Source organism: Pantoea sp. B270, from assembly GCF_018726825.1.
GTDB lineage: Bacteria > Pseudomonadota > Gammaproteobacteria > Enterobacterales > Enterobacteriaceae > Pantoea > Pantoea dispersa.
On sequence record NZ_JAHCSX010000001.1, the window covers coordinates 1,019,517 to 1,250,202 of the forward strand.

211 protein-coding genes, 2 tRNA genes, 1 other RNA gene, 1 pseudogene and 1 other annotated feature (2 of these 216 only partly in view) are annotated in these 230,686 nt (G+C 57.9%); of the genes and pseudogenes, 93 read left to right on the top strand and 122 right to left on the bottom strand.

What is annotated here, in order from left to right:
* The 3 genes from KOL70_RS04965 to KOL70_RS04975 all read right to left on the bottom strand — a co-directional run.
* Nucleotides 1-500, bottom strand: partial view of a sugar transporter gene (locus tag KOL70_RS04965; protein ID WP_031279126.1) — the start only. Its footprint begins 685 nt before the window's first position; only the first 500 of its 1,185 coding nucleotides appear in the window; the start codon lies at nt 498-500; the stop codon falls past the left edge of the window.
* A 325-nt stretch (nt 501-825) separates the two neighbouring features.
* Nucleotides 826-1,077 (bottom strand): hypothetical protein, encoded by a 252-nt coding sequence (locus tag KOL70_RS04970; RefSeq protein WP_021506080.1) that lies wholly within the window; start codon nt 1,075-1,077, stop codon nt 826-828.
* Nucleotides 1,078-1,245: 168 nt separating this feature from the next.
* Complete coding sequence (locus tag KOL70_RS04975; protein ID WP_031279123.1) at nt 1,246-2,502, bottom strand: MFS transporter; 1,257 nt, start codon at nt 2,500-2,502, stop codon at nt 1,246-1,248.
* Nucleotides 2,503-2,596: 94 nt separating this feature from the next.
* On the opposite strand from KOL70_RS04975, the gene KOL70_RS04980 reads away from it, so the two are divergent.
* The 4 genes from KOL70_RS04980 (at nt 2,597) to KOL70_RS04995 (ending at nt 7,209) form a co-directional block, all read left to right on the top strand.
* Nucleotides 2,597-3,493: a LysR family transcriptional regulator gene (locus KOL70_RS04980; RefSeq protein ID WP_059008788.1), complete on the top strand. Its 897-nt coding sequence runs from the start codon at nt 2,597-2,599 to the stop codon at nt 3,491-3,493.
* 135 nt (nt 3,494-3,628) lie between these two features.
* Nucleotides 3,629-4,846, top strand: coding sequence for an ROK family transcriptional regulator (locus tag KOL70_RS04985; RefSeq protein ID WP_021506077.1), 1,218 nt, complete (start codon nt 3,629-3,631; stop codon nt 4,844-4,846).
* A gap of 105 nt (nt 4,847-4,951) precedes the next feature.
* On the top strand, nt 4,952-5,653 hold the full coding sequence (bioD, locus tag KOL70_RS04990) for a dethiobiotin synthase (protein WP_021506076.1): 702 nt from the start codon (nt 4,952-4,954) through the stop codon (nt 5,651-5,653).
* Between the two features lie 179 nt (nt 5,654-5,832).
* A complete protein-coding gene (locus KOL70_RS04995) occupies nt 5,833-7,209 on the top strand; it encodes a nucleobase:cation symporter-2 family protein (protein ID WP_215480302.1) in 1,377 nt (458 codons plus the stop codon).
* 51 nt (nt 7,210-7,260) lie between these two features.
* On the opposite strand, the gene osmV is transcribed toward KOL70_RS04995, so the two are convergent.
* The 4 genes from osmV to KOL70_RS05015 are packed head-to-tail and all read right to left on the bottom strand — an operon-like array spanning nt 7,261 to nt 10,713.
* Complete coding sequence (gene osmV, locus KOL70_RS05000; protein ID WP_021506074.1) at nt 7,261-8,397, bottom strand: osmoprotectant ABC transporter ATP-binding protein OsmV; 1,137 nt, start codon at nt 8,395-8,397, stop codon at nt 7,261-7,263.
* Nucleotides 8,397-9,044 (bottom strand): osmoprotectant ABC transporter permease OsmW, encoded by a 648-nt coding sequence (gene osmW / locus KOL70_RS05005; RefSeq protein WP_021506073.1) that lies wholly within the window; start codon nt 9,042-9,044, stop codon nt 8,397-8,399. Before osmW ends, osmV begins: the two co-directional genes overlap by 1 nt.
* A gap of 9 nt (nt 9,045-9,053) precedes the next feature.
* Complete coding sequence (locus tag KOL70_RS05010; RefSeq protein WP_059008790.1) at nt 9,054-9,980, bottom strand: glycine betaine ABC transporter substrate-binding protein; 927 nt, start codon at nt 9,978-9,980, stop codon at nt 9,054-9,056.
* 16 nt (nt 9,981-9,996) lie between these two features.
* Nucleotides 9,997-10,713, bottom strand: a complete 717-nt coding sequence (locus tag KOL70_RS05015) for an ABC transporter permease (RefSeq protein ID WP_021506071.1) — start codon at nt 10,711-10,713, stop codon at nt 9,997-9,999.
* 38 nt (nt 10,714-10,751) lie between these two features.
* Here KOL70_RS05015 and KOL70_RS05020 point away from each other — a divergent pair, with 38 nt between their 5' ends.
* Both KOL70_RS05020 and KOL70_RS05025 read left to right on the top strand, forming a co-directional pair.
* A complete protein-coding gene (locus KOL70_RS05020; protein WP_153007571.1) occupies nt 10,752-10,976 on the top strand; it encodes a hypothetical protein in 225 nt (74 codons plus the stop codon).
* A 119-nt stretch (nt 10,977-11,095) separates the two neighbouring features.
* Entirely contained in the window at nt 11,096-12,556 is a 1,461-nt protein-coding gene (locus KOL70_RS05025) for an MDR family MFS transporter (RefSeq protein ID WP_211726194.1), read from the top strand.
* Between the two features lie 31 nt (nt 12,557-12,587).
* Here the strand turns inward: KOL70_RS05025 and KOL70_RS05030 are convergent, their stop codons facing one another.
* Together KOL70_RS05030 and KOL70_RS05035 are read right to left on the bottom strand one after the other, a co-directional pair.
* The gene (locus KOL70_RS05030; protein ID WP_058769782.1) at nt 12,588-12,884 is read right to left on the bottom strand and encodes a DUF1161 domain-containing protein; all 297 of its coding nucleotides are present in this window, start codon (nt 12,882-12,884) and stop codon (nt 12,588-12,590) included.
* A gap of 52 nt (nt 12,885-12,936) precedes the next feature.
* Nucleotides 12,937-13,272, bottom strand: coding sequence for a DUF1283 family protein (locus KOL70_RS05035; protein WP_211726193.1), 336 nt, complete (start codon nt 13,270-13,272; stop codon nt 12,937-12,939).
* A gap of 133 nt (nt 13,273-13,405) precedes the next feature.
* Here KOL70_RS05035 and KOL70_RS05040 point away from each other — a divergent pair, with 133 nt between their 5' ends.
* Entirely contained in the window at nt 13,406-13,732 is a 327-nt protein-coding gene (locus KOL70_RS05040) for a YnfA family protein (RefSeq protein ID WP_031279118.1), read from the top strand.
* Nucleotides 13,733-13,777: 45 nt separating this feature from the next.
* Here the strand turns inward: KOL70_RS05040 and ydfG are convergent, their stop codons facing one another.
* Nucleotides 13,778-14,524, bottom strand: coding sequence for a bifunctional NADP-dependent 3-hydroxy acid dehydrogenase/3-hydroxypropionate dehydrogenase YdfG (gene ydfG, locus KOL70_RS05045; RefSeq protein WP_010618462.1), 747 nt, complete (start codon nt 14,522-14,524; stop codon nt 13,778-13,780).
* A 66-nt stretch (nt 14,525-14,590) separates the two neighbouring features.
* Between ydfG and KOL70_RS05050 the strand changes: the two genes are divergently transcribed.
* From KOL70_RS05050 to dcp, 3 genes are all read left to right on the top strand, one after another.
* Nucleotides 14,591-14,773: a hypothetical protein gene (locus KOL70_RS05050; RefSeq protein WP_215480303.1), complete on the top strand. Its 183-nt coding sequence runs from the start codon at nt 14,591-14,593 to the stop codon at nt 14,771-14,773.
* A 124-nt stretch (nt 14,774-14,897) separates the two neighbouring features.
* Entirely contained in the window at nt 14,898-16,256 is a 1,359-nt protein-coding gene (guaD, locus tag KOL70_RS05055) for a guanine deaminase (protein ID WP_215480304.1), read from the top strand.
* Nucleotides 16,257-16,306: 50 nt separating this feature from the next.
* Nucleotides 16,307-18,358: a peptidyl-dipeptidase Dcp gene (dcp, locus tag KOL70_RS05060; RefSeq protein WP_215480305.1), complete on the top strand. Its 2,052-nt coding sequence runs from the start codon at nt 16,307-16,309 to the stop codon at nt 18,356-18,358.
* Between the two features lie 51 nt (nt 18,359-18,409).
* Here dcp and hpxO read toward each other — a convergent pair whose 3' ends face one another.
* Nucleotides 18,410-19,567, bottom strand: coding sequence for an FAD-dependent urate hydroxylase HpxO (hpxO, locus tag KOL70_RS05065; protein WP_058780578.1), 1,158 nt, complete (start codon nt 19,565-19,567; stop codon nt 18,410-18,412).
* A gap of 248 nt (nt 19,568-19,815) precedes the next feature.
* Between hpxO and KOL70_RS05070 the strand changes: the two genes are divergently transcribed.
* Nucleotides 19,816-20,058 carry a hypothetical protein gene (locus KOL70_RS05070; protein ID WP_369974293.1) on the top strand — a complete coding sequence of 81 codons (243 nt, stop codon included), beginning with the start codon at nt 19,816-19,818 and terminating at the stop codon, nt 20,056-20,058.
* Nucleotides 20,059-20,063: 5 nt separating this feature from the next.
* Here the strand turns inward: KOL70_RS05070 and KOL70_RS05075 are convergent, their stop codons facing one another.
* The 5 genes from KOL70_RS05075 to KOL70_RS05095 form a co-directional block, all read right to left on the bottom strand.
* Complete coding sequence (locus KOL70_RS05075; protein ID WP_215480306.1) at nt 20,064-20,570, bottom strand: RES family NAD+ phosphorylase; 507 nt, start codon at nt 20,568-20,570, stop codon at nt 20,064-20,066.
* On the bottom strand, nt 20,570-21,052 hold the full coding sequence (locus KOL70_RS05080; RefSeq protein WP_021506062.1) for an antitoxin Xre/MbcA/ParS toxin-binding domain-containing protein: 483 nt from the start codon (nt 21,050-21,052) through the stop codon (nt 20,570-20,572). The genes KOL70_RS05075 and KOL70_RS05080 overlap by 1 nt, the downstream gene beginning before the upstream one ends.
* Before the next feature lie 95 nt (nt 21,053-21,147).
* The gene (locus KOL70_RS05085; RefSeq protein WP_215480307.1) at nt 21,148-22,635 is read right to left on the bottom strand and encodes an FGGY-family carbohydrate kinase; all 1,488 of its coding nucleotides are present in this window, start codon (nt 22,633-22,635) and stop codon (nt 21,148-21,150) included.
* Between the two features lie 58 nt (nt 22,636-22,693).
* Nucleotides 22,694-23,533: a class I fructose-bisphosphate aldolase gene (locus tag KOL70_RS05090; RefSeq protein ID WP_215480308.1), complete on the bottom strand. Its 840-nt coding sequence runs from the start codon at nt 23,531-23,533 to the stop codon at nt 22,694-22,696.
* Nucleotides 23,517-25,271: a glycerol-3-phosphate dehydrogenase/oxidase gene (locus KOL70_RS05095; protein ID WP_215480309.1), complete on the bottom strand. Its 1,755-nt coding sequence runs from the start codon at nt 25,269-25,271 to the stop codon at nt 23,517-23,519. The genes KOL70_RS05090 and KOL70_RS05095 overlap by 17 nt, the downstream gene beginning before the upstream one ends.
* A gap of 184 nt (nt 25,272-25,455) precedes the next feature.
* Here KOL70_RS05095 and ampC point away from each other — a divergent pair, with 184 nt between their 5' ends.
* The 5 genes from ampC to KOL70_RS05120 all read left to right on the top strand — a co-directional run bounded on the left by ampC (nt 25,456) and on the right by KOL70_RS05120 (nt 30,116).
* Entirely contained in the window at nt 25,456-26,586 is a 1,131-nt protein-coding gene (gene ampC, locus KOL70_RS05100; protein ID WP_136545682.1) for a class C beta-lactamase, read from the top strand.
* The gene (locus KOL70_RS05105; protein ID WP_021506057.1) at nt 26,583-27,032 is read left to right on the top strand and encodes a GNAT family N-acetyltransferase; all 450 of its coding nucleotides are present in this window, start codon (nt 26,583-26,585) and stop codon (nt 27,030-27,032) included. The genes ampC and KOL70_RS05105 overlap by 4 nt, the downstream gene beginning before the upstream one ends.
* Nucleotides 27,033-27,265: 233 nt before the next feature.
* Nucleotides 27,266-28,528: a DUF1479 domain-containing protein gene (locus tag KOL70_RS05110; RefSeq protein WP_215480310.1), complete on the top strand. Its 1,263-nt coding sequence runs from the start codon at nt 27,266-27,268 to the stop codon at nt 28,526-28,528.
* Nucleotides 28,529-28,569: 41 nt separating this feature from the next.
* Nucleotides 28,570-29,310, top strand: coding sequence for a DNA-binding transcriptional regulator YciT (locus KOL70_RS05115; protein WP_215480311.1), 741 nt, complete (start codon nt 28,570-28,572; stop codon nt 29,308-29,310).
* A 110-nt stretch (nt 29,311-29,420) separates the two neighbouring features.
* Nucleotides 29,421-30,116 (top strand): class I SAM-dependent methyltransferase, encoded by a 696-nt coding sequence (locus KOL70_RS05120; RefSeq protein WP_254185833.1) that lies wholly within the window; start codon nt 29,421-29,423, stop codon nt 30,114-30,116.
* A 31-nt stretch (nt 30,117-30,147) separates the two neighbouring features.
* On the opposite strand, the gene KOL70_RS05125 is transcribed toward KOL70_RS05120, so the two are convergent.
* The 4 genes from KOL70_RS05125 to KOL70_RS05140 form a co-directional block, all read right to left on the bottom strand.
* Entirely contained in the window at nt 30,148-31,104 is a 957-nt protein-coding gene (locus KOL70_RS05125) for a sugar-binding transcriptional regulator (RefSeq protein WP_215480312.1), read from the bottom strand.
* Between the two features lie 62 nt (nt 31,105-31,166).
* Nucleotides 31,167-32,102: a sugar phosphate isomerase/epimerase gene (locus tag KOL70_RS05130; protein ID WP_104092938.1), complete on the bottom strand. Its 936-nt coding sequence runs from the start codon at nt 32,100-32,102 to the stop codon at nt 31,167-31,169.
* Nucleotides 32,103-32,112: 10 nt separating this feature from the next.
* Nucleotides 32,113-33,642, bottom strand: coding sequence for a glycerol-3-phosphate dehydrogenase (locus KOL70_RS05135; RefSeq protein ID WP_021506051.1), 1,530 nt, complete (start codon nt 33,640-33,642; stop codon nt 32,113-32,115).
* A gap of 3 nt (nt 33,643-33,645) precedes the next feature.
* The gene (locus KOL70_RS05140) at nt 33,646-35,202 is read right to left on the bottom strand and encodes an FGGY-family carbohydrate kinase (protein ID WP_021506050.1); all 1,557 of its coding nucleotides are present in this window, start codon (nt 35,200-35,202) and stop codon (nt 33,646-33,648) included.
* A 432-nt stretch (nt 35,203-35,634) separates the two neighbouring features.
* Here KOL70_RS05140 and KOL70_RS05145 point away from each other — a divergent pair, with 432 nt between their 5' ends.
* The 5 genes from KOL70_RS05145 (at nt 35,635) to KOL70_RS05165 (ending at nt 40,915) form a co-directional block, all read left to right on the top strand.
* Nucleotides 35,635-36,288, top strand: a complete 654-nt coding sequence (locus tag KOL70_RS05145) for a DUF2291 domain-containing protein (protein WP_021506049.1) — start codon at nt 35,635-35,637, stop codon at nt 36,286-36,288.
* Nucleotides 36,285-37,823, top strand: coding sequence for a sugar ABC transporter ATP-binding protein (locus KOL70_RS05150; RefSeq protein WP_021506048.1), 1,539 nt, complete (start codon nt 36,285-36,287; stop codon nt 37,821-37,823). Before KOL70_RS05145 ends, KOL70_RS05150 begins: the two co-directional genes overlap by 4 nt.
* 22 nt (nt 37,824-37,845) lie before the next feature.
* Complete coding sequence (locus tag KOL70_RS05155) at nt 37,846-38,901, top strand: ABC transporter permease (protein WP_104187122.1); 1,056 nt, start codon at nt 37,846-37,848, stop codon at nt 38,899-38,901.
* Nucleotides 38,902-38,975: 74 nt separating this feature from the next.
* Nucleotides 38,976-39,923, top strand: coding sequence for a D-ribose ABC transporter substrate-binding protein (locus KOL70_RS05160; protein WP_058758551.1), 948 nt, complete (start codon nt 38,976-38,978; stop codon nt 39,921-39,923).
* Nucleotides 39,924-40,051: 128 nt separating this feature from the next.
* Complete coding sequence (locus tag KOL70_RS05165) at nt 40,052-40,915, top strand: DeoR/GlpR family DNA-binding transcription regulator (protein ID WP_021506045.1); 864 nt, start codon at nt 40,052-40,054, stop codon at nt 40,913-40,915.
* A 15-nt stretch (nt 40,916-40,930) separates the two neighbouring features.
* On the opposite strand, the gene KOL70_RS05170 is transcribed toward KOL70_RS05165, so the two are convergent.
* On the bottom strand, nt 40,931-42,181 hold the full coding sequence (locus KOL70_RS05170) for a NupC/NupG family nucleoside CNT transporter (protein WP_215480939.1): 1,251 nt from the start codon (nt 42,179-42,181) through the stop codon (nt 40,931-40,933).
* An 83-nt stretch (nt 42,182-42,264) separates the two neighbouring features.
* Nucleotides 42,265-43,197, bottom strand: a complete 933-nt coding sequence (gene rihB, locus KOL70_RS05175) for a ribosylpyrimidine nucleosidase (RefSeq protein WP_058780567.1) — start codon at nt 43,195-43,197, stop codon at nt 42,265-42,267.
* 136 nt (nt 43,198-43,333) lie between these two features.
* Between rihB and yeiL the strand changes: the two genes are divergently transcribed.
* Nucleotides 43,334-44,026 carry a transcriptional regulator YeiL gene (gene yeiL / locus KOL70_RS05180; protein ID WP_215480940.1) on the top strand — a complete coding sequence of 231 codons (693 nt, stop codon included), beginning with the start codon at nt 43,334-43,336 and terminating at the stop codon, nt 44,024-44,026.
* Between the two features lie 3 nt (nt 44,027-44,029).
* Here the strand turns inward: yeiL and KOL70_RS05185 are convergent, their stop codons facing one another.
* A complete protein-coding gene (locus tag KOL70_RS05185) occupies nt 44,030-44,764 on the bottom strand; it encodes an SDR family oxidoreductase (RefSeq protein ID WP_215480313.1) in 735 nt (244 codons plus the stop codon).
* 109 nt (nt 44,765-44,873) lie between these two features.
* On the opposite strand from KOL70_RS05185, the gene KOL70_RS05190 reads away from it, so the two are divergent.
* Nucleotides 44,874-45,707 (top strand): LysR family transcriptional regulator, encoded by an 834-nt coding sequence (locus KOL70_RS05190; protein WP_215480314.1) that lies wholly within the window; start codon nt 44,874-44,876, stop codon nt 45,705-45,707.
* A gap of 40 nt (nt 45,708-45,747) precedes the next feature.
* On the opposite strand, the gene KOL70_RS05195 is transcribed toward KOL70_RS05190, so the two are convergent.
* Entirely contained in the window at nt 45,748-46,503 is a 756-nt protein-coding gene (locus KOL70_RS05195) for an SDR family oxidoreductase (protein WP_215480315.1), read from the bottom strand.
* A gap of 322 nt (nt 46,504-46,825) precedes the next feature.
* On the opposite strand from KOL70_RS05195, the gene KOL70_RS05200 reads away from it, so the two are divergent.
* Nucleotides 46,826-47,269 carry an NUDIX hydrolase gene (locus tag KOL70_RS05200; protein WP_058780564.1) on the top strand — a complete coding sequence of 148 codons (444 nt, stop codon included), beginning with the start codon at nt 46,826-46,828 and terminating at the stop codon, nt 47,267-47,269.
* Nucleotides 47,270-47,543: 274 nt separating this feature from the next.
* Here the strand turns inward: KOL70_RS05200 and KOL70_RS05205 are convergent, their stop codons facing one another.
* From KOL70_RS05205 to KOL70_RS05225, 5 genes are all read right to left on the bottom strand, one after another.
* On the bottom strand, nt 47,544-48,932 hold the full coding sequence (locus KOL70_RS05205) for an ISNCY family transposase (RefSeq protein WP_215480316.1): 1,389 nt from the start codon (nt 48,930-48,932) through the stop codon (nt 47,544-47,546).
* 549 nt (nt 48,933-49,481) lie between these two features.
* Nucleotides 49,482-49,997, bottom strand: coding sequence for a phenolic acid decarboxylase (locus KOL70_RS05210; protein ID WP_058758650.1), 516 nt, complete (start codon nt 49,995-49,997; stop codon nt 49,482-49,484).
* Nucleotides 49,998-50,179: 182 nt separating this feature from the next.
* The gene (locus KOL70_RS05215; protein ID WP_058780563.1) at nt 50,180-51,097 is read right to left on the bottom strand and encodes a nucleotidyl transferase AbiEii/AbiGii toxin family protein; all 918 of its coding nucleotides are present in this window, start codon (nt 51,095-51,097) and stop codon (nt 50,180-50,182) included.
* On the bottom strand, nt 51,072-51,626 hold the full coding sequence (abiEi, locus tag KOL70_RS05220; RefSeq protein WP_021506034.1) for a type IV toxin-antitoxin system AbiEi family antitoxin: 555 nt from the start codon (nt 51,624-51,626) through the stop codon (nt 51,072-51,074). Before abiEi ends, KOL70_RS05215 begins: the two co-directional genes overlap by 26 nt.
* A 146-nt stretch (nt 51,627-51,772) precedes the next feature.
* A complete protein-coding gene (locus KOL70_RS05225; RefSeq protein ID WP_021506033.1) occupies nt 51,773-52,504 on the bottom strand; it encodes a YoaK family protein in 732 nt (243 codons plus the stop codon).
* A gap of 228 nt (nt 52,505-52,732) precedes the next feature.
* Here KOL70_RS05225 and KOL70_RS05230 point away from each other — a divergent pair, with 228 nt between their 5' ends.
* Nucleotides 52,733-53,512 carry an alpha/beta hydrolase gene (locus KOL70_RS05230; protein ID WP_021506032.1) on the top strand — a complete coding sequence of 260 codons (780 nt, stop codon included), beginning with the start codon at nt 52,733-52,735 and terminating at the stop codon, nt 53,510-53,512.
* Nucleotides 53,513-53,597: 85 nt separating this feature from the next.
* On the opposite strand, the gene KOL70_RS05235 is transcribed toward KOL70_RS05230, so the two are convergent.
* Entirely contained in the window at nt 53,598-54,128 is a 531-nt protein-coding gene (locus tag KOL70_RS05235) for a GNAT family N-acetyltransferase (protein ID WP_059008837.1), read from the bottom strand.
* 275 nt (nt 54,129-54,403) lie between these two features.
* Between KOL70_RS05235 and KOL70_RS05240 the strand changes: the two genes are divergently transcribed.
* Nucleotides 54,404-55,831, top strand: coding sequence for a cytosine permease (locus KOL70_RS05240; RefSeq protein WP_215480317.1), 1,428 nt, complete (start codon nt 54,404-54,406; stop codon nt 55,829-55,831).
* A gap of 127 nt (nt 55,832-55,958) precedes the next feature.
* A complete protein-coding gene (locus KOL70_RS05245; RefSeq protein ID WP_371824651.1) occupies nt 55,959-60,542 on the top strand; it encodes an ATP-dependent helicase in 4,584 nt (1,527 codons plus the stop codon).
* Here KOL70_RS05245 and KOL70_RS05250 read toward each other — a convergent pair.
* The 4 genes from KOL70_RS05250 to KOL70_RS05265 form a co-directional block, all read right to left on the bottom strand.
* On the bottom strand, nt 60,539-62,635 hold the full coding sequence (locus KOL70_RS05250) for an FUSC family protein (RefSeq protein WP_058774673.1): 2,097 nt from the start codon (nt 62,633-62,635) through the stop codon (nt 60,539-60,541). The two genes, KOL70_RS05245 and KOL70_RS05250, sit on opposite strands and share 4 nt — an antisense overlap.
* Before the next feature lie 322 nt (nt 62,636-62,957).
* Entirely contained in the window at nt 62,958-64,073 is a 1,116-nt protein-coding gene (locus KOL70_RS05255; RefSeq protein WP_159378156.1) for a beta-propeller fold lactonase family protein, read from the bottom strand.
* A 321-nt stretch (nt 64,074-64,394) separates the two neighbouring features.
* On the bottom strand, nt 64,395-65,669 hold the full coding sequence (locus KOL70_RS05260; RefSeq protein ID WP_215480319.1) for an MFS transporter: 1,275 nt from the start codon (nt 65,667-65,669) through the stop codon (nt 64,395-64,397).
* Complete coding sequence (locus KOL70_RS05265; RefSeq protein ID WP_215480320.1) at nt 65,644-66,714, bottom strand: amidohydrolase; 1,071 nt, start codon at nt 66,712-66,714, stop codon at nt 65,644-65,646. Before KOL70_RS05265 ends, KOL70_RS05260 begins: the two co-directional genes overlap by 26 nt.
* A 305-nt stretch (nt 66,715-67,019) precedes the next feature.
* On the opposite strand from KOL70_RS05265, the gene KOL70_RS05270 reads away from it, so the two are divergent.
* Both KOL70_RS05270 and KOL70_RS05275 read left to right on the top strand, forming a co-directional pair.
* Nucleotides 67,020-68,045, top strand: coding sequence for an NADP-dependent oxidoreductase (locus KOL70_RS05270; protein ID WP_215480321.1), 1,026 nt, complete (start codon nt 67,020-67,022; stop codon nt 68,043-68,045).
* 150 nt (nt 68,046-68,195) lie between these two features.
* Nucleotides 68,196-69,461, top strand: a complete 1,266-nt coding sequence (locus KOL70_RS05275; RefSeq protein WP_215480322.1) for an SfnB family sulfur acquisition oxidoreductase — start codon at nt 68,196-68,198, stop codon at nt 69,459-69,461.
* Here the strand turns inward: KOL70_RS05275 and KOL70_RS05280 are convergent.
* The 6 genes from KOL70_RS05280 to rluF form a co-directional block, all read right to left on the bottom strand.
* Complete coding sequence (locus tag KOL70_RS05280) at nt 69,458-70,822, bottom strand: LLM class flavin-dependent oxidoreductase (RefSeq protein WP_058780554.1); 1,365 nt, start codon at nt 70,820-70,822, stop codon at nt 69,458-69,460. The two genes, KOL70_RS05275 and KOL70_RS05280, sit on opposite strands and share 4 nt — an antisense overlap.
* Before the next feature lie 3 nt (nt 70,823-70,825).
* Entirely contained in the window at nt 70,826-71,809 is a 984-nt protein-coding gene (locus KOL70_RS05285; RefSeq protein ID WP_081317660.1) for an ABC transporter permease, read from the bottom strand.
* Nucleotides 71,802-72,815 carry an ABC transporter permease gene (locus KOL70_RS05290; protein WP_021506017.1) on the bottom strand — a complete coding sequence of 338 codons (1,014 nt, stop codon included), beginning with the start codon at nt 72,813-72,815 and terminating at the stop codon, nt 71,802-71,804. Before KOL70_RS05290 ends, KOL70_RS05285 begins: the two co-directional genes overlap by 8 nt.
* The gene (locus KOL70_RS05295; RefSeq protein WP_215480323.1) at nt 72,812-74,335 is read right to left on the bottom strand and encodes a sugar ABC transporter ATP-binding protein; all 1,524 of its coding nucleotides are present in this window, start codon (nt 74,333-74,335) and stop codon (nt 72,812-72,814) included. Before KOL70_RS05295 ends, KOL70_RS05290 begins: the two co-directional genes overlap by 4 nt.
* Nucleotides 74,325-75,311 carry a sugar ABC transporter substrate-binding protein gene (locus KOL70_RS05300; protein WP_058774665.1) on the bottom strand — a complete coding sequence of 329 codons (987 nt, stop codon included), beginning with the start codon at nt 75,309-75,311 and terminating at the stop codon, nt 74,325-74,327. The genes KOL70_RS05295 and KOL70_RS05300 overlap by 11 nt, the downstream gene beginning before the upstream one ends.
* A 265-nt stretch (nt 75,312-75,576) precedes the next feature.
* Nucleotides 75,577-76,458, bottom strand: a complete 882-nt coding sequence (rluF, locus tag KOL70_RS05305) for a 23S rRNA pseudouridine(2604) synthase RluF (RefSeq protein ID WP_021506014.1) — start codon at nt 76,456-76,458, stop codon at nt 75,577-75,579.
* 264 nt (nt 76,459-76,722) lie between these two features.
* Between rluF and KOL70_RS05310 the strand changes: the two genes are divergently transcribed.
* A complete protein-coding gene (locus tag KOL70_RS05310) occupies nt 76,723-77,355 on the top strand; it encodes an MmcQ/YjbR family DNA-binding protein (protein WP_233209792.1) in 633 nt (210 codons plus the stop codon).
* Here KOL70_RS05310 and KOL70_RS05315 read toward each other — a convergent pair.
* From KOL70_RS05315 to KOL70_RS05365, 11 genes are all read right to left on the bottom strand, one after another.
* A complete protein-coding gene (locus tag KOL70_RS05315; protein ID WP_021506012.1) occupies nt 77,339-78,283 on the bottom strand; it encodes a metallophosphoesterase in 945 nt (314 codons plus the stop codon). The genes KOL70_RS05310 and KOL70_RS05315 overlap by 17 nt on opposite strands.
* Nucleotides 78,284-78,295: 12 nt before the next feature.
* A complete protein-coding gene (locus KOL70_RS05320; protein ID WP_021506011.1) occupies nt 78,296-79,114 on the bottom strand; it encodes a carbohydrate ABC transporter permease in 819 nt (272 codons plus the stop codon).
* Nucleotides 79,111-80,022 (bottom strand): carbohydrate ABC transporter permease, encoded by a 912-nt coding sequence (locus KOL70_RS05325; protein WP_058774661.1) that lies wholly within the window; start codon nt 80,020-80,022, stop codon nt 79,111-79,113. The genes KOL70_RS05320 and KOL70_RS05325 overlap by 4 nt, the downstream gene beginning before the upstream one ends.
* A 10-nt stretch (nt 80,023-80,032) precedes the next feature.
* Entirely contained in the window at nt 80,033-81,310 is a 1,278-nt protein-coding gene (locus KOL70_RS05330) for an ABC transporter substrate-binding protein (RefSeq protein ID WP_104092961.1), read from the bottom strand.
* Between the two features lie 27 nt (nt 81,311-81,337).
* Nucleotides 81,338-82,441, bottom strand: coding sequence for an ABC transporter ATP-binding protein (locus KOL70_RS05335; RefSeq protein ID WP_104186629.1), 1,104 nt, complete (start codon nt 82,439-82,441; stop codon nt 81,338-81,340).
* Between the two features lie 156 nt (nt 82,442-82,597).
* Entirely contained in the window at nt 82,598-83,563 is a 966-nt protein-coding gene (locus KOL70_RS05340) for a sugar-binding transcriptional regulator (protein WP_021506007.1), read from the bottom strand.
* Between the two features lie 108 nt (nt 83,564-83,671).
* Nucleotides 83,672-84,529, bottom strand: a complete 858-nt coding sequence (locus KOL70_RS05345; RefSeq protein ID WP_104186627.1) for a phosphogluconate dehydrogenase C-terminal domain-containing protein — start codon at nt 84,527-84,529, stop codon at nt 83,672-83,674.
* Nucleotides 84,526-85,344 (bottom strand): sugar phosphate isomerase/epimerase, encoded by an 819-nt coding sequence (locus tag KOL70_RS05350; protein ID WP_104186626.1) that lies wholly within the window; start codon nt 85,342-85,344, stop codon nt 84,526-84,528. Before KOL70_RS05350 ends, KOL70_RS05345 begins: the two co-directional genes overlap by 4 nt.
* Nucleotides 85,341-86,117 carry a triose-phosphate isomerase family protein gene (locus KOL70_RS05355; RefSeq protein WP_104186624.1) on the bottom strand — a complete coding sequence of 259 codons (777 nt, stop codon included), beginning with the start codon at nt 86,115-86,117 and terminating at the stop codon, nt 85,341-85,343. Before KOL70_RS05355 ends, KOL70_RS05350 begins: the two co-directional genes overlap by 4 nt.
* 2 nt (nt 86,118-86,119) lie before the next feature.
* Entirely contained in the window at nt 86,120-87,865 is a 1,746-nt protein-coding gene (locus KOL70_RS05360; RefSeq protein WP_104186622.1) for a dihydroxyacetone kinase family protein, read from the bottom strand.
* A 1-nt stretch (nt 87,866) separates the two neighbouring features.
* Nucleotides 87,867-89,201, bottom strand: a complete 1,335-nt coding sequence (locus tag KOL70_RS05365) for an MFS transporter (protein WP_058774655.1) — start codon at nt 89,199-89,201, stop codon at nt 87,867-87,869.
* Between the two features lie 433 nt (nt 89,202-89,634).
* On the opposite strand from KOL70_RS05365, the gene KOL70_RS05370 reads away from it, so the two are divergent.
* The gene (locus tag KOL70_RS05370) at nt 89,635-90,093 is read left to right on the top strand and encodes an RpiB/LacA/LacB family sugar-phosphate isomerase (RefSeq protein WP_021506001.1); all 459 of its coding nucleotides are present in this window, start codon (nt 89,635-89,637) and stop codon (nt 90,091-90,093) included.
* Nucleotides 90,094-90,209: 116 nt separating this feature from the next.
* Here KOL70_RS05370 and KOL70_RS05375 read toward each other — a convergent pair whose 3' ends face one another.
* From KOL70_RS05375 to KOL70_RS05385, 3 genes are all read right to left on the bottom strand, one after another.
* Nucleotides 90,210-90,914 carry a pirin family protein gene (locus tag KOL70_RS05375; protein WP_104186621.1) on the bottom strand — a complete coding sequence of 235 codons (705 nt, stop codon included), beginning with the start codon at nt 90,912-90,914 and terminating at the stop codon, nt 90,210-90,212.
* An 80-nt stretch (nt 90,915-90,994) separates the two neighbouring features.
* Nucleotides 90,995-91,672, bottom strand: coding sequence for a glutamate racemase (locus KOL70_RS05380; protein WP_104186619.1), 678 nt, complete (start codon nt 91,670-91,672; stop codon nt 90,995-90,997).
* A gap of 167 nt (nt 91,673-91,839) precedes the next feature.
* Nucleotides 91,840-93,261: a carbohydrate porin gene (locus tag KOL70_RS05385; protein ID WP_369974294.1), complete on the bottom strand. Its 1,422-nt coding sequence runs from the start codon at nt 93,259-93,261 to the stop codon at nt 91,840-91,842.
* A gap of 477 nt (nt 93,262-93,738) precedes the next feature.
* Here KOL70_RS05385 and KOL70_RS05390 point away from each other — a divergent pair, with 477 nt between their 5' ends.
* Nucleotides 93,739-95,205 (top strand): catalase, encoded by a 1,467-nt coding sequence (locus tag KOL70_RS05390; protein ID WP_104186617.1) that lies wholly within the window; start codon nt 93,739-93,741, stop codon nt 95,203-95,205.
* Nucleotides 95,206-95,264: 59 nt separating this feature from the next.
* Here KOL70_RS05390 and KOL70_RS05395 read toward each other — a convergent pair whose 3' ends face one another.
* On the bottom strand, nt 95,265-97,625 hold the full coding sequence (locus KOL70_RS05395; protein ID WP_159378148.1) for a membrane-bound PQQ-dependent dehydrogenase, glucose/quinate/shikimate family: 2,361 nt from the start codon (nt 97,623-97,625) through the stop codon (nt 95,265-95,267).
* A gap of 571 nt (nt 97,626-98,196) precedes the next feature.
* Between KOL70_RS05395 and KOL70_RS05400 the strand changes: the two genes are divergently transcribed.
* Nucleotides 98,197-99,165, top strand: coding sequence for a GT-D fold domain-containing glycosyltransferase (locus KOL70_RS05400; protein ID WP_215480324.1), 969 nt, complete (start codon nt 98,197-98,199; stop codon nt 99,163-99,165).
* A 201-nt stretch (nt 99,166-99,366) separates the two neighbouring features.
* A complete protein-coding gene (locus KOL70_RS05405) occupies nt 99,367-100,686 on the top strand; it encodes an MFS transporter (protein ID WP_215480941.1) in 1,320 nt (439 codons plus the stop codon).
* Between the two features lie 3 nt (nt 100,687-100,689).
* Here the strand turns inward: KOL70_RS05405 and KOL70_RS05410 are convergent, their stop codons facing one another.
* The gene (locus tag KOL70_RS05410; RefSeq protein ID WP_215480325.1) at nt 100,690-101,322 is read right to left on the bottom strand and encodes a DapH/DapD/GlmU-related protein; all 633 of its coding nucleotides are present in this window, start codon (nt 101,320-101,322) and stop codon (nt 100,690-100,692) included.
* A gap of 137 nt (nt 101,323-101,459) precedes the next feature.
* Between KOL70_RS05410 and KOL70_RS05415 the strand changes: the two genes are divergently transcribed.
* Entirely contained in the window at nt 101,460-102,362 is a 903-nt protein-coding gene (locus KOL70_RS05415) for a ParB/Srx family N-terminal domain-containing protein (RefSeq protein ID WP_215480326.1), read from the top strand.
* Nucleotides 102,363-102,548: 186 nt separating this feature from the next.
* Here the strand turns inward: KOL70_RS05415 and KOL70_RS05420 are convergent, their stop codons facing one another.
* Complete coding sequence (locus tag KOL70_RS05420) at nt 102,549-103,643, bottom strand: NADH:flavin oxidoreductase (protein ID WP_215480327.1); 1,095 nt, start codon at nt 103,641-103,643, stop codon at nt 102,549-102,551.
* Between the two features lie 102 nt (nt 103,644-103,745).
* Between KOL70_RS05420 and KOL70_RS05425 the strand changes: the two genes are divergently transcribed.
* Nucleotides 103,746-104,639: a LysR family transcriptional regulator gene (locus tag KOL70_RS05425; RefSeq protein ID WP_215480328.1), complete on the top strand. Its 894-nt coding sequence runs from the start codon at nt 103,746-103,748 to the stop codon at nt 104,637-104,639.
* 527 nt (nt 104,640-105,166) lie between these two features.
* Here the strand turns inward: KOL70_RS05425 and KOL70_RS05430 are convergent.
* From KOL70_RS05430 to KOL70_RS05500, 15 genes are all read right to left on the bottom strand, one after another.
* Entirely contained in the window at nt 105,167-106,462 is a 1,296-nt protein-coding gene (locus KOL70_RS05430; RefSeq protein ID WP_215480329.1) for a sorbosone dehydrogenase family protein, read from the bottom strand.
* Nucleotides 106,459-106,881, bottom strand: coding sequence for a DUF2231 domain-containing protein (locus KOL70_RS05435; RefSeq protein ID WP_021505986.1), 423 nt, complete (start codon nt 106,879-106,881; stop codon nt 106,459-106,461). Before KOL70_RS05435 ends, KOL70_RS05430 begins: the two co-directional genes overlap by 4 nt.
* Nucleotides 106,882-106,996: 115 nt before the next feature.
* Nucleotides 106,997-107,833, bottom strand: a complete 837-nt coding sequence (locus KOL70_RS05440) for an MBL fold metallo-hydrolase (RefSeq protein ID WP_136547640.1) — start codon at nt 107,831-107,833, stop codon at nt 106,997-106,999.
* 259 nt (nt 107,834-108,092) lie between these two features.
* Nucleotides 108,093-108,596, bottom strand: a complete 504-nt coding sequence (locus KOL70_RS05445; RefSeq protein ID WP_215480330.1) for a thioredoxin domain-containing protein — start codon at nt 108,594-108,596, stop codon at nt 108,093-108,095.
* Entirely contained in the window at nt 108,593-109,315 is a 723-nt protein-coding gene (locus KOL70_RS05450) for a DsbA family protein (protein WP_088517198.1), read from the bottom strand. The genes KOL70_RS05445 and KOL70_RS05450 overlap by 4 nt, the downstream gene beginning before the upstream one ends.
* Complete coding sequence (locus KOL70_RS05455; RefSeq protein WP_215480331.1) at nt 109,315-111,318, bottom strand: protein-disulfide reductase DsbD; 2,004 nt, start codon at nt 111,316-111,318, stop codon at nt 109,315-109,317. Before KOL70_RS05455 ends, KOL70_RS05450 begins: the two co-directional genes overlap by 1 nt.
* A 49-nt stretch (nt 111,319-111,367) precedes the next feature.
* Nucleotides 111,368-111,718 carry a hypothetical protein gene (locus KOL70_RS05460; RefSeq protein ID WP_104186601.1) on the bottom strand — a complete coding sequence of 117 codons (351 nt, stop codon included), beginning with the start codon at nt 111,716-111,718 and terminating at the stop codon, nt 111,368-111,370.
* Nucleotides 111,719-111,838: 120 nt separating this feature from the next.
* Nucleotides 111,839-114,163: a pyrroloquinoline quinone biosynthesis protein PqqF gene (pqqF, locus tag KOL70_RS05465; RefSeq protein WP_215480332.1), complete on the bottom strand. Its 2,325-nt coding sequence runs from the start codon at nt 114,161-114,163 to the stop codon at nt 111,839-111,841.
* On the bottom strand, nt 114,163-115,305 hold the full coding sequence (gene pqqE, locus KOL70_RS05470) for a pyrroloquinoline quinone biosynthesis protein PqqE (RefSeq protein ID WP_215480333.1): 1,143 nt from the start codon (nt 115,303-115,305) through the stop codon (nt 114,163-114,165). Before pqqE ends, pqqF begins: the two co-directional genes overlap by 1 nt.
* Complete coding sequence (gene pqqD / locus KOL70_RS05475; protein ID WP_021505975.1) at nt 115,292-115,570, bottom strand: pyrroloquinoline quinone biosynthesis peptide chaperone PqqD; 279 nt, start codon at nt 115,568-115,570, stop codon at nt 115,292-115,294. The genes pqqE and pqqD overlap by 14 nt, the downstream gene beginning before the upstream one ends.
* Before the next feature lie 4 nt (nt 115,571-115,574).
* The gene (gene pqqC / locus KOL70_RS05480; RefSeq protein ID WP_215480334.1) at nt 115,575-116,330 is read right to left on the bottom strand and encodes a pyrroloquinoline-quinone synthase PqqC; all 756 of its coding nucleotides are present in this window, start codon (nt 116,328-116,330) and stop codon (nt 115,575-115,577) included.
* Entirely contained in the window at nt 116,327-117,253 is a 927-nt protein-coding gene (gene pqqB / locus KOL70_RS05485; protein WP_021505973.1) for a pyrroloquinoline quinone biosynthesis protein PqqB, read from the bottom strand. Before pqqB ends, pqqC begins: the two co-directional genes overlap by 4 nt.
* Before the next feature lie 55 nt (nt 117,254-117,308).
* Entirely contained in the window at nt 117,309-117,380 is a 72-nt protein-coding gene (pqqA, locus tag KOL70_RS05490) for a pyrroloquinoline quinone precursor peptide PqqA (protein WP_010617686.1), read from the bottom strand.
* Nucleotides 117,381-117,529: 149 nt separating this feature from the next.
* Complete coding sequence (locus tag KOL70_RS05495; RefSeq protein ID WP_288443186.1) at nt 117,530-118,549, bottom strand: dipeptidase; 1,020 nt, start codon at nt 118,547-118,549, stop codon at nt 117,530-117,532.
* Between the two features lie 83 nt (nt 118,550-118,632).
* Nucleotides 118,633-119,562 (bottom strand): ABC transporter substrate-binding protein, encoded by a 930-nt coding sequence (locus KOL70_RS05500; RefSeq protein WP_215480336.1) that lies wholly within the window; start codon nt 119,560-119,562, stop codon nt 118,633-118,635.
* A gap of 399 nt (nt 119,563-119,961) precedes the next feature.
* Here KOL70_RS05500 and sapA point away from each other — a divergent pair, with 399 nt between their 5' ends.
* The 7 genes from sapA (at nt 119,962) to KOL70_RS05535 (ending at nt 127,482) form a co-directional block, all read left to right on the top strand.
* A complete protein-coding gene (sapA, locus tag KOL70_RS05505) occupies nt 119,962-121,584 on the top strand; it encodes an ABC transporter substrate-binding protein SapA (protein ID WP_058758605.1) in 1,623 nt (540 codons plus the stop codon).
* 2 nt (nt 121,585-121,586) lie between these two features.
* The gene (gene sapB, locus KOL70_RS05510) at nt 121,587-122,552 is read left to right on the top strand and encodes a putrescine export ABC transporter permease SapB (RefSeq protein ID WP_021505968.1); all 966 of its coding nucleotides are present in this window, start codon (nt 121,587-121,589) and stop codon (nt 122,550-122,552) included.
* Nucleotides 122,539-123,429 carry a putrescine export ABC transporter permease SapC gene (gene sapC, locus KOL70_RS05515; protein WP_021505967.1) on the top strand — a complete coding sequence of 297 codons (891 nt, stop codon included), beginning with the start codon at nt 122,539-122,541 and terminating at the stop codon, nt 123,427-123,429. The genes sapB and sapC overlap by 14 nt, the downstream gene beginning before the upstream one ends.
* Nucleotides 123,429-124,424: a putrescine export ABC transporter ATP-binding protein SapD gene (sapD, locus tag KOL70_RS05520; protein WP_215480337.1), complete on the top strand. Its 996-nt coding sequence runs from the start codon at nt 123,429-123,431 to the stop codon at nt 124,422-124,424. The genes sapC and sapD overlap by 1 nt, the downstream gene beginning before the upstream one ends.
* The gene (gene sapF / locus KOL70_RS05525; protein ID WP_058758607.1) at nt 124,424-125,227 is read left to right on the top strand and encodes a putrescine export ABC transporter ATP-binding protein SapF; all 804 of its coding nucleotides are present in this window, start codon (nt 124,424-124,426) and stop codon (nt 125,225-125,227) included. The genes sapD and sapF overlap by 1 nt, the downstream gene beginning before the upstream one ends.
* Nucleotides 125,228-125,368: 141 nt before the next feature.
* Nucleotides 125,369-126,157, top strand: coding sequence for an enoyl-ACP reductase FabI (fabI, locus tag KOL70_RS05530; RefSeq protein ID WP_021505963.1), 789 nt, complete (start codon nt 125,369-125,371; stop codon nt 126,155-126,157).
* Between the two features lie 194 nt (nt 126,158-126,351).
* Nucleotides 126,352-127,482, top strand: a complete 1,131-nt coding sequence (locus KOL70_RS05535) for an oxidoreductase (RefSeq protein WP_215480338.1) — start codon at nt 126,352-126,354, stop codon at nt 127,480-127,482.
* On the opposite strand, the gene KOL70_RS05540 is transcribed toward KOL70_RS05535, so the two are convergent.
* Entirely contained in the window at nt 127,479-128,375 is an 897-nt protein-coding gene (locus tag KOL70_RS05540; protein ID WP_132462945.1) for a LysR family transcriptional regulator, read from the bottom strand. The two genes, KOL70_RS05535 and KOL70_RS05540, sit on opposite strands and share 4 nt — an antisense overlap.
* Before the next feature lie 185 nt (nt 128,376-128,560).
* Nucleotides 128,561-130,150, bottom strand: coding sequence for a PTS transporter subunit EIIC (locus KOL70_RS05545; RefSeq protein WP_021505960.1), 1,590 nt, complete (start codon nt 130,148-130,150; stop codon nt 128,561-128,563).
* Nucleotides 130,151-130,397: 247 nt separating this feature from the next.
* Here KOL70_RS05545 and KOL70_RS05550 point away from each other — a divergent pair, with 247 nt between their 5' ends.
* From KOL70_RS05550 to pdeR, 5 genes are all read left to right on the top strand, one after another.
* The gene (locus KOL70_RS05550; RefSeq protein ID WP_215480339.1) at nt 130,398-132,707 is read left to right on the top strand and encodes an FdhF/YdeP family oxidoreductase; all 2,310 of its coding nucleotides are present in this window, start codon (nt 130,398-130,400) and stop codon (nt 132,705-132,707) included.
* A gap of 126 nt (nt 132,708-132,833) precedes the next feature.
* Complete coding sequence (locus KOL70_RS05555; protein ID WP_088517170.1) at nt 132,834-134,768, top strand: exoribonuclease II; 1,935 nt, start codon at nt 132,834-132,836, stop codon at nt 134,766-134,768.
* 186 nt (nt 134,769-134,954) lie between these two features.
* Nucleotides 134,955-137,021 (top strand): carbon starvation CstA family protein, encoded by a 2,067-nt coding sequence (locus KOL70_RS05560; protein WP_215480340.1) that lies wholly within the window; start codon nt 134,955-134,957, stop codon nt 137,019-137,021.
* Nucleotides 137,014-137,310, top strand: a complete 297-nt coding sequence (locus KOL70_RS05565) for a YbdD/YjiX family protein (protein ID WP_215480341.1) — start codon at nt 137,014-137,016, stop codon at nt 137,308-137,310. The genes KOL70_RS05560 and KOL70_RS05565 overlap by 8 nt, the downstream gene beginning before the upstream one ends.
* Before the next feature lie 153 nt (nt 137,311-137,463).
* A complete protein-coding gene (gene pdeR, locus KOL70_RS05570; protein ID WP_058758614.1) occupies nt 137,464-139,449 on the top strand; it encodes a cyclic di-GMP phosphodiesterase in 1,986 nt (661 codons plus the stop codon).
* A 15-nt stretch (nt 139,450-139,464) separates the two neighbouring features.
* Here the strand turns inward: pdeR and KOL70_RS05575 are convergent, their stop codons facing one another.
* Nucleotides 139,465-140,331 carry a crotonase/enoyl-CoA hydratase family protein gene (locus KOL70_RS05575; protein WP_021505954.1) on the bottom strand — a complete coding sequence of 289 codons (867 nt, stop codon included), beginning with the start codon at nt 140,329-140,331 and terminating at the stop codon, nt 139,465-139,467.
* 294 nt (nt 140,332-140,625) lie between these two features.
* Nucleotides 140,626-141,324, bottom strand: coding sequence for an L-ribulose-5-phosphate 4-epimerase (gene araD / locus KOL70_RS05580; protein WP_058774630.1), 699 nt, complete (start codon nt 141,322-141,324; stop codon nt 140,626-140,628).
* Nucleotides 141,325-141,707: 383 nt separating this feature from the next.
* Here araD and osmB point away from each other — a divergent pair, with 383 nt between their 5' ends.
* The gene (osmB, locus tag KOL70_RS05585) at nt 141,708-141,923 is read left to right on the top strand and encodes an osmotically-inducible lipoprotein OsmB (protein ID WP_031279061.1); all 216 of its coding nucleotides are present in this window, start codon (nt 141,708-141,710) and stop codon (nt 141,921-141,923) included.
* Between the two features lie 69 nt (nt 141,924-141,992).
* Here the strand turns inward: osmB and yciH are convergent, their stop codons facing one another.
* The 5 genes from yciH to pgpB all read right to left on the bottom strand — a co-directional run bounded on the left by yciH (nt 141,993) and on the right by pgpB (nt 145,601).
* Nucleotides 141,993-142,316, bottom strand: a complete 324-nt coding sequence (gene yciH / locus KOL70_RS05590; RefSeq protein ID WP_021505951.1) for a stress response translation initiation inhibitor YciH — start codon at nt 142,314-142,316, stop codon at nt 141,993-141,995.
* Nucleotides 142,316-143,023: an orotidine-5'-phosphate decarboxylase gene (gene pyrF, locus KOL70_RS05595; RefSeq protein WP_215480342.1), complete on the bottom strand. Its 708-nt coding sequence runs from the start codon at nt 143,021-143,023 to the stop codon at nt 142,316-142,318. The genes yciH and pyrF overlap by 1 nt, the downstream gene beginning before the upstream one ends.
* A gap of 205 nt (nt 143,024-143,228) precedes the next feature.
* Nucleotides 143,229-144,398 carry a lipopolysaccharide assembly protein LapB gene (lapB, locus tag KOL70_RS05600; protein WP_058758617.1) on the bottom strand — a complete coding sequence of 390 codons (1,170 nt, stop codon included), beginning with the start codon at nt 144,396-144,398 and terminating at the stop codon, nt 143,229-143,231.
* Nucleotides 144,399-144,404: 6 nt separating this feature from the next.
* Nucleotides 144,405-144,710: a LapA family protein gene (locus KOL70_RS05605; protein ID WP_058771279.1), complete on the bottom strand. Its 306-nt coding sequence runs from the start codon at nt 144,708-144,710 to the stop codon at nt 144,405-144,407.
* Between the two features lie 126 nt (nt 144,711-144,836).
* Nucleotides 144,837-145,601 carry a phosphatidylglycerophosphatase B gene (gene pgpB / locus KOL70_RS05610; protein WP_021505947.1) on the bottom strand — a complete coding sequence of 255 codons (765 nt, stop codon included), beginning with the start codon at nt 145,599-145,601 and terminating at the stop codon, nt 144,837-144,839.
* Nucleotides 145,602-145,831: 230 nt separating this feature from the next.
* Here pgpB and ribA point away from each other — a divergent pair, with 230 nt between their 5' ends.
* Complete coding sequence (gene ribA / locus KOL70_RS05615) at nt 145,832-146,425, top strand: GTP cyclohydrolase II (protein WP_058758620.1); 594 nt, start codon at nt 145,832-145,834, stop codon at nt 146,423-146,425.
* 71 nt (nt 146,426-146,496) lie between these two features.
* On the opposite strand, the gene acnA is transcribed toward ribA, so the two are convergent.
* The 5 genes from acnA to topA form a co-directional block, all read right to left on the bottom strand.
* Nucleotides 146,497-149,178, bottom strand: a complete 2,682-nt coding sequence (gene acnA / locus KOL70_RS05620; protein ID WP_215480343.1) for an aconitate hydratase AcnA — start codon at nt 149,176-149,178, stop codon at nt 146,497-146,499.
* Nucleotides 149,179-149,614: 436 nt separating this feature from the next.
* On the bottom strand, nt 149,615-149,791 hold the full coding sequence (locus KOL70_RS05625) for a hypothetical protein (protein WP_021314644.1): 177 nt from the start codon (nt 149,789-149,791) through the stop codon (nt 149,615-149,617).
* Nucleotides 149,792-149,794: 3 nt separating this feature from the next.
* Complete coding sequence (locus tag KOL70_RS05630; RefSeq protein WP_071813666.1) at nt 149,795-149,953, bottom strand: YmiA family putative membrane protein; 159 nt, start codon at nt 149,951-149,953, stop codon at nt 149,795-149,797.
* A gap of 492 nt (nt 149,954-150,445) precedes the next feature.
* Nucleotides 150,446-151,420 carry an HTH-type transcriptional regulator CysB gene (gene cysB, locus KOL70_RS05635; RefSeq protein WP_021510116.1) on the bottom strand — a complete coding sequence of 325 codons (975 nt, stop codon included), beginning with the start codon at nt 151,418-151,420 and terminating at the stop codon, nt 150,446-150,448.
* 192 nt (nt 151,421-151,612) lie between these two features.
* Nucleotides 151,613-154,210, bottom strand: a complete 2,598-nt coding sequence (gene topA / locus KOL70_RS05640; RefSeq protein WP_215480344.1) for a type I DNA topoisomerase — start codon at nt 154,208-154,210, stop codon at nt 151,613-151,615.
* A gap of 370 nt (nt 154,211-154,580) precedes the next feature.
* On the opposite strand from topA, the gene KOL70_RS05645 reads away from it, so the two are divergent.
* A complete protein-coding gene (locus KOL70_RS05645) occupies nt 154,581-154,829 on the top strand; it encodes a DUF2498 family protein (protein ID WP_215480345.1) in 249 nt (82 codons plus the stop codon).
* A 26-nt stretch (nt 154,830-154,855) separates the two neighbouring features.
* Here the strand turns inward: KOL70_RS05645 and sohB are convergent, their stop codons facing one another.
* Nucleotides 154,856-155,902, bottom strand: a complete 1,047-nt coding sequence (gene sohB, locus KOL70_RS05650) for a protease SohB (RefSeq protein ID WP_058758624.1) — start codon at nt 155,900-155,902, stop codon at nt 154,856-154,858.
* A gap of 174 nt (nt 155,903-156,076) precedes the next feature.
* Here sohB and KOL70_RS05655 point away from each other — a divergent pair, with 174 nt between their 5' ends.
* A complete protein-coding gene (locus tag KOL70_RS05655; protein WP_021510112.1) occupies nt 156,077-156,841 on the top strand; it encodes a YciK family oxidoreductase in 765 nt (254 codons plus the stop codon).
* Nucleotides 156,838-157,425, top strand: coding sequence for a cob(I)yrinic acid a,c-diamide adenosyltransferase (gene cobO / locus KOL70_RS05660; RefSeq protein WP_125308571.1), 588 nt, complete (start codon nt 156,838-156,840; stop codon nt 157,423-157,425). Before KOL70_RS05655 ends, cobO begins: the two co-directional genes overlap by 4 nt.
* 33 nt (nt 157,426-157,458) lie before the next feature.
* Here the strand turns inward: cobO and rluB are convergent, their stop codons facing one another.
* Nucleotides 157,459-158,337 (bottom strand): 23S rRNA pseudouridine(2605) synthase RluB, encoded by an 879-nt coding sequence (gene rluB / locus KOL70_RS05665; protein ID WP_021510110.1) that lies wholly within the window; start codon nt 158,335-158,337, stop codon nt 157,459-157,461.
* An 818-nt stretch (nt 158,338-159,155) separates the two neighbouring features.
* Between rluB and KOL70_RS05670 the strand changes: the two genes are divergently transcribed.
* A complete protein-coding gene (locus KOL70_RS05670; protein ID WP_181444749.1) occupies nt 159,156-159,812 on the top strand; it encodes a serine protease in 657 nt (218 codons plus the stop codon).
* Here the strand turns inward: KOL70_RS05670 and KOL70_RS05675 are convergent, their stop codons facing one another.
* Both KOL70_RS05675 and KOL70_RS05680 read right to left on the bottom strand, forming a co-directional pair.
* Nucleotides 159,813-160,433: an L-threonylcarbamoyladenylate synthase gene (locus tag KOL70_RS05675; protein WP_021510107.1), complete on the bottom strand. Its 621-nt coding sequence runs from the start codon at nt 160,431-160,433 to the stop codon at nt 159,813-159,815.
* Nucleotides 160,434-160,445: 12 nt separating this feature from the next.
* Nucleotides 160,446-161,330 carry a PHP domain-containing protein gene (locus KOL70_RS05680; protein ID WP_088517175.1) on the bottom strand — a complete coding sequence of 295 codons (885 nt, stop codon included), beginning with the start codon at nt 161,328-161,330 and terminating at the stop codon, nt 160,446-160,448.
* Nucleotides 161,331-161,485: 155 nt separating this feature from the next.
* Nucleotides 161,486-161,590, top strand: a sequence feature (Trp leader region).
* A 23-nt stretch (nt 161,591-161,613) separates the two neighbouring features.
* On the opposite strand from KOL70_RS05680, the gene KOL70_RS05685 reads away from it, so the two are divergent.
* The 6 genes and pseudogenes from KOL70_RS05685 (at nt 161,614) to KOL70_RS05715 (ending at nt 168,668) form a co-directional block, all read left to right on the top strand.
* Nucleotides 161,614-163,176 (top strand): anthranilate synthase component 1, encoded by a 1,563-nt coding sequence (locus KOL70_RS05685; protein ID WP_215480346.1) that lies wholly within the window; start codon nt 161,614-161,616, stop codon nt 163,174-163,176.
* A pseudogene (trpD, locus tag KOL70_RS23555) lies at nt 163,176-164,769 on the top strand (bifunctional anthranilate synthase glutamate amidotransferase component TrpG/anthranilate phosphoribosyltransferase TrpD). Before KOL70_RS05685 ends, trpD begins: the two are co-directional and overlap by 1 nt.
* Nucleotide 164,770: 1 nt before the next feature.
* Nucleotides 164,771-166,138, top strand: a complete 1,368-nt coding sequence (trpCF, locus tag KOL70_RS05700) for a bifunctional indole-3-glycerol-phosphate synthase TrpC/phosphoribosylanthranilate isomerase TrpF (RefSeq protein ID WP_215480348.1) — start codon at nt 164,771-164,773, stop codon at nt 166,136-166,138.
* A gap of 46 nt (nt 166,139-166,184) precedes the next feature.
* Nucleotides 166,185-167,378: a tryptophan synthase subunit beta gene (gene trpB / locus KOL70_RS05705; protein ID WP_215480349.1), complete on the top strand. Its 1,194-nt coding sequence runs from the start codon at nt 166,185-166,187 to the stop codon at nt 167,376-167,378.
* Entirely contained in the window at nt 167,378-168,181 is an 804-nt protein-coding gene (gene trpA / locus KOL70_RS05710; RefSeq protein WP_104186573.1) for a tryptophan synthase subunit alpha, read from the top strand. Before trpB ends, trpA begins: the two co-directional genes overlap by 1 nt.
* A 172-nt stretch (nt 168,182-168,353) precedes the next feature.
* On the top strand, nt 168,354-168,668 hold the full coding sequence (locus KOL70_RS05715) for a BON domain-containing protein (protein ID WP_021510099.1): 315 nt from the start codon (nt 168,354-168,356) through the stop codon (nt 168,666-168,668).
* Between the two features lie 47 nt (nt 168,669-168,715).
* Here the strand turns inward: KOL70_RS05715 and ompW are convergent, their stop codons facing one another.
* The gene (gene ompW, locus KOL70_RS05720) at nt 168,716-169,348 is read right to left on the bottom strand and encodes an outer membrane protein OmpW (protein WP_058771265.1); all 633 of its coding nucleotides are present in this window, start codon (nt 169,346-169,348) and stop codon (nt 168,716-168,718) included.
* A 245-nt stretch (nt 169,349-169,593) separates the two neighbouring features.
* Here ompW and KOL70_RS05725 point away from each other — a divergent pair, with 245 nt between their 5' ends.
* Genes KOL70_RS05725 through yciA form a run of 4 tightly spaced genes read left to right on the top strand, consistent with a single transcriptional unit; the run spans nt 169,594 to nt 171,843 of the window.
* Entirely contained in the window at nt 169,594-170,010 is a 417-nt protein-coding gene (locus tag KOL70_RS05725; RefSeq protein WP_021510097.1) for a YkgJ family cysteine cluster protein, read from the top strand.
* Nucleotides 170,011-170,037: 27 nt separating this feature from the next.
* Entirely contained in the window at nt 170,038-170,772 is a 735-nt protein-coding gene (locus tag KOL70_RS05730) for a YciC family protein (protein ID WP_215480350.1), read from the top strand.
* Nucleotides 170,773-170,832: 60 nt separating this feature from the next.
* The gene (locus tag KOL70_RS05735) at nt 170,833-171,372 is read left to right on the top strand and encodes a septation protein A (protein ID WP_058758637.1); all 540 of its coding nucleotides are present in this window, start codon (nt 170,833-170,835) and stop codon (nt 171,370-171,372) included.
* Between the two features lie 54 nt (nt 171,373-171,426).
* On the top strand, nt 171,427-171,843 hold the full coding sequence (gene yciA / locus KOL70_RS05740; protein ID WP_215480351.1) for an acyl-CoA thioester hydrolase YciA: 417 nt from the start codon (nt 171,427-171,429) through the stop codon (nt 171,841-171,843).
* Nucleotides 171,844-171,895: 52 nt separating this feature from the next.
* On the opposite strand, the gene tonB is transcribed toward yciA, so the two are convergent.
* Nucleotides 171,896-172,627, bottom strand: a complete 732-nt coding sequence (gene tonB / locus KOL70_RS05745) for a TonB system transport protein TonB (protein ID WP_031280217.1) — start codon at nt 172,625-172,627, stop codon at nt 171,896-171,898.
* A gap of 205 nt (nt 172,628-172,832) precedes the next feature.
* On the opposite strand from tonB, the gene KOL70_RS05750 reads away from it, so the two are divergent.
* Together KOL70_RS05750 and KOL70_RS05755 are read left to right on the top strand one after the other, a co-directional pair.
* Complete coding sequence (locus KOL70_RS05750) at nt 172,833-173,129, top strand: YciI family protein (protein ID WP_215480352.1); 297 nt, start codon at nt 172,833-172,835, stop codon at nt 173,127-173,129.
* Complete coding sequence (locus KOL70_RS05755) at nt 173,129-173,302, top strand: hypothetical protein (RefSeq protein ID WP_021510092.1); 174 nt, start codon at nt 173,129-173,131, stop codon at nt 173,300-173,302. The genes KOL70_RS05750 and KOL70_RS05755 overlap by 1 nt, the downstream gene beginning before the upstream one ends.
* A 16-nt stretch (nt 173,303-173,318) precedes the next feature.
* Here the strand turns inward: KOL70_RS05755 and KOL70_RS05760 are convergent, their stop codons facing one another.
* Nucleotides 173,319-173,492, bottom strand: a complete 174-nt coding sequence (locus tag KOL70_RS05760; RefSeq protein ID WP_088517180.1) for a YciY family protein — start codon at nt 173,490-173,492, stop codon at nt 173,319-173,321.
* Between the two features lie 162 nt (nt 173,493-173,654).
* Here KOL70_RS05760 and cls point away from each other — a divergent pair, with 162 nt between their 5' ends.
* Both cls and KOL70_RS05770 read left to right on the top strand, forming a co-directional pair.
* Nucleotides 173,655-175,115 carry a cardiolipin synthase gene (gene cls / locus KOL70_RS05765; RefSeq protein ID WP_021510090.1) on the top strand — a complete coding sequence of 487 codons (1,461 nt, stop codon included), beginning with the start codon at nt 173,655-173,657 and terminating at the stop codon, nt 175,113-175,115.
* A 37-nt stretch (nt 175,116-175,152) separates the two neighbouring features.
* On the top strand, nt 175,153-175,482 hold the full coding sequence (locus KOL70_RS05770) for an HI1450 family dsDNA-mimic protein (RefSeq protein ID WP_013509338.1): 330 nt from the start codon (nt 175,153-175,155) through the stop codon (nt 175,480-175,482).
* 59 nt (nt 175,483-175,541) lie between these two features.
* Here KOL70_RS05770 and oppF read toward each other — a convergent pair whose 3' ends face one another.
* From oppF to KOL70_RS05805, 7 genes are all read right to left on the bottom strand, one after another.
* A complete protein-coding gene (gene oppF, locus KOL70_RS05775) occupies nt 175,542-176,546 on the bottom strand; it encodes a murein tripeptide/oligopeptide ABC transporter ATP binding protein OppF (protein WP_215480353.1) in 1,005 nt (334 codons plus the stop codon).
* Nucleotides 176,543-177,562, bottom strand: coding sequence for an ABC transporter ATP-binding protein (locus tag KOL70_RS05780; protein WP_215480354.1), 1,020 nt, complete (start codon nt 177,560-177,562; stop codon nt 176,543-176,545). The genes oppF and KOL70_RS05780 overlap by 4 nt, the downstream gene beginning before the upstream one ends.
* An 11-nt stretch (nt 177,563-177,573) precedes the next feature.
* Nucleotides 177,574-178,482: an oligopeptide ABC transporter permease OppC gene (oppC, locus tag KOL70_RS05785; RefSeq protein ID WP_021510086.1), complete on the bottom strand. Its 909-nt coding sequence runs from the start codon at nt 178,480-178,482 to the stop codon at nt 177,574-177,576.
* A gap of 15 nt (nt 178,483-178,497) precedes the next feature.
* Nucleotides 178,498-179,418: an oligopeptide ABC transporter permease OppB gene (oppB, locus tag KOL70_RS05790; protein WP_215480355.1), complete on the bottom strand. Its 921-nt coding sequence runs from the start codon at nt 179,416-179,418 to the stop codon at nt 178,498-178,500.
* An 81-nt stretch (nt 179,419-179,499) separates the two neighbouring features.
* A complete protein-coding gene (gene oppA / locus KOL70_RS05795) occupies nt 179,500-181,140 on the bottom strand; it encodes an oligopeptide ABC transporter substrate-binding protein OppA (protein WP_021510084.1) in 1,641 nt (546 codons plus the stop codon).
* A 158-nt stretch (nt 181,141-181,298) separates the two neighbouring features.
* Nucleotides 181,299-182,933, bottom strand: a complete 1,635-nt coding sequence (locus KOL70_RS05800; RefSeq protein ID WP_104092999.1) for an ABC transporter substrate-binding protein — start codon at nt 182,931-182,933, stop codon at nt 181,299-181,301.
* Nucleotides 182,934-183,504: 571 nt separating this feature from the next.
* Complete coding sequence (locus tag KOL70_RS05805) at nt 183,505-184,152, bottom strand: YchE family NAAT transporter (RefSeq protein ID WP_031280216.1); 648 nt, start codon at nt 184,150-184,152, stop codon at nt 183,505-183,507.
* Nucleotides 184,153-184,596: 444 nt separating this feature from the next.
* Between KOL70_RS05805 and adhE the strand changes: the two genes are divergently transcribed.
* A complete protein-coding gene (adhE, locus tag KOL70_RS05810) occupies nt 184,597-187,275 on the top strand; it encodes a bifunctional acetaldehyde-CoA/alcohol dehydrogenase (RefSeq protein ID WP_058771261.1) in 2,679 nt (892 codons plus the stop codon).
* A gap of 53 nt (nt 187,276-187,328) precedes the next feature.
* Here the strand turns inward: adhE and tdk are convergent, their stop codons facing one another.
* Nucleotides 187,329-187,949, bottom strand: coding sequence for a thymidine kinase (gene tdk, locus KOL70_RS05815; RefSeq protein WP_058757709.1), 621 nt, complete (start codon nt 187,947-187,949; stop codon nt 187,329-187,331).
* Nucleotides 187,950-187,958: 9 nt separating this feature from the next.
* Here tdk and KOL70_RS05820 point away from each other — a divergent pair, with 9 nt between their 5' ends.
* On the top strand, nt 187,959-188,270 hold the full coding sequence (locus KOL70_RS05820) for a hypothetical protein (protein ID WP_215480356.1): 312 nt from the start codon (nt 187,959-187,961) through the stop codon (nt 188,268-188,270).
* Between the two features lie 82 nt (nt 188,271-188,352).
* Nucleotides 188,353-188,760 (top strand): histone-like nucleoid-structuring protein H-NS, encoded by a 408-nt coding sequence (hns, locus tag KOL70_RS05825; protein ID WP_031280215.1) that lies wholly within the window; start codon nt 188,353-188,355, stop codon nt 188,758-188,760.
* 98 nt (nt 188,761-188,858) lie between these two features.
* Here hns and KOL70_RS05830 read toward each other — a convergent pair whose 3' ends face one another.
* The 5 genes from KOL70_RS05830 to rssA all read right to left on the bottom strand — a co-directional run bounded on the left by KOL70_RS05830 (nt 188,859) and on the right by rssA (nt 194,369).
* Entirely contained in the window at nt 188,859-189,866 is a 1,008-nt protein-coding gene (locus tag KOL70_RS05830) for an NAD-dependent epimerase (protein WP_058757710.1), read from the bottom strand.
* Nucleotides 189,867-189,880: 14 nt separating this feature from the next.
* Nucleotides 189,881-191,221: a UDP-glucose/GDP-mannose dehydrogenase family protein gene (locus KOL70_RS05835; protein WP_058757711.1), complete on the bottom strand. Its 1,341-nt coding sequence runs from the start codon at nt 191,219-191,221 to the stop codon at nt 189,881-189,883.
* Nucleotides 191,222-191,244: 23 nt separating this feature from the next.
* Nucleotides 191,245-192,153 (bottom strand): UTP--glucose-1-phosphate uridylyltransferase GalU, encoded by a 909-nt coding sequence (gene galU / locus KOL70_RS05840; RefSeq protein WP_021510076.1) that lies wholly within the window; start codon nt 192,151-192,153, stop codon nt 191,245-191,247.
* Nucleotides 192,154-192,345: 192 nt separating this feature from the next.
* A complete protein-coding gene (gene rssB, locus KOL70_RS05845; protein ID WP_021510075.1) occupies nt 192,346-193,362 on the bottom strand; it encodes a two-component system response regulator RssB in 1,017 nt (338 codons plus the stop codon).
* A gap of 101 nt (nt 193,363-193,463) precedes the next feature.
* On the bottom strand, nt 193,464-194,369 hold the full coding sequence (gene rssA / locus KOL70_RS05850; RefSeq protein WP_021510074.1) for a patatin-like phospholipase RssA: 906 nt from the start codon (nt 194,367-194,369) through the stop codon (nt 193,464-193,466).
* 96 nt (nt 194,370-194,465) lie between these two features.
* On the opposite strand from rssA, the gene KOL70_RS05855 reads away from it, so the two are divergent.
* The 6 genes from KOL70_RS05855 to xthA all read left to right on the top strand — a co-directional run bounded on the left by KOL70_RS05855 (nt 194,466) and on the right by xthA (nt 197,521).
* On the top strand, nt 194,466-194,921 hold the full coding sequence (locus KOL70_RS05855) for a YchJ family protein (RefSeq protein WP_040679954.1): 456 nt from the start codon (nt 194,466-194,468) through the stop codon (nt 194,919-194,921).
* Between the two features lie 57 nt (nt 194,922-194,978).
* Complete coding sequence (gene purU, locus KOL70_RS05860; RefSeq protein WP_031280214.1) at nt 194,979-195,827, top strand: formyltetrahydrofolate deformylase; 849 nt, start codon at nt 194,979-194,981, stop codon at nt 195,825-195,827.
* Nucleotides 195,828-195,971: 144 nt separating this feature from the next.
* Nucleotides 195,972-196,056: transfer RNA gene (locus KOL70_RS05865), tRNA-Tyr, on the top strand.
* Between the two features lie 44 nt (nt 196,057-196,100).
* Nucleotides 196,101-196,185: transfer RNA gene (locus tag KOL70_RS05870), tRNA-Tyr, on the top strand.
* A 40-nt stretch (nt 196,186-196,225) separates the two neighbouring features.
* Nucleotides 196,226-196,353: non-coding RNA, RtT sRNA (locus tag KOL70_RS05875), on the top strand.
* A gap of 361 nt (nt 196,354-196,714) precedes the next feature.
* Nucleotides 196,715-197,521 carry an exodeoxyribonuclease III gene (gene xthA, locus KOL70_RS05880; protein WP_058771257.1) on the top strand — a complete coding sequence of 269 codons (807 nt, stop codon included), beginning with the start codon at nt 196,715-196,717 and terminating at the stop codon, nt 197,519-197,521.
* Nucleotides 197,522-197,554: 33 nt separating this feature from the next.
* Here the strand turns inward: xthA and KOL70_RS05885 are convergent, their stop codons facing one another.
* The 4 genes from KOL70_RS05885 to KOL70_RS05900 all read right to left on the bottom strand — a co-directional run bounded on the left by KOL70_RS05885 (nt 197,555) and on the right by KOL70_RS05900 (nt 201,543).
* Nucleotides 197,555-197,851, bottom strand: coding sequence for a YnjH family protein (locus KOL70_RS05885; RefSeq protein WP_021510070.1), 297 nt, complete (start codon nt 197,849-197,851; stop codon nt 197,555-197,557).
* Nucleotides 197,851-199,773 (bottom strand): DNA topoisomerase III, encoded by a 1,923-nt coding sequence (locus KOL70_RS05890; protein WP_132462427.1) that lies wholly within the window; start codon nt 199,771-199,773, stop codon nt 197,851-197,853. The genes KOL70_RS05885 and KOL70_RS05890 overlap by 1 nt, the downstream gene beginning before the upstream one ends.
* Before the next feature lie 21 nt (nt 199,774-199,794).
* Nucleotides 199,795-200,838 (bottom strand): selenide, water dikinase SelD, encoded by a 1,044-nt coding sequence (gene selD / locus KOL70_RS05895; protein WP_132462425.1) that lies wholly within the window; start codon nt 200,836-200,838, stop codon nt 199,795-199,797.
* Nucleotides 200,839-200,991: 153 nt separating this feature from the next.
* Nucleotides 200,992-201,543: an NAD(P)H nitroreductase gene (locus KOL70_RS05900; RefSeq protein WP_215480357.1), complete on the bottom strand. Its 552-nt coding sequence runs from the start codon at nt 201,541-201,543 to the stop codon at nt 200,992-200,994.
* A 171-nt stretch (nt 201,544-201,714) separates the two neighbouring features.
* On the opposite strand from KOL70_RS05900, the gene sppA reads away from it, so the two are divergent.
* The 3 genes from sppA (at nt 201,715) to pncA (ending at nt 205,295) form a co-directional block, all read left to right on the top strand.
* Nucleotides 201,715-203,571, top strand: coding sequence for a signal peptide peptidase SppA (gene sppA / locus KOL70_RS05905; RefSeq protein WP_215480358.1), 1,857 nt, complete (start codon nt 201,715-201,717; stop codon nt 203,569-203,571).
* An 85-nt stretch (nt 203,572-203,656) separates the two neighbouring features.
* Complete coding sequence (ansA, locus tag KOL70_RS05910) at nt 203,657-204,670, top strand: asparaginase (protein ID WP_058757717.1); 1,014 nt, start codon at nt 203,657-203,659, stop codon at nt 204,668-204,670.
* Nucleotides 204,671-204,686: 16 nt separating this feature from the next.
* Nucleotides 204,687-205,295: a bifunctional nicotinamidase/pyrazinamidase gene (pncA, locus tag KOL70_RS05915; protein ID WP_058757718.1), complete on the top strand. Its 609-nt coding sequence runs from the start codon at nt 204,687-204,689 to the stop codon at nt 205,293-205,295.
* Nucleotides 205,296-205,330: 35 nt separating this feature from the next.
* On the opposite strand, the gene KOL70_RS05920 is transcribed toward pncA, so the two are convergent.
* Complete coding sequence (locus KOL70_RS05920) at nt 205,331-205,612, bottom strand: YeaC family protein (protein ID WP_058774606.1); 282 nt, start codon at nt 205,610-205,612, stop codon at nt 205,331-205,333.
* Between the two features lie 2 nt (nt 205,613-205,614).
* On the bottom strand, nt 205,615-206,025 hold the full coding sequence (msrB, locus tag KOL70_RS05925) for a peptide-methionine (R)-S-oxide reductase MsrB (protein WP_021510062.1): 411 nt from the start codon (nt 206,023-206,025) through the stop codon (nt 205,615-205,617).
* A 338-nt stretch (nt 206,026-206,363) separates the two neighbouring features.
* Between msrB and gapA the strand changes: the two genes are divergently transcribed.
* On the top strand, nt 206,364-207,362 hold the full coding sequence (gene gapA, locus KOL70_RS05930) for a glyceraldehyde-3-phosphate dehydrogenase (protein WP_021510061.1): 999 nt from the start codon (nt 206,364-206,366) through the stop codon (nt 207,360-207,362).
* Nucleotides 207,363-207,436: 74 nt separating this feature from the next.
* Complete coding sequence (locus KOL70_RS05935; protein WP_132462421.1) at nt 207,437-208,312, top strand: D-hexose-6-phosphate mutarotase; 876 nt, start codon at nt 207,437-207,439, stop codon at nt 208,310-208,312.
* A gap of 24 nt (nt 208,313-208,336) precedes the next feature.
* Here KOL70_RS05935 and KOL70_RS05940 read toward each other — a convergent pair whose 3' ends face one another.
* Nucleotides 208,337-209,185, bottom strand: a complete 849-nt coding sequence (locus tag KOL70_RS05940) for an aldo/keto reductase (protein ID WP_132462419.1) — start codon at nt 209,183-209,185, stop codon at nt 208,337-208,339.
* 83 nt (nt 209,186-209,268) lie between these two features.
* Nucleotides 209,269-210,018, bottom strand: a complete 750-nt coding sequence (locus tag KOL70_RS05945) for a MipA/OmpV family protein (RefSeq protein WP_059009705.1) — start codon at nt 210,016-210,018, stop codon at nt 209,269-209,271.
* Nucleotides 210,019-210,427: 409 nt separating this feature from the next.
* On the opposite strand from KOL70_RS05945, the gene yeaG reads away from it, so the two are divergent.
* From yeaG to KOL70_RS05975, 6 genes are all read left to right on the top strand, one after another.
* The gene (yeaG, locus tag KOL70_RS05950; protein ID WP_021510057.1) at nt 210,428-212,362 is read left to right on the top strand and encodes a protein kinase YeaG; all 1,935 of its coding nucleotides are present in this window, start codon (nt 210,428-210,430) and stop codon (nt 212,360-212,362) included.
* Between the two features lie 90 nt (nt 212,363-212,452).
* Entirely contained in the window at nt 212,453-213,727 is a 1,275-nt protein-coding gene (locus tag KOL70_RS05955; protein WP_058757723.1) for a YeaH/YhbH family protein, read from the top strand.
* 231 nt (nt 213,728-213,958) lie between these two features.
* Complete coding sequence (locus KOL70_RS05960; RefSeq protein WP_021510055.1) at nt 213,959-215,686, top strand: potassium/proton antiporter; 1,728 nt, start codon at nt 213,959-213,961, stop codon at nt 215,684-215,686.
* Between the two features lie 75 nt (nt 215,687-215,761).
* Entirely contained in the window at nt 215,762-215,995 is a 234-nt protein-coding gene (locus KOL70_RS05965) for a DUF1480 family protein (protein ID WP_104093260.1), read from the top strand.
* Nucleotides 215,996-216,373: 378 nt separating this feature from the next.
* Nucleotides 216,374-217,840 (top strand): undecaprenyl-phosphate galactose phosphotransferase WbaP, encoded by a 1,467-nt coding sequence (gene wbaP / locus KOL70_RS05970; RefSeq protein ID WP_215480359.1) that lies wholly within the window; start codon nt 216,374-216,376, stop codon nt 217,838-217,840.
* A 120-nt stretch (nt 217,841-217,960) separates the two neighbouring features.
* Complete coding sequence (locus KOL70_RS05975; RefSeq protein ID WP_215480360.1) at nt 217,961-219,154, top strand: multidrug effflux MFS transporter; 1,194 nt, start codon at nt 217,961-217,963, stop codon at nt 219,152-219,154.
* On the opposite strand, the gene dadX is transcribed toward KOL70_RS05975, so the two are convergent.
* Entirely contained in the window at nt 219,147-220,217 is a 1,071-nt protein-coding gene (gene dadX / locus KOL70_RS05980; RefSeq protein WP_215480361.1) for a catabolic alanine racemase DadX, read from the bottom strand. The genes KOL70_RS05975 and dadX overlap by 8 nt on opposite strands.
* 21 nt (nt 220,218-220,238) lie before the next feature.
* On the bottom strand, nt 220,239-221,540 hold the full coding sequence (locus tag KOL70_RS05985) for a D-amino acid dehydrogenase (protein ID WP_215480362.1): 1,302 nt from the start codon (nt 221,538-221,540) through the stop codon (nt 220,239-220,241).
* Between the two features lie 499 nt (nt 221,541-222,039).
* On the opposite strand from KOL70_RS05985, the gene KOL70_RS05990 reads away from it, so the two are divergent.
* Nucleotides 222,040-223,575 carry a SpoVR family protein gene (locus tag KOL70_RS05990; RefSeq protein WP_031280208.1) on the top strand — a complete coding sequence of 512 codons (1,536 nt, stop codon included), beginning with the start codon at nt 222,040-222,042 and terminating at the stop codon, nt 223,573-223,575.
* Nucleotides 223,576-223,899: 324 nt separating this feature from the next.
* On the opposite strand, the gene fadR is transcribed toward KOL70_RS05990, so the two are convergent.
* The gene (fadR, locus tag KOL70_RS05995; protein WP_058757728.1) at nt 223,900-224,619 is read right to left on the bottom strand and encodes a fatty acid metabolism transcriptional regulator FadR; all 720 of its coding nucleotides are present in this window, start codon (nt 224,617-224,619) and stop codon (nt 223,900-223,902) included.
* Between the two features lie 309 nt (nt 224,620-224,928).
* Between fadR and dsbB the strand changes: the two genes are divergently transcribed.
* The gene (gene dsbB / locus KOL70_RS06000) at nt 224,929-225,459 is read left to right on the top strand and encodes a disulfide bond formation protein DsbB (RefSeq protein ID WP_040679952.1); all 531 of its coding nucleotides are present in this window, start codon (nt 224,929-224,931) and stop codon (nt 225,457-225,459) included.
* A gap of 57 nt (nt 225,460-225,516) precedes the next feature.
* Here the strand turns inward: dsbB and KOL70_RS06005 are convergent, their stop codons facing one another.
* From KOL70_RS06005 to KOL70_RS06015, 3 genes are all read right to left on the bottom strand, one after another.
* On the bottom strand, nt 225,517-225,963 hold the full coding sequence (locus KOL70_RS06005) for a YcgN family cysteine cluster protein (RefSeq protein ID WP_021510046.1): 447 nt from the start codon (nt 225,961-225,963) through the stop codon (nt 225,517-225,519).
* A 65-nt stretch (nt 225,964-226,028) separates the two neighbouring features.
* Entirely contained in the window at nt 226,029-226,688 is a 660-nt protein-coding gene (locus KOL70_RS06010) for a fumarylacetoacetate hydrolase family protein (RefSeq protein ID WP_021510045.1), read from the bottom strand.
* Nucleotides 226,689-226,958: 270 nt separating this feature from the next.
* Entirely contained in the window at nt 226,959-227,234 is a 276-nt protein-coding gene (locus KOL70_RS06015; protein WP_215480363.1) for a YcgL domain-containing protein, read from the bottom strand.
* Nucleotides 227,235-227,387: 153 nt separating this feature from the next.
* Here KOL70_RS06015 and minC point away from each other — a divergent pair, with 153 nt between their 5' ends.
* From minC to minE, 3 genes are read left to right on the top strand one after another with little or no spacing between them, the layout of a single operon-like run.
* Entirely contained in the window at nt 227,388-228,095 is a 708-nt protein-coding gene (minC, locus tag KOL70_RS06020) for a septum site-determining protein MinC (RefSeq protein ID WP_021510043.1), read from the top strand.
* Nucleotides 228,096-228,128: 33 nt separating this feature from the next.
* Nucleotides 228,129-228,941 (top strand): septum site-determining protein MinD, encoded by an 813-nt coding sequence (gene minD, locus KOL70_RS06025; RefSeq protein WP_021510042.1) that lies wholly within the window; start codon nt 228,129-228,131, stop codon nt 228,939-228,941.
* A gap of 3 nt (nt 228,942-228,944) precedes the next feature.
* Nucleotides 228,945-229,214, top strand: coding sequence for a cell division topological specificity factor MinE (minE, locus tag KOL70_RS06030; RefSeq protein ID WP_010616394.1), 270 nt, complete (start codon nt 228,945-228,947; stop codon nt 229,212-229,214).
* A 55-nt stretch (nt 229,215-229,269) separates the two neighbouring features.
* On the opposite strand, the gene rnd is transcribed toward minE, so the two are convergent.
* Entirely contained in the window at nt 229,270-230,391 is a 1,122-nt protein-coding gene (gene rnd / locus KOL70_RS06035) for a ribonuclease D (protein WP_104093241.1), read from the bottom strand.
* A gap of 105 nt (nt 230,392-230,496) precedes the next feature.
* Nucleotides 230,497-230,686, bottom strand: the 3' portion of a protein-coding gene (gene fadD / locus KOL70_RS06040) for a long-chain-fatty-acid--CoA ligase FadD (protein ID WP_146068791.1). Its footprint extends 1,484 nt past the window's final position; only the last 190 of its 1,674 coding nucleotides appear in the window; its start codon lies beyond the right edge, outside the window; its stop codon occupies nt 230,497-230,499.

Below are 230,686 nucleotides of genomic sequence, written 5' to 3' on the forward strand. Positions count from 1 at the left end.
CGCCAGCCCAGATACTGACCCACAATACGACCAATCGGCACGCCCAGCACCATCGCCAGCGCCGTGCCCGTGGCCAGCATACTCAACGCCTGGGTTTTCTTGCCGGCTGGCGCAACGCGAATCGCCAGCGAGGCGGTGATCGACCAGAACACCGCGTGCGCCAGCGCAATGCCAATGCGCGACAGCACCAGCGACGTGAAATCCCACGCCACGGCCGATAACAGGTGGCTGGCAACAAACAGAATAAACAGGATGGCCAGCAGCAGGCGGCGCTCGACGTTGCGCGTCAGCAGCATTAACGGCAGCGATAACAGCGCCACGACCCAGGCATAGATGGTCAGCATGATACCGACATCAGCGGTTTTCATTGCAAAGCTGCTGGCGATGTCCGACAGCAGGCCAACCGGCACAAATTCGGTGGTATTGAAGACAAAAGCAGCGATAGCCAGCAGCACCACGCGCAGCCAGGCTGTTTTACGGGAAACGGTTGTTGATTGCATTGAATTCAAATCGGCTAAACGACGAGTGAGGGGGCAGGAACGCACCCGGTAAAGTGACCTCGATCACAAATTTCCGCTATTGTGTAGCATTAGTCAGCCGATGAAAACCGTTAACCCGGGTTTTATCACTGAATATTTCTTATCGCGCTGAGCGTGGTAAATAGCCTGTGGTTATGGGGAGTTGTTGCGCCAGCGTGCTGCCGGCCCGCGAGTCTGCCGTACCAGCACAGGCTAAGTCAGCTGTTTCTGTAATAGAAAAATCGCTTAGCCGTGCTGAGGGCGAGTACCGTGCGGGCGGGTGCGGTTCAGACCAGGATTATCAGAGTCACGCCATATGCTTTAGTGCCACGCTAAAGTTGTGGGTCGGATTTTTTTTTACGCCCACCGGGCAGCAGTGTTCGCAGCCCAACGCAGTGGCGTAAAATTTACGCGCCTGCTGGATTGCAGCCCCGGGCGTGTAAAAAGTCCCGAGAAAACGGCGACCGCCGTCGGATGGCAGGAACGGACAGCCCTTCGCATGCACCACATGATTGTCGTTATAACCGGCATGCTTATCGACATAATAGTAAAGCTCCATCTGACTACCTCATTGCTGTGTAAAAAATAAGTCTATGTATTATTGGAATAGAACGAATTATAGCGATGAATTGCTATTTTGTTTTAAGTGGTACGGCGCGAATGCCTGATTATTCGAATCCAGCGGAGCAGGCGGGACGCTGAGGTCCCGCGCTAACGATGAAGGGTATTACAGTTTGCGGCCCTGTAAACGCAGGCCAACCAGCAGTGCCAGCACCAGCAGGGCGCTGATAAACAGGGTTACGCCCGGCCAGCCGTAGCGGTGCCAGAACACGCCGCCCAGGGTGCCGGCCACGCTGGAGCCCACGTAGTAGCTGAACAGGTAAAGTGATGATGCCTGGCCTTTCGCCCGGCGCGCGCGCGGTCCAATCCAGCCGCTGGCCACCGAATGGGCGGCAAAGAAGCCGGCAGTAAACAGCATCATGCCCGGCAAAATCAGCCACAGCGAACTAAAGGCGGTCAGCAGCAGACCGGCCAGCATGATCGCCGTGGCGCCCGTCATCACCGGACCGCGACCAAAGCGGCTGGTCATCGCGCCGGCTTTCGGCGAGCTCCACGAACCGGTGAGATACACCACGGACAGCAGCCCGACCACCGCCTGGCTCAGTGACCACGGCGCGCTCAGTAAACGGTAGCCGATGTAGTTAAACAGCGTGACAAACGCGCCCATCAGCAGAAAGCCTTCGGCAAACAGCAGCGGCAACCCTTTGTCGCGCCAGTGCAGGCGGAAGTTGATCAGCAAACTGCGTGGCCGCAGCGAGGCAGGGCGAAAATGGCGCGACGCGGGCAGAATTTTCCAGAACATCAGCGCGCCAGCCAGCGCACAGCAGCCAATGACGCCAATGGCAATACGCCACGAGAAAAAGTCGGTCAGTACACCGGAGAGTAAACGACCGCTCATGCCGCCAATCGAGTTACCGCTGATGTACAGCCCCATGGAGAAGGCGATGACCCGCGGGTGCATCTCTTCGCTCAGGTAAGTCATGCCCACCGCCGCGACGCCACTGAGCGACAGACCGGTCAGCGCGCGCATCAGCAGAATCCCCTGCCAGCTGCTCATGGTGGCGGAGATCAGCGTACAAATCGCCGCCAGCATCAGCGCGGTCACCATCACCGATTTACGCCCAATCGCATCTGACAGCGGGCCGGTGAACAGCAGGCCCAGCGCCATCAGCCCGGTGGAGAGCGACAGCGAAATACTGCTTTCGGCAGGCGTCACGCCAAACTGCTGTGACAGCACCGGCAGAATCGGTTGTACGCAATAGAGCAGGGCGAAAGTGGCAAGACCGGCAGAGAACAGCGCCAGCGTCACGCGCATAAACTGCGGCGATCCACGTTCAATCCATTCAGTAGCGGTATCGGCGGTAACAGGCTTCGTGGACAAGCTGTCCTCATCAAGCGTCACAGCCTGGGAAGAGCGACTCACAGTACATCCTCAATTCAGCAAATGTCTGAATACTGTAGGAAATGCTAAATAGGTTGTACAATATATTAATAATCTCAAATGAGACGTTTAAGATATGATGATTGAGCTGCGCCATCTGCGCTACTTTATTGCCGTTGCGGAAGAGTTGCACTTTGGCCGCGCCGCACAGCGGCTGCACATTTCTCAGCCGCCGCTCAGTCAGCAGATTCTGCAGCTGGAACAGGCGCTGGACGCGCAGCTGTTCACCCGCACTAATCGCAGCGTACAGCTCACGCCGGCCGGCCAGTCGTTTTTACAGGATGCGCGCGCGGTTTTATTGCAGGTGGAACAGGCGGCCGGGCGCGCGGCGCGCATTCATCACGGTCAGCAGGGAGAGCTGCGCATCGGCTTTACCTCCTCGGCGCCGTTTACCGGACTGGTGTCGGATGCGCTGTATCACTATCGGCAGCGCTGGCCGGAGGTGCATATTCAGATGCAGGAGTACAACACGCGGCAGCAGCTGGCGCCGCTGCACGAGGGACGACTCGATCTGGGCGTCATGCGCAATACGCCGCTGCCGGAGGATCTTCAGCACCGCCTGTTGCTGCGTGAACCGCTGTGCGCGGTGGTGCACCACGCGCATCCGCTGGCACAGGCCACGTCAATTAGCATCCGGGCGTTAGCCAGCGAACCTTTTGTTTTCTTTGATGCGCAGGGCGGCACGGCCCTGTACGGTGAAATTCTGGCGCTGCTGCATCGCTACCAAATCAAACCTTACATTACCCAGGAAGTGGGTGAAGCCATGACGATACTCGGCCTGGTGGCAACCGGCCTTGGCGTGTCGATTTTACCCGCCTCGTTTGCCCGCGCGCGACTGGCGGAAGTCGCCTGGATTCCGCTACAGGAAAGCGATGCCATTTCTGAGGTGTGGCTGGTGTGGTCAGCGCTGCGCCAGCCGAGTGCGCAGATGAGCAATATGATGGCGCTGCTGCTGCACCATGCCGAGGATTGAACCCACGGGTACAGAAAACCGCGTTCTTTGTGTGCGATAAATCACATTTCTAATCAAATATTTGACGCTGCGCGCCAATCTGCATCACCATAGCTGCTGTTTATTTAGAAGCGCGAAAATATCCGGGAGCAGGGCGTGAATCTGGACAGTCAGCCTGGCCATATTGACCAAATAAAACAGACCAATGCCGGTGCAGTGTATCGTCTGATTGACCATTACGGTCCGATTTCGCGGATTGAGCTGTCGAAACGTGCCCAGCTGGCCCCGGCCAGCATCACCAAAATTGTGCGCGAAATGCTGGATGCGCATCTGGTGCAGGAGACCGAGTTTCAGGAGCCGGGCAGTCGCGGACGGCCGGCGATAGGGTTGATCCTCGATACCCTGGCCTGGCACTATCTGGCTGTTCGCCTTCAGCCGGGGTTCATCACCCTGACGCTGCGCGATCTCAGCAGCCGCGCGCTACAGGAAGATCGCCTGCCGCTGCCCGCCAGCGCCGACACGCCGCTGCTGCAGACGCTGCAGGAGCTGGTCAACGCCTTTTTCATTCGCCATCAGCAAAAACTTGAGCGTCTCACCGCTATCGCCATTACCCTGCCGGGACTGATCAACGCCGCCTCCGGCGTGGTGCACCGTATGCCGGGCTATGACGTACAGGATATGCCGCTGGGCGAAACCCTGGCGCAGCGCACCGGGCTGCCGGTATTCGTCCAGCACGATATCTCCGCATGGACGCTGGCAGAGGCGCTGTTTGGTGCCTCGCGGGGTGCGCAGGACGTGATTCAGATTGTCATTGACGAAACGGTGGGCGCCGGGGTGATCAGCGGTGGCCAGCTGCTGCACAAAAGCGGACGCGCGCTGGTGGAGATCGGTCATACGCAGATCGATCCTTACGGCCAGCAGTGTTACTGCGGCAACCATGGCTGTCTGGAAACGGTGGCCAGCACCGGCAGCCTGCTGCAGCTGGCGGCACAGCGTTTATCGTCGCAGCCGGACAGCCAGCTGCACCAGCAGCCGCTGACGCTGGCCTCGCTGTGTGCCGCTGCGCAGCAGGGCGACCGGCTGGCGCGGGACGTTATTGCCGGCGTCGGTCATCATATCGGGCGCATGCTGGCGATGATGGTCAACATCTTTAATCCTCAACAAATTCTTATCGGTTCACCGCTTAACCAGGCGGCGGACGTGCTGTTCCCGGCGGTCAGCAGCACCATTCGCCAGCAGGCCCTGCCGGCGTACAGTCACGCTATCCAGCTAACCCCTGCGGCCTTCAACGATCCCGGCACGCTGGGCGGCGCGGCGCTGATCAAAGACGCGCTCTATAGCGGCCATTTACTGATAAAACTATTGCAGGGCTAACGCCAGCCCGCCTTAAGTTTGCGCTAACGCAAGCTCTCGCCTGGGACAAATCCTTAAACTGCCTCCTTTGCAGGTTACACATCGCTTTAATGAAGGAGGAGAAAGGTGAAAACGATTTTTGTCACCGGTACCGACACCGCGGTGGGTAAGACCGTGGTTTCCCGCGCACTGTTACAGTGCTTTGCCAAAGCGAATCTGTGTGCCGCTGGCTACAAGCCGGTTGCCAAAAGCGCGCAGCACACCCCGGAAGGGCTCCGTAATAAAGATGCCGTACTGCTGCAGCAGGCATCCGGCCTCACGCTGAACTACAGCGACGTCAATCCTGTGACGCTGGAAGAGGATGAAATCAGCACCAGCCCGGCGCAGCGCATCGATTATCCGTTACTCAATCGCGGGCTGGCTGGCTTACAGGATCGCGCTGCACGTGTGGTGGTGGAAGGCACGGGCGGCTGGCGCAGCCTGATGAACGACTTACGGCCCTTGTCGCAGTGGGTGCAGCAGGCGCAACTGCCGGTGGTGCTGGTGGTGGGCATTAAAGAGGGTTGCATTAGCCACGCTTTACTGACCGCCGAAGCGATTGCTGCCGATGGTCTGACGCTGGCGGGCTGGGTCGCCAATCGTATTAATCCCGGTCTGGCGCACTATGCTGAAATCATTGATGTTCTGCGCGATAAGCTGAACGCGCCGCTGTTGGGTGAATTGCCTTATCTGCCGCGCGCCGAACAGCGTGATTTGAGTGGTTATCTGGATATTACGTTACTCGGGGGTGATGCGCTGCACAGCGAGAGTGCAAAGCCCGCCGCCTGATGAAACAAAATGCGGCATATCGCACGCAGCTGAATCCGGAGTTTCAGGAGCGGCTGCTTTTTTTTATGCAATAAACCTGTTTATATTCAATCATCTGTCCTGAATTTTTCCTGTCCGTTGTCGCCCTGGCGCGTTTCATGCATCAGGCAAACTGATAAATCGTTTGCCGGAGCCCTGCTATGTCGCACCCAGAAGAAGAGAAAGGTTTGTTGTACGGGCTGGATGCCCGCATCGGTCCTGCACCGGCGTTCTTTGCCGCCCTGCAGCACGTGCTGGCCAGCGTGGTCGGTATCATCACGCCGCCGCTGATTATCGGTTCCGTGCTGGGGTTACAGGCCTGGATTCCGTATCTCATCAGCATGTCGCTGCTGGTTTCCGGACTCGGTACCTTTCTGCAGGCGCGCCGTTTCTGCGGCATTGGCGCAGGCATGATCTGTCTGCAGGGCACCAGCTTCGCCTTTCTCGGCGTCATTCTCTCGGCGGGGATGACGGTGAAAGCGCAGGGCGGTTCACCGCAGGCGATCCTCGCCATGATTTTTGGCTGCAACCTGGTGGCGGCGCTGATCCCGATGCTGATTAGCCGCTGCATCACACCTCTGCGTAAAGTGCTGACCCCGGTGGTGACCGGTACGGTGATCACCCTGATTGGTATCAGCCTGATAAAAGTCAGTATTACCGACTGGGCGGGCGGGCATAACGCCCGCGATTTTGGCGCGCCGGGTAATCTGGCGCTGGGGGCGCTGACCCTGCTGGTGATAATTGTGCTTAACCGTTCCCACTCGCGCTGGGCGCGGCTGGTGGCGGTGGTCGCCGGCATTGGTGCGGGCTGCATCGCGGCGGCGCTGAGCGGTCATCTGCCGCTGAAGCCGATGGCGGAGACGCACTGGCTGGTGCTGCCTTCGCTACTGCATTTTGGCTTTGATTTTAGCTGGACGCTGTTTGTGCCGATTGCGCTGGTCTCGGTGATCTGCGTGATTGAGGCGGTGGGCGATCTGACCGCCAACTGTCTGATTTCACGCCAGCCGCTGGAAGGCGACGGGTTTCAGCGCCGGCTGCAGGGCGGGATTCTGGCCGATGGTCTCAGCTGCCTGCTGGCGGCGCTGTTCTCGGCGTTTCCCAATACCACCTTTGCGCAGAACAACGGGGTGATTCAGATGACCGGCGTCGCCAGTCGCTACGTGGGGATGGTGATTGGCCTGATGCTGGTGCTGCTGGGCATCTTCCCGCTGGTCGGCAACCTGCTACAGCAGATTCCGCCGCCGGTGCTGGGCGGGGCAACGCTGGTGATGTTTGGCAGTGTGGTCGCCGCCGGTATTCGCGTGATGACGCAAGCCCCACTGGGGCGGCGTGAGATGCTGATTGTGGCGGTGTCGTTTGGCATTGGCCTCGGGGTGGAAGCGGTTCCGGACGTGCTGAAACAGTTCCCGCCGCTGGTCAGCAATCTGTTTGGTCATGCAGTCACCACCGGCGGGATTCTCGCCATGCTGCTGAGCGTGGTACTGCCGAATGAAGCTAAAGCGGTTGCGGCGGTCGGCGCGGTTGAAGAGAGCAACTGACGCACAATTTACCTGGAGAATCGCGCCCTCCGTGGCGCGGTTCGGTCGGGGTTACGGGTTGAGACGACGGCGTGTACGTCCGGAGCTGAGGTAATCCGCGATGTAATCCTGCGAAATTTCGCCGCTGTAGCGACCTTCCTCATCGACAATCGGCATCCATACCGTGTTGTGTTCATACAGCTTTGACAGCACCACGCGCAGGTTCTCCTCCGCTTTGCCGGTGACCTTAAAGGTGTGCAGCATCTCCTCGCAGCGGCCGGTGGCGCCGCGCGCTTCACGACGTTTGACAAAGCCCAGCGGTTTGCCATCTTCGTCGACCACCGTGACCGAACGCATGTCGTTGTCGTCCATGGTCGCGAACGCCTCCTGAAGCGGGGTACTGCGCTGCACGGTGATGGTCGGCTGCTGATCGGTGACGTCGCCCGCCTGCACCAGTAGCAGACGCTTCAGCGTACGGTCCTGACCGACGAACGAGCCGACAAATTCGTTGGCCGGCTGCGCCAGCAGTTCGTCCGGGCTGGCACACTGCACGATTTTGCCTTGGCCAAACACCGCGATGCGGTCACCGAGCTTCAGCGCCTCATCAATATCATGGCTCACCAGCATCACGGTTTTCTTCAGCTGGCGCTGCATATCGAGGAACTCGTTCTGAATCACCTCGCGGTTGATCGGGTCGACGGCACCGAACGGTTCATCCATCAGCAGTACCGGTGGATCCGCCGCCAGCGCGCGGATCACGCCGATGCGCTGCTGCTGGCCGCCCGACATCTCACGCGGGTAGCGATGCAGAAACTTCGTCGGGTCAAGCGCCACCATGCTCATCAGCTCCGTCGCCCGTTCCCGGCAGCGTTTTTTGTCCCAGCCCAGCATGCGCGGCACCACGGTAATGTTCTCTTCAATGGTCATGTTCGGGAACAGACCAATCTGCTGAATCACATAGCCGATATTGCGGCGCAGCGTGACGGTATCCTGGCCGCTGGTGTCTTCGCCATTAATTAAAATTCGCCCGCTGCTGGCGGGGATCAAACGGTTAATCATCTTCAGCGTGGTGGTTTTGCCGCAGCCGGACGGGCCCAGCAGCACACACATCTCCCCGGCAGGCACTTCCAGGCTGACGTTGTCAACGGCATTGAACGTGGTGCCGTTTTTTTGCGTAAAGGTTTTCGTCAGGTTTTCCAGTTTTATCATTATCGAATCCCCTTAGGAGTCAGCGCCGACTGCAGACGGTGCAGCAGCCAGTCAAGAATAATCGCCAGTAAACAGATCATCAGTGCGCCGGCTATCAGCATACGCACATCGCTGCCGCTGATGCCGTCCAGCAGTTGCAGGCCCAGGCCGCCGGCACCGATCACCGCCGCAATGGCCATCACGCCGACGTTCATCACCACGGCGGTACGGATACCGCCAAAAATCACCGGCAGCGCCATCGGAATTTCCACCCAGCGCAGGCGCTGCCAGAAGGTCATGCCGATACCGCGACCGGCTTCGCGCAGCCCGGGCGGCAGATTTTCCAGCGCGGTATGGGTATTACGCACAATCGGCAGCAGTGAATAGAGAAACACCGCAGTAATCGCCGGCAGGGCGCCAATCCCCTGACCGATGAGTGAAAACAGCGGAATCATCAGGCCAAATAGCGCAATGGTCGGGATGGTCAGCACGATGGTGGCGATGCCCAGCACCGGTGTTGCCAGCCATTTGAAGCGGACAATCAGAATGCCCAGCGGCACGCCGACGAGGATGGCAAAACCTACCGCCACCAGCACCAGCCAGGTGTGCTGCCAGGTCAGCGCCAGCAGCGTGTTCCAGTTATCCATGATGTAATGCAGGGTATCCATTGCGCCTCCTTACAGCATGTTTTTGGATTTGAGGAAATCACGCGCCACCTGCTGCGGCGACTGGTGATCGATATCGACGCGCTTGTTCATCTCGGTGATGGCTTCATCGGTGATCAGCGGCGACAGCGCATTCAGCGCGGCCTCAAGGCCGGGATGGCTTTCCAGCACATCCTGACGCACTACCGGCGTGACGTTGTAACTTGGGAAGAAGTGCTTATCATCCTCCAGTACTTTCAAATCAAAGCCTTTTACCCGGCCATCGGTGGTGTAAATCAGTCCGGCGTCGACAAAGCCGTCGCGCACCGCGTTATACACGAGGCCGGGGTCCATCTGACGAATCTGCGGGCGATCCAGCGGCATGTTGTAGGCTTTCTGCAGCGGTTTCAGACCATCCGAGCGGCCAGCAAATTCCAGATCGAGACCGAGTTTCCAGTTATGATCCGGATCGGTGTTGCGTACCTGTTCCAGCTTCGCCACCAGCTGCGACATGGTGCTAATGCCTTCGGCGTCAGCGCGCTGGCGCTGCATGGCAAACGCGTAGGTGTTGTTCATCGGGGCAGGATTGAGCCACACCAGTCCCAGCTTCGCGTCCAGCTGTTTAACGGTTTTGTACGCCTCTTCAGACGACATCGGCTTGTTGATATGGTTGAAAATAATCAGCGAGGTGCCGGTATATTCCCACGTCATATCAATCTGCTTGTTGATCATCGCATTGCGCCCGATGGTGGTGGCGATGTTGGTTTTCGGGATGACCTGAAAACCTTTCTTTTGCAGCCACATCACCGTCATCGCAGACAGGATATGCTGCTCGGTAAAACTTTTGGTCGCCATCACGATGGGCGCGGCGGCGAGAGCGCCGTGACTGAGGGTTAAGGTGGCGGTCAGGGCCAGCGCGGTGCGTTTGACCCAGCGCGCCAGCAGATTAGCAGTGGCCATGATTACATGCTCCGGGTTAAGCCGCAGAGTGCGGGCTGAGGACGCGTCCCAATGCTGCCAGCAGCATGTCGAGGATCAGGGCAAACAGGGCGGTGGCCACTGCGCCGAGGATCAGCGTCGGGAAGTCGTTGAGATAAATACCAGGGAAGATCAGCTCGCCGTAGCTGCTGGCACCAATTAAAAAGGCCAGCGGCGCGGTGCCGACGTTAATCGCGGTCGCGATGCGCACCCCGGCGAGGATCACCGGCAGCGCATTCGGCAGCTCGACGCGACGCAGGCGCTGCAGTTTGGTCATGCCGATACCGTTGGCGGCTTCAATCAGCGACGGCGGCACCGCGCTCAGACCGGCATAGGTGTTGCGCACAATCGGCAGCAGCGAGGCGAGGAACAAGGCGATCAGCGCCGGTCGATCGCCAATGCCGACAATCACCATCGCCAGCGCCAGCACGGCCAGCGGCGGCAGCGTGTTACCGACGTTGAAGATTTGCATCACATATTCAGCCCAGCGACGGGCGAAGGGACGGCTGAGCAAAATCCCGCTCGGGATGCCAACCAGTAAAGCGCATAACATCGACCAGAACACTAAGTACAGGTGTTGCTGCCCAAGGTAAAGTAAATCCACCTTGCGGTCGCGCAGCGTATCCAGCCCTAATCCCCACACCAGCAGGGCTATCACCACCACGATGGCGAGCAGTGCCAGCCCGGCACGTCGGGCGAGCGATGCATTGTGCATAGCGTGCGTCTCCCTGATTGAAAAAATCGATTGATTTTATGACGTTATTTTCAGCGTACCGGCGTTATGCGGTGCAATACACAGACGAAAATCCAGCACGCTGTCAAATTGCAGTTAAAATGACTGTTTCCCGGCTTTTTCACAGTGAAAAACCAGAAACTGCCTTTAGAGCTATAGCAACGCTTGATGATCATTGCCAGTTTTCACGGCAAAATCAGGTAGATACAAAAGTGGTAAAACTAAGCGAAACCCGCATGAAATAAGGTGTCGCTCGACAATAAAAAATTTTCATCAAGATATGTGACATTGTCACAAACAGGCGCACGCAGAGGAAACTGAGTCGGCGAAATTTCGACTAGCCTTGTAAGAAAAAGGGAGACGTATGACTGAAAGCGCACAATTACAAACGGAACATCGCCACTGGATTCTGATTGCCTGCATGCTGGCGATGTTTATGGCTGCCATTGAGGTCACCATTGTGGCCACGGCAATGCCAACCATCATTGCCGATCTTGGCGGTTTCGCGCAGTTTGGCTGGGTATTTTCCATTTATCTGTTAACGCAGGCGGTAAGCGTCCCGTTGTACGGCAGACTGGCGGATATCTGGGGTCGCAAACGATTATTTTTCATCGGCGTAACGCTGTTTTTGCTGGGCTCGGTGCTGTGCGGTTTTGCCCATAGTATGACGTGGCTGATTGTGTTTCGTGCCTTTCAGGGCCTGGGTGCCGGGGCGATTATGCCGCTGACCACCACCATCGTGGCGGACATCTATTCGCCGCGCGAGCGCGCCAGCGTGCAGGGCTGGCTCTCCAGCGTCTGGGGCGTCGCGGCCGTCATTGGTCCGCTGAGCGGCGCCTGGCTGGTTCAGCACTTTAACTGGTCGGTGATTTTCTGGGTAAACGTGCCGATTGGTCTGCTCTCCATGCTGCTGCTGGCGCGTTTTCTGCCGGCGCGCGAACAGCATCAGGGTGCAACGCTGAATCTGACCGGCAGCTGCTGGTTGATGATCAGCGTCACCGCACTGCTGGTGGCGCTGTTACAGGCGGAAGCGCTGGGTTTCTGGCTGGTGCCGTTCCTGGCGCTGGCGCTGCTGGCCGGCTGGCGGCTGAAACACCATGAGCAGCGCGCCGATGCGCCGCTGTTTCCACTGGCGCTGTGGCGCAGCCGCCTGATTGTTGCCGGTAATGCCGGGAACCTGATTATCGGGGCCACCATGATGGGCATCAGCGCGTTTCTGCCGACGTGGATTCAGGGCATTACTGGCGGCACGCCACTGCAGGCGGGCAGCGCGCTGGCGATGATGTCAATTGGCTGGCCGCTGGCCAGTACGCTCAGCGGGCGCCTGATGCTGATCACCTCGTATCGCTTTACCGCGCAGCTCGGCGCGTTTTTACTGATTGCCGGCAGCGCGCTATTACTGCTGCTGCGCGCCGACAGCAGCATCATGCAGGCCGGGCTGACGGCGTTTGTTATTGGCACCGGGATGGGCATGACCAGCACCACCTTTCTGGTGTCGGTACAAAATCATGCGCACTATGAAATTCGTGGCATCTGCACCGCCTCAATTATGTTCAGCCGCATGCTGGGTTCAGCCATCGGCACGGCTATAATGGGCGCGGTGCTCAATCTCAACCTGTCGCTGCGGCTGCCGCAGGCCAGCGATCCGATGCAGAAAATTATGGCACCGGAGAGCCGTCAGTCGCTGCCGCAGGAGCAGTTACACTTCTGGACCGGGCAGATTGCCAGTTCGCTGCACTGGGTATTTGTGGTGGCATTGCTGATTGCGCTGCTGACGTTGTGGATTGCGTGGCTGATGCCGCGTCAGCGGCCGGAGGCGGAATAAAGCAGGGCGGCCGACCAGCCGCCCGAAGAGATTACTGTGCGGGAGCATCCTGCGAGCTGCCCGCGCTGTCCGGCACGCTGCTATCCGCATCGCGACCGTTTTTCTTGTAAACGATTTTCTGCGTGTCGTTTTCACAGTGGCCAACGACCTGACCGCCTGCCTGATCAACCTGATCGTTCGGCACAATATCCAGCGTAAAATCCGATTCCGCCACGCCATTGTTGATGATCTTTTTGCTGATGTCGGCGCGCACGCTTTCGCAGGACGCCTGCACCGCCAGCGGTAACGCCAGCGCCATTAGCAACACAACTGCATTACGTTTTTTCATCACTCACTCCTTGTTGCGTCATTCCCGTGAAAACTATAGCAGCTGGCGCGCATTACGGCGCCAGCGGACGGCCGGTGCGGCGATCGAGGCAGCGCAGGGTGTTCGGTTCCCAGTACGCATTAACGTTGTAGCTTTTTTCGCACGCGTCGCGGGTATCAAAGGCCCGGTCTGCCTTGTCGAACTCTTTCTCCACGCGGGTATTCACCTTGTTACGCAGGTTGCGCGTATCGTTCCACTGCTCTTTGCTCTGACGCGCCGCCTCGTTGCTGGCCGCGTTGTTGCCATCTTCAATAATCAGGCGATCCGTCTTAGCGACAGCCAGCGGCGCAGTCAGCATCACGCTGGCGGTCAGCGTGGTAGCGAGCAGGGCGGAAAACATTTTTTTCATCGTCATTTCCTTTCGTTAACTCCAGCACAGCGCGCAGGGCGGCTGTCACAACACTGTCTGCCAGTATATCATCGCTGCTTCTTTGCTCACCAGCGGTGAGCGGTTTGTTTAACGATCAGAGAGACTTTGTATGCTGGTGAAAACCGCGCTGCTGTTTTTTATCACTGCGATTGCCGAGATCACCGGCTGTTTTCTGCCGTGGCTGTGGCTGAAGCGCGGCATGAGCGCCTGGCTATTGTTACCGGCCGCAGCCAGCCTGGCGCTGTTTGTCTGGCTGCTGACCCTGCATCCGGCAGCCAGCGGTCGGGTTTATGCGGCTTATGGCGGCGTGTATGTGTTAACGGCGCTGATCTGGCTGCGGCTGGTCGATGGCGTCAAACTGAGTGCGTGGGATTGGGTCGGTGCGCTGGTGGCGTTCAGCGGCATGCTGATTATCGTTATCGGCTGGGGCAAGGCCTGAACCGGCCGTGCAGGGCGACCCGACGGGCCGCCACGCGCAGCTTGCTTATCCTTTAAACACTTTCAGTCCGGCGGTGGTTTGCGTCACCGGCATGATTTCCAGCGTGTTGATGTTGACGTGCTTCGGCAGCGTGGTCACCCAATAGACCGCTTCCGTCACGTCTTCCGCCGTCAGCGCGGTGGTGCCTTCATACACCGCATCCGCGCGGCCATCGTCACCTTTGAAACGCACGTTCGAAAACTCGGTACCGCCCACCAGGCCAGGCTCGATATCGGTGACGCGCAGCGCGGTGCCGTGCAGGTCGGTGCGCAGGTTGAGGCTGAACTGGCGCACAAACGCCTTGGTTGCCCCGTACACGTTGCCACCGGCGTACGGCCAACTGCCGGCTATCGAGCCAATGTTGACGATGTGACCGACGTTGCGCTCTACCATGGCAGGCAGCACGGCGCGCGTCATATACACCAGCCCTTTATTGTTGGTGTCGATCATATTTTCCCAGTCTTCAACACTGGCTTTATGTGCCGGTTCGACGCCCAGCGCCAGCCCGGCATTGTTCACCAGCACATCGATATCACGCCATTCGGCGGGCAGGGCGGCGATGGCTTCTTCGATAGCCGCGCGGTTACGCACATCCAGCTGCACGGTGTACAGGTTGTCGCCCAGTTCCTGTTTTAATTCCTGCAAACGCTCAGCACGGCGTCCGCTGGCGATCACTTTGTGACCTGTAGCAATGAAGCGGCGGGTGATACTTTGACCAAAACCGGCGGTCGCACCGGTAACAAAAATAATCATCTCACTGTTCCTTATACGATTTCAGGTTCTCTGCCACACCTTAGCATTAACCCCGCAGCGGCGCTCATGAAAAGCGTGAGCGGCGTGTTGCAGAATCTTTCCTGCACGGTTGCGGTGCAGCCCTGCACCATGAGCGTGCCCGATCAGGCACCTTTTCCCGGCGTAAAACGCCAGCGCAATGCGCAAGGGCAAAACCACGAACAGGCAATCGGTTACGCATACGATTGCCTGCAATTTTTGCGACGATAATCGCGCTGAAATTGTGTATTTATCTGAATTTAAAGTGATTGTTGGATGGGCTTGCCTGGCATGCGGTTTGCAACATCTTTGCTATATCTATCTGAAACCTGCATTACACCCTGAAGGAAGCGTCATGTCTGACTCTGTTGTAACCCGCCTGCGCGCCAGTTTTTTTGATTTCCCCGCGCTGGCCGATCAGCCCGATGGCCTCGCCGACCAGGCACGCTACCTCGAAGACGGTCTGCTGACGCTGCGCGACGGCAAAGTGGTGAGTCTGGAGCGCTGGCAGCCGGCACATCAACACCTGGAATCAACGCAGGTGATCGATCTGCGCGGCAAGCTGATCCTGCCGGGGTTTGTGGATACCCATATTCACTATCCGCAGACCGAAATGATCGGCGCGTTCGGTGAACAGCTGCTGGAGTGGCTCAATCAGTACACTTTTCCGGTCGAGAGCCAGTACCACTGTGCGGTGCACGCGGCGCGCATGTCAGCGTTTTTCCTGCAACAGCTGCTGGCTAATGGCACCACAACTGCGCTGGTGTTTGGTACGGTGCATCCGCAATCGGTAGACGCGCTGTTCAGCGCCGCCGAACAGCTGGAGATGCGGCTGATTGCCGGCAAGGTAATGATGGATCGCCACGCACCGCCGGAACTGACCGAAACGCCGGCGCAAAGTTATCAGCAGACGCGTGAGCTGATTCAGCGCTGGCACCAGCGCGGGCGTCTCGGTTATGCGCTGACGCCGCGCTTTGCGCCGACCTCATCGCCGCAGCTGCTGGAAAAAGTGCAGCAGCTGAAAAACGAGTTTCCCGATACCTGGCTGCATACCCATCTCAGCGAAAATCAGCAGGAGATCGCCTGGGTAAAAACGCTGTTTCCCGCCCATGACGGCTATCTTGATGTGTATCACCAGCATCAGCTCACCGGCAAACGCAGCGTATTTGCCCACTGCCTGCATCTGGAGGATCGCGAATGGCAGTGCCTGCATGACACCGATTCGGCGATGGCCTTTTGTCCGACCTCCAACCTGTTCCTCGGCAGCGGGCTGTTCAATCTTAAACGCCGCTGGCAGCAGCGCGTGCGCATGGGCATGGGCACCGATGTTGGCGCCGGCACTACCTTCAATATGCTGCAGACGCTGGGTGAAGCCTATAAGGTGGGGCAACTGCAGCAGTACAAACTCAGCGCTGCAGAAGCGATTTACCACGCTACGCTGGGCGGCGCCCATGCGCTGGATCTTGATGACAAAATCGGCAACTTCAACCCCGGTAAAGAGGCAGATTTTGTGGTGATCGATCCTGCCGTATCACCACTGCAGCAGCTGCGCATGGCCAACAGCGACGATATCCATCAGCGTTTGTTTGTCCTGATGACGCTGGGTGATGACCGTAACATCGCGCAAACCTGGGTCAACGGTAAGTGCGTGTGGCAGCGGGAAAGCCATACGCACGCGCAAGGTTGTTGCCAGGCGACGAAACTGCCAGGATAAAAGCATACCGCCGCAGGTGGCTGCGGCGTTGCTGATTATCAGGAGCGATAATGACTTCACGTGCCAATCCGTTTTTTAACGTCAGCCCGTTGCCGTACCAGACACCGCCGTTTGATCTGATCGACGAAGCGCATTTCCTGCCGGCGCTGGAAGCCGGAATCGCCGAAAAGCGCCAGGAAGTGGCGGCCATTGCCAGCAACCCCGAGCCGGCAACCTTTGCCAATACCTATGAAGCGCTGGAGCGCAGCGGTAGCCTGCTAAACCGGGTGTACCCCGTTTTTGCCGCGATGACCTCAGCCAATACCAGCGAGCGGCTCCAGCAGGTTGATGAGCTGATCACGCCGCAGCTGACGGCGCTCAATGACGAAATCTACCTTAACCCGGCGCTGTTTGCGCGGCTCGACAGCGTGTATCGGCAGCGCGGCTCGCAGTGCCCGGATGCCGAAGCGATGCGGCTGGTGGAAGTCACCTGGCAGCGCTTTCAGCTGGCCGGCGCCAGCCTGAGTGAGAGCGATAAAGCGCAACTGCGCGCCTGTAACCAGGAGCTGGCCAGTCTGGGCACGCGTTTCGGTAACCGGCTGCTGGCGGCAACTAACGCCGCGGCTTATACCGTCAGCAGCGCGGCGGCGCTGGACGGCCTGTCGCCGGCGGCGCTGGCACAGGCGAAGGATGCCGCCGAGGCGCGCGGGCTGCACGACGCATGGCTAATCCCTCTGCAAAATACCACCCAGCAGCCGGTGCTGCAGTCGCTGACGGTGCGCGCCACGCGCGAAGCGCTGTTTCAGCAGGCGTTGACGCGCAGCGAGCAGGGTGACGACAACGACACGCGCGCCATCGTGTCGCGCATGGCGCAACTGCGTGCGCAGCAGGCCAGTCTGCTGGGCTTCGACAGCTTCGCAGCATGGAGCCTGCAGGATCAGATGGCGAAAACGCCGGAAGCCGCCCAGTCCTTTATGCGCAACATCGTGCCCGCCGCGACGGCGCGCGCCGGGCGTGAAGCGGCGGATATTCAGCAGCTGATCGCCGATCAAAACCACAGCTTCCCGCTGCGCGCCTGGGACTGGAATTACTATGCGGAACAGGTACGCACCGCGCAATACGCGCTGGACGAAGGGCAAATCCGCCCCTATTTTGAGCTCAACACTGTGCTTGAAAGCGGCGTGTTCTGGTGTGCCAGCCAGCTATATGGCATCCGTTTTGAACAGCGCCACGATCTGCCGGTCTACCATCCGGACGTCAACGTTTATGAGATTTTCGATGCCGACGATGCACCGTTAGCGCTGTTCTACACCGATTTCTTCACGCGGGATAATAAGAGCGGTGGCGCATGGATGGGCAATTTCGTCGACCAGTCGACGCTGCTGGAAAGCCGGCCAGTGATTTACAACGTCTGCAATTACAGCAAGCCGCAGCCCGGTCAGCCGGCACTGCTCAGCTGGGATGAGGTGATCACACTGTTCCATGAGTTTGGCCACACGCTGCACGGCCTGTTCGCCACCCAGCGCTATGCCAGCCTGTCCGGCACCGCCACACCGCGTGATTTTGTCGAGTTTCCGTCGCAAATCAACGAACACTGGGCCAGTCAGGATCAGGTGTTTGCCCACTATGCGCGCCATTATCAGACCGGTGAAGCGATGCCCGCCGCGCTGCGCGACAAAATGGTGCGCGCCGCGAAATTCAACAAAGGCTATGACATGACCGAACTGCTGGCGGCGGCACTGCTTGATTTGCAGTGGCACTCGCTGTCACCGCACGATAATCCGCAGGATGTCAGCCATTTTGAGCAGCAGGCGCTGGCGGCGGAGAATATTGCCCTGAGTGCCGTGCCGCCGCGCTATCGCTCCAGCTACTTCCGTCATATCTGGGGTGGCGGCTATGCGGCCGGGTATTACGCCTATATCTGGACGCAGATGCTGGCCGACGATGGCTATCAGGCGTTTGTCGAGCGGGGCGGTCTGACGCGCGAAAATGGTCAGCGCTTCCGTGAGCAGATTCTTTCGCGCGGTAACAGCAGCGATCTGCAGCATCTGTGGCTGGCCTGGCGCGGTAAAGCGCCGGACATCGGGCCGATGCTGAAACACCGCGGCCTCGACGAGGCGTAACGCGCCGTAACCGAAGGACCAGCCAGCAGTGCAGCTGGCTGGCCTGCACGCTTATCCCAGCGGACCGCCTTCAATGGTGTCGCACATGCCGGCCAGCACGCGTTCGCCGGTTTCCTCTTTCAGTCCGGCATACCATTCCGCGGTAACCGCCGCATCTTTGGCGTGGGTGACATCACAACGCTTGCGCGCTTTCAGCACCAAATCACGGGTGCGCTCGACGCGCCGCGCCTCATAGCGCAGCAGGCCGTCCTCAATGCCCAGCGAGTGGGCGGTCAGGGTTTGCGCCAGTACCACCGCATCTTCCATGGCCGCACAGCCGCCCTGGCCAATATCCGGCGTGGTGCTGTGTGCCGCATCCCCCAGCAGCGCCACACGTCCTCTGACAAAGCGGCTGAAGGGTTCGATATCATGAATCTCCACGCGATTGGTGGTTTGTGCGTCAATGCTGGCGATCAGCCGCTGGACCGGTTCGGCCCAGCCGGCAAAATAGCCGCGCAGATCGTCTTTCACCGTTGCGCGATCCTGCGCCAGCCCTTTCGGCAGCGGGACATCAAAGAAAAAGTAGAAGCGGTTACCGCTCACCGGCATCAGCGAGACGCGCTTGCCCTCGCCGACAAACGTGGTCCACTGATCGGCGGGCGCGATGCTCTCATCGATGGTGACCAGGCCATTCCAGTTAACGTAGCCTGCGTAGCGACGCTCGACGTGTTCGCCCAGCACGTGATGGCGAATCACCGAGTGGGTGCCGTCGGCGGCCACCATAAAATCCCCTTCAGCCTGGCTGCCGTCATCAAACCAGGCGGTCACGCCGCTGGCATGCTGCTCCACCCGCACAACGCGTTTGCCAAAGCGGATGCGTTCGCGGCCGTAGCTGTCGATCAGCAGCGCCTGTAACTCTGCGCGTGCGACCGGATAAGGATACTCGCCGACCTGCTGCACCAGCGGTGACAAACTGAAGCGGGTCAGGGTGCTGCCGCTGTGGCCATCGTTGTAAGCCATAAACGCCATATTGCCGCCGAGCGCGCGCAGCTGTGCCTTGAGACCCAGCGCATTGAGGCACTTCACACCGTTAGGCCAGATAGAGATGGCCGCGCCGACCGGTTTCATCTCTTTCACCGCTTCATACACTGCGGTGCTGAAACCCGCTTTTTCCAGCGCCAGCGCCGCGCTCATGCCGCCGATACCCGCTCCAATCACAATCGCTTTCATTACCGTCTCCTTTACTGTGCACCCTAAACCCTGCAACTTTTGTACCATCTTGCAGGGCCAGGATGGCAGTGAGTTAAAGTATTGAAAATAATGATTTATATTCTGGTTGGGTCATGCGCTGCTTCGGCAATGGGCGCAGATGCTGCACCTTAACAGGGCATCACCCGGGGGAAAGTGAACCAAAGGTTTCACGCTGGCAATCATCCGGCCAGCGTTCATACTCTCTCCATCCATCCTGCGAGGACTGAATGATGAAATGGATAATGATGTTATGGCTGCTGGGCAGCCTGAGCGCAGCGGCGCAAACGCCGTGGCAGCCGGAGAGAAAAGGGGATTTGCCGCAGCTCACGCCGGTAGCAGCGAAGTGTGATGTCTCTTCCTGTCAGCAGAACTGTTACGTGCAGCAATCGCAGTGCAAGAATGACAACGGCGGCGGCTGTGGCTCGCTGGCGCAGATTTGCGTACAAAACTGTGCCAGCCAGTGCCGCTAGACCGTTTACGGATCGTCTTTGATGCGGCGATCGATGGCGAAGGGAGCGGAGGTCGCTGTGGCAATCAGCGCGGCCGCGGCCGGGTGATCGGGGTTAAACAGCGCATTATCTTCGCCGGTGAGGATGCTGGGCACCGTCATCAGCAGGGGAAAGCCGATGTGCGGATCGAGAAACGCCGCGCCGATGGCCTGCGTCTCCTCCTGCTGCTGATATTTTTCCCAGCCGGCCGGCAGTTTACTGCTATCGAGGGCGATGATGTCGGACTCCGGTACCGTCACGGTAAACACCACAAAGCGGCTTTGCTCCAGCAGCGTTTTCCCGGCGTGCACCACCAGTTCCAGCGTCGCCAGCGCTTTTGAGCTGCTGAGGTAAACCGCTTTCATCCCGGGCGGATTCCAGCGGCCACCCCATTTTTCTGCGCCAGCACCGTTAAACGCCTGGCTGGCGTACTCCGCTTTGACTATTCGATAGAACACCCTGACGGGTGCGGCCGGATCCTTCCGTCGTGTCATCAGACAATCACTCCGTGCTCCAGGCGGCCAATCAGCGTCAGCACCGCGTCGCAGCCGGCGGGCGTACTGAGCATGTTAATCGGCTGCGCGTTGTCGAGCGCCAGCGCGGGCTGATACATCCAGTGCATCGCCACTTCCGGATCGCCAGCGAACAGCTGGATCACCGCATCCAGCACTTCAAACACCTGATAGATGCGTGCACCCTGTTCGACCGAGAGCTGCGATCCAGACTTCTCGCGGCGCCGGTAGGTGTTGCGGTCAATCGAGACCATTTGCGCGATGTCGATCGGCGTCGCTTTCAGAATCGTGGCGGCGCGTTCGACAATGCCGACATCCATGCCGTCGGTGATCAACTTATGCGCCTTAAGCCGGTTACGCGGCAGCCCCATCTGATCCATAAAAGAGGGGCGGGCGTGCTGAATCAGCGACGGATCAAAGATGCGCGATCCGCTGGTGGGATTAAAAGCCGATGCGGTGGACATCACAACCTCCTGATAATGTTCATGTGAACATTTTTATGCATCAAGTGTACAGCATTTGCCCGCCGGTGTCATGGTTTGTTCACGCCGCACCGCCATTAACTGGCGGTGCGCCAGATGTCGCTCATCGCCAGCTCAAGTTTTTTAAACAGCCGGTAGCGGGTGTCATGAAACGCGAAGCGCGCCGCGCGGGGCTGCAGCGCCTCCGGCGCAAGGGTGACCGCCTGCTGCACGGCGGCAGCCAGATTCGGCCAATGACCCACGCCCACGCCCGCACACAGGGCCGCACCCAGCGCCCCGGTTTCGTGGCAGGTTGCGACGCGAATCGGCATCCCCAGCACATCGGCAAACATTTGCGGCCAGACACTGCTGCGCGTCGCGCCGCCGGAGAGCGTGGCCTGGTTGACCGTAATGCCGGCCGCGCGCAGCCGGTCAATGTGCGCCCGGTGGGCAAAGGTCACGCCTTCAAACAGGGCAAACAGCATGTCAGCGCGCGTATGCCAGCCGCCGAGGCCGTAAAAGCCGGCTTTGGCGGGTTCGGCTTTCCGCCCTGAGTAGAGGTAAGGGTGATACAGCGGCAGCTGCGCGTCAGGCCTGACCTGTGCCACGCTGTCGCTGCTGCGCGCCGCGCCCTGGCCGGCGCGGCCATCATCAAATTCACGCAGGAACCAGTCAAGATTGGCGGCAGAAGTGGCGCTGGCCTCGATCGCCATGTAGTGGTCGCGTTCGATGATCGAATTCATAAACACCGGGCGCAGATAATCAGGTTTGTCGACCACCACCTGATTGATGCTCCAGGTACCGGCGACAATGGAGGCCTCACCGCAGTTCACTACGCCCGAGCCGACCGCGCTGGCAACCACGTCAAACATGCCGGCCACCACCGGGATGCCAGCCGGTAAACCGGTGAGCTGTGCTGCGCGGGCCGAGACCACGCCGGTAACCTCGCAGGATTCACGCAGCGGTGGTAGGAGGGCGAGCGCCTCTTCGATGCCGTACAGCGCCAGCAATTCACGACTGTAGCTGCGCTGGCGATAATCAATCAGCCCGGCACCGGCCGCATCCGAATAGTCCGCGCTGACGTTGCCGCACAGAAAATGGGCGATGACATCTTTGGCACACAGCAGATGGCCGATCTGCGCCCAGCGTTCCGGCTGATGCTGACGTATCCAGCTGATCAGCACCGGTGTGGCGGCGGGCCACGGTTTCTGCAATGACAGCGCGTAAATCTGCTGCGCCGCACCGCTGGATTCCAGCACCTGTACCGTGGCGCTGGCGCGATGATCAATCGACTGGATGCCAAACAGCGGGCGCTGCTGACGATCCAGCGCATACAACCCGTTGCCGTGTCCGGCGGCCCCGACGGCAATCACCTGGCTGCCGTGCGTGCCGGCTTGCTGCAGGCAGCGACTCACCGCGTTGCTGACGCCGCGCCAGATATCTTCAACTGGCCGTTCAGCATAGCCTTCCTGCGGCTGATGCGTTTCGCCGGCGCACTCCGCTACCGACAGCACGCGGCCGCTCAGGTCAAACAGTACCGCTTTGATCATGGTGTTTCCGGCATCGATGCCGAGAATCTGGCTCATATCCGACTCCGTTTCAGGCGAAGACGGCGCACCGCTTAAGCGCCGGTGCAGGTCACGCTTAACCCTGCTGGTAGATGTCCAGCGCATCCGCGCCGCTGACACCCTGATGGATAATCGCCATCAGCGCGCTGACCACGCGTGACGGATTATCATGTTGATAAACGTTGCGGCCATATACCATGCCGCTGGCACCCTGCGCCATCAGCGCGGCGCTTTTCGCCAGCACCGCGCCCAGTTCCCCTTTGCCGCCGCCGCGCACCAGCGTCGGACAGCGCGCCGCCTCCACCACACGATGGAAATCCTCTGTGTTATCCGTGGGGTCGGCTTTAATGATGTCGGCGCCCAGCTCCCGCGCCAGCCGCACCAGCGGCACGATTTGTCTGACGTCACCGAGCGAGCCGTACGCCGCGCCCTGGCCGGCGGGGGCCATCACCAGCGGCTCCACCATCAGCGGCATGGCATAGCGATCGCAGGCCTGGCGCAGGCGGCCAATGTTCTCCACGCACATGCGAAAAATGCCCGGTTCATCCGGGATCTGGTAGAGATTGACCACCACAGCGGCGGCATCCATCTGCAGCGCGGCAAGAATCGGTGCCTCCGGATTGTGCAACACCGCCCACATCTCGCGATGGCGCGCTGCGTTATAGGCATTGCCGACGTCGGTGCGCATCACCAGCGCCGGTTTGCGCCCGGCAACGCGCTGCAGCAGATCGGCCTGGCCATAATTGACCTGGATCGCATCCGGCTGTGCGGCAATCAGGTTGCGCATCACGCTTTCAATATCTTCCAGCCCCAGCAGAAAATCGGGCTCGTTGGCGATGCCGTGATCGATCGCCACATCCAGGCACTTGCCGTGGTGAAATAACCGGTTGAGGCGAACTTTAGGGGTGAGTGACATCCTGAACTTCCTCCTGTGAAAACGCGGATGCGAGCGCGTGCAGCCCATGGCGCTGCGCCAGGCTGATTGCGGTGTGCTGCAGATGTTCAGCGCGCTGGCTGTCCTGCCAGCCGAGCGAGTCGGCCAGCAGCTGCGAAATTTCCTGCATGAGCGGCGGCGTTAATTCACCGCAGATAGCCAGTGACGTACGGCGCACCAGCACGTCTTCCAGCTGGCACACCTGTTCATGCTCAATCAGATAGCGCAGTTCGGTAGTGCTGTAACCGGCATGATGCTGCAGCGGCTGTTCGCCGTACTGCTGAATCAGCTGCAGCAGCGGCAGGGCCCGGCTGCCGTAGCGTTTCGCCAGTTGCGTCACGCGCGCCAGCGGAAGGTCATATTGCTGTGCCAGCGCACTGAGCCAGGCGGGCTGGGCGGACGGCGCCGGAAAATCCCGGCCGCCGCCAATCGGCAGGTCGCTGCTGGAGACGCGACGCTTTTCTCCCAGCAGGCGCAACACGCGGTCGGCGGCCTCTTCCCCGAAGCGGCGGAAGGTGGTCCATTTACCGCCGACCAGACACAGCGTGCTCCAGGCACGCGCGTGGTCAGGCGGCAGCAGCACCAGCGAATGGTTACGCGAAATCTGACCATTCACTTTAGCCTCGCTGGCCGGCAGCGGGCGCACGCCGCAGAAGGTATAAACCACCGCGGATGCTGGAACCACGATGTCAGGAAATACAAAGCGCAGCGACTCAAGAATGTAATCCTGCTCTTCGGCTTCGCACACCACGCCCTCAGGGTCATCAACGCGGATATCGGTGGAGCCCACCAGCACTTTGCCGAACCAGGGAAACATAATGCACACCCGGCCTTCCTGATTTTCGAAATAGACCATTTCACCGTCCAGCATCTGTAACAGCTGTGGATGATCGAGGATCAGATGCGATCCTTTGGTGCCGCCTATCAGTCTGGTCGGTGGTGAATGCACGGCCAGCTGCTGATTCAGCTGGTCGATCCACGCGCCGCCGGCATTGACCAGCACGTGCGGCTGCAGGCTAAAGCGCTCACCGCTCAGCGTATCTTCCAGCAGCACCGTCTCGTCGCTGGCGCTGACCACCCGCAGATAATTGAGCGCCAGCGCCTCCGGGCAGGCGCGTTCCGCATCTTCAATCAGCTCAAACCCGAGTCGCTCCGGCGCGCTGATCCACGCATCGTAGTAGCTGGCGCTGTATTTCACCCAGGGTGCGAAGCCAGGCCAGCGATCGCGCGTGGCGGCTTCGTTACGCAGCTGGTGGCGCGGCATAGCGCCATACTGTCGCGTGTAGAGGTCGTACAGGCTCAGGCCGGTTTTGATCAGCAGCGCGCCGCGCCGGGTGGGCTTATCGCTCAGGCGCAGGAAACGTCGCGTGGCGTTAACCAGTCCACCGCCGAGATTATCGATAGGTACGGTGGTGCGCAGCGGAAACACATAGTGCGCGGCGTTTTTCAGCAGGCGATCGCGCTCCATCACCGACTCTTTCACCAGGCCAAACTCGCCGGTTTCCAGATAGCGCAAGCCGCCGTGAATCATGCGCGACAGCGCGCCGCTGGCCGCCTGGCACCAGTCACCTTTCTCCACCAGCACCGCAGGAATGCCCTGTAATGCCAGCTCACGAAAAGTACTGATGCCGTTGATGCCGCCGCCGACGATCAGCACCGGCAGCGAACTGCGCGCGCGCAGGCGGCTAAGCCGTTGTTCGCGGGTCAAAACCTGCTCCATTATCAGCTCCTTGCGATGAACGCTTACTTGTCAAAGGTATAGGAGCGGGCGCAGCAAACGGCAAATCAGGTCCTGCAGGATGTGATTTTGTTCACTTCAAACAAGAATTGTCGGGAAGCCTGGCTGGGGTAACGATATACTGCCGGTCAGACATCATGGTTAACCTGCAGGAAAAGGAATTTTCATGTTTTCATGGGCCCGATTAAGCGCACTCGCGCTGCTGGTCAGCGGCAGTGCGCTGGCAACGACATCACCAGACAGCATCATCAAACCGCTGATGCAGCAGTATCAGATCCCCGGTATGGCGGTGGCGATTCTGCACGACGGCAAAACCGAATTTTATAACTACGGCGTGGCATCGAAAGAGAGCGGACAGCCGATCAACGAGCAGACGCTGTTTGAAATCGGCTCGCTGAGTAAAACGTTTACCGCCACCTTAGCCAGCTATGCGGCGCAGCAGAATAAACTGAAATTCAGCGACGCGGCCAGCCAGTGGCTGCCGGAACTGAAAGGCAGCGCTTTTGATCGCGTCTCGCTGCTGAATCTGGCGACGCACACCAGCGGCACGCCGCTGTTCGTACCGGATGACGTGACCAATACCCGCGAGCTGATGCGCTGGTACAAACAGTGGCAGCCAGAGGCCCAGCCGGGCACGGTGCGGGTTTATTCCAACCTCGGTATCGGTATGCTCGGCATGATTGCGGCTAAGAGTCTGCATCAGCCGTTCATCAGTGCGATGGAAAAGCAGCTGCTGCCGGCGATGGGCATGACGCACAGCTATGTGCAGGTGCCTGCATCACAGATGGGGCGCTACGCCCAGGGTTATAACAAGCAGGATCGCCCGGTGCGGGTCACGCCAGGCCCGCTGGATGCGGAATCCTATGGCCTGAAATCTACCTCTGCCGATCTGATTCGCTGGCTGGCCATTCAGCTGCAGCAGCAGCCAGTCGCGCCCGCATGGCAACAGGCGGTGGCCGCGACGCATCAGGGCTATTACCACACCGAGGCCGCTTTTACTCAGGCGATGATGTGGGAATATTACCCGCTGCCGGTAACCACGCAGCAGCTGGTGGACGGCAACAGCGGCGCGCGCATCATGAAGGGCATGAAAGCCACGCGGATTACGCCGCCGCAGGCTGCGCCGCAGCAGGCGTGGTACAACAAAACCGGCTCCACCAACGGATTCGCCACCTACGCCGTCTTTATTCCGTCGCAGCGGGTTGCGCTGATTATGCTGGCAAATAAGTGGTTCCCGAATGACGATCGGGTGGTGGCTGCGGAAAAAATCATCAGCAACATCGGGAAAGGCGAATGATAACCATCAGAGCGCTGCGCGCCGAAGATTTCATGCCGTGGCTGGCGCTGTGGCAGGGCTATCAGCGCTTTTATCAGACCACCATTGACGATAACACCACCGGCGAGAGCTTTCGCCGCTTGCTGTCCCGCGCGGAACCCATGCACTGTCTGGTGGCCGAGCAGGACGGCGCGATGGTCGGGCTGGTGCATTTTCTTACCCACCGCTCAACCTGGACTCAGGGCGACTACTGCTATTTGCAGGACCTCTACGTCAGCGAAGCCGCGCGCGGTCTGGGCGCCGGCAAGGCACTGATTCTGGCGGTCTATGAACAGGCAGAGAAGCTCGGCTGTTCGCGCGTTTACTGGCTGACGCAGGCGTCTAATAGCCACGCGCGGGCGCTGTACGATCGGCTGGCGCAACAAACCGACTTTGTGCAGTACCGTCATTTATTCGATCAGCCGTAATTTTCCCGGGCTGCCATGGAGGGCAGCCCCGCGTGCCTGATCCAGGCGCGCTTGCGTTATTCATCCCACCGTGTCGCTCCCTGGATACTTTCAAACGATAACCCCACAGATAAATAACTGTGATCATGCTCGCTATTTTCTGCCTGCGTGCTGTCTTTTTGTTCGCTCGATGTTATGAATGAATATGTAATGTGTTTCGAATGAAACTAAAGCGTAAACAGACGGAGTGCGAGATGAACACCACTTTTACCTCAGAACAACAACCCGACGATTTTAAACAGCATGTGCGCCTGATGAAGCAGGCGCTCAGAGCACAGATTGGCGATGTCGAAGGCCTGTTTGAGCAGGTCAGAAGTAAGATTGTCAGTGAAATCGCGGCCGCGCGCGCCGAAGAGAAGCAGCACGGAACGGCGTGGCCGCAGGTCAGCTTCGCGGATCTGGCCGCTGGCCGCATCAGCGAACAGACCAAAGATCATATCCGCCGCCGCGGCTGCGTGGTGGTAAAGCAAACCTTCAGCCGCGAGCAGGCGCTGGCGTGGGATGCTGACATGCTCAACTACCTCGACGACAATGATTTTGACCGCGTCTATCAGGGGCCGGGTGACAACTTCTTTGGCAACCTCGACGCCTCGCGGCCGGAGATCTATCCCATTTACTGGAGCGATGCGCAGATGTCGGCCCGCCAGAGCGAGGCCATGGCGCAAACCCAGGCGTTCCTCAATCGCCTGTGGAAATTCGAATCCGCCGGTACGCGCTGGTTTGATCCGGACGTGAGCATCATCTATCCGGATCGCATCCGGCGCCGGCTGCCGGGTACCACCTCAAAAGGGCTGGGCGCGCACACCGATTCCGGCGCGCTGGAGCGCTGGCTGTTGCCGGCCTATCAGCAGGTGTTCAGCAAGATCTTTTCTAACCAGTTCGATCAGTACGATCCGTGGGATGCGGCGCACCGCACGGATGTGCAGGAGTATCAGTCTGGCACCACCACCAAATGTTCGGTGTTCCGCACGTTCCAGGGCTGGACCGCACTCTCTGATATGCAGCCCGGTCAGGGACTGCTGCACGTGGTGCCGGTGCCGGAAGCCATGGCTTATCTGCTGCTGCGTCCGTTACTGAAGGATGTGCCGGAAGAGGAACTGTGCGGCGTGGCGCCGGGCAAAGTGCTGCCGGTATCGGAGCGCTGGCATCCGGAATTAATTGCCGGCCTGTGTTCGATCCCGGCGCTGCAGGCGGGCGATTCGGTGTGGTGGCACTGCGACGTGATTCATGCGGTGGCGCCGGTAGAAAATCAGCAGGGCTGGGGCAACGTGATGTACATTCCCGCCGCGCCGATGTGCGATAAAAACGCCGACTATGCGCAGCAGGTGGCGCAGGCGCTGGCGACCGGTGTCTCGCCGGGCGATTTCCCTAAAGAGGATTACGAAGCCAGCTGGCGCGGCCGTTTTACGCCGCAGGATCTGAATGAAAACGGCCGGCGCAGTCTGGGATTAGCGTGATTTCTGCTAAGCTGGGCAAAAACTTTTTTACAGCAGGCTCTATGAACGCACGTCATCAGCACATTATTCAACTGGTCAGCGAGCGCGGCAGCGTCAGCGTCAATGAACTGGCGCAGACCACCGGCGTTTCGGAAGTGACGGTGCGCCAGGATCTGAACCTGCTGGAGAAGGGCGGCTTTCTGCGCCGCGTGCACGGTTCCGCCGTGGCACCGGAAAGTGATGACGTAGGCGCGCGCATGCAAACCCGCTTTACGGTGAAAAAACGCCTGGCGGAGTACGCCGCCGGGCTGGTTAATCCCGGCGAAACGGTGTTTATTGAAGGCGGCAGCACCAATGCGCTGCTGGCGCGAGAGCTCAGCCATCGGCAGGACATCACCATCATCACCGTCAGCCATTACATCGCCGGACTGCTGCGTGAGCAGGGCGGCGATGTGATTATCCTCGGCGGGCTGTTTCAGAAAAGCAGTGAGTCAGTGGTCGGGCCGTTAACGCGGCTGTGCATTCAGCACCTCAACTTCCATAAGGCATTTATTGGCATTGACGGCTGGGATGAGGCGACCGGTTTCACCAGCCGCGACATGCTGCGCTGCGATGTGGTGAACGCCATCATGGAAAAGCCCACCCACACCGTCGCGCTCACCGACTCCTCCAAATTTGGCCAGATTCATCCCTATGCGCTGGCGCCGCTTCAGCCGTTTAAGCAGGTGATTACCGACGCGGAACTCGCCGCAGGCTGGCAGCAACAGCTGCGTGCGCAGTCGCTAAAGCTCAGTCTGGTTTAACCTTTATTGCGTTCAATCTATCCCTCAGGCTTAGCGTGATCAGCCATTGATTGCATCGGTGCACCTTTCATGTAATAAATAAAGTTACATGAAGGCAACTAATCGGGACAATGATGACGCAAAATACCAACGATATCTTCAACGAAGAGTTTGCGCGGCAGTACGACGCGTATAACGGCAAACATCAGCCAATCGCCGATAACCTGCATCTGCTAATTTCACTGGTGCTGGACAACGCGCCGCCGCAGGCGCGGGTGCTGTGTGTGGGCGTCGGGACCGGCAGCGAAATTATCCGGCTGGCGCAGCAGCACCCGGAATGGCAGTTTACCGGTGTCGATCCTTCACCGGACATGCTGGCGGTCTGCACAGAAAAACTCAGCGCCGCCGGGATACGGGCGCGCTGCCAGCTGCATCAGGGCTACCTTAACGACGTGCCGGTTACCGCCGATTACGATGTGGTGCTTTGCCTGCTGGTGACGCATTTTATCCAGCATCCGCAGCGGGCGGGTATTTATCAGCAGATGCAGCAGCAGCTGAAATCGGGTGGACGCTTAGTAACGGCAGAAATTGCCGGCGATGTGCAGGATACCGGCTTTGATGAACAACTGCTGTTCTGGAAAACCATGCATGAGAGCGCCAGCGGCAGGGCGCAAAACCTGGATGAGATGAAGCAGATGCTGACGCAGCGGCTGCTGTTGCTGCCTGCTGCCCAGACCGAAGCGCTGATGGCGCAGGCCGGTTTCACGCCGCCGCAGCGTTTCTTTCAGTCGCTGCTGATACATGGCTGGACCGCGCGTAAGCGCTAAACCGCTTAATAAGGTTGGGTGAGCTGACGATTCAATAAGATAGCAGTGCCTGCGCCGTCAGCTCGTCGGTGATCAAACCGGTGACGAGTCCGCTGGCCAGCACCGCGCGGATCGCTGCCACTTTGCTCGGTCCGCCGGTCAGCGCCACGATCTCTGCGCGCTGCGCCAGATCCAGCGGCACTGACAGTGTGCGTGCCGTCAGCGAGTTGTGAATCATCTGCCCGTCGGCGGCAAAAAAGTGCCCCAGCAGTTCGCCCACCGCGCCGGCTTCCGACAGGGCGCGGATCTCGGCTGTATCGATCATCCCGGCTTCCACCAGCTGGGCGGCCGGTTCCACGGTGCCAATGCCCACCAGCTTCACTTCACTGTGCGCGGCCATGCTAAATACTTCGCTGACACCACGCTGCGCCAGTAGCACATCGCGATCCTCTTCGGTGTTAGCAAAAAACGGTACCGGCATCATGTAGGCCTGCGCACCGGTTTTTTCGGCGATGCGATGCATCACGTCATGCGGATTGAGCGCGTAGTTGCGCGTCAGACAGCCGAGCAGGGAGACAAAGCGCAGGTGCGGCGCGTCGATACGTGCCAGCTGGTGAATTGCTGCCGACAGCGTCCGGCCGTGGCCGAGACCCAGCGTGATCGCCGGCGTGGAGGCCAGCAGATTACGCAAATAGTCGGCACCGGCCATGCCCAGCGCGCGCACCGGCAGGCCTTCTTCACCGAGATCGGGTGCCACCTGACAAAAGTTCAGGCCGTAGCGGCTGCGCAACTGCTCTTCCAGCGTCACGCAGGCGACAATCGCGCCGTCGATGGTGACTTTCACCGCGCCTTCGGCCACCATGCGCGCAATCAGCCGATGGGTTTTCACCGACGGCAGGCCGAGCCGTTTGGCTACTTCAGCCTGCGTCAGGCCGCCGACATAGTGCAGCCAGGCCGCCCGCAGGGCCAGAGAGTCATCGCGTTCAGCGGAAGTCGGTGCGGATTTCATCGGGTTGTCCCTGTCTGGTTGAGGGGTGCTGCGGGCTGACGAAAGCCCTCAGCACGGCATGCTCACGCGAGATGCAAATCCTGCACCCCGGTATCAATATGGTCGGCCCAGAACGCCACGCTTTCAGCAATCTCCGCCACCACATTGCTGTCGGTGGGTTCGCGCTCTTTGAAGCTCAGCTCGAGGCAAATCTCGTTATCCTGCGCGCCGCCGCGCGCCAGCGCCTCGAGCAGCGGCTGCGGCTGAATGCGACCGCCGGCATTGTACTGCAATGTAAAGGGCCTGTGCCCGCCTTTATCCATCATGCTCTGCTTTATATGGATGATGGGCGAAAAGCGCGGCACCGCTTCAGCCCACGCGTAAGGGTCGTAGTCACGCGGATCGGCAGAGGTGACATCGCCATGATCGATATCCGCCATCATCCACATCGGCAGGGCAAACTGTGCCGCGCTCAGCCGCTGCTGCAGTGCCATACAGGCGGGAATGGTTTCGCCAAATTCGCGCCCGACGCTCATCGGTTCCCAGAACAGGTAACGCAGACCGGCCGCTTTGGCGTGTTCCGCCACTTCCGCCCAGCAGTCAATGGCGATGGCAATCAGCGCTTCACGCCGCGCCGCATCGTTAAAATCCCGCTGGGTGAAGATGGCAAACTGCGAGCCCACCGCGACGCCGCCCAGTTCCGCGGTGATGTCGGCAAAGGTCTTGAACCAGTCAATGTAGTAGCGACGTACCGCCGCATCCGGATGACCAAAATGGTTGAGGCGGCCATACGGGCCGGTCATGCCGGAGGTGACGCGCACGCCGGTGGCACGCAGCGCCTGCTGCATGCGGCGCGTCATGTGGCTGAGGGTGGCGGCGGGCCAGCCGGGATTGATAAATTCATGCGTCAGCTGCAGATCGCGAATGCGGATCTGCTGCGCCACGGTGTGAATCAGATCGCCGGGATCGGCGAAGCGGTTCACCAGCGGATTGGTATTCAGCGAAAGCGTTAATGGCATGCGGCACCTCTCAGCCAGCGTGGGCGCGCAGCGGCGCGGCAGGGTGGAAAGTCTGTTCGAACCACTGGCTGAACGCGGTGCGCTGTGCGGCGCTCAGGTGCAGCTGATGTTTGGTGCGACGCCACAGGATATCTTCCGGCTGCTGCGCCCATTCGTACTGCACCAGATAGCGCACCTCGGCCTCATACAGCTGGCCGCCAAAATGCTCACCGAGATCGCTCAGCGCGCTGGCGGTGCCCAGCAGCGTGCTCATCCGCGCACCGTACAGACGCGCATAGTGCTTGCGCAGCGGCTGCGGCAGCCACGGCCAGCGCGTTTTGATCTCTTCCAGGAAGCTGTCAAAATCGGCATGGGCGATCTCGCCGCCCGGCAGCGTGGCACTGCGCGTCCAGTCCGCGCCCATGTTGGGGAAAAACGGCGCCAGCTGTTGCAGCGCATGCTCGGCCAGCTTGCGGAACGTGGTAATTTTGCCGCCGAACACGTGCAGCAGCGGCGCATCCTGTTGATTATCCAGGTCGAACACATAATCCCGCGTCACCGCCGAGGGATTGCCTTTGCCGTCGTCAAACAGCGGCCGTACGCCGGAGAAGCGGGTAATTACATCGCTGGCGCGCAGCTTAACCTTGAAGTAGCGATTCACCACGTCAATCAGATACTGCTGCTCGCTATCATCCGCACTGACATCTTCCGCTTTGCCCTGCCAGGGAATGTCGGTGGTGCCGATTAACGCTTTATCACCCTCATAAGGATTGATAAAAATCACCCGCTTGTCGGTGTTTTGAACCAGATAGGCCTGCTGGCCCTCCCAGAATTTCGGCACGATGAGGTGCGAGCCTTTCACCAGCCGCACGCTGCGCTGGCTTTGCGTGTGGCTAACCTGATTGACGATATCCAGCACCCACGGCCCGGCGGCATTCACCAGCGCGCGGGCGAACACCGTGCGCTGCGCGCCGCTGGCCTGATCCTGCAGGGTAATCTGCCATTTGCCCGGCAGACGCTGCGCTGACACGCAGCGGGTGCGCGGCAGAATGGTGGCGCCGCGCTCGGCGGCATCCAGCGCATTGAGCGTCACCAGCCGGGCATCGTCGACCCAGCAATCGGAATACTCAAAGCCTTTCTGGTAGCTGTCCAGCAGCGGTGCGCCTTCAGGATCGCGCGTCAGATCGAGCACGCGCGTGCCCGGCAGTTTTTTGCGTCCGCCAAGGTGGTCATAGAGAAATAGCCCCAGCCGCACCAGCCACGCCGGGCGATCGGACGGGCTGTGCGGCAGCACAAAGCGCATCGGCCAGATAATGTGCGGCGCCGCGTTCAGCAGCACCTCGCGTTCAATCAGCGCCTCGCGCACCAGGCGGAATTCGTAGTACTCCAGATAGCGCAGGCCGCCGTGCACCAGTTTACCGGAGCGTGAGGAGGTGCCTGCGGCAAGATCGTCTTTTTCACACATCATCACCGACAGCCCGCGCCCGGCGGCATCGCGCGCGATACCGGCACCGTTAATGCCACCGCCGATCACAAACAGATCCAACGTGTTGTCACTCATGCGTTACTCCTTAAAACTGTTTAATGCCTGCCAGGCGGCAGGAAGATCGCGGCGGATCTGCTGATACTGGGGGAACAGCTGCTGGTAGCGCTGCATCAGCGCAGGCGACGGCGCTTCGGCGTCGTCCAGCAGCGGGCGCACCCAGCGTTCAACGCACTGCGCCATGTCCGGATACGCGCCAATCGCCACCGCTGCCATCATGGCCGCACCCGCTGCGCCGGCTTCCTCGCGCTGGCTGATGCGCACCGGCGCGCCGATACAGGCGGCAAGGATTTGCCTGAGCGGCTGCGATCGCACCGCACCGCCGGTAAGGCGAATTTCTCCCGGCAGCGTGGCGCCCATCGCCTGATAACAGTCGCGAGCTGCCATGCCGATGCCTTCAATCACGCCGCGCACCAGGTCGCCAAAGTTGTGCTGGTAGTTAAGGCCGGTGAAACTGGCGCGCGCATCGGCGTTGACAAACGGTCCGCGTTCACCGGCCAGTGAAATGTAAGGATGGAACAGCAGGGTGCCCGGCTGCGCGTCGTTGAGCCAGCGATCGATCTGCTGCACCAGCCGCGCATGATCGGTTTCACAACCAAAGCTGCTCAGCAGATCGCTGGCCACGTTCAGCAGCCAGTCGAGATTGAGCGTGGAGGCCATGTTGGTTTGTACCTGAGTGACATAACCTGGCCACGGCAGCGGGATCACGTAGCCGGTTTGCGCCGGGTTGAGCCATACCTCGTCAATGGTGACGCTGCGCAGATGCACGCCGGTTGAGCCGACAATCGAACAGGCGGTATTGGCTTCACCGGTGTGCACCCCGGCACCGAGCGCGGTCATCGCCATATCGACATAGCCGAGACACACCGGCGTGCCAGCCAGCAGGCCGGTTTGCCGGGCGGCGTCAGCGGTCAGGCCATGGGTGATTTGCGTGCCGTCGATAATCTCCGGCAGCAGGTGGCGCCGGTGGTTAAGCCCCAGCGCGTCAATCACCGTATCGTCGTAGCGCTGGTGGCGATAGTTGCCAAAGGTAAAGCTGGCTTCAGACGGGTCGGTGGCGCGCACACCGGTCAGATTGAGATAGAGCCAGTCCTTGCAGTGCAATGCCACTTCGGTGCGCGCCAGCAGTTCGGGATAGTGCTGGTCCATGTGCGCCAGCTGCGCACCCTGCTGGCAGGTGTTAAGACCGGTGCCGGTGGCCTGAAAGCGTGCGGCGGCCAGCGGCTGCTGATTGAGTTTTTCCACCGTGGCGGCGGCGCGGGCATCCAGCCAGATCCACGCATCGTCCACCGGCTGATTATCAGCACCGACCAGCCAGCTGCCGTCGCCCTGGGCGGTCACCGCCACGGCCACCACGCGCGCCGCCAGATTCTCCACCCGATCGCCGAGCTTGTGAATCGCACTGACCGCATCTTGCCAGGTTTGCGTCATTGACTGCTGGGCGGCACCGCCTGCGCTGCGGTAATAGCGATTGCGCGCCGACGCGCACGCCAGCTGGTTACCTTCCAGATCAAACGCCACCGCTTTAACCACCGAGGTGCCGGAATCCAGACCCAGAATGATATCGCCACTCTCCACATACACCTCCGTTCGCTGCTCCCGGAGCGGGAACCCCTGTTTGGTTTATCCGCAGCCTTGTTAATGAGCTGTGATGATTTTGCTAAATACTGTCTTACACCACTTCTCATGGAGATAACATATCTGATGTATTATTTTTCCCAAAAAAGAATAAATTTCACACCGGATGGCGAGTTCGATCACAAAATCAGCGGGGATTGCGGATGCACCTGCACACTGTGAAAGGTTTTTAATGATTGTATTAAAGGGGTTTTTAAACGGATTTGGGGTGATTGCAGGCAAATAAGCGATCCAGATCGCGCTGTGCGAAAAATTGCGCGCCACCTGTTGACAATTTAGTCACAACAGCACAATTCTCATCACACAAGTTATCACATTTATAACATTGCACAGCGATGAATATCGTCGCTGTTCACCCTGAGAGGTCACGTTATGTCCGAGGTCTCAATCTTAACGCAGCAGCTGGCACGCAAACGTCGGCGGCGCTACACGCTCAGCGGTGTGGTGATCGTGGCGCTGGTAGCCGCCATGGCGCTGGATACCAAAGTAGTGCGCATCGGTTCGGCAGACGACGCGCGTCAGCAGGGCTTCTCCGCAGACAGCTACGGGCAAAAAACCTTTCCCGGCATCCAGCAGGATGTTGAAGCGCGCGCGGTGGATGCCGCCACGCTTGCGGCCGCACTGAACAGCGATCGGCAGCAGGCGGTGGCCAGATACGGTGTCGGCTCGCCGCTGCCGGTGCTGCCGGTCAAACTGCAGGGCGTGGTGCAGCCGGGGCAAATGGGTGTTTTCCCGTTACAGGTCGCCGGTCTGCCGGCGGGCACGCAGCTGCGGTTGCAAACCGGCCCGGCGATTACCGGCACCGATCTGCGTGATGCCAGCGGCAAAATTCAGTTTGGTGATTTTACTAATCAGATCGAATACCAGAACGCCGGGGCGGCGATTAACCGTGCCATGAAAGCGGCGGTGCTGGAGAAACTGGACCGCGACGCGCTGCCGGGCAAAACCGTGCAGGTGGTCGGCGTGTTCCGTCTGCTCAGCCCGACCAACTGGCTGATTACGCCGGTGCGCGTGGAGGTGCAATGAAACCGTTCAACGTCAATCCGGCGCTGCTGAAAGGAGAAGTGATTCTGCAGGCGCGCAACGTCAGCAAAGTGTATGGCTCCACCCATGCGCTGAAAGGCGTCAATTTTGAAATCCGCCGCGGCGAAGTCACCACGCTGTTCGGTGAAAACGGCGCCGGTAAATCGACGCTGATGAAAATTCTTTCTGGCGTGATTACGCCAACATCCGGGGAAATTCTGTTAAACGGCGAAGCAAAGGTGTTCCGTTCGGCCACCGAGGCGCGCGACTGTGGTATCTCGATTATTCATCAGGAGCTGAATCTCGCGCCCAACATGAACGTGCGCGACAACATTTTTATGGGGCGCGAAATCATGCGGCCCGGCGGGGTGGATTACGCCGAAGAGGCGCGGCTGACCCGCCATCTGATGGCGGCGCTGGAGGAGGAGATTGATCCGCTGACGCCGGTGGAGAACCTGCGTCTCGGGCAGCAGCAGATTGTGGAGATCGCCCGCGCGCTGTCGGTGAATTCACAAATCCTGATCATGGATGAACCGACCTCGGCGCTCAGCGCGGCGGAAGTGGCGGTGCTGTTTCAGGTCATCCGAGATCTGACCAGTCAGGGCGTGGCGATTGTGTATATCTCACACCATCTGGAGGAAGCTCTGGAGATCACCGATCGCGCAGTGGTACTGCGTGACGGCGTGATGACCGCCTACGCCCGGCGCGACGAGATCGACCTCGAGTGGATCGTGCGCAACATGGTGGGAGAGCACTTCGACCTCGGTTCACCGCCCGGCGGCTATGCCTTCGGCGGTGACGCGCTGACGGTGCAGGCGTTAACCGTGAAAAGCAAAACCGGCATCCGGCTGGTGGATCAGCTGTCGCTGACGGTGCAGGCCGGCGAGATTGTCTGCATTTATGGTCTGATGGGCGCGGGGCGCACCGAGCTGCTGGAGTGTCTCGCCGGACGGCTGAAGCAGAGCAGCGGGCACATCCTGCTGCAGGATACCGAGATCTCCGCGCTGTCGCTGTCGCAACGCATCAAAATGGGGCTGGCGCTGGTCCCGGAAGATCGCCAGCGCGACGGGCTGGTGCAGACCATGACGGTGGGCGAGAACCTGTCGCTGGCCAGCATCAGCGAGTTTGTGCGCGGGCTGGTGCTGTCAACGCGACGGGAGAAACAGCTGATTAGTGACAGCATTCGTAACGTGACGGTCAAGACTGCCGGCGGTGAGGCGGCTATCGGTTCCCTGTCCGGCGGCAATCAGCAAAAGGTGGTGATCGGCAAAATGCTCGCCACCCGACCCAAAGTGATTCTGCTGGATGAACCGAGCCGCGGCATCGATATCGGTGCCAAAGCCGAAGTGTTTCGTCTGCTGGCGGAGAACGCCAGCAAAGGGCTGGCGGTGGTTTACACCACCTCAGAAGTGGGCGAGTGCCTGAGTATCGCGCACCGCATCGTGGTGATGAGCAAAGGGCGCATCTCGGCCATCTTCGACGCCAGCGTGAGCAAAGAACGCATTATGGCCGCTTCGGGCGAGTCTCTGGTGGCATGACATGAAAAACGGAGCAAACGGTATGACTGACAGAACCCAAACGCTGGATAGCGCACCGCGTGTGGCGAAACCGGCCAGCGGCAAGCGCCTCAACCTGGCGCGGCTGCTGCTGGAAGGGCGTGCCTTTATCGCGCTGCTGGTGATTATCGCCACTTTCTCCCTGCTATCGCCCAACTACTTTACCGGCGCGAACTTCCTCACCATGGCGTCGCATGTGGCCATCTTCGGTTTGCCGGCGATCGGCATGCTGCTGGTGATCCTTAACGGCGGGATTGATTTGTCAGTCGGCTCGACGCTGGGACTGGCCGGGGTGATGGCCGGCTTTATGATGCAGGGCATCAACCTTGAAGCGCTTGGCTTGGTGCTCTATCTGCCAGTGTGGGCGGTGGCAATTCTGACGCTGGTGCTGGGCGCGCTGGTAGGGCTGGTCAACGGCGTGCTGATTGCGATTTTTCGCGTCCCGGCGTTTGTCGCCACGCTCGGCACCATGTATGTGGCGCGCGGTATCGCGCTGCTGATCACCAACGGTCTGACCTACAACAAACTATCCGGCAGCGAAGCGCTGGGCAATACCGGTTTCGACTGGCTCGGTTTTAACCGCCTGTTCAACATCCCGGTCGGTGTGCTGGTGCTCGGCGCAGTGGCGCTGGCCTGCGGTTTCCTGTTGAGTCGCTCGGCGTTTGGCCGCTGGCTGTATGCCTCGGGCGGTAACGAGCGCGCCGCCGATCTTTCCGGCGTGCCGGTGAAACGCATCAAAATCAGCGTCTACGTGCTGTCGGGTATCTGTGCGGCGATGGCCGGGCTGGTGCTCTCTTCGCAGCTGACCTCCGCCGGTCCGACCGCGGGCACCACCTACGAGCTGACCGCCATTGCTGCGGTGGTGATTGGCGGTGCGGCGCTGACCGGAGGACGCGGTAACGTGCGCGGCACGCTGCTGGGCGCGTTCGTGATTGGCTTTCTCTCTGATGGCTTGGTGATTATCGGCGTTTCTGCCTACTGGCAGACGGTGTTCACTGGCGCCGTGATTGTGCTGGCGGTATTGCTCAACACCCTGCAATACGGCCGGCGCGGTCGCTAACCCTGTGCGCGCTGGCCGGCTGGCGCGCGAGTAACCGTAAAACAAACCTGTACCCTAATAATAACGGAGCACCTATGTTCACTAAACGTCTGTTTATCGCCGCCGCCGCGATGGCCATCTCCACCTTTGCCTTACCCAGCTGGGCCAACAACGGCCTGATGACCATCATCGTCAACGATCCCTCCAACCCATACTGGCTGACTGAGGGCCAGGTCGCGCAGAAGGCGGCGGAGAAGCTGGGCTACAGTGCCAAAGTCAGCGCGCACAAAGGGGATACCAACACCGAAAGCCAGCTGATTGATACGGCGATCACCAATAAATCGAAGGCGATCATTCTCGATCCGGCTAACGCCGACGGCTCGATTGGCTCGGTGAAGAAAGCGATTGCCGCCAATATTCCGGTGTTTGTGATCAATGCCGAACTGAACCAGAGCGGGCTGGCTAAAGCGCAGCTGGTGTCGAATAACGCGCAGGGCGCGGCAGTAGGCGCGATGGAGTGGGTGAAGCAGGTGGGTGACAGCGCCAGCTATGTCGAGCTGGTGGGACCGCCGTCGGATAACAACGCCGCCACGCGCGCCAACGGTTTCGATACCGTGCTGTCTCAGTACCCGACGCTGAAGAAAGTCGGCCAGGAAGTGGCGAACTGGGATCGCACCCAGGGCTTCAATAAAATGCAGTCGCTGCTGCAGGCTAATCCGAACATCAAAGGGGTGATCAGCGGTAACGATGAGATGGCGCTGGGAGCCATCGCTGCGCTGAAGGAGGCCGGCAAACTCAGTCAGGTGAAAGTGGGTGGGTTCGACGGTTCACCGGATGCGGTCGACGCGGTTAAAGCCGGTACGCTGGCCTATACCGTGATGCAGCCGGTAGCGCAGTTCGCACAGAAGGCGGTAGAGCAGGCGGACACTTTCCTCAAAACTGGCAAAACCGGGGTGGCACAGGAGAAGCAACTGTTTGACTGTATTCTGATCACCAAAGACAACGCCGGTGATTTCGTTTCGCCGTTTGTCCTGAAGCAGTAAGTCAGCTCACCGATGGCGGCATTTTAGCCGTCATCGGTTGCCTGCTGCGCGCCTGATTTGCAAAAGAAACGTTTACGCGCTGTAATCAAAGCCGAAACTGCATTTCCGCTTCACTTTCCGGACGAAACATGGCGCATAACCCGCAAGAGACCTCCGCTGGTCACTTCCTGAATGAAACCTTACCGGGCGACAGCCGTCAGGCGCGTCAGCTGGCACGACGCCAGCTCATAGCCGAAGCCGTGATGGCCGAAGGCGCGGTGCGTATCGAAGATATTACTGAGCGTTTCGGGATCAGCCTGATGACCGCCCATCGTGATATTGATGAGATGGTCGAGCGCGGGCTGCTGCATAAATCACGCGGCGTGGTCTCTGCCACACCAACCAGCCTGGTGGAATCCAGCGATCTCTACCGTGCCACGCGCCAGCTGGAAGAGAAACAGGCGATTGCCGAAGTGGCCGCTGGCTACCTTGAACCCGGCCAGGCGCTGTTTCTTGATGATTCCACCACCGTGCTGCAGATGGCGCGGCTGCTGCCGGCCAAAGCGCCGCTCACGGTGATCACCAACTCGCTGACGTTAATGAATGAATTACGCAACGGTCGCGATATCACCCTGATGGGTCTCGGCGGCCAGTTTCATCACTGGTGTAACGCCTTTATGGGGCGCATGACGCGAGACGAAATTGCCAGCCTGCGCGCCGATGTGTTTTTTGTCAGCATGTCGGCGATTATTGATGATGCGGTGTTTCACCAGTCGGCCGAGACGGTGGAAACCAAGCGCGCGATGTTCGAGGCGGCGCAGAAGCGCATCCTGATGATGGATAACACCAAGTTTGAGCGGCGCGCACTGCATCGCTTTGCCCACCTGAGCGAGTTTGATGTAGTGATCGTTAATCAGGGCACGCCGGTGCCAGTGCTGCGTCGCCTGCAGGAGCTCGGGGTGAATGTGGTGGTGGCACCGATGAAAACCGGGCAGGGACGCACAGAGGCGTAATGCCCGGCTCGCGCCTTAGCCAAGGCCGATGAAGAAGCCGGCAATGGTGGCGCTCATCAGATTGGAGAGCGTTGCGGCGATCAGCGCGCGCAGGCCCAGCCGCGCGATTTCCGGGGTGCGCTCCGGTGCGACGGCAGAAAAGGCGCCGACCACCACGCCAATCGAACCAAAGTTAGCAAAGCCGCACAGGGCGAACGAGACGATGGCGATGGTTTTGCCGTCGAGCGCGCCCGCCTGATGCAGATAAGGTGAAAAGCTGATGTAGGCGACAAACTCGTTCACCACCAGTTTCTGACCTATCAGGCTGCCCGCCAGCGCCGCATCGTGCCACGCCACGTCCATCAGCCACGCCAGCGGGGCCAGCGCTAAGCCGAGTATTCCCTGCAGGCTGATGTCGCCGTGACCAAACCAGCCGCCGATGCCGCCAAGTATGCCGTTGAGCATCGCGATGATACCGACAAACGCCATCACCACCGTCGCCAGACCGGCGGCTATTTTCATCCCGGTAATCGCTCCGCTGGCGGCGGCTTCAATCAGGCTGCGTGCCGGCGTGTCGCTAAACGACAGGTTGGTAAAAGTCACCTGCGACGCTTCCGTTGCCGGACTGAGCAGCCGGGCGAACAGAATGCCGCCAGGAATGGCCATCAGCGAGGCGGCCAGCAGATATTCAATCGGTACCCCCAGCCCGGCATAGCCGAGCATAGTGGAACCGGCTATTGAAGCCATGCCGCTGCAGATGGCGGTGAACAGTTCGTTGCGATTGAGACGGTTGACGAAGGGTTTGACGATGGCCGGGATCTCATTCTGGCCGAGGAAAATGGTGGTGACCGCCACGAAGGATTCGATCTTACTGATGTTGAGCGCGCGCTGAAAGATGCCGCCCAGCAGGCGAATGATGGCGCCCATCACGCCAATATAGTAGAGCACGCTAACCAGCGCGGTGATAAAGATGATGGCCGGCAGAACGTGAAAAGCGAATACAAAGCCGGCGCCGTTAAACACCTTGTCCATTTGCGGTCCGGCCAGCGCGCCAAACAGAAACGCGCTGCCCGCATCACTGTAAGCCAGCGCCTGATGCACGCCGCTGGCGACTTTTTCCGCCAGCCATTTGCCCGGCGGCAAATAGAGGATCGCGCCGCCGAGGGCAATCTGAATCAGTAACGCGGCACCGGTGGTGCGCAGACTGATGTGCTTTTTATTTACTGACAGCATAAACGCGATCGCCAGTAATACCACCATACCCAGAACACTTCTCATTATATCCATCATGATATTTCCTGATATCAGCCTGGTGAGGTTGCATAGCGGTATGGGCGACCACTTTCTGCCCATATTGTGGGGTTAAAGGATTAGCGGTACCTGCGCACGCAGTCTTCGACTAAATCCCAGAACCAGGCAGTATCCAGCGTGATGCCCACTTTGGTGTTTGCCGGTTTCCCCAGCACATCCAGCGCATCACACACCGTGCGGCCATAGCAGGGACCGCTGTTGACATCGATTTCGACAAACATCGGCTGAACGTTGAAGGCATCCGGATTGATCAGATAGGCGACACAAGTGGCGTCATGCACCGGGCCGCCTGCCAGACCGTAATTGTCGTGCTGGGTTTTCAGCGTAAAATTCATCATATCGCTGAACAGCTTTCCGGCCGGGCCGCCAGCCTTTTCCATGCGGGTAATGATGTCCGGCGTGCACACCGTCTGGTGCGTTAAGTCGAGGCCCATCATCACCAGCGGGGCGCCGGCGGTAAATACCACGCGCGCGGCTTCCGGGTCGGCAAAAATATTGAACTCCGCCGACGGGGTAAAATTACCGGTGCCGTAAGCGCCGCCCATCAGCACGATTTCACGGATTTTAGGAATGATTTTCGGCTGCATGCGCATCGCTACCGCAATATTAGTGAGCGGGCCGACCGGCACCAGCGTGATATCCCCGTCGCTGTTCATCAGCGTATCGATAATAAAGTTCACCGCGTGCTTTGTTTCCGCTTTACGCTTCAGCGGGCCGAACACCGGGCCGTCAAGACCGGTTTCGCCGTGAATATTATCGGCGACGATCTGCTGGCGCATAATCGGCTGCGGCATGCCGGCATAAACTGGCGTGTCGATATTCAGCGTCTGGCAAACGTTCAGGCCATTAACCAGCGTTTTGTCCAGAATTTGATTGCCCGCCACGATACTGATGCCGAGTAATTCAATCGCCGGATGTTTTGCGGCCAGCATGATGGCGATGGCATCATCATGACCGGGATCACAGTCCAGAATAATTTTACGTGCTGTCATGGTTTACTCCTCAGCTTCTTTATTCATCACCTTAATTTCATTGCAGAAATTTTCCGGTGCGGTAGGGTAGAGGCCTTCACCTTAGCAGCGGCGTGACACGCCAGAGTATGAGAAATCTCATAGTGGACATCGAATGATGAAAGAAATAAATAATGACGCGCTGAAGCAGCAGTTAATAATGGCGTCCGGCTATTGCGATAAATTTTCAGCCGATGTGATCCCGCACACACATTTATTTCATCTTCTTGCCGGGGACTATATTGTGCGCGAGGGGACTCTGCCGGCGTATATGTTTTATCTGGCGCGCGGTCGCACCAAACTGTATGTCACACTGGCCAATGGCCGTATTTCGCTGGTGGATTTCTTTAATGCGCCCTGTTTTATTGGCGAGATTGAAGTGCTGGATGAAACGCATGCTTCACGCGCGGTGCAGGCGATTGAAGCCTGCTGGTGCCTGGCGCTGCCGGTGAAAACCTGCCGCACGCTATTGTTAAATGATGCGCAGTTCCTGCGCCACGTCTGTCTCGGTTTAGTGAAAAAGAATTTCCGCAATATTGTCACCTCAACGCGCAATCAGGCGTTTCCGCTGGTTAACCGGCTGGCGGCCTTTATCCTGCTGACCCAGCATGATGGTGTGTATAAAGAGAAGCATACGCAGGTGGCGGAGTACCTTGGCGTGACCTATCGCCACCTGCTGTATGTGTTTGCGCAGTTCAGCGCAGAAGGGGTGCTGCGTAAGCAGCAGGGGGGTTATGCGATCGGTAACCGCGCGGCGCTGACGGCCTTAGCCGAAGAGATGGAACCCGGCGCAGCGCTGCCGGGTCACTGAGGTTTATGCGCCCTGGCGGGTGGCCGCCAGCACGATTTCCCGCACGCATACCGACTGCGGCTGTGAATAGGCGTAATCGATGGCGCTGGCCACATCGTCTGCGCTGAGCACTTTGCCGCCCATTTCGGCTTTCCACGCGTGATAACCGTCCTTGATTGCTTCGCTGGTGGTGTGACTCAACAGCTCGGTTTCAACAGCGCCGGGTGCGATAACGATCACGCGTACATTGTGCGGCGACAGCTCTTCGCGCAGGTTCTCTGACATGCCATGCACAGCGAATTTAGTGCCAACATACACTGTGTGATTAGGAAACGTCTTCCGTCCGGCCACTGAGCTGATATTAATGATCGTGCCGCTTTTACGGTCAATCATGCCTGCGGTGACCGCCTGCACGCCATTGAGCAGGCCTTTCACGTTGACGTCGAACATCTTATCCCATTCGCCGGCATCCTGTTGTTCAATCGCGCCGAGCAGCATCACGCCCGCATTGTTAATCAGCGCATCGACCGGGCCAAACTGCTGCTCAGCATCTTGCACTGCGGCGGTAAATGCGTGGCGATCGGTCACATCAACCGCGCGGCACAGGGTATTGGGCAGGTTCAGTGCCGTCATACGATCGATACGGCGAGCCAGCAGCAGCAGGGCATGTCCACGCGCCGAAAGCAGCTTTGCCGTGGCAAGACCGATACCGGAGCTGGCACCGGTGATGACGATTAAAGGTTTAACATTCTGGGTCATAATGACTTCCTCATAGATAAAATTAATGGCGAAGCTGAGGCGTGCACTTTAAATCGCGCAGAAATTGGTGAAAAATGGTTTATTTCTTTCGCCGATATAATGATTTTCTATGGATAAGCGACAGCTAAAAGCTTTTATCTGCGTGTTTGAGGAGCGCAACATCACGCGCGCCGCACAGTTACTCAATCTGACGCAGCCCGCGCTCTCGGCCACGATCAAACTGCTGGAAGAGGAGCTGGCCACCACGCTTTTTATCCGCAGGCCGCGCGGCGTGGAGGTCACGGAGGACGCTCGCGTCCTGTATCCGCAGGCGCGCAAGATGCTCAGCGATATGCAGGCGCTGGTCACACGCTTTCGGCAGCCGTCGGATTGTCTGCCGCTGAAGATTGGTGTCGAAGGGGATGTCGCGCCCGCCCAGCTGGCGCAACTGCTGACGGCCATCCGGCAACATTTTCCCACGGTGCTGCTTAGCGTCGAGCCCGGCTGCGTGGGCGATATCCGGCTGGCGTGTGAAAGCCTGCGCTGCGAAGACGAGCTGTTTATGCCGCTGTTTGAAGAGCACTACGTGCTGGCGTATCCCGCCAGTCATGCGCTAAATCAGCTGGAAACGCTGACCCATGACCAGTTGCATCCGCTGCCGTGGGTGATGGTGCCGACTGATGAGTCGCATCAGCGGCTGCTGCCGTTTTACGGCGCGGGTGCGGCCGCGGCCAACGCCGGCAGCTACGCGCTGGCGCTGGATCTGGCGGAAGCCGGCTTTGGCGTCACCATTGCGCCGGCGCCGCTGGTTGCCGCGCGTCATCGTCTGGCCTCGCGCGCTTTACCCGGTCAGCCGCTGATGCGGCGTGTCGGCATTTGCTATGCGGTTCAGGCGCAGGCCAATCCGGCGGTAGAACGGCTGCTGGCGCACTTCAGCCACGGCGCGCCTTTGCGTACTTCGTGATAGATCCGGTGCGCTGCCGGGCGCACCGGTTCAAAGCAGATTAGCGCGGGTTCATCATGTCAAATATGGCGTCAAAATTGCCGTCGCGTTCGGCCCAGCGCCGCGCATGGTCGCGCTCCAGCAGCAGTTCGCCGCGCGCGACCGGACCATTTTCCAGCATCTGCAGAATCTGCGCGATATAGTCTTCCAGCGGCATGGCGCGGGGATCGCTGAGCTGGTGATCACCGGTCAGCGCCGTCTGTAAATACGGCGGCAGCATTTCCAGCACCTCGACCGGGGTATTACGCAGCTGATGACGCAGCGAAACCAGCCAGGAATGCAGAAAGGCTTTGCTGGCGCAGTAGGTGGGAAAACTGGCCAGCGGCATGAAGGCCAGCGCGGAACTGGTTGCCATCAGCGTGGCCTGCGGCTGACGGCGCAGCAGCGGCAAAAACGCGGCGGTGACGCGAATCACACCGAGGATGTTGGTCATCACGATTTGCTCAGCAATATCACTGGTCCATTCGTCCGCCGTCACCGTTTCCGGCTGCGAGATACCGGCGTTGGCGATCAGCACGTTGATATGCGGGAACTGCGCGTGAATCGCCGCGGAACAGCGGGCGAGGGCGGTGGCGTCATTAACGTCCAGAGCAAAACCGGTAATGGCCGGGCGCTGGGCGGTGATCTCATCGAGCAGCGCCTGACGTCTGCCGGTGATAATGACGCGGTTACCGCGATCGTGAAAAACCTCGGCCAGCCGGCGGCCAATACCGCTGGTTGCGCCGGTGATGAGCAGGGTGTTGTTGGTCAGCTTCATAATGTGCCTTGTCAGTCAGAGAATGAAAGGCCACGTGCGGTGATGCACTGCTAGCGATCCCGAGAGACAGGATGCGTAGAAAGCGTGAACGATGCCGTGGCGCTGTTCCGGTTTTCCTCTGCGCAGAGGCCCATTCCGGTTCAGGGCGCGTTGGATGACGGTAACGCCTACGGCAAGTCAGAAGTGAGATGCGCGCTTACTATATAGCGAGCCGGGGAGGGATGTCTATCCTGTCGTCCTGTTCCTGCAGACTGTGGCGTTTCGTTTTCTGACCATGATCAGTTATGCTGATTTGTATTAAAAATCATAAAGGAATTATAAAGTGCGCACCCGCGATTCGGCTCGTTTGCTTATTATAAATCCTCTTAATCAGGTTTTATTATTTTGGTTTAAGCATAAAAATAATGCCCTGTCAGGCAGAGAATACTGGGCCACACCCGGCGGAGGCGTTGAACCGGGAGAGACTTTTGAACAGGCAGCTATCAGAGAGCTCAGAGAAGAAACAGGCTTTTATGTCGATGATGTGGGTCAGCCGTTAACTGAGCGCATTTTTGAAATGACGCTTCCCAGCGGTGAGGTGGTTTTGGCAAATGAACGATTTTATTTAATTAAAGTTGGAGATGAAGATATCCGTACCAGTGGTTGGACTGAAAATGAAAAGTCAGTCATTGATAGTTATCACTGGTGGGATCTTACTGAGCTGCGAAACACTCGCGACGTCGTTTATCCAACAAATATTGCTGATCTCTGCACATTGCCGGATTAATTACGCGACGTGTCATAGCGTTGAGCGTATGAATCTATCATTGCCGCTTTCAAATGGAATCTTATTGCAGGTGATCAGAGTATGTTCAGTGGAGCCGACACAAGCTCAGGGAAGCAAAGTTTGAAGCATGAACTCACGGCAATGCTTGCAGAATTTATACAGGTATTTCAGGATTTTCAGCAGGTAGCCTAAAGCGGCCTGGTCAGCTTTGCCCCTGTGATCAATGTTAAAGCTGTTTTTAAATGTCCGCTTTCCAGCTAAATTAAAATGTCCGTCAGGTCTTGCCAAATATCTCCTTGCTATGAGCCTGCAAGTCAGCAAGCGCTTCAAGCAAGTCATTTTCATTCAGTGCCCGTTGGGGCTTCTTGGCTGGATCCTTTTTGCGTGTCCTGTGCGTTGTCGCTACTGACAGCGATCGCGTGTTGTCTCGTTTATCCTGCATCAGCTTAGCTGTAGCCAAGGCATGCCCCAGCCGTTTGTTTTCTACAATCGCTCCCTGGTCAACCTCAGCCAGCCGATCATAGGCAGAGCAGGGAAGTGCAGCATTGTTTCCCCAGAGTTTAATTCTGCCATCGGGATAGTGGTACACCTCAATGTATTTCCCCATTACGCGCCGACTTTTTTCATTATCTTCAAGCAGATACAGAGTTTTATCATACTGAACTGTAAGTGATTTTGAGACCCTGCGAGGTTCCCGCCACGTAAATATCTGTTCCAGATTATCACCAGCATCAAGCGGCCGGTGAACGTCAAAATCGTGCCTTGGTGCCTTCGCAAACCGCCGGTTGTAGTCTGCCATGAACTCAGCGGCAAAGGCGTTGGCGGCTTCCGGCGTGCTGATTTTGCGCAGCCTCAGCTCTTTGACCAACCGATCCTGAAGCGTCAGATGTGCACGCTCCACGCGACCCTTGGCAGAACTGGTGTTGGCGCAGATGCCCGTGATGTTGAGCTCGTTCATCGCACGCCCGAACTGCGTCTGGCCGTCACCGCCAACCGCATTTTTGTTGTTAATGCGAAACACGCTGGCTTTGTCGCTGTAGAATGCCAGCGGTTTACCGTGCTGCTCCAGATAGCCGCGGGTGGCGTCAAAATAGGTGAACGTGGACTCAGATTTTACGAAGTGGAGCTGCATCAGGCGGCTGGTTGCGTCGTCAACATAAACCAGCAGCGTGCAGGCGGGGCCGCGATCCTCAAACCAGCGATGATCGCAGCCGTCAATCTGTATAAGTTCGCCAACGCAGGCGCGACGATACCGTGGCTGCTGGATCCTCGGCGCTCGCATTTTCCGGGGGATCCAAAGTCCCGCTCGAACCATCAGCTGACGCACGGTCTCTTTAGCCAGCACAACGTCATGGAGCTCGGCTAGCTTCTCGCAGGCAAGCGTGGGACCAAAGTCGGCATAGTTATCGCGGATGATGCCCAGAGCAAGCTCAGCAAGGCCCGGCAGAAGCTGGCGATTACCACGCAATCCCCGGCGACGGTTCGCCAGAGCCAGCGGCCCGGACTCGCGATAACGCGCTAACAGACGCCGACAGTGCCGATCCGTTATGCCAAGTCGTTGTGATGCAAGCGAGGTTGTAAGCCGGCCATCAATGACGTCCTGCAGGATCTTGAGGCGGTTAACTTCATTCATCGTAAAGCACTCCGAACCGTAAGCCGTCATCAGTTGCGTCCTCAGCCGGGAAACCCTGGAAAAAGGACGATAATGCGGACATCTCAATATAGCCAGAGGCGGACATCTGAATTTAGCCACTACAGATCAAATGGCGCATAATGTATATTATGTTAAATAAGATATCTGATCACGTATCTCAATCCTTCAGTTTCGCCCTTCACGCCTCTTACCAGGCCTACAACGCATTCCGCCACGGCTTCAGTGAAAACTTATCCCACCAGTCTGTTTGATGGACACCACGGCGTTATCCTGGTGCGCATCAATGCGCACCCTACAGCTGACTGCCCGGTTAGCTTCGCCCGGTGGCTTTCCATGGCTTTAGCTCATCCAGCATGACAACGCTACGCGAAACTTCCCGGTTATCCCTCAGCGCTTTTGTCAGATTTCACGTAGCGCGATCGGTCTGTTTGCTGGATACCACTCACGAGTAACTCTGGTGCGCATCAATGCGCACCCTGCAATGCCTCGCCGCACTGCACAATCGCAGGGTCGCCATTCATGGCGACCGAACCCGGCGCCGTCAGCGGATTGCCACTCTCATTTATCTTTAAAATAATCTTCCGGCATTTGTCCCGGCGGCATGTTGATTACGGCATCATTATCCGGACCTTCATTCTTCATGTAGGTCACTTTGGCAAACTCAGGAATCACCACGTACGGATACGCTGGCCCTTCATCACGGAAACGATGCATATCTTCAATAAATTCATTCTGATAGCAGATGGTTTTTTCCGGATGCTGTCCTTCGCCGGCAATCCACTGCGGGAAAAAGATGGTGCCGTGAATCACCTTGCGGTTGATATCAAACAGCAGACTAACGCAGGTGCCTGTCGGCTCGTGCCAGTCGACTTTATAAATGCCCGGTGCGAACTGCACCGCATTCATGCTTTGATTGGTCACCCAACGGCCACCAACCAATCCCTGATGGATACGATAATCACAGGTCGTCGCGTTGCGCGCGTACCACTCATATTTCCAGCCATTATCATAGGTATAAACGAAATGCGTCCCGACAAACGCAGACAAATCTTTGGAAAATTCATCCGTTATCATGGTGTTATCCATTGTTTTACCTCATCAGCAGTTTGTTGAAGCAGGAATAGTAAGTTATAGCGCCTGTGAGAAAACCAGACGGCAAATTAACAAAAAAATCCGCTTCCTGAGCGTGCAACCGGGTTGACAGTGCCCGTCCCCTGCTCTTTTATCTCCTCTGCACGCCGAGCCAGCTGTGGTTGTTACATTCTGAAGGCGTCATCGGGCCGTTTTCCTGCTAAATCTCGCTGCAATCTTTGCAACAGCGAGGTCAAACGTTCGGCGATGTAATCGGTAAATTCTGCACGTCCCAGCGTTCTGGCAAATACCTGCTGGGGTATGAAACGGCGCATTTCGTTGTAAAAACGTCCGTCTTTGACGATGTTTTCGATACCAGCCAGTCGCTGTTTTAATAATTTTTCATAGTCAGGAATCCGGTAATCCTCGATTTTTTGCCGAATCCAGCCCACATCATACGCAGCGCCTTGCTGCATCAGCCACGGTAAATCCCAGACATCGCGGTAACGAAGATATTTGGTGGTCGCAACCAGGGAAATAAGCTTATCACTCATGATCTCGTCGAGACTTTCACACATCACCAGCGTATCGCTGTAGCCATCCGGCAACACCGGATAATTGCGGCTCAGCGGCAACGGTTTGCGACTGTAAGCGGGAATATTAGCAACTTCGACTTTGATGCGTTGCTTAGGCATATCGCGCTTTTCGGGTGCCGTCGTCACGGAGACCTGCCATTTATCGACCCTGATCTCTTCATAGCCCGGCTGGCGGCGAAGTTCTGCCGGCTCTTTGACCGTAACTTCTAAACCGTAACGCGTGCCGAGATAGTCTTCGATACAGACCTTCATGTTTTTTAAATCTGCACCGGAAAAGTTGATGCCGCCGGCGAAATCCAGGTCCTCGCTAAATCGATTGCCGTCATAGCATAGCCGCAAAGAGGTACCGCCCTGAAACGTCAGATTTTGCAGCAGACCCGCTTTATCCAGACAGTAAAGGATATCGTAGTGTAAAAGCTCTTTTTCCACTACGTTACGCATACCCTCGAGTTGCGCTGAAGCCATGGCCTTAGCGACCAGTTCAGTGAAACTGACTTTCTGATTCATCGTTCGTTTCCGCCTCATCAATCAGATGCGTATTACGCCCCACCCGACGTAAATCGCGCAGTGCGGCTTTTTTAGTTGCCAGGCGCAAAGGTGACTCGCCCAAAATGGTGTCCTGCAAAATTTGTTCAGGCGATCGTTTGGTATGCGTGAATTCGATCACGCCATAAGGCGTAATGTGTTCTTCAGAACGGCCCGTGGTCATAACGGTAAGACGCCCCATCGGGATTTGTGAAATTACCCCGTAAGCCGATAACGCCGATTCCAGGCTCAGGTAGCTGTATTCTCCTCTGCGCAACGTCTGTACGATTCTTTCCAGCGTGTAAGCGTCTTTACTTCTCGCATAGGCGTAAACATAGACGCCACGGCTGGCGCGCTGCAGGATGCCGTCCTTCACCAGACGGTTCAGGCCAGCGTTGAAAGCTTTGTCACTGTCGTCATAAAAGACTTTGGCTAAATCACGCACAGCAAAGACATAGCGCCCCTGCCTGTCAAACGCATTAAGCCGCTCGATTGCCGTCATTTTGTTCATATAAGTCTACGGGAAAACCACATTTATAGAGTATTCATGTGTACATGATTTGCCCTGCACTTTCAAGTGCACATTAATACCAGCAATAAGTAGTATTCATGTGCACTTAATCCACCTGCTTCAAATCGGAAAACTCTCCGTTAGTGTTACCAAAATCGCATGCCGGTTAAATGCAGGGTTCTGGCGATGCCACCGACAGCGATCAGCGCCAGCACAATGCCCAACCCCGCCATCGCTTCAAATCCAAGGTGTCTGAACAGCAGATAACCGACAACGCAGCCGGAAAGAAATGAGAAAATCGTGACCAGATGAGTAAAAAGCACAGTTCGGTGGCCATCGCGATCGGCGGCCTCGCTTTGACTGAAGGATGCGCGCAGCCAGGAGCCTAACGCGATGCCGGCGTCGGTCAGTGTGCCGGTCACGTGCGTGGAGCGAACGCGACCGGAGGAAAGCTGGGTCGAGGTTGAGTTATGGATACCCATCAGCAGACTCAGCGTAACCAGAATTTCGCCGTTGTTTCGTTCGGAATACCACAGAATTTCTACCAGGGAGGTCAGCAGCAGGAAAATACCCTCGGCCAGCAGCACCAGACAGTAAATGGTGCGCAGATTCCGCTTCAGGCCGTAAGCTACCGTCAAACGCGCCAGCATGGCACCGCAGACAAAAGCAAAAATCAGCACGGCCAGAAACAGCAGATCGTGCAGGTCAGAACCATTCACCTCTGCCGAAATTTGCGAGGTATTGCCGGTCATATGGGAAGGGAAAAAGCCAAATGCGCCAAATGCCATGGCGTTAAGGATACCGGCCGTGGTGGCCAGCGTTAACGCCAGCAGGCGGTCTTCGCTGTGAGAGCGGATTTTCTTCTTGCGCAACAGCATAATCTATTCAGCACTCCTTTGAGAGATTCTCGGGTTGGTCGGGTCTCATCCTTATCAAGCATAGCGGCTATGCTCCGACTCACGGCTAATCCTCTGCTTTTATTACTTTTAAATCCTCCGCTGCCACATCGTGTCGCTGTCATTTTTTTGTCATTTCCACGTCAGCGGATTGTTGGTCCCCGGCGCTTACAGTGGTGCATGAACCCCGATTAATTATGAGGACCGATCATGACATTACGCAAAATCACGGCGCTGACGGCGCTGGTAATCTCTGCCCTAAGTGCCGGACTGGCGCACGCCGATAGCGCTGCCGCGCCGCAGGAAGTAAAAAATATTGTGCTGGTCCATGGCCTGTACGCTGATGGATCCAGCTGGGGCAAAGTCATCCCACTGTTGCAGGCGAAAGGTCTGCACGTCACCGCGGTACAAAACCCAACGACGTCGCTGAATGATGACGTGGCGGCGGTGAAACGCGCGCTGGCACAGCAGGATGGACCGGTGATTCTGGTTGCGCACTCCTACGGCGGCATGGTTATCAGTCAGGCGGGCGATGAACCTGAAGTGAAGGGGTTGGTGTATATCGCGGCGCGCGCGCCGGAGGCCGGTGAAGATTATCCGGCGCTCACCAAAAAGTTCCCTGCGGCACCGGTTGCCGCTGGCCTGAAGTGGCGTGACGATGGCTTTGGCGCGCTCAGTGAACAGGCGTTTATCCATGACTTTGCCGGCGATCTGCCAGAAAGCGAAGCGCGGGCTTATTACGCCGTTCAGCAGCCGATGGGTAAAGCCATTACCCAGGCGAAAACCAGCGTGGCGGCCTGGCATAGCAAACCGAGCTGGTATGCGGTGTCGACGGAGGATCACACTATCAATCCGGATCTGCAGCGCTTTATGGCGAAACGCATGCATGCGCAGACCATCGAACTCAAGGCCAGCCATGTGTCGCTGATTTCCCAGCCGCAGGCGGTGGCAAATCTGATTATGAAAGCCGCGCACGTACCGGGGTATTGAGCGCACCCTTACCGGGTGCATGTTTGATAGCGGCGCAATTTATTGCGTGATAAATCGCGCCGCTAGAAAGGGTGCGCGCCCTGCCTCACGAATGCGCTGGGGCACTCTTCATATCCAGTTCATAAACCACACAGGGCTGGTCGTAATGCTGCTCGATACCGCGATAGCGCATACCCAGCCGCTGCATCACCCGGTGGGAAGCAAGATTTTCCGGATGTGCCACCGCCACCAGATAATCCACGCCAATCTGCCCGGTAGCAAACTGCACAATCGCCGTGGCGGCTTCGGTGGCATACCCTTTCCCCTGACTGCTGCGCAACAGTCGCCAGCCAATTTCCAGCGGCGCCTGTTCCTGATGGGCCAGATGCTGCAGACAAGCCGCTCCGACGATGTCATCGCTGCTCTTCTCGCGCAGCGCCCACCAGGAAAAACCATAGCGCTGCCAGCGTTGCTGCACGCGCTCAATGGTCGCCAGCGTCTCGTCCTCGCTCTTCACCTGTCCCTCATTGATATAACGCATGATTTCCGGGTCATCATCCATCGCGCGCAAGCCGGTGAGGTGGCTTAGCGCAAAGGGTTCCAGTCGTAAGCGTTCTGTTTCAATCACTGCCTGCATGATTCCCTCCCCGGGTTGTCCTGATCGCCACAGTTAGTGGGTCTGTAGTTAGCGCATCATCGCCTTTGTGCGCGTCCGTTACCGGACAATCTCCTGACATTAACGGACAACATTGCCAGCGTCATCACAATTTCCAATGACCGGTCAGCTTGTAACCTCATCAACCTCGTGACAATATCGCTACATGTATATACATGTATGTTTCGTGACATTTACTACTGACTAACAAGAAAAATCAATGACTAACCACCTTTAGCCGTTCCAGCGAGGAAACTATGTCCGCTCAGATACCTGCCGCAGATTATTCAGGTGCAGAGAAACAGCGCCTGTCAGAAACACGTTCCATTGATTACATCCCGCTCAGCGAGCGTCACGGGCATCCGTTTAGCCAGTTCACGTTGTGGTTTGGCGGCAATTTGCAGATCACCGCCATTGTTACCGGTGCGCTGGCGGTGGTGCTGGGCGGCGATGTGGTGTGGTCGATTGTCGGTTTACTGGTGGGACAGATCGTCGGCGCGGCCATCATGTCGCTGCACGCGATTCAGGGCCCGCGCCTTGGCCTGCCGCAGATGATCACCAGCCGTATGCAGTTTGGCGTGTTTGGCGCGGTGATCCCGCTGGTGCTGGTGTGCATTATGTATGTGGGCTTCTCGGCCAGCGGCACGGTACTGGCCGGCCAGGCGCTGGCGAAGCTGGTCAACGTCAGCAATGCAGCCGGCATGATCATCTTCAGCGCCATCATCATCGTGATTGCGGTGCTCGGCTATCGGGTGATTCATAAACTCGGCAAAGTGGCCAGCGTCATCGGCGTGCTGGCGTTTGTTTACCTGTTCATCACCCTACTCTCCAGCCACGATTTAGCGACCGTCTGGCAAAATCAGCACTTCAGCGTTGCCAGTTTTCTGCTGGCGGTATCGCTCTCCTCGTCATGGCAGATTGCGTTTTGCCCGTATGTGTCGGACTACTCGCGCTATCTGCCGGTGGATGTCTCCGCGAAAAAGCTGTTCAGTTCGGTGTTTTTTGGCACCGTGCTGGGCACGCAGGCATCCATGACGCTGGGCGTCATTGTGGCTGCAATTGCGGGTAAAGCGTTCTCCGGTAATGAAGTGGGCTACATCGTCGGGCTGGGCAGTAGCGCCACCATGGCGATGGTTATCTACTTCGCCATCTGCTTTGGCAAAATCACCTTCACTACGCTCAATGCCTACGGCAGCTTTATGTCGCTGACCACCATTGTCTCCGGTTTTCGCCAGCAAACCGCGATCAGCCGTGGCGGACGTATCCTGTTTGTGGTGCTGATGGTGACGCTCTCCTGCATCATTGCGCTGCTCAGCGAACCGGCGTTTCTCAAATCATTTACCCACTTCCTGCTGTTCCTGCTGGCCTTTTTTGTGCCGTGGAGCGCCATCAGCCTGACGGATTTTTATCTGATTACCAAAGGGAAAGTCGATGTGCCCGCGCTGTCGCAACCGGATGGCCGCTACGGTCGCTGGAACTGGGCCGGCATTATCATTTACTTCCTCGGGGTGCTGGTACAGCTGCCGTTCATTGATAACCCGCTGCATCATGGTTCCCTGACGTGGATTTTTGCCGGCAACGATGTGTCATGGATCATCGGCTGGTTTGTTACCGCATTGCTGTGGCTGGCCGCACGTCGCTTTGATCGACGCGGGAAACTGGCCGACTCTGTTTATCCTCAGTGACGTTGTCACATATTAGTGCTGCGGCGCGTGTTTTCGCGCCGCCCTCATCGGCAATATCCTGATAATGCCGTAAACGCTGCGGCACGCTACACTGCTGATCGCCCTTTCGAGAATGCAGGAGTCATGGATGCCAGCCTCAGCGCTTTCACTGTTCACCCCGGCCACGCAACAGTGGTTTCGCCGCACTTTCCCGGCGGCGACTCCCGTACAACAGGAAGCCTGGCGCGCCATCGCCAGCGGACAACACTGCCTGGTGATTGCCCCAACCGGCTCCGGCAAAACGCTGGCGGCATTTCTGCATGCGATCGACGCGCTGTATCGCGAGCGCAGCCGTGACGAACCCGTAGCGCGCAGTCACAAGACGCGCATTCTGTATATTTCACCGGTTAAAGCGCTTGCGGCTGACGTGCAGCGTAACCTGGCGCTACCGCTGGCGGGCGTTGCCGCTGAGCGCGCGGAATTGGGTGAGGCGGAAATCACGCTGGAGGTCGGCATGCGCTCCGGCGACACGCTCAGCGCCGAACGGGCAAAGCTGCAGCGCCGGCCGCCGGACATCCTGATTACTACCCCGGAATCGCTTTTCCTGCTGCTGACGTCAAAAGCCCGCGAAACGCTGCGTGGCATCTCGACCGTGATTATTGACGAAGTTCATGCGGTGGCGGGAAGTAAACGCGGCGCCCATCTGGCGCTCAGCCTGGAACGGCTCGATGTATTGCTGGCGCAGCCTGCTCAGCGCATTGGCCTGTCGGCCACCGTGCGACCGCCAGAAGCGGTGGCGGCTTTCCTCGGTGGCGCGGGTATTGCGCGCATCGTCAACCCGCCGGCGCAGCGGCCGCTGCAGCTGACAATTACTGTGCCGGTAGAGGACATGACGGACATCCAGCAGCGTCCCGATGCGCGCGCCGCGCAGGAGAGCAGCCTCGCCGCCGGTTCCATCTGGCCACATATTGAAGCCGGCATTCTGGATGAGGTATTGCGCCATCGCGCGACTTTGGTGTTTACCAATTCGCGTGGGCTGGCGGAAAAACTCACCGCACGGCTCAATGAACTGTATGCGCGACGCGCCGCGCCGGAGCAGGGCGTAGCAGAGCCAGCCCTCGCCTATGGCTCTTTTAGCGGTGGAACCGAAAAACGCGCCACGCCTGCTGAAGCGTATATTGCCCGTTCGCATCATGGCTCGGTGTCGAAAGAGCAGCGGCTGGAGATTGAGAACGCCCTGAAAGCCGGCGAACTGCGCTGCGTGGTGGCGACATCCAGTCTTGAACTGGGAATCGACATGGGCGATATCGATCTGGTGATTCAGGTCGGGGCACCGCCTTCGGTGGCCAGCGCGCTGCAGCGTATTGGCCGGGCCGGTCACCAGGTCGGCGGTACGCCGAAAGGCATTATCTGGCCGCGCACGCGCCGCGATCTGGTTGATGCGGCCGTGACGGTGGACGCAATGCTGGCAGGTGAACTGGATGCTATCGCTTTGCCACACAATCCGCTCGATATTCTCGCCCAGCATACGGTGGCGGCGGCGGCCATGGACACCCTGTCCGTCGAGGCGTGGTATCAACAGGTACGCCGTGCCGATCCGTTTAAAACGTTACCACGTAACGCCTTCGATGCGGTGCTGGATATGCTGTCTGGCCGCTACCCTTCGGACGAGTTTGCTAACCTGCGCCCGCGCATCATCTGGGATCGACAACAGCAAACCTTAAGCGGTCGCCCGGGCGCGCAGCATCTGGCCGTCACCAGCGGTGGCACCATTCCGGACCGCGGGATGTTCAGTGTGATGCTGCCGGAGGGCGAAGAACAGTCCGGTGCGCGCCGGGTCGGCGAACTGGATGAGGAGATGGTGTATGAGTCGCGAATTAACGACATCATCACGCTTGGCGCCACCTCGTGGCGCATCCAGCAAATTACGCACGATCAGGTGGTAGTGGTGCCGGCACCCGGTCGCTCGGCGCGCCTGCCCTTCTGGCACGGCGACAGTCTCGGGCGTTCGGCGACACTCGGCGAAGCCATTGGCCGCTATTTGCGACATGCCGCCAGCGGAGTGTTGCCCGGCAGCGACAACCTTGACGCCAATGCCCGACACAACATTCGTGCGCTCATCGACGAACAGTTTGCCGCCACAGGCCTGGTGCCTGACGATCGCAATTTGCTGATTGAGCGCTGTCGCGATGAAACCGGCGACTGGCGCGTGATTTTGCATTCCCCTTATGGTCAGCGCGTGCATGCGCCGTGGGCGCTGGCCATCGCTGAGCGGATTGGCCGCCAGATGGGGCTCGATCCGGCCGTGGTCGCCAGCGATGATGGGATTGTCGCGCGCTTCCCTGACAGCGAAGGCCGGGTGCCAGGCGCTGAACTGTTTTTGTTTGCGCCGGACGAACTCCAGCGACAGGTGACGGCTGCGGTGGGACAGTCTGCGCTGTTTGCCGCCCGCTTCCGCGAATGCGCCGCGCGCGCCCTGCTGCTGCCGCGCCGCAATCCCGGTAAACGTTCTCCGCTGTGGCAGCAGCGGCTGCGTGCCGGGCAGCTGCTGGAAGTGGCGCGGCAGTTCGACGATTTCCCAATTTTGATCGAAACCGCGCGTGAATGTCTGCAGGACGTGTATGACCTGCCGGCACTGCATCAGCTGATGGCACGGATACAACAGGGCGAGGTTAAGCTGACTGAAGTTACCACCGATACGCCCTCGCCGTTTGCTGCGCCGCTGCTGTTTGGCTATGTCGCCGAATTCATGTATGCCAGCGATGCGCCGCAGGCGGAACGGCGCGCCTCAATGCTGGCGCTCGACAGCACGCTGCTGAGCGATCTGCTGGGCCAGGTTGAGATGCACGAGCTGCTGGCGCCCGAGGTGGTGGTACGCGTTGAGCAGGAGCTTCAGCGCACCGTTTCCGATTATCAGGCCAGCACTCAGGAAGCCGTGGTTGATCTGCTGCGCGAGCTGGGGCCGCTCACTGTGCCGGAAATCACGGCGCGCTACAACGGCGAGGCGGCGCTGATGCCGCTGCTAACCACGCTGCAACAGGCGCAACGCATCATTCAGGTTACGATTGCGGCAGAGGCGCGCTGGGCTGTCGCCGAAGATGGCGTGCGGCTGCGCGACGCGCTGGGCACGGCGCTGCCAGCTGATCTGCCCGCCGGGCTGCTCGCGCCGGTGGCCCGTCCGCTGCATGACTTACTTAATCGCTATCTGCGCACCCACGCTGTCGCCACCAGTCTGCAAATCGCCGCCCGTTTTGGTCTGGGCCGCGCCGTGGTCGACCACACGCTGGAAGAGCTGCGTCAGCAGCAACGCGTACTGAAAGGCGATTTCCTCTCGCCTGCGGTCGATGCGTCAACGCAGTGGGTAGCGGAAAGCGTATTTCGTCGTTTGCGCGTGCGATCGCTACAGGCGGCGCGTGAGGCCACCCGACCGGTCGAAGCGCCGGCGTACGTGGCTTTTCTGCTTGAGCGCCAGGGATTGCTGAGCGACGTCGCGGCAGCTGCGGCACAGGGCGCCTTTGCCGGTATCAACGGCGTGGTGCGGGTGATTGAACAGCTGGCTGGCGTGGCGCTGCCGGTTTCGCTGTGGGAAAGCCAGATTTTGCCGGCGCGGGTGCGTGATTATCAGCCAGCGATGCTGGATGAGCTGCTCTCTTCCGGTGAAGTCATCTGGAGTGGCCAGCGGGCCCCTGGCGCGCAGGACGGACTGGTCTCCCTGCACCTGAGTGAGTTTGCCAGTGAAACGTTACCAGTGCCTGATGAGGGTAACAATGTGACGCTGTCACCTTTGCAGCAGGCGATTGTGGCGCAATTACAGGACGGCGGCGGCTGGTTCGCCCGCGAGCTGCTGCCGCGCGTCATGGCGCAACCTGAACAATCTGTCGATCCCGGCGAAGTCTTTGCCGCGATGTGGGAGCTGGTATGGCGCGGCTATCTGACCATGGATACCTGGGCCGCGCTGCGCCAGCTCAGCACCACCAGCCACACGACACGTCCACGCCCGGCCCGTCCTGCGCGCAGTCGCCACAGGCGGGCCAGTTTCGCGGCCAGCCGCAGTGCTGCTACGCAGCCCTCGCTCAACAGCATGGCCGGACGCTGGTCGCTGATTGTGCGGCAGCCGCTGGCCGATACCGAACGCGCCCTGGCGCTGACTGAAAATATGCTCGACCGCTTTGGCGTGATCACGCGCGGTGCCGCCGTGGCAGAGCAGATTCCCGGCGGCTTTCCGGCGTTGCAGCCGCTCTTGCGCGGCATGGAGGATGCCGGACGGCTGCTGCGCGGCCGCTTTGTTGCTGGCATGGGTGGCGCGCAGTTTGCTGAAAATCCGGCCATCGACCGGCTGCGCCAGCTCGGCAGCGCGCAGGCCACGCATCCGCCGGTGGCGCTGGCAGTGCTGGATCCCGCCAATCCCTTTGGCGTGCAGCTGGCGTGGCCGCTCAGCGTCGGTGGCGTGCGGCCTACCCGCCGCAGCAGCGCACTGGTGGTGATTGGCAATGGGCGCGTTATGTTGTGGCTGCCGCCGGGTGGTAAAGAGCTGTTAACTTTTGGCGACATTAGTGAGGAGCAACGCCAGGCCGCCATCGTGGCGCTGGGCCAGGCCTTACGCCGGGAGAAGACCCACAGCTTCATTCTCGAACGGGTGGACGATCAGCCGGCCAGCCAGTCATCGCTGCTACCGGCCCTGAAAGCCATCGGCTTTTCCCGCGTGCCGAAAGGTTACAGCTGGTATGGCTAAGCCTGCAGGCGGTAACGATGCTGCTGCAGGCGTTCGGCCTGACGCGGCGTGGCCACCGGCCAGCTAAGTTGCGGAAACAGGTATAGCCGGATGCTGAACAGATGAAACAGCGGCAGCAACAGCGCCTCGTCACGTTGCGCCAGCTGTTCCAGCTGCATCAGCAGCACATCCAGCTCCTCCTGCAAATCCTCATGCGGCGGCGTCTGCAGCGACTTCAGCCTGCGCTTAAGAAACAGTCCCAGCTCGTGAAACATCTGCCCGCTGTCCAGCTGATAACGGCTCAGCAGCGCCTGATGGCGCGCGTAGTAGTCAAAGCTATTAACCCCCAGCCACACCTCGGTCAGCAGCATTCCCGCCGGCGCCATATCGGACTGCGGATCAAGGTGCAGGCGCGGTAGCACCACGTTGACCTTATCCAGCATCAGGCCAATAAAACGCTGGCGTCCCAGCAGCGATGAGCCGTTGCGCTCAATCTCCTTGATAAAGCGCAGCAGTTCACGCAGGCCGTGACGCACGGCACGGCGCGCGGTCCACGATGGCCGCTTGTTGCGCATCAGCGCGGTCAGGATCACCGCAAACAGCACGCCGGCCATTGAAGCAATCGCATTATTGACCAGCAGCACCAGATCGGGTTTCAGATGATGTCCGAGCCCGATAAAGCCGGGGATCTGAATCGCCACGCTCAGACCGATCATGTTGCTGGCCGGTCGCGCAATCATCAGCCCGAGCAGCAGCAAACCCGGGGCCAGGCAGAGGATCAGCGCCTCGAACGAGGTTGCCTGCGGCAGCAGCAGCGCGACATAAATCACGCTGATAAAGATCGCCACGATCACCCCACGAATAAACAGCTTCATTGAGGTCAGCGGCGTATCGAGGCTGGCGAAGAAGGAGCTGAGAATCGCGGCCATTACTGGCGCTGATGCCCCGTCGCGCCAGCCGGTCGCCATCCACAGCAGGCAGGAGCCAAAGGTGGCGCAAAATGCCGTCAGCGCCGACAGCCGAATCAGCCCTTTGTCGAAAAAGCGATGCGTGCGTTTGCCGCGCGCCAGCGTGGTGTCGCCTGACAGATCGCTGACCAGCCCGCCCACGCTCTGGTAAGCCCCGGCGATACGCACAAAATCCACCAGCCGCTCCAGCAGGCCGGTAAACAGCAGACAGTGTTCGGTAGACAACTCGCCATTGCGCCACGCCGCATTCAGCCGATCCTGACAAAGGCTCAGTTCCAGCTGAATGCCAATGACATCGCCCACCGCTTCGCCGTCATTCAGCCACAGCAGGAACTGCTGCAGGGTCTGCTCAACCCAGGCAGGAAAGGCAATCTGGCGCGCTGCCAGCCGCTGCAGCCGCATCTCAATCGCCGTCAGCGTGGGGATTAAGTATGAAAGATGCTGATACTGCGTGCTGACCAGGCGAATCAGCCGCCGGGCCGCGTCGCCCTCGTACACGCAATGGGTAATCAGGATCTCGACCTGCTGCGGATTAGTGGCCATGCGGGTCAGGATTTCGTCGCGTTCTGGCGATCGGTCAGCGGAAATGCCAGAGAGTAAATCGCGGCACAGCTTGCGCCCGTTGAGATACCACTGGCTGACGCTCTGCTCCAGCAGACTGCGCATCGAGACCGGAAACAACAGCGCGTGCACCAGGCTGCTACACACAATGCCTAAAGTAATTTCCTCAATGCGCGACAGCACGGTGCTGGTGATACCGAGCGGCGTCGTCACTTCCGGGAAACCCATAATCGCGGCGCTGTAGCCCGCCAGCATAAAAACATAGCTTTTCGGCGTGCGGTCGTGCAGCGACAGATAGAGACACAGGCTCACCCACAGTGAGATACACAGGCTGAACAGCAGCGGATGCGCCACAGTGAGCGGAAAGATAAAAAAGATGAAGACGCCACCGAGCAGCGTGCCAAGCAGGCGGAACAGCGATTTGGAAATGGTGGAGGCCGAATAAAGCTGCGATGCCACAAACACCGTGGTCAGCGCCCAGGCGGGACGATCAACATTCAGTTCAAGAGCCAGATACAATGCCAGAAAAGCGGCCAGACAGGTTTTTACAGCAAAAAAAACGGCGTTTTTCGAAAACCACTGCATGTCACGGAGACCAGAAGGCGCTAAGTGCGGCGTATCCTGCCAGAATCTGGCGGGCGCTCATCCCGATAACTACGACAAATTGTTTCGTAATCGAAAACGGTGTTCATACGCGCCTGACATCAGGCACAGAATGCTTTAAGGAAACTAATCGAACGCAGCGATCGGCGGGTCGCCGGCGGGATATCTGCGCTGTCACTGCCGCAGAAAGCAGCAATCTGTCTTCAGCGGCAGAAATGTGTCGCAGATCACACTTTGCTGCCGGACGATGCTATCCATAAAATAATTTCGCGCAATAAGGCGCAGTTTCCTGCGCCCGATCATTTTAATAGCTGACGATGGTCACCCAGTTCGCGTCCCGGCCGGCTGGCGCCTCGCCCACCCGCTGCAACGCCCCGCTGCGCGCCTCAATCGCGTAGCTGCCAATAACCGCACTCTTCTCACCGCTCACCACCAGCCAGCGGCCATCGGGGCTGATCGCCATGCCGCGCGGCTGTTTCTCCACCGGCCAGCTGCCGATCAGCGTCAGTTTGCCATCCTGCTGGTTAACACGATAACCGCTCACGGTACTGCTGGTGCGCTCGCTGACATACAGAAAACGCCCGTCCGGCGTCAGCTGGATATCCGCTGACCAGATGCGCGGCGTGCTGTCGCTGTAACCCGGCGGCCGTTCACGCCCATGTTGCAGATGATACTGCGCCGCCACCGCGTTGGGCGTTTCCGCCACTTTCACCAGCTCGCCGCTGGTTTCGCGTCGGAACTGGGTAATGATGCCGCCCATTTCACCAAGGTTGTACAGATAGCGATTATCCGGCGACAACACTGAGTGGCGCGGACCGTTGTCGGCGGCGGTTGCTACCCCGCCCTTATCAAGGGCGCTGAGCGTGCCGTCTGCGCCCAACCGGAGCTGCAGCACGCGATCGGTGCCAAGATTGCCCACATAAGCGTGACGACCGCTGGCATCGACAATCACCGAATGTGCCGCATGACCGGTTTTATAGCTGCCGACCGGCGGCGTAGCGATGGTGCCGCTGGCCGTCAGGCGGTAAACCTGCACCACGTCGCCATCATAAGAGGCCCCCAGCAGAAAGCGTCCCTGACGCTCAGTGCTGATGTAGGGGTAACTGGCCGCAGCCGGCACGGTGTGCCGGTTGTTCAGATCGCCGCTCTGCGAGTCAATCTGCCAGCTCGCCAGCTGCAGCGGGTTACTGCGAATCGCCGCATACAGCGTTTTGTGATCCGCACTGAGCGCCATCGGCATCACTTTGCCCCCGGCCTCAGTGCGGCCAAGCAGCTGCAAAGCGCCGCTACGCGCGTCCAGCGTATAGCGCGCGATGGTGCCGTCGTCGGCGGCGGATACGTAAACAAAGGTCTGCGCCAGCAGTGGCGCGCTCACCGTCATTGCCGCCAGCAGCGTAACGGTGCGCAGGCTGTTTATCATGGTGTTCTCCTTGATGAGGGGTAATCAGACCCGGTTATACGCAGTAAAGCACGCGCCTGTTATGTGAGATTGCCCGACCTCACCTGGGCACTTCTCCAGCAAGCCAGGCTAATCAGGCAATTAGCGCGCCGGCGAACCTGATGTTTTGTCCGGGTTTGTGCGCGGGCTCACCTGGCGTGGCCGCGATGTGATGCAGGATTTTGCGGTGATGATTCTGGCTACGGTGGGTATACCACACAACTGGCTGAACACCTGACAGCGCGTCAGGTGTTCAACCGTGTCACAGGTTTTAACCTGCCGATTGCGCGACAGGTGCACAGCTTACTGCAACTTCACGCCTTTGGTTTCTGGCGCTAACCAGACCACCACCATCGCGGCAAGAAAGGCGATCACCGTGGTGGCCAGCCCGGCGGTGAATCCTCCAACGCTGGCCACAAAGCCAATCAGCAGCGGCGCGATAAAGCCGCCCAGGCGCCCGCCGTTATACGCCAGCCCCATTAAAAAGCCGCGTGACTGCGTGTCGCCAATGATCTCAGCGAGGAAAGGACCGGAGCCGGCAAAAATTCCGTTTACGCCAAACCCTGCCATGAAGATGGCGACCATCAGAATCAGCGGCTGAGTGGTCGCCAGATACATGCCGACCGCCACCGCACCGATAAACAGGTAGAGCAGAAACATCGGCCTGCGCCCCCACTTATCGGCCAGCAGTGAGAACACCAGGAAGCCAGCAATGGCACCGGTTTGCAGGGCCAGCACAAATTTCAGGCTGTGAAGAAAATCGAGATGCTTAACTTCACGAAGATAGGTTGGCGTCCAGGTGAATACGCCCCAGAACAGGTACTGAATGAAAAAGATAAAGGTAAATGCCAGCAGCAATCCTTTGAGGTTGATTTTGCCGGTACCTGCCGCTTTGCTCTGGCGGTGAGCGCGTTCCTGCTGGCGCGCCAGCCAGACGGGTGATTCAGGCGTGATATAAGCAATAACCATCATGATAAACACCGGCAGTGCGCCAATCATGAAAAGGTAGCGCCAGCCGCCGTTTTCCAGCCCGCCGGTCAGGGCCGTCACCAGCGCCGTCAGGCCAATCGCCAGGATCGCCCCCACCGGTAACCCCATTTGCATCAGCGCGCCACCGCGTGCACGACGTTCCGGACGCCATGTTTCGGCGATCAGTGCCGCTCCTGACGTCCACATGCCGCCCATACCCAGCGCACCGCAGAATCGCAGCGCAGCAAACGCCTGAGGATTGTGGGAGAACGCCAGCAGTCCAGAGAAAAGTGAATAGATGGCGATACAGATGAAGGCCGTTCTGACGCGTCCGATCTTATCGGCAACCAGCCCAAACAGAATGCCACCAATAATCTGCCCGCCTGCCGTGGTGCTGATAAACACGCCAAGTTCCGTTTTGCTGACATCAAATACCACGCCCAGTACCGGTAATAACAGCGAGAGCAAAAACGAGTCATAGCTTTCAAACGTCCACCCTAACCCGCCCAGCGCCAGCGTCCTTTTTTCTGCCGATGTATACGAGATCGCTGCAGCGGACTCATCCTGCGCCAGGGGAGGCGCTTCATGCAGTCTTGATTTGATATTCATCCATATTCTCCAGGGAGGATAAGCGATAGCGTGAGGCCGCGGTGCGCCAGAACAGCTGTTCTCTTTCGGTTGGCGAAGCGTGCTCAGCCAGCCTTTTACAGGCATTCCAGAATACGCCGTAGCTGAACATCCCTTTGTCGACCGGGAAGTTGCTGGCAAACATACAGCGCCCGACGCCAAACGCGTCAACCAGGGTTTCAAACTGCGGCCGCCAGGCCTGCGAGAGCGTCAGGGAGTCCGGTGGCATGGCGTGCTGGGCGAAGGAGTAGCCCATGACGGTCATGCCGAAACCGCTGATTTTGATGCTCACGTTTGGCAACGCCGCCAGCGCAATGATGGCCTTTTTCCATTCCTGGAAGGTGGCATCCCGTTTGTCGGCATACGGCCCGCTACCGATCGGCCCGCCGCAATGGTCCACAATAATGTGCAGATCGGGTAGCGCCCGTGCCAGCTCAGCGATTTCATCGAGTTGGGTGTGATAAACCCAGACATCCAGCGACAGTCCTTTGCGGGCCAGGCATGCGGCACCGCGCCGGAATGCGGCACTGGCCGCCAGACCGGCGGGCGGCGTCGCGGGACTGGATACCACGCGCGGGTCATCGTGCCAGGCCAGCGGATTACGCATCCCGCGTAACCGTCCCCCTGAACGTTCCGTCATGCTTTCAATCACCGGCAGCAGGTCATCGCCAGCCAACAGGCTGGCACCGCCGACAATCGCTTCACAGCCTGCCGCCGCGCCGTAATGGCCGCTGTTAAACATTGCCGCGACGCCGCTGGCAAACTCCACCTCACCGACGGGTTTGAAGGCCTCCGGTCCGTTGCGGCGCAGCATTGAACGGCACTGAATGTAGACGGTGGAGAGTATCCGGTGGCCGGACGTTTCGATATCGTGGCTGAATTCAGGCGCCAGATAACGCCCTGACTGGCGGTCCCATAAGTGATGATGCGCATCGACCATCGGCAGGTCGGGCATCAAAGCGGGTTCATGATGCAGTGCCAGCCAGTGCTCTCTGACAGGCAGATGCGGTGCGTTAACGATCTCCATAGTATCCCCTCTTAACTGCCTGATTTAAATCAGGTCTGAAACGCTGCTGGCGTGCCTCATCGGTGAAGCAATGAGTTGCACCAGATAAAACACAGTTTTACATAGTAAATTGACTATAGATTCACCGCATAACCGATAGCCAGCAAAAAGGGGATGTTAATGATGTAAGTAAGATGTTAATCACAAATGTCCTGCTACACCTTCTTATGGCGCGATAGCACATCCGGCCCCGCATCAAACATCCATTCCCTGCCCGGTCATTGGCTACACTTGCTGTTTTACCCGCGCAGAAACAAGGAAATGCTATGACTCAACACGCTTCAATCAATCACGCCTGGCTGCTGGCGTCACGCCCGGACGGCGAGCCGGTGAAAGAGAACTTCCGCTTTGTCGAACAACCGCTGCCGCAGGTGCAGGCGGGACAGATGCTGCTGCGCACCCACTATCTGTCGCTCGACCCGTATATGCGTGGCCGCATGGATGACAGCAAATCCTACGCGCCGCCGGCGCAACTCGACCAGCCGATGGTCGGCGGCACCGTATGCCAGGTGGCGGAATCGCAGCATCCGGATTTCAGCGCCGGCGACTGGGTGCTGGCGGCCAGCGGCTGGCAGAGCTATGCCCTGTCCGATGGCACTGGCGTGACTAAAATCGGTCATCTGCCCCATCCATCCTGGGCGCTGGGCATTCTGGGTATGCCGGGCTTTACCGCCTACATGGGCCTGATGGATATCGGTCAGCCCAAAGCCGGTGAAACGCTGGTTGTCGCCGCCGCCACCGGACCGGTGGGTGCCACGGTCGGTCAGCTCGGTAAGCTGAATGGCTGCCGCGTCGTCGGCGTGGCCGGCGGTGAGGAGAAGTGCCGCTACGCGATTGACACCCTCGGTTTTTCCGCCTGTATCGATCATCATCGTGACGATTTCGCAGAACAGCTGGCGGCCGCCTGCCCGGACGGTATCGACATCTATTTTGAAAACGTCGGCGGCAAAGTATTCGATGCCGTCTTCCCGCTGCTCAACACCGCCGCGCGCGTGCCGGTGTGTGGCCTGGTGTCGGGCTACAGCAGTCGTGAACTGCCGCCCGGCCCCGATCGCACGCCGCTGATCATGGGCGGGATTCTGAAACGCCGCATCCGTATGCAGGGCTTCATCATCTTCCAGGATTATGGCGATCGCTATCCGGAATTCCTGCAGGCGATGACGCCGCTGGTCGAGCAACAAAAAGTGTTGTACCGCGAACACATGGTAGAAGGGCTGGAGCATGCGCCGCAGGCGTTTATTGACATGCTGAAAGGCAAAAACTTCGGCAAAACCGTGGTGAAAGTGGCGTAGCCAGCGGTTCTCCCCCCGACTGTAAATCCGGCCTTAGTGTGCGAGCACTAAGGCTTTTTTGCGCTTTGCTTAACCGCTATTGAGATATAAGCCCTCCGCGTGCGCATGCGATGATGCCCTCCTCTATCCTCTTCTACCGGAGAAGTCATTATGTCGCTGACCTTAGCCGACTCCGCGGCGCTGCCGCGTAAAGTCAATACGCAACAGACGGAAGCACCGGTGCCATTACCGGCTGGCGCCGCGCATATCATTCGCGACGATGCGGAAGCTATCGCCGTAGCCCATCAGCTGGCGGCCAGCTTCGCGCGCGAGGCGGCACTGCGCGATCGTGAGGGCATTCTGCCCCTCAAAGAGCTGGATGCGTTCTCGCAAAGCGGCCTGTGGGCAATGGCCATCCCCAAAGCCTGGGGCGGAGCGGGCGTGTCGTGGACCACCGTGGCCAGGGTGATCGCCATCATTTCAGCTGCCGATCCGGCGCTCGGTCAGCTGCCGCAAAACCATCTGGCCGGTGTGGCCCATCTGCTGGAAGACGGTAGCGAAGCACAAAAACAGGTACTGCTGAGCGAGGTACTGGCCGGGCTGCGCTGGGGTAACGCCTTTTCGGAGAAGCATGGCCGCACGGTCGCCGATTTTCAGACGCGCTTTCGGCGTGACGGTGATGAGGTGGTGATTAACGGGGAAAAATTTTATGCCACTGGCGCGCTGCTGGCGCATCGAATCCATGCCGTGGCGCTGGACGAGCAGGACCGGGCGCATCTGATTGTGCTCGATCGCGACACGCCGGGCATCAGCGTCATTAATAACTGGTCGGCCTTTGGTCAGCGCACGACGGCTTCCGGTACCGTACTGCTGGAGAATGTCCGCGCCCCGCTGTCGCGCGTTATTCCTACCTGGCAGGCGTTTGAGCGGCCAACCGCTGCCGGGCCGATTTCACAGATCATTCAGGCGGCGGTGGATGTCGGTATTGCGCGCGGCACCATTGAAGACACCCTGCAATTTGTTCGCGAACGCTCGCGGCCGTGGATTGACAGTGGCCAGGCGCGCGCTGCCGATGACCACTTCACGCTGGCGGCAGTCGGTGATTTGAAAATCCGCCTGCACGCTGCCGAAGCGCTGCTGTGGCAGGCCGGAACAGCGATTGACGCCGCGCTGGCGCAGCCCGATGAAACCAGCGTGGCACGCGCGACCGTGGCCACCGCCGAGGCCAAAGTGCTGACGACGGAGATCGCTCTGCTTGCCGGTAACAAACTATTTGAGCTGGCTGGCACCCGCGCCACGCTGCAGGAGTTTAATCTGGACCGCCACTGGCGCAACGCGCGCACCCATACGCTGCACGATCCGGTGCGCTGGAAGTATTACCACGTGGGTAATTATTATCTCAACGGCACGCCGCCGCCGCGCCATGCGTGGAGCTAAGGGCGGCGGAAGCGCGTTGCCGGATGGTCAGCTGCCAGGCGCGGCTGACCCGTCAGACGTTCACGCAAGGTTAACGGCTGTGCTGGCTGAGGACGCACCCGCCCGCGCTGGCGCAGTACCGGCATGACCCAGGCAATGAAATCGTTGAAGCTGCCCGGGCTGATAGCCCAGCCCAGATTAAAGCCGTCCACGCCCGATTCTGCCGCAAACTGATCCAGCCGATCGGCAATGGTTTCGCCGCCGCCCACCAGCAACGGATGCAGACCACCGATACCGATGTAGCGGGCTGCCTCACGCAGCGTCCAGCGTTTTTGATCGTCAATTCGCGTCAGGCTGGCCAGCGCCGAACGGCAGGCGTCGGTTTCGCGAAAGGCCAGCGGCATGTCCGGATCCTCCTGCGACCAGTCGATACCGGTCCACGCCGAGAAAAGCGCCAGCGAAGCCTCTTCACTGATGTATTGCTGATAATCCTCAAGTTTGGCCCGGGCGGCATCATCATCCTCGGCCGTGATCACCGTGATGGCTGTGACAAAACGCAGCGACGCCGGATCGCGCCCTTCTGCCACGGCCAGCTGACGAATGCGCTGAATATCGCTGGCAATCGCCTGCGCGGTGACGCCACCGAGGAAAATGACTTCTGCGTTACGGGCAGCAAACTGCGCACCGCGTGCCGAAGTGCCAGCCTGAAACAGCACCGGGGTGCGCTGTGGGCTGGGCTCACTGAGATGTGCATCCGGCACCTGATACCAGCGACCATAATGCTGAATAGCGTGCACTTTTTGCGGATCGCTATACAGGCTGTTGGCTTTATCGCGGCTAACCGCATCTTCCTCCCATGAGCCTTCCCACAGCTTCGCGGTCACATCCAGAAACTCCTGTGCGCGATCGTAACGCTCATCATGCGGCAGCTGCCGGGTCAAACCCAGATTGCGCGCCGCGGAATCAAGCATGGAAGTCACCACGTTCCAGGCGATACGCCCGCGGGTGAGATGATCAAGCGTCGTGAACTTGCGCGCCAGCAAATAAGGATGTTCGTAGGTGGCAGAGACCGTAATACCGAAACCGAGGTGCTGCGTGACGGCCGCCATGGCGGAGACCAGCAGCAGCGGATCGTTCACCGGCATCTGAGCGGCCAGGCGCAACGCCGCGTCCGGCTTGCCCTGCCACACATCCAGTTGTCCCAGCGCATCAGCAATAAACAGCGCATCAAAACCTGCTGTATCAAGCTGCCGCGCGAGGGTCGTCCAGTAATCCAGCTCGGTATAGCGGTGCGCCTGATCCTGGGGATGTCGCCACAATCCGGCAGAGAGATGACCAGGGACATTCATCATGAACGCAAACAGCAAAAACGGTGAAGGCATCCGTTACCCTCCTCGGACAGGGCGACGCGCACGCAGTGCACCCACGGCCAGTACCACAAAGATCAGGGCGCCGGTTGCCACCTGCTGCCAGTAAAAGTTCCAGCCGACCAGCAACAGTCCGTTGGCGATGAAACTCAGCAGCACGACCCCCAGCAGCGTACCCGGCACATTCGGGCGGCGCGAAGGCGCGAAGGTCGCGCCAATAAAGCTGGCACCGATGGCATTCAGCAGATAGGCATTGCCCGATAACGGTACCCAGGCTTTGACATTGGCGGCGAGAATTAACCCGACGATGCCGGCGACCAGTGCACTGAATATGAATGCCAGCGCGGTGAGACGTTTGACCGCCACGCCAGAATGATGCGCTACGCTGAGCTGTTCACCCATCATGCGCAGTGCGCGACCGCTGGCGCTGCGGTGCAACAGTTGATACAGCACCAGCACCACGCCCAGCAACAGCCAGAGCGGTAGTGGAACGCCAAGTAGCGTGCCGTGACCAATAGCGGTAAAACCCGCCGGCAGCGTCTGGCTTAGCAGATAGACCGGCTGCCCACCGTTGGACGACAGTTGCTGTACGCTCTGACCAATAAACAGCGTGCCAAGCGTGGCGAGAAACGGCTCAACGCCGAGTTGTGTCACCAGAAAAGCGTTGAACACGCCTACCAGCAGTGCCGCCGTCAGCGCACCCAACAGCGCCAGCGGCAGCGCGACCTGATGCAGTACCAGCGTCACCAGCACCAGGCAGGCGACATCAATCGCCGTACCGACGGACAGATCGATCGCGCCGATACGCGTGACCAGCGTCATGGCCAGCGCCACAATCGCCAGCGGTGCGACATTATTCAGCAGCACGCTACGAATGTTGGCGACAGTGGCAAACGCGGGCGCGGCGATGATGAAAAACAGCAGCAGCGCAACAAAGGTCAGCACCATCAGGCTGCGCAACAGCCCCGGCACTTTTTTACCGCTCAGGCTCAGTTCAGACATGAGATGCCCTCCCCGCCTGACGGCGCCGCAGTAGCGCGGTCAGCGCCACAACCAGCAGGATGAGCACACCCTCGACGCCGTTAATCCAGTAACTTGAGACGTTAACCAACTGAAAGCCGTTGGCTATCAGACTCAGAAACAGCGCGCTGATCAGTGCACCGCCCAGGGTCGGCACCAGGCGACGCGAAAACACCACGCCGAGCAGCGCGGCGGCAATCACCATCAGCAGATTGTCGTTAGCGCCCGGCGAACTGCCGCTGAGCAGCGCCACCGAGGCAATGGCTGCCAGTGCAGCGCTGAAGCCGCACAGCACATAACTCAGACTTTGATAGCGCGCCACGCTAATGCCCGCCGCGTTGGCGGCCTGCGGATGGCTACCCACCGCCTGCAGGCGCAGGCCAAACGCGGTGAAACGACTGAGCGCGAGTGCACTCAACGCCAGCAGCAGAAATCCCCAGCCGAGCCAGGAAACGCCCAGTGGTCCGCTGGCTATCAGCAGGTTTTGCAGCGCGCTGCTGGCTGAAATCGACGCGTTTCCGCTCAGTACCATCTCCAGTCCCATGGCGATGTTCATGCTGGTCAGCGTCGCCAGCAGGGGCAAAATACCAAGCCAGACAATCGCCAGGGCATTGAATATCCCCACGGCGATGCCGGTGAGCAGCGTGAGCAGCAGCGCATAAGTGACAGAGTGTTGCTCAGCAATCTGCGCCGCGAATACCGCGGCACACAACCCCATATTAGCGGCAATGGATAAATCAATGCCGCCGCTAATCCCCTGAACACCGCCACCGCTTAGCACCAGCGTCAGACCCAGCGCCAGCGTTCCCACCACCGCCGTTTGCTGCAATACGTTACCAAGGTTGATCACGCTGAGGAAAATAGGCGACAGCCAGGCAAATACCGCCAGCACCAGTACAATAATCAGCAGCGCGACGTGCTGCAGCCACGGCTGCCCCTGCGGTTTGCCTGCCGCCGTCACCACCGCCGGTTGGCTCAGTTCACTCATAGGATTTGCTCCGTCAATGCGCCCGTGCCGGAAGCCAGGGACAGAATCTCCTGATGACTGGTGTGCCGGGCGGACAGCGTGGCGACCTGCTCGCCGCGCGCCAGCACAATAATGCGGTCGGCGAGCGTTTGCAGTTCCAGCAGATCGGTGGAAAACAGGATAATCACCGCCCCGGCGGCCGCCAGCTGCTGCAGGGTTTGATAAATGGCGGCCTTGGCGGCAATGTCGACGCCAACCGTGGGCTCATCCAGCAGATAGAGCGTGGCGTGGGTGTTGAGCCATTTCGCCAGCACCGCTTTTTGCTGATTTCCGCCGGACAGCTGACGCAGCGGTGCCAGCTGGCCCGGTGTGCGGATCGCCAGCTGGCGGATGTTGTCCGCCACTAGCACGGTCTCGGCGGTTGCGGAGACGCCGCCCCAGCGCAGCAGGCGCTGCACGGTCGTCAGGGTGATGTTGTCGCGCAGGCTCACATCGAGCGCGATGCCGTTGGCGCGGCGATCTTCCGGCACCAGCGCGATGCCACGTTTCACCGCGGCATGTGGCGAAGCCGGTACGCCGTGCGTCTCACCTACGCGCAGCGTCCCGCTCACGCCACGTTCCAGACCAAACAGTGCGCTGATTAACGCCTTCCCTCCGGAGCCCAGCAGGCCGGTAATGCCAACGATCTCGCCACGTCGTGCGCTGAAACAAACATTGTGAAAGCGACCCAGCGCGCTCAGGGCGTCTACGGTCAGCACCGGCTCGCCGTCAGGTGGCAGACCGCGCGGTGCAATCGCCTGCTGCGTCTCACCGATCATGGCATTAATCAGCGCCTGCGGAGAAAGGGCGTCGCCGGTAAAATGCGCGACGTCTTTACCATCGCGCAGCACCGTAACCCGCTGGCACAGCGCCTGGATTTCATCGAGATAGTGAGAAACGTAGATCAGTGCGATCCCCTGCTGACGCATACGTTCAATAACGCGAAACAGCGCCTGCACCTCGTGGCGCGCCAGCGCGGCGGTCGGTTCATCCAGTACCACCACGCGCGGCGCGCGCTGTAATACGCGACAGATCTGCACCAGTTGCTGTTCCGCCACACTTAACCCGGCGATCAGCGCATCGGGATCGATCTGCAGATCGAAGTGCTGTTGCAGTAGCTGCCGCGCCTGCTGCCGCATACGCCGGCGATCGATAAACGGTGTGCTGCCAATCCGTGGCTCATTACCGAGCAGCAGCGCTTCCGCCACCGTCAGCGTGCCGGGCAATAGCCGCTCCTGATGAACAATGGCGATGCCCTGCTGTTGTGCCTGAGCCGGACTGGTCAACACCAGTGGCCGGCCTTCCAGCGTCACGCTGCCCTCATCGGCAGCGTGGATGCCGCCCAGCACTTTGATCAGCGTCGATTTTCCGGCTCCGTTATGCCCAATCAGCCCATGCACTTCGCCGGCGTGGACATCAAGCGATACCGCTTGCAGCGCGGGAATGCCGTCAAAGGCTTTACTGATCTGGCGCAGTTGCAGTCGCACTGTCTTATTTATCATCGCTCTGGCCCAGCGTTTGCTGCGCCTGCGCCGCATTCTCTTTGGTGACCAGAATGGCCGGAACATAGGTGGCAGGCGGAAGTGAACGATCGCCGGCAAGGTATTTCGCCACATTTTGTACCGCAGTTTGTCCGATCAGATAGGGTTGCTGCGCCACCACCGCCGCCGCGCTGGATTTCGGATCTTTCACCAGCGAGACCACGTCCGGGCTGCCGTCCACGGCGTAAGTTTTGATTTCACTGCGACCGGCAGCATCAACCGCCTGAGTGGCACCAATCTGCGGTACGTCCCATGCCGCCCAGATAGCCTGTACTGACCCTTGCGGATACTTGTTAAGCAGCTGACTAATCTGCGCATAGGCATCCTGCACGGTATTGGGAATGACGTCGCGCAGTTCGGGCTGAATGATTTTAATTTTCGGATACCATTTCAGCACGGCTTTTAACTGGTCATAGCGCATCGCCACCACCGGCACGCCATAAAAACCATTAAACACCAGAATATTGCCTTCGCCGCGCAGATCATTGACCAGTTTTAATGCCAGCTGCTCGCCAATATAAAAGTTATCGGAGGTCGTGACGTTAATACTGGATGGGCTGGCGGTATCCACGGTAAATAAGGGAATGCCGGCGTCGCGAATTTTTTTCAGCCAGGGTTCCAGCACTGAGGCGGTGCCCAGCGTTTCAATAATGGCATCCGGTTTTTGTGCAATCAGCGTTTGAATTTGCGCGATCTGCTGTGACTCTTTGCGTCCGCCATCCAGGGCGATAGGCGTGCCACCCAGCCGCTTTACTTCATCAATTTGTCCCTGATAGGCTTTCAGATCCCAGTAGTGATCGGTACCGGCCACGGTAATACCGATACGTTTACCGGCCAGTGAGGGAATAGATGCGTCAGCGGCGCGAGCGTGCAGCGACAAGCCGGCGAGCAGCGATGCAGAGGCCAGTAATAGTCCGGCCAGGCGGTGTTTATGCATTGTTTATATCCCTGGAAAAGGTTCAGCTAAATAAGGTGAGTGACGCCTGCTATCCGGCGTATAGCTGAAAATTATCACAGTCACTATTTATCCCTAATGCCATTTTCTCCTTTGGATATGCAGCGGATTTGCATATTGATTGCGTGAAAAAGCATGACCGGGCGCAGATATTCTGACGCCCGGTTATAAATAATAAAAACGTGGCTGGAATGAAGACGTGCGGCGCTAAAGATACGTGATGGTCGCGGGCGCCGCGGGTGTGATTTTAACGCCCTTTTTTCTTGCGTCCCGGCTGAGTAAAGCGCTTGCGGTTCGCGCCCTGACCCGCTTTGTCACTCTGTTTCGGTGCGCTGACGGCCGGTTTTTTCGCGGCGGGCGTCGCCGCTTTCTTCTTCGCCTGTGCCTGCTGCGTTTTTTGATCTTCTGACGACGAATCCTCAATCAGCTTAAACAGGTCGATCAGTTCATCGTCCGTCAGATCGCGCCACTCACCGAGCGGGATACCTTTCAGGCTCACGTTCATGATCCGCGTGCGCTCCAGCTTCGTCACTTCATAGCCAAAGTGTTTGGCCATGCGGCGAATCTGCCGGTTCAGTCCCTGCACCAGGATAATACGAAATACAAAGGTCGACTCCCGCTTCACTTTGCATTTTTTCGTCACTGTGCCGAGCATCGGTACGCCCGCCGCCATACCGGCAATAAACTCGTCGGTGATCGGCTTATCCACCGTGACCACGTACTCCTTTTCGTGATTGTTACCGGCGCGCAGGATTTTATTCACCAGATCGCCGTGATTGGTGAGGAAAATCAGCCCCTGCGAGTCTTTATCCAGCCGGCCAATCGGGAACACGCGCTTGCTGTGGTTGACGAAGTCACCAATGTTGTCACGCTCGCCCTCTTCCATGGTGGTGACAATGCCCACCGGCTTGTTGAGGGCGATTAATACCAGATCGTCTTCGTTGCGCGGTTCAATCAGCCGCCCGTTGACTTTGACCTCATCCCCGGCGAACACCTGCGCACCGACGCTGGCGCGTTTGCCGTTAATGAAAACGTTGCCTTGTTCGATGTAACGATCGGCGTCACGGCGCGAGCAGATTCCGCTCTCGCTGATGTATTTATTCAGGCGCGTGGATGAGTTGGGCAGCATGGTTCCTCCGAAAAAAAACGGACTATACAGCATGTGCGCGCGTTGCGTAAGGCTGGGTTAAGCGTCCGGTGGCGGTTGTTCTTGGCGGTGTGATATGGCGAAAAAGCGGTGCCGGGTGTCATAGCGATTTATGGCACATACAAATCCCTCCTGTCGGTTAAAATAGCCCGCACGCCCCTGAGCAAACTCCGGGAATTGTGAACACCTCTCCGTTAACCAGGCATGAAAATGTACAACGTAAATCATCTTTTCGTCAGCCGGGAAATGAATGTGAAAAAGCTGCTGGCTTACGGTTTCCGCAAGGATGGGCCGGATTACGGCTACCGCTGTGATGTGATGAATAAGCAGTTTACCCTGCAGGTAAACATCACCACCCAGGGTGACATTGCCGCCACCATTATCGATAAAGTCACAGGAGAAGATTACATTCTTCACCGTATTACTTCTGCCACCGGTGCCTTTGTGGGACAGATTCGTGAAGAACATGACGCTATCTTGCTGGATATCGCAGAAAAATGTTTCCCGCAGAAGCATTTCAAAACAGCGCAGGCCGATGCGATTGTTCAGCACTTAAAACAGCAATATCAGAGTGAGCTGGAATTCTTATGGCCGCGCTTTCCTGAAAACGCCATCTTTCGCCGCAAAGATAATCAAAAGTGGTTCGGCGCGCTGTTGACGATTCACAGCAGCAAGCTGGGCCGACCGGATGATAGCCTGATTGAAATCGTCAATATTAAAGTCTCGCCGCAGGCCATCGCTTCGCTGGTCGATGGCGAGGTTTATTTCCCGGGCTACCATATGAACAAAAAGCATTGGGTTTCCCTGTGTCTGGATGGATCAGTCCCGACGGCCGAGATTTTGTTGCGCATTGACAACAGTTTTAACCTGGCCGGCTAGCCATCGGCGCGGCACCGTATACCTCTTCGCGGCTGATTTCGCCGCCCCATCCCCGCAGCCGCAACGTCTCGCCCGTCAGTTCCACCACCGCAAAGGGCACGCGCGACGGGCCATCAAGCATCCCCTGCAGGGTTATAAACACGGTATCCGCGCGCCGATGATAGCCGCCGCGATGATCGTGGCCGGCAAAACAGGCGCGCACGCCATAGCGGCAGAACAGCGCTGCCAGCTGCGAACCGTTGAGCAGACTGTGGCTGTAGCCCGGTGCCAGCGGATAATGGCCGAACACCACCACCTGCTGGCCGCAGGTGCGGGCCTCGATAAGCTGCGTTTCCAGCCATGCCAGCTGCGTCGCACCGACCGCGCCATTCCACGGCTGCGCCTGCGGTTGCTGGCGCGCCTGTAAATCAGCCAGCAGTGCGGCCGCGCGCTGGCGATCGTCGCCGTTGTGTTGATTGCAGTACAGGCTGATATCGTTGCCGTCGTAGACAATAAAGCGCCAGCCCGGCAGCTGAAAGGCATAGTAACTTTTTGGCAGCGGCAGCGCGTCATTGAGGTGCTGCGCGATGGTCTGGGCGTCGTGATTCCCCAGCACCACGGCATGCGGATGGAGTAGCCGATCGTAGAGCGGCAGCAGCGTGGCATAGCTGGCCCAGTGGCGATCCACCAGATCGCCGAGCGTAACGACAAAATCCAGCGGCTGCTGATTGAGCGCGTTTATCGCCTGCGGCAGCTTATGCAGAGCATGACGATAGTAAAGATTCGCCGGGACATCCGCCTCAACGTCAGCATATTGCGGATCGGCCAGCAGCCCGAAGCGCAGCGTGCCGTCGAGCGGTGCCGCGCGTAAATCCGGTAACTGATACAGCTCAGCGACATCACCGAGCCGCTGGCGTTGCGCTGCGGTTAGCGCATGGGCATATCCCATCTCTGGCTCTCCTTAGCGAATACCGGCACGCATGAATGACTGAATAAACTGCCGCTGGAACAGCAAAAACAGCAGCAGCAACGGCAAGGTGGTCATCAGCGTTGCCGCCCCGATCAGCGCCCACTGCACGCCCTGCTCCGGCGCGGAAAACAGCTGCAGCCCGACGGTTAACGGACGCACCTGAACCGAGTCGGTGATCACCAGCGGCCAGAGAAAATCGTTCCAGTGGAAGCTGATCGAGACCAGCGCGAATGCCACATAGATTGGCTTTGCCAGCGGAATGTAGATGTGGCGCAGAATGTAAAACCGGCTGGCTCCTTCAACGGTTGCCGCCTCTTCCAGTACCAGCGGAATGCTCTTGAACGTCTGCCGCAGCAGAAAGATGGCGAACGCCGAGGCAAAGTACGGCAGCGCAATGCCGGTCAGGGTATCGCGCAGCCCGAGCGCGCTAATAGTGCGGTAATTATTCAGAATCAGCACATCCGGGCTGATCATCAGCTGCAGCAGAATCAGCGCGAAGAGGAAACCGGAAAATTTCAGGCGGAACCGCACCAGCGCATAAGCGGCCAGCGTGGCCAGCACCAGCTGGACCACCACAATCATCAGCACCAGCAGCGTGGTATTGAGGAAGTAGCGGGCAAACGGTGCCGCGTGCCAGGCATTGATGAAGTTCTCCAGCGTCAGCGGTGCCAGCAGCGAAAAGTGCCCCTGTCCGGCGGCCGGATGAATGGCAATCCACAGCGCCACCAGCATCGGCAAGCTCCACAGCAGCGCGGCCAGCCAAATCAGCAGGTTGAGCGCAAAACCGCCCGGAGAGGATGCAGCTTTCATTGATAATGGGCTCGCTTGTCCAGCAGATGAAATTTGATCAACGCAATCGATCCGAGGATCACCAGCAGCACCACCGTCATGGCCGACGCGGCTGGCATGTCCCAGAAACTGAATGCGGTACGATAGATATAAAACAGCAGCAGGCTACTGCTGTTGTTCGGGCCGCCGTTGGTCATGGCAATCACCTGATCGACAATGCGGAAGGCGTTCATCGAGGCGTTGATCAGCACAAACAGCGTGGTTGGCAGCAGTAGCGGCCACTGCACGCGGCGGAAAAAGTAACGGCGCGATGCGCCTTCAATGGCGGCGGCTTCGCTGAGGCGCGGATCGATCTGCTGCAGGGCGGCGAGATAAAAGATCATGAAAAAGCCCGCCTCGCGCCATACCGAAACCGCCATCAGGCAGTACAGCGTGGTATCCGGCTCGCCGAGCCAGTTGACCGCCGGTAGCGAAAACCATGCCAGCAGGCTATTCAGGATGCCAAGCTGCGGCGTGTAGAAAAACAGCCACAGATTGGCGATGGCGATCATCGGCAGCAGCGACGGAATGAAGAAGGCCGCACGCACCAGTGCGTTGCCGCGCAGCCGACGATTGACCGCCAGCGCCATCAGCAGCGCCAGCGTCACCGCCAGCGGAATGGTGATCAGCGCATACAGCAGGTTATTCCACAGCGACTGCATAAAAATGTCGTCATCCAGCAGCGCGCGATAGTTATCCAGCCCGACAAAATGGGCCGGATGCGAAGCGCGCGCGGCGCTGAACAGGCTCTGCCACAGCGTGGCCAGCGCCGGATAATGGGTAAACAGCAGCAGGAAGCTGAGCGCGGGCAGCAGCAGCAAATAGCCGCTGAGCTGCAGTGACCACCCTCGCGGGCGCAGCGTGGCGGCGCTGCCAGAGAATGAGCTCATCACGCGGCCGTCACTGATAGTTTTTCAGCAGGCGGTCAGCCTGTTTCTGCGCATCGGCCAGCGCCTGGGCCGGGGTTTTGCTCTGCGTCACCGCTGCTTCAATGGCGTGATTGAGCGCGTCCTGAATCTGCACGCTATTGTAGGTCGAGAGTTCCGGCTGGGCATATTTCAGCTGCTCACGCGCCACCAGTGCCTGAGGCACCTGCTGCACATAGGCTTTCATTGCCGCCGTGTCCCACGCTGCCGGCGAGGTGGCGACATAGCCGGTAGCGATACTCCAGCGCGCGGCCTGTTCCGGTGCGGTGACCCAGCGGATGAAGCGCATCGCCGCCTGCTGCTGCGCCGGTGAGGCGCTTTTGAACACGTACAGGTTACCGCCACCGGTCGGGCTGCCGCGCTGGGTTTTCTCCGGCAGCATGGCGACGCCAAACGGGAAGGTCGCGTTGTCGTGCACGTTGGTCAGGTTGCCGGTGGTGGTGACCATCATGGCCGTTTTACCACTGATAAAGTCCTGCGGCGTGGTGCCCCAGGCGATTGCGCCTTTCGGCGAGACTTCCTCTTTCTGGCCGAGGTCGGTCAGCCACTGCAGGGTTTCCACGTTGCCCGGCGTGTTGAAATACACGGCGTTTCCCTTGCCGTTATCCAGCCGTCCGCCATTGGTGGCAGCCAGCCCCTGGAAATTCCAGTAACCGTTCGGCGTGGAAGGGATCTCAATGCCCCACTGGCTGACGCCGCTGGCCTGTTTCAGCGTCAGTTTTTTGCTGAATGCCACCACCTGCTGCCAGGTGGCGGGCGGTGTATTCGGATCGAGGCCGGCTTTCTCAAATGCCTGTTTGTTCCAGTACATCACCACGGTTGAGCGCTGAAAAGGCACGCCCCACACTTTGCCCTCAATGCGACGCAAAAAGGCCGGATAGAAGCTGTCGATCCACTGTTTGCCCTCTTCACCCGTGGCTAAATCGCTGGCGGCGACGATGGCACCGGCATCCATCAGCGACCAGGCTTCAATATCGCCCATCACCGCCAGTTGCGGTGCGTTACCGCCGCGAAACGCCGTCAGCGCTTTGGTCACGGTGGTGGCGTAATCGCCGGTGTAGACCGGCTGAATGCTGATCTCAGGGTGCTGTTTTTCAAAATCCGCCACCAGGGCTTCCACGGTGTGGCTGACTTTACCGCCGACCGCAATCGGATAGTACATCTGTAACTTCACCGGCTCAGCAGCAAACACCGACGCGGAGGCACACAGCATAACGACACAAGCCAGAGGCGAGAAACGGATCGCAGACATGATTTTCCCTAGAATAAACGACAACGGTTAAACAGCGTATTTTTTCTCAGCGAGCAACATCGGGTGTTCAGCAGCGACACAGCGCTGGCCGCTGGTGGTGGAAAACAGGTATTGCCGGCTGGTGGACCACTGCAGGCCGACCAGGCTGTCATCCGTGAAGCGCTGCAGGCCGGGCACTTTGACGGTCAGTGATTCCGTGATGCCGGGCAACCGACATACCAGCAGCGTATCCGCGCCCATGTATTCGTAGCTCACTACCCGCGCACTCAGCGCGGCCTGCTGCGGGGCGACCAGCTGGATATCCTCCGCGCGCAGGCCCAGACTCAGCGCCGTTTCGCCGGCATAGCTCAGCAGCGGTGTGCTGAGATGGCTGAGGTAGTGATGCGCGCCTTTGCTGTGCAGTGGCAGGATATTCATTGGCGGTGCGCCAATAAACTGCGCGGCAAAACAGCTCGCCGGCTGGTTGTAGAGCTGGTCTGGCGTGCCGTGCTGCTCAATGCGGCCATCGTTAAGCAGAATGATGTGATCGGCCATGCTCATCGCTTCGGTCTGATCGTGGGTGACGTACAACATGGTCAGCCCGAGCTGCTTTTGCAGCGCGCGGATTTCGCGCCGCATGCTCTGGCGCAGTTTGGCATCCAGGTTGGATAACGGCTCATCCATCAGGCACAGCGTATTGTTGGCGATCACCGCCCTGCCCAGCGCCACGCGCTGCTGCTGCCCGCCGGAGAGCTGTGAAGGCAGGCGCGCCAGCAGCGGTTCCAGTTCAAGCAGTGCGCTGACCTGCGCCAGCCGGGCGGCAAACTTTTGCTTATCTTCACCGCGCGCCTTCAGGCCAAACAGCAGATTTTCCCGCACGCTCAGGTGAGGAAACAGCGCGTAAGACTGAAACACCATCGACAGCTTGCGCTGCGCCGGTGGCAGAGGCGTGACGTCGGTGTGATTGAAATAAATGCGGCCGCTGTCGGCCGTTTCCAGCCCGGCGAGTGTGCGCAACAGCGTCGATTTACCGCAGCCGGAAGGCCCCAGCAGTGCGACGAAACTGCCTTGCGCCACGTCGAAGCTGATATCCTGCAGCGCGATTTTATCGCCCCAGGTTTTGGTGATGTGTTGCAGCGAGAGATGGCTCATGCATCCGCAGTCCTGAAATCAGAATGGCGGTAAGCTAGCTGAGGCGGATGAAAGATTTATGGCGCTGACGTGACGGTTGGGTGATGGATGGCGACCTGGCGCAGAATCCGCCCTCACCCGGCACGCCCGCAGGCCGTGCCGGCAGGCGTTTATGCGTTACTGCGACATGCTCAGAATGGTGCGGATGTTCTGCGCCGTGGTGGCAATGATGTCGATAGCGCCGGTGCGCAGCGCGCCGAGGATCGCCATGGCTTTAGTGTTTTCTGCGGCAATGGCAATCACGCAGGGAATTTTACGCAGCTCGTCGATACTCAGGCCAATTACCCGGTCGTTCATCACCGTATCCACGTGCTGGCCCTGGGCATTAAAAAAATCATAGCCGGCCACATCACCGGTCACGCCCTGATTGACGCTGGCATCAATGATCTCATGTGGTGTGAACCAGCCGAGCTTCACCATATAGCTGTTTTCGTTCATGTCACCGATGCCCACCAGTGCCACATCCGCTTTGCGCGCGCGGTCGAGCGTCTCTTTGATGGTGCCGTTTTGCATGAAGGCGTCGCGCAGCGCCCGGTTTTCGACGTAAGCCGGGGCGTACAGGGTTTCGCTGATGCCGCCAAACTTTTTGGCCAGCCGGCGGCTGATGTGGTCCGCGTTGATGGCATCCCCCGGACGATGGGTGCCGCCGATGCCGCTGATAAACAGGCAGTTGCGCGTCGGCACCTGACCGGGATAATCGGCGACGGCCGCCACGTTGCGCCCCTGGCCCACGGCGACAATGGCGTTGTCTTTCAGCGACTGCGCGAGATGCGCCGACACCAGCGCCGCCACCTGACGCCGCTGCTCGTCGCTGTCTGGCGAATCGAGGGCAATCAGCGCGCGCTGCAGATGAGGAAAGCGCGTCTGCAACTGCTGTTCCAGCCGCGTACTGAACACCGGATGGTAGCGCACATTGATCTCGACGATGCCCTCTTCACGCGCGCGTTTCAGCAGTCGCCCCACCTTGATACGGGAAATCCCAAACTTACGCGCAATCTCCTCCTGGGTGATTTCGTCCTGATAGTAGGCGACGGCAATTTCCGTCAGCAGCTCGGAGTCCTGAGAAAGCGTGTTTTTTTCCATCCGTTACCTGTCTTGTATCGTCGTGCGGAGTGCTCAGCAGGGAGTTATATCATTGATGCGACTCGCTTCGCCAGCCAGCAACGCCGCGAGTCGCCGCTGCTGTCACGCTTAACGCTGAATGGCGTCAATTTTCAGCATGCGGGCAATAACCTTATCCAGCTCTTGCTGATCGAAGATCTGTTTCCAGTCCGGTTTGATGATCTTCTCGCGACCATACTCCATGGCGATCATGCAGGCATCCGAGAACGGGTTGGTGGCTCGGAAAGCCACCGCCAGCGCAATCTGAATATGGCCGTACAGCATGGCCTTCGCTGCCTCTTCCGGGACGCCGCTGTGTTTCACCGTTTCATCCAGCGCCTCTTTCATGAAGGCACCGACCATGCAGGCGACGGTTTCGACCAGCGTCGGTTCCAGATACGCCAGTTGCGTCACCGTGACCCAGTGCACCTGATCAACCGGGCCGTACATCACGCTGATTACCTTACTCAGCTCTGCCTTCTGTTCAGCGCTGCTGCTTTCCCAGGCTGCCGCGACGTGCTGAACGGCAGCGACGCCACCAAACGCATCGGCGTGCTCCTCTTTGGTGTAGCGGGCCAGAAATACCGACGGATGGCACGGGTGCGCGACCGCGTATTCAATGCCGTCACGCTGGGCGATCAGGTTGGCGTAGGCCGCGGCCGGATCGAGCGTCAGCAGCACCGCACCGCTTTGCATTTGTGGCACCACGCTTTGCGAGACTTTGCCCAGTACGATATCCGGCACGGCGAGGATCACCACGTCACTCAGTGGCACCACCGACGCGGCATCCGACAGCTCGCGTCCCTGTGCAATCACCTGCTGCTGCGCCTGCGGTGAATTCTCGCAGTAAAACACCTGATAAGCGCTGTGCTGCAAATTAGCGGAAATACGCATGCCCATTTTGCCGCCTGCGCCGATCACGGTGATGGTTTTCAATGCCTTGCTCATGTTAACGACTCCTGATCTTGTTTACTGCGTAGGAATTCAACGGCGCGGCGGGTCCATTCAGCTTCCCGCGCGCAGGTCTGCGCGGCATCGTCCTGCCACGGCAACCAGTGTTCGATGATTTGGTTGATGTCGCGATCGACCGGCCGCACGCTGGCGATCAGCCGGTCATAATCCAGCTTCCCTTCGCCCATCGGACAGCCGGCCAGGGTAAAACCGACCCAGCCGGCACGGCGGGTAAAGGCGAAATCTTTGATGTGCAGATTGCCGACGCGCGCAGCGGTATTGGCGATCACCTGCTCCTGCAGTTCCAGTCCGGCGACGCAGTTGGCCGGATCGAGACAGACGCACAGCCACGGCGAGAGAAAGCGGTTGATCACCGACATCATCGCCGCGCTGCTGACCTGCTCGTAGGTTTCCAGGCACAGCCGCACCTGCTGGCGGGCAAAATCCGGCAGCACGGCAGCAATCAGATTGGCCGCTTCATCCAGCGATGGCCGGTGATCGGCGGTGTTGAACATTGAGCGCACCACGCGCGCGTCGAGAATAGCGGCGATGTGCAGATAGCGGCGCAGGTGCGCGCTGCCGAGACCACGCGTGCCCAGCTCCAGCGTGATGCCAAGTGCATCCGCCTGCTGACGCAGCGCCAGCAGCTGGTCATCTGACCACTGCTCAATCGCCGGGTAGTCGCAGATCTGGAATACTGACACGTCGAGATCGGCGGTGTGCTGCAGCATCTGCGCCAGCGTGAGCGGCTGTGGCACCTGGGGCGACATGCGCCAGAAAAACGCGTAGGTGCTGAGTCCGATGCGGCTCATGACGGCAGCTCCTCAGCCAGCTTACTGGCTTCCTGCACGATTTGCGCCAGCGCCTGCGGATCGTGGGCAAAGCGGCCGAGGAACAGGCCGTTGACGTCGCCGCCGAGGCGCTGAATCAGGCCCGGCCCGGCGCTGCCGCCGTAAATCACCCGCAGCGTGATGCCGTCTGGCGTCGTCAGCTGCTGTAGCCCGCTGCACACCGCGCGGATGTAGCTGTCCGGCGCCGGCTGCGGCGCACCAATGGCCCACTGCGGTTCGTAAGCAAACAATACCTCACCGCTGAGCGCGTGTTGCGCGGCCTCCGCCAGCGCCTCCTGCAGCTGCTGCTGACACAGCGCAATCGCCTGCTCAGGCGTGCCCTGCTGCGGTTCACCGATGCACAGCACCGGGGTCAGGCGATAACGCAGCGCCATCGCCACTTTGGCGGCAATCTGCGTTTTATCTTCATGAAAATGGCGACGGCGTTCAGCGTGACCGATCTCCGCCAGCGAGCACCCCAGTTCCTGCAGCATGCTGGCGCTGACCTCACCGGTCCAGGCGCCGTTTTCCGCCTGACACACGTCCTGCGCGCCGACGCGCACCGGCGTGCCGGCAAAAATCTCCCGCACCGCCGGGATGGCCGGATAAGCGGGCAGCACAAACAGCCCGACATCACCGCGCTGCACCGCCGGATGCTGCGCCAGCGTCGCAACCTCGCGACACCACGCCAGCGTTTGCTGATAGCCGAAATACATTTTCAGGCTGACGCCAAGCCAGATTTTAGGCTGAGCCATAATTACGCTCCCTGTTCAGATGCACTGTGTTCTTTTAACAGATTGCCAACGGTGTTGACGATCATCGCCAGTGAAACCGCACCGGCGTCCGGCGTGCCAACGCTTTTTTCTGCCAGCGGCCGCGCACGCCCCACTTTCGGTACCAGCTGTGCGGTGGCCTGCGCGGCCTGCTCCGCCACCGCTGCCGCACGTAACCAGGCTTCGGTGAGTGATGCGCCCTGCGCGACCGCAGCGCTCAGCGTGTCGCTAAACGGAACCAGCACGTCAACCATGGTTTTATCACCGACGCGCGCTTTGCCGAAGTGCATAATGCCCTCTTTGGCATCCCGGACGCCGGCAGCGACGCGTGTTGCATCCGCTGCCGCGCTGTCGCCCAGTGCGGTGCCGAGCGCGGTCAGTGCCACGCCCCACAGTGCTCCGGACGTGCCGCCCGCTTTATCCGCCCAGGCATCGGCGGCGCGACACAGCAGACTGCCAGCGCCGGCGCCACGCGCGGCCACCTCACGCGCCTTTTCTACCGCGCCGAGTACGCCGCGCTCCATACCAATGCCGTGATCGCCGTCGCCCGCTACCGCATCAATGTCGCCCAGCTGGCCGGCATGACGCTGAATCATCACCGCCACTGCTTCCAGCAGTTCAAGAACGCGCCGGGCGCTGTGTTGTGATGCGGTGCTGGCCTGAGGTAACGTCTCTTCACGGATCTCTTCGCACTCGGCGGCGCTGAGCGGTTCGGCAATCAGGACGCTGCCTTTGCGGTAGGCTGGCGTATTGGCCGGCGCGCGCCACAGCGTTTCCAGTTCATCATCAAGCCACATCAGCGTCAGCGAGACGCCTGCCATGTTAAAACTGGTGACGAATTCGCCGACATCCGGCTCCACCACCTGCAACTGCGCCGCCGACAGCAGCTGGGCGATGCGGCGATACACCACAAACAGCTCTTCATACTTGACTGAACCGAGACCGTTGAGGATTACCGCCACGCGCTGTCCCGCCACCTGCGCCACATCCGCTGGCCGCTCACTCAGCAGTCGGTCGACAAAGATTTCTGCCAGCTCGTCGGCGCGCGGCACCGCCGTTTCGCTGATGCCCGGCTCACCGTGGATGCCCAGCCCGAGCGCCATGCGCCCTTTCTCTACCTCAAACAGCGGATGCGAAGCGCCAGGCAGCGTGCAGCCGGAAAATGCCACGCCGAAGGTGCGGGTGCGATCGTTGGCGTGCTGCGCTTTTTTCAGCACCGTAGCCAGATCGTCACCCGCTTCTGCCGCGGCCGCCGCCACTTTAAACACACACAGATCGCCGGCGACGCCGCGTCGCTTCAGACGCTCATCGTGGCTGGCGCTGGACACATCATCCGTTACCGCCAGCACCTCACAGGCAATACCTTCAGCGCGCAGCCGCTCGCACGCCTGACCAAAATGCAGCACGTCACCGGCATAGTTTCCAAACAGCAACAGCACACCCGCGCCGTTATGCGCCGCGCGCGCGACGTTGTAGATTTGCTGCGCCGACGGCGAAGCGAACAGATTGCCCATTGCCGCCCCGTGCGCCAGGCCCTGGCCGACCAATCCGGCAAAGGCGGGATAGTGACCGGAACCGCCACCGACAATCACCGCCACGGTATCCGGCTGGCTGCGCGTGCTGCGCACCACGCCACCGCTCACCTGGCGTACTTTATCGGCGTTGGCGGCCACAAAGCCTTCGATCAGTTCCGCGGCAAACGCGGATGGCTGGTTAAACAGGTACGTCATGTTATTGCTCCTGTACAAATGAGGCTGGCAGAGGCTGCGCGCGACGGCGATTGAGGAACAGCATCAATACAGCGGAGAGCAGCATAAAACCGCCGACCACGAACATCGGTAACACATAACTGTGAGTGGCATCATGCAGTGCGCCGGTGATGTAACCGGCGGAGAAACCCGCCACGTTGCCCAGGGTGTTAATCAGCGCAATCGCCGCCGCTGCCGATGCGCCGGTCAGGAACTGCGTCGGCAGCGTCCAGAAATTGGGCAACGCGGCGAAGATGGCGCTGGCCGTTACGGCGATCACCAGGATGGTGGTAAACGGTGAATCCATGTAGAGCGCCAGCGGTACGCTGACGCCGCCCGCGACCGCAGGAATCGCGATGTGCCAGGTTTTACAGCCACGCCGCGCGGCATCCCGCGACCAGAAAAACATCACGACGGCGGCGATCAGGTACGGCACGCCGGTGATCAGCCCTTTCTGCATCACATTGAAGGTGGTACCAAACTGCTGCTGGAAGCCAGCGATAATGGTCGGCAGGAAGAACGCCAGCGCGTACAGGCCGTAAATAAAGCCGAAGTAGATCAGGCACAGCATCCACACGCGGCTGTTGCCCATCACCGAACGCACGCTGTGCGGGTGCTGGCCCTGCTTGTGCTGATGTTCCGCCTCCAGTTCGGCTATCAGCCAGTTTTTCTCGTCGTCATTCAGCCACTTCGCCTGACGCGGCGAGTCCACCAGCCAGAACAGCGCCACAATCCCGATGAGGATTGCTGGCAGCGATACGCCCATAAACATTACGCGCCAGCCCTCCAGGCCAAACAGCCCGTGCTGCTCAATCAGCGAGGCAGCCAGCGGTGCGCCAAATACCACTGTCAGCGGTTGTGCCAGGTAGAACAGCGAGAGAATTTTGCTGCGGTGGCGCGCCGGCACCCACAGGCTGAGATAAAGGATGGCGCCCGGGAAGAAACCGGCCTCGGCAATCCCCAGCAGCAGGCGCAGCGTGTACAGCCCTTCGACACTGCTGACCCAGGTAAACAGCAGCGAGACGATGCCCCAGCTGATCATGATGCGCGCCAGCCAGCGCCGCGCGCCGAACTTATGCAGCGCCAGGTTGCTGGGCACTTCCAGCAGGATGTAACCAATGAAGAAGATGCCGGAGGCGAGACCAAACTGCAGCGCACTGAGGCCGAGGTCCTGCGTCATGCCGTTTGGGCCGGCAAAGGAAATGGCGGTGCGATCGAGGAAGTTGATAAAGAACATCAGCGCCACAAACGGTACCAGGCGCCAGGAGATTTTGCGGATTGCGGTCTGCTCAACCGCGCTGACAGCAGAGTGATTCATAACGCACCTCCGAAACGTGCGCAGTGAGACGGTGTTGGCCAGGCGCAAAACCGGCGCTGGCGACAGACAAAATGCGAGGTAAGAAGCAAATGACACATGTTCGAGTCCTCAATGGGTCTTCTTGTACATGGATAGGGTCATGCGAACAAATGAACACTACACGGATATTTGCTCACTCCTCAAGCGCAGTTGGCGAAAGTGTGACAGTGCGCATGAGATTTGATTTCAGCGACATTTTCAGGATTTTTCGCAGCAGAGCGGCGCTGCGCGATCGTTACATCAGGGGGTGCGCGAGATTTTGAGTGGCCGATCGCTAAATCATATGAACATGTATTGAACATATGTTTGATTTTGTGGCAGGCTATCAGTGAACATCTAATCACCTGACGAACATATGTGCAGGTGTCAGACCTTGTATCACTGGAGAGACGTGATGAAAACTATCGCTATTGGTGCCGATGATGCGGCTATCGACCTGAAAAACATTATTAAAAAGCTGCTGGAAGAGCAGGATTATCAGGTAACTGATTACAGTAACGACGCGCAAAATGACCGCCCGATGTATCCGGACGTGGCGTTTGCGCTGGCGACGGCGGTGCAGCAAAAGCAGTTTGAGCGCGGCATTTTGCTGTGTGGCACCGGCATTGGCGTCGCGATTGTTGCCAATAAAGTGGAAGGCGTGCGCGCCGCGCAGTGTCATGACACCTTCTCCGCCGAGCGCGCGCGCAAAAGTAATAATGCCCAGATCATGACCATGGGCTCACGCGTAATTGGGCCGGAGCTGGCGAAAAACATCGTTAACGCCTGGCTGGCATCCGAGTTTGAAGGTGGCGGTTCGACCGCCAAAGTGGAGAAGATCGGTTACTACGAACAAGTGTCACACGCGAAATAATGGGTTATCGGGCGCTGAGTTGCAAAGCCGGCAGCACCTGAGTGCGTGACATCGCCAGCGGCACGCTGACACGACTGGCTACTTTGGTGCATGCCAGCCGTGTCATAGCCGGTGTTTTAACTGCCGCTTAGCGTACCGCTCAGCACCGCAGGCGCATCCTGCTGCACCAGAAAGGCGACCAGCAGGGCGTCGCGTTCACCGTGGATAGCCGACAAGGCAGCGCTATCGCTCACCGCATCGCCTTTTTGCAACCGCACATCCCCGGTGCGTGCAATGCCCTCCAGCACCGTGACCCAGCTGGCATAACCCGGCAAATGCGGCACCTCGATCTGTGCGCCACGATCCAGCCTGACGTCATAGATGTAAACGGCCTGACGCAGCGTCAAAGGTGCCGCGCTGTGCTGCGGACCGGCCAGCAGCGTCCACTGGTTAAGTGCCGCCCCTTCTGCCCGGTACACACTCTGCACCTGCCCTTCACCGTCACCGGATGCCGGGCGGATGTACGCCTGCAGCATTTCGCTTTCAATCAGCGGTGCTGACTCTTCATGACGTACCCCACTGCCCGCGTTCACCAGCAGTGCGCGTTTGCCGTTGAGGGCGAGAGTCTCTCCCTCCTCGCGCCGGTACTGCACCGAGCCGCGCCAGACATAGCTGAAAATTTCATCAACCTGATGACGGCGCATCGGTACCACCGCGCCGGGCTTCAGCGTCATCTGGTCGACAATCGCCAGCGCGCCCAGTTGTTCTCCCGGCCGCTGCCGGCGAATGGTAAAGGGACCGTATTCAAACAGCTGGTCACGCTGCGCTTTAATCACGTTCATCAGTGGCTTCCTCAAAAATCAGGTTCTGATGACCATCATAAAGGCTGCAAAATTGCGTAACAGTAGGGCTTTTTGTTGGCTTAAATCAGTGGTTTTGAATGACCTTCGTCCGCGCCTTTAGTCCGCTGCAGTACGAAGCTGAGCGCCAGGTGCGGGCTGGTGAGTGGCCGCTGTGGCACAGGAAAACGCGACGCGGCGCCGGCCATTGACACCTGCGCTAACGCCACCTGAACCGCGCCCTGCTGCTGTCCCTGAGCGACCGCATCGGCGATCAGCGTGTAATAGTCGTCCAGCCGGCCAGCTTTGAATGCGGCCCAGGCATCCGGGATAAGCCTGACTTGCGGACGCTGGTCAGGTGCCAGACTCTCCGGGCAAAACAGCTGGCGCGTACTGTGCAGCGTAGACTCCGCGGCACACAGCACCAGCGCGGGTGCGCCACGGCGATGCACTTCGTCCGCCAGCATACGGTCAGTGCGATAAACCGCACAGCGCTGTTGTGGATCGCGCAGGCTGTCTGCGGCGGCACCTAAGGTAGAGCAGGTAATCAGTATCGCGTCGAACCACGGCGTCAGGCTGAGTAACAGCTGCTCCAGACGCTGCTGCTGGGCCGGCGTCATGCCACCGCTGAGCTCTGCTTCTGCCAGCAGATGTGGCATCACCAGATGGCTGATTTGCTGAGGCGGAATGCCGAGCGACTGTGCGGCGTCATTAAAAATAGCAATATTACTGGCGGCGGTATGCAGGCAGGCAATGGTCACAACGATTCCTTATCGCTTCAGGTTCAGTACGTTGCACTATAGCCATAATCGGTGACGGAATGCAGCTTTACCGCTGCCTGGCAGGCTTCGCCGGATGCGGTGCAAGGCATTTCTCAACGCCTCGCACCATGCAACCTTCCTTCAGCCGGTCAGCGCGAAATGCGATCTCAGAACCACACTTCTGCCTGTACGCCAAAGTTCCAGCTACCGCCAGCGGTAAAGCCCGCGCTGCCGAAATCATCGTTCAGCGCATAGTTGTCCAGCGCTTTAGACCAGTTCATCCAGGTCGCGAACAGGCGAATCTCCGGTCGCACCAGCATGTCGTTGATGTTGCCGACTTTAAATGTTGGCGCAAAGGTCAGCTTATACACATCGCCCTTCACCGCGTTGTACGTCGCGATGCTACCGCCATCCTGATAGCTGCGGCCATTGGGTTTGAGGTCCATATACAGCCACGATGCCTCATATTGCAGCGCAAAGTTTTCCGTAATCGCCTGGGATGCGCGCAGGTTGATGGTTACCCAGTCATAGCGATCGCCTTTGCGGTAGCGATCCTCGCTGTGCTGCGCCAGCAGCGACGGGGCCACTGACCAGCGATCGCTGAGTGGCATCACGCCAAAAGTGGCCAGTCGCAGCGCGCTGGCGTTGCGCGTTAAGTCGCCGTCGCCACCGATCTGCCGGGTTTCTGCGCCCAGTCCTTTCCCCCACTGAATGGCGTGAGTGCTGCTGCCCGGTGCCAGCCCGTAGAAGCGGTTTTTATCGTGCCAGGCCAGCATGGTAAACACGCCGTGCTTTGCCGTATCGTCACTGCGCAGCGCATAGCTGCCGGTGGTCGATGCGCGCCCTTTCAGCTCGTCGTTGCCGTTTGCGCTCATGCCGGTCAACATCCACTGCCAGTTACCGTAAAACTGGTTTGAGGTCAGCAGCAGGTTTTGCACGTTGTTATCGTCGTAGCGGCTGCTGCCCAGGTCGCCAAAACTGCGGCCATAAATGGAGAAATCGCTGCGCCATTGCTCGTTCCATTGCAGGTTACTGATGCCGCCGCCGGTGCCGCCAAGAAAGACGATATCGGTATCGGTGAAGTGCAGATCAAAATTGTCGCCGTCAAAGCGTTTGCCCGCCCACAGCGAGGCATGTTGCGCGGCGCCCCCAAAGCTGGGCAGATCGCCCATTTCGACATACACCTGGCGGATATTCAGGTTGTTGTCGTTATTCTGCACCCACGGGTCCGGACTGGATGAGCCATCTGCCAGCAGCGCTTTGAAATTGGCCCACGAACCATTACTGAACCGGGTTTGGTTATGAAAGCCCAGCTCGATGTAGTGATCTTTTTCATTACCTAACCGGCCAATATGCGCATCGCCGCCGATCGAACTGGCAGGCGAAATAGCAGGTCCGGCACGTCCACCGCGCCCTTTATCATTAATCAGCAGGCCGGAACGGGCGTAGCCGGAAAAGCGGAACGTGTTGGTTGTTCCGGCACTCGCCTCCTTTTGCTGCTGCTCATCGCGCGCGATTTTCTCTTCCAGCTGGGCCAGACGCTGCTCCAGCGTTAATGACTGTGCCGCTGCACTGCCACCCACCATCATCCCCGCGATAGCCAGCGCCAGGCGCGCGGTTTTAGCCTTATGCATCACCATATTTATCTCTCTTATTATGTCCATTCATTAATTACAACGGGATTGCCTTTGACGCAGCGAGAGCATAAATAAGCGGATTGTGGTTCTTTTTGATCAATATCATTAAATTAAAAAGTGATATTTTACATGAAGTTATAAGATGATTGATTAATTCGATGTCTGTTTTTACTTAAATGGAAAAATCCTTTGCGACCTGTCTTAAAAGACTGGCGAATTAATTTTTCTTTTCCGATCCCATTCGCAGAATGGCGCTTTTACCGGCACGGAAAATCTGCTTAGCCTGCAGCAGAAATAAAAAACAAATTTGCGAGCTGTGCCGCATCGCTTAATGCGGCAACCAGATGAGACGGCGCAATTATTCGGGCAAGCCTGCGCCTCGCTGCTACGCTTAGTGGTTGGATTATCCTTACAAAAGCTGGAGATATTATGAGCAATGACGATCGCAAGCCGACCACCACGGATGCTGGCATTCCGGTAGCCAGCGACGAACATTCTTTGTCCGTCGGTCCTGACGGCCCGCTGATGCTGCACGATCACTACCTGATTGAGCAGATGGCTAACTTCAACCGCGAACGTATTCCAGAGCGTCAGCCGCACGCCAAAGGCAGCGGTGCATTTGGCTATTTTCAGGTGACAGAAGATGTCAGCCGTTACACCAAAGCGGCGGTATTTCAGCCCGGCACCAAAACCGATGTGGTGATGCGCTTCTCCACCGTGGCCGGCGAGCGCGGCAGCCCGGACACCTGGCGCGATCCGCGCGGCTTCGCGATCAAGTTTTACACCAGCGAAGGCAACTACGACATGGTGGGCAATAACACGCCGGTGTTCTTTATTCGTGACCCGATGAAGTTCCAGCACTTTATCCGTTCGCAGAAGCGCCGTGCCGACAACAATCTGCGCGATAACGATATGCAGTGGGATTTCTGGACGCTGTCGCCAGAGTCGGCGCACCAGGTGACCTGGCTGATGGGCGACCGCGGCATTCCGAAAAGCTGGCGCCACATGAACGGTTACTCCAGTCACACCTATATGTGGGTTAACGCCGCCGGGGAAAAATTCTGGGTTAAATACCACTTCAAAACCGATCAGGGTGTGGAGTTCCTGACGCAGGATAACGCCGATCTGCTGGCCGGCCAGGACGGCGATTACCATACGCGCGATCTGTTCAGCGCCATCAAAAATGGTGATTTCCCCAGCTGGACGCTGTACATGCAGATCATGCCGTTTGCCGAGGCGGAAACCTACCGCTTCAACCCGTTTGATCTGACTAAAGTATGGCCACACAGCGATTATCCGCTGATTAAAGTCGGCAAACTGATGCTGAACCGCAACCCGACCGACAACCATGCGCAGATTGAACAGGCGGCGTTTGAACCAAACAACCTGGTGCCCGGCATCGGGCTGAGCCCGGATAAGATGCTGATTGGCAGGGTGTTTGCCTATGCCGATGCCCACCGCGCCCGTCTTGGCGTTAACTACAAGCAGATTCCGGTTAACGCCCCGCAGGCACCGGTGCACAGCTACAGCAAGGATGGCGCGATGCGCATCAATCCGGTCAGCGATCCGGTTTATGCGCCGAACTCGAAAGGCGGTCCGGTGGCGGACGGCGAGCGCTACCCGACGGATTCCACCTGGGAAGCGCACGGCAACATGGTGCGCGCACCCTACACGCTGCGTCAGGATGATGATGACTTTGGCCAGGCCAATACGCTGGTCAATAAAGTGCTGGATGAGGCGGCACGTGATCGTCTGGTGAATAACGTCAGCGGTCATCTGCTCAACGGCGTGGAGGAGCCGGTGCTGTCGCGCGCGTTTGAGTACTGGCGCAACATCGACCAGACGATTGGCGATCGCATTGCCCAGCGGGTACAAACCGAGCGCGCCAAGCGTTAATGCGCTGATTTATAAATATAAAAAAGGCGCCCGCGGGCGCCTTTTTTGCATCGACAGGATTATTTCAGACGGAACGCCACCACGCTGTCGCCGGCTTTGGTGCCGAGCGAACCGTGACCGCCTGCGGCAATCACCACGTACTGCTTACCGTCGCTGCCCATGTAAGTGGATGGTGTCGCCTGTGCGCCGGCGCTAAGCTCCTGCTGCCACAGCAGTTCGCCGGTGGTGCTGTCATAGGCGCGAATGAAGTTATCTGCGGTCGCACCGTGGAACACCAGATCGCCGGCCGTCAGCAGTGGCCCGCCGTGCGCCACCATGCCCATCGGGAAGCCAATCGGGAAGCGGCCCGGCAGGAAGCTGGTTTTCAGGTTTTTCGTGGTGCCAACGCGACGCAGCCATTCGGTTTTGCCGGTTTTCAAATCCACGCCGACCATGCGGCCCCACGGCGGTGCAATGCACGGAATGCCGAGACCGGAGGCCAGCTGCTGGATGTGGATGGCGTAATCACCGTGGAAGTTTTCGTTCCAGTAAGGCTGGCCATCTTTGGTGAACAGGCGCTCCGTCGCCGTGGCGGGCGTACGCTTGATCAGGTTGTATTTGTAGGCGAGGCGAACCGGTGCGGCAATCAGCATCTGACGCTGCGGATCAACCGCCACCGATCCCCAGTTAAACACCCCGATATTGCCCGGGAACACCAGCGAGCCGCCTTCTGTGGCTGGCGTCCACGGATTGCCGTCATAGCGCAGGCTACGGAAATCCATACGGCAGGCCATTTGATCAAACGGTGTGATGCCCCACATTGACTTCTCAGTCAGCGGCTGCGGAATAAAGTTCAGACTGGATACCGGCTGGGTGGCGGCGAATTTCTCGCCCGGCACGCCGCCTTCCGTCGAAACCTTCACGTCGTTAACCGGATAAACCGGCTGGCCGGTCAGGCGATTGAGCACAAACAGGTTGCCGGTTTTGGTCGGCAGGATCACCACCGGCTGTTTCTGGCCCTGATAATCGATATCGACCAGCGACGGCTGTGACGGGTTATCGCGGTCCCACAGATCGTGATGGGAGCTCTGATAGCGCCATTTGAATGCACCGGTCTGCAGATCGAGCGCCACTAACGCATCACGGAATTTCTCTGTATTGCTATTGGCATCGCGCTCGATGCCCAGTTCATCCGGCGAGGCGTTGCCAAACGGCACATACACCAGGCCGTTTTTCAGGTCGGCGCTCAACGTACCCCAGGCCACCGGCGTATCCTGCGGATAGGTCTGGCCAGCAGCTATCGGCGCGGTATTTTGCGGATTAGCCGGATCAAAGTTCCACACCAGACGACCACTTTGCACATCATAGGCGCGAATTACGCCAGAGGGGTTACCGCTGTTGAAGCCGTTATCCATAACCGAGCCGCCGACAATCACCAGATTGCCCGCGACCAGCGGCGCGGCGGTCTGCATCAACGCGTGTGGACGAACCTCACCCATATTGGCATGCAGATCCACCACTCCGTTGTTGCCAAAATCGGCGCACGGTTTGCCGCTGTCGGCATCCAGCGCAATCAGCCGGGCGTCAGTGGTGGCGTTAAAGATGCGCTTGCGGCACATCGCCGGCGTCGCCGCCGTGTCCTGTGCGGCAGCCGGTGCGCCCGCGTAATAGCTGACGCCACGGCAGGTCTGATGCTGCTGCAGATAAGAACGATCTTTCGCCGGCGTGTATTTCCACTTCACCGCACCACTCTGCGGATCGAGCGCGTGGACCTCATTGTGCGGCGTACAGAAATAGAGCATGCCGTTGGCTTTCAGCGGCGTGGCTTCGAAGGTGTATTCGGTGGCATCGTTATCCTGACGCAGATCGCCGGTGTGATAGGTCCAGGCCACTTCGAGATTGCGCACGTTCTCTTTGGTGATCTGATTCAGGGCGGAGAAACGCAGGCCGTCGGCGGTGCCGCCGTAGGCGGTCCAGTCAGCGCTCGCGCCCTGCTCGCTGTTTTGTTCACGCGCATTGGTGATGGTGCCGGCCTGCGGCAGCGGATCGTAAAAGCACAATCCAATTACCAGCACAATCATGATGGCCACCGTGCTGCCGAGCAGGCCGTGGAAGCGACGCTGTCCCTGATACAGCGGTTTGACCACCCACGGCATCGCCAGCCACAGGCCGATCACGCCAAACAGATCGCCGCGCGGGATCCACTGCCACTTGTCGAAGCCGACTTCCCAGATCATCCATGCCAGCGTAATCCACATCAGCACCGCATACAGGCTTAACGCGCTGCGCTGATTGCGGAACAGTAAAATGGCGGTGATCAGTAATCCCACCGCCATCAATGCGTAAAATGCGCTGCCGCCCATCATCAGCAGCTTGCCGCCCATATAGAGCAGCGCAACACCCAGAATCGCCAGCACGAGACTGGTCAGTTTGTTTATCATGCGAATCCCTCAACGCTCATCATTATTAACCACCCCAAACTAAAGACACATAAACTCAACAAAATCTTAACTTACGTAACCGTTAGTTAAAAATCTGCCTGGCGGCGTGTCGTTAGTGCCGCTTATCAATGTAGCTCTGCTCCTTAATGCTGCGCCCCGCTTCGCTCGTAGTGTGAGTGAAATCACGTTTCAATTTTGTTGGAGGAAATTAATCAATCATCAGGAAAATCCGCATTTTTTGATAACGCAGCGTGCGATATGACTAAGGGCGCGACAGGCGTGCTGCCGGGCAGCCTGCAATTTGTCGGCGCATGTATTTCTGGTGAAATTATTTAATTGATTAGTGGCGTACAAATGCGATTTGTCCTGGTCATGTCAGAACCTGATGGTAAAAAAGCAGGCAACGCTGCGCTTTGCCCTAAAAATAGCGTCTTTCCGGCACGATGACATTGATAAATGAAATAGTGTGTTTCTTATTTTGAGAGTTTCCTTAGCCTGTCTGCAAAATTAATCGGTGATATATATTATCTGACTGCTCTGCGGCGAAGCCGCTTATAAAAAGAAGGTTATTATGATCAGCGCAGACGCTTTTTATCGCAAATTACGTTTTCCATTTAAACTCACACACGCTGCCATTAAATTTCCCGTGGCCAATGCGCACGCCCGGCAATACCAGGTTCTGTCAGCAGAACAGACCATCGACCTGCTGCTCAGCAATGACCGGCTCTCAGTGTGCCGCTATGGGGATGGGGAACTGGAAATGACGCTATTTAAGAATATAGGCTTTCAGTCTTTTGATGAACGCCTCTCCATTCGCCTGAAAGAGATCATGCGCCGTGGCACGCAGAGCGATAATCGCTGTCTGCTGTGTATGCCTGATGCCTTTCGCGGCACCGGGAATATGCGTTTTGGCTCAGCGCTATTCTGGTTTTTTCATAAAGCGTTTTTCTTTCGCCACTATGAGCATTTATTAAAGAAAGGCTATCGCTATGGTAATACGTCGGTAACGCGACCTTATCATGATTATAAAGATAAACAGCCGGCGGCACGTATTTTTGCCAAATTTAAACAGCTGTTTCATGATAAAAAAATTCTGATTGTTGAGGGTAGCGGCACGCGCCTTGGTCTCGGTAACGATCTGCTGGATGGCGCACGGCAGATCCGGCGCATTACCACCCTCAACCGTAACGCCTTTTCGGTTTATAACGAGCTATACAGTAATGTGATGGCGCACGCGCGCGATTTCGACATGGTATTGATCTCCCTTGGCCCGACGGCAACCGTGCTGGCTTACGACCTCAGTCAGCACGGCATTCGCTGCATTGATACCGGCCATATCGATATTGAGTATGAGTGGATGCGCAGCGCGGCACGCACCAAGGTGCAGGTCGCGGGGAAAAATGTGAATGAGGTCGGTCTATTACAGAGTGACGAGCAGCATGAAGCGGATGCGCATTACCGCAGCCAGATTCTGCTGCACGTCGGTTTAGGTCAGGAGCCACTGCGCAGTGCCGCGGTGGTCACGCAGCCGACAGTGTGATGCAGCGCACCGTAACCGATCGTGCCGGCGATCGGTTTGGTGCAGCACGCTCAGATAGCGGGTATTTATTAGCCAGCGCGATGGTTCCCACTGCGGCGGCGCGGGCACTATGGCATGGCGGACACTAATTAGTTAGCAGCCTTAGCAATCTGGCATTACCTTTGCTTAATGATTCCTGTGTTCATTTTCAGGAGTCGTATGATGAAAGCGTCCTCAACCCGCTACACCATTTTCTCGCTGCTGTTTCTCATCGCACTGATTAACTACATCGACCGCGGTGCGCTGTCGTTCGCCGCCAACGCCATCTCGCAGGAATTTCACTTCAGTAAAGTGCAACTCGGTGCCGTGCTGGGCTACTTTGGCTTTGGCTATCTGTTCGGGTCGCTGTGCGGCGGCTTCCTTGCCGACCGGCTGGGCACCAAAAAGGTCTGGCTGATGGCCGGCATTCTGTGGTCGCTGCTGGAGATCGCCACTGCCTGGGCCGGAGAGCTGGGCATGGCGCTGTTTGGCGGCTCGGCGATCATGGGGTTTGCTGCACTGCGCGTGCTGTTTGGCTTCAGCGAAGGGCCGGCCTACGCGTTGATGAACAAAACCATCGCCCACTGGGCACCGGATAACGAACGCGGTTTCGCGCTGGGAATTGGCCTGCTGAGCACCCAGGTGGGTTCGCTGCTGACCGCACCGATTGCCGTCGGACTGCTGCTGCTCACCAACGACTGGCGCATGATGTTTATGCTGCTCGGCGCGTTTTCACTGCTGGCGATGCTGCTGTTTGCCCGCCACTTTACTGATACGCCACAGCAACATCCGCGCGCCAATGCCGTCGAGCGTCAGCTGATCATTGCCGGGCAACGCCAGCAGCCGCAGGACGAAGGCGCGCTGCCGTGGTGGCGCTTCTTCACCTGCCGCACGCTGGTGTGCAACGCGCTGGGCTATTTCAGTTTCCTCTACATCACCTTTACCCTGGTGACCTGGCTGCCGAAATATCTGCAGGATAATTTCCACTATGACCTGCACTCGCTGTGGTATGTGGCGATGATCCCGTGGAGCGGTGCCTGCCTGACGGTGCTGCTGGGCGGGCGCATCGCCGATCGCCTGCTGGCGCGCTTTAACAATCTGCGGCTGGCGCGCAACCTGTTTGCCGCCGTGACGCTGTGCGCCACCGCCTGCTGCTTTATGGCCATTCCCTGGGTCGGATCTGCTGCCGGGATTATCGCGCTGATGACGCTCGGCAACGCGCTCAATGCGCTGGTGAATAACGTCTACTGGTCGGTCGTGATTGACGTGACGCCGAAGGCATCGGTCGGCACCTTCAGCGGCATGACGCTGGCCATCGCCAACCTCGCGTCGATCATTTCACCGATGCTGTGCGGCTGGCTGGCGCAGTACTACGGTTATAACGCCATGTTTACCGTCACCGCCTGTATCGCCTTTGGCAGCATGCTGGCCATGACGCTGCTGCAGCCGGAGAAACGCCTGCAAGCCGATGCGCCGCCAGCCGCCGCGCAGCAGGCTGTGTAAGGGTTATCGCCCGTGCCGCTGGCAGAAGGCGGCGATATCCGGCGACTGAAAATCCGCCAGGTGTGCCATCAGCTTCTCCAGCGGCCAGTTCCACCAGGCAATCGCCTGCAGCTGCGCCGCGATGTCGGCACTGAAACGGGCGCGAATCGGTTTCGCCGGCACACCTCCGGCGATGGTGTAAGGCGGCACATCTTTACTCACCACCGCCCCGGCCGCCAGCACGGCGCCGTTACCGACCGTCACGCCAGGCAGGACAATCACGCCGTGACCGATCCACACATCGTGACCAATGATCACCCGATCGGCGCGGCGTCCGGCGAAGAAACCGGCATCACGCTGCGCGCGGCTGTCGTAATACTCCGGGCAGTAGGTGAAGCGATGCTGTGAGGCGCGATCCATCGGATGATTCGGTGCCCCGATACGCACCTGATTGGCGATGGCCGTGAAGCGGCCAATCTGTGCATCCGCCACGCAGCAGTGTTCCCCAAGGTAGGAAAAATCACCCAGTTCGCTGTATTCCAGATAACTGTGCGCCAGAATTTCACACTGCTGGCCAATCTGCGTGTCGCGCAGACGGACGCTGGGATCGATGGCGGTGTGTTGCAGTTTAGCGGGATGCTGTGTGGCAGAAATCATAAAGCAGGTGCTCCGTTGTGGTCAGATGTCTGGATAAGTGGTTGCCTCAACGCAACCGCGAGCCACAACACTAGAGCGGGAAGATGACAGGAATGCTATCGTGTTGCTCCACCGGGAGATCTTCAGGAGAAAATGGAATGAAAGCGTCCCTGCCGTTATTAGCCTTGCTATTCAGTACCGCCCCCGCCTTTGCCGCCCTGCCGCCCGACATCAAAGCCGGAGAAATTGTGCAGGTCGAACTGGCGCAGCTGCATCCCACTCAGGCCGCCATTGGTTATCGCCAGCTGGATTACAAGCAGCATCGTTATCAGGCCGATCCGGAAAAGCTGTTCGATGACTATTGCGAAAGCATGGGACAAAAAGGGGTGAAAAGTTTCACGCCGCGCTCCACCCTGCGCGATCCGGCCAGTTTCAGCTGTAAGGCGCCGGTCGGCAGCGAGCCCGGCCCGATGAAAACCGCGGTGATCGGTCCGGATAATCAACTGTACCTGACTGATGGTCACCACACGTTCAGCAACTTTGCTGACATGGCCGGCCTGTCAACGCCGGTGCAGGTGCGCATTACCGATGATTTCCGCCCGCTGAAAAGCCAGGCTGCTTTCTGGCAGAAAATGGCGGCGGCACATCTGGTGTGGCTGGAGACGCCAAACGGTAAAATCGCCCCCGAAGCGCTGCCGCAGGAGCTGGGTCGCCAGCATATGCAGGATGATGAGTATCGTTCGCTGATCTACTTTGTGCGCGATATCGGCTTCGATAAGCCAGACAACCCGCCGCCGTTCCTGGAGTTCTTCTGGGGACAGTGGCTGAGCCGGGAACTGCCGCTGAAAGCGTTCAACCTGCGCGACCGCGACGGCTACGCCGCAGCGGTGAAAAAGGTGGCGGAGAAGATGGTGAGCGTGCCGAAGGATACGGTGATTGCGCAGAGTGATAGCGGTCCGCTGACGGCAAAGGCGCTCGGTGCCAGAGACGCGGTGAACCAGAGGGCGCTGTACAAGTTAAGCGCCGATAACGGTAAGCTGAGCTGGGCGTTTAAACGTTAAGCGGGCTGGGTAGTGTTGGGTTTATCCAGGTGCGCATCAATGCGCACCCGACAAAATCACACACCATTGTTGCTGATGCGCAGCAATGCGCACCCGACAAAACCCCATACCATTGTTGCTGGTGCACAGGCATGCGTCTTTCACCGTTGTGGCAGGGTCGCCATGGATGGCGACCGAAAACGGCGGTTATACCAGCTCGCTGTTTTTAACATCCGCGGACGGTGCCAGCAGGTTTTGATCGAAGGCGCGCAGCGGCTGGCCGTGGCGAACGCGCTGTGGCCAGTCCGGATTGGCCAACGCGCTTTTGCCCAGCGCCACATAATCTGCGCCCTGATACAACGCCATGCCGGCGCGTTCGGCATCTGACAGCGATCCGTTGATCACCACCGGCAACTGTGGCGCAGCCTGGCGCGCCAGCTGCAGCAGCGACTCTGCCGCGTCCGAGAACGCTGGCTGCAACGCATCGTGCTCGGTCAGATGCAGATAATCGATACCTGATTCAGCCAGCAGCGCAAATACCTGGCGCGCTCCGGCAGCGCCCTCCTGCCATTTATGCGTAAAATCATTCACTTTCCCCTGGGAAATCCGCACGCCCAGCGTGACGTTGGCACCGATGCGCTGTCGCACCGCGGCAATCACCTCCCGCGTCAGCGTCAGTCTTGCGATAATATCGCCGCCCCAGCGGTCGCTGCGCTGGTTGGTGTAATCGGTAAAGAACTGATCGAGCAGATAACCGTTGGCCGCGTGAATTTCAATGCCGTCAAAACCGGCTGCCTCAATGGCACGCGCCGCGCTGTCAGCAAAGGCGTCAATCACCTGCTCAATCTGTTCATCACTCATGGCGCGCGGCAACGGATAAGCGCCGTGGCCATGGTAAAACCGCAGTTGTTCGCCACGTGGCGGGATCGCCGAAGGCGCCAGCGTATCGCGCCGGTAAATATTGCCCTGCGATATCGCACCGGCGTGCATCAGCTGTGCAATGATTTTGCTGCCGTGCTGGTGCACGCTGTTGGTGATGGCCCGCCAGCCGGCGATCTGCTGGCGATTGACCAGCCCGGCCTGAAAAGCGTAAGTCTGTGACCAGGCTTCATCGATGTAGAGACCTTCGGTGATTATCGCGCCAAAGCCACCGCGGGCAAAACGCGTGTAGTACTGCTGCATACGCTCGCCCGGGACCCCATCCACACTGGCGGAGATGCGCGTCATCGGTGCCACCATCAGGCGATTGGTTAAATCGAGGTGGTTAAGCGTATTGCTCTGAAACAGGTGTTTGTCGGACATTTGGCGCTCTGAAATAAATTATCATCAGGAGCCATTATAGTGAGTCGCCATTGTGGCAAAAATGGCCGATTATGATACGTCTGCTTAACGGAAACCGTTACAATGAACTCCCGGGATATTGATGTTTTTCTGATGGTGTCACAAACCCGCAGCCTGACGCAGGCGGCGCGGCGGCTCGGCACCACCACTATGACCGTGTCGCGCCGGCTGGCCTCACTGGAGGAGGATCTCGGCGTACGGCTGCTGCATCGCACCACGCGCGCCATTGCCCTCACCGATGAAGGCGAAGAGTTTCTTCCCTATGCCAGAACGCTGGCCGAGACCGAACAAAGCGCACGCAACCTGTTCGCGCCCGATAAACAGGGAGCCACCGGCCAGCTGCGCATCACCGCGCCTACGGGGTTTGGCCGCCGCACCATTATTCCGCTGCTGCCGTCTCTGATGGAGCAAAACCCCGGGCTGCGCGTTGAGTTTCAGCTCAGCGACGATGTCACGGACATTGTCGGGCTGGGCTTTGATGTCGCGATTCGCATCGCCCCGCTGCGCGATTCCCGCCTGGTGGCACACCGTCTGGCCGACAACCCGCGCCGGCTGTGTGCGGCTCCGGGCTATCTGCAACGCTTCGGCACGCCGCGTCATCTGGCGGAGCTGCATCAACACCACTGTCTGCGCCTGTCGAATGTGGTGCAGTGGAGTTTTATGGTGGACAGTCATCTCTCCAGCCTGAGCGTTGACGGGCGCTTTAGCGGCAGCAATGTCGAAGGGGTGCGTGCGCTGTGCGTGGCCGGCAGCGGCATCGCGCAGCTATCCGAATGGGATGTGCGGGAAGAGCTGGCATCCGGCGAACTGGTGGCGCTGGAACTGGAGGACGCGCAGCCGCAGATGCTGGGCGTGTGGGCGCTGTTTCCCACCACGCGCCACTTGCCGGCGCGCGTCAGCGTGTTTGTTGCGGCGCTCAGACAGGCGATGCAACAGCAAAGCCGGCCCGGCGCGTGACGCGAGCGTACGAAAAAAGGCGGAGGGGTGAGCTCCGCCTTGTTTCAAGTTCCGGTCAGTGCGCCTGACCGGTCAGTTGCAAAAGGGCAACGATGATTTGCAGGATCACCCGGACCAGGTCCAGGAGTAATCGAACAAGTTCCATCACTTTCCTTCTCCTCTGACAGGAGCGCGCTGTTCAGCTTTCGGGGCCCTGACTCTACCCGCCGACCGCCTAAGCACATCTGTGAGGAGCGCTGAGCGGCACTCATTGTGAAAGCCACAGGCCAGCACCACCTGAAACCTGCCGGGGTTTGACTATCCGCGCCCCTGGAGTCATCAGAAAACAATAAGCATCCGCCGCGCCCAGCACCTGTATAACCACACAGTATTTTAGCGAAACTTGAAATCTTTCGCTGCACATTTTATCATTCCTTTTGTGAGGAGTGCTGAGCACCCCGTTCCGAGCGCGGTTACCAGCCGGGTGACGAACATAAAAAAAGGATTTGGCGACCTGGCCAAATCCTTTTTTATTGCCTGCGATTATCCTACTTCGCGGCGCTGATACGCCAGATCGCGTTGCCAGCATCGTCGGCAATCAACACCCCGCCCTGATTATCCGTCGCCAGTCCTACCGGCAAACCGCGTACCTGCTTCTGATCGTCGGTGAGGAATCCTGACACCACCGTCTGCGGTTGCCCGACCGGTTTGCCGTTTTCAAATTTCACCCAAATCACTTTATAGCCGTTGAGCGGCGTGCGGTTCCAGCTGCCGTGTTCACTGATGAAGGCGCCGCCGCGGTACTGCGGCATATTATCCGCGCCATAGAACAGCAGGCCGAGCGGTGCCACGTGTGAGCTCAGTGCATAGTCCGGTTTGATGGCTTTCGCGACCAGATCCGGCCGCTGCGGCTGTGCGCGCTCGTCGACGTGCTGACCAAAGTAGCTGTACGGCCAGCCGTAGAAACCTTTGTCCTGCACGGAGGTCAGGTAATCCGGCACCAGATCCGACCCGATTTCGTCACGCTCGTTGGCGATGGCCCACAGCTTGCCACTTTGCGGCTCCCACTGCAGACCGGTAGGATTGCGGATGCCGCTGGCATAGATGCGGCTGGCACCGGTTGCGGCGTCGACTTCCCACACCGCCGCGCGGCCATACTCTGCGCCGATACCGTTCTCGGTGATGTTACTGTTGGAGCCGACACCGACGTACAGTTTGCTGCCGTCCGGACTGGCGAGCAGCGCTTTGGTCCAGTGGTGATTCAGCTCACCGCCCGGCAGCGACGTCACCTCTTCCGGCGGCGTACGGATTTCGGTTTCACCGGTCTGGTAAGGGAATTTCACCAGGCTGTCGGCGTTAGCCACATACAGCGTATTGCCAATCAGCTGCATGCCAAACGGCGCATTAAGGTTTTCGATAAACCGGTGCTGTTGCCACTTGCCGTTAACGTTGCGCAGCAGCGTGATGCGGTTGCCGCCCGGGCCACCTTTGCCGGAAGATTTCTGCACCAGGCTCATGATCAATTCTTTCGGTGCCGTGACCGGGTTTTTCACCCCGTTGGCTTCTGCCACCAGAACGTCACCATTCGGCAGCACATACAGCTGACGCGGGTGCATCAGGCTGGCCGGGATTTTCTCGATCTTCAGGCCGTCGGCCACTTTTGGTGTCTCGCCCTGTTTCCACGCGGTGCCTTCCGGCACCTGCATCGGCGGCATAAAGAAGTTTTTGGCCTGCGGCAGCTGCGGATCAGGGCCGATTTGCCGTTGCGGATCGAGGTCCGATCCGCTGTCGCAGGCGCTCAGCAGTACCGCAATTCCCAGCGCACTCATAACACGAAATTTCATGGGCGACCTCCCTGTAAACGACGCTCGCGCAGCGCCAGCTGCAGATTCGCTATCAGCAACACCACCACCACCAGGGTGGAGAGCGTCACGCCCATCGGCACCACCGCATAGGCATCGCGGCTGTGAATGAATGCGTTAACGATGGCCAGCACGATCGCCAGCAGCGACAGCCAGAAATGGGTTTTCTCTGCGGCAGGTGCGCCACGGAATAAATGAATCAGGCTGATTAGTCGCGGCACAATCGCCAGCACCAGTCCGATGGCTATCAGCCAGCTGGCGGCTTTGGTCCACATGACGATGAAGGTTTGCAGATAGATAATATCAAACAGCCAGGCAGCAAAGAAAAAGCCCAGCGGCAACGGCTCAAGCAGGGTAAACAGCGTCACGCCAACAACCGAGCGTCCCGAGGTATGGTACATCGCACTCTCCCTATCACAGTTTTTCCAGGCGAGAGCGATCCGGCCAGGCATCGCTTCGCACGCCTGAGAAATATTAGTAAAGATAAAGAGTCATGCGCACAGCCCGCACAAAAAGTTAACCGTGCCGACGGAACTGGTTCAGTTCCTGCGCGTCGTGGCTGCAGAACAGTTGCACCTCTTGCGCGTGCTGCAGTGACAGTTCACGCAGCCGCTGCTGATTGCTGTGCCAGGCGGCGCGGTCACTGCACATCAGGCGCTGATAGGCGCGCAGGCCCGGCGTACAGTGGCGCTGGCTGTGGTACATTTCACCGCGATAAAACCAGGCGTCGCCGCCATGCAGCAGCCAGCCGCCCTGGTGACGAATCGCCACGCCCGCATGGCCCAGCGTATGTCCCGGCAGCGGCACCAGCAGAATCTCATCGCTGAGATCGTCGACCGCCTTCACCGCATCAAAGCCATACCAGCGCTCGCCGCCGCTGGCGTAACCGCGCCAGCCATCGTGCGCTGTCCACTGCTGCGGGCGAAACCGCTGACGCGCCAGCCAGCTGCTGTCGCCCGCCTGGGTTACGGTATCCAGTTCACGCTGCAGCAGATGAATGCGGGCGGCCGGAAAATCACTGATGCCGCCGGCGTGGTCAAAATCGAGGTGGGTCAGAATAATGTGGCGCACATCTTCCGGGCGAAAACCCAGCAGCTGAATCTGTGCCAGCGCGCTGAGCTGCTCGTTATAGCGAATATTATTCAGCGCGCGGAAAAAGCCCGACAGGCGGCGGTCAGGATGGCGCATATCCTGCGTGCCCAGACCGGTATCCACGAGGATTAAACCGTGACGGTCAGTTTCCAGCAGTAAGCAGTGGCACACCAGTTCAGCAAACGGACCTTTGCTGAAACCATCGAATAACGCGCCGCCGAGCGGGCACATGCAGCCACAGTTGAGGTGATGAATTCGCATTGTTCTCCCCCAAAATAAAATGGCGCGAGCGCGCCGTTATTAAATGAATAAATAAAAAAGTGATTTAACATATATGTGCCATGATGATGCTAATTGCAAATAAACCAGAATTATTCATTTATCAATTTATTTATTACTCATTTAATTTCAATGCATTGAAATATTGAGTGCGGATTTTTAATGAGCAAAAAAATAACCGCAGCGCAAGGTTATTCACGCTACGGTTATTTATCGCGGTCGGTTAACCGTTAATGATTAATCAGGCAGCGCGTGCCGCCCACCACAGGCGCAGCTTCAGCCCCCAGCTGCTGGTCCAGCCGCTGCTGGTGCTGACCACCTTGCCCTGATGCAGCACGATGAACGTCGGCGTGGCGCTGATTTGCCAGCGCTGTCCCAGCGCCCCGCTTTCATCATTGACGGCGAATCCCCGTACTCCTTTTTTATCCAGCCAGGTGGCGACGCGCGCATCGCTGCCGGATCGCAGAGCCACACTGACCACCTGCGTGCCGTGCTGACTGAGCGCGGCTACCGTCGGTGTGGTGAGTTTGCACACGCCACACCAGCTGGCCCAGACGTAAACCAGCACCGGCCGCTGCTGGCTCAGCGTCGCCAGGTTCACCTCGCCCTGCAGCGCGCTGAGCGGCTGCCGGGCCACATCCGCGGGCAGCTGCGGTGCACGCAGCCAGTCCATGGCCAGCAGCAGCGCCGCTGCCATCAGCAACAACAGCACGCCTTCGCGCAGCCAGCGCGTTACCCGGCTCATGGCTGAGCCTGCAGCGCACCTTTTACCGCGGCTTCCAGCTGTGCATAAGGCACTGCCCCGCTGATCAGCTGATTGCCCACCAGCGTGGCGGGCGTACCCTGCACACCCAGCTGCTGCGCCAGCGTCAGGTTGAGGTTGATGGTGTCGAGGCTGGCGGTGCTCGGCGCCGATAAGCTGATGCCACTTTTGTCCAGCGCGGCGGCGATGCTGGCTTCATCATGGTTGCCTTTCTTTGCCATCAGCCGTTCATGCAGCTTAAGAAAGTTATTCGGCTGCTGCTCCCACACCGTCAGCGCCAGACGCGCCGAACTGAGCGAGCTTTCAGCGCGGTACGGCAGCGGCTTCAGCACCACCGCCACCTGCGGATAGTTGTGCAGCAGTTTTTCGATATCCGCCTCAAACTTTTTGCAAAAGACGCAGTTGTAGTCGGTGAAATAGACCAGCGTCAGTGCCGGTTTTTTGGCACCGATGCGCGGTGAGCCGGCATCGTTAAACAGCGCCGCGCGGTTTTTCTCTACCATCTGCGCAACCACGTTTTGCTGCTGGCGCGCGGCTTCTTTATCAAATGCGTCGGCGGCTTCTGCCAGGATCGCCGGATTTTGCACCAGGGTTTCGCGAATCAGCTGTTTGATGCGCGCCTCCTGCTCAGGGGTAAATGGCGCGGCGGCCAGGGCGGGTGCTGCCAGTAACATCAGCGAAAGTAACAGGGATTTTTTCATCATTTTTTTGCCTCAGAGAGTGTTGAAATCACCGCATCACGACTTAATAACGGCGATAAAATCTGGCCGTGCGGCAGTGCCGGGCCATAAATCTGGTTAAAGGGGATCGCTACGCGATCGCGGCGGCGCAGGAACTCGCCGATGGCCGGATCCGGTTGTGTCCAGTCACCGCGCAGCAGCACCACATCCTCTGCGCCGAGGGCGGCACGCACGTCAGGCTGATTCAGCACCCGCGATTTATTCACTTTGCAGGTGATGCACCAGTTAGCGGTGACATCGACAAAGACGCGCTTATCCTGCTCCAGCGCCTGATTGATGGCGGCTTCGGTCAGCGGTTGCCACACCAGCGATTCTTCTTCCGGGAAGAGGCGCGTCAGCAGTAACAGCGCGCCCGCCAGCGTCACGGTAATGAACACCAGACCTGCCTGCGGCAGCGCGCGGCGTGCGATTAGCCAGCCCGTCAGCGCCAGCAGCAGGATGGCCGCCAGCAGAATGGCGACGGTGCTGCCCCAGTGGGGAATCAGCAGCGTCACCAGCCACAGCGTTGCCAGCAGCATCAGCAGCCCCAGCAGCGTGCGCAGATGCAGCATCCAGCGGCCCGGACGTGGCAGGCAGCGCGCCATGCCCGGCAGCGCCGCAACCAGCAGCCACGGCAGACTCATGCCGACACCGAGCGCGACAAACAGCAGCCACAGCTGCGGCAGCGGCGCGGTCAGCGCATAGGCGACGGCGGTGCCAAGAAACGGTGCGCTGCACGGCGTCGCCAGCAGCGTGGCAAAGGCCCCCTGGCCAAAATGTCCTGCCAGACCGGCACCGCCGTGCGTCGCCAGCCGGGTAGTCAGGCCGGAAGGCAGTCGAAAATGCAGCAGATCGAACAGACTGGCGCTGAACAGGAACATCACCAGCACCATCACCAGCAGAAAGCCGCTGCTCTGAAACTGAATGCCCCAGCCCAGCGCCTGACCGCTGAGCCGTAGCACGGTCATCAGCAGCGCCAGCAGCAGGAAAGAGAACAGAATACCGGCGCTGGACGCGAGAAACTGCTGACGCGTCTGGCGTTGCGTCTGTCCCTGCTGCTGCACCAGACTGCTCAGTTTGATCGCCAGCACCGGCAGCACGCAGGGCATCAGGTTGAGAATCAGCCCGCCGAGCAGCGCCAGCAGCACTACCGACCACAGCGTGGCGTTTCCGGCAGAGGGAGAAAACAGCGGCTGATGACCAAGGGTCAGCTGGCTTTGCTGAGCGATACCGGCGTCAGCGATAACCAGCGACAGCGCTTTACCGCGCAGGTCCGGCGCAGCCTCGCCCCATTCATCGGTCACCGCCACGCGGGCCGTCAGCGTCTCGCCCTGCACGCTGATTTGCGGCGCCGCCAGCATACTGCCCTGCGGATAATCAAAGAACAGTTCCGGCTGCTGCCAGCCCTGCTGACGCTGCGCCCGGATTTGCAGCGTGCCATCAACGAAGCTGGCATCAAGCTGATCGGTCAGCCCGCTGTCAGCCGGGATCTGCCCCATCGCCTGGGCGAAATCACGTGCAAAATCCGGACTGGCGGGCTGCGAGAGATCGAGCTGGAACGGAAAATCCGTCAGGATGCAGACATCGCTACAGGTGGACAGCGTCAGCGTGCCGGCCAGCGTGCCCTGCGGGGCAGATTCGAGCACGATGGGCAGCGTAACGTTGCCTTTGTAGCCCTGCGTGGTGAGGCCGCTGACGTCAAAGCGCGCTGGCACTGGCCACGACCAGCGGGCGTTGACATCCGGCGTTTGCCAGCGGATTTCCGGCGCGACGCCGCCTTCGCCCGGCGAGCGCCAGTAGGTTTTCCAGCCCGGCTGCAGGCGAATATCCAGCAGCAGTTGCAGGTGATCGCCCTGCGGCGCGGCGCGCAGGCGCACTTCGGCGTGGCTGTTTTGCGCATTGCGCAGCCAGCCGGTATCGGCGGCTTGCACGCTCAGCGCGCAGCTCGCCACGAGGAGCAGCAGGCTCCTGATCAGGAATGTCATAATCGTTTCTCCGGTGAATAACAGGGTTTACGCGGTGGATCGCGTAGTGTTATTCCCGGAAGACGCAGAGCGTGAGATGGCGCCGTCGCAGCGGCACAAACAGCGGTTCACGCCGCCAGACAGTGGCAGACGAGGGCTGGAAGAGCGTGGCGATCAACGCCAGCAGCAGTACGAGGAATGGCAGCGCGGTATCGAGCAGCGGCGCGCTGCCGCTGAGTGACTTAGCGCCCAGCGCACAGGGTTTATCACTGCTGGCACCGTCATCAACGGCGGCGCTGTGAGCAGTAATGCTAACGACAGGCTGGGTCGGGAGATTGAAGCTGCGCTGGACGAGACAAAATGCCAGCACCAGACAAACCAGTGCCAGAATCCATTTTGCGCGTTGGGGCGATATCGTCATGCCACAGCCTCAGAGAAAAGTGCGGCCAGTTTATGCAAAAGCAGCAGAAACACCAACCCCTGCTGTGTAAACTTTTGTCTTTATGCCAGCGGGATCGTGCTGACTGCAGAGAGGGAGAAATTATTTACGTTGATTAATCAGCAAGCGCCAGCGGCGGCGTTCGCGCAGCAGGCGCTGATGCAGCCGCTGCAGCTGGGGTAACGTGAGCGCGGCGATCGCTTCTGGCGTAAGCACCGGCAGTCCCTGCTGTTTTCGCAGTGCCTCACTGGCGGCGTCGGCGTTCTGGTGTGGCTGGCACTGCGCCAGTAGCGTCGCCTGCCAGCCCTGCAGCGTTTCATCGTTGATGGCGGCGAGTTCACTCACCATATCGCGCAAAAACGCTTTGCAGTGTTGCAGCAGCGTGCGCCAGCCAATGGACGGGGATTGCAGCGCCAGCTGCAGTCCATCCACATCCGCCACGCGCTGGTAGCGCGCTGACACCACGTAGCCAATCTGTTGCCCGACCCGCAGGCGCTGAAAGAAGCGTGGTTCAAACATCAGCGCCAGCGCACGCAGCGCCGCGAGGCTGGCATCATCGGCAGCGGGCAGCGGAATAAACAGCAACAAGGCCTGATCGTTCGCAGCACAGCGCAGCGCGCTGACGCCGTGCTGCAGCGCCGCCGCGCGCGCCGGCGCAGGCTGCGTCTGCACCACCTCGCTCAGCCCGTGCGCGGCGTGCTGACTGACGCTTTCGCTGTGGCCGCACCAGGCGGCCTGCCATGCAGGATGCGCAGCCGGGGCCAGCAACTGCTGCGGTAGCGCTTCCAGCAACTGACGAATCACAATACTTTGTGCAGCACGGTGCGGTTGCGGCAGCACCGGCGCATTCAGCGCCGCCAGCACGCCAGGCAGCTGTTGCAGCGCGGGCATTGCATCGTCAGGCAGATCAATCACCAGTTGCCAGACGCCCTGCTGCTGTTGCCAGCGTCCACTGCCACCGGCATGGCGCAGTGCGGCAAGCCGTGGGCGCAGCTGCTGCTGCCAGCTTAGCGCCGCCTCGTCACTCAGGGTGTGATAAAACGCCGGGCGCACCAGCAGCGTTCCCTGCGGCTGCACCGGACTTACGCGCAGCAACGGCGCGCCATTTACCGGGAGTTCCGGCAAATGCAGGACGTCAGCGCACGGATAAAATGACCAGTTAACCGGCGCGACCGGGCCAGCCGCAGTCTGTGGCCATGGCGCGCGCTGCAGACAGAATCCCTGCGTGGTATAAGGCACGGCGGACAGCTGTCGCTGCGTCAGCAGCCGCGTGCACGAGGCCTGTGGCAGCGCGGCGATAAAACCGGTGAAATCTGCGGGAACGTCAGCTGACGGCGCCGATCCCAGCGCCCGTCCACGCAGCTGCGTCAGCGGCGACAGCGCAGCTAAATCCTGCTGTGCCAGTTGCAAATAGTGGCGATGCTGCGCTGGCGTGGCGGCGCGCACCGCACGCAGATGCTGCCAGAAGAGCTGTTCAATGCGTCTTGCCGCCGACGCTGACAGCGCTGGCGCACTGAAGCGCAACGCCAGCCAGCTATGATCGGCGCTCTGCCACAGCCATTCACACTGCAGCGATGCGCACAATTGCTCGCTGCGCAGCTGCGCCATCAGGCTGCCAGGGGCTTCATCCTGCCAGAAAGCCTCCAGCAATGTGACATTGTCACGCAAGGCGTTTTCTTCGCCGTTGATAAACAGGCTAAGCCAGAATGACTCTTCATCGGGAAGCTGGATGAGCGTTTTAACAGGCTCCGGCGCGGGAATGGCTGGCAATGAGGAGTGCACCGCACCGCCTGACTGGCGAACAGCAAACGCCTCGGCCAGCTGCTGTAATTCATCCAGCGATTGCGGTCCGCTCAGCCACAGCTGCTGGTTGGCGGCGACAAAATGCTGCTGATGAAACAGCCGTAGCGCCTGCTGCAGCTCCGTTACGTTGTCACCAAAACACGCTGCACTCCCGACGCGAAAGCGGCGCAGTGCGCCACCGGCCGCGTTGAGCAGCGCTGCTTCACTCAGCGTTTCGGCATGATGCCGTAGCAGCTGAAATTCTGCCTCGATGACCGCCGCTTCCTGCGTAATCGCCGTAACGGTCAGCAGTGGCGCAGCCAGCATATCTGCCAGCCTTGCCATGCCCGCCGCCAGCGCCTGCGCCGGCAGCTGGAAGAACCAGGCACTGCGGCTGAGTTGCGTGGTGGCATTCACCTGACCACCCTGTTGCTGCAGCCACGGCATCAGGCGCTCATCGCCGGTAAAGCCCGCGCTGCCGCAAAACAGCAGATGTTCCAGCAGATGCGCCAGACCGGGCCAGCGATCGGGTTCGTGCAGGCTGCCTGCGCCGACGCGCACCAGCGCCGCGCTTTCCCGCGCGTCGGGCTGGTGCGACAGATGACAGCGCAGACCGTTAGCCAGCGTCAGGCTGCGTTCGCACATCAGGTGACCCGCTGTTTGAAAATCAGCTCAGAATTGCTGCGGTTACGGAACTGCAGCTGGGCGATTTTGATATCGCTGCAGCTGGCTTCGCGGCGAGCCTCAAGAATTTTTCCGTGATGCGGCGACTTGCTGCACACCGGGTCGGTGTTGTCGGCATCGCCGGTCAGCATGTATGCCTGGCAGCGGCAACCGCCGAAATCTTTCTCTTTCTCATCGCATGAGCGGCACGGTTCCGGCATCCAGTCGAAGCCGCGATAGCGATTGAAGCCAAACGAGTTGTACCAGATATCCTCCAGGCTCTGCTCCAGCACTGAAGGGAACTGCACCGGCAGCTGGCGCGCGCTGTGACAGGGTAACGCCGTACCTTCCGGCGTCACGCTGAGAAATATCGATCCCCAGCCGCCCATACAGGGTTTGGGCCGCTCTTCGTAGTAATCCGGCGTGACGAACAGCAGATTGGTGAGATTACCGCTGCTGCCCATGCGCTCACGGTAGCGGGCAACCACCGCTTCGGCGCGGGCAATCTGCTCGCGCGTTGGCAGTAATCCATGACGGTTAAGATGCGCCCAACCGTAGAACTGACAGGTGGCCAGTTCGACATCGTCCGCCTCCAGCTCGATACACAGATCGATGATTTTATCGATCTGGTCGATGTTATGGCGGTGCAGCACGAAGTTCAGCACCATCGGGTAGCCGTGCTTTTTCACCGCTTTTGCCATCGCCAGCTTCTGCTGAAACGCCTTCTGCGAACCGGCCAGCGCGGCGTTCAGCGTTTCATCACTCGCCTGGAAACTGATCTGGATGTGATCCAGCCCGGCGTCGGCGAAGGCGTCGAGCTTTTTCTCCGTCAGGCCAATGCCGGAGGTGATCAGGTTGGTGTAAAAACCCAGATCGCGCGCGGCGCGAATCAGCTCCGGCAGATCTTTGCGCGTCAGCGGTTCACCACCGGAAAAGCCCAGCTGCACGCTGCCCATGGCGCGTGCCTGGCGGAACACCTCAATCCACTGTTCGGTGCTCAGCTCCTGTTCCTGCTGCGAAAAATCCAGCGGGTTCGAGCAGTAAGGACACTGCAGCGGGCAGCGATAAGTCAGCTCGGCCAGCAGCCACAGCGGCGCATTCACGCCAGGTTTATTCGGGTTCACGACACTGGATCCACTTCTGTTCAATGGCCGATTGCAGGAAGTCTTTGACGTCATCATCGACGCCGCCCGCCTCCGGAAAACGCGCATTGAGCGTGGCGATAATGGCCGCCACATCCTGCTTGCCGGTCACCAGTTCCAGAATGGCGGCAGCGGTTTCATTCAGCTTCGCCATCCCTTCCGGGTAAAGCACCACGTGGCTGTCCTGCGCGGCTTCCCACTGCAGACGATAGCCGCGGCGAAACGCCGGAATCAGAGTTTCTTTCATGTGATTACACCAGTCTTGTACTGTGCCAGGCGACCTGATCGGTCACCGTGTGGTACGGCGGACGCTGCAGTGCGTATGCCATGGTCATGGCATCCAGCATGGCCCAGAGAATGTCGAGTTTAAACTGCAGGATCTCCAGCATACGGTTCTGCTGCTCAGCGCTGGTAAAGACTTCCAGCGCCAGCGCCAGGCCGTGTTCCACATCGCGGTTCGCCTGGCTCAGGCGGCTGCGGAAGTAGAAATAGCCTTCCTCTTTGATCCACGGATAGTGCTGCGGCCAGCTGTCGAGGCGCGACTGATGAATCTGCGGGGCAAACAGCTCGGTGAGCGAGCTGCACGCTGCTTCCTGCCAGTTGGCGCGACGCGCAAAGTTGACATAGGCATCAACGGCAAACCGTACGCCCGGCAACACCAGCTTCTCTGACAGCAAGACTTTGCGATCGAGACCAACCGCTTCTCCCAGCTGCAGCCAGGCTTCAATGCCGCCTTCCTCACCGTTACGACCGTCGTGATCGAGGATACGCTGTACCCATTTACGGCGCGTTGCCGGATCCGGACAGTTGGCCATGATCGCCGCATCTTTCAGCGGAATATTGGTCTGATAGTAAAAACGGTTCGCCACCCAGCCCTGAATCTGCTCGCGCGTCGCGGCACCGTTGTGCATCGCGATATGGTAAGGATGGTGAATATGGTAATACGCGCCTTTGGCACGCAGCGCCTGTTCAAAGGCTTCGGGTGACAACGCCTCGGTAATAATCACGATGCGGACTCCTGCAAATGAATCGCCATGCCGTCCCAGCTCACTTCAATGCCCTGCTGCGTCAGGAACTGGCGCTGCGGCGAATGCTCGTTGAGAATCGGATTGGTGTTGTTAATGTGAATCAGAATTTTGCGTCTGGCCGGCAGCGCGGCCAGCAGCGCCATCAGCCCCTGCTCTTCCGCCAGCGCCAGATGGCCCATGGCTTTGCCGGTATTTTTGCCGACGCCGGTGGTCAGCAACTCATCATCCTGCCACACCGTGCCGTCGATCAGCAGGCAGTCGGCTTTTTGCAGCCACGGCATAATCACCGCATCTGGTTCGCCGAGGCCCGGCGCATACAGCAGCGTCTGCCCGCTGGCGGTGTTTTCGATAAACAGCGCCACGTTATGTCCCGGCAGCGGACGATCGCGATACGGCGAATACGGTGGCGCATTGCTGAGAATTGGAATGGCGGTGAATTGCAGACTGGCGCAGACATCAACGCGAAACGGCTCAAGCGGCGTGAGCGCCCGATGCTGCAGGCCGCCGTTCCAGTGCTGCAGCATGGTAAAAATCGGGAAGCCGCTGGTGAGGTCGGCATGCACTTCCGGCGTGCACCATACCTGATGCGGGCAGCCCTCACGCAGGCTCAGCAGACCGGTAGTGTGATCGATCTGGCTGTCGGTCAAAATAATGCTGCCAATCGCCGTTCCGCGCAGCACGCCGTGTTTCACCAGTTCCGGTGTCCGGGCGATTTGCTGGCTGATGTCCGGCGAAGCGTTGCACAACACCCAGTCGGTACCGTTATCGCTGACAATGATTGAGGATTGGGTGCGCGCCTGCGCCTGGAGCGTGCCGTTACGCAGCCCGCTGCAGTTGGCGCAGTTACAGTTCCACTGCGGAAAGCCACCGCCAGCCGCCGAACCGAGGACTTTAATAAACATGTGAAGGACCGAAGCAGGAAAAGAAAATGCCCGCACGAACGGCGGGCAGGACGTCTTAGCGGTTGGAGATGTACAGCGTTACTTCCAGGCCCAGACGCAGGTCAACAAACTCAGGTTTTTTCCACATAATATTCTTCCTCATAGTCTTAAAACGCAGAGCAGGCTCTGCTAAAAACATTGCGGCAGAAACAAGGCTTCCGCCAGCAATGGATAACGCGGGGCGATGTTGCGCCAATGTAGCGAGCAGATCAACCCTGATTGCGTAAGGAAATACACTTACGCCTGCCAGATTTGGTGCAATACCCGCTGCCAGTTGCCCCAGGCAAGTTGTTCCAGCAATGCCTGATCATAGTTGAGACTGCGCATCAGCGCATACAGCCGCGGCAAACCGGTGACATCTTTAAGCTCTGCGGGCACGCTGATGCCGTCAAAATCCGACCCCAGCGCGACGTGATCGCTTCCCATAATAGTCATCAGATGCTCACAGTGTTTAACAATTTCGATCAAGCCGCTATCATCGTCGCGCTTACCGTCGGCGCGCAGAAAGGCGTTGCCGAAATTAATGCCGACCACGCCACCGCTATCGCGTATCGCCCGCAGCTGGTCGTCGGTAAGGTTACGCGGCTGCGCGCACAGTGCGTGCGCATTCGAGTGGCTGGCGACCAGCGGCGCGGATGAGAGCCGGGCCGTGTCCCAGAACGCTTTTTCATTCATGTGCGACACGTCGATCATCATGCGCTGCTGATTCGCCAGCGCGATCAGCCGCTCGCCGTCGGCGGTCAGTCCCGGACCGCTATCCGGCGAACCGGGAAACGTGCCAGTGACGCCAGCGCCAAAGCGATTTTCCAGATTCCAGAACGGACCGATGCTGCGCACGCCCGCCTGCCAGAAGGCGGCAAGGTCGGCGCCGTCGCCGTCAAAACCGTCCGCGCCCTCAATGTGCGCCACCATCGCCAGCACGCCGTCGCGCCGGCAGGCGGCGATATCGGCGGTGCTGAGGCACAGGCGCGCCCGGCCGTCAGAACGGGCAACCAGCGTTTTCAGAATCTCCAGTTGCTGCCACAGGATCTCCAGCGGCTGCCACGCTTCACCGGCCAGCTGAGGTGCTACTTCGCTGACGTAGCGCTGCGGCGGCACAAACAGCGCAAACAATCCACCGGCAAAGCCGCCCTGCTGCATGCGCGGAAAATCGAGGTGTCCTTTTTCGATACCGGTAAAGAAGGCAGCGACCGGATCGTCGCGATGATGCAACCACAGGTTGAGCAACAGGTCATTATGACCATCAAAGGTTTTGATTAACATTGGGTTATCCGCCACGGATTTGATGCCGCCATGCTACGCGCATCACGCCTGTTCGCCAAATACCGGCGCACAAAGGGTTACTGTTGTGCCACCTGCAGACCGCGATAAAAGGTCGGCTTGACATCGAGTGGCTGAGCAATCAGGCCGTACTTTTGATAAAAGTCGGCGGTTTCCTGCTGCTGTTGTACGGTGTGGTCGTCAATGCTCTGCCAGTGTGACTGACGTCGGGCAAAAGATTTGCCAGCAGCCTCCTGAGGAAAGCCGATGATCTTCGCCAGCCTGGCGGAATACGCCTCAACGTGGCGATTGGCCCAGCGATCAGCGGCCGCCAGCCGGTTAATATAATCCTGCAGCGCCGCACGTTTACTGGCGTCACTCAGTGCCGCATCGGTGGCGGCGAGGAAGCTGTTGCCGCTGGAGAGCCCCACGCCGTTGATCAGCACGCGGCCGGTATGCGTTACTTCTGCCAGCGCGGTGTAAGGATCCCAGGTTGCCCACGCATCGACGGAACCACTTGCCAGCGCAATGCGCGCATCGGCAGGCGTGAGAAAGTGCCAGCTGACGGCTTTATCGCTCAGCCCGGCACTTTCCAGCGCTTTCAGCGCGATAAAATGACCGATCGACCCGCGCCCGGTGGCGATACGTTTACCGCGCAGATCCCGCGGCGTTTTGATGGGTGAGTCCGGCGCAACCAGCACCGCCAGCCCGGCCGGGGTGGATTTGCTGACGGCCACCGCTTTAACCTGCGAACCTGCGGCCAGCGAGAACAGCAGCGGCGCATCACCAATAATACCGGCATCAACCGCCCCGGCATTCAGGGCTTCGGCCAGCGGAGCGGCGGCCGGAAATTCCGCCCATTCGATATGGTAGGATAGATCGTTGAGCTGCTGCGCTGCTTCCAGCTCGGCGCGCATGTTGCCCTTTTGATCGGCAATGCGCAGGGTAACGCCGTGCGCCGCGACGCTGCCGCTGGCCAGTAACAGCATCGTTAAAGTCACTCTTTTCATTATCATTTCTCTGCAGATGAAAAGCCCAGACTACCCTGCGCGTAACAAATGACCGATGCCGATTTCGCATGAGGATTGCCGGAAGGAACATAACGATGCGCGGCTGATGAGGGCGCAAAAAAAAGCCCGCAACACGAGGTGCGGGCAACGTAATACTGGAAGCAATGTGAGCAATGTCGTGCTCTTCTTCGGTAGAGCCACCGTCGAAGCGCAGAAGAATAATAATCATTCCTATTATCATCTGTAAAGCTCTAATTGAGAATTTTTCTCATTTCCACACTAAGGTTGTGCTTACCACCGTTGCCCGCTGGGTAAAAAAAGCGCAGATACGCGGCGGATTTGGGGAGTACGCTTGCTTTGCGATACACTCTCGCTATTGCCCGAGAATCGTTGAGTTCTATGCCAAAATTATTCCCCGCGCTGCTGCTTGGTCTCAGCGTCCTGAGTGCCTCTGCGCTCGCCGCGCCCGCGGACTCTATCCGCCACAGCGGCTTTGTCTATTGCGTCAACGGCACGGTTAACACCTTCAACCCGCAGATGGTCAGCAGCGGGCTGGTGGTCGATACGCTGGCGGCACAGTTGTATGACCGCCTGCTCGACGTCGACCCTTATACCTATCGTCTGATCCCCGATCTGGCGCAGAGCTGGGAAGTGCGCGATAACGGCGCGACTTACCGCTTCCACTTACGCAAAGATGTTTCGTTCCAGCACACCAACTGGTTTACGCCGACGCGCAAAATGAACGCCGACGATGTGGTCTTCAGCTTTGCCCGCATGTTCGATCGCCAGCATCCGTGGCATAACGTCAACGGCGGCAGCTATCCCTACTTCGACAGCCTGCAGTTTGCCGACTCGGTGCAGAGCGTGAAGAAGCTGGATAACGACACGGTAGAGATCCGCCTCAACAGCCCGGACGCCTCGTTCCTGTGGCATATCGCCACCCACTACGCGCCGGTGCTGTCGCAGGAGTACGCCAGTCAGCTGAGCGCGGCAGGCCAGCAGGAACAGCTGGATCGCCAGCCGGTGGGCACCGGCCCGTTCCAGCTGAGCGAGTACCGCACCGGGCAATATCTGCGTCTGGCGCGCAATCCGCACTACTGGAAAGGCGTACCGCGTCTGCAACAGGTGGTGATCGACCTCGGCGTGGGTGGCACTGGCCGCCTGTCGAAATTGCTGACCGGCGAGTGTGACGTACTGGCCTACCCGGCCGCCAGCCAGCTGTCGATTCTGCGCGACGATCCGCGCCTGCGCATGACGCTGCGTCCTGGCATGAACATCGCCTATCTGGCGTTTAACACCCGCAAACCGCCGCTCGACCGGCCGGAAGTGCGCCACGCGCTGGCGCTGGCGATCAACAACGAACGTCTGATGGAGTCGATTTATTACGGCACGGCGGAAACCGCAGCCTCGATTCTGCCGCGCGCCTCGTGGGCTTACGATAATGATGCGCGCGTGACGGAATACAATCCGGCAAAAGCGCGTGAGGCATTAAAAGCGCTGGGCATTGAGGACTTGCATCTGCGTCTGGTGGTGCCGACCACCTCGATGTCGTGGAACCCCAGCCCGCTCAAAACCGCTGAGCTGTTACAGGCGGATCTGGCGCAGGTGGGCGTGCGCGTCACCATCGCGCCGGTCGAGGGACGTTTTCAGGAAGCACAGCTGATGGCCATGAACCACGATTTAACCCTGACCGGCTGGGCCACCGACAGTAACGATCCGGACAGTTTCTTCCGCCCGTTGCTGAGCTGCGCGGCGATTCGTTCGCAGACCAACTACGCGCACTGGTGTTCGCCGGCGTTTGATGAGGCGCTGCAGCGCGCGCTGCTGTCGCAGCAGCTGTCGGCACGTATCGACAGCTACGATCGCGCCCAGCAGATGCTGGCGCAGGCGCTGCCGGTGCTGCCGCTGGCGTCATCGCTGCGCCTGCAGGCTTACCGGCACGATATTAAAGGCCTGGTGTTGAGTCCCTTCGGTAACGCCTCGTTCGCCGGGGTTTACCGCGATGAGCACGGCGAGGAGTAAGCATGATCATCTATCTGTTGCGTCGCCTGCTGTTGCTGATCATCACCCTGTTTTTACTTTCGCTGGTGAGTTTCAGCCTGAGCTATTTCACGCCTAACGCGCCGCTGGAAGGCGCCTCGCTGTTCGATGCCTGGTGGTTTTGGTTTAAAGGGCTGCTGCAGTTTGATTTCGGCGTCTCCAGTACCAACGGTCAGGCAATTGATATACAGCTGCGCGAGGTGTTTCCCGCCACGCTGGAACTGTGCGTGCTGGCGTTTATGCTGGCGCTGCTGGTCGGTATTCCGCTCGGCATCTGCGCCGGCGTGATGCGCAATAAATGGCAGGATAAAGCCATCAGCGCGCTGGCGCTGCTCGGCTTCTCAATGCCGGTGTTCTGGCTGGCGCTGCTGTTTACCCTGCTGTTTTCGCTGACGCTGGGCTGGCTGCCGGTTTCCGGCCGATTCGACCTGCTCTATCCAGTGCAGAACATTACTGGTTTTGCCCTGATTGACGCCTGGCTTAGCCCTTCACCGTGGCGGCATGAGATGCTGGTCAGCGCGCTGACGCACCTGATCCTGCCGGTGATTGTGCTGGCTGTGGCACCGACCACCGAAGTGATTCGCCTGCTGCGCAACAGCACCAGCGACGTGATGGATAAAAATTACGTCAAGGCAGCGGCAACGCGCGGCTTGTCGCGCTTCACCGTGATTCGCCGTCACGTGTTGCACAACGCACTGCCGCCGGTGATCCCGCGTCTTGGCCTGCAATTCTCCACCATGCTGACGCTGGCGATGATCACCGAAGTGGTGTTCAACTGGCCCGGACTGGGACGCTGGCTGATTAACGCCATCCGTCAGCAGGATTACGCGGCGATCTCCGCGGGCGTGATGGTGGTTGGCGGGCTGGTAATTCTGGTCAGCGTACTGTCGGATATTATCGGTGCGGCGCTCAATCCGCTGAAACACAAGGAGTGGTATGCCCTCAGATAACATCTACGCCGAGAAGCGGCTGCCGAGTGCGTTTCGCCTCAGCTGGCAGCGCTTTTATCGCGATACCAGCGCCATGATTGGCCTGTACGGCTTCGGCATCCTGCTGTTTCTCTGCCTGTTCGGCGGGCTGCTGTCCCCTTACGGTATCGACCAGCAGTTTCTCGGCTATCAGCTGTTGCCGCCGTCGTGGTCGCGCTACGGCGATGTCTCCTTCTTTCTCGGCACTGACGATCTCGGGCGCGATGTGCTAAGCCGTTTACTGAGCGGCGTGGCGCCGACGGTTGGCTCTGCGCTGCTGGTTACGGTGCTGGCAGCAATCTGCGCGCTGCTGCTGGGCGTGCTGGCGGGAATTACCCACGGTTTGCGCTCGGCGGTGATGAATCACGTGCTGGATACGCTGCTGTCGATTCCCTCTCTGCTGCTGGCGATTATCGTGGTGGCCTTTCTTGGCCCGCGGCTGGAGCATGCAATGCTGGCGGTACTGCTGGCGCTGATCCCGCGTCTGGTGCGCGAAATCTACACGGCGGTGCATGATGAGATGGAAAAAGAGTATGTGGTGGCGCTGCGGCTGGATGGTGCGCGCAACCTGAATATTCTGTGGAATGCGGTGCTGCCAAACGTCCTGCCGCTGCTGGTCAGTGAATTTACCCGCTCGCTGTCGATGGCGATCCTCGACATCGCCGCGCTCGGCTTTCTCGACCTCGGCGCGCAGCTGCCCTCGCCCGAATGGGGTGCGATGCTGGGTGACGCGCTGGAGCTGATTTACGTGGCGCCGTGGACGGTGATGCTGCCGGGTGCCGCGCTGATGGTAAGCGTATTGATTGTTAACCTGCTGGGCGATGGCATCCGTCGCGCCGTCGCTGCGGGAGTGGAATAATGCCGTTACTGGACATCCGAAATCTGACCATTGAATTCATGACCGCTGAAGGTCCGGTGAAAGCGGTCGATCGCATCAATCTGACGCTAAACGAGGGCGAAGTGCGTGGCCTGGTGGGCGAATCCGGCTCGGGGAAAAGTCTGGTGGCGAAAGCCATCTGCGGCGTGACCAAAGATAACTGGCGCGTCACCGCCGACCGTATGGTGTTCGATGACATCGATCTGCTGCGCCTGTCGCCGCGCGAACGGCGGCGCATCGTTGGCCATAACGTGTCGATGATTTTTCAGGAGCCGCAATCCTGTCTCGATCCTTCTGAAAGTGTCGGCCGCCAGCTGATGCAGGCCATTCCACGCTGGACCTTTAAAGGCCGCTGGTATCAGCGCCTGTGGTTCTGGCGCAAAGAGCGCGCCATTGAGCTGCTGCACCGCGTCGGCATTAAAGATCACAAAGACATCATGCGCAGCTTCCCGTATGAGCTGACCGAAGGCGAATGTCAGAAGGTAATGATCGCCATCGCGCTGGCCAATCAGCCGCGCCTGCTGATTGCCGATGAGCCGACCAATGCCATGGAGCCCACCACCCAGGCGCAGATTTTCCGTCTGCTGAGCCGCCTCAATCAGAATAACAACACCACGATTTTGCTGATCAGCCATGACCTGCGCACCATGAGTCAGTGGGCGGACCGCATTAACGTGATGTACTGCGGACAAACGGTGGAAACCGCGCAGAGTGACGATCTGATGGAAACGCCGCACCATCCGTATACGCAGGCGCTGATCCGCGCCATGCCCGACTTTGGCCGCGCGCTGCCGCATAAAAGCCGCCTGAATACGCTGTCCGGCGCGATACCGTCGCTGGAACATCTGCCGATTGGCTGCCGTCTCGGTCCGCGCTGCCCTTACGCGCAGCGTAAATGCATCGAAACGCCGCGCCTGAGCGGCACTAGAGCGCATCTTTACGCCTGTCACTTCCCGCTGAATATGGAGAGCCAATAATGGAAACCCTGCTGGAAGTGCGCAACCTGAGCAAAACCTACCGCTACCGCACCGGGCTGTTCCGACGCCAGCATGTTGAAGCGGTGAAAAACGTCAGTTTTACCCTGCGTGAAAAGCAGACGCTGGCCATTATCGGCGAGAACGGTTCGGGCAAATCCACGCTGGCGAAGATGCTGAGCGGCATGGTGGCACCAAGCGAAGGTGAGATGCTGATTGACGATCACCCGCTTAGCTACGGCGATTACGGCTACCGCAGCCAGCGGATTCGCATGATTTTTCAGGATCCGTCGACGTCGCTCAATCCGCGCCAGCGCGTCAGCCAGATCCTTGATTTTCCGCTGCGGCTGAATACCGATCTTGATGATGAAGCACGCGAAAAGCGCATTATTGCCACGCTGCGTCAGGTCGGGCTGCTGCGCGACCACGCCGGCTACTATCCGCACATGCTGGCCCCCGGCCAGAAGCAGCGTCTGGCGCTGGCGCGCGCGCTGATTCTGCAGCCAAAGGTGATTGTCGCTGATGAAGCCCTCGCCTCGCTGGACATGACCATGCGTTCGCAGCTGGTGAACCTGATGCTGGAGCTGCAGGAGAAACACGGCATCGCCTATATTTATGTTACTCAGCATCTTGGCATGATGAAGCACATCAGCGACCAGGTGCTGGTGATGCATCAGGGCGAAGTGGTGGAGCGCGGCGGCACCGCTGACGTGCTGGCCTCGCCGCTGCACGACTTAACCAAACGGCTGATTGCCAGCCATTTTGGCGAAGCGTTAACCGCCGAGGCGTGGCGGCGCGAGCGTTGAGTGCTACGTCCGTAGCGGAAAACGCGGCGCGATTTACCCCATTTGATACAGACGTGCTAGAATCCGCACGTCGATTAACGTCGGTCGCACAATTTTTAATCATCGCGACCGCCAACAACAATGACCATAAGGATTACAGCTATGGGTTTTCTTTCCGGTAAGCGCATTCTGATTACTGGCGTTGCCAGTAAACTTTCCATCGCCTACGGTATTGCGCAGGCGATGCACAAACAGGGCGCAGAACTGGCTTTCACCTACCAGAACGACAAACTGAAAGGTCGCGTGGAAGAGTTCGCTAAAGAACTGGGTTCAGACATTGTTCTGCCGTGCGATGTGGCAGAAGACGAGAGCATCACTGCCCTGTTCACTGAACTGGCAAAAACCTGGCCGAAATTTGACGGCTTTGTTCACTCCATCGGCTTCGCCCCGGGCGACCAGCTGGATGGCGACTACGTGAACGCCGTTACCCGTGAAGGCTTCAAAATCGCGCACGACATCAGCGCCTACAGCTTTGTGGCGATGGCCAAAGAGTGCCGCGCGATGCTGAACCCGAACGCAGCACTGCTGACCCTCTCTTACCTGGGTGCAGAGCGCGCTATCCCGAACTACAACGTGATGGGTCTGGCGAAAGCGTCGCTGGAAGCCAACGTGCGTTACATGGCGAACGCGATGGGTCCGGAAGGCGTGCGTGTTAACGCCGTGTCTGCTGGTCCAATCCGTACCCTGGCTGCATCAGGCATCAAAGATTTCCGTAAGATGCTGGCACACTGCGAAGCGGTTACCCCGATTCGCCGTACCGTCACCATCGAAGACGTGGGTAACTCTGCGGCCTTCCTGTGCTCAGACCTGGCGGGTGGTATTACCGGTGAAGTGGTGCACGTCGATGGCGGCTTCAGCATTGCCGCAATGAACGAGCTGGAACTGAAATAAGTTCTGCGGGCGAGCCAGGTGCTCGCCCTTTTTCTTTTCTCTCCCCGCCTTATAGCCACACGCTATTAATTATTCCCCATCATTCTTTTGCCGTGGACAGCCGTTCAGCGACGATAAGCTAGCCCTTGAGTGGCGATGCGCTTTTCAGATTTGCCCGTTGTGCACTCAGTCCGTTTTTTGCGAAAGGAATGACCATGGAACACCGCCGTTCTCCCGGCCATGACCACTGGTTTTATGAAAGCCAGACTCGCCCGCATACGTCCGCTACTGCTCCCCTGGTTCCCGAAGCCGCTCATATTGATGACCGTTTTCTGCTCGGCCTGCAGCAGGAAGCCAGCGCCCTGCAGCCGCTGCTGCAGCACTTTCAGCCAGTGCTACAGGCGGCACGTGACCTGAGCCATACCCTGCTGCCCGATGCGGTCAGCACTTCGCTGACCCATACACTAACGCTTTACGATCGTCTCAGCACCGCACTCACGGTGGCACAGGTGGCTGGCGTGCAGCGGCTGTGCAATCACTACTCGGCGCGGCTTAATCCGCTGCCGGGACCGGATTCTTCGCGCGAAAGCAATAATCGCCTGACGCAAATCACGCAGTATGCGCGCCAGCTGGCGATGCAGCCTGAGCTGATTACCGCCAGCAGCATCAGCGCGCTGGATGCGGTAGGCCTGACTGAACCCGATATCGTTACGCTCAACCAGCTAGTCGGCTACGTCAGCTATCAGGCGCGCGTGGTCGCCGCGCTTCAGGCGATGATGGGCCTGCCGGTGCGCTGGATCCCTGGCGTCACGCCGCCCGCCGACGCCGATGCGGCGCTGTTCAGTCAGGCTGCTGCCTGGCAGCACGCCATCAAGCCGGTTGAGCTGCGTTATGCCAGCGCTGACCAGCTGGCGGCGGTGACCTTTTGTCAGGGTATGGCCGGACTCGACGACGCTGTCTGGCTGCTGGTGCACGATGCCCAGGCGCTGTATGGCTGGGCGACGCTGCGTCAGCGGCTTGAGGCTTATGGTGGAGAAGAGGAACAGCTGGCGCAGGCAGTCAGCGCGCGCGTGCTGGGCTGCCGACGCCAGTTCGCGCAGCTGGCGAACGGCTGGCGCACGCGTTTGCTGCACGATGTGGATCAGGCCAGCGATGACAGCCTGACGCAGCAGGTAATCGCGCTGAGCGCCCAGCTTACCCGGCTGCCGGAACGCTTCAGTGCTGCCCATCTGCAGCCGCTGTTAAACGCGGGCTGGGGCAGCGAGCGCCTGTTCACGCTGATGCAGGCGGTGGCATTTGCCAGCTGGCAGGATCGACTGCTGATGGCGCTGGGCGAAGCGCGCTAATCTGCCAGGTGGCGTCGTGCTTCGTCAAAGAAGTGCTGCGACAGCGGCGACGCCCTGCCCGGCTCAGCAATCACCAGCGCCGCCTGACGTCCCATCGGCGCGATATCAATTGGCCGGCGCGCCAGATGGTGCAGCATTTCCGGTAGCAGATGGCCGCAGGGCGACACCATGACGCCCAGACCAACCTGCGCACTCTGAATCAGCTGCATCACCGAGGCGCTTTCCACAATCACCCGCGGCAGCACGCCGGTTTCACGCAGCTGTCCGTCGAGGTAACGCCGGAAATAGCGCGTGGGCTCGGCCAGGCACAGCGGCTGGCTCGCCAGCGTGTACAGCGATAGCCGCTCATGCTGCAGCAGCGCCGGGAAGTGATCGGGATGGAAAATGGCTTCGACACCGCGATCGTTGAGCAGCGCGGTCTGGAAATGCAGTTCCCGCAGTGACGTCAGCTCAAAAAAGCCGATACCGCCGTCCACGGTGTGGCTGTTAAGCGCTTCCAGCAGTTGATCGGCGCTCATGGCGGAAACGCGATAGTCGAGCTGCGGATAGCGCGCTTCCACCGCTTTCAGTAACGCCGGCAGCGCCACGCTGCACTGCGGCATCACGCCCAGCCGCAGCGTGCCGTTGACGCCGTGTTTGAGCGACTCCACTTCCAGCTTCAGTCCCTGATACACCGAAACAATTTCGCGCGCCCACGTCAGCACGCGTTCCCCTTCTGGCGTGAAGCCGTCAAAGTTGTTGCTGCGATTGATCAGCGACAGCCCAAGCTCACGCTCAAGGTTTTTAAGCCGCATCGAGAGCGTGGGCTGGCTGACGAAGCTGGCCTCCGCCGCGCGGCCAAAATGGCGCTCGCGCTCCAGATTGCACAAATAAATCAATTGCTTGATGTCGATTTTCTTATCCACCGTCGAATTTTTATCGCGTTATGGTAGCAAAACTCGTCGCGCCCCAACGCGCACTCAGCGAAGAAATTTCTGCGTTGTCAGGCGGATTGCTCAGGCGGATAGCGGGTGATGTATACGCGGAGACGCGGCGCGCCACCGACCGCGCCCCACATGATTAACGGTACCGCCCGGCATCAGGCGACGCCGAGCGCACTTTTCACCTCGTTAGCGATCTTCTCGACCTGCGGCCCGTAGATCACCTGTACATCGTGCTCGCTGACGCGGTTGACGCCGTTGGCACCGGTCGAAAGTAGCGTTTGATCCACCACTTCTTTCATCTCTTTGACCCGCACGCGCAGGCGTGTGAAGCAGCAATCGACGTCCTCTATATTGGCCTCTCCGCCCAGCCCGCTGATAATCACGCGGGTACGTTCATCCGCCGCCACCTGCTGCGGTTTGGCTTCCTCTTCGGATTCGCGCCCCGGCGTTTCGACCTGCATCCGGGTAATCACCAGGCGAAAGCCCCAGTAATAAACCGGCGCGTAAATGGCGCCCAGCACCAGCGTCCACCACCAGTGGGTTTTGCTGCCGCCGAGAATGCCAAACACCAGCAGATCAATCGCGCCGCCCTGCACGTTACCGATCATCAGGTGCAGCATCGACATCAGCATAAATGACAGGCCGGTCAGCAGCGCGTGCATCACGTACAGCACCGGTGAGACGAAGATGAAGCAGAACTCCAGCGGTTCGGTGATGCCGGTGGTAAACGAGGTCAGCGCGCCGGCCAGCACCAGCGCTTTGACCCGCTGTTTATGTTCAGGTTTGGCGGTGTGATAGATGGCCAGCGCGGCGGCGGGCAGACCGAACATCATCACCGGGATTTTGCCCTGGGCGAGAAACTGCGTAGCGGTACGCACGGTGTCGTCCGGAATCGCGCCAGGATGGGTCAGCGAGGTGTTGAAAATATTCAGCGCGCCGACGATGGTCTGGCCGTCCACCGTCGCCATGCCGCCAATCGGCGTAAAGCGCACGGTTTCATTGAGGATGTGATGCAGGCCGGTCGGGATCAGCAGGCGCTCGCAGGCGCCGAGCAAAAAGGCACCGTACTGACCGCTTTTACCGATCATCTGACCGACCCACGCAATGCCCTGGCCGATGGTTGGCCAGATTAGTGCCAGCAGCACGCCCGTCAGCGGCAGCACCACCACCGTCACGATGGGCACAAAGCGACGCCCGCCAAAAAAGCTGATCGCCGTGGGCAACTGCTGGGTATAGAAGCGGTTGTGCAGCATCACAGTGAGCAGGCCGGCAATCACCCCGCCCAGCACGCTCATGTTGTAGGTAAAAATGCCGAGCATGTCGATGTACTCGGCTGACGTCATCATGGCGCTGGTCTGGTCCATACCCGCCTGCTGCAGCGCCTCGGGCGTGGTGGTGGCTGCCGTCAGCCCTTTCGCCGCCAGCGTGGCGCTGATCCCCACATTCATGGCGATATAGCCAATCACTGCCGCAAACGCGGCGGTGGGTTTCTCCGCTTTGGCCAGCCCAATTGCGCTGGCGACGGCAAAAAATACCGGCAGGTTGGCAAACAGCGCGCCCGCCACTTTACGAATAAAACCGATGATCAACTGCGGCACCTGTAAACTGGCAAATGCTTCACCGGTGATCGCCGGATTCTGCAACGCGGCGGCCAGACCGAGAAAAATACCGGCGGCAGCAATGACGGAGATCGGCATCATTAAGGCTTTGCCGAATGCGTGAACCTGACTGGCAAGTTGCTTCATGGAGCGCGCCCTTTTGCTAACGGAAAGAGCAATTATTAGCCACTATTTGGCCGCGCACTTACCCGCCGGCGCGCGGCAGCGGATAATTTATGATGGCGATCACGCTTTCACCCCTAGTGCGCGATAAACGTTAACTATCGCACCATTAAGTCAATCAATTAGACAACTTTTGCCGTCAGTCGCACACTTCTCACCAACAGAAGTCATATTCTGATAACAATTCATAAACAATAAGCCTGCGACTATCATGAAATTTAAACGTAAGATTCAGCCCTATCGCGCCGCTGCGGGCGGCTGGGGCTCGCTGGAAGCCACCACCCGTTTTGTCCTTGACAGTAAAGCCGCCCTGAAAAACATGCGTAACCTGATGCGCATGAACAAAGCGCGCGGCTTTGACTGCCCGGGCTGTGCCTGGGGCGATGATAACAAAAGCACCTTCAGCTTCTGCGAAAACGGCGCAAAAGCCGTGACCTGGGAAGCGACACGCCGCGTCGTCGAGCCAGAATTTTTTGCCCAGCACAGCGTCAGCACTCTGTATCAGCAGAGCGACTATTTCCTCGAGTATCAGGGCCGCCTGACCCACCCGATGCGCTACAACAGCGCGACCGATCACTATGAGCCGATTAGCTGGGATGACGCCTTTGCGCTGATCGCGCAGCATTTGCAGGCAATGGATCATCCGGATCAGCTGGAGCTGTACACTTCCGGTCGCGCCAGCAATGAAGCCTCGTGGCTGTACCAGCTGTTTGGTCGCGTGCTGGGCACCAACAATTTCCCTGACTGCTCCAACATGTGCCACGAAGCCAGCGGCACCGGACTGAAACGCAGCATTGGCGTCGGTAAAGGCACCATTCGCCTGGACGATTTCGACCACGCTGATGCGATTTTTGTCTTTGGCCAGAACCCCGGCACCAACCATCCGCGCATGCTGCACAGCCTGCGTCACGCCGCCGATCACGGCGCCAGAATCGTGACCTTCAATACCCTGCGTGAGCGCGGCCTGGAACGTTTTGCCGATCCGCAGAAGCCGCTGGAAGTGGTGACGTCGATGGCCGGTAACATCAGTTCTGCCTATTATCAGCCCAACCTCGGCGGTGATATGGCGGCGGTGCGCGGCATGGTCAAAGCGCTACTGGAAGAGCAGCGTAAACGGCTGGCCGCCGGTGAAAAAGGCATTTTCGATCAGGCCTTTATTGACGCCAACACCCAGGGCGTTGAGCAGTATCTGGCGGCCGTCGATGAGACCCGCTGGGAGCAGATTGTGCAGCAGTCGGGCCTGAGCGAAGCGCAGATTCGCGAAGCCGCCGCCATTTACCAGAGCGCCGAACGGGTGATCATCACCTGGGCGATGGGCATTACTCAGCACAAACACTCGGTCGATACCGTACGGGAAATCGTTAACCTGCAGCTGCTGTTTGGCCAGCTCGGCAAACAAGGCGCGGGCCTGTGTCCGGTGCGCGGCCACAGTAACGTGCAGGGTAACCGCACCATGGGCATCGACGAGAAACCGTCGAAAGCGTTCCTTGATGCGCTGGGCGCGCATTTTGCTTTTGAACCGCCGCGCGAACACGGTCATAACACGGTTGAAGCGCTCAACGCCATGCTGCGTGATGAAGTCAAAGTGCTGATTGCGCTGGGCGGTAACCTCGCGGCGGCGGCACCGGACTCACCGGTTACCGAAGAAGCGCTGCAGCACTGTGGTCTGACGGTACACATCAGCACCAAGCTGAACCGCAGCCATCTGGTACCGGGCAACGAAGGCCTGATTCTGCCGACGCTGGGCCGTACCGAGCGCGATCGCCAGGCCAGCGGCAACCAGTTCATCACCGTGGAAGATTCGTTCAGCATGGTGCATGCCTCAGAAGGTGTCGGCATTCCGCTGGCAGAGACGCAGCGTTCGGAAACAGCCATTGTGGCCGGTATCGCGCACGCGACGCTGGGCAGCGACCACATCGACTGGCTCGGCATGGCCGCTGATTACAACGTCATTCGCGATCACATTGCGGCGACCATCCCCGGCTTCGCTGATTTTAACCGTCAGTGTGATATTCCCGGCGGCTTTTACCTCGGTAACGCTGCCGCAGAACTGCGCTTCAATACGCCATCGCGTCAGGCAGAATTCAGCGCGGCGGCACTGCCGACCTCGCTGTTCCCGCAGCTGGGCAATGACGTTGAAGTGCCGTTCACGTTGCAGACGCTGCGCTCGCATGACCAGTACAACACCACCATTTATGGCCTGGATGACCGCTATCGCGGCGTGTACGGTCAGCGTGAAGTGGTGTTTATCCACCCGGACGACATGGCGTCGCTCGGTTTCAGCGAAGGGCAGCTGGTCGACATTGAAACCCTGTGGAATGACGGTCTGACGCGTCGCGTCAGCGGCTTTAAGCTGGTGCCGTATAATATTCCGCGCGGTAACCTTGCCGCCTACTATCCGGAGACCAATCCGCTGGTACCGCTCTCCAGCTACGGTGACGGCAGCGGCACGCCCACCTCCAAATCGGTACCGGTGAAGCTGGCGCTGACCGCCGCCGCGCCCACCCAGCGTATCGCCTGAGTTCTGTGCGTTACCAGAAAGTAAAAAGCCGCGTAAAGCGGCTTTTTCGCCTGTTTTAGCCTTGCCGCGCGGACCTGATTCGCGTAAAACTGTCCACCGCTCTTAGGCCACGAAACTAAATATATTATGTTCCAGGATAACCCGCTGCTCGCGCAGCTGAAAGAGAAGCTTCACGCGCAGACCCCGCGCGCCGAAGGTGTTGTGAAAGGCACGGAAAAAGGCTTTGGCTTCCTCGAAGTTGACGCTCAGAAAAGCTACTTCATTCCCCCTCCGCAGATGAAGAAAGTGATGCACGGCGACCGCATTTCCGCCGTGATCCACACTGATAAAGACCGCGAGAGCGCGGAGCCGGAAACCCTGATTGAGCCGTTCCTGACGCGCTTTGTCGGCCGCGTGCAGAAAAAAGATGACCGCCTGTCTATCGTGCCGGATCATCCGCTGCTGAAAGACGCGATTCAGTGCCGTGCCGTGCGTGGCCTGACCCACGATTTCCAGAACGGTGACTGGGCCGTGGCAGAGATGCGCCGCCATCCGCTGAAAGGCGATCGCGGTTTCTATGCCGAACTGACCGAATTTGTTGTCACCGCGGACGATCACCTCGCACCGTGGTGGGTCACGCTGTCGCGCCACAATCTGGAGCGCGAAGCACCGGAAGTGGGCTTTGGCGAGATGCTGGACGAACAGCTGCAGCGTGAAGATCTCACCGCGCTGAACTTTGTCACCATCGACAGCGCCAGCACCGAAGATATGGACGATGCGCTGTATGTTGAAGAGCTGGCAGAAGGCAAGCTGGCGCTGACCATCGCCATTGCCGACCCGACCGCTTACGTTGCCGCCGGCAGCGAACTTGACCAGCTGGCCTCCAGACGCGCCTTCACCAACTATCTGCCGGGCTTTAACATCCCGATGCTGCCGCGCGAACTGTCAGATGATGTCTGCTCGCTGCGCCCTAACGTCAGGCGTCCGGCGCTGGTGTGTCGCGTCACTGTACTGCCGGATGGCAGCCTGGCTGACGATGCCCACTTCTTTGCCGCGTGGATCGAATCCAAAGCCAAGCTGGTGTACGACGAAGTGTCGGACTGGCTGGAGAACAGCGGCAGCTGGCAGCCGGAAAATGACACCATCGCGCAGCAGATTCGCCTGCTGCATCGCCTGTGCCTGGCGCGCGGCGAGTGGCGTCAGACGCACGCGCTGGTGTTCAAAGATCGCCCTGACTACCGCTTCGTGCTGGGTGAGAAAGGCGAAGTGCTGGATATTATTGCGGAACCGCGCCGCATCGCTAACCGCATCGTGGAAGAAGCGATGATCCTCGCTAACGTCTGCGCCGCTAAAGTGCTGCAGGAGAAGCTTGGCTTCGGTATCTACAACCTGCACACCGGTTTCGACCAGGCGAACGCGGAACAGGCGGCTGGCGTGCTGGCTGGTCACGGTATCACGGTTGATCCGCAGGCCATTACCACGCTGGAAGGCTTCCGTCAGCTGCGTCGTCAGCTTGATGCGCAGCCAACCCAGTATCTCGACAGCCGCATTCGTCGTTTCCAGAGTTTCGCCGAAATTAGCACCGAACCGGGCCCGCATTTTGGCCTCGGCCTCGACGCCTACGCGACCTGGACGTCACCGATTCGTAAATTCGGCGACATGATCAACCATCGTCTGCTGAAGGCCATCGTGCGCGGCGAAAGCATTGCACGGCCACAGGATGACGTGACCCTGATCATGAGTGAGCGTCGCCGTCTCAACCGCATGGCCGAGCGCGATGTCGGTGACTGGCTGTACGCGCGCTTCCTCGCGCCGTTTGCCGGTACTGACCGTAAATTCAGCGCCGAGATCATCGACGTTTCGCGCGGCGGCATGCGCGTGCGCCTGCTGGAGAACGGTGCGGTCGCCTTTATCCCTGCCCCGTTCATTCACGCCGTGCGTGACGAACTGGTGTGCTCGCAGGAGAGCGGCACCGTGCAGATCAAAGGTGAAGTGGCCTACCGCGTGACCGATGTGATTGATGTGACCATCGCCGAAGTGCGCATGGAAACACGCAGCGTGGTGGCCCGTCCGGCCGCCTGAGCATGAAATCGTGCGGGATAACAGCCGTTATCCCGCATTTTTCCCCGCCCGCCCCAGCAGTTGTTAAATTTGTTTCCCGCTTCACACTTCTGATCCGATTCCCTGTCGTTAACAATTCATTACATTACTTTTAACTTGTTGTAATTCCGATCGCCTTTTTTCCCGGTCCCTACAAGGAGTTAACTCATGAACAACGTCAGAACCGGATTGATCTGGTTAGCGGTGGCGTTAATTGGTGCGGCTGCGTTCGCCATGCTGGCGCTCAGTCGCGGCGAGCACGTTAATGCCGTCTGGCTGGTGATCGCCTCCGTCGCCTGCTATAGCATCGCGTATCGCTTCTACAGCCTGTTTATCGCCAGGCGCATTTTTGAGCTGGACGACCGGCGCCGCACGCCGGCAGAGCGCTTTAATGACGGGCTGGACTATGTTCCCACCAACAAATGGGTGCTGTTTGGCCACCACTTTGCCGCCATCGCCGGTGCCGGTCCGCTGGTCGGGCCGATCCTGGCGGCGCAGATGGGTTTTCTGCCCGGCACCATCTGGATTCTGGTCGGCGTGATGCTGGCCGGCGCGGTGCAGGATTTTCTGGTGCTGTTTATCTCCACGCGCCGCGACGGTCGTTCGCTGGGTGAGATGGCGCGCCAGGAACTGGGCTCGTTCGCCGGCGTGGTCACCATGCTCGGTGCGCTCGGTGTGATGATCATTATTCTCTCCGCGCTGGCGCTGGTGGTGGTGAAAGCGCTGGCTAACAGTCCGTGGGGGCTGTTTACCATCGCCGCCACCATTCCGATTGCCTTGTTCATGGGCGTGTATATGCGCTTTCTGCGCCCGGGTAAAATCGCCGAAGTGTCGATCATCGGCTTTGTGCTGATGATGGCGGCGATCATTTACGGCGGTGACGTGGCGGCCGATCCCTACTGGGGACCGATTTTTACCCTGAAAGGCACCGAGCTGACGTGGGTGCTGGTGATCTACGGTTTTGTTGCCTCGTCGCTGCCGGTGTGGCTGCTGCTGGCGCCGCGTGATTACCTCTCCACCTTCCTGAAAATCGGCGTGATCATCGGGCTGGCGGTGGGCATTCTGTTCGCCATGCCGGAACTGAAGATGCCGGCGGTGACGCGCTTTATCGACGGCACGGGCCCGGTGTTCTCCGGCGCGCTGTTCCCGTTCCTGTTTATCACCATTGCCTGCGGCGCGATCTCCGGCTTCCACGCGCTGGTGTCGAGCGGTACCACGCCAAAACTGGTGGAGCGCGAAAGCCATATTCGCTTTATCGGCTATGGCGCCATGCTGATGGAGTCCTTTGTGGCGATCATGGCGCTGATTTGTGCCTCGGTGCTCGATCCGGGCGTCTACTTTGCCATGAACTCACCGGCGGCGCTGATTGGTACCACGGTGGAGAACGCGTCTCAGGTAATTAATGGCTGGGGCTTTGTGGTGACGCCGGAGATGCTGAGCGGTATTGCCGGCGAAGTGGGCGAAAGCACCATTCTCTCCCGCGCCGGTGGTGCACCGACGTTTGCCGTCGGGATGGCGCATATCATCACCGAGGTGTTTAACAGCCGTGCAATGATGGCGTTCTGGTATCACTTCGCCATTCTGTTTGAGGCGCTGTTTATCCTCACCGCCGTTGATGCCGGTACCCGCGCCTGCCGTTTTATGGTGCAGGATCTGGTCGGGACCGTGATACCTTCGCTGGCTAACAACCGCTCGTGGCTAGGGAACATGGCCGGTACCACCGTGGCGGTGGCCGGCTGGGGTTTCTTCGTGTATCAGGGCGTGGTCGATCCGCTCGGCGGCATCAATACCCTGTGGCCGCTGTTTGGCATCGGTAACCAGATGCTGGCGTCGATGGCGCTGATCCTCGGTACCGTGGTGCTGTTCAAAATGAAAAAGCAGCGTTACGCCTGGGTGACGATTGTGCCTACCGCCTGGCTGTTTATCACCTCCATGACCGCCGGCTGGCAGAAAATTTTCCATGAGAAACCGTCAATTGGTTTCCTCGCGCAGGCCAGTAAGTTCCGTAAAGGTCTCGATGAGGGCGTGATTATCGCACCGGCGAAAACCGTGGCCGACATGCAAACCATCGTGTTCAGCAACCAGATCAACGCGGCGCTGTGCGGCTTTTTCATGCTGGTCGCGGTAACCATGCTGATTGCGGCGTTCTTCGTGATCCGGCGCGCGCTGCGCAGTTCAGTGCCGACCACCCATGAGTCGGACGTGTCACTGCGTTCGGAGGTGCGAAATGTCTGAGGCCGTTTTACGCTGGAAAAAGCCGCACGCGGGTTGGCAAATTCAGCAGTGCTTACCGCTCGCTGCCCGCGCCCCTGCCGCGCCGCGCTCACGCTGGCAGCGTCTGTGGCAGGGATTACAGCAGAGCTTCCGGTTAATGGTGGGCGTGCACGACTATCAAACTTATCTGAAGCATATGCGCGAAAAACATCCGGAACAAACCCCCATGGATGAGCGCGCCTTCCATCGTTACTGCCTGGAGGCGCGTTTTCCCAGCCAGGCGGGCAAACTCGGCAAGTGCCCGTGCTAACCTTTCAGCCCCGGAATCCGGGGCTTTTTCGTGCCATTCTTTAATAAAAACAAAAATATATTCAGTTTGCATCTTGTGCTGGCGCAGGAGGTTGAATACTGTTGCTAAAATAATGAGATACCCCTGCTGCGCATTCCTCCGGAGGAAGTTTCCATGACCGATGAACAAGGGCAAACGTTGCTATATACCTTGTTTGGCACAACCAGCCCTCATTGGCGTTTAACTTCAGATAGCGATGCGCTGCATTTTGCCGAAGATGAAAATGCCAATACCAATATGGCGGTGCCCCTGACGCCGGCTCAGGCCAGTCTGCTGCGTGCCATGACGGTAATTACCTCCAGCATCAACCTGACCCTTTCATTGCACGGCTCGCCAGTGCCGATGCACTTTGTCGGCCGTAAAGTGAATCAGTCCACCTGGGCCGGCACTGCATCCGCCTGGGGCGATACCTCGTCGGTGGCGCGCGATTTAACCCTTGGCCTCTCCTTCGCCGAACAGGTGGTGTCTGAAGCGAATTCGGTAATTGTCATCCTCGATCAGCGCGGCAACATTCAGCGTTTTAACCGCCTGAGCGAAGAGTACACCGGCCTGAAAGAGCAGGAAGTGATTGGCCGTAATGTGTTTCAGCTGTTTATGACCAAACAGGAAGCGCAGGCGTCGCGCCGCAACATTGCCGGCTTCTTTCGCGACGGCAACTCCTACGAAGTGGAGCGCTGGGTTAAAACCCGAAAAGGTCAGCGACTGTTTCTGTTTCGTAATAAGTTCGTCCACAGCGGTAGCGGAAAAAATGAAATTTTCCTCATCTGTTCCGGAACCGACATCACAGAAGAGCGTCGGGCGCAGGAGCGCTTACGCGTTATGGCCAATACCGACACGGTGACGGGCCTGCCGAATCGCAACGCTATCCATCAGCAAATTAGCCTGGCACTGGAGCTGGCTAACGGCAGCCAGACCGGCGTGGTTTACCTCGATCTCGACAATTTCAAGAAGGTAAACGATGCCTACGGCCATATGTTTGGCGACCAGCTGCTGCAGGCGGTGTCGCTGGCGATCCTCAGCTGTCTCGGCAAGGATCAGACGCTGGCACGTCTCGGCGGTGATGAATTTGTGGTGCTGGCTGAGCACACCAGTCAGGCGGCGCTGGAGGCGATGGCCTCACGCATTCTGGAGCGGCTGCGTCAGCCGTTCCGTATCGGGCTGATCGAAGTCTACAGCGGCTGCTCGATTGGTATCGCCCTCGCCCCGCTGCATGGTGAAGATCGCGAAAGTCTGATTCGTAACGCCGATACCGCGATGTATCACGCTAAAGAGAACGGGCGCGGCAAATTCTGCGTGTTCGCCAGCGAGATGAACCAGCGCGTATTTGAATATCTGTGGCTGGATACCAATCTGCGCAAAGCGCTGGAGCAGGATCATCTGGTGGTGCACTATCAGCCGAAGATCGATCGCGACGGTGAAGTGCGCAGTGCCGAGGCGCTGGTGCGCTGGAATTCACCTGAACGCGGCCTGGTGCCGCCTGGCGATTTCATCTCTTACGCGGAAGAGTCCGGACTGATTGTGCCGCTCGGGCGCTGGGTGATGCTGAACGTGCTGCAGCAAATCGTTAAATGGCGCAGCGAAGGCATTTACCTGCGCGTTGCTGTCAACGTTTCCGCCAAGCAGCTGATCGACCAGAGCATCTACAGTGACCTGAAACAGGCGCTGAGCGAAGCGGGCATCAGTGAGTGCCCGATAGACATCGAGCTGACGGAAAGCTGCCTGATCGAGAACGAGGCCGGTGCGCTGAAGCTGATGAAACAGTTTCAGGAGTTAGGCGCACAGGTGCATCTGGATGATTTCGGCACGGGCTACTCCTCGCTCTCCCAGCTGGCGCGCGTGCCGATCGATGCGATTAAGCTGGATCAAAGTTTTGTGCGCAATATCAACAAGCAACCGGTATCGCAGTCGCTGGTGCGCGCGATCGTTGCCGTGGCGAAAGCCCTGGATTTACAGGTCATTGCCGAAGGCATCGAAACCAAAGCCGAAGAGAAGTTTGTGCTGACCAACGGTGTCGATGGGCGTCAGGGTTATTATTATGCGAAACCAATGCCCGCAGAGCAGCTCGGGCATTGGCTGGCTAAGCATCCTGCCCGCGTTTAACGTCTTAGCGTACTGCTAACCGGCTTTACGCAGTGATGCGCTGTGACGATTTTGCAGCTGTACCAGACGTTCCATGTAGGCAATATCTTTCGGTTCCAGCGTGAAAGCATAGTCGACCCAATCCTCAGTGATATCCATCAGTTCTGCCCGTGACAGCTGCAGTACGCGCTGTCGCGCTTTCAGCATGGCACGGACTCCATTCAGTTTTGGCCGCAGCGTATCGATGAAGGTACGCGTGGTGCGGTAGCTGTCACCGGGCTGGAACACTTTGTCGACCAGACCACGGGTTTCATACCACTCTGCGCTGTGCGACTCCCCTTCACAGATCAGCTCTTCGGCCAGCTTCATCCCGGAGCGGCGGGCCACCAGTGAGTAGCCGCCCATGCCGGGGAACAGGTTGAAGGCAATTTCCGGGAAGCCCATACGCGCACTGTTCTGCGCCAGAATGAAGTGGTGCGCCAGCGCTGCTTCAAAACCGCCGCCCAAGGCACTGCCCTCAATCATCGCCAGCGTCACTGCGCCGGTGTCAAACCCGCGGGCCGCCGAATGGATGCAATCAACACAGGCGCGGGCGTAGGCGCGCAGTGCTTCACGGCGGTTGTTGCGAATGCATTCAACAAAGAAACGCAAATCGCCCCCGGCGTTAAACATCTGCGGCACCAGCGATCCGGTCACCCAGAAATCAATCGGCAGACCGGAACGCTGGGCGGCGTAGCTCAGGTTCATGATCTCCTCGATTAATTCGTGGTTGAAACTGGGGCGCGGCTGCGCGCGCAGCATCATCCACATGGTGTGTCGACCTTCTTCATAATAGGCGGCAAGCTGTGTGGTTTGGCCGACTTCGGTAAACAGGCGGCAGGTTGGTTGGTTAATTACTGTCATCGTCTCATCCTCTATTTATGTGATGCGTTAAACGCCACATCAGCGTAATGCAGAGTGAGGCCAGACCAAATGAGAGTTTGATTTATAAAGTAAAATCCAGAGAGATCCCCGAGCCCCTGCCTGAGGAAAGATTAGCGGGCTTACTTAATGACGGCGCAACAGCCGGCAAGCGCATAAATACGCTTAACGCATGGTGAATAAATCATAGCATCGACAGTCCCCCGTCTCGTCCGGGCACGCAATCCCCTTAAATAAAAAAGGCACCCGCCGGTGCCTTGAGACAATATCACGCGCTCAGCCTTGCCCGTACCAGGCGTTCTTCCCGTGCTTGCGCAGATAGTGCAGGTCAAGCAGGGTCTGAGCGATAGGCGGTAGCTCGGCACGCAGCTGCTCAGTGTGCAGCGCCATGTAGGCCACCTCTTCCAGCACCACCGCACTGTGCACTGCGCTATGTGCGTCTTTACCCCAGGCAAACGGCCCGTGGGAGTTCACCAGCGCAGCAGGAATCGCGCCGGGCTCGATGCCGCGCTGCGCAAAGGTTTCAATGATGACCTGGCCGGTGTGCCATTCATATTCCTGCTCAATCTCTGCCCGTTGCATCGCGCGAGTGCAGGGAATGGTGCCATAGAAATCGTCAGCGTGCGTGGTGCCCCATGCCGGGATGTCCCTGCCCGCCTGCGCCCAGATGGTGGCGTGGCGCGAATGGGTGTGCACGATGCCGCCAATATCCGGCCACGCCAGATACAGTGCGCGGTGTGTTGCGGTATCCGAAGATGGCCGCAGCTGGCCCTCCACGACATTGCCGCTTTCCAGTTCGACCACCACCATGTCGTCGCGCTGCATCTGCTCATATTTAACGCCCGAGGGTTTGATCACCAGCAGCCCGCGCTCGCGGTCTACCGCGCTGACATTGCCCCACGTAAAGGTCACCAGGTTGTAACGCGGCAGGTCGAGATTGGCCTCCAGAACCTGCTGTTTCAGCGCTTCCAGCATTGTGTTTTCTCCGCCATACAGTCATTACTGAATTGTGCGGAGCCACCGCTAAAAACGTTATGGAGGGAATAGCTGGATTAGCAGCGGAAAGTGGCTAAAGCGGGCAAAGTGTGGGGTTTGATACGGGATCCGGATGCGGACACCACGTCGGGATTTCAGAGTTTTCTTTCTGCATACACATCCGCTTACGCCTAGAATTATCTCAAGCCTGCGGCGGTACCAAAATGGTCTTTGCCAGCAGCGTGAACAACGCGCGCTAAGGGCTGCGCGTCAGCGTGCAGGCTGAAGGAAAAGCACCGCCTGAGTGCATCGGGCGAACAACTTCAGGGCGTAACATCTATACTTAACGAGTTGCCTCTGAGCAAACCATCAAGGAGATGTCCATGACTACAACAATGAAACGCGTGACGGTTGCCGTGCTGGCAACGACGTTAGTGGTGGCCCTGAGCGGCTGTTCCAACTGGTCAAAACGTGACCGCAACACGGCGATTGGCGCCGGTGCCGGTGCTATTGGTGGATCGGTGCTCACCAACGGCAGCGCGCTGGGTACCGTCGGTGGCGCTGCGGTGGGCGGCATTATTGGCCATCAGGTTGATTAATAATAATATTGTAGCAGGCTACGCAGCGCATCTACGTCACATCGGGCCACCTTGCGTGGCCCGCTTTCATTAACCGCCCGCCAGTTTAACCTTCATACCTTTTGCTTCCAGCAGCGTTTTAAGCAAATCGCGCTTATCGCCCTGAATCTCAATCACGCCCTCTTTCAGCGCCCCGCCGCAGCCGCACTTCTTCTTAAGCTCGGCCGCCAGCTTTGCCAGCGCGTCATCATCGAGATCGATGCCGGTGATCAGGCACACGCCTTTACCTTTACGCCCGCTGGTCTGGCGCTGAATGCGCACGATGCCATCGCCTTTCGGTCGCTGCGGTTTCTCTTCGCTATGTGTAATACGGCCGGTTTCGGTGGAGTAAACCAGCGGATTGTCCTGAGCCATTAGCCCTCCTGTAAACTGTGCAGGATTTGCTGCAGCGTCTGCGCCGGATCGGCAGATTGGGTGATCGGTCGCCCAATCACCATGTAATCCACACCGGCCTGTTGTGCCTGCTGCGGCGTCATGATGCGGCGCTGATCGCCAGCCTCGCTACCCGCCGGGCGAATACCCGGCGTGACCAGCGCGAAATCCTGCCCGATAACCTGTTTAAAGTGCGCGGCTTCCTGCGCCGAGCACACCACGCCATCAAGGCCACATTCGCGCGTCAGTCGCGCCAGACGCTCAGCCTGCTGCGCCGGCGATAGGGTGATGCCAAGACCTTTGAGATCGTCTTCGTCCATGCTGGTCAGCACCGTTACCGCAATCAGCAAGGGCGCATCACTGCCAAACGGCAGCAGCGCTTCGCGCGCCGCATTCATCATCCGCGCCCCGCCGCTGGCATGCACGTTGACCATCCACACACCGAGATCTGCTGCCGCCGCGACCGCATGCGCCGTCGTGTTCGGGATGTCATGAAATTTGAGATCGAGGAATACCTCGAAACCGCGCGCCTGCAACGTCTTCACCAGCGGCGGTCCAAACAGGGTAAACATCTCTTTACCCACTTTCAGACGGCACTGGCCCGGATCGATACGGTCAACGAACTGCAGTGCGCTATTGAGATCATGATAGTCGAGTGCCACCAGAATCGGTGAGTGAGTAACAGGCATAACGTTTCCTCAGAGGCTGGCACCCGCAGGCGCGATGGACAAACGGCAAGCATTCTACCCGTGCAACCCGGCCACGACAACGTTGCGACGGCGATTGCCTTGCTGTTTGACGAGGCGATGCACAGTGCTGAAGCGTGGATGATAATTTCTCTATAAGTATGTTGTAACTACTATGCGTTATGAATAATCACCGAACGCGGCCAGCTTACTGGCCGTCCAGTCCGCGAATCGGTTTAACGGAAGACCAGGCGCGGCACGATGGGCAGTGCCAGTAGAGCGCGTGCGCGGTAAAGCCGCACTTCTGGCAGCGGTAGCGTGGTTTAGTACGAATCTGCTCGCCGACCATATCCCGCAGCACCATCAGACTCTCTTTGGCGCGGCCATCTTCCGCCTCGTGCAGGTGGAAATCCATCAGACGATGGAATACACGCATGGTGGGATGACGCTGCAGCTGACGGTTAATGTAGAGCTGCGCCGCTTCCGGCCCCTGCTGCTGCTCCAGAATGTCCGCCAGATAGAGTTCCGCCGCGGCCCCGGTGTTCTCTTCAACGCAGCGTTGCAGGAACTGCGCCCAGCTGTCAGGCTGCTCCAGCCGCTGATAGCAGGTTTCCAGCATCGGCAGCGTTTCGCTCACCAGTTCTTTGTCCTGTTCCAGCACGCGCTGCAGTCGCTGCGCCGCTTTCGCATATTCGCCCTGCTCCATCAGGATACGTCCCATCATGATGGAAACGCGCGCGCTTTGGTGGTCGGCCGCTTCACCCTTTTTCAACAGGCTCATGGCACGATCGAGGTCATCACTGCTCAGCGCCTGCAGCGCCAGCTCGCAGTAGAAATGGGCGATTTCGCCCTTCTGCTTATCCTTACCGAGTTTTACCAGCCGCTCCGCCACCTCGATGGCTTTCTGCCAGTCGCTGGTCGCCTGATGAATCAGCAGCAGCTGCTGCAGCGCGCTGATGCGAAAATCGGTTTCATCGATCAGCTGACTGAACATGTCTTCGGCGCGATCGTACAAGCCGGCGGCCATATAGTCGCGTCCCAGCTGCTGAATGGCCAGCAAACGCTGATCGTAGGTAAGCGACGCGCTTTCCATTAGCGACTGGTGGATGCGGATGGCACGGTCGACTTCGCCGCGCGAACGGAACAGGTTACCGAGCGTCAGGTGGGCTTCAACGGTGCCGCTGTCCTCTTTCAACATATCGAGGAACAGATCGACCGCTTTATCCTGCTGATTAGAAAGGAGAAAGTTGACCCCTGCCACGTATTCGCGTGACAGACGGTTAGCTTCCTGTTGCTTATCCTGTTGCGCGCTGCGGCGGCCCATATACCAGCCGTACGCCGCCGCGACAGGAAGAAGCAGAAACAGCAATTCAAGCATCGAACATTAATCCCGACGCACTGCAGTGGAGGTGCTATTTACCGCAGCAGATTGTTCATTTTGCGCCTGCATACGTTTCAGTTTGCGCTGTGCATGCGCCAGCGAAACACGAATGCGCAGCCAGAACAGGCCACAGATCGCCCAGCCCAGCAAAAATCCGGCACCAAACAGGCAGGCCAGCAAGGTTGAAATGCGGAATTCGCCCTGCGCCAGCAGATAGTTGAAGGTGACAATCTGGTCATTATGCGCTCCGAGCGTGACGGAGATGATGAAAATGACCAAAACCACGAGAAAAATCAGCAAATATTTCACAATGCGTCCTGTCGTGAGGTTATCCGGTAGAGTATGCCAAAAAAGTGCCGCCGTTGCTGCTTATCCGCGCAGCAGTTAGTGCCCTTTCTGCAAGTACAATCAATCATATGGGGGCAAAGGGAGAAATTACAATCCGTCATCGCGCCCGGCAATCTCGCGCTGCTCTTCCGGCGGCACGCTGAGCGGGCCACAAAAGCGCTGCGCCAGCCAGGTTGCCAGCGTCACCAGCAGCCACGAGATCAGCGTCGCGACCACCAGATCGCGCGGCCAGTGCATGCCCAGTACCAGCCGGCTGCCCATGACCAGCGTCGCCCAGACAAACAGCACCACCACCGTAACAACATGCCGGCGCGGCCATAACAGGCCAATCACCAGCAGCGCCCAGCTGGCGGCAAACATGGTGTGGCCAGACGGAAAAGCAAAGCCCGTCTCAAACGCCCAGTGATTTTTTAACCAGGCGGGCAGCTTTGTATCATTGGCAAGCAAGGCGGACACCATTTCGCCGCGCTGCTGCCGTTTCAGCTGATAAAACTGCTGTTCGTTGACGCCGTGGCTGTGCTCAAGCCAGACCACATACGGCCGCGGCTCCTGCACCTGCTCTTTGATAAAGGTTTTGGTCGACTGACCGGCAAGAATCGCGCCGTTCATGATAATCAACAACAGAATGGCCGGCCGGAGGCGAAAGCGCAGGCACCACAATACCCAGCCGCTCAGAATCAGGCTGGTCAGCGTGCCCCACGGACTGGTGACGGTTTCGGTGATCCAGAACAGCACGCGCAACAGATGCCCGCTCTCCCCCGGTTGCCACTGCCAGCCGGAAAGCCATACGCCCAGCGGCATCAGCAGTAATAAAAACGCGCCCAGCGTGGTGCGTTGCACAATTTTTAACATCTCGTTCCTTTATTGTTTCACGACCTGACAGGCGTATTGCATAACTTTAGTTGAAAAAAGAATAACATACCCGTTGCGGCTTAGATAATTGTGCTTTATCACTACAATCACTCTGACTGATTAGCGGCCCTGGTTCAGGTTGTGGCACAATATCGGCAGTTTCGTCGGGCCAGTCGGGCCCGTGCGTTATCATGATGATAGCGCATCCTCTGAAGGTTCTGGAGAGTCACATGCAGCTGAAACGGGTAGCAGAAGCCAAACTGCCCACGCCATGGGGAGATTTCCTGATGGTTGGTTTTGAAGAACTGGCAACCGGCCACGACCACGTCGCGCTGGTTTATGGTGATATTAGCGATCACAATCCGGTGCTGGCGCGCGTCCACTCCGAATGTCTTACCGGCGATGCACTGTTCAGCCTGCGCTGCGACTGCGGCTTCCAGCTGGAAGCGGCGCTGACCGCCATTGCTGAAGAAGGACGCGGCGTGCTGCTGTACCATCGTCAGGAAGGCCGTAACATCGGGCTGCTGAACAAAATTCGCGCCTATGCGTTGCAGGACAAAGGCTACGATACGGTGGAAGCGAACCATCAGCTGGGCTTTGCCGCCGATGAGCGTGACTTCACCCTGTGCGCCGACATGTTTAAACTGCTGGGCATCAATGAAGTGCGTTTGCTGACCAACAATCCGCGCAAAGTGGAGATCCTGTCAGAAGCGGGTATCAATATCGTTGAGCGCGTGCCGCTGATCGTTGGCCGTAACCCGAAAAATGCGCACTATCTCGATACGAAAGCCGAGAAGATGGGACATCTGCTGCCGAAATCGTAACGCGGCAGTGCGCTCTCGCGTCATCCACTTTCTGCGTCAATAATAAAGCCGGGCATGCCCGGCTTTGTTTTTTAGTTGAGCATATTGCGTATCACGTAATGCAGGATGCCGTCGTTCTGGTAATAGGTCAGCTCATTACCGGTATCGATACGACAACGAGTATCCAGCGTCTGCTGACTGCCGTCAGCCCGCGTCAGCGTCACCGGGACGCTACAACCGGGCTGCAGCTGCGCCAGATTTGCCACGTCGATACGCTCTTCCCCGGTCAGCTGCAGCGTCTTACGCGTTACGCCCGCCGGGAATTCCAGCGGTAAAATGCCCATGCCGATCAGGTTAGAGCGGTGAATACGCTCGAACGATTCGGCAATCACCACGCGCACGCCCTGCAGACGCGGACCTTTCGCCGCCCAGTCGCGGCTGGATCCGGAGCCGTACTCTTTCCCGGCGATCACCGCCAGCGGCACGCCCTCCTCCTGATACTTCATCGCCGCATCGTAGATAGCCAGCTGTTCCTGGCTCGGATAGTGCCGGGTATAACCGCCCTCGACGCCAGGCACCATTTCGTTGCGAATACGGATGTTGGCAAACGTACCGCGCATCATGACTTCGTGGTTGCCGCGTCGTGAACCATACGAGTTGAAGTCGTTACGCTCAACGCCGTGCGCCAGCAGATAACGCCCCGCCGGACTCTCCGCTTTAATGCTGCCAGCCGGGGAGATATGGTCGGTCGTCACCGAATCACCGAGCATCGCCAGGATGCGCGCACCGTGAATGTCCTGCACCGGCTGCGGCGTTTTTTCCATATCGTCAAAGAACGGTGACAGACGAATATAGGTTGAGCCTTCGTCCCAGTCATAGGTGGCGGCTTCGCTGACTTTGATCTGCTGCCACTCGGGCGTGCCGTCGAACACCTCGGCGTACTCTTTATGGAACATGTCGCTGGTAACTTTCTGCACCGATGCGGCAATCTCTTCCGGCGATGGCCAAATGTCCTTCAGATAGACGTCATTGCCCTGCTGATCCTGGCCGATCGGATCAGTCTGCAGGTTGATCTTCATGTTGCCCGCCAGCGCATACGCCACCACCAGCGGCGGAGACGCCAGCCAGTTGGTTTTCACCAGCGGATGGATGCGCCCTTCGAAGTTGCGGTTGCCGGACAACACGGCGCCCACCGTCAAATCGCCCTCTTTGATCGCGCTTTCGATCTCATCCGGCAGCGGGCCGGAGTTACCGATGCAGGTGGTGCAGCCGTAACCCACCAGGTTAAAGCCCAGCTCATCAAGATACGGGGTCAGCTGCGCCACGGCGAGATAGTCGGACACCACTTTTGATCCTGGTGCCAGCGAGGCTTTTACCCAGGGTTTGCGCATCAGCCCGCGCTCGACAGCTTTTTTCGCCAGCAGGCCAGCCGCCATTAAGACGCTGGGGTTGGAGGTGTTAGTACAGGACGTAATCGCGGAGATCACCACGGCACCATCATCCAGCTGGATGCGGTCGCCGGTTTCGCTGTCCAGATAGCTGACCGTTTTGTGCGGCTTCTGCGCATGATTCACTTCCAGCTCGTTACTGGCGTCGAAGGCCGCCGGTACGTCGCCGAGGGAAACGCGGTCCTGCGGACGTTTCGGACCGGCGAGGCTCGACTCTACCTCAGCCATATCCAGCGCCAGCGTGCTGGTGAAGATGGGCTCATCGCCCGGTTTACGCCACAGCCCCTGCTGTTTTGCATAGGCTTCCACCAGCTTAACCTGCTGCGCATCGCGCCCGGTGAGCGTCATGTAGCTGAGCGTTACTTCATCAATCGGGAAGAAACCGCAGGTTGCACCATATTCCGGCGCCATGTTGGCGATGGTTGCGCGATCCGCCAGCGGCAGATCGGCCAGTCCGTCACCGTAGAATTCGACAAACTTACCGACCACCCCGTGCTTGCGCAGCATCTGCGTCACGGTTAATACCAGGTCGGTGGCGGTGATACCGGGGCGCAGTTTGCCGGTCAGCTTGAAACCCACCACATCAGGAATCAGCATCGAAACCGGCTGGCCCAGCATGGCGGCCTCAGCTTCAATGCCGCCCACGCCCCAGCCAAGTACGCCCAGGGCGTTAATCATGGTGGTATGGGAATCGGTGCCGACCAGCGTATCCGGATAAGCCACTTCTTTGCCGTCCAGCGTTTCATGCCAGATGGCTTTACCGAGGTACTCCAGATTGACCTGATGACAGATACCGGTGCCCGGCGGCACGACGCGGAAACGGTTAAAGGCTTTTTGCCCCCAGCGCAGGAATACGTAGCGTTCGTGGTTGCGTTCCATCTCCAGGCGCACGTTTTCTTCAAACGCATCGTCATCGCCAAAATGGTCAACCGTGACCGAGTGGTCAATCACCAGATCGACCGGTGACAGCGGGTTAACTTTCGCCACATCACCGCCCAACCGCTTAACGGCTTCACGCATCGCTGCCAGGTCAACCACGGCCGGTACGCCGGTGAAATCCTGCATTAATACGCGCGCCGGACGATAAGCAATTTCGCGATCGGCATGTGCAGTTTGCTGCCACGCCACCAGCGCCTGAATATCTGCTGCCGTTACGGAATCTTCATCCTGCCAGCGCAGCAGGTTTTCCAGCAGAACCTTGAGGGATTTTGGTAAGCGATCGATATCACCGACCTGCTGAGCGGCTTTCGGCAAGCTGTAGTAATGATATTTTTTTGCCCCTACTTCCAGCGCATCCTGACTCTGCTCACGTAACGTTAACGACATAACTCCTCCTTTTATGGGCTCTTCTGCTAAACCTCAGAGAGTGCAAGGTTTAGCTTAAAGATAGACCACATTTTCGTTAACGTTTTGATAACAACACGAATTGACACACAAAACCGCAACGAAAAATGCCCTGACAAAAGTCAGGGCATTCAGAAAGCGTTAACTGGCAGGATTAGCGAATTACAGGACGGCCCAGACGGCCGCAGCCCAAAAGGCCATTGAGAAGGCATAAACGCTGAGCCATGAAAAAGTTGTGGTATTCATCTGTCACTCCTCCCGGATCGCGGGCAACAAAAAGCCATCGTCTTCAGCGTTGTACTGATGACACCGTTTTTTTAGATGCTGAGTGTTAAAGGACGGGCTTTTAACGTGCCCACCGGAGAGTCCGGTAAAATGCGCGACAGTATGTCTTAATAAGAATTGGACGCAGACTGCGTTATTTAGACTTCGGATCCATGAATGATTCAATAAAGCTGCGCTGCTGTTCACTCAGTTCCCAGGAAGCCGGGATTGCCACTTGCGGTTCAGCAGGCGCTTCTTTGGCTTTGCACACCGGTGCTTTAGGCTGACGCGCAGCGACCGGATATTTACGACTGAGTGTATTTGCCCACATGGCTTAACCCCACATACGCCAAATCATTAACGCCACCACTACCCAGAACAGTGCTGAAGCAGCGAAGACAGTCAACCAGGCTTTGCGACGGATGTTACCTGAACGCTCTACCTTGGTGCTTTTAGCCCGGAAGTCCGGTTGTACAGTTAATCTCGTAGTCATAGTTTTTGATAATCACTCTCAATAAAACGATTGATAACAACGATGAAGATTTAGGACGAATCCTAAACTTGTTAAGTCCAAAAATCCAGTTATTTTTATTGAGCACAACGATTAACGCTATTTATCAAAACCGCCAAAACTGATGAGATAAATTTAAGCACGCTGCAAACTATTAATTTAATAGTTACATTGTAAATTTGGCTTAAACCAAAATTAGATCCACTCTAAATTTGAGTTTAATTTAACGAGCCAGTTAAAAAGCCCTTTCTCATCAGCTCTTAACTGGAGTATGGGAATATTCCTGGCAGTCCGCAAAGCGGCAAAGTAAAAATTGTGTACTGATTCGCATTTAATAAATAACAATGAAAAAACATGTGACGCATGTTTCATTTACAAAAAAATAATGGAATTTTTTGAGGTTCTGCTGGTGCTAAGCGGCGGGAAGTGTGCGGGAAGTCGCTGGACATCCCGCAAAAATAATGGGTTAGGTGATTACCTGAAAGGAAGCTTGATATCGCGGAACATCGCTTCGATATCTTCGTTTGAGCGCAGCGCCACAGCGGCGTCCACCACGTCTCGCGTCAGATGCGGTGCGAAGCGCTGAATGAAATCATACATATAGCTGCGCAGGAAGGTGCTGCGCCGGAAACCAATCTTGGTGGTGCTATTGGTGAAGATTTCTGAAGCTTCAATGCGCACCAGATCCGGATCGGAAACCGGGTCCACCGCCATGCTGGCAATCACCCCAACCCCCAGTCCTAAACGCACATAGGTTTTGATCACGTCGGCATCGGTTGCGGTAAAAACAATACGCGGCGTTAAACCGGCACGGTTAAACGCAGTATCCAGTTCTGAGCGGCCGGTAAAACCAAAGGTGTAAGTCACCAGCGGGAAATCAGCCAGCTCCTCGATCGACACATTGGATTTCCCCGCCAGCGGATGATCCGGTGTGACCACGATGGCACGGTTCCAGTGATAGCACGGCAGCATAATTAAGTCGTCGTACAGATGCAGCGCTTCGGTGGCGATGGCGAAATCGGCGTTGCCTTTGGAGACCGCCTCAGCAATTTGTGTGGGCGAGCCCTGATGCATATGCAGGGAAACGCGCGGATAGCGTTCGATAAAACCTTTGATTACGCCAGGCAGTGCATAACGCGCCTGAGTGTGGGTCGTGGCCACGTACAGCGATCCTTTATCTGGCCAGGTGTGTTCACCGGCAACCGATTTGATCGCATCCACTTTGGACAAAACTTCGCGGGCAATACGGATAATTTCTTCGCCCGCTGGCGTCACCTGCGTCAGATGTTTGCCGCTGCGGGCAAAAATCTGCACGCCCAGCTCATCTTCCAGCATGCGCACCTGCTTACTGATGCCCGGTTGCGAGGTATACAGCCCCTCTGCCGTGGAGGAGACATTGAGGTTGTGGTTAACGACTTCAACGATGTAACGCAACTGCTGCAATTTCATAGTTATATCTTCCCGATAGCGACAGAGGTGCATTCCCTGCAGGCGTGTATCCGCCCTGATGGCGTAATAATGAGGGAAAGCGAGTCAGCAAAATGCAATAAGCTATAACTACTATATCAGTTAACGTAAGAATGTAGAACGATTAGCTATAAGGATGGGAAAAAGGCCAGCGAACGCTGGCCTCCAGGGGGATTACTTCTTCGCTTCCTGCCACTTACCGTCGATATAGAAAACTGACCAGCCGGTCGCTTTGCCCTCTTTTTCTGAGGCAACATACTGCTGTTTAGTCTTACGGCTAAAACGCACCAGCGTTTTATTGCCTTCCGGATCCACTGCCGGCGCTTCGGCCAGATATTTCAGTTTCTCCGGCAGACGGTCAGCAAAGCGCTGCAGCTCTTCCACCAGCGGCGCACGGGTTTCACGCGATTTCGGGAAGGTGTTAGCGGCCAGGAACACGCCCGCAGCTCCGTCACGCAGCACAAAATACGCATCCGATTTCTCGCACGGCAGCTCCGGCAGCGGTACCGGATCTTCTTTCGGCGGCGCGACTTCGCCGTTACGCAGAATCTTACGGGTATTTTTACACTCGTCGTTGGTACAGGCCATGTACTTACCAAAACGCCCCATCTTCAGGTGCATTTCAGAGCCACATTTTTCGCACTCAACAATCGGACCGTCATAACCTTTAATACGGAATTCACCCTGCTCGATTTCATAACCGTCACACTCCGGGTTATTACCACAGACGTGCAGTTTACGGCCGTTGTCGATCAGGTAGCTGTCCATCGCGGTGCCGCACTTCTGGCAGCGACGACGGGCGCGTAGCGCGTTGGTTTCGGCATCATCGCCTTCCAGCACGTTAAGCACTTCGTTTTCCGGGATCAGGTTAATGGTCTGCTTGCAGCGCTCTTTCGGCGGCAGTGCATAACCGGAACAGCCGAGGAACACGCCGGTGCTGGCGGTGCGAATCCCCATTTTGCGTCCGCAGGTTGGGCAGTCGATGGAGGTCAGCACCATCTGGTTCGGCTGCATGCCGCCCTCTTCCGGATCTTTCTCCGCCTGCTCCAGCTGCTGGCTGAAATCACTGAAGAATGAATCCAGCACCGCTTTCCATTGCGCTTCGTTATTCGCAACCTGGTCGAGACTGTCTTCCATGTGCGCGGTGAAATCATAATTCATCAGCTCACGGAAGTTCTCTTCCAGACGATCGGTAACAATCTCACCCATCTTCTCGGCGTAGAAACGGCGGTTTTCCACCCGCACGTAACCGCGATCCTGAATGGTGGAAATGATCGAAGCATAGGTAGACGGACGGCCAATGCCACGCTTCTCCAGCTCGCGTACCAGCGAAGCTTCGCTGAAGCGCGCCGGCGGCTTGGTAAAGTGCTGGCCTGGCAGCAGGGATTTCAGATCCAGCGTGTCGCCCACGTTCACCGGCGGCAGCGTCAAATCTTCATCATTTTTACGCAGCGCCGGCATCACTTTAGTCCAGCCGTCAAAACGCAGCGTACGCCCTTTCGCTTTCAGTTTGAAATCTGCCGCGCCAACGGTCAGCGTGGTGGAATCATATTGCGCGGGCACCATCTGACAGGCCACAAACTGGCGCCAGATCAGCTGATACAGCTTCTGCGCATCCGCTTCCATATCCTTCAGCTGCTCGGCGGCAACGTTAACATCAGAAGGACGAATCGCTTCGTGCGCTTCCTGTGAATTCTCTTTGCTGGCGTAGGTGTTGGGCGCATCCGGCAGGTAGTTCTTACCGAATTTTTTCTCCACATAGCCACGCGCCATCGCCACCGCATCCTGACTCAGGTTGGTGGAATCGGTACGCATATAGGTGATGTGACCGGCTTCATACAGACGCTGCGCCATCATCATGGTTTTCTTCACGCCAAAACCAAGGCGGGTGCTCGCCGCCTGCTGCAGCGTCGAGGTAATAAACGGCGCCGACGGTTTGCTGCTGGTCGGCTTGTCTTCACGATCCAGAACGGCGTAACGCGCCTTTTCCAGGATGGCCACGGCCGCTTCGGTTTGCTCGCGGTTAACCGGGCGGAACGCTTTGTCGCCCTGATGCGTCACCCTGACCGCCAGCGCATCGCCTTTCGGCGTCGACAGATCGGCGTCAATTTCCCAGTACTCTTCCGGTACGAAGGCTTTGATTTCTCGCTCGCGCTCCACCACCAGGCGCACGGCAACCGACTGTACGCGTCCGGCCGACAGGCCACGGGCAATTTTTTTCCACAGCAGCGGCGACACCATATAGCCCACCACTCGGTCCATAAAACGACGCGCCTGCTGCGCATTGACGCGCTCAATATTCAGTTCGCCCGGCTTCTCGAACGCCTGACGAATCGCATTTTTGGTGATTTCGTTAAACACCACGCGGCTGAAGCGTTTGTCATCGCCACCGATCACTTCCCGCAGGTGCCAGGCAATGGCTTCCCCTTCGCGGTCAAGGTCGGTTGCGAGATAGATGTGGTCGGCATCGGCAGCCAGGTTCTTCAGTTCGGAGACGACTTTTTCCTTGCCGGGCAGAATCTGATAATCCGCTTCCCAGCCGTGCCACGGGTCAACGCCCATACGGTTAACCAGCGCGGCCTTTTCATCTTTCTTTACTTTCTTGCCGGTTTTCGCCTTTTCCCCGGCGGCACTTTTACGGGCCGTTGAACCACTGGTCGGCAAATCACGGATATGACCGACGCTGGATTTCACCACGTAGTCATTACCGAGGTATTTATTGATTGTTTTGGCCTTTGCCGGGGACTCAACGATGACGAGTGCTTTACCCATATGTACCTTTACCTAATTGAAACGTCCTGATAAACGGGAGAGGATTGGCAGCCCCAAAACCCAATGGGTTCAATATTGCTGCTGACTTTTTGCTTTTCAAGCCAGCGGGGACAATCTCTGGTCAGATTGCATCGGCATTTGCAACTTGATGATTAAGAGCGAGTTTTCCGTCTGACGGTATCACACATCCTGGTGTGATCTCCCTGAAAGCTGAATCGCCCACACTCTACCTGATAAAATCTGTTACGCAACTTAATTAGCATTCTGTTTAATTTCTCGCCAGTTTTCTGACCGAACGCTGATTTGCTGAACGCACCGACAGGCAAGTAATATAGAAGGAGAAAATTCGCTGTCAAAAAAGAGGTGAAAAATGTCAGCAGAAACGGAATCCATTTCACACCAGTCGCTACTGGAAATCGCTAATCAGCGCATTCAGCAGCACGATGAATATTTTGCCGGGATGGAAGCCACTGAGGTGATTCAGCAGGGCGAGGTTCTGGTGTTTCGCGGCCCGTGGTTCCTCGACGATGAAGGGTTGCCGACCGCCAAAACCACGGCGGTGTTTAACGTGTTTAAGCACCTTGCCGTGGTGCTCTCCGCGCAGTATCACCTGGCATAAAAAAACCCGGCCTGCGCCGGGTTTATTCACAACAGCGGTTTATCACCGCGCTGCCAGATTTTCAGAATCAGCCGCTCGGCTGCCACGCTCGCACTGTGGGTCACGCGATCAATCATCTTTTTCTTACGCGCGAAGTGCACGCCCAGCACGCTAAAACGGTCCATGCGCGCAATGATCAGCGCATCGCTGGTACCAATCTCATCAATCAGCCCCAGATCCAGCGCCTGACGGCCATACCAGTGTTCGCCCGTCGCCACTTTGTCCAGATCCAGCGCCGGACGCATCTGATGCACAAAATCTTTAAACAGCTGATGGGTTTCATTCAGGTCTTCCTGAAACTTCTCCCGCCCTTCCTCGGTATTCTCACCAAACAGCGTCAGCGTACGCTTGTACTGGCCGGCAGTGTGCAGCTCCACATCAATATCGTTGCGCTTCAGCAGACGGTTAAAGTTGGGGATTTGCGCGACCACGCCGATAGAACCAATGATGGAGAACGGCGCCGCCACGATGCGATCCGCAACGCAGGCCATCATGTAGCCACCGCTGGCGGCAACTTTATCCACTACCGCCGTCAGCTGCAGCCCCGCATCACGCAGACGTTGTAACTGCGACGCGGCCAGGCCATAACCGTGCACCACGCCACCGGGGCTTTCCAGCCGCAGCAGCACTTCATCACCCGGCTGTGCCACCGCCAGCACCGCGGAGATCTCTTCGCGCAGCGAGCTGACTTCGCCGGCGTCCATACTGCCTTTGAACTCCAGCACATAGAGAGTCGGCTTCGCCGCTTCAGTTACACCGGCTTTGGCATTGCGCTTTTCGGCTTTGGCTTTCTGTTTCTCTTCTTTCTTATGCTGCTTCAGCCACACTTTTTGCGCCTGCGGCTTCATCTTCGCCAGCTGCAGGTCCTCTTTCATCTCACGATAGGCTTCGTCGAGATGGGTTAAGCGCAGCTGACCGCCGCTGTGACGTTTACGCAGCGCGGCATTGAGCACAATCAGTACAATAGCTGCGATCGCCACCACGACGGTGACGGCCTTGGCCAGAAATAATCCATAGCTGGAGAGTAAATCCATTCTGCCGCCTTATTAAACAGTGAATTACAGTCAAACCCTGAGTTTACCCGCTTTGATGCCGTTCGTCGCCTGAAATGCCGGCAGGCGGCACAGAATGCGCGTTGCGGCGATTGCACCTTGCGGCAAATTGAGGCATAAAGCCAAAAAACCCTCTGACCTGCAAAGGACATCGCTGTGCATTATCAACCGAAAAGCGACCTGCTGGACAATCGCATTATTCTTGTGACCGGCGCTTCCGACGGCATCGGCCGCGAAGCCGCCCTGACCTATGCGCGCTACGGTGCGCGCGTGATTCTGCTCGGCCGCAACGCCACCACGCTGCAGCAAACCGCTGAGGCGATTAATCAGCTCAATAAACAGCCCGCCGCTACGCTGCTGCTGGATCTGGCGCACGCCACACCGGAAAGCTGCCAGCAGCTGGCGCAACAGGTTGCCGCGCTGGTGCCGCGGCTGGATGGCGTGCTGCATAACGCTGGCATTCTCGGTGAGATCGTGCCGCTGGCGGAACTTGATCCGGCGGTCTGGCAGCAGGTGATGCAAATCAACCTCGACGCCACCTTCTATTTAACGCAGGCGCTGCTGCCACTGCTGCTAAAATCCGACGCCGGTTCGCTGGTGTTCACCACCTCCAGCGTGGGCCGCACCGGCCGCGCGGGCTGGGGCGCCTATGCCGTGTCGAAATTCGCCACCGAAGGCATGATGCAGGTGCTGGCCGATGAGTATAAAAACCGCCATCTGCGGGTGAACTGCATCAATCCTGGCGGCACGCGCACCAAAATGCGCGCCAGCGCCTTCCCGGAGGAGAATGCCAGCCTGCTGAAAACCCCGGCCGACCTGATGCCGCTCTACCTCTATCTGATGGGCGATGACAGCCGCCGCAAAACCGGCATCAGCTACGATGCACAACCGGGGCGCAAGCCGGGACCGGCCAGCGCATGAGCGATCGTCACCAGCAACGCCAGCAGCGGCTGAAAGAACAGGTTGACGCTCGCATCGCCGCTGCCACCGAAACGCGCGGCATCCTGATGGTGTTTACCGGCAACGGCAAAGGTAAAACCACCGCCGCTTTTGGCACCGCGCTGCGCGCCTGCGGCCACGGTAAAAACGTGGCTGCCGTGCAGTTTATTAAGGGCGAATGGCCCAACGGCGAACGTAATCTGCTGGCGCAGCACGGCGTGGAGTTTCAGGTGATGGCCACCGGCTTTACCTGGGAGACGCAAAACCGTGCCAGCGATACGGCCGCCTGCCAGCAGGTGTGGCAACACGCCAGACGCATGCTGCAAGACGCGTCGCTGGATCTGGTGATCCTTGATGAAATCACCTACATGGTGAGTATGGATTATCTCGATCTGGATGAGCTGATCGCTGCACTGCAGCAGCGTCCGCCGCAGCAAAGTGTGATCATTACCGGGCGCGGCTGTCACCGGACGCTACTGGAACTGGCGGATACCGTCAGCGAGATGCGTCCGGTCAAACACGCGTTCGATGCCGGCATTCAGGCACAGCAGGGAATCGACTGGTAAAAACGGACGCCGCAGGCGCGGCGTCGGGGAGCATCAGGCACCGCGTTTGGTGTTGTTGCGACGCGGGCTGTTATTGCTTACCGCGCTATGGCGTTTCACCGCCCGGCGGATTTGGTTCGCTTTGGTGCGGCGACGATCTTTCTCGACCGCCACTTTGGTCACGGTCTCTTCCGGCAGTCCCACCAGCTTACGCAGGTAGTTGACCGCCGGCAGTTCCATCTCCATCCAGCCGCCGCGCGGCAGACCTTTTGGCAGCTGAATATCGCCGTAGCGCACGCGCATCAGACGGCTAACCTGCACGCCAACCGCTTCCCACAGACGACGCACCTCACGGTTACGCCCTTCCGTCAGGGTGACGTTGTACCACTGGTTAATGCCTTCGCCGCCGGCGAATTTGATGGTTTTGAACGCTGCCGGACCGTCTTCCAGCTGCACGCCCTTGCTCAGCTGACGCACTTTTTCGTCATCCACTTCACCGAATACGCGCACTGCGTATTCACGCTCAACTTCGCGGCTTGGGTGCATCAGGCGGTTGGCCAGCTCACCGTCGGTGGTGAACAACATCAGACCGCAGGTGTTCACGTCCAGACGGCCGACGGCAATCCAGCGTGAACCGCGCAGGCGCGGCAGACGATCAAATACCGTTGGGCGCCCTTCCGGATCGTTGCGCGTGCATAGCTCACCTTCCGGTTTGTAATACGCCAGTACGCGACACACCTCGGTGGCCGATTCAGCAATCGATACCAGATGGCCATCAATACGAATTTTCAGGGTTTTATCATTTTCGATGCGATCGCCCAGCGTCGCCAGTTTGCCATCAACGCTGATGCGTCCGGCTGAAATCATTGCTTCGATTTCACGGCGCGAACCGTGTCCGGCGCGCGCTAATACTTTTTGTAATTTCTCGCTCATGGAGCTGCCTCGTTGTCGCCTTCCCAGGCGTCGTGGTAATGAAGAGGTAAGATACCGGCGTTACCAGGTCCAGTATCAGAATCTGTGACCGCTTCGCGCCAGGTGCCAGCGCGGACGGCCGGAGATTTTACACCAGCTACAGTTTCGTTAACACCTTTTCCTTTTCTGCCGATAATAAAGCGCCTGTGATCCGGAGGCTGAAGCGGGCAGTAAGGTCATTGATTCAGATTTCTGATTGATTTGCGTAACGAGCGTCAGGATAGCCTGCGCAACCCGCTGAAATTACGTCGTTTTACCTGAGACCGTTTATTTATTTAATGACGCGCCGATTAGTGCCGCAATAGATTAAAGAGGCTCACCAGTCTGTTACCCGCAATGTTCCCGGTCAGGCTGCAGTTGTGCAAACAGAAAATCGGCGCAAAACACCAAAATCAGCACAAAGAACTGAACAGTGGTGTTAGTAAAGCTTATTGCAGCCAGCAGCCCCAGCCATACAGCGGATTGGCGCTGCAGGTTGGATTAAGTCTGTATTTTCGCTTTTATTTGATAAATATTAAATATGATGAATTGTTCTGCCGCGAAAACTGTGTAAAATTTAATCCTGAATTCGGCTAAGCAGTATCAGAAATTATTTTAATTACTTTTTATAAGCTTTAAAACAACAAGCCATTAACAAATAATGGTACAGCTGGCCTGATAATATAATCCGGCGCGCTCGGGAAATGGCGCGCTAATCGTTTCACGGATTGAATTTAATTTGTCTGTCGAAAGTCTTCACCAGGGATTTTGCTGACGGACATTAAATGAAGACCGCCATCATGAGAACCTCCCTGCTTTGGCCGGCGCTTGCAGCGCTGGCACTGAGCGGCTGTTCCGTAGGCCATACTGAGTACAGTCGTACGGCGCTGCAGCACGTGGATATGAGCGTGACCGGCATCCCGACGGTACTGGGTTTGGGCATCCTCGGTACAACCATTCCGTTAACGCCGGAATACAGTCTGACTGCCGCGCACGTGGCCAAAACCGCCGTGCAGCGCGTGAAGGCTTATCACCCCTATTGCGACGTCGCGATTATTTATCATAAAAACAGTCCGGATACGCTGGCGAAATTCCGCAGCAGCGCGGTGGGCGAGCCAATTAAAATGTATGGCTATAGTTTTATTTCCGCGATGCCGGTGGAGTCGAGCGGCGTTAATCTGGCGCGCACCGCCATTAATAATCGCTGGAATAAAAAGCCCTGTATGGCAATGGCTTCCGATGCCGGTGTCGTTCAGGGGATGTCGGGCGGCGCTGTCTATAATGCCGACCAGACAATCAGCGGAGTGATTGTGGGTTACAGCCATGAAATTGCTAACGTACGCAGCAAAAAAGTCATCTTAAAAGATGTCTCGCTGTACATTCCGTACGGCGATTTCAAACGCTGGCTGGAAGCCAATATCGGCCAGACGCCACAAACAGCGCCCGGCCCGGCGTAATTACAGGAACGGGCGGGTATCGCCTGCCCCTTCACGCACGATGACGGGCGCATCGCTGGTGAGATCGATCACGGTGGTTGGCTGCTGGCCCAGGGTGCCGCCATCGATAATTAAATCCACCAGCTTGCCGATGCTGTGCTGGATCTCTTCCGGATCGGATTCAGTGAAATCATTGCCTGGCAGCATCAGGGAGGTCGACATCATCGGCTCATTGAGGCGTTCCAGCAGCGCCAGCGCCACCGGATTTGACGGTACGCGCAGGCCGATGGTTTTACGTTTATCGTTCATCAGACGACGCGGCACTTCTTTGGTGGCCTTCAGAATGAAGGTGTAATTGCCTGGCGTGTTGTTTTTCAGAATGCGAAACGCGCTGTTATCCACCTGCGAATAGGTCGACAGCTCAGAAAGATCGCGGCACATCAGGGTAAAGTTATGGTTACCATCGAGCTGACGAATGCGGCAGATACGCTCCATGGCATTCTTCTCTTCCAGACGGCATCCCAGCGCGTAGCCGGAATCGGTCGGATAGACAATAACGCTGCCTTTGTTGAGATAATCCACTGCCTGATTAACCAGACGCGGCTGCGGATTTTCCGGATGAATGTGAAAAAGTTGACTCATAAAAACCTCATATCACCCATCAACGTGCGATCTGACCGGCGCTAAAGCGGGAAAACGCTCCCAGACCGGCTCCACGCCGCCCGGCAGCCATAGCTTGCGCCCCAGTTCAATCCACGGACAGGGTTGGTGAAAATCGGACCCCTGCGAGGCCGCCAGCTGATTATCGCGTGCATAGCTCGCCAGCTGGGTACGTTCATTCGGTGCCTGCTGACACTGTGCCACTTCCATCGCATCGCCGCCTTCTGCGGCAAAATGCGCAATCAGTCGCTTCAGCCATTTGGCCGACAGCCCGTAGCGCGCAGGATGAGCCAGTACCGCCACACCGCCAGAATGATGAATAGCATCAATGGCTTGTTTAATTGTACACCATTGTGGCGGCACGTAGCCGGTTTTGCCACGCGCCAGGTAGTTTTTAAATACCTGCGCCATGTTATCGGCTTTGCCCAGCTCTACCAGATAGCGGGCAAAATGCCCGCGGGTGATCACCCCGCCCTGCGCCAGACGCTGAGCGCCGGCCAGCGCGTCAGGAATGCGCGCGCGCTCCAGCCGTTCGGCAATCAGTTCTGCACGTGCCATACGGCACTGGTGCTGCTGCGCCAGAAAAGCAGTTAACGCCGGATGCTGCGTATCAACGTTGAGTCCGACAATATGAATTTCGTGATTTTCCCACAGCGTAGACGCTTCCACACCGGCCAGTACCCGCAGCGGTAGCTGAAGCTGCTGCACCGCCGCCTGCGCTTCGGCAACGCCCGCCACGCTGTCGTGATCGGTAATCGCCAGCACGCCGACGTGCATCTCAACGGCGCGCTGCACCAGCGCGGTCGGCGTCAGCAAACCGTCAGAAGCCTGGGTATGGCTGTGTAAATCATAAAGTGGAAAACGGGCGATATCTGACAAGGTCACTCCAGCGACTGCAATAAACCGGCTGGCATGATAACGATTTTGCCCGTAACTGAAAAAGGGTATTGACTTTTTTCACCCGAACCAGTTAACTAGTACACAAGTTCACACGTAACGGGTATTTAATCATGGCTCTTATTGGTACGCATGTTAATGGTTGGTGGCGCGATGATCCCTTTCACGGGCGACGTCGTCATGCACATTTTGCGTAACCGCAGTGCAGATACCTGAGCCCGCCACCGAGCGGGCTTTTTTTTGAGCGAAATTCAGAGAATCCATTATGGCTAATGCGAAACCTACATTGAAGTTGATTACCGGTACCGCGCCCTACCGCGAAGATCCGGCCGCAGTGTTTCATCAATTATGCGGCGCACGTCCGGCAACTCTGCTGCTTGAATCTGCCGATATCGACAGCAAGCAGAACCTGAAAAGCCTGCTGATTGTCGACAGCGCGCTGCGCATCAGCGCCCTGGGCAATGTTGTTACCCTGCAGGCGCTGTCGGAAAACGGCCGCGCGCTGCTGCCGCTGCTGGACGAAGCGCTGCCGCCCGAGGTGCGCATCGCCGTTCGCCCGGACGGACGTGAGCTGCATTTCACGCCGGTTGAGGGTCTGCACGATGAAGACTCCCGCCTGAAGGCGCTGTCGGTGTTTGATGCACTGCGTCTGATTCCGCATCTGGTGAACAGCCCGGCCGAAGAACGTGAAGCCATGCTGCTGGGCGGCCTGTTTGCCTACGATCTGGTGGCGGGATTTGAAGATCTGCCGCCGCTGCGCAATGACCAAAGCTGCCCTGACTACTGTTTCTACCTCGCCGAAACGTTACTGGTGATCGATCACCAGCAGCGCAGCGCCCGTCTGCAGGCCAGCCTGTTTGCGCCGTCCACCAGCGAGTTTCAGCGTCTGCAGAGCCGTATTGAACAGCTGCACGGTCAGATGACGCAGCCAGCACCTGCGCTGCCGGTGCAGCGCGTCGAGCAGATGACGCTGAGCACCAGCCAGAGCGATGAAGCTTACTGCAACGTGGTAAGCGAACTGCAGCAGGCCATTCGCATCGGCGAAATCTTCCAGGTGGTACCGTCGCGCCGCTTCTCACTGCCGTGCCCGTCACCGCTGGCGGCTTACGATACGCTGAAAAACAGCAACCCCAGCCCGTACATGTTCTTTATGCAGGATAAGGACTTTGCGCTGTTCGGCGCTTCGCCGGAGAGCTCGCTGAAATATGACGCCAGCTCGCGCCAGATCGAAATCTACCCGATTGCCGGTACGCGTCCGCGCGGTCGCCATGCGGATGGCTCGCTGGATCGCGACCTGGATAGCCGTATTGAACTGGAAATGCGCACCGATCATAAAGAGCTGGCTGAGCACCTGATGCTGGTGGATCTGGCGCGCAACGACCTGGCGCGTATCTGTGTGCCCGGCAGCCGTTACGTGGCGGATTTAACCAAAGTGGACCGCTACTCGTTTGTGATGCATCTGGTATCCCGCGTGGTAGGCACGCTGCGCAACGATCTTGATGTGTTGCACGCCTATCGCGCCTGCATGAACATGGGCACGCTGAGTGGCGCACCGAAAGTGCGCGCGATGCAGCTGATTGCGGAAAAAGAAGGCACGCGGCGCGGCAGCTACGGCGGCGCGGTCGGCTACTTCACCGCCAGCGGCGACCTTGATACCTGCATCGTCATCCGCTCCGCCTGGGTGGAAGGTGGCGTTGCCACCGTGCAGGCCGGTGCCGGCGTGGTGCTGGATTCTCAGCCTCAGGCTGAAGCGGATGAGAGCCGCAACAAAGCCCGCGCGGTATTGCGCGCCATCGCTACTGCCCATCACTGCAAGGAGATTTTCTGATGGCTGATATCCTGCTGCTCGATAATATCGACTCCTTTACCTACAACCTCGTTGATCAGCTGCGTACCTTTGGCCACAACGTGGTGATTTACCGCAACAACGTCCCGGCAGAAGTGCTGATCGGCCGCCTGCAGCAGATGGAAAACCCGGTGCTGATGCTCTCACCCGGCCCTGGCGCACCGAAAGATGCGGGCTGCATGCCGCAGCTGTTACAGGCGCTGCGCGGTCAGCTGCCGATCATTGGTATCTGTCTCGGCCATCAGGCCATTGTCGAAGCTTACGGCGGGCACGTCGGCCAGGCGGGCGAAATTCTGCACGGCAAAGCCTCCGCCATTACCCATGATGGCGAGGCGATGTTTACCGGCCTCAGCAACCCGCTGCCGGTGGCGCGTTACCACTCGCTGGTGGGCAGCAATACGCCGGCGGAACTGACGGTCAACGCCAGCTACAACGGCATGGTGATGGCGGTGCGTCACGAAACGGACCGCGTGTGCGGCTTCCAGTTCCATCCCGAGTCGATTCTCACCACGCAGGGCGCACGTCTGCTGGAGCAAACACTGGCCTGGGCGCTGGCGAAATAACAGGGAGATGATGATGCAAACTATTCTGGAAAAACTGTATCAGGCGCAAACGCTGAGCCAGGCCGAGAGCCACCAGCTGTTCAGCGCGATTATTACCGGACAGCTGGAGCCGACGCAGCTGGCAGCGGCGCTGATCGCCATGAAAGTGCGTGGCGAGCGCCCGGAAGAGATCGCCGGTGCCGCCTCCGCGCTGCTGGCCGATGCCAGACCGTTCCCGCGTCCGGACTATACCTTTGCCGATATCGTTGGCACCGGCGGTGACGGCAGCAACAGTATTAATATTTCAACGGCCAGCGCCTTTGTCGCCGCCACCTGCGGGCTGAAAGTGGCTAAGCACGGTAACCGCAGCGTCTCCAGCAAATCCGGATCTTCCGATCTGCTGGCCGCTTTCGGTATCAATCTCGACATGCCGGCACAGCAGGCACGGCAGGCGCTGGACGATCTCAACGTCTGTTTCCTGTTTGCGCCGCAATATCACAGCGGTTTCCGCCACGCGATGCCGGTGCGCCAGCAGCTGAAAACCCGCACGCTGTTTAACGTGCTGGGTCCGCTGATCAACCCGGCGCGCCCACCGCTGGCGGTGATTGGCGTCTACAGTCCGGAACTGGTGCTGCCCATCGCCCAGACGCTGAAAGTGCTGGGCTACCAGCGTGCTGCCGTGGTGCACGGTGGCGGCATGGATGAAGTAGCGCTGCACAGTGCGACCCAGGTCGCTGAGCTGCGTGACGGTGAGATCACCAGTTACCAGCTGACGCCGGAAGACTTTGGCTTCAGCTTCCAGCCGAAAGAGGCGCTGGCCGGCGGCACACCGGAAGAAAACCGTGACATTCTGACGCGTTTGCTCCAGGGTAAAGGCCAGCCCGCCCACGAGCAGGCCGTTGCGGTAAATGTCGCAATGTTGCTGAAAGTATTCGGAAATGAAGATTTGCGCGATAACGCTGAGCGCGCCATGGCTGCTATTCGCAGCGGTCAGGCGTACGAGCGCGTTGTGGCACTGGCAGCGAGAGGATGAAATGAGTATCAAGGGCACCGTATTAGAGAAAATTGTGCAGGATAAAGCCCTGTGGGTTGAAGCACGTAAATCGCAGCAGCCGCTGGCCTCCTTCCAGAACGATCTGCAGCCGGCGGAGCGTCATTTTTACGAGGCGCTGCGTGGCACGCGCACCGTCTTCATTCTGGAGTGTAAAAAAGCCTCCCCGTCGAAAGGGCTGATTCGCGCCGATTTTGATCCCGCGACTATCGCCGGGATCTACCGCCATTACGCCTCTGCGGTGTCAGTGCTGACCGATGAGAAATATTTCCAGGGCAGCTTTGATTTCCTGCCGGTGGTCAGCGCCGCCATCACGCAGCCGGTGCTGTGCAAAGACTTTATTATTGATCCCTACCAGATTTACCTGGCGCGCCATTATCAGGCCGATGCCATTCTGCTGATGCTGTCCGTACTGGATGATGAGCAGTACCGTCAGCTGGCTGCGGTGGCGCATAGCCTGAAAATGGGCGTGCTGACCGAAGTCAGTAATGAAGAAGAGCTGGAGCGGGCTATCGCGCTGGAAGCTAAAGTGGTCGGCATCAACAACCGCGATCTGCGTGATTTGTCGATTGACCTGAATCGCACGCGTCAGCTGGCCCCGCGTCTCAGCCATGGCGTCACCGTAATCAGCGAGTCCGGCATCCATAATTACGCCCAGGTGCGCGAGCTGAGCCATTTTGCTAACGGCTTTTTAATTGGCTCGGCGCTGATGGAAGAGCACGACCTCGACGCCGGTGTACGCCGCGTGCTGCTGGGCGATAACAAGGTGTGCGGCCTGACCCGCCCGGAAGATGCGCAGGCCGCGCATCAGGCTGGCGCGCTGTATGCCGGCGTGATTTTTGCCGCCGTTTCGCCGCGCCAGGTTAACGAGGCGCAGGCGCAGGCGGTGATCGCCGCTGCGCCGCTGAAGTATGTCGGCGTGTTCCGCAACCAGGCTATCAGTGACGTTGTCACGTTAGCCGCGCATTTATCGCTTGCGGCCGTCCAGCTGCACGGCGACGAAGACAAAGCCTACGTTGCGGAACTGCGCCAGGCGCTGCCAGCCAGCGTGCGCATCTGGAAGGCGCTGAGCATTAAAGATCGGTTGCCGCCACGCGACTGGCCGCACGTTGATCGCTACGTGCTGGATAATGGCCAGGGTGGCAGCGGTCAGCGCTTTGACTGGTCGCTGCTGCAGGGTGAAGAGCTGGCTGATGTGCTGCTGGCCGGTGGCCTGAGCGCCGATAACTGCGTCGAAGCCGCTCAGCTCGGCTGTGCCGGCCTCGACTTCAACTCCGGCGTGGAGTCCGCGCCGGGCATCAAAGATGCCAGCAAAGTCGCGGCGGTGTTCCGCACGCTGCGCGCCTATTAATTGCGTCTGCCCGCCTGCGGGCGGGCCAGATAAGGAAGAGGACACGATGACGACATTACTTAATCCCTACTTTGGCGAATTCGGCGGCCAGTATGTGCCGCAGATTTTGATGCCAGCACTGCGTCAGCTGGAAACGGCCTTTGTTGAAGCACAGCGCGATCCGGCGTTTCAGGCAGAATTTACTGACCTGCTGAAAAACTACGCCGGTCGCCCGACGGCCCTGACGCTGTGCAGCAACCTGACCAAAGGCAGCAAAACCCGCCTGTACCTGAAGCGCGAAGACCTGCTGCACGGCGGCGCACACAAAACTAACCAGGTGCTGGGCCAGGCGCTGCTGGCAAAACGCATGGGCAAAAACGAGATCATCGCGGAAACCGGCGCCGGTCAGCACGGCGTGGCGTCGGCACTGGCGTGTGCCCTGCTCGGCATGAAATGCCGTATTTACATGGGCGCGAAAGACGTTGAGCGCCAGTCACCCAACGTGTTCCGTATGCTGCTGATGGGCGCAGAGGTGATTCCGGTACACAGCGGCTCGGCCACGCTGAAAGATGCCTGTAACGAGGCGCTGCGCGACTGGTCCGGCAGCTACGAAACCGCGCACTACATGCTCGGCACTGCCGCAGGCCCGCACCCGTTCCCGACCATTGTGCGTGAATTCCAGCGCATGATTGGCGAAGAGACCAAAGCGCAGATTCTGGAAAAAGAGGGCCGCCTGCCGGATGCGGTACTGGCGTGCGTCGGCGGCGGTTCTAACGCCATCGGCATGTTTGCGGATTTCATCGAAGAGAGCAGCGTGCGCCTGATCGGCGTGGAGCCTGCGGGTCACGGTATTGACACCGGTGAGCACGGTGCGCCGCTCAAGCACGGTCGCGTCGGCATCTATTTCGGCATGAAGGCGCCGATGATGCAGACCGAAGAGGGACAGATCGAAGAGTCCTACTCCATCTCTGCCGGTCTCGATTTCCCGTCGGTCGGTCCGCAGCATGCACACCTGAACAGCACCGGCCGCGCTGACTACGTGTCAATCACGGATGATGAAGCGCTCGACGCGTTCAAGACGCTGTGCCGCGCTGAGGGCATCATTCCGGCGCTGGAATCATCACACGCGCTGGCGTATGCGCTGAAGATGATCCGCGAAAACCCGGACAAAGAGCAGCTGCTGGTGGTGAACCTTTCCGGCCGCGGTGACAAAGACATCTTTACCGTTCACGATATTCTGAAAGCTAAGGGAGAGATCTGATGGAGCGTTATAATCAGCTGTTTCAACGTCTGTCCGCGAAACAGGAAGGCGCGTTTGTGCCCTTCGTCACCCTTGGCGATCCGTCGCCGGCGCTGTCGCTGAAAATTATTGATGCGCTGGTCGCGGGCGGTGCGGATGCGCTGGAGCTGGGCATTCCGTTCTCCGATCCGCTGGCCGATGGACCGACGATTCAGGGCGCTACGCTGCGCGCCTTTGCCGCCGGCACTACCGTGGCGCAGTGTTTTGAAATGCTCGCCACCGTGCGCCAGAAATACCCCGAGCTACCGATTGGTTTGCTGATGTACGCCAACCTGGTGTTCAGCAGAGGTATCGACAACTTCTACGCGCAGTGTGCTGCGGTGGGCGTTGACTCGGTGCTGGTGGCTGACGTGCCGGTGGAAGAGTCGGCACCATTCCGCCAGGCGGCGATGCGTCACAACATTGCGCCGATCTTTATCTGTCCGCCCAACGCGGATGACGATCTGCTGCGCGAAATCGCCTCGCACGGCCGTGGCTACACCTATCTGCTGTCACGCGCCGGCGTTACCGGTGCGGAAAATCGCGCCAGCCTGCCGCTGCATCATCTGATCGAGAAGCTGCGCGAATATCATGCTGCGCCACCGCTGCAGGGCTTCGGCATCTCTGAGCCGGGTCAGGTGAAAGAGGCAGTTGCCGCCGGAGCCGCCGGAGCCATCTCCGGCTCGGCCATCGTGAAAATCATCGAGCGTAATCAGAACGACCCAACGGCGCTGCTCAGCGAACTGCAAACGTTCGTCAGCGATCTCAAAGCGGCTACCCGCTAAGTTGGCACGGCCCTGCACTGGCTGCAGGGCCCTTCTTACTTCCTGCCTCTTTTTTTCTCCCCTGCGACAAACTTTTTCATCGCACCTGAGTTGCCGAAATGCGAGGCACGGCCCACACTTAAGCGTGCCGTCACGTTACGGTGCACCACCATCTATGACAGGGAGATAACCAATGAAATTGTTCAAAGTCGTTGCGGGTTTTTTAGTGGCTGCAGTGATGGCGCTCACCTTAAGTGCCTGTGCACCAACAGCAACAAAGGAAGGGACCGGCGGTTACATCGATGACACGGTCATTACCACCAAAGTGAAGGCACAGCTGCTGAATGACGAGGCGCTGAAATCGACAGAAATTAACGTTGAGACCTTCAAAGGGAAAGTACAGCTGAGCGGCTTTGTCAGCTCGCCGCAGATGGCCAACCGTGCGGTTGCGGTAACGCGTAACGTGGCGGGGGTAAAATCCGTCGTCAACAATATGCAGATTAAGTAACTAAACGGGCGACCTGCGGGTCGCCCTTTTTCTTTCTGGTGTAAAAATCAGAAACGGTAGCCCGCGCCAAAGAAGAACACCCATGGATCGATGCGGGTATTGATATTCTGCTGTTCGCCCGCCGCTTTGAATTTCACTTCGGTATCGATGTCCATGTACCACAATGACGCGTTGAGCATCCAGTCGCGGTTGATCTGATAATCCAGCCCGACCTGTCCCGCTACGCCCCAGGAGTCTTTCACGCTTAAATCGCTCAGCTGCGCATCCTGCCCGGTCTGGTTGAACTTCGCATCGTAGAAGGTGGTGTAGTTGATCCCGACGCCAACGTAAGGGCGCAGCGCGCTTTGGCTGTCGAAAAAGTAGTACTGCGCCATCAGGGTGGGCGGCAGCTGACGCACGGTAGCGAGGTTGCCGGTCGGGCCGAGTCCCACTTTGTGGCGGAACGGCGTGGCCGCCAGCAGCTCAACGCCGATGTTGTCGGTCGCCATCCAGGTAAACGTCAGACCCAGCTGGGTATCATTACTGACGCTGAAGCCGCCCATACCCAGCACATTATCAGAGCCTTCGGTCGGACGAACGGTCGCGCTACCGGCGCGCACAAAAAAATCACCGGCCTGGTGAGCCAGTGCCAGTTGCGGGATCGCCAGCGCCAGCAGCAGCGCGCATTTAGCCAGTTTCATAATCACTCCTTTGCCGGAAAACAGGGTATTGAGGTTAATCGCGGCACAAGATTTACCCCTTTTTTGCGAAAAGATCATCAGCATCAATTCAAATTAATCACTTATAAAACAATGAATTGATTCAGATCAATTTTGCCTTTACAAGCGGACATAAAAATCCTGTTGCCGCCATGACACGGCGTGATTATGTTGCTATTCCCCTTTTGTGATTTTGGTTCGAAGCCTCAGGAGTGGCGGGCGATCAGATGAGCGATTTACTTAACCCCTGTATGACCTGTGGCGCCTGCTGCGCCCATTTTCGCGTTTCTTTTTACTGGGCCGAAGCCGACGACGGCGGTGGCGCGGTGCCGGTTGAACTGACAGAACCCCTGAGCCTGATGATGCGCAACATGCGCGGCACCAACGATCGTGCCCCGCGCTGCGTGGCGCTGCAGGGTGAAATTGGCGGCTGTGTTTCCTGTGGGATTTATGCGCAGCGGCCGTCACCGTGCCGGGAGTTCGCCATGTCCGGCGAAAATGGCGTGCCGAATGACGCCTGCGATCGCGCCCGGGCGCGCTATGGTTTACCCGCGCTTTTTCACCCTTCTTTACCTGAGATGACAGAAAGTTATGGGATTCCGGGTGCCAGCCTGCCTGCAGAACATGTACAATCGCCGGGTTAATTAACCCGGTTCCTTCAAGGAGTGTACATGTCTATCACGGCAAGCTCGTTATACCGTGACACAGGAAATTTTCTGCGCCATCAGCTGGTCACCATCGTGCTGATGGCGTTGCTGACCTCGTTTATTACCGTGATTGTTGGCCACGCCCTGACGCCGGGCGAGGATCAGTTATCCCTGCTCAGCCAGACCGACAGCAGCGCCTCATCGCTGTTTGAAATCGTTCAGAACATGTCACCGGATCAGCAACGCATTCTGCTGCGCGCCTCTGCCGCCGGCACTTTCGCTGCCCTGATTGGCAACACACTGCTGCTGGGCGGCATGCTGTGCCTGCTGCCGATGGTATCCAGTGGACAGCGCGTCAGCGCGCTGCGCGCGATTGGCGCCTCTGCGCCGCTGCTGCCGAAACTGCTGATGCAGACCTTCCTGATCACCCTGCTGGTTCAGCTGGGCTTTATGGTACTGATGGTGCCGGGTGTGATTCTGGCGATTCTGCTGTCGCTGGCGCCGGTGATGCTGGCAAGTGAAAAAATCGGCATTTTCAGTGCGATGCGCGCCAGTATGCGTCTGGCCTGGAAGAACATTAAGGTGATCGCCCCGGCGATTATTTTGTGGCTGCTGGCGAAAATTGCGCTGATGTTCTTCTTCTCCTCCCTGACCGTGCTGCCTGCCAATATCGCTTCGGTGGTGCTCAACGCGCTGGGCAACCTGGTATCAGCCATTCTGATTATCTATTTGTACCGGCTGTATATGCTGTTACGTTAAGCGTTATGGCGCCCGCGGCGGCGCCGTAACTCAACGCTCCTGCCCCTGACTGGAAACGCTATGAAGCAGTTACTCGATTTTCTTCCCCTGGTAGTTTTCTTTATTTTCTACAAGCTGTACGACATTTTCGTCGCCTCCGGCGCGCTGGTGGTAGCGACCGGTATCGCGCTGGTGGTCAGCTGGGTGCTGTACCGCAAGCTGGAGAAGATGACCATTTTCACCTTTGTGCTGGTTGCGGTGTTCGGCACCCTGACCTATGTGTTCCACAACGATGAATTCATCAAATGGAAAGTCACGGTGATTTACTCGCTGTTCGCGCTGGCGCTGCTGTACAGCCAGTGGTTTATGCAGCAACCGCTGATCCAGACCATGCTTGGCAAAGAGCTGCAGCTGCCGGGTGCGGTATGGCGTCGGCTGAATATCGCCTGGGCCCTGTTCTTCCTGGCCTGCGGCCTGGCGAATATTTATGTCGCGTTTTGGTTATCCCAGGCGTTTTGGGTTAACTTTAAAGTGTTCGGTCTTACCGGCCTGACCCTGCTGTTTACGCTGTTAAGCGGCCTGTACATCTGGCGACAGATGCCGCAACAAGAACAAAAATAATCGATGCAGCCCGGTCTCCGCCGGGCTTGTCTTCACCTGCAGAAGAACTGAGCAATGGACGAAAAACATAAGGTGCCGCAAGGCGAGATGGTCTCGCGTACCCTGGCGATGCCGGCAGATACCAATGCCAACGGTGATATCTTCGGCGGCTGGCTGATGTCGCAGATGGATATGGGCGGCGCGATACTGGCTAAAGAGATTGCCAAAGGTCGCGTGGTAACGGTGCGCGTGGACGGTATGACCTTCCTCAAGCCCGTCGCCGTCGGGGATGTGGTGAGCTGCTACGCGCGCTGCATCCGCACCGGCAATAGCTCGATGACCATTAACGTGGAAGTGTGGATTAAAAAAGTGTCGTCCGAACCGATCGGCCAGACTTACTGCGCCACCGAAGCGGTGTTTGTTTACGTGGCGGTCGATAACAGCGGGAAATCCCGTCCGCTGCCGGAAGGCCAGGCCAATCTGAGCGATTAAGCGTATAAAAAAAGCGGCCCGGAATGGCCGCTTTTTCTTGGCCTGTCTGACGTTACTCGATGTTCGCGCCACCGTTAATGCGGAACACGATGTTCATCGTCAGCCCTTTGCCCGGCCGCCCTGGCTGATAGCGCCATTTCTTCATCGCCTGCTTTACTTCGCGCTCAAACATGTTGCGCGGCTCGGCGGACAAAATCTCGACGTTATCGACGCGCCCATCGCTGTCCACGTCAAACTTCACCCGCACCCGCCCTTCAACGCGCAGCGCGAACGCACGCGCCGGATACGCCGGCTTGCTGACGCTCATCGCTTTCGGTCCATCCGACACCGTCTGCGTCGGGGCCGGGTTACTCTTCGGTGCCGTCGAGGGGCGCGTTTGCGCGGCTGGCGCGTCCTGTTTAAACGGATTCTCCTGCGGCTTCACCTGCTGGCGCGGCTTCGGCTCTGCCTTTTTCTCCACCTTTGGCTTCGGTTTCGGTTTTGGCTTCGGTTTAGGTTCCGGCTTAGGGATCGGCACCGGCTCGGCTTTTGGTGGCTCTGGCGCGACTTCCGGCTCGGGTTCCGGTTCGGGCGGCGGCGGCGGGGTTACGGCTGCCGGTGCCGGTTCAGGCTGCACTTCGGGGGCTACCATGCTAATGCTGATAGGCTGAGACGCTTTAGGAACCTCAATGGTCTGATGAAATGAAGCATAAAGAATGCCGGCGATTACCGAACCGTGAAGGAGCACGGACAAAATCACGGACACAGGCGTTCGGGTTGGAAAAGGCGTAGTCAACGTCGTCATATCAGTCATGTTCATTGAGTGAAGCGCTGATTTTAAATGCAAATAGCAATCAGTTTCAATAAGCACGCTACTGAAGGCCAAAAGAAAGGCGCTTTTTAACCCTGCCTGCGTTGCAGCGCGCGCCCATTATCTTTCGTTTGCACTCTGTTTAGCGATCACTTAACGTGTCTCGCAAATTCGGCAAGTCTAACGGGAGTATCCCATCGTGCTTTACGTCATTTATGCGGAAGATACCGCAGATTCACTGGAAAAACGTAACTCTGTGCGCCCGGCACACCTGGCGCGTCTGCAGCTGCTGCAGGATGAGGGGCGTCTGATTATCGCCGGTCCTCTGCCTGCCGTCGACAGTAATGAGCCGGGCCCGGCTGGTTTCACCGGTTCTGTGATTGTTGCCGAGTTCTCATCGCTGGAAACGGCCCAGTCGTGGGCCAATGACGATCCGTATATCGCCGCGGGCGTGTACGATAAAGTCACGGTTAAACCGTTTAAACGGGTGTTCTGATGCAGTGGCAGCCCCTTCTGTTGTTAGTGCTGGTGCTGCTGCTGATTGGTCGTGCGCTGTGGCTATGGCGCCGTCAGGGCTGGCGTCAGGCGCGCCAGCACATCGTCATGCTGGTGGTACTGGCGGCTGCCCTGCAGATAGTGAATGTTTCACTGGTATTACGCGGCCACTGACGACCGCGTTCATTGCTCAGGTATTCTGCGTGATAAACAGGATGGAGCGGCGCTGCTGCTGCGCTACCTGATGACGAATCGCATGGATGCGCTTATAACGACGTGACTGCCCTTCCAGCCAGCGGGCACGACGGCGATGCGCCTGGCGTAACATTCTCCAGCGGGCCACTTCATTTCTGCTGCGTCTCATCACATCCTCTCTGACTGGCTAAACCCGCGACGCATTATAGTGATCTGGCTAAAAATGCCAAATCGAAACCTTCATCGAAACGTCATCAACGATTAAAGGTTTCGCTGGCGCAGATCAACACGTAAACTTTGCCCATCAAAGCGCGAACGGGACGTCCACTTTATGACCACATTTTATACCCTTATCAGCTGGTTGCTGCTGTTTGGCTACTGGCTGCTGATTGCCGGGGTTACGCTGCGCATCCTGATGAAGCGGCGAGCGGTGACCTCAGCGATGGCCTGGCTGCTGATCATCTACATTCTGCCGCTGGTGGGTATTATCGCCTATCTGTCGTTTGGCGAACTGCATTTAGGTAAACGTCGCGCAGAACGCGCCCGCACCATGTGGCCCTCGACCGCCAAATGGCTCAACGACCTGAAACAGTGTCGTCACATTTTCGCGACTGAACACAGCGACGTGGCGCGTTCCCTGTTCGAGCTGTGCCGTCATCGTCAGGGCATTGCCGGCGTTAAAGGCAATCAGCTGCAGCTGCTGACCAGCGCCGATGACGTGATGCAGGCGCTGATCCGCGATATTCAGCTGGCGCGCCATAATATTGAGATGGTGTTTTACATCTGGCAGCCGGGTGGTCTGGCTGATGATGTGGCGGAATCGCTGATGGCTGCCTCACGGCGTGGCGTGCACTGCCGCCTGATGCTGGACTCCGCCGGCAGCGTGGCGTTCTTCCGCAGTCCGTGGGTGGGCATGATGCGCAATGCCGGTATTGATGTGGTCGAGGCATTGCAGGTCAGTCTGTGGCGTGTATTCCTGCGCCGCATGGATTTGCGTCAGCACCGCAAAGTGGTGCTGATCGATAACTATATTGCCTATACCGGCAGCATGAACCTGGTGGATCCGCGCTTCTTTAAACAGGATGCTGGCGTGGGTCAGTGGATTGATCTGATGGCGCGCATGGAGGGCCCGGTGGCCACCACCATGGGCATCGTCTACGCCTGCGACTGGGAAATCGAAACCGGCAAACGCATTCTGCCGCCGGCGCCGGACGGCAATGTAATGCCGTTTGAGCAGGAGAGCGGTCACACCATTCAGGTGATCGCCTCAGGGCCGGGCTTCCCCGAGGACATGATTCATCAGGCGCTGCTGACGGCGGTGTATTCGGCGCGCGAGCAGCTGATCATGACCACGCCCTACTTCGTGCCGAGCGACGACTTACTGCACGCCATCTGTACCGCCGCGCTGCGTGGCGTTGAGGTGAGCATTGTGGTACCGCGCCACAATGACTCGCTGCTGGTCGGCTGGGCCAGCCGCGCCTTCTTCACTGAACTGCTGGAAGCCGGGGTGAAAATCTACCAGTTTGAAGATGGCCTGTTGCACACCAAGAGCGTGCTGGTGGACGGTCAGCTCAGCCTGGTGGGCACGGTGAACCTGGATATGCGCAGCCTGTGGCTCAACTTCGAGATCACGCTGGTGGTGGATGATGACGGCTTTGGTAGCGATCTTGCCACCGTCCAGGATGATTATATCGCCCGTTCGCGTCTGCTGGACGGCGCGCGCTGGGCAAAACGTGCCTGGTGGCAGCGCATCGTCGAACGACTGTTTTACTTCTTTAGCCCTTTACTGTAAAACGAGCGAAAATATTACCGCCTCAGGGCAAGCAGGAATGACCATGGATTTAAATAATCGCCTTACTGAAGATGAAACGCTGGAACAGGCTTACGATATTTTTCTTGAGCTGGCAGGCGATAACCTCGATCCGGCAGACATCATTCTGTTCAATCTGCAATTTGAAGAGCGCGGCGGCGCCGAGTTGTTTGATCCATCCGAAGACTGGCAGGAACATGTGGATTTCGATCTCAACCCTGACTTCTTCTCAGAAGTGGTGATCGGCCTCGGTGAAGCGGACGGCGAACCGATTACCGATGTGTTCGCGCGCATCCTGCTGTGCCGCGAGAAAGATCACAAGCTGTGTCATATTCTGTGGCGTGAATAAGCCGCAGCGCATAAAAAAACGCCGGGCACTGCCCGGCGTTGTTGTTTATGGCGCCGCTCTTAAAGCGGATCAACCTTCAGACAGGACACCGCATGGCGGAAACTGCCTTCGAGTAGCGGTCGGGTTTTGGCGCACTCCGGGCCGGCAATCGGGCAGCGGGTTCGGAACACGCAGCCTGATGGCGGATTGATCGGCGACGGCAGTTCCCCTTCCAGCAGCTGAATCTGCTTATTCTTCTCCAGGTCCGGATCAGGAATCGGCACCGCCGACATCAGCGCTTTGGTGTACGGATGCTGCGGATCGTTATACACCGCATCATAGGTACCCAGCTCAACCGCGTGGCCGAGATACATCACCAGTACGCGATCAGAGATGTGCTTCACCACCGCCAGGTCATGCGCGATGAAGATCAGCGACAGGCCCATTTCACGCTGCAGTTTCTGCAGCAGGTTGACCACCTGCGCCTGAATCGACACGTCGAGCGCCGACACCGGCTCATCACAGATAATCAGCTTCGGCTCAAGAATCAGTGCACGGGCGATACCGATACGCTGGCACTGGCCACCGGAGAACTCGTGCGGATAGCGGTTGATGAGGTTCGGCAGCAGACCGACCTTCATCATCATGGTTTTAACCTTAACCTTCACTTCCTGACGCGGCATCTTTGGATAGTAGGTGCGCAGCGGTTCGGCAATGATGTCACCAATGGTCATACGCGGGTTGAGCGAGGCCAGCGGGTCCTGGAAGATCATCTGAATGTCACTGCGCGCCTGACGCCACTCTTCCTGGCTCTGGCCCAGCAGATCGCGTCCCAGCCACGCCACGCGTCCGTCGGTGGCTTTCACCAGACCGATAATGGCGCGCGCCAGCGTGGATTTGCCGCAGCCGGACTCACCGACCACGCCGAGGGTTTCGCCTTCATACAGACGCAGACTGACACCATCCACCGCTTTGAGGGTTTTCGGCGGCTGCCAGAACCACTGCTTGCCGTCTTTGATATCGAAATGCACCTTGAGATCGGCGATTTCCAGCAACACTTTTTTCTCTTCAGTTACGGTGCTCATACTAACTCCTCCACCGGTTTGAAGCAGGCGCGCAGGCGCCCTTCGGCAAACGGTTCAAGCGGCGGTGATTTGGCACAAATATCCATGGCATATGCGCAGCGCGGCTGGAACGGACAGCCCTGCGGCAGACGCAACAGGTTGGGCGGGTTGCCGGGAATGGCGGTCAGCGACTCTCCCTCCGCGTCAAGACGCGGCACCGCGCTTAGCAAACCGATCGAATACGGATGGGCCGGCTGGTAGAACACATCGCGCGCACGGCCATACTCCATGGTGCGCCCGGCATACATCACCAGTACCTTGTCACAGATCCCGGCAACAACGCCGAGATCGTGGGTGATCATGATGATGGCGGTGTTGAATTCACGCTTCAGCTCATTCAGCAGCGTCATGATTTGCGCCTGCACGGTGACATCCAGCGCGGTGGTTGGCTCATCGGCAATCAGCAGCTTTGGCCGGCACAGCAGCGCCATGGCGATCATTACGCGCTGACGCATGCCACCGGAAAACTCGTGCGGGAACATCTTCATGCGCTTGCGCGCTTCCGGCATTTTCACCGCGTCCAGCATGCGCACCGACTCTTCAAACGCCTGGGCGCTGCTCATGCCTTTATGCAGTTTCAGCACCTCCATCAGCTGTTCGCCGACGCGCATGTAAGGATTGAGCGATGTCATCGGGTCCTGGAAAATCATCGCAATCTGTTCCGCGCGCAGCTTGTTCAGTTTGCTTTCCGGCAGATTGAGGATTTCGCTGCCGTTGAACTGCGCCGAGCCGCCAATGCGACCATTTTTCGCCAGCAGCCCCATCAGCGCAAACGCGGTTTGCGATTTTCCGGAGCCGGATTCACCGACTATGCCCAGCGTTTCACCGGCGCGCAGGGAAAAGTTGAGGTCGTTCACAGCGGTCACGTCGCCGTCGTGAGTACTGAAGGTGACGCGCAGATCTTTAACGTCCAGCAGCAGGTTAGCGTTTCCCGCAGGTGCAGCCGCCAGCGGCTGCTGAGTATCATGATGGGTCATCGGGAAACTCCTTAACGATCTTTCGGGTCGAGGGCGTCACGCAGGCCATCGCCGATAAAGTTGAAACAGAACAACGTCACCACCAGGAAGCCCGCCGGGAACATCAGCAGCCACGGTGATACTTCCATCGAGTTGGCGCCGTCGCTCAACAGCGCGCCCCAGCTGCTCAGTGGCTCCTGGGTGCCGAGGCCAAGGAAACTCAGGAAGGATTCAAACAGGATCATGCTTGGCACCAGCAGCGAGGCATACACCACCACCACACCCAGCACGTTCGGCACGATGTGACGCAGCACGATATTGCCGGTAGAAACACCACCGACCTGCGCCGCTTCGATGAACTCTTTGCGCTTCAGTCCCAGCGTCTGGCCGCGCACGATACGCGCCATATCCAGCCATGACACCATGCCAATGGCAACGAAGATCAGCAGGATATTGCGGCCAAAGAAGGTCACCAGCAGGATGACGAAGAACATAAACGGGAACGAGTTGAGGATTTCCAGGATACGCATCATCACCGAGTCAATCTTGCCGCCGAGGTAGCCGGCCAGCGAACCGTACAGCGTGCCCACCAGCACCGCGATCAGCGCTGAAGCGATGCCGACCATCAGCGAGATACGGCCGCCAATCGCCACGCGCACCAGCAGGTCACGTCCGGAAGAGTCGGTGCCAAACCAGTGGCCTGAGGTGGTGTCCGGCGGTGCAGACATCATCGCCCAGTCGGTATCATCATATTTGAACTGCGCCAGCATCGGGGCGAACACCACGAACAGCGCAATCACCAGCAGCACCAGCAGGCTGATAAGGGCCGCACGGTTATGAATAAAGCGGCGACGTGCGTCCTGCCACAGGCTGCGCCCTTCCACTTCCAGCTTTTCGCTGAACGCGTCCAGAGCTTCGCTATTTTTCTTACTTAACATCATGAGCGAGCTCCACCATCAGTAACGAATTTTCGGATCGATAACGGCGTACAGCACGTCAACGATCGCGTTGAACAGGATGGTCAGCACGCCGACCAGAATGGTCAGGCTCATCACCAGCGAGTAGTCACGGTTCAGTGCGCCGTTGACGAACAGCTGACCGATGCCAGGCAGACCGTAAATTGATTCGATTACCATCGAACCGGTGATGATGCCAACAAACGCCGGCCCCATATAGGAGAGCACCGGCAGCAGCGCCGGCTTCAGCGCGTGGCGCAGCACGATACGGCGCAACGGCAGCCCTTTCGCACGCGCGGTGCGGATGAAGTTGGAGTGCATCACTTCAATCATCGAGCCGCGGGTGATACGGGCGATACTGGCGATGTAAGCCAGTGACAGCGCCACCATCGGCAGCAGCATGTAGTTCCACTGCCCGCCATTCCAGCCGCCGCCCGGCAGCCAGCGCAGAGTGATGGCAAAGATCAGTACCAGCAGCGGTGCCACCACGAAGCTGGGAATGACCACCCCGGTCATCGCCACCCCCATGACCGCGTAATCCCACAAACTGTTTTGCTTCAGCGCGGCGATAACCCCCGCCGTGACGCCCAGCACCACCGCAAGGAAGAAGGCTGCCAGCCCCAGTTTGGCCGATACCGGAAACGCATGACCGACCAGGTAGTTAACCAAGTAGTCTTTATATTTAAACGACGGCCCGAAATCACCGTGTGCCAGCTGCACCAGGTAGCTGAGATACTGTTTGCCGATCGGATCGTTGAGATGATATTTGGCCTCAATGTTGGCCATGACTTCCGGCGCCAGCGCACGCTCGCCGGTGAACGGACTGCCGGGTGCCAGTCGCATCATAAAGAAGGAGATGGTGATCAGAATGAATAGCGTCGGGATGGCTTCAAGGAGCCGACGCAGGATGAATTTTAACATTGCCGTACCTACCAGGCTGTTGCTTCACAAAGTCAAAAAGGCGGCGCCGCAGCACCGCCACTGTCGATAGCCTGAGTGCTATTAATGCTTAATGATGTACAGGTTCTTATCCAGGGTTTTATCCAGCGGATCGTTGCCGGTGTAGCCGCCAACGTACGGTTTCACCAGACGCGCGTTCACGTAGTAGTAAACCGGCACGATGGTGCTGTCTTTATCCAGGATCTGCTCTGCTTTCTGATAATCAGCCACGCGCGCTTTGTCATCCGCCGCTTTCACCGCATCGTGAATCACTTTGTCGAAGTCCGCGCTCTTATAGTGCGAGGTGTTACTGCTGCTGTCCGACAGCATGATGTTCAGGAAGGAAGTCGGTTCGTTATAGTCGGCACACCATGCCGCGCGGGAGACATCAAAGTTGCCCTGATGACGGGTATCCAGGAAGGTTTTCCACTCCTGGTTTTCCAGCTTGATGTTGACGCCGATGTTCTTTTTCCAGATGGACGAGGCGGCAATCGCCAGTTTTTTGTGCAGATCGGAGGTGTTGTACAGCAGGTTGAAGGTCAGCGGTTTGTCGGCGGTATAACCGGCTTCGGCCAGCAGTTTCTTCGCTTCTTCGTTACGCTTGTTCTGATCCCACTTGTACCAGTCCGGCGGCAGCAGTTCCATGCCGTCAGTGGCTGGCGGTGTGAAGCTGTAGGCCGGCTGTTGACCCTGCGCCAGCACTTTGTTCACCATGATGTCACGATCCAGACCCAGCTTCAGCGCGGTACGCACGCGGACATCGGTAAACGGTGCTTTCTGGTTGTTTATTTCATAGTAGTAGGTGCACAGATACGGTTTCACCATCAGCTCTTTACCGTTATCACGCTGCAGTTTTTTAAACAGCTCGATCGGCATGTTGTTGTAAGTGATGTCGCTGCCGTTCTCGGAGAAATAACGGTTCACATCGCTGACTTCGGAGTTGATTGGCAGGAAGGTGACTTTATTCAGTACGGTATGTTCGTTGTCCCAGTATTCCGGGTTACGCACCAGCGTCACGCGTTCGTTGATCACGTGAGATTCCAGTTTAAATGCACCGTTGCCGACCCAGTTCTGCGGCTGCGTCCACTGGTCGCCAAACTTCTCAATGGCGGGCTTATACACCGGTGACATCACCGCGTTGATCAGCAGCTTATCGAAGTACGGTACCGGCTCGCTCAGCGTCACTTCCAGCGTGTGGTCATCCAGTGCCTTCACGCCGAGATCGGAGGTCGGTTTTTTGCCGGCGATGATGTCATCCACGTTGAGGATGTGGCCATACTGCGGGTAGCTCGCATAGGGCGAGGCGGTTTTTGGATCGACCAGACGCTGCCAGCTGTAGACGAAGTCCTGCGCGGTGACCGGCTCGCCGTTTGACCATTTGGCATTTTTACGCAGATGGAAAGTCCAGACTTTGTAGTCTTTGTTTTCCCAGCTTTCCGCGACGCCCGGCACCGGTTTGCCGTTGCTGTCGCTCACGATCAGACCTTCATACAGGTCACGGGCGATATTATCTTCCGGCACGCCTTCGATTTTGTGCGGATCCAGCGACTGCACTTCATCGCCATTGCCGCGCACCAGTTCCTGTTTCGCTGCCAATTCGGTACCCGCCGGTACGTTGGCCGCCAGTGCAGCATTCCCTGCCAGCGCGCCGATGGCCGCCAGTACGCCTGCGGCGATCAGGCTTTTTTTCGTGATGTTGTTCATTATTACGCTCCAGTTTTATTATCGTCACCGGGTCGGCTGACCGCCCGGCGTACCCCGTTTCCGGGAGATCTCCGCCTGTCTGCGCGAAGATCACTACCACCCTGCAGGGTTACCACGGCAACGTGACGCCCGACTGTAGCGCCGGATCGTCACATTACTCAATGTTTCTTTATGTAATAGTATTTCAGCGCCAGCATATCCTGCGGATCTTTGCCGCTGAAACCGCCCACCCACGGCTTCACCAGCCGCACGCTAACGCGGTAGTAAACCGGAATGATCGGTGAATCCTGATCCAGCTGTTGTTCCGCCTGCTGATAGAGCTGCGCGCGCTGCGCGTCATCTGCGGTGTTGAGCGTTTGCGCCATCAGCGCATCAAATGCGGCGCTGTGATAAAACGCGGTGTTGATGGAGGAGCCACTCAGCAGCAGATTGAGGAAGCTGGATGGCTCGTTATAATCCGCACACCAGGTGGCGCGCACCACATCAAACTGTGCCTGATGACGGGTCTCCAGTAGCGTTTTCCACTCCTGATTTTGCAGCGTGACCTGCGCACCGAGATTCTTTTGCCACATCGAGGCAGCCGCAATCGCCTGACGCTTGTTCTGTTCTGAGGTGTTATACAGCAGAGTAAAACGCAGCGGATGCTGGGCATTGAAGCCAGCTTCCGCCAGCAGCTGCTTCGCTGCCGCGTTACGTTGCGCCTGCGTCTGCTGCGCCCACGCTGGCTTATTGAGAGCAATACCGTGAATAAAGGGCGGCGTCAGGCCGTAGGCCGGGATCTGTCCCTGCCCCATAATTTTCTGCGCGATGATGTCGCGGTCGAGCGTTAACTTCAGCGCGCTGCGTACGCGGACGTCGTCAAACGGCGCTTTCTTGTTATTGATTTCGTAATAGAAGGTGCACAGTAGCGGGCTGACTCTTACTTCATCTCCCAGCGCCTGCTGCAGTTTTTTGAACATATCGGGCGGCACCACGCTGTTGGTCATGTCGGTGCCGCCACTGCGATAGCGGTTTATATCGCTATTCTCAGAGGTGAGCGCCAGAAACACGCCTTCGTCCAGCGTGGTATGGGCATTGTCCCAGTAGTGCGGATTACGCTTCACCACGATCTGCTCATTCACCACCCAGTCCGCCAGCGTGTAAGCGCCATTCCCCACGTAGTGCTGCGGCTGTGTCCAGGCATCACCCCACTGCTCTACCGCCGGACGATACACCGGTTTCATCGAAGTATGAGCCAGCATATCAACAAAATACGGGACCGGTTCAGAGAGCGTAACCTGCAAATGATGGTCGTCCAGCGCTTTCACGCCCAGCTGGGAAGGCGCCGCTTTACCAGCCAGAATGGCGTCAATGTTGCTGATGTGCGCAGCCTGCAAATAGCTGGCGTACGGCGAGGCGGTGCGGGGATCGGCCAGACGCTGCCAGCTGTAGACAAAATCCTGCGCGGTGACCGGCTCACCATTGCTCCAGCGGGCATCTTTACGCAGCGTGAATGTCCAGATGCGGCCCTGCTGATTTTGCCACTGCTGCGCCACGCCGGGCACCAGTTGACCGTTGTTGTCGGTCTCAACCAGTCCTTCCAGCAGATTGCGAATCACATTGGATTCCGGCACGCCCTCGACTTTTTGTGGATCAAGCGAGGACACTTCGCTGCCATTGTTAATAACGATGCGTTGCGTATCCGCTAATGACGTCCCGGCTGGGATCTCAGCGGCCTGACTTTGCGCCAGCGCACTGGAGAGGCAAAGCGCCAGAAACGTGCGCGCTGCCGTTTTCGCTACCATGCTTTTCATCAACCAATATCAACCTTCAACATAAACCTGATAGCAGTAAGCAAGAAGCGTACACATTTGTTGCTAGCAGATAAAAAATTTTGCGTTGAGCCGAAAATTATCAGAAGCGTTGCCCGCACGCCAAAGCTAAACCACAAAAATGTTAGCTGATTCTCTTTTATCACGTTGCCGCGCACAGGAAAAGTGTTAATTCTTAAGCAGAATTATCAAGTAATCCACTGATAAACAATGAATTCCAGCCTGATTTGCACGTTAATTATTCGTTAATCAACTAACTTTATAATATTTAAGAATATTGCTGCTTTTAATGCTGAATCCCGGATATTTATTCAGATTTATAGCGCAAGCTATAGAATGATACTGCGGATGATTTGCATAGCAGAGAGATATACTGTGACGATTATCACAGTATTTTGCGGCTCAGGCTATATGCAGGATGGCATAAGTAGTAAAACTGATGAGGTTAAGCCGATATTAAGCGCGACAAATAAAATCACTATAATGGTGCAATATTTCGTTTAATTGCACCATTCTGGTTCACAAAGCGCTTAGCGATAAAAAATAACCGCCGTTAATTCAGTAATCCTGGAAACAGGGCTTTCATTCCGGTCACGACAAATTCAATGCCCAGCGCCATGAGCAGCAGCCCCATGATACGCGTAATGACGTTGATACCGGTTTGTCCCAATACGCGCACCATCAGCGGTGCGGCCCGGAACAATAACCAGCAGCAGAAGGCAAATATCGCAATCGCCAGGGTAAAGCCCAGCAGATTTGGCCAGCTGTGATAACGCGAGCTCCAGACAATGGTCGAGCTGATCGCGCCCGGCCCTGCCATCAGCGGCAGCGCCAGCGGCACCACGCCGATGCTTTCACGAATCGCCGTTTCTGACTTCTCCTGCTTGTTCTGTTTGTCTTCACCCAGCTTGCCGCTGATCATCGACATGGCGATGGTGACCACCAGAATGCCGCCGGCGATGCGGAAAGAGTCAATCGAGATACCAAACAGATGCAGGATACCGTCGCCAAGAAACAGCGAGGTCCAGAGGATAATCGCCACCGCCAGGTTAGCGGTCAGGTTGGTTTTATTGCGCTCCGCCACCGCCTGGTAGCTGGTCATGCTGATAAATACCGGAATAATGCCGACCGGGTTAACCAGCGCGAACAAACCCACAAAAAATTTAATGTAGCCAGAAAGATCGAGTAGCGCAGGGGTCACGGTGGGCTCCAGGTGATGGCGAAAAAAATCGCGCTTAATGTAGTGCAAAAGCCTGGCGAAACACCAGAGGCTAACGCAGAAATAAATGCTGCACTTGAAGCACTATCCCAGTTTATTCCGCTACTGTTAGCGCTATGTTATCGGCCTGCAGCCGGTCAGATCGGCTTCTGTAGCCGTCGACGCTAACTTTACTTGCAAAAGTGAGCGCTGAAAGGTGTCAGCTGATAGTTAAATTGATCTGCATCATAAATTGCCTACCCCATCAGGGGTAATCTTAGCCCATCGGAACTCAACCCTGTGACACAGGTCATCCTGGCGGAAAAACCTTTTTAGTAAGCAACGGCATGGGCATCGCCATCCTTAGCTATCCATAAGCGTAACGAGACTATACTTCTGGATTCAGGCTTGTTTACTAAAAAAGTTTAACTTCCTTAGGAGAGTATTATGGCCGTTACTAATGTTGCCGAGCTTAACGCACTGGTAGAACGTGTTAAAAAGGCACAGCGCGAATACGCCAATTTTAGTCAGGAACAAGTTGATACCATTTTCCGTGCGGCCGCCCTCGCCGCTGCCGATGCCCGTATCCCTCTCGCCAAAATGGCCGTTGCCGAATCCGGCATGGGTATCGTTGAAGATAAAGTCATCAAAAACCACTTCGCTTCCGAATATATCTATAACGCTTACAAAGACGAAAAAACCTGTGGCGTGCTGGATACCGATGATACCTTTGGCACCATCACCATCGCTGAGCCGATTGGCCTGATTTGTGGCATCGTGCCCACCACCAACCCGACCTCTACCGCCATCTTCAAGGCCCTGATTAGCCTGAAAACCCGTAACGGTATCATCTTCTCTCCTCATCCACGTGCCAAAGATGCCACCAACAAAGCGGCAGATATCGTACTGCAGGCTGCTATCGCGGCCGGCGCGCCAAAAGACATTATTGGCTGGATTGATGCGCCATCGGTTGAGCTCTCTAACCAGCTGATGCATCACCCGGATATCAACCTGATTCTCGCCACCGGTGGTCCGGGCATGGTGAAAGCGGCTTACAGCTCCGGCAAACCAGCGATTGGTGTGGGTGCGGGTAACACCCCGGTGGTGATTGACGAAACGGCCGATATCAAACGCGCGGTTGCCTCGATCCTGATGTCAAAAACCTTCGACAACGGCGTGATTTGCGCGTCTGAACAGTCAGTGATTGTCGTGGATTCTGTCTATGATGCCGTGCGTGAGCGCTTCGCCAGCCACGGTGGCTACCTGCTGCAGGGCAAAGAGCTGAAAGCGGTGCAGGATATCATCCTGAAAAATGGCGCGCTGAACGCGGCGATTGTCGGTCAGCCGGCTTACAAAATTGCTGAACTGGCAGGGATTAGCGTGCCGGTGAGCACCAAAATTCTGATTGGTGAAGTGAAACTGGTGGATGAGTCTGAGCCATTCGCCCATGAGAAGCTCTCGCCAACGCTGGCCATGTACCGCGCGAAAGATTATTACGATGCGGTGGATAAAGCAGAAAAACTGGTGGCAATGGGCGGTATCGGCCACACCTCCTGTCTTTATACCGACCAGGATAACCAGCGCGAGCGCGTTAACTTCTTCGGCGACAAAATGAAAACCGCGCGCATCCTGATCAACACCCCAGCTTCACAGGGCGGGATCGGTGACCTGTATAACTTCAAGCTGGCCCCTTCACTCACGCTGGGCTGCGGTTCATGGGGTGGTAACTCTATCTCTGAAAACGTGGGTCCAAAACACCTGATCAACAAGAAAACAGTGGCCAAGCGAGCTGAAAATATGTTGTGGCATAAACTTCCGAAGTCTATCTACTTCCGCCGCGGTTCTCTGCCAATTGCGCTGGAAGAAGTGGCGACTGACGGTGCAAAACGCGCCTTTATCGTCACCGACCGCTTCCTGTTCAACAACGGTTATGCTGACCAGGTCACCCGCGTGCTGAAGTCGCACGGGATTGAAACCGAAGTGTTCTTTGAAGTAGAAGCAGACCCAACGCTGAGCATCGTGCGTAAAGGTGCCGAGCAGATGAACAGCTTCAAACCTGACGTGATCATCGCCCTGGGTGGGGGTTCACCGATGGATGCGGCTAAGATTATGTGGGTGATGTACGAGCATCCGGAAACCCACTTTGAAGAACTGGCGCTGCGCTTTATGGACATCCGTAAACGTATCTACAAGTTCCCGAAAATGGGTGTCAAAGCGCGCATGGTGGCCATCACCACCACTTCCGGCACCGGTTCAGAAGTTACGCCGTTTGCGGTAGTGACTGACGATGCCACCGGCCAGAAATATCCGCTGGCAGACTATGCCCTGACGCCGGATATGGCGATTGTCGATGCCAACCTGGTGATGGAGATGCCGCGTTCGCTGTGCGCCTTTGGGGGTCTGGATGCTGTCACTCATGCGCTGGAAGCCTACGTATCGGTACTGGCCAACGAATACTCTGACGGTCAGGCGCTGCAGGCACTGAAGCTGCTGAAAGAGAATCTGCCTGCCAGCTACCGTGACGGCGCGAAAAATCCTGTGGCGCGTGAGCGCGTTCACAATGCGGCGACCATTGCCGGTATCGCTTTCGCCAACGCCTTCCTCGGCGTGTGTCACTCCATGGCGCATAAACTGGGCTCTGAGTTCCACATTCCACACGGTCTGGCCAACGCCCTGCTGATTTGTAACGTGATTCGCTACAACGCGAATGACAATCCAACCAAGCAGACTGCCTTCAGCCAGTACGACCGTCCGCAGGCACGCCGCCGCTATGCTGAGATTGCTGACCATCTCGGTCTGAGCGCTGCCGGTGACCGTACCGCGCAGAAAATTGAAAAACTGCTGGCATGGCTGGAAGAGATGAAAACTCAGCTGGGTATCCCAACATCTATCCGCGAAGCGGGCGTGCAGGAAGCTGACTTCCTGGCGAAAGTCGACAAGCTGGCGGATGATGCGTTTGATGACCAGTGTACCGGCGCTAACCCACGCTATCCGCTGATTGCTGAACTGAAACAAATCATGCTGGATACCTTCTATGGCCGTGAGTTCTCAGAAGCAGATAACAGTGTTGCCGCTGAGGGTGAAGCTAAAGCCGTAAAGAGTGAGAAGAAAACCAAAAAGGCCTGACTGGCCTGATACAAAAAAACCCGCTGCGGCGGGTTTTTTTATGCTGCGGCTATTCAGGCGTGAGGCAATTGTGAACCGTAAATGGCGTTTAGCGAGCCGTCATTAATCGCCTGTTTATAGTGCTTGCGGCACACAGAGATATAGCGCTCATTACCACCGATCACCACCTGCTCCCCTTCGCTGAACGGTTTACCCTGTGCATCCAGCCGTAACACCATGCTGGCTTTGCGTCCACAGTGACACACGGTTTTCAATTCCACCAGCTTATCGGCCCAAGCCAGTAAATACTGACTGCCGGTAAATAACTCACCGCGAAAGTCGGTACGCAGACCATAACACAGCACCGGTATATCCAGATTATCTACCACGTCCGACAGGGCTTTCACCTGCTCCCGCGTCAGAAACTGGCTCTCATCCACCAGTACACAGTGAACCGTTTGCTTCGCGTGCTGTTCCGCTATTTCACTTTCCAGGTTGGTCTGCGCGTTATATAAAAAAGCCGGAGACGAAAGACCAATACGCGAGCTGACTTTTCCGGCGCCGAAGCGGTCGTCAATTTCCGCGGTATACACCAGCGTACGCATGCCGCGCTCATGGTAATTGTAGGAAGACTGCAGCAGTGCGGTGGATTTTCCCGCGTTCATCGCTGAGTAATAAAAATAGAGTTGCGCCATAAATGTCTCTTGTCACTGCCCGAAACTGTTGCGCGTGAGTCTATCATAAAGCTGCTGCACTGTTGCGATGCATTATTTTTATCAACTGCTCAAATTAACGCCATCGCCATAGATCAGCAGCATCCTTATCAACATTTCGCACGTTATGTCAAAGCCGTGATCATGCAGCAATTTTATTCAGCATTATTAGCGCTGATGCCCGGGCGAAAGGCGCACAGTGGTATTTATCCCTGCAAAACCTGTGCTATCAAATCTATAAAAAGAATAATAAATAGCGCCTTAAAAAGCTTAACAACATTAACTTTACGTTTTGCTTTTTAATCTGGCTATTGCAGTTATTTTTCACCGCCACTATTATGAGGCGGCAGAACAACTCCATTTATTATATTTTGAGATTAGGACAATGAGCGAAGCACTTAAAATTCTTAATAATATCCGTACATTGCGCGCGCAGGCTCGGGAATGCTCTCTGGAAACACTGGAAGAGATGCTGGAAAAACTTGAGGTTGTGGTGAATGAACGTCGTGAAGAAGAATCTCTTGCCCAGGCGGAAAATGCCGAGCGCAGCCGTAAGCTGGAACAATATCGTGAAATGCTGATGGCAGACGGTATTGATCCAAACGAACTGCTGCAGGCATTAGCGGAAACCAAAGCGCCAGGTAAAGCCAAACGCGCGGCACGTCCGGCGAAGTATGGTTACGTCGACGAGAACGGTGAGAACCGTACCTGGACCGGCCAGGGACGTACGCCAGCCGTGATTAAAAAAGCGATTGAAGAACAAGGTAAACAACTGGACGATTTCCTGCTGTAAGGAACCAGTGCTTCGCAGCATGCCAGCCCTGGCGCTGTGCTCTGTTTTACACCGGGTAATAAAAAAGGAAGCCGCTGGCTTCCTTTTTTTATCGCGACTTATTGCTGATAGAAGTCGCGGTACCAGTCAACAAAACGCTGCACGCCCTGCTCTACGCTGGTCTGCGGGCGGAAATTTATCGCGTCATACAGCGGCTGGGTGTCTGCACTGGTGCCTAATACATCGCCGGGCTGCATCGGCAGCATATTTTTCTTCGCCTCAATCCCCAGCGCTTTTTCCAGCGACTCAATGTAAGTCATCAGGCTGGTAGGCTGACTATTGCCAATATTGTACACGCGATACGGTGCCGAACTGGTGGCAGGCGAGCCGTTTTCCACCGTCCAGTTTTCATCTGCCTGCGGAATCACGTCCTGCAAACGCACAATCGCTTCGGCAATATCATCAATATAGGTGAAGTCACGTGTCATCTGGCCGCGGTTATACACATCAATCGCGTCACCGGCAAGCATCGCGCGGGTGAACTTAAACAGCGCCATATCCGGACGGCCCCACGGACCATAAACGGTAAAGAAGCGCAATCCGGTGGTGGGTAATTGGTAAAGGTGTGAATAGGTATGCGACATTAATTCGTTGGCTTTTTTCGTCGCAGCATAAAGTGATACCGGATGATCAACCGAATCATCCGTGGAGAACGGCATTTTACGGTTCAGGCCATAAACCGAACTCGATGAAGCATACAGCAGGTGGCCAATCTTATGATGACGGCAACCTTCCAGAATATTTAAGTGACCAATCAGGTTGGCATCAGCGTAGGCGTGCGGATTCTCGATGGAATAGCGAACACCCGCCTGTGCACCTAAATGGATCACACGCGCAAAAGCATGCTGTTCAAACAGGGAAGAAATGGCCTGGCGATCTGCCAGGTCCATTTTAAGAAAAGTAAACGCGGGATGTGCGGTAATCTGGTCGAGGCGCGCCTGTTTCAGGCTGACATCGTAGTAATCATTCAGGTTATCGATACCAACAACCTGGTGACCGGCAGCCAGCAAACGCTGACTAACGTGAAAACCAATAAATCCTGCCGCGCCGGTGACCAGAAAATTCATACATCCCTCATTTATTACACAATTTGAATAGACGCTCCGCGGCCGATTGCATAATAAACGAAACCGCGTTTGCTGATACGCTCCGGATCATACAGGTTACGACCATCAAAAATCACGGGTTGTTTTAACGAGGATTTAATCACGTCGAAATCCGGAGCACGGAAGTTCTGCCACTCGGTGCAGATCACCAGACCATCGGCGCCCTGCAGCGCAGCTTCTTTAGTGCCGCACAGCTTCAGATCGTCACGATGACCGTAGATGCGCTGGGCTTCTTCCATCGCTTCCGGATCAAACGCCTGCACCGTTGCGCCTGCCTGCCACAGTGCTTCCATCAGCACACGGCTTGAGGCTTCACGCATGTCGTCGGTGTTTGGTTTGAACGCCAGACCCCACAGCGCAAACGTCTTACCACGCAGATCGTCGCCAAAGTGACGTTTGATAAACGTCGGCAGCTTGTTCTTCTGCGAATCGTTGACGTCTTCTACCGCCTGCAACAGACGCGGGGTGTAGCCGATTGACTCTGCAGTGCGAATCAGCGCCTGCACGTCTTTCGGGAAGCAGGAACCGCCGTAACCACAGCCCGGATAAATAAAGTGATAACCGATGCGTGAATCAGAACCGATGCCCTGACGTACTTTTTCCACGTCAGCACCCAGGCGTTCCGCAAGGTTGGAAATCTCGTTCATGAAGCTGATTTTGGTCGCCAGCATGCAGTTAGCTGCATATTTGGTCAGCTCTGCACTGCGAATATCCATCAGAATCATGCGATCGTGATTACGGTTAAACGGCTCGTACAGTTCACGCAGCAGTTCGACCACTTCATCATTGTCGGTGCCCACCACAATACGTTCCGGACGCATGCAATCGTTAACTGCGGCGCCCTCTTTCAGGAACTCCGGGTTGGAGACCACATCGAACGCGATATTGGCATCACGCTGCTTCAGCGTTTCGCTCATCACCGCGCGCACGCGGTCAGCGGTGCCTACCGGTACGGTAGATTTGTCGATGACGACTTTGTGATCGTTCATGTGCTGCGCGATAGTACGCGCAACCGCAGTCACATATTTCAGGTCGGCAGAGCCATCCTCATCCGGCGGCGTGCCCACAGCAATAAACTGCATTACGCCATGGTTTACGCCCTCTTCTGCGTTGGTGCTGAATTTCAGGCGCCCCGCTTCATAGTTCGACATCACCAGCGGCGTCAGGCCCGGTTCAAAAATTGGGATGATGCCCTTTTTCAGGCTTTCGACTTTCTTTTCGTCGACATCAATACAGAGAACGTCATGTCCGACTTCGGCCAACACCGCAGCCTGAACCAGACCGACATAGCCGATACCAAATACAGTGACTTTCATTGAATTATCCTGTGCTTAATGAATTACTTTTTGTTGCCTGCAACGCCGTCGAGCCACTGAGCGAAATCTTTGCCCAGCACCGGATGACGCACGCCATACTCAACAAAAGCTTGCATATAACCCAGTTTATTACCGCAGTCGTGGCTCACGCCGGTCAGGTGGTAAGCTTCTACGGTCTCTTTTTCCATCAGCATGGCGATGGAGTCGGTCAGCTGCACTTCGCCGCCTGCACCCGGAGGGGTCTTCGCCAGCAGAGGCCAGATGTCCGCAGACAGCACGTAACGACCGACTACCGCCAGGTTAGATGGCGCTTCCGAGGCTTTTGGCTTCTCAACCACGCCCACCATAGGTGCGCTCTGGCCCGGTGCCAGCTCTGCGCCCTGGCAGTCAACCACGCCGTAAGCGGTGACATCGGCAACTGGCTCAACCATGATCTGGCTGCGACCGCTCTCTTCAAAGCGCGTCAGCATTTCTGCCAGGTTATCTTTGGTTGGGTTAGATTCGTACTCATCAATGATCACGTCTGGCAGAATCACCGCGACTGGCTCATCACCGACCAGCGGATGAGCACACATCACTGCGTGACCGAGGCCCTTGGCGATACCCTGACGTACCTGCATGATGGTAACGTGTGGCGGGCAGATTGACTGGATTTCATCCAGCAGCTGACGCTTCACGCGTTTTTCCAGCATCGCTTCCAGTTCGAAACTGGTATCAAAATGGTTTTCGATGGAGTTTTTAGAGGAGTGCGTAACCAGCACGATCTCATTAATACCCGCAGCAATACACTCGTTCACGACATACTGGATCAACGGCTTATCGACCAGCGGTAACATTTCTTTTGGAATAGCTTTGGTGGCAGGCAGCATACGCGTACCCAGACCTGCAACCGGGATTACCGCTTTTTTTACTTTAGACTTATAGGCAGACATCAAATACCTCTCTTAATAGGCCGTTCAAGTTAATACTTGATATGTCGGTTTAAAAACGAAATGAGTATATCAGTTAGTGTCAGACGGATTTATCCTGGATGGAGTTAATCCGCGGAATTTAAGACTATTACCCAAGTGTAAAGCTAAGCTTTGGCCCTGTCTTTAACCCGCGGAAAATATAAATCTGAGTGGCTATTCTTCGGACGATAACATCAGGCGAAGCCGGCCGCCGGCTCCCCAGACGTGACATTGCCAGGCATCGGCGCGCTGGCTGATTTGATTAAGATGGGTGCTGCCCATAGTGCCAAGCGGCACACCGTTACTGAGCTGGATTTGCTGAGTATTGATGTGCAGCGTGGCATTCAGACCGGCTGAGACCAGAATCAGATTTTTCAACTGACGATGATAGTAGCCCACCAGCAGCGGGAACTGACCGTTCAGGTTGGCCTGACGCAACAGCATATTCACCTGGCGCAGCAGACCATTGAGTTCCGGCAGACGCTGCTTTTGCCCGGACAGTTGCTCCTGCAATAAACCGTTAAACAGTGCTCTGAGCAATAATGCAGCCAGCACGCCGTTGTCGCCGGCACGCGTTACGTCCAGGCAATAAAACGCCAGATCTTTGTCCGACAGCGCGGCAATATCCAGCACCAGCCCCGGCTGTTCCGCCATGGTGAGTTGACGATAGTTTATTCGGCAGCTGGCGATGGTTTGCTGGACTGGCGGTTGCAGCTGTTTGAGCAGCTTGGCGGCAGCGAGCGGATCGCGCACCAGGGCATCCCAGTCCTGAAACAGCTGTTCATCTTCTTCCACTTTCGAGGTGAACATCGAAGGATAGAGGCACTCAAACACCGCTTCACGGAAACGTTCCAGGTTTTTTAGCGGCTTGAGCAGCACGTCCTGCACGCCAAGGCGCAGCACGTGGGCGATGTCGGCCATGTTCTGCGTGGCGGAGATGATCAGGATGGGCACGCTATTACCGCGTGTACGAATTCGCTCGACAAACTCAATACCGCCCATACGCGGCATTTCCAGATCGCAAATGACCAGGTCCACCGACTGCGCGGCGAGTAAATTCAGGCCGTCGAGTCCGTCGCCCGCTTCGAACGTGCTGGCTCCAAGGCCAGTTAACAATGTGTCCAGCAATGAACGGAAAACGACCTCATCTTCGACAATGAGTATCTTTTTGCCGATTAGCGGTTTTTCCATTCTCTCCCCCTGCGTACCAGATATTTCAATAGTGGTTCATAAAACGCCGTTGCGCCTTTCAGAATTGGCTGAAGTCACAACCCCCGTGAATGAACAACTGATTATCTGCTACGGACCAGCGGTAATAGTTCATCCATTTTTTTCTCCACGGCGGCCTTGCCTGCCGCAATGGCCTCTTCAGCCCGATGAAAGTCCAGCGTTGAAATCTGCGGACAAAAAGGCTGAATCAGCACATCCGGCGGATCGCCTGCCATACGGTTACGTTTCAGGCGATTTTCCAATACCTGGATTGACGTTGACATAATTTCCATCGCGCCTGGAGACTGGCTGGCGCGCCGATGGGTCAACCCCATCAGACGCTGGCGCAGTTTTTTGCCCCAGCTCAGTGCTTCTGCCGCTGCCGCCTCTTCACCGCTCTGCGGCGTGACCGACAGCAGATCCTGCTGCATCAGGTGCGCATCATGTTGCAGGTCAACGGCAATCACAATGTCAGCGCCCAGCGCGCGGGTTAGCGAAATCGGCACCGGATTGACCACCGCACCATCCACCAGCCAATAACCATTGTAGCCAACCGGAGGCAATAAGCCTGGCATACTACACGATGCACGCACCGCCTGGTGCAAATCCCCTTCGGTCAGCCACAGCTCGCGTCCGGTGCTGAGGTTGGTTGCTACCACGCCAAAGCGCTTATCCGCGTCTTCGATGAGCTCGTTAGGGATCAGCTGACGGATATGGCTAAACACCCGGTCGCCGCGCAGCAGGCCGCCACGCTGCCATGAGAGGTCCATCAGACGGATAACATCCCAGTAGCGAAATGCGCTGACCCACTTCTCCATCAACGCCAGACGGCCGTTGACGTAGGCAGAACCCACCAGTGCGCCGACGGAACAGCCGGCGACGACATCCACCTCAATACCGGCGCGCTCCAGCGCGTTAATGACACCGATATGCGCCCAGCCTTTGGCAGCGCCCGATCCCAGGGCCAGCCCAATCCTGACTTTTCTCATCTCACCTCGTGATCAACCTGATGCGTAGCTTCACGCTGGCCAGTCGGCTAACATAGCGCACACTTTCATTAACTTTAATCACTCTCAGGAGATGATGTGTCCGAAAAGTGCCCCTGCTGCAGCGGAGAGCAGTATAGCCTATGTTGTCAGCCCTTTCTGAACGGGCAACAAACGCCACAGCGCGCTGAACAGTTAATGCGCTCGCGTTACAGCGCTTACGTTAAGCAAAACGCCGCCTGGCTGGTGGAAACCTGGCATCCCAGCCAGCGCGTGGCTGGACTGGAGACGCTATTATCCGAAAGTTTTGCCACCACAGAATGGCTTGGCCTGAATGTAACCCGTTGTAATCACGGAAGCCATGAGAATGAAGCCTTCGTGACTTTTTTTGCGCGTTATCTCGAAAAAGGCCGTACCTGCAGCCTGTATGAATGTTCACGCTTTCTTCGCGAGGATCAACGCTGGTACTATGTCGACGGAACAACGCCGGAATTAGGGCGTAACGATCGCTGTCCTTGTGGCTCCGATAAAAAATACAAAAAATGTTGTGGCTAATCTGGACAGATGCCCAACAGCTTCACCATTCATCGCTTTGACAGGACTCTGATCGAGATGCAAGCGCAAACCATGCAACGAAAAGTTTTACGGACCATTTGCCCCGATGCCAAAGGTCTGATCGCCAAGATCACCAACATTTGCTACAAGCACGAACTGAACATTGTGCAGAACAATGAGTTCGTCGATCACCGTACCGGGCGCTTTTTCATGCGCACAGAGCTGGAAGGCATTTTCAACGACAACACGCTGCTGGCTGACCTCGACAGCGCGCTGCCGACCGGTTCGGTACGTGAGCTGCACAGCGCCGGACGTCGCCGCGTGGTGATTCTGGTCACCAAAGAGGCGCATTGCCTGGGTGATCTGCTGATGAAGAGTGCCTTTGGTGGTCTGGACATGGAAATCGCCGCCGTTATTGGTAACCATGAAACGCTGCGTTCGCTGGTCGAGCGTTTTGACATCCCGTTCGTGCTGGTCAGCCATGAAGGCCTGACGCGCGAAGAGCACGATAACCGCATGGCGGATGAGATCGATCGCTATCAGCCGGATTACGTGGTGCTGGCGAAATACATGCGCGTGCTGACACCGGCGTTTGTGCAGCGTTATCCCAACCAGATCATCAATATTCACCACTCGTTCCTGCCAGCCTTTATTGGCGCCCGTCCTTATCATCAGGCCTATGAGCGCGGCGTGAAGATCATCGGTGCCACAGCGCACTACGTGAACGACAACCTGGATGAAGGCCCGATCATCATGCAGGACGTGATTAACGTCGATCACAGCTATACCGCTGAAGAGATGATGCGTGCCGGACGCGACGTGGAAAAGAATGTACTAAGCCGCGCGCTGTATAAAGTGCTGGGCCAGCGCGTGTTTGTTTACGGCAACCGCACGATCATTCTTTAACCACTGCGGCGCTGATTTGCGCAACTCTTCAGCGCCACGCGTAAAAAGTGGGCAAACGATTGAGTTTTTTACTGCGGGCGCTTTACAGACTGAACGCATTTGGTATGATGCGCCCCGCTTTCAGGCATAAAGATTCAGGCCAGTGGCGGGATTCCCGAGCGGCCAAAGGGAGCAGACTGTAAATCTGCCGTCATCGACTTCGAAGGTTCGAATCCTTCTCCCGCCACCATCTGAATCCATTCTGTGCCTGAATCTTCTGAGCTTCATATCCCTGGCGGGATTCCCGAGCGGCCAAAGGGAGCAGACTGTAAATCTGCCGTCATCGACTTCGAAGGTTCGAATCCTTCTCCCGCCACCATTTCATGCTGCACTCTTCTTCCAGCCAGTCAACAAAGCCAATAAATAACACCTGGAGAAGGATGAGAAGCTTCGACCGAAGGTTCGGGTCGAACGCAGTGAGACAACGCGCGTCAGCGCGGCCCGCAGGGTGAGCCGCTTGCGGCGAATAATCCTTCTCCCGCCACCCTTTCATGCTGCACTTTTCACCAGACCGACATCTGAATTTACGCGATGCCAGGCCGGCATCAATCGCGCCCCTACAGTGATACGGACTCAAGTGTTACCCATGTGACCGGTTTATATTCTCATCGTCCCAGTTGTCGCCCGGATTGTAGGGTGCGCATTAATGCGCACCTGGATATTCACATCAACGCCCCCAGACTGAACGGCATCGCCTGTCTTACCCCGCTATCCTGCGTCTCCCACGACAAATCACCTGCGTTCTGCCTCTCGCTCTTATCGGCACGCTCTTATGACGCAAGCCATGACTTTTGCCGCAAACCTGGTTACCATCGCCGCAACCTTTTGCGACGAAAAATGGCAGCGAAATGAAATTTGTCTCTTTTAACATCAACGGTTTGCGCGCACGCCCTCATCAGCTGGCGGCGCTGGTTGAACAGCATCAACCGGATGTCATCGGCCTGCAGGAAACCAAAGTGCACGATGACATGTTCCCGCTGGAAGAGGTCAGCAAACTCGGTTACAACGTGTTTTATCACGGCCAGAAAGGCCATTACGGCGTGGCGCTGCTGACGAAGACGCAGCCGGTGGCAGTTCGACGCGGTTTTCCCGATGACGGCGAAGATTCCCAGCGACGTCTGATCATGGCAGAAATTCCCAGCCCGATAGGCGATATCACTGTCATCAACGGTTACTTCCCGCAGGGGGAAAGCCGTGACCATCCCATCAAGTTCCCGGCCAAAGAGAAGTTCTATCGCGACCTGCAAAGCTATCTCGAGCAGCAACTGGCGGCCGACAAGCCGGTGCTGATCATGGGCGATATGAACATCAGCAGTACCGACCTGGACATTGGTATTGGTGAAGAGAACCGCAAGCGCTGGCTGCGCACCGGCAAATGCTCTTTCCTGCCGGAAGAGCGCGAGTGGATGGACCGTTTGCTGCAGTGGGGACTGGTCGATACGTGGCGTGAGAAAAACCCGGAAACCGCAGATCGCTTCTCGTGGTTCGACTATCGCTCCAAAGGATTTGATGACAACCGCGGTCTGCGCATCGATCTGCTGCTGGCCAGCCCACCGCTGGCATCACGCTGCATCGACAGCGGCATCGACTACGACATTCGCAGTATGGAAAAGCCGTCCGATCACGCGCCGGTGTGGTCCAGCTTCAAGCTGTAACTGAACAGCGTGGCGCCTGCGCGCCACGCCCGCTTATTTAATGATTTTCCAAATCAGCGGATTGGTACCCAGCACTTTTTCGTCACGCGCACACTGCAGCAGTACGCCCTCTGCTTTCACCACGGCGCCTTCGGAGTAGCTGCGGTTTTCATAGATACAGCACTGCAGGCAGTTGTTCTGCTGACGATTCTGCCCCTGCGTCCACACTTCCGGCGGCATATCCACCACCACATCGGTATTGCCCATTCGCGCGGGCTCCGGCTGGCGATTAGCCAGCGCGGCATGGCTGCACAGCAGCAGCCCACTCAGCAACAGCGTTGCGTAACGCATTATTCCGTCTCCTTCGTTTTGCGCCGGGGCGTTTTGCCTTTACTGCGCGTCTTCGCTCCGGTCGCGGCTAATCCACGAAAAGCCTGCAGCGACGGCCTCTGGCGCGCCTCACCGATCAAACCAATTAAGGTACTGACCAGCGGCTGCATAAACTCATCATAGCGACAGGCTTTTTCACTGATGCGGGTAAGCGTCGACTCCCAGTGCGCCGTCATATCCGGCCGCGCGGCCATCTCAGGTAACGCATGAATCAGCGCCCTGCCCGCCTCGGTTGAGTGAATATAGCGACCTTTTTTCACCAGAAATGTACGGCGGAACAGCAATTCTATGATGCCGGCACGCGTCGCTTCCGTTCCTAAACCATCGGTCGCACGCAGCACTTTCTTTAATTCTTTATCCTGCACAAAGCGGGCAATACCGGTCATGGCCGACAGCAGCGTGGCGTCGGTGAACGGCCGCGGCGGCTGAGTCTGCTTCGCCAGCACCTCACCACGCTCACACAACAGCTCATTGCCTTTACTCACCACCGGCAGCGGCGTGCCGTCATTCTCTTCATCGCGCTCTTTACTGCCCAGCAGCGCACGCCAGCCGGCTTCGGCAAGAAAACGTGCTTTGGCAACGAACTTGCCACCGCCGATATCGAGGTCGATGACGCATTTGCTAAATACCGCGTCAGGACAAAACTGCATCAGATACTGGCGCGCAATCAGAGCGTAAATATTGGCTTCATTGTCGCTCAGGTTCACCTTGCTGGCGCGCGCCGTAGGAATAATGGCATGGTGCGCATCCACTTTTTTATCGTCCCAGCAGCGATTTTTCTGATCCGCATTGAAATCCGCTGGCAGCGACACGTCCGGCTGATGCGCCTGAATGGCGTTCAGCACCGCATGGCGTCCGGCAAAATGTTCATCCGGCAGATAGCGGCTGTCCGAACGCGGATACGTAATCAGCTTATGGGTTTCATACAAACGCTGACAGCAGTCCAGTACCGTCTGGGCACTCAGGCCAAGACGCTTCGCCGCCTCGATTTGCAGGCTGGAGAGGGAAAATGGCAGCGGCGCCGTTTCTGACTCCCGCTTATCGTTGTAGCCGGTAACCCACGCCGGTTTGCCGTTGATACGTTCAAGCACGTGGTCAGCGAGAGGACGATGCAGCAAACGGCCCTCGTCATCCTGCCACGGTTCACAGGCATCGCTGGGGATCCAGCTGGCAACGAAGCGCTCCTCTTTCGGGGTGACGATGTGCGCCTTCACTTCGAAGTAATCCTTCGGCACAAAGTTTTCGATCTCTTCATCGCGCCTCACCACCAGCCCCAGCACCGGCGTCTGAACGCGTCCCACCGAGAGCACGCCGTCGTAACCGGCGTTGCGGCCCAGCAGCGTCCAGGCGCGCGTCATGTTGATGCCATACAGCCAGTCAGCGCGCGCCCGGGCCAGCGCCGAGACACACAATGGAATGAATTCACGGTTCTCGCGCAGACGGCTCACCGCGCGCTCGACCGCCGCAGGGTTGAGGTCGTTAATCAGGCAGCGCTGCACCTGCTGGCGCTTTTCAGCCGGCAGTTGCAGATAATCGAGCACTTCGTCGACCAGCAGTTGTCCTTCGCGATCCGGGTCACCGGCGTGCACCACCACGCTGGCCTGCTGCAGTAAGCCCTCGATCACTTTGAGCTGCTTCGCCACCGACGGGCGCGGCTGCAGGCGCCATTTATCCGGGATGATGGGTAAATCCGCCAGATTCCAGCGCGCATAGCGGCTGTCATAGCTGTCAGGCTGCGCCTGCTCCAGCAGATGCCCGACACACCAGGTTACAACCTGGTCATTACCACAGGCAATATAGCCGTCGCCACGTCGATGCGGTTTGGGTAGCACATCGGCGATGGCGCGTGCCAGACTGGGTTTTTCAGCAATAAACAAACGCATGAATGGCGTCGTTCCTTTACGTCAGGTGACTACAGTAATCAGTGGATGGGCGTGGTCGGCCGGCAGTAGCGAGCCAATTGCCGTGGCCTCAACGCCAGCCTGCGCGGCGCACGCGCGAAACGCCGCAATAGCGTCAGGCTGTACCGCCACCAGCAGTCCGCCGGAAGTTTGCGGATCGCACAGCAGTGCGCGCGTGGCCTCATCCATGGCAGAAATGTGCTCGCCGTAGCTGGCGAAGTTGCGGCTGGTGCCGCCCGGCACCGCGCCGGCAGCAATGTACTGGTCCACGCCGGGCAGACGCGGTACCTGTGCGGCCTGCACGTGCGCGCGCAGGCCGGAGCCCAGACAGATTTCACTCAGGTGCCCCAGCAGACCAAAGCCGGTGACATCGGTCATGGCGCTGACGCCGGGCAGTTTAGCAAATTCCGCGCCTGCGCTATTGAGCTGGCACATCACCTGCGCCGCCAGCGTCTGATGCTCCGCACGCAGCAGCCCTTTTTTCTCTGCGGTAGTCAGAATACCTATGCCCAGCGGTTTGGTGAGAAACAGCTCGCAGCCCGCCTGCGCAGCGCTGTTCTTTTTCACGCGCACCACGTCAACGATGCCGGTAACGGCAAGGCCAAAAATCGGCTCCGGCGCATCGATTGAGTGACCACCCGCCAGCGCGATGCCAGCCGCCTGGCAGGCCGCGCGACCGCCTTCAATCACCTGCTGTGCCACTTTCGCGTCCAGCACATTAACCGGCCAGCCGAGAATAGCGATGGCCATGATCGGTTTGCCGCCCATGGCGTAAACATCACTGATGGCGTTAGTGGCCGCGATACGGCCAAAGGTGTGCGGATCGTCAACGATGGGCATAAAGAAGTCAGTGGTGCTGACCACCGCCGTGCCGTTGCCAAGATCGTACACGGCAGCATCGTCACGGGTTTCATTGCCGACCAGCAGTTGCGGATCGTGAAAGGCAGCCAGTTCGCTGTGCAGAATGGTCTCAAGCACCTGAGGTGAAATTTTACAGCCGCAGCCAGCGCCGTGGCTGTATTGCGTCAAACGAAGCGGTTCGCTCATGGCGGGTTCCTTGTGCGCTGAACAGAGAGGGCTATGTTAGCCTGGCTGCCCGCTGCTGGTAAGCGCTGTCGCCGCTAAGCGCGATCTTTCGCACAGCGACTGTGCAATAAGTGTCGTTGCATGCACCTTGCCGCAGAAACCCGCTGCTGTCTGTCAGAAATAACTGACAAACGCCTCGCTGTCGGGCGCAACCACGGTGGTATTGGCTTTCAGCTGCGGCGTTCCGAGGTAGAGCAAACCCACAATCGCATCCTGCTCGCGGCAGCCAAAGGCGGCGCGTACCTGCGGATGATCGGTCCACGGCCCGCTGCGCCAGATACCGTTAAAGCCCTGCGCGACAGCCGCCATTTGCATCGCCATCACCGCGCAGCCAGCGGACACGACCTGCTCCCAGCGCGGCACTTTAGCGGAGGCTTCGCAGTGTGCGACAACGGTGATGATCATCGGCGCGCGGAACGGTGACGTCCGGGCCTTCTCAATGGCTTTGTCATCCAGCTGGCTGTCACGTGCGGCCTGCTCCAGCAGATGGCTGAAGCGTTCGCGCCCCTCATTTTCAATAATGATGAAGCGCCACGGCTGCAGCGTGCCGTGATCCGGTGCGCGCATACCCGCGTGCAGAATATTCTGCAGCACCTCACCGGCCGGTGCCGGCTCGGTCAGGCGCGACGCTGAACGACGGTTTACCAGTAATTCCAGTGCATCCATCTTGATTCTCCCGTGATTAACAAAGCGTGGGCTAATCCTGGCACAGCGCGATCTTTTGTAACAGTCTGGCGCGATTTCCTGCTGACTTTTCGCACGCTGCTCTTTAGGATGAACCCGACATCGGGGCAGACCGCATACCGGCTGCCCTGGCTACGTGAATATGGAGAGTTTATGCGCACATTGTGGCGAATTATTGCTGGCCTGTTCCGCTGGAGCTGGCGGGTGCTGAATTTTATCCGGGAATTTATCCTGAATCTGTTCCTGATAGTGTTAATTCTGGCCGGCGTCGGCATCTGGCTGCAGCTATCCAGCGCCAGCAGCAGTGAACCGGTGCAGCAGGGTGCGCTGAAAGTCGATCTGAGCGGCGTGCTGGTGGACAAACCGTCGGTCAGCAATCGTCTGAGCCGTATCAGCCGCCAGCTGCTGGGTGCCAGCAGCGATCGTTTGCAAGAAAACTCGTTGTTTGATGTGGTCGATGCGATTCGTCAGGCAAAGAGCGATAAAAATATCACCGGCATGGTGCTGGATCTGCGCGATTTTGCCGGCGGCGATCAGCCTTCGCTGCAGTACGTGGGTAAGGCGCTGCGCGAATTCCGCGACGCGGGCAAACCCATTTTTGCCCTCGGCGACAGCTATAGCCAGGCGCAATACTATCTCGCCAGCTACGCCACAAAGGTCTATCTGTCCCCGCAGGGCACAGTGGATCTGCACGGTTTCGCCACCAACGGCCTGTATTATAAATCCCTGCTGGATAAGCTGAAAGTCAGTTCACACGTGTTCCGTGTCGGCACCTATAAGTCCGCAGTTGAACCTTTCCTGCGTGATGATATGTCGCCGGAAGCGCGCGATGCTGACGGCCGCTGGGTCGGCCAGCTGTGGCAGAACTACCTCAACACGGTGTCCGCCAACCGGCAAATCACGCCGCAGCAGCTGTTCCCGGGGGCTGCGGGCATCATCAGCGGTCTGCAGGCCGTTCAGGGCGATACCGCTAAATATGCCCTGGATAACAAACTGGTGGATGTGCTGGATTCGCGCGCTGCCGCCGATCGCGAGCTGGTGAAAACCTTCGGCTGGGATAAAGCCAGCAATGACTACCGCAACGTCAGCATCTATGACTACAACGTCAAACAACCGACGCAGCAGGATGGCAACATTGCGGTGATTCTCGCCAGTGGCGCCATCATGGACGGCGAAGAGAGCGCCGGTAACGTCGGTGGCGACACCACCGCTGCGCAAATCCGTGACGCCCGCCTCGACGACAAAATCAAAGCCATCGTGCTGCGCGTCAACAGCCCGGGCGGCAGCGTAACGGCCTCTGAAGCCATCCGCGAAGAGCTGGCGGCGGCGCACAATGCTGGTAAGCCGGTGGTGGTGTCGATGGGCGGCATGGCGGCATCGGGCGGCTACTGGATCTCCACGCCGGCCGACTACATCGTCGCTGCGCCGAGCACCCTGACCGGGTCGATCGGCATCTTCGGCGTGATCAATACGGTGGAAAATAGCCTGAGCAGCATCGGCGTGCACAGCGATGGCGTTGCCACCTCGCCGCTGGCGGATGTGTCGACCACCAAAGCGCTGCCGACTGAAGTGCAGCAGCTGATGCAGCTGACCATTGAAAACGGTTATCGCAACTTTGTCGGTCTGGTCGCGGCGTCACGCCATAAAACGCCACAGCAGATTGATGCCATTGCGCAGGGTCACGTCTGGACCGGTAGCGATGCCAAAGCCAACGGGCTGGTGGATGCGCTGGGCGACTTCGACGATGCGGTGGCCAAAGCCGCCGAGCTGGCGAAGGTCGCGAAACCTGAACTGAGCTGGTATCAGGACGATCCGGGGATGATCGACCTGCTGCTTAACCAGATGAATGCGTCGGCGCAGGCCGTGCTGCCGGCCGCGCTGAAAGTGTGGCTGCCGGCACCGGTCAGCGAAGTGATGGGCGCGCTGCAGGCGCAGCCGGGCCTGATGAATAATCTCAACGATCCGCAAAACCGTTACGCGTTCTGCCTGACCTGCGGCAACGTACGCTAATCTTTACAGCCCGGCCGCTGGTCGGGCTGCTTTTCCCCGCTAATCCCCTTATACTGCGCGTTTTACGGCAAGTCTGAGTCCATTCATGCAAAAGAAAAATATCTATGTAGCCTACACGGGCGGGACCATCGGTATGCAACGCTCCGCGCAGGGTTACATTCCGGTCTCTGGCCATCTGCAGCAGCAGCTGGCGATGATGCCAGAGTTTCACCGTCCGGAAATGCCGGATTTCACCATCCACGAATACCATCCGCTGATTGACTCCTCGGATATGACGCCGCAGGACTGGCAGTCAATCGCTGACGACATCCAGCTGAACTACGATCGCTATGACGGTTTCGTCATTCTGCATGGCACCGATACCATGGCGTTCACCGCGTCGGCGCTGTCGTTCATGCTGGAGAACCTGGCCAAGCCGGTGATCGTCACCGGGTCGCAGATCCCGCTGGCCGAGCTGCGCTCAGACGGTCAGCAAAATTTGCTGAACTCGCTGTATGTCGCGGCCAACTATCCGATTAATGAAGTGGCGCTGTTCTTCAACAACACACTGTTTCGCGGTAACCGCACCACCAAAGCCCACGCCGACGGCTTTAATGCGTTTGCTTCACCGAACCTGTCGCCGCTGCTGGAAGCAGGCATCCACATTCGCCGTCTCAATACGCCGCCGGCACCGCGCGGCAGCGGTGAGCTGATCGTCCATCCGATCACTCCTCAGCCGATTGGCGTGGTGACCATTTATCCGGGCATCTCTGCCGACGTGGTGCGCAATTTCCTGCGTCAGCCGGTGAAAGCGCTGATTCTGCGCTCTTACGGTGTGGGCAACGCGCCACAAAACGCCGAGTTTCTTGCCGAACTGCAGCAGGCCAGCGAGCGCGGCATTGTGGTGGTGAACCTGACGCAGTGCATGTCCGGCAAGGTCAATATGGGCGGTTACGCCACCGGCAACGCACTGGAACACGCCGGCGTGATCAGTGGTTTTGATCTGACCGTCGAGGCCACCCTGACTAAACTGCACTTTTTGTTAAGCCAGAACCTCACCAGCGCTGAAATTCGTGCCAAAATGCAGCAGAATTTACGTGGCGAACTGACCGAAGACTGATACGGAGCAAAATCCCATGAAGCGGGCATTGATAATCATCGATATTCAGAACGATTTTTGCCCCGGCGGCCCGATGGCCGTGCGTGAAGGTGACCAGACGGTTGCCGTTGCTAATCGCTATGCACGCGAATTCCGCGCGCGCGGTGAATGCGTGGTGGCGTTGCAGGACTGGCATCCAGCTAATCACGGCAGCTTTGCCTCGGTCTCTGGCGAGCCGGTGTATACGCTCGGTGAACTGAATGGCCTGGCGCAGATCTGGTGGCCGGATCACGGCGTGCAGCATTCACACGGCGCGGATTTCCATCCGGATCTCGATCGCAGTCTGATTGATGCGGTGTTCCATAAAGGCGGCGATGTGGATGTAGATAGCTACAGCGCCTTTTTCGATAACGGGCACCGCCGCAAAACCGAGCTCGACAGCTGGCTGCGCGAGCGCGGCATTACTCATCTGGTGATGCTCGGCCTGGCGACCGATTATTGCGTTAAGTACAGCGTGCTGGATGCGCTGGAACTGGGATATCACGTTGAGGTGGTGCAGGAAGGCTGCCGGGGCGTCAATCTCAATCCGGACGACAGCGAGATCGCGATCGCACAGATGCAGGCGCAGGGTGCGGTCATTATCTGAAAATCAGGGCTGGAACTTTCCAGCCCTGCGGCTATTTAATGCAGGTTAATGCGCGTCACGTCGGACTCGATTCCCCACTCTTCCTTCAGCTGTTTTTTCGACTTCATCACCATCTCGCCGCCTTTACCGATGGTCATGTGCTGCGGTTCGTCGTTGTGGCGCGCCTGCCACAGCATCACCAGCTGCAGACAGTTATCTTTCTGATCCTGCGTCAGCGCCACGCCGTCTGGCCACTTGCCGGTTTCCACCGCGCTGGCGAGGCGCTCGTAGACTTCCGGCGTCATCGCCGCCAGCATTGCTTCCAGTTCCTGCTTCATGCTCAGCCCTCGTGCTGATTGCCCTGCTCGTCGGTAAAGTTCAGCGACGCTGAGTTGACACAATAGCGCTCACCGGTTGGCTGCGGGCCATCCGGGAAGACGTGGCCCAGATGGGCGTCGCAGTTACCGCAGCGGATTTCGACGCGGTGCATACCGTGTGAGTCATCTTCAAGATAGCGGATAGCTTCATCGTTATACGGCTGGTAAAAGCTCGGCCAGCCGCAGCCGGAGTCATACTTGGTTTCGGAGAGAAACAGCGGTGCGTTGCAGACCAGGCAGTGATAGATGCCCTCCTGCTTGTTGTGCAACAGCGCGCCGGTGAAAGGCGGTTCGGTTCCACGATGCTGAGTGACGTAGCGCTGCATTTCCGACAGCTGGGCAATTTTTGCCTCGGGTGCGGTGTCTTTAGCCATTTTGAGTTCCGGAGTGTCATTCTGTAAAAATCGTCTAGTATTCTAACAAACGAACAACATCTTCCGGGTCTTTTTTCGTGCGGATGCTTTTGCCCCGACCAGCACTGCGCAATTTTGTGATGACGATCACTCTTTGCAACAGTCATCCCTTTTTAGTCTGCATTCGGCGTAAGATAGGTGCGCAATAAGGGCGCTGCGCAAGCGTTTGCGCACCCAATTATTCCTGGCGCTGGAATTGACCTGTCGCAACAATTGACACGATTCCGCTTGACGCCTGGTAAGGTTTTTGTAATTTTACAGCCAACCTTTTATTCACTAACAAATAGCTGGTGGAATATATGACTATCAAAGTAGGTATCAACGGTTTTGGCCGTATCGGTCGCATCGTTTTCCGTGCTGCTCAGCAGCGTTCTGACATCGAAATCGTCGCGATCAACGACCTGCTCGACGCCGATTACATGGCTTACATGCTGAAGTATGACTCTACACACGGTCGTTTCGACGGCACCGTAGAAGTGAAAGATGGCGCGCTGATCGTTAACGGTAAAAAAATCCGTGTTACCGCTGAGAAAGACCCGGCTAACCTGAAATGGGACGAAGTGGGCGTTGACGTTGTTGCTGAAGCAACCGGTATCTTCCTGACCGACGAAACCGCACGTAAACACATCACTGCCGGCGCGAAGAAAGTGGTTCTGACTGGCCCGTCTAAAGATGACACCCCAATGTTCGTTCGTGGTGCCAACTTCGACAAATATGCCGGCCAGGACATCGTGTCTAACGCTTCCTGCACCACCAACTGCCTGGCTCCGCTGGCTAAAGTGATCAACGACAAGTTCGGTATCGTTGAAGGTCTGATGACCACTGTTCACGCCACCACTGCCACCCAGAAAACCGTTGATGGCCCGTCTCACAAAGACTGGCGCGGCGGCCGCGGTGCAGCACAGAACATCATTCCATCTTCAACTGGCGCAGCAAAAGCAGTAGGCAAAGTTCTGCCAGAGCTGAACGGTAAACTGACCGGTATGGCGTTCCGCGTACCAACGCCAAACGTGTCTGTGGTTGACCTGACTGTTCGTCTGGAAAAACCAGCGTCTTACAAAGACATCTGTGCAGCCATCAAAGCCGCTGCTGAAGGTGACATGAAAGACGTGCTGGGCTACATCGAAGACGACGTGGTTTCTACCGACTTCAACGGCGAAACCCTGACTTCCGTGTTCGACGCGAAAGCTGGTATCGCTCTGAACGACAACTTTGTGAAACTGGTTTCCTGGTACGATAACGAAACCGGTTACTCCAACAAGGTTCTGGATCTGATTGCACTGGTTGCTGCTAAGTAAGCTAACCGGCTAAACAGACAAGGGGTGACTTCGGTCGCCCCTTTTTTTTCGATTGGATGAGAGAAGGTCTGACAATGCACAATTCGCTCTTTAACTTGCCCGTGGTGACGCAGATCACCCCTTACCTGTCGCAGCGTCAGATGGGTGAATTGCCGATTCTGGTGATCAGCCATCCGAAAGTACGCGCCGCCATTGCCCTGCAGGGTGCGCACCTGCTGGCATGGCAGCCGGCCGGTCAGCAGCCCGCCATCTGGCTCAGCGACAAGACGCCGTTCGTCAGCGGCAAAGCCATTCGCGGCGGCGTGCCGGTCTGCTGGCCGTGGTTTGGTCCGGCAGGTGAACCTGCGCATGGCTTTGCCCGCAATCAGCCGTGGACGCTGACGGCGCATGATGAGAACGAAGATGCGGTCATGCTGACGTTCACGCTGGAAAGTAATGCACAAACGAAAAAACTGTGGCCGCACGACTTCACGCTGCTGGCGCGCTTCCGCATTGCTGAACACTGTGAGATTGAGCTGGAAGCCTGGGGCGAATATGAAGCCACTGCCGCGCTGCACAGCTATTTTCAGGTGGCGGACATTGCGCAGGTTGAAGTCAGCGGGCTCGGCAACAGCTACATCGATAAGGTGCAGGACAATGCCATCGGCAGCGCAGCGGACGGGAAACAAACTTATCCCGATCGGGTTGATCGCATTCATACCGCAGCGGAAGACTGCAGCGTGATTCACGATCGCGCCGGTAAGCGCCAGATTGAAGTGTACCATCACTATCAAAGTGACGTTGTCACCTGGAACCCCGGCCCGGAACTGTCCTGCAGCATGGCCGATATGCCTAATGATGGTTATAAAACGATGGTATGCGTGGAGACGGCGCGGATTAACAAGCCGATGAAAAGTGCCGGAGAAACCCCTGCCCGCCTTGGCGTCACGCTGAGAATCCGCAATAAGTAATGCTGAACGGCGCGCACGCGCCGTTTACACCACATCCAGCGCCAGTTTGTGCTGCGGCGGCGGAAAAGCGCGATCCAGCAGCGACAGCTCATCGCTGGTCAGGGTGATATTCAGGGCCGCCGCATTCTCCTGCACGTGCGCTACGCTGCCCGCCTTGGGAATGGCCATGACGCCCGGCTGGCGAATCACCCAGCTCAGCAGCAACTGAGCGATGCTGATGCCCTTCTGTTGTGCAATCTGCTGCAGAGTTGCATCGTCAAACAGCGCCTGACGCAGCCGTCCGGCCTGCGCCAGCGGACAGTAAGCCATGACGGGCGTATGGTGCTGCTGACAGAGCGGCAGTAAATCAAATTCAATGCCGCGCGAAGCCAGATGGTACAGCACCTGATTAGTCGCGCAGCCCATCCCTCCGGCTTCACTCCACAGCTCCTGCAGATCGTCGCTATCAAAATTGGAGACGCCCCAGTGGCGGATTTTGCCCTGCTGCTGCAGCGTTTGCATGGCGCGCACGGTCTCTTCCAGCGGTACATTACCGCGCCAGTGCAAAAGATAAAGATCGAGATAGTCCGTCTGCAGACGGCGCAGACTGCGCTCACAGGCGTCAATCGCATCGACCTCACCGGCGTTCCACGGGTAAACTTTTGATACCAGCCAGGCTTGATCGCGCCGTCCGCGCAGCGCTGCGCCGACAACCTCTTCCGCGCCGCCTTCGGCATACATCTCAGCGGTATCGATCAGTTTCAGTCCGGCGTCCAGTCCAGCCTGCAGCGCAGCGATTTCCTGCGCCCGCTGTGCCGGATTTTCGCCCATATACCAGGTGCCCTGGCCGATAGCCGGTAACGGCGTATCGTCGTTAAACTGAATCGTCTTCATCTCACCTCCTGTTGCGCCATTACGGGGCGCAATATTGGTGCAAGGTAACAAAAAAGCCTCATTATGAGGCGTTCGTGCGGTCATCAGAAGCTGTAGCTGACGCCGGTCCACAGCGTAAACTGACCGTCTTTATCCACCATTGGACTGTCTTTAATTTCACTGGCGAAGCGGGTGTAACGGCCTGACAGGCTGGCGTTCCAGCTCTCGCTGATCTGGTAGCTGGCGTTCATCTCGACGTAAGGCGACCAGCTGTCGTCCGGGTGATAGCGATCAATACCGGTACGCGCGCTTTCGTGGCCGGAAACGCCGTAGTAATAGCGGTTTTGGTTGGCACTGTTCCACATTGCGCCAATGCCCGGCGTCAGGCTGAACGCGCCGAAATCAAAGCGGTACAGGTAGGTCAGGTCCCAAATCATGCCGTTGCTGTTATTCAGCACATCGCCCAGCAGCGCGGTACGCACAATCCCCCAGTCAGCAACGTGACGATAAGTCGCGCCGGCCATCAGCGTCATGCGACGCTTGTCCAGCCCTTTCATGTCGCCCAGATCGTTATCTTTCGGGTCATACTGCTGCGGCGAGCCCAGCAGCGTTAACGACAGCTGATTCTGCGGGTCTTTCCACAGGTAATAACCGCCCTGCAGGCTGCGGAACCAAAAGTTTTCCCCCTCATAATTGATGACCGGGATCGGCAGATAACGGTCCTGGCCGCCGCGGTACGGCGACTGGGCATAAATAACCGAAGCCCCAAGTGACAAGGGTTCAGCGTAAGTGCTGAACGCCGCAAAATAGCAAGGACACATCAGAGCAAGCGCTTTAAGTTTGAAATGGTTCACAATTTATTCATTCCATTAATATAACAATCACACGCAGAGTCTAACCAAATTTTGCCACTGGTTTAACTTTTAATGTTGATTTCCTTTTTATCCTGTCAGACGCGTCTGAGACGCAGCGCACCTGTTGCCGCAAGGGCGTGACGGCCTTAGCGCTTATGAGACTTTGTTATTGATATATCGCTAAATAAGGAGAAAAGACGGAGCAATTTTTCTGATTGCCTTCTACAGTAAAAGTAAGACGAGAATTTTTTGTACGAGCAGAGTAACCATAAGAATTGTGAATCCCGATAAAAAATCGTCAGGTTGGCATAAGGGTTGCTGTACTCAATAAAGAATATCTTCCGGGAGCTGCAAGAGCATCTTATTACGCTCCTTTACCTGTGCTAAAAACGAAAGGACGGGCATTGCTATGAATATATTCGATCACTATCGTCAGCGTTATGAAGCTGCCAAGGACGAAGAGTTCACACTGCAGGAATTCCTCACCATCTGTAAGCAGGATCGCAGTGCATACGCCAACGCGGCAGAACGACTATTGATGGCCATCGGTGAGCCTGTGATGGTCGATACTGCCCAGGAGCCTCGCCTTTCCCGTATCTTCTCGAACCGCGTCATCGGACGCTACCCGGCCTTTGAAGAGTTTTACGGTATGGAGGAAGCGATTGAGCAAATCGTCTCCTACCTGAAACACGCCGCGCAGGGGCTGGAGGAGAAGAAACAGATTCTGTACCTGCTCGGCCCGGTGGGCGGCGGTAAATCCTCGCTGGCCGAACGGCTTAAAGCGCTGATGCAGCGCGTGCCAATCTATGTGCTGAGTGCCGACGGTGAACGCAGCCCGGTCAATGACCATCCGCTGTGCCTGTTTAATCCGCAGGAAGACGCCAATATTCTGGAAAAAGAGTACGGCGTACCGCGGCGTTACCTCGGCACCATCATGTCGCCGTGGGCGGCAAAACGGTTGCATGACTTTGGCGGCGACATCACCCGCTTCAAAGTGGTGAAAGTGTGGCCGTCGATTCTGGAACAGCTGGCTATCGCCAAAACCGAACCGGGTGATGAGAACAACCAGGATATTTCAGCGCTGGTGGGTAAAGTGGATATCCGTAAGCTGGAAAACCACGCGCAGAACGATCCGGATGCCTACGGCTATTCAGGTGCGCTGTGCCGCGCCAACCAGGGCATCATGGAATTCGTGGAGATGTTCAAAGCACCCATTAAAGTGCTGCATCCGCTGCTGACCGCCACTCAGGAAGGTAACTATAACGGTACCGAAGGGATTTCCGCCCTGCCGTTTAACGGCATCATTCTGGCGCACTCCAACGAATCAGAGTGGGTGACATTCCGTAACAACAAAAACAACGAAGCTTTCCTTGACCGCGTATACATCGTGAAGGTGCCATACTGCCTGCGCGTGTCCGAGGAGATCAAAATTTATGAAAAACTGCTCAACCACAGTGAGCTAACCACCGCGCCTTGCGCACCCGGCACGCTGGAAACGCTGGCACGTTTCTCGATTCTGTCGCGCCTGAAAGAGCCAGAAAACTCCAGCATCTACTCGAAGATGCGCGTCTATGACGGTGAAAGCCTGAAAGACACCGACCCGAAAGCGAAATCGTGGCAGGAGTATCACGATTACGCCGGTGTGGATGAAGGCATGAACGGCCTGTCGACCCGCTTCGCGTTTAAAATTCTGTCACGCGTGTTTAACTTCGACCATGCCGAAGTAGCGGCTAACCCGGTGCACCTGTTTTACGTGCTGGAACAGCAGATCGAGCGCGAGCAGTTCCCGCAGGATCAGGCGGAGAAGTATCTGGAACATCTGAAAGGCTATCTGATTCCGAAATATGCGGAGTTCATTGGCAAAGAGATTCAGACCGCTTACCTTGAATCCTATTCGGAGTATGGTCAGAACATCTTCGACCGCTACGTCACTTACGCGGATTTCTGGATTCAGGATCAGGAGTACCGCGATCCGGATACCGGCCAGCTGTTCGATCGTGAATCACTCAACGCCGAGCTGGAAAAGATTGAGAAACCTGCCGGGATCAGTAACCCGAAAGATTTCCGTAACGAGATTGTCAACTTTGTGCTGCGCGCACGGGCACAGAATAACGGACGCAATCCAAACTGGACCAGCTACGAAAAACTGCGCACGGTGATCGAGAAGAAAATGTTCTCCAACACCGAGGAGTTGTTGCCGGTGATTTCGTTCAACACCAAAACATCCACGGACGAACAGAAAAAACACGACGATTTTGTCGATCGCATGATGGAAAAAGGCTATACCCGCAAGCAGGTGCGTCTGCTGTGTGAATGGTATCTGCGCGTGCGCAAATCGTCATAATCGACAGCGGTAAGCTACGCGGCATCCACATGCCGCCTGAGGAGGCCGGACCCGTTCCGGCCTGGCTTACAGCGTAGTTTGGGGGAATTTATGGCCTATTTCATCGATCGGCGTCTTAACGGCAAGAATAAAAGTGCGGTCAACCGGCAGCGCTTTTTGCGCCGTTATAAGTCGCAAATCAAACAGTCGATCTCCGAGGCCATCAACAAGCGTTCGGTCACCGACGTGGAGAGTGGCGAATCGGTGTCGATTCCTATCGACGACATCAACGAGCCGATTTTCCATCAGGGGCGCGGCGGCAGCCGCCATCGCGTGCATCCGGGGAACGACCACTTTGTGCAAAACGACCGCATTGAGCGGCCACAGGGCGGCGGTGGCGGCGGGAGCGGTCAGGGCAATGCCAGCCAGGACGGAGAAGGTCAGGACGAGTTCGTGTTTCAGATATCGAAGGATGAGTACCTCGACCTGCTGTTTGAAGATTTAGCGCTGCCTAACCTGCGCAAAAATCAGCATCGCCAGCTCAATGAGTACAAAACTCACCGCGCGGGCTTCACCTCGAATGGCGTGCCGGCCAATATCAGCGTGGTGCGCTCGCTGCAAAACTCGCTGGCGCGACGAACCGCCATGACCGCAGGCAAGCGTCGCATGCTGCACGAACTGGAAGCCACACTGAGTGAAGTCGAAAACAGCGAGCCGGCGCAACTGCTGGAAGAGGAGCGGCTGCGCAAAGAGATCGCTGAACTGCGGGCGCGCATTGAGCGCGTGCCGTTTATCGACACCTTTGACCTGCGTTACAAGAATTTCGAGAAGCGGCCTGAACCGTCCAGCCAGGCGGTAATGTTCTGCTTAATGGACGTTTCCGGCTCGATGGACCAGGCAACCAAGGATATGGCGAAACGCTTTTATATCCTGCTCTATCTGTTCCTCAGCCGGACTTACAAAAACGTCGATGTGGTGTATATCCGTCACCATACTCAGGCGAAAGAAGTCGATGAACAGGAGTTCTTCTACTCGCAGGAGACCGGCGGCACTATCGTCTCCAGCGCGCTTAAGCTGATGGACGAAGTGGTGAAAGAGCGTTATGACCCGTCGCAGTGGAATATCTATGCGGCGCAGGCCTCGGACGGCGATAACTGGGCGGATGACTCACCGTTGTGTCATGAAATTCTGGCGAAGCATATCCTGCCGGTGGTGCGCTACTACAGCTACATTGAGATTACCCGACGGGCGCACCAAACCCTGTGGCGCGAGTATGAGCATCTGCAGGCGATGTTTGATAACTTTGCCATTCAGCACATCCGCGAGCCGGAAGACATCTACCCGGTATTTCGTGAGCTTTTCCATAAACAGGTCGCTGAAGCCTGAGTTTACCAGCCGGTCACCGACCGGCTTTTTCTTTCCCCCGCCCGGCTTAACCCCTCTGAAAACCCTGCTGTTTTTCTGTGCGGATTTAACCTTCTATGGGATAGCGCGCCACAGAATGAAAAAATGTGCAATTAACCGCTGACAAGCTATTGATAAGGCATTATCTTTTCACCTTGTCTGTGTGAATTGCCCGCAATTTGCTTTTTTATGCCCCGCCGCAGGAGAACGCCGTTGAATGCCAGCATGATTTACAGTTTGTTCATTATTGGTTCCGTGCTGGTCGCAGCAAGTATTCTGCTGAGTTCCTTCTCGTCGCGTCTCGGTATCCCGATTCTGGTGATCTTCCTGGCGCTGGGGATGCTGACCGGCGTGGACGGCATCGGCGGTATTGCCTTTGATAACTATCCGGTGGCCTATCTGGTGTCCAACCTGGCGCTGGCCATCATTCTGCTCGACGGCGGCATGCGCACCAAGGCCAGCTCGTTCAAGGTAGCGCTTGGTCCGGCGCTGTCGCTGGCCACCGTTGGCGTGATGATTACCGCCGGGCTCACCGGTCTGGCTGCCGCCTGGCTGTTTAAGCTCGATCTGATGCAGGGCTTCCTGATTGGCGCCATTATCGGCTCGACCGACGCCGCAGCGGTGTTTTCACTGCTGGGCGACAAAGGGCTTAACGAGCGTGTCAGTTCCACGCTGGAGATTGAATCAGGCAGCAACGATCCGATGGCAGTGTTTCTTACCATTACGCTGATCGACATGATCCAGCAGGGGCAGAGCGGCCTGAGCTGGATGTTTGTGGTGCATCTGGTGCAGCAGTTCGGCTTGGGCATTGTGCTCGGACTGGGCGGCGGCTGGGCGCTGCAGCAACTGATCAACCGCATCAGCCTGGCACAAGGGCTCTATCCGCTGCTGGCGCTGAGCGGCGGCATCATTGTGTTTGCCCTGACCACAGTGATGGAAGGCAGCGGCATTCTGGCGGTCTACCTGTGTGGTTTCCTGCTGGGCAACAGCCCGATTCGTAACCGCCACGGCATTCTGCAAACTTTCGACGGTATGGCCTGGCTGAGCCAGATTGGTATGTTTATCGTGCTTGGCCTGCTGGTGACGCCGTCTGACCTGTGGCATATCGCGCTGCCGGCGATGATTCTCTCACTGTGGCTGATTCTGGTGGCGCGTCCGCTGTCGATTCTGGTCGGGCTGCTGCCGTTTAAAGGCTTTACCGGACGTGAACGCATCTTTATCAGCTGGGTAGGCCTGCGCGGTGCGGTGCCGATTATCCTCGCGGTGTTCCCGATGATGGCCGGGCTGGAGAATTCAAAACTCTACTTCAATATCGCCTTCTTCGTGGTTCTGGTATCTCTGATGCTGCAGGGCACGTCGCTGGGCTATGCCGCTAAACGGGCTAAGGTGGTGGTACCGCCGACCGCATCGCCGATCAGCCGCGTCGGGCTGGATATCCATCCGGAAAATCCGTGGGAGCAGTTTGTTTATCAGCTCAGCGCCGACAAATGGTGCGTTGGCGCCGCGCTGCGCGATTTGCAAATGCCGCGCGAAACGCGCATTGCCGCCCTGTTCCGCGATAACGCGCTGATGCACCCCAACGGCAATACGCGTCTGAAAGAGGGTGACGTGCTGTGCGTTATTGGCCGCGAGCGCGATTTGCCGGCGCTGGGCAAAATGTTCAGCCAGACGCCGCCGGTGGCGCTGGATCAGCGCTTCTTTGGTGACTTTATCCTTGATGCCGAGGCGCGCCTGCGCGATGTCGCGCAGATCTACGGCCTGGAGCTCGATGAAGAGACCAACGATCAGCAGTCGCTCGGCCAGTTGATTATGGGTCTGCTCGGCAGCACGCCAGTGGTGGGAGATCAGGTCGAGTGGAACCAGCTGACGTGGACGGTGGCGGAAAAAGAGGATAACCAAATCGTCAAAATCGGGGTGCGCGTGCGGGAAGAGAAGGAATAATCTGAGGCCGTATCGCTCGTAAACTGCGTGTCAGCGTCTATGATCACTATTCCACCCAGCAAACGGGAGAAGATGATGGGACACGTGGTGAAGATTGGTCGTTACGAGATCGTCGATGCAGTAATGGATGCGGAGAAGCTGGATACCGTCGGCATCCCCTGCCATACCAACCCCGGCCTGAGTTATCAGCTCGACGGCTGGGATCATGAAACCAGCGTACCGGCGTGGATTGATGGCGAACCGGTTGATCTGCAAATCGGCCACTATGACAAGCAGCAAGACCGCTGGGTATTGAAAAAACCGGCCTGATATTTTCCTCACCGCCATTCACTTTGACTGGCGGTCATTCCGAAAAGTAGTCTTAAAATAGTCTGTTATTTCTCGGCACCTTTTACTTTTAATATTATTTTTCAACAGATTAGGCAGTTTATACTTTAATCAAATATTGTTTTTTCAGACTCTTTCCATATTAACTCTGTCAAATAACTCCTGCATACTCTTAAACGTTGCTGCAGCTTTTCGTGACGTAAATCACGTCTCAAACGGCCCTTTCCATGCAGCGCTTATGGCAGCACTGACTCATATCTCGCTGAATATTATTTTATTTCTGCTTTCAGCGGACGACTCCTGAGCGCGTACTTGATTCTGGTCAGGCCATCTTTTACTTAAGAAAAGAGAGCAGGTTTTATGGCAAGTACATTGGTAATGAACGATGCAACCCGCTCGTGGAGCGGACTGCGCAAAAATCTCATCGCGAAAGTGGCACTCAGCTTTTCGGATTTAATTGCACTGAACCTGGCATTATTTTTATCCGCGGCCACCGTCCAGGGTATTTGGGGAGAACTGGACAGTTTTATTCCGCCGCAGCAAATTGAATACCGCTTTGTCGCACAGTTAGGCCTGTCAGTGCTGTGCACAGCCTGGTTTTGGGTGCGTATGCGCCACTACACCTACCGTAAGCCCTTCTGGTTTGAGCTGAAAGAAATCGTCAAAACGCTGTTTGTGTTTTCGCTGCTGGATCTGGCGCTGATTGCCTTTTCCAAATGGGACTTCTCTCGCATGGTGTGGGTATTTAGCTGGACCTATGCCCTGCTGCTGCTGCCGCTGATGCGCGCTGGTGTGAAGCGTGCCATTAACCGCGCGGGCCAGTGGCAAAAAGAGACCATTATCATCGGCTCCGGTAAGAACGCCATGGAAGCCTACGCGGCGCTGCAGAGCGAGGAGATTCTGGGCTATAACGTGCAGGCGTTTATCTCGCTGGATGATGAGCCTCACCAGGAAAGTGTTAACGGCGTGCCGGTCATTACCTGGAAAGACATCAACTGGCAGACCATGGACCGTGACAACACGCAATTTATCGTCGCCACCGAATTTGAACAGCAGGTGGTGCGCGATAAATGGCTGAAGTTTCTGTCCAAAATGAAATGCCGCTCAATTTCGGTTATCCCTACGCTGCGCGGTGTGCCGCTGTATGGCACCGATATGTCGTTTATCTTCAGCCATGAAGTGATGATCCTGCGCGTCAGTAACAACCTGGCGAAACGCTCATCGCGTTTCCTCAAGCGCACTTTCGACGTGGTGGTTGCCTCCCTGCTGCTGCTGTTTCTTGCCCCGGTGTTCGGCCTGCTGTGCTGGATGGTGAAGCGCGACGGCGGGAATGCCATTTATGGCCATGAACGCGTCGGTCAGGATGGCGTGAAGTTTAAGTGCCTGAAGTTCCGTTCAATGGTGACCAACTCGCAGGAAGTGCTGCAGAATCTGCTGGCCACCAGTGCCGAAGCGCGCGCTGAGTGGGATCGTGATTTCAAACTGAAGAACGATCCGCGCATCACCAGAATCGGTGGCTTCCTGCGGAAAACCAGCCTGGATGAACTGCCCCAGCTGTGGAACGTGATTCGCGGCGAAATGAGTCTGGTGGGACCGCGTCCGGTGATTGAAGCTGAGCTGGAACGCTACGCCGGCGATGTCGACTACTATCTGATGGCCAAACCGGGCATGACCGGCTTGTGGCAGGTCAGCGGGCGTAACGATATCGACTACGACACGCGCGTCTATTTTGACTCCTGGTACGTGAAGAACTGGGCGCTGTGGACCGACATCGCCATTCTGTTCAAAACCGCTGGCGTGGTGCTGCGCCGCGACGGTGCTTACTGATACCCTCAACGCGATGTCTGCGCTGTGCCGGCAGACATCGCCTTTTCGTTTTAGCCCTTTCTTTTTGGTCGCAGACTCATTACCCTTCTCGCCTGTTTAACAGGACGTTACTGGTTCGTAATGCAAAAGTTTACCCTACTCCTTTTGAGCCTGGTGCTGCTGGCACCGCTGGGCATCGATCTCTACCTCCCCACGCTGCCGCAGATTGCCGAAGGTCTTAACAGCCCGGTCAGTCTGATCCAGACCACCATTCCGCTGTTTTTGCTGGTGATGGGTATCGGTCAGCTGGTCACCGGTCCGCTGGTGGATAATTTTGGCCGTAAGCCGATCGCGCTGATCGGCCTCGCGCTTTACATCATCGGCAGCGCAGTGGCCGCAACCTCCACCGTGTGGCCGGTGTTCTTCCTGGCGCGCCTGATTCAGGGCTGCGCGGTATGCTGTAGCGCGGTGGTGGCATTTAGCGGCGTGCGCGATCGGCTGAGCGGCGATGCCGCGGCGCGCGCTTATGGTTTCCTCAATGGCGCGCTGAACATCGTGCCGGCGCTGGCACCGCTGCTCGGCGGTATTCTGGCGGAAGCCTATGGCTGGCGTGCGCCCTTCTGGTTCCTGTGCGGTTATGCGCTGGTGATTGCCATTATTGTGGTGGTCGCACTGCCGGAAACGCGTCCGGCGGACACGCTGCGCGTCAAAGGACTGCCGCTGGCGCAGTATGCTGCCATCGCCCGGCAGCCGCGCTTTCTCGCTTTCGCCTTTGCCAACGCGGGCGCGCTCGGCATGGTGCTGACCTACGTTTCGCTGGCACCGCACGTGTTGATGACCGAAGGTGGCCTGACGCCGCTGCAGTTCTCCTTTGCCTTTGGCGCCAACGGTTTCTGGATCATGCTGGTCAGCGCCTTTGTTAATAAAACCATTCGCAAGGCGGGCCGCCCGTTTTGTCTCGCCATGGGGTTTGTCACCATGCTGCTCGGTGCGCTGCTGCTGGTGGCGGGGATGACGCTGTTTCCTGCGGCCTGGCAAACCCACTGGTCGCTGTACATGATTCCGGTGGCGATCTCGGTAGCTGGCCTGGCCTTCACCGTCGGGCCGGCCACCAGCTATGCGCTGGAGCCGTATCAGCAGCAGGCGGGTGTGGCGGCGGCGCTGCAGGGATTTATTCAGATGGCGGGCGGTGCGGGTGGCAGCCTGGCGATGGTGGCGCTGCCGGTGGCAGAGAAATCAGCGTTAGCGCTGATGATGCTGGTGGGTGCAGCGCTGGCGCTGATCGCCTGGCGCTGCAGTAAGAACATGCGTGGTACAGTTACGGCGCTTAACTAAGCGTGACCGGGACGCGCGGCGCGAGTGCACACATTAGCTCGTAGCCTACCGTTCCGGCGGCTTTCGCCACCTCATCAATTTTCACCTCGTTGCCCCACAGCTCCACGCGCGAACCGATACCCGCCTGCGGGCAGGGTTCGAGGTCAATCATCATCATATCCATCGAGATTGCCCCGAGCGTTTGCGTGCGGATGCCATCAACGCTGACCGGCGTACCGGTCGGCGCATGGCGCGGATAGCCGTCAGCATAGCCACAGGCCACAATACCGATACGCTGTGGCGCGGCCGCGTGGTAGCGATAACCGTAGCCAACGCCCTCGCCGGCACCGATCTGCTGTATGCCAATAATTTCACTGCTGAGCGTCATTACCGGCTGCAGACCGGTACTGGCGATATCCTGCCAGTCGCCGCTCGGTGATGCGCCGTAGAGAATAATCCCGGGCCGCACCCAGTCAAAATGCGCCTGCGGATGCCACAGCGTGGTCGCTGAGTTGGCAAGCGAACGCGGACAGTTGAGCCCTTCCGCCGCCTGTTCCACGCGCTGCATTGGTTCCACCAGCCCCTGCGAGTTTTCCGCATCGGCAAAGTGCGCCATTAGCGTCATTTCTCCCACGTTGGGCAACGCACGCAGCTTGTGCCAGGCCGCCTGTGCCTGTTCCGGACGAAAACCGAGACGGTTCATGCCGCTGTTAATCTTCAGATAAACATCGACTGGTGCCGACAGCTGCGCCTTCGCCAGCGCCTGAATCTGCCAGTTACTGTGTACGCTGGTGGTCAGGCGATAGCGATCGATCAGCGTCAGGTCATCGGCGTGAAAGAAGCCTTCCAGCAGCAGAATTGGCTTTTTCCAGCCCTGCTCGCGTAGCAGGATAGCCTCTTCCATATTCAGCAGCGCGAAACCGTCGGTTTCCGCCAGACTCTGCCATACGCGGGCAATGCCGTGGCCGTAGGCATTGGCCTTCACCACCGACCAGACGCGCGCGTGCGGTGCCGCCTGACGCACAATCGCCAGATTGTGGCGCAGCGCCTGTTGATTAATGGTGGCACCCGTAGGACGTGACATGTTTTTACTCTCCCTGAAGTATCAGCGCGTCGCGCTGGCATTACGCAGCGGCGATGCCGGGGCCGCAAAGCCCGGCAGATAACGCAGCACCGACAAGTCGTCGGCGGCGATGGCCGGTTTACGTCCCGAAATCAGATCGGCCAGCAACTGGCCGGAACCACAGGCCATCGTCCAGCCCAGCGTACCGTGCCCGGTGTTCAGCCAGAGATTGGTCAGCGGCGTGCGCCCGACAATGGGTGTGCCATCCGGCGTCATCGGGCGCAGTCCGGTCCAGAACGTAGCCTGTTCAACATACCCGCCTTCAGGATAGAGATCGCGGACCACCATCTCCAGCGTTTCACGTCGTGCCGGCAACAGTTTGGTGTTAAAACCAACGATTTCGGCCATGCCACCGACGCGAATGCGGTCATCGAAGCGTGTCACCGCCACTTTATAGGTCTCATCCAGAATGGTGGAAACCGGCGCGCCCTGCGGATCTTTGATCGGGATAGTCAGGGAATAGCCTTTCAGCGGATAGACCGGAATCGACAAGATGTCTTTCAGCAGCGCCGTGGAGTAAGAGCCAAACGCCACGACGTAAGCATCGGCTTTGATGACCTCATCGCCGCACTTCACGCCATAAATGCGATTGCCTTCGCGCAACAGTTGATCCACCGACGTGTCATAACGGAAAGTGACACCGGCTGCGGCTGCCATCGCCGCCAGACGCTGGGTAAACAGCTGGCAGTCACCGGTTTCGTCATTCGGCAGGCGCAGGCCGCCGGTCAGCTTGTGCGCGGTACCCGCCAGTGCCGGCTCTACGCTGTGCAGCTGATGCGCTTCCAGCAGTTCATAAGGCACCCCCGCTTCACGCAGTACCGCGATGTCTTTGCTGGCGCTGTCAAACTGTTGCTGCGTGCGGAACAGCTGCAAAGTGCCGCCCTGGCGCCCTTCATAGGCGATGCCGGTGCTGCTGCGCAGTGCCTTCAGGCAGTCGCGGCTGTATTCGGCGATGCGCACCATACGGCCCTTGTTTTCCTGGTAGTGACGCATGTCGCAGTTGCGCAGCATATTCCACATCCACTCCAGCTGGAACTTGCTACCGTCAAGTCGCACCGCCAGCGGTGCGTGTTTCTGAAACATCCACTTTACCGCCTTGAGCGGTACACCGGGCGCCGCCCAGGGTGCCGCATAGCCGGGCGAAATCTGCCCGGCATTGCCGGCACTGGTTTCCAGCGCCGCGCCGGGCTGGCGATCGATTACGGTGACGTCATGCCCCGCCTGCGCCAGATACCACGCACTGGCTACCCCTACGACACCACTACCCAGAATGACTACGCGCATAAGCCCCTCATCGCGAAAAGCATAATTAACTGGTATCACCATCGGGTTTAGCATAACCCGATGGCTGAACTGATATTACATTCGACCCTTTCATTTCACATGTTTTTCACTTAACTGCACACTGAAATCATGCGGTCGCGCCAAAATCAGAGTTTTTTGTGCCTTAAAAGCGTTAACCAGCGAATTATTATGCGAAAGGCAGAGCATCTCACTTTTTTCAGGAGAAAGCGCCGCAGTCATATCGCGCGCTTATAAACAGGATTTAATGCTGCAATTTATCACTCAGATAACACATCACCTTATTAGCTACCAAAGCACGCCTATTATGATGATTTTGTACCAAAATAATTCGATTGAGTTCCCGCATCGGATAAGCGACAGTGGACTATCATTGAAGTGTTCGCTCAGTTTTTTTGGGCTGTCTTTCTCAGGATGAAGCCTTAAACGATCGTGACAGGTGACACTCTGTTGCCTGCCGCTTGCAAAACAGAGGTGCGCTATGACGACAATGTTTGACGAGCCAACCCGCAACAGCAAACGACTCAGTGACGGTCCCGACTGGACCTTTGAGCTGCTTGATGTCTACCTGGCGGAGATCGACCGCGTGGCCAAAAGCTATGGGCTCGATACCTACCCGCACCAAATCGAAGTGATCACCTCCGAGCAGATGATGGATGCATACTCCAGCGTGGGGATGCCCATTAATTATGCCCATTGGTCGTTCGGCAAGAAGTTCATCGAAACCGAGCAGCGCTACAAACACGGTCAGCAGGGACTGGCGTATGAAATCGTCATTAACTCGAATCCCTGTATCGCTTACCTGATGGAAGAGAACACCATGACCATGCAGGCGCTGGTGATGGCGCACGCCTGCTATGGCCACAACTCTTTCTTCAAAAACAACTACCTGTTCCGCAGCTGGACCGATGCCAGCTCGATTGTCGATTACCTGCTGTTCGCGCGTAACTACATCTCTGATTGCGAAGAGCGTTATGGCGTGGAAGAGGTCGAGCGGCTGCTGGACTCCTGTCATGCGCTGATGAACTATGGCGTCGATCGCTATAAACGCCCGCAAAAGATTTCGCTGCAGGAAGAGAAAGCGCGGCAGAAAAGCCGGGAAGAGTATCTGCAGAGCCAGGTCAATACGCTGTGGCGCACCCTGCCACGCAAAGAGAAAGAGTTTACTCAGGTCGAGGCGGCGCGCTATCCCTCTGAGCCGCAGGAAAACCTGCTGTACTTTATGGAAAAGAACGCGCCACTGCTGGAGTCGTGGCAGCGTGAAGTGCTGCGCATTGTGCGTAAAGTCAGCCAGTATTTTTACCCGCAGAAACAGACCCAGGTGATGAATGAAGGCTGGGCGACCTTCTGGCACTACACCATCCTGAATCACCTGTACGATGAGGGCAAAGTGTCGGAACGTTTTATGATGGAGTTCCTGCACAGCCATACCAACGTGGTGTATCAGCCGCCTTATAACAGCCAGTGGTATAACGGTATCAACCCGTATGCGCTGGGCTTTGCCATGTTCCAGGACATCAAGCGCATCTGTCAGTCGCCAACCGAAGAAGATCGCTACTGGTTCCCGGACATCGCGGGCTCCGACTGGCTGAAGACGCTGCATTTCGCCATGCGCGAATTTAAAGACGAGAGCTTCATCAGCCAGTTCCTGTCGCCGAAAGTGATGCGGGATTTCCGTCTGTTTACGGTGATGGACGACGATCGCAATAACTATCTTGAGATTGCCGCCATTCATGATGAGGCGGGATATCGTGCGATTCGTCAGCAGCTGTCAGCGCAGTATAATCTGAGCAATCTGGAGCCGAATATTCAGGTGTACAACGTAGACCTGCGCGGTGACCGTTCGCTGACGCTACGCTATGTGCCGCAGCAGCGTGCCCCGCTCGATAAGAGCCGTCGCGATGTGCTGAAGCATGTGCATCGGCTGTGGGGTTTTGATGTCAATCTGGAACAGCAGAACGAAGATGGCAGCGTGGAGCTGCTGGATCGCTGTCCGGCGCGCGGACCGGCGCTTTAAACACAATCCCCATGCTCAGGGACGAGCATTTATCTTCCTGCCTGGTAAAACCCTAATTTCACAGATAATCCTGCACCAACTTCACAGACAGTCAGTATCCGCTGATGCAGCGGGCTATTCGCAGCGCTGAGGCTTTTACGGAGCGCCAGGAGATTCCCGCGGGGAGGCGGGAATCAGGCCGGGCCGGTCAGGAAGACCGATACCGGCCGGTCCGTCAGGCGCAACGTGAACGCCGAAGGTACCGCGTAAGCGGCGCGAGGAGCAGCCCGGCAGCAGCGAATACTGACTGTCCGGGACTGGAACCCGCGAAACGTTTGTGCGCTGTTAACGCTTACTGCTCAAATCATCCGGCATGCTTTTCTGCATGCTGTGCCAGATTTCACCGCTGCGGCGGCCGTAGTTACGCACGCTGTCGACGATCTGATCCTGCGTCGGCTGTTTGCCACACAGATCCGCCAGCTGACGATAAAAGTTACGCGCCAGTTCACGCGCTTCCGGATTCGAAAAGTAGTGGCGGCCCACGCGGGTGTAAAGCCCTTTCAGACCGTTCAGAATCAGGCCGTAAATCGGGTTGCCGGACGCAAACGCCAGACCGCGGAAGACGCGGTAATCCAGCTCAGTATAGGCTTCAGCCTGATCTTCCTCGCTCAGCGCACTCTCCAGCACCTCACGCGCCTTATCCGGATGATGACGCAGCGCACGGCTGATAAAGATCGACGCGATATTGGTGCGCACCGACAGCAGATTATCAATCAACTGCGGCACGCTGTCGTGATCGAGACGGGCGAGTGTTTCGAGGATATTGAGGCCAGACGTTTCCCAGAAATCATTGACGCGGGTGGGTTTACCATGCTGAATGGTCAGCCAGCCATCACGAGCCAGTCGCTGCAGCACTTCACGCAGAGTGGTGCGGGTCACGCCGATCAGTTCAGAAAGCTCACGTTCGGCAGGAAGAATCGATCCCGGCGGAAAACGGCTGTTCCAGATGCTTTCAATTATGTACTCTTCAGCGAATCCTGCAGGGCTCTGTGCCTTAATCACCATAGCATTTATTTCTCGTTGCTTTCTTTGTCGTAATGGCACTCATCATACCAGAGGGGTCATAGCGGAAATAGCCTGCCAGCGGATTAAAAGCGCGCGCTGGCGCAAAATTCAGCAGCTGCGCAGCGAAAAAGGCCGTGGGTTACGCTGCGCTTGCGTGGGCGCTTTTGATGCCGTGTGCTAAAAGCCATGATTTTTTGGCGTGGATCAGGGATAAGTCATTTTTATACATGATTTTTTCCCCCTGCCTGGCTGGCACGGGTACGCTTTTGGTTTACACTGCGATGCATTAACGGCTACGGGAAAAGCAATATGTTGCGATACTTGAATCAATGCTCACGCGGACGCGGTGCCTGGTTATTAATGGCCCTGACCGCCCTGGTTTTTGAACTGGTTGCGCTGTTCTTTCAGCACGTGATGGGACTGCAACCCTGCGTAATGTGTATCTATGAGCGTTGTGCGCTGTTTGGCGTCATGGGCGCCGGCCTGGTGGGTGCAATTGCGCCTAAAACGCCGCTGCGCTGGGCCGCCATCGCCATCTGGCTCTACAGCGCTTATGAAGGGGTACGCCTCTCTTATGAGCACACCATGATTCAGTTGCATCCCAACCCGTTTGTGACCTGCGATTTTGCTGCTCGCTTCCCGAGCTGGCTGCCGCTGGATAAATGGCTGCCGGCGGTATTTGTCGCCAGCGGTGACTGCGCCGAACGCGGATGGACTTTCCTGACCTGGAGCATGCCGCAGTGGATGATCGTGATTTTTGCCGCTTATCTGCTGGTGGGCATTCTGGTATTGATTGCGCAACCGTTCAAAGCAAAACGTCGCGATCTGTTTGGTCGCTGAATACCAGTCAAACTAAGTCTCAGACAAAACAGGCAGCCGCGGCTGCCTGTTGCGTTATCAGCCGTTCCGATCCGGCCGGTCAATAATGTGTTCTTCCCAGTCGCGCACTTCACTCTCGCGCACCGCGATGTATCGCACCGAAATACGCTGAGCATGCATCGCTTTCTTCGATCCGGCAATCAGCGGGTGCCACGCCGGCAGCGTTTTGCCCTCCCCTAACAGCCGGTAAGCGCAGGTGCGTGGCAGCCAGTTAAAGGTGGTGAGATTCTCGCGCGTCAGCTTGATGCAATCTTCTTCGTACTCGAAGCGACGCTCATAATTGCGGCACTGACAGGTCTTAATGTTGAGCTGATTGCAGGCGACGTTGGTGAAGTAAATCTCATCGGTATCCGCATCCTGCAACTTATTCAGACAGCACTGTCCACAGCCGTCGCACAGCGATTCCCACTCTGCGTCGTTCATTTGGTCCAGGCGTTTAGTCTGCCAGAAAGGTTGGTCGGTCATGATAGCGGTCCGGGTTGAGCAACAAGACCGCACCTTATAAAGCTTCAGGTGCGGTGATGCAAGTATTACAGTACGCGGGTGCTGATACCGTGACCGGCCAGCGACACTTCCAGCTTATCGCCGGAGCGCAACGGGCCCACGCCCTCAGGCGTACCGGTCAGCACCACGTCACCGGCGCGCAGCGTGAAGTACTGGCTCATGTAAGCAATCAGCGGCAGAATTTTGTGGATCATGTCTGCCGTGGTGCCGTGCTGACGCACCTCGCCGTTAATGACCAGCTTGAGTTCGGCATCCTGCGGATCGACGCTGAATTCAGCCGCCGGGATAAACCCGGACAGCGGACAGGAGTTATCGAAACTCTTGGCGCGCTCCCATGGCTGACCGGCTTTCTTAAACCCGGCCTGCAGATCGCGCAGCGTTAAATCCAGCGCGACGCCATAACCGGCAATCGCTTTTGCCACGTGCTCTTCACTGGCCTGCTTCAGGGTAGCGCCAATCAGCACCGCCAGCTCCACTTCATGATGCACCTCACCAAAGCTGGCCGGGATCGACAGTGGCTGCCGCAAATCGCACACCGCGGTTTCCGGTTTGATAAACACCACCGGCTCACTCGGGGTGGCGCTGCCCATCTCTTTAATATGCTTTGCATAGTTGCTGCCGACGCACACTACTTTGCTGACCGGATAATCCAACAGCGCGCCCTGCCAGTTACGATGCTGATACATGCTAATCCCCTGCTTGAGTTGTGTTTGGTGCCAGCCGCGCTGGCGAAGATGTCTCATCAGCCGCCGGAACGTGGCAGGCTGCTGAGCACTATATTAGCGGGTTTATCGCGGCGCACGTGACGGAAAGCGGCAAAAGCCGTTCCCCAGTTCATCAGGTCCGCCGCTTAAGACAACGATTATTGCCCACAATAATGGGTTAAGGTGAGCAATTAAATTAATGCCGAAGCACTGATTATATTTACAGGATATATTTTTACAGATGAATCTGAATTAAAATTTTTTACCCTGTTCAAGATGAATGTTGAGCAGACTTTCAACCGGTGGTGGGATCTGCAAATAATAACCTTGTTCGCTTAAACCCTGCTTCACTTTATTGATGTCAGCGTTGGCTAGCCTGTCGCGCTGGTCGAGCGACAGCACCATCGCAAGCTGCGGTTTGCCAAAGCCGCGCAGCAGTTCTTCCGGGACGCGCGAAAAATCGTCTTTTTTTTCTACATACAGATAAGTCTGGTCGCGTTGCGGGCTTCTATAGATCACACAAAACATATTTTTTACTCGAATTAACTAAGGGCGTCACTTGCCTGAATATAGCAGTAACTATAACATGCTTGCAGAACTTCGAATATTGACCCGCGGGTGTTAATGACGATTTTATCGGCGTTTACTTCAGGGTCGTAAAACAGGACTGAGTCAGGACAGATGTCGCAATCGCCAATCGAATTCAAGGGCAGCAGTTTTACCCTGTCAGTTGTTCATCTGCACCATTCGCAACCCGAGGTGATTCGTCAGGCGCTGCAGGACAAAATCGACCAGGCCCCGGCTTTTCTGCACAACGCGCCGGTGGTGCTGAACGTGTCAGCCCTGAACGGTGACATCAACTGGAAGCAGATGCAGCAGGCCGTCAGCGCCACCGGCTTACGCATTGTGGGCGTGAGCGGCTGTAAAGATGAAGCCCTGAAAAAGATGATTGCCCGCGCTGGCCTGCCGGTGCTGTCAGAGGGTAAAGAGAACCGCAAACGCGCTGATGCGCCCGCGCCTGAGCCGGAAGCGGTCGCGCCGCCGGTCAGCGAACCGGCCAGCAAAACGCGGATCATCAATACGCCAGTGCGTTCCGGTCAGCAGATTTACGCGCGCAACGCCGATTTGATCGTCACCAGCAGCGTCAGCGCCGGTGCCGAACTGGTGGCTGACGGCAACATTCATATTTACGGCATGATGCGCGGCCGCGCGCTGGCCGGTGCCAGCGGCGATCGCGACTGCCAGATTTTTTGCACCAACCTGTCAGCAGAGTTGGTCTCCATTGCCGGCGAATACTGGATCATGGACCAGATCCCGGCGGAATTCTTTGGTAAAGCTGCGCGCCTGTGCCTTAAAGAGGGCGCGCTCACCATCCAGACACTTAATTAGGCCCCTTTTCTTTCGTTAAGGAAATCAACATTTATGGCACGCATCATTGTAGTTACATCGGGTAAAGGGGGCGTTGGCAAGACCACGTCAAGCGCGGCCATCGCCACAGGGTTAGCGCAGAAAGGCAAAAAAACCGTGGTGATCGATTTCGATATCGGTCTGCGTAACCTCGATCTGATCATGGGCTGTGAACGCCGCGTGGTGTATGACTTTGTCAACGTTATTCAGGGCGATGCGACGCTGAATCAGGCGCTGATTCGCGACAAGCGCACCGAGCAGCTTTACATTCTGCCCGCCTCACAAACCCGTGATAAAGATGCCCTGACCCGCGAAGGCGTGGAAAAAGTGCTGAACGACCTGGCGGCAATGGACTTCGATTTTATCGTCTGCGACTCGCCGGCCGGTATCGAAACCGGTGCGCTGATGGCGCTGTACTTCGCAGATGAAGCGATCATTACCACCAACCCGGAAGTCTCTTCCGTGCGTGACTCAGACCGTATTCTCGGCATCATCTCATCGAAATCGCGCCGCGCTGAAAACAGCGAAGAGCCGGTAAAAGAGCACCTGTTACTGACCCGCTATAACCCGGGACGCGTAACGCGTGGCGACATGCTGAGCATGGAAGACGTGCTGGAAATCCTGCGCATTCCTCTGGTCGGCGTGATTCCGGAAGATCAGTCGGTGCTGCGCGCGTCTAACCAGGGTGAGCCCGTGATCCTCGATGCAAACTCTGACGCCGGTAAAGCTTACGCTGATACCGTAGATCGCCTGCTTGGCGAAGAACGCCCCTTCCGCTTTATCGAAGAAGAGAAGAAGGGTTTCCTGAAACGCCTGTTCGGGGGATAACCAATGGCATTACTTGATTTCTTTTTATCCCGTAAGAAGAACACAGCCAACATAGCCAAGGAGAGGCTGCAGATTATCGTGGCCGAACGCAGAAGGGGCGACAGTGAGCCCCACTATCTGCCGCAGCTGAAGCGCGATATCCTGGAAGTGATCTGTAAATACGTGAAAATTGACCCGGACATGGTCACGGTGCAGCTGGATCAGAAAGGGGATGACATCTCTATCCTCGAGCTCAACGTGACGCTGCCGGAGACGGAAGACGTTCCTAAATGATTGTAGCGGGTTCCTGATTTTCCCCTGCGTGGTTGCGCAGGGGAAAACGTTCCGCTTACAGCGTGTGTAAAATCTCGTCGATACCGGCTTTCAACACCTCACCCCGCCAGCCTGCCAGCAGTTCCGGCGGACGCGTGGCGCTCTTCAGTCCCCAGTGCACGCTCAGCACCTGGTTAATCTGGCGCCGTGATGCTAACAGCTCCTGACTGTAACCGGTCTGCTCACTCACCTGCTGTACCAGCGCTTTAATCGCCTTGAACGCCTGCTTGTAATGCGCGTGGTCAATCAGATTAGGCAACGGCGGCGGTAACGTGGCCTCATCCAGCGCCTGCGCCTCTGCCACCATTGCCACCAGCGCCTTACCGTGGAAGCGGATTTCGTGACCGTTCAGGCCGAGATGATCCAGCTCGCCAAGGCTACCAGGCATAAAGCGCGCGACTTTCCACAGGTTCTCTTCGCGCACCACAAAATTCACCGCCATGTCTTTCTGCCGGGCGAGGTTGAGACGCCACGCGGCCAGACGCTGCAGCACCGCCAGCTGGCGCGGACGCAGCTGCCACGCGTTGGTGATATCGCGCCACGCCTCTTCCGGCTGCAGCACGTCAAGACGGCGCTGACACAGCGTGGCGCATTCACTCAGCGCCGCCGCCATGTTGCCTGCTGCTTCGGTTTGCGCCACCAGCTGATGGGCGATCGGCAACAGATAAGCCACATCGGCCGCAGCGTACTGGCACTGCCGCTCAGTAAGCGGACGCGCCAGCCAGTCGGTGCGCGCTTCGCTCTTATCCAGCTCAATCTGGTTGAAATGATTGACCATCGCCGCAAAGCCCCACGACAGCGGCTGCCCGGCGAAAGCGGCCAGAATCTGCGTATCGATCATCGGCTCCGGCAGACAGCCGAAACGATGCAGGAAGACTTCGAGGTCTTCCCCGCCGGCGTGCAGGAACTTGGTCAGCTGACGATCCTGCAGCAGCGCAATAAACGGTGCCCAGTCGCTGATGGTTAACGGATCGATCAGAACCAGTTGCTCGCCATCGAAGAGCTGGATCAGGCCAAGCTGCGGATAGTACGTGCGGGTGCGCACGAATTCGGTATCCAGCGCCACGGCGCGATGCTGACGGGCCTGCTGGCATACCGCGGCCAGCTGGTCATTGTGGTCGATCAGGGTGTAATTCACGTTGTCTTTCTCGCTGCGGCAAACCTCGCACAGCGCTCCATGTTAAAAGCAATAAAAACGCCGGACGGTGCCGGCGTTAACCTGAGCATTCAGCGGAAGCCAGTACTACGCTTCGCGCTTCGCCTCGTCGCGCAATTCGCGACGTAAAATTTTACCGACGTTGGTCTTCGGCAACTCATCACGAAACTCGATAATCTTCGGCACTTTATAGCCGGTGAGCTGACGGCGACAATGATCCAGCACTTCCTCTTTCGTCAGCGACGGATCTTTTTTCACGATGCACACTTTCACTGCT

Coding starts and splice junctions, on each gene's coding strand:
- KOL70_RS04970 (WP_021506080.1), bottom strand. CDS start 1,077: ATGGAGCTTTACTATTATGTCGATAAGCATGCCGGTTATAACGACAAT.
- KOL70_RS04980 (WP_059008788.1), top strand. CDS start 2,597: ATGATGATTGAGCTGCGCCATCTGCGCTACTTTATTGCCGTTGCGGAA.
- KOL70_RS04995 (WP_215480302.1), top strand. CDS start 5,833: ATGTCGCACCCAGAAGAAGAGAAAGGTTTGTTGTACGGGCTGGATGCC.
- osmV (WP_021506074.1), bottom strand. CDS start 8,397: ATGATAAAACTGGAAAACCTGACGAAAACCTTTACGCAAAAAAACGGC.
- osmW (WP_021506073.1), bottom strand. CDS start 9,044: ATGGATACCCTGCATTACATCATGGATAACTGGAACACGCTGCTGGCG.
- KOL70_RS05010 (WP_059008790.1), bottom strand. CDS start 9,980: ATGGCCACTGCTAATCTGCTGGCGCGCTGGGTCAAACGCACCGCGCTG.
- KOL70_RS05015 (WP_021506071.1), bottom strand. CDS start 10,713: ATGCACAATGCATCGCTCGCCCGACGTGCCGGGCTGGCACTGCTCGCC.
- KOL70_RS05020 (WP_153007571.1), top strand. CDS start 10,752: ATGACGTTATTTTCAGCGTACCGGCGTTATGCGGTGCAATACACAGAC.
- KOL70_RS05025 (WP_211726194.1), top strand. CDS start 11,096: ATGACTGAAAGCGCACAATTACAAACGGAACATCGCCACTGGATTCTG.
- KOL70_RS05030 (WP_058769782.1), bottom strand. CDS start 12,884: ATGAAAAAACGTAATGCAGTTGTGTTGCTAATGGCGCTGGCGTTACCG.
- KOL70_RS05035 (WP_211726193.1), bottom strand. CDS start 13,272: ATGAAAAAAATGTTTTCCGCCCTGCTCGCTACCACGCTGACCGCCAGC.
- ydfG (WP_010618462.1), bottom strand. CDS start 14,524: ATGATTATTTTTGTTACCGGTGCGACCGCCGGTTTTGGTCAAAGTATC.
- KOL70_RS05050 (WP_215480303.1), top strand. CDS start 14,591: ATGAAAAGCGTGAGCGGCGTGTTGCAGAATCTTTCCTGCACGGTTGCG.
- guaD (WP_215480304.1), top strand. CDS start 14,898: ATGTCTGACTCTGTTGTAACCCGCCTGCGCGCCAGTTTTTTTGATTTC.
- dcp (WP_215480305.1), top strand. CDS start 16,307: ATGACTTCACGTGCCAATCCGTTTTTTAACGTCAGCCCGTTGCCGTAC.
- hpxO (WP_058780578.1), bottom strand. CDS start 19,567: ATGAAAGCGATTGTGATTGGAGCGGGTATCGGCGGCATGAGCGCGGCG.
- KOL70_RS05070 (WP_369974293.1), top strand. CDS start 19,816: ATGATGAAATGGATAATGATGTTATGGCTGCTGGGCAGCCTGAGCGCA.
- KOL70_RS05075 (WP_215480306.1), bottom strand. CDS start 20,570: ATGACACGACGGAAGGATCCGGCCGCACCCGTCAGGGTGTTCTATCGA.
- KOL70_RS05080 (WP_021506062.1), bottom strand. CDS start 21,052: ATGTCCACCGCATCGGCTTTTAATCCCACCAGCGGATCGCGCATCTTT.
- KOL70_RS05085 (WP_215480307.1), bottom strand. CDS start 22,635: ATGAGCCAGATTCTCGGCATCGATGCCGGAAACACCATGATCAAAGCG.
- KOL70_RS05090 (WP_215480308.1), bottom strand. CDS start 23,533: ATGTCACTCACCCCTAAAGTTCGCCTCAACCGGTTATTTCACCACGGC.
- KOL70_RS05095 (WP_215480309.1), bottom strand. CDS start 25,271: ATGGAGCAGGTTTTGACCCGCGAACAACGGCTTAGCCGCCTGCGCGCG.
- ampC (WP_136545682.1), top strand. CDS start 25,456: ATGTTTTCATGGGCCCGATTAAGCGCACTCGCGCTGCTGGTCAGCGGC.
- KOL70_RS05105 (WP_021506057.1), top strand. CDS start 26,583: ATGATAACCATCAGAGCGCTGCGCGCCGAAGATTTCATGCCGTGGCTG.
- KOL70_RS05110 (WP_215480310.1), top strand. CDS start 27,266: ATGAACACCACTTTTACCTCAGAACAACAACCCGACGATTTTAAACAG.
- KOL70_RS05115 (WP_215480311.1), top strand. CDS start 28,570: ATGAACGCACGTCATCAGCACATTATTCAACTGGTCAGCGAGCGCGGC.
- KOL70_RS05120 (WP_254185833.1), top strand. CDS start 29,421: ATGATGACGCAAAATACCAACGATATCTTCAACGAAGAGTTTGCGCGG.
- KOL70_RS05125 (WP_215480312.1), bottom strand. CDS start 31,104: ATGAAATCCGCACCGACTTCCGCTGAACGCGATGACTCTCTGGCCCTG.
- KOL70_RS05130 (WP_104092938.1), bottom strand. CDS start 32,102: ATGCCATTAACGCTTTCGCTGAATACCAATCCGCTGGTGAACCGCTTC.
- KOL70_RS05135 (WP_021506051.1), bottom strand. CDS start 33,642: ATGAGTGACAACACGTTGGATCTGTTTGTGATCGGCGGTGGCATTAAC.
- KOL70_RS05145 (WP_021506049.1), top strand. CDS start 35,635: ATGTCCGAGGTCTCAATCTTAACGCAGCAGCTGGCACGCAAACGTCGG.
- KOL70_RS05150 (WP_021506048.1), top strand. CDS start 36,285: ATGAAACCGTTCAACGTCAATCCGGCGCTGCTGAAAGGAGAAGTGATT.
- KOL70_RS05155 (WP_104187122.1), top strand. CDS start 37,846: ATGACTGACAGAACCCAAACGCTGGATAGCGCACCGCGTGTGGCGAAA.
- KOL70_RS05160 (WP_058758551.1), top strand. CDS start 38,976: ATGTTCACTAAACGTCTGTTTATCGCCGCCGCCGCGATGGCCATCTCC.
- KOL70_RS05165 (WP_021506045.1), top strand. CDS start 40,052: ATGGCGCATAACCCGCAAGAGACCTCCGCTGGTCACTTCCTGAATGAA.
- KOL70_RS05170 (WP_215480939.1), bottom strand. CDS start 42,181: ATGGATATAATGAGAAGTGTTCTGGGTATGGTGGTATTACTGGCGATC.
- rihB (WP_058780567.1), bottom strand. CDS start 43,197: ATGACAGCACGTAAAATTATTCTGGACTGTGATCCCGGTCATGATGAT.
- yeiL (WP_215480940.1), top strand. CDS start 43,334: ATGAAAGAAATAAATAATGACGCGCTGAAGCAGCAGTTAATAATGGCG.
- KOL70_RS05185 (WP_215480313.1), bottom strand. CDS start 44,764: ATGACCCAGAATGTTAAACCTTTAATCGTCATCACCGGTGCCAGCTCC.
- KOL70_RS05190 (WP_215480314.1), top strand. CDS start 44,874: ATGGATAAGCGACAGCTAAAAGCTTTTATCTGCGTGTTTGAGGAGCGC.
- KOL70_RS05195 (WP_215480315.1), bottom strand. CDS start 46,503: ATGAAGCTGACCAACAACACCCTGCTCATCACCGGCGCAACCAGCGGT.
- KOL70_RS05205 (WP_215480316.1), bottom strand. CDS start 48,932: ATGACGGCTTACGGTTCGGAGTGCTTTACGATGAATGAAGTTAACCGC.
- KOL70_RS05210 (WP_058758650.1), bottom strand. CDS start 49,997: ATGATAACGGATGAATTTTCCAAAGATTTGTCTGCGTTTGTCGGGACG.
- KOL70_RS05215 (WP_058780563.1), bottom strand. CDS start 51,097: ATGAATCAGAAAGTCAGTTTCACTGAACTGGTCGCTAAGGCCATGGCT.
- abiEi (WP_021506034.1), bottom strand. CDS start 51,626: ATGAACAAAATGACGGCAATCGAGCGGCTTAATGCGTTTGACAGGCAG.
- KOL70_RS05225 (WP_021506033.1), bottom strand. CDS start 52,504: ATGCTGTTGCGCAAGAAGAAAATCCGCTCTCACAGCGAAGACCGCCTG.
- KOL70_RS05230 (WP_021506032.1), top strand. CDS start 52,733: ATGACATTACGCAAAATCACGGCGCTGACGGCGCTGGTAATCTCTGCC.
- KOL70_RS05235 (WP_059008837.1), bottom strand. CDS start 54,128: ATGCAGGCAGTGATTGAAACAGAACGCTTACGACTGGAACCCTTTGCG.
- KOL70_RS05240 (WP_215480317.1), top strand. CDS start 54,404: ATGTCCGCTCAGATACCTGCCGCAGATTATTCAGGTGCAGAGAAACAG.
- KOL70_RS05245 (WP_371824651.1), top strand. CDS start 55,959: ATGCCAGCCTCAGCGCTTTCACTGTTCACCCCGGCCACGCAACAGTGG.
- KOL70_RS05250 (WP_058774673.1), bottom strand. CDS start 62,635: ATGCAGTGGTTTTCGAAAAACGCCGTTTTTTTTGCTGTAAAAACCTGT.
- KOL70_RS05255 (WP_159378156.1), bottom strand. CDS start 64,073: ATGATAAACAGCCTGCGCACCGTTACGCTGCTGGCGGCAATGACGGTG.
- KOL70_RS05260 (WP_215480319.1), bottom strand. CDS start 65,669: ATGAATATCAAATCAAGACTGCATGAAGCGCCTCCCCTGGCGCAGGAT.
- KOL70_RS05265 (WP_215480320.1), bottom strand. CDS start 66,714: ATGGAGATCGTTAACGCACCGCATCTGCCTGTCAGAGAGCACTGGCTG.
- KOL70_RS05270 (WP_215480321.1), top strand. CDS start 67,020: ATGACTCAACACGCTTCAATCAATCACGCCTGGCTGCTGGCGTCACGC.
- KOL70_RS05275 (WP_215480322.1), top strand. CDS start 68,196: ATGTCGCTGACCTTAGCCGACTCCGCGGCGCTGCCGCGTAAAGTCAAT.
- KOL70_RS05280 (WP_058780554.1), bottom strand. CDS start 70,822: ATGCCTTCACCGTTTTTGCTGTTTGCGTTCATGATGAATGTCCCTGGT.
- KOL70_RS05285 (WP_081317660.1), bottom strand. CDS start 71,809: ATGTCTGAACTGAGCCTGAGCGGTAAAAAAGTGCCGGGGCTGTTGCGC.
- KOL70_RS05290 (WP_021506017.1), bottom strand. CDS start 72,815: ATGAGTGAACTGAGCCAACCGGCGGTGGTGACGGCGGCAGGCAAACCG.
- KOL70_RS05295 (WP_215480323.1), bottom strand. CDS start 74,335: ATGATAAATAAGACAGTGCGACTGCAACTGCGCCAGATCAGTAAAGCC.
- KOL70_RS05300 (WP_058774665.1), bottom strand. CDS start 75,311: ATGCATAAACACCGCCTGGCCGGACTATTACTGGCCTCTGCATCGCTG.
- rluF (WP_021506014.1), bottom strand. CDS start 76,458: ATGCTGCCCAACTCATCCACGCGCCTGAATAAATACATCAGCGAGAGC.
- KOL70_RS05310 (WP_233209792.1), top strand. CDS start 76,723: ATGAATGTGAAAAAGCTGCTGGCTTACGGTTTCCGCAAGGATGGGCCG.
- KOL70_RS05315 (WP_021506012.1), bottom strand. CDS start 78,283: ATGGGATATGCCCATGCGCTAACCGCAGCGCAACGCCAGCGGCTCGGT.
- KOL70_RS05320 (WP_021506011.1), bottom strand. CDS start 79,114: ATGAAAGCTGCATCCTCTCCGGGCGGTTTTGCGCTCAACCTGCTGATT.
- KOL70_RS05325 (WP_058774661.1), bottom strand. CDS start 80,022: ATGAGCTCATTCTCTGGCAGCGCCGCCACGCTGCGCCCGCGAGGGTGG.
- KOL70_RS05330 (WP_104092961.1), bottom strand. CDS start 81,310: ATGTCTGCGATCCGTTTCTCGCCTCTGGCTTGTGTCGTTATGCTGTGT.
- KOL70_RS05335 (WP_104186629.1), bottom strand. CDS start 82,441: ATGAGCCATCTCTCGCTGCAACACATCACCAAAACCTGGGGCGATAAA.
- KOL70_RS05340 (WP_021506007.1), bottom strand. CDS start 83,563: ATGGAAAAAAACACGCTTTCTCAGGACTCCGAGCTGCTGACGGAAATT.
- KOL70_RS05345 (WP_104186627.1), bottom strand. CDS start 84,529: ATGAGCAAGGCATTGAAAACCATCACCGTGATCGGCGCAGGCGGCAAA.
- KOL70_RS05350 (WP_104186626.1), bottom strand. CDS start 85,344: ATGAGCCGCATCGGACTCAGCACCTACGCGTTTTTCTGGCGCATGTCG.
- KOL70_RS05355 (WP_104186624.1), bottom strand. CDS start 86,117: ATGGCTCAGCCTAAAATCTGGCTTGGCGTCAGCCTGAAAATGTATTTC.
- KOL70_RS05360 (WP_104186622.1), bottom strand. CDS start 87,865: ATGACGTACCTGTTTAACCAGCCATCCGCGTTTGCCGCGGAACTGATC.
- KOL70_RS05365 (WP_058774655.1), bottom strand. CDS start 89,201: ATGAATCACTCTGCTGTCAGCGCGGTTGAGCAGACCGCAATCCGCAAA.
- KOL70_RS05370 (WP_021506001.1), top strand. CDS start 89,635: ATGAAAACTATCGCTATTGGTGCCGATGATGCGGCTATCGACCTGAAA.
- KOL70_RS05375 (WP_104186621.1), bottom strand. CDS start 90,914: ATGAACGTGATTAAAGCGCAGCGTGACCAGCTGTTTGAATACGGTCCC.
- KOL70_RS05385 (WP_369974294.1), bottom strand. CDS start 93,261: ATGATGGTGGGTGGCAGTGCAGCGGCACAGTCATTAACGCTGGAGCAG.
- KOL70_RS05390 (WP_104186617.1), top strand. CDS start 93,739: ATGAGCAATGACGATCGCAAGCCGACCACCACGGATGCTGGCATTCCG.
- KOL70_RS05395 (WP_159378148.1), bottom strand. CDS start 97,625: ATGATAAACAAACTGACCAGTCTCGTGCTGGCGATTCTGGGTGTTGCG.
- KOL70_RS05400 (WP_215480324.1), top strand. CDS start 98,197: ATGATCAGCGCAGACGCTTTTTATCGCAAATTACGTTTTCCATTTAAA.
- KOL70_RS05405 (WP_215480941.1), top strand. CDS start 99,367: ATGAAAGCGTCCTCAACCCGCTACACCATTTTCTCGCTGCTGTTTCTC.
- KOL70_RS05410 (WP_215480325.1), bottom strand. CDS start 101,322: ATGATTTCTGCCACACAGCATCCCGCTAAACTGCAACACACCGCCATC.
- KOL70_RS05415 (WP_215480326.1), top strand. CDS start 101,460: ATGAAAGCGTCCCTGCCGTTATTAGCCTTGCTATTCAGTACCGCCCCC.
- KOL70_RS05420 (WP_215480327.1), bottom strand. CDS start 103,643: ATGTCCGACAAACACCTGTTTCAGAGCAATACGCTTAACCACCTCGAT.
- KOL70_RS05425 (WP_215480328.1), top strand. CDS start 103,746: ATGAACTCCCGGGATATTGATGTTTTTCTGATGGTGTCACAAACCCGC.
- KOL70_RS05430 (WP_215480329.1), bottom strand. CDS start 106,462: ATGAAATTTCGTGTTATGAGTGCGCTGGGAATTGCGGTACTGCTGAGC.
- KOL70_RS05435 (WP_021505986.1), bottom strand. CDS start 106,881: ATGTACCATACCTCGGGACGCTCGGTTGTTGGCGTGACGCTGTTTACC.
- KOL70_RS05440 (WP_136547640.1), bottom strand. CDS start 107,833: ATGCGAATTCATCACCTCAACTGTGGCTGCATGTGCCCGCTCGGCGGC.
- KOL70_RS05445 (WP_215480330.1), bottom strand. CDS start 108,596: ATGAGCCGGGTAACGCGCTGGCTGCGCGAAGGCGTGCTGTTGTTGCTG.
- KOL70_RS05450 (WP_088517198.1), bottom strand. CDS start 109,315: ATGAAAAAATCCCTGTTACTTTCGCTGATGTTACTGGCAGCACCCGCC.
- KOL70_RS05455 (WP_215480331.1), bottom strand. CDS start 111,318: ATGACATTCCTGATCAGGAGCCTGCTGCTCCTCGTGGCGAGCTGCGCG.
- KOL70_RS05460 (WP_104186601.1), bottom strand. CDS start 111,718: ATGACGATATCGCCCCAACGCGCAAAATGGATTCTGGCACTGGTTTGT.
- pqqF (WP_215480332.1), bottom strand. CDS start 114,163: ATGTGCGAACGCAGCCTGACGCTGGCTAACGGTCTGCGCTGTCATCTG.
- pqqD (WP_021505975.1), bottom strand. CDS start 115,570: ATGAAAGAAACTCTGATTCCGGCGTTTCGCCGCGGCTATCGTCTGCAG.
- pqqB (WP_021505973.1), bottom strand. CDS start 117,253: ATGTTTATTAAAGTCCTCGGTTCGGCGGCTGGCGGTGGCTTTCCGCAG.
- KOL70_RS05500 (WP_215480336.1), bottom strand. CDS start 119,562: ATGAAAAGAGTGACTTTAACGATGCTGTTACTGGCCAGCGGCAGCGTC.
- sapA (WP_058758605.1), top strand. CDS start 119,962: ATGCCAAAATTATTCCCCGCGCTGCTGCTTGGTCTCAGCGTCCTGAGT.
- sapB (WP_021505968.1), top strand. CDS start 121,587: ATGATCATCTATCTGTTGCGTCGCCTGCTGTTGCTGATCATCACCCTG.
- sapC (WP_021505967.1), top strand. CDS start 122,539: ATGCCCTCAGATAACATCTACGCCGAGAAGCGGCTGCCGAGTGCGTTT.
- sapD (WP_215480337.1), top strand. CDS start 123,429: ATGCCGTTACTGGACATCCGAAATCTGACCATTGAATTCATGACCGCT.
- sapF (WP_058758607.1), top strand. CDS start 124,424: ATGGAAACCCTGCTGGAAGTGCGCAACCTGAGCAAAACCTACCGCTAC.
- fabI (WP_021505963.1), top strand. CDS start 125,369: ATGGGTTTTCTTTCCGGTAAGCGCATTCTGATTACTGGCGTTGCCAGT.
- KOL70_RS05535 (WP_215480338.1), top strand. CDS start 126,352: ATGGAACACCGCCGTTCTCCCGGCCATGACCACTGGTTTTATGAAAGC.
- KOL70_RS05545 (WP_021505960.1), bottom strand. CDS start 130,150: ATGAAGCAACTTGCCAGTCAGGTTCACGCATTCGGCAAAGCCTTAATG.
- KOL70_RS05550 (WP_215480339.1), top strand. CDS start 130,398: ATGAAATTTAAACGTAAGATTCAGCCCTATCGCGCCGCTGCGGGCGGC.
- KOL70_RS05555 (WP_088517170.1), top strand. CDS start 132,834: ATGTTCCAGGATAACCCGCTGCTCGCGCAGCTGAAAGAGAAGCTTCAC.
- KOL70_RS05560 (WP_215480340.1), top strand. CDS start 134,955: ATGAACAACGTCAGAACCGGATTGATCTGGTTAGCGGTGGCGTTAATT.
- KOL70_RS05565 (WP_215480341.1), top strand. CDS start 137,014: ATGTCTGAGGCCGTTTTACGCTGGAAAAAGCCGCACGCGGGTTGGCAA.
- pdeR (WP_058758614.1), top strand. CDS start 137,464: ATGACCGATGAACAAGGGCAAACGTTGCTATATACCTTGTTTGGCACA.
- KOL70_RS05575 (WP_021505954.1), bottom strand. CDS start 140,331: ATGACAGTAATTAACCAACCAACCTGCCGCCTGTTTACCGAAGTCGGC.
- araD (WP_058774630.1), bottom strand. CDS start 141,324: ATGCTGGAAGCGCTGAAACAGCAGGTTCTGGAGGCCAATCTCGACCTG.
- osmB (WP_031279061.1), top strand. CDS start 141,708: ATGACTACAACAATGAAACGCGTGACGGTTGCCGTGCTGGCAACGACG.
- yciH (WP_021505951.1), bottom strand. CDS start 142,316: ATGGCTCAGGACAATCCGCTGGTTTACTCCACCGAAACCGGCCGTATT.
- pyrF (WP_215480342.1), bottom strand. CDS start 143,023: ATGCCTGTTACTCACTCACCGATTCTGGTGGCACTCGACTATCATGAT.
- lapB (WP_058758617.1), bottom strand. CDS start 144,398: ATGCTTGAATTGCTGTTTCTGCTTCTTCCTGTCGCGGCGGCGTACGGC.
- pgpB (WP_021505947.1), bottom strand. CDS start 145,601: ATGTTAAAAATTGTGCAACGCACCACGCTGGGCGCGTTTTTATTACTG.
- ribA (WP_058758620.1), top strand. CDS start 145,832: ATGCAGCTGAAACGGGTAGCAGAAGCCAAACTGCCCACGCCATGGGGA.
- acnA (WP_215480343.1), bottom strand. CDS start 149,178: ATGTCGTTAACGTTACGTGAGCAGAGTCAGGATGCGCTGGAAGTAGGG.
- KOL70_RS05625 (WP_021314644.1), bottom strand. CDS start 149,791: ATGTGGGCAAATACACTCAGTCGTAAATATCCGGTCGCTGCGCGTCAG.
- KOL70_RS05630 (WP_071813666.1), bottom strand. CDS start 149,953: ATGACTACGAGATTAACTGTACAACCGGACTTCCGGGCTAAAAGCACC.
- cysB (WP_021510116.1), bottom strand. CDS start 151,420: ATGAAATTGCAGCAGTTGCGTTACATCGTTGAAGTCGTTAACCACAAC.
- topA (WP_215480344.1), bottom strand. CDS start 154,210: ATGGGTAAAGCACTCGTCATCGTTGAGTCCCCGGCAAAGGCCAAAACA.
- KOL70_RS05645 (WP_215480345.1), top strand. CDS start 154,581: ATGTCAGCAGAAACGGAATCCATTTCACACCAGTCGCTACTGGAAATC.
- sohB (WP_058758624.1), bottom strand. CDS start 155,902: ATGGATTTACTCTCCAGCTATGGATTATTTCTGGCCAAGGCCGTCACC.
- cobO (WP_125308571.1), top strand. CDS start 156,838: ATGAGCGATCGTCACCAGCAACGCCAGCAGCGGCTGAAAGAACAGGTT.
- rluB (WP_021510110.1), bottom strand. CDS start 158,337: ATGAGCGAGAAATTACAAAAAGTATTAGCGCGCGCCGGACACGGTTCG.
- KOL70_RS05670 (WP_181444749.1), top strand. CDS start 159,156: ATGAGAACCTCCCTGCTTTGGCCGGCGCTTGCAGCGCTGGCACTGAGC.
- KOL70_RS05675 (WP_021510107.1), bottom strand. CDS start 160,433: ATGAGTCAACTTTTTCACATTCATCCGGAAAATCCGCAGCCGCGTCTG.
- KOL70_RS05685 (WP_215480346.1), top strand. CDS start 161,614: ATGGCTAATGCGAAACCTACATTGAAGTTGATTACCGGTACCGCGCCC.
- trpCF (WP_215480348.1), top strand. CDS start 164,771: ATGAGTATCAAGGGCACCGTATTAGAGAAAATTGTGCAGGATAAAGCC.
- trpB (WP_215480349.1), top strand. CDS start 166,185: ATGACGACATTACTTAATCCCTACTTTGGCGAATTCGGCGGCCAGTAT.
- trpA (WP_104186573.1), top strand. CDS start 167,378: ATGGAGCGTTATAATCAGCTGTTTCAACGTCTGTCCGCGAAACAGGAA.
- KOL70_RS05715 (WP_021510099.1), top strand. CDS start 168,354: ATGAAATTGTTCAAAGTCGTTGCGGGTTTTTTAGTGGCTGCAGTGATG.
- ompW (WP_058771265.1), bottom strand. CDS start 169,348: ATGAAACTGGCTAAATGCGCGCTGCTGCTGGCGCTGGCGATCCCGCAA.
- KOL70_RS05725 (WP_021510097.1), top strand. CDS start 169,594: ATGAGCGATTTACTTAACCCCTGTATGACCTGTGGCGCCTGCTGCGCC.
- KOL70_RS05730 (WP_215480350.1), top strand. CDS start 170,038: ATGTCTATCACGGCAAGCTCGTTATACCGTGACACAGGAAATTTTCTG.
- KOL70_RS05735 (WP_058758637.1), top strand. CDS start 170,833: ATGAAGCAGTTACTCGATTTTCTTCCCCTGGTAGTTTTCTTTATTTTC.
- yciA (WP_215480351.1), top strand. CDS start 171,427: ATGGACGAAAAACATAAGGTGCCGCAAGGCGAGATGGTCTCGCGTACC.
- tonB (WP_031280217.1), bottom strand. CDS start 172,627: ATGACGACGTTGACTACGCCTTTTCCAACCCGAACGCCTGTGTCCGTG.
- KOL70_RS05755 (WP_021510092.1), top strand. CDS start 173,129: ATGCAGTGGCAGCCCCTTCTGTTGTTAGTGCTGGTGCTGCTGCTGATT.
- KOL70_RS05760 (WP_088517180.1), bottom strand. CDS start 173,492: ATGAGACGCAGCAGAAATGAAGTGGCCCGCTGGAGAATGTTACGCCAG.
- cls (WP_021510090.1), top strand. CDS start 173,655: ATGACCACATTTTATACCCTTATCAGCTGGTTGCTGCTGTTTGGCTAC.
- KOL70_RS05770 (WP_013509338.1), top strand. CDS start 175,153: ATGACCATGGATTTAAATAATCGCCTTACTGAAGATGAAACGCTGGAA.
- oppF (WP_215480353.1), bottom strand. CDS start 176,546: ATGAGCACCGTAACTGAAGAGAAAAAAGTGTTGCTGGAAATCGCCGAT.
- KOL70_RS05780 (WP_215480354.1), bottom strand. CDS start 177,562: ATGACCCATCATGATACTCAGCAGCCGCTGGCGGCTGCACCTGCGGGA.
- oppC (WP_021510086.1), bottom strand. CDS start 178,482: ATGATGTTAAGTAAGAAAAATAGCGAAGCTCTGGACGCGTTCAGCGAA.
- oppB (WP_215480355.1), bottom strand. CDS start 179,418: ATGTTAAAATTCATCCTGCGTCGGCTCCTTGAAGCCATCCCGACGCTA.
- oppA (WP_021510084.1), bottom strand. CDS start 181,140: ATGAACAACATCACGAAAAAAAGCCTGATCGCCGCAGGCGTACTGGCG.
- KOL70_RS05800 (WP_104092999.1), bottom strand. CDS start 182,933: ATGAAAAGCATGGTAGCGAAAACGGCAGCGCGCACGTTTCTGGCGCTT.
- adhE (WP_058771261.1), top strand. CDS start 184,597: ATGGCCGTTACTAATGTTGCCGAGCTTAACGCACTGGTAGAACGTGTT.
- tdk (WP_058757709.1), bottom strand. CDS start 187,949: ATGGCGCAACTCTATTTTTATTACTCAGCGATGAACGCGGGAAAATCC.
- hns (WP_031280215.1), top strand. CDS start 188,353: ATGAGCGAAGCACTTAAAATTCTTAATAATATCCGTACATTGCGCGCG.
- KOL70_RS05830 (WP_058757710.1), bottom strand. CDS start 189,866: ATGAATTTTCTGGTCACCGGCGCGGCAGGATTTATTGGTTTTCACGTT.
- KOL70_RS05835 (WP_058757711.1), bottom strand. CDS start 191,221: ATGAAAGTCACTGTATTTGGTATCGGCTATGTCGGTCTGGTTCAGGCT.
- galU (WP_021510076.1), bottom strand. CDS start 192,153: ATGTCTGCCTATAAGTCTAAAGTAAAAAAAGCGGTAATCCCGGTTGCA.
- rssB (WP_021510075.1), bottom strand. CDS start 193,362: ATGGAAAAACCGCTAATCGGCAAAAAGATACTCATTGTCGAAGATGAG.
- rssA (WP_021510074.1), bottom strand. CDS start 194,369: ATGAGAAAAGTCAGGATTGGGCTGGCCCTGGGATCGGGCGCTGCCAAA.
- purU (WP_031280214.1), top strand. CDS start 194,979: ATGCAAGCGCAAACCATGCAACGAAAAGTTTTACGGACCATTTGCCCC.
- xthA (WP_058771257.1), top strand. CDS start 196,715: ATGAAATTTGTCTCTTTTAACATCAACGGTTTGCGCGCACGCCCTCAT.
- KOL70_RS05885 (WP_021510070.1), bottom strand. CDS start 197,851: ATGCGTTACGCAACGCTGTTGCTGAGTGGGCTGCTGCTGTGCAGCCAT.
- KOL70_RS05890 (WP_132462427.1), bottom strand. CDS start 199,773: ATGCGTTTGTTTATTGCTGAAAAACCCAGTCTGGCACGCGCCATCGCC.
- selD (WP_132462425.1), bottom strand. CDS start 200,838: ATGAGCGAACCGCTTCGTTTGACGCAATACAGCCACGGCGCTGGCTGC.
- KOL70_RS05900 (WP_215480357.1), bottom strand. CDS start 201,543: ATGGATGCACTGGAATTACTGGTAAACCGTCGTTCAGCGTCGCGCCTG.
- sppA (WP_215480358.1), top strand. CDS start 201,715: ATGCGCACATTGTGGCGAATTATTGCTGGCCTGTTCCGCTGGAGCTGG.
- ansA (WP_058757717.1), top strand. CDS start 203,657: ATGCAAAAGAAAAATATCTATGTAGCCTACACGGGCGGGACCATCGGT.
- pncA (WP_058757718.1), top strand. CDS start 204,687: ATGAAGCGGGCATTGATAATCATCGATATTCAGAACGATTTTTGCCCC.
- KOL70_RS05920 (WP_058774606.1), bottom strand. CDS start 205,612: ATGAAGCAGGAACTGGAAGCAATGCTGGCGGCGATGACGCCGGAAGTC.
- msrB (WP_021510062.1), bottom strand. CDS start 206,025: ATGGCTAAAGACACCGCACCCGAGGCAAAAATTGCCCAGCTGTCGGAA.
- gapA (WP_021510061.1), top strand. CDS start 206,364: ATGACTATCAAAGTAGGTATCAACGGTTTTGGCCGTATCGGTCGCATC.
- KOL70_RS05935 (WP_132462421.1), top strand. CDS start 207,437: ATGCACAATTCGCTCTTTAACTTGCCCGTGGTGACGCAGATCACCCCT.
- KOL70_RS05940 (WP_132462419.1), bottom strand. CDS start 209,185: ATGAAGACGATTCAGTTTAACGACGATACGCCGTTACCGGCTATCGGC.
- yeaG (WP_021510057.1), top strand. CDS start 210,428: ATGAATATATTCGATCACTATCGTCAGCGTTATGAAGCTGCCAAGGAC.
- KOL70_RS05955 (WP_058757723.1), top strand. CDS start 212,453: ATGGCCTATTTCATCGATCGGCGTCTTAACGGCAAGAATAAAAGTGCG.
- KOL70_RS05965 (WP_104093260.1), top strand. CDS start 215,762: ATGGGACACGTGGTGAAGATTGGTCGTTACGAGATCGTCGATGCAGTA.
- wbaP (WP_215480359.1), top strand. CDS start 216,374: ATGGCAAGTACATTGGTAATGAACGATGCAACCCGCTCGTGGAGCGGA.
- KOL70_RS05975 (WP_215480360.1), top strand. CDS start 217,961: ATGCAAAAGTTTACCCTACTCCTTTTGAGCCTGGTGCTGCTGGCACCG.
- dadX (WP_215480361.1), bottom strand. CDS start 220,217: ATGTCACGTCCTACGGGTGCCACCATTAATCAACAGGCGCTGCGCCAC.
- KOL70_RS05985 (WP_215480362.1), bottom strand. CDS start 221,540: ATGCGCGTAGTCATTCTGGGTAGTGGTGTCGTAGGGGTAGCCAGTGCG.
- KOL70_RS05990 (WP_031280208.1), top strand. CDS start 222,040: ATGACGACAATGTTTGACGAGCCAACCCGCAACAGCAAACGACTCAGT.
- fadR (WP_058757728.1), bottom strand. CDS start 224,619: ATGGTGATTAAGGCACAGAGCCCTGCAGGATTCGCTGAAGAGTACATA.
- dsbB (WP_040679952.1), top strand. CDS start 224,929: ATGTTGCGATACTTGAATCAATGCTCACGCGGACGCGGTGCCTGGTTA.
- KOL70_RS06005 (WP_021510046.1), bottom strand. CDS start 225,963: ATGACCGACCAACCTTTCTGGCAGACTAAACGCCTGGACCAAATGAAC.
- KOL70_RS06010 (WP_021510045.1), bottom strand. CDS start 226,688: ATGTATCAGCATCGTAACTGGCAGGGCGCGCTGTTGGATTATCCGGTC.
- KOL70_RS06015 (WP_215480363.1), bottom strand. CDS start 227,234: ATGTTTTGTGTGATCTATAGAAGCCCGCAACGCGACCAGACTTATCTG.
- minC (WP_021510043.1), top strand. CDS start 227,388: ATGTCGCAATCGCCAATCGAATTCAAGGGCAGCAGTTTTACCCTGTCA.
- minD (WP_021510042.1), top strand. CDS start 228,129: ATGGCACGCATCATTGTAGTTACATCGGGTAAAGGGGGCGTTGGCAAG.
- minE (WP_010616394.1), top strand. CDS start 228,945: ATGGCATTACTTGATTTCTTTTTATCCCGTAAGAAGAACACAGCCAAC.